At 72.1% G+C, this 228,242-nt stretch carries 206 protein-coding genes, 4 tRNA genes, 3 rRNA genes, 2 pseudogenes and 1 riboswitch (2 of these 216 only partly in view); of the genes and pseudogenes, 74 read left to right on the top strand and 141 right to left on the bottom strand.

Annotation, left to right across the window (positions count from 1 at the left end):
- From FE374_RS11730 to FE374_RS11755, 6 genes are all read right to left on the bottom strand, one after another.
- Positions 1-1,577 carry the 5' portion of a sugar ABC transporter ATP-binding protein gene (locus FE374_RS11730; protein WP_139929281.1) on the bottom strand. 46 nt of this gene lie to the left of the window's left edge, so 1,577 of the gene's 1,623 nt are visible here — the first part of the coding sequence; it begins with the start codon at positions 1,575-1,577; the stop codon falls past the left edge of the window.
- Positions 1,574-2,584, bottom strand: coding sequence for a LacI family DNA-binding transcriptional regulator (locus FE374_RS11735; protein ID WP_139929283.1), 1,011 nt, complete (start codon positions 2,582-2,584; stop codon positions 1,574-1,576). Before FE374_RS11735 ends, FE374_RS11730 begins: the two co-directional genes overlap by 4 nt.
- A 482-nt stretch (positions 2,585-3,066) precedes the next feature.
- Complete coding sequence (locus FE374_RS11740; RefSeq protein WP_139929285.1) at positions 3,067-3,390, bottom strand: hypothetical protein; 324 nt, start codon at positions 3,388-3,390, stop codon at positions 3,067-3,069.
- An 8-nt stretch (positions 3,391-3,398) separates the two neighbouring features.
- A complete protein-coding gene (locus FE374_RS11745) occupies positions 3,399-4,778 on the bottom strand; it encodes a pyridoxal phosphate-dependent decarboxylase family protein (protein WP_139929287.1) in 1,380 nt (459 codons plus the stop codon).
- A gap of 39 nt (positions 4,779-4,817) precedes the next feature.
- Positions 4,818-5,741 (bottom strand): pentapeptide repeat-containing protein, encoded by a 924-nt coding sequence (locus FE374_RS11750; RefSeq protein WP_139929289.1) that lies wholly within the window; start codon positions 5,739-5,741, stop codon positions 4,818-4,820.
- 133 nt (positions 5,742-5,874) lie between these two features.
- The gene (locus tag FE374_RS11755) at positions 5,875-7,014 is read right to left on the bottom strand and encodes a Glu/Leu/Phe/Val dehydrogenase dimerization domain-containing protein (protein WP_139929291.1); all 1,140 of its coding nucleotides are present in this window, start codon (positions 7,012-7,014) and stop codon (positions 5,875-5,877) included.
- Between the two features lie 143 nt (positions 7,015-7,157).
- Between FE374_RS11755 and FE374_RS11760 the strand changes: the two genes are divergently transcribed.
- Positions 7,158-7,517, top strand: a complete 360-nt coding sequence (locus FE374_RS11760) for a nucleotide pyrophosphohydrolase (protein ID WP_139929293.1) — start codon at positions 7,158-7,160, stop codon at positions 7,515-7,517.
- Between the two features lie 160 nt (positions 7,518-7,677).
- On the opposite strand, the gene FE374_RS11765 is transcribed toward FE374_RS11760, so the two are convergent.
- Positions 7,678-8,163, bottom strand: a complete 486-nt coding sequence (locus FE374_RS11765) for an SRPBCC family protein (RefSeq protein WP_139929295.1) — start codon at positions 8,161-8,163, stop codon at positions 7,678-7,680.
- Positions 8,160-8,522 carry an ArsR/SmtB family transcription factor gene (locus FE374_RS11770; protein WP_139929297.1) on the bottom strand — a complete coding sequence of 121 codons (363 nt, stop codon included), beginning with the start codon at positions 8,520-8,522 and terminating at the stop codon, positions 8,160-8,162. The genes FE374_RS11765 and FE374_RS11770 overlap by 4 nt, the downstream gene beginning before the upstream one ends.
- A gap of 268 nt (positions 8,523-8,790) precedes the next feature.
- Between FE374_RS11770 and FE374_RS11775 the strand changes: the two genes are divergently transcribed.
- Both FE374_RS11775 and FE374_RS11780 read left to right on the top strand, forming a co-directional pair.
- On the top strand, positions 8,791-9,228 hold the full coding sequence (locus tag FE374_RS11775; protein ID WP_139929299.1) for a VOC family protein: 438 nt from the start codon (positions 8,791-8,793) through the stop codon (positions 9,226-9,228).
- A gap of 78 nt (positions 9,229-9,306) precedes the next feature.
- Positions 9,307-10,194: an SDR family oxidoreductase gene (locus FE374_RS11780; RefSeq protein ID WP_139929301.1), complete on the top strand. Its 888-nt coding sequence runs from the start codon at positions 9,307-9,309 to the stop codon at positions 10,192-10,194.
- A gap of 102 nt (positions 10,195-10,296) precedes the next feature.
- Here the strand turns inward: FE374_RS11780 and FE374_RS11785 are convergent.
- Positions 10,297-10,369, bottom strand: a tRNA-Ala gene (locus FE374_RS11785).
- Between the two features lie 156 nt (positions 10,370-10,525).
- On the opposite strand from FE374_RS11785, the gene FE374_RS11790 reads away from it, so the two are divergent.
- On the top strand, positions 10,526-10,951 hold the full coding sequence (locus tag FE374_RS11790; RefSeq protein WP_139929303.1) for an ankyrin repeat domain-containing protein: 426 nt from the start codon (positions 10,526-10,528) through the stop codon (positions 10,949-10,951).
- 7 nt (positions 10,952-10,958) lie between these two features.
- On the opposite strand, the gene FE374_RS11795 is transcribed toward FE374_RS11790, so the two are convergent.
- Both FE374_RS11795 and FE374_RS11800 read right to left on the bottom strand, forming a co-directional pair.
- Entirely contained in the window at positions 10,959-11,798 is an 840-nt protein-coding gene (locus FE374_RS11795; protein ID WP_223173527.1) for an IclR family transcriptional regulator, read from the bottom strand.
- A gap of 22 nt (positions 11,799-11,820) precedes the next feature.
- Positions 11,821-13,056: a flavin-dependent oxidoreductase gene (locus tag FE374_RS11800; protein WP_139929305.1), complete on the bottom strand. Its 1,236-nt coding sequence runs from the start codon at positions 13,054-13,056 to the stop codon at positions 11,821-11,823.
- Between the two features lie 398 nt (positions 13,057-13,454).
- Here FE374_RS11800 and FE374_RS11805 point away from each other — a divergent pair, with 398 nt between their 5' ends.
- Complete coding sequence (locus FE374_RS11805) at positions 13,455-14,450, top strand: ABC transporter substrate-binding protein (protein ID WP_139929307.1); 996 nt, start codon at positions 13,455-13,457, stop codon at positions 14,448-14,450.
- Positions 14,451-14,557: 107 nt separating this feature from the next.
- On the opposite strand, the gene FE374_RS11810 is transcribed toward FE374_RS11805, so the two are convergent.
- The 5 genes from FE374_RS11810 to FE374_RS19195 are packed head-to-tail and all read right to left on the bottom strand — an operon-like array spanning position 14,558 to position 17,932.
- Complete coding sequence (locus FE374_RS11810; protein WP_139929309.1) at positions 14,558-15,178, bottom strand: histidine phosphatase family protein; 621 nt, start codon at positions 15,176-15,178, stop codon at positions 14,558-14,560.
- Entirely contained in the window at positions 15,175-15,573 is a 399-nt protein-coding gene (gene rsfS, locus FE374_RS11815) for a ribosome silencing factor (protein WP_139929311.1), read from the bottom strand. Before rsfS ends, FE374_RS11810 begins: the two co-directional genes overlap by 4 nt.
- A 38-nt stretch (positions 15,574-15,611) precedes the next feature.
- Complete coding sequence (locus FE374_RS11820; protein ID WP_139929313.1) at positions 15,612-17,045, bottom strand: hypothetical protein; 1,434 nt, start codon at positions 17,043-17,045, stop codon at positions 15,612-15,614.
- Positions 17,042-17,734 carry a nicotinate-nucleotide adenylyltransferase gene (gene nadD, locus FE374_RS11825; protein ID WP_139929315.1) on the bottom strand — a complete coding sequence of 231 codons (693 nt, stop codon included), beginning with the start codon at positions 17,732-17,734 and terminating at the stop codon, positions 17,042-17,044. The genes FE374_RS11820 and nadD overlap by 4 nt, the downstream gene beginning before the upstream one ends.
- Positions 17,735-17,755: 21 nt before the next feature.
- Positions 17,756-17,932: a hypothetical protein gene (locus tag FE374_RS19195; RefSeq protein ID WP_168205674.1), complete on the bottom strand. Its 177-nt coding sequence runs from the start codon at positions 17,930-17,932 to the stop codon at positions 17,756-17,758.
- A gap of 201 nt (positions 17,933-18,133) precedes the next feature.
- On the opposite strand from FE374_RS19195, the gene FE374_RS11830 reads away from it, so the two are divergent.
- Entirely contained in the window at positions 18,134-18,361 is a 228-nt protein-coding gene (locus FE374_RS11830) for a hypothetical protein (RefSeq protein WP_139929317.1), read from the top strand.
- A 249-nt stretch (positions 18,362-18,610) separates the two neighbouring features.
- Entirely contained in the window at positions 18,611-20,098 is a 1,488-nt protein-coding gene (locus tag FE374_RS11835; protein WP_139929319.1) for a hypothetical protein, read from the top strand.
- Positions 20,099-20,126: 28 nt separating this feature from the next.
- On the opposite strand, the gene FE374_RS11840 is transcribed toward FE374_RS11835, so the two are convergent.
- The 4 genes from FE374_RS11840 to FE374_RS11855 all read right to left on the bottom strand — a co-directional run bounded on the left by FE374_RS11840 (position 20,127) and on the right by FE374_RS11855 (position 23,836).
- Positions 20,127-21,494 carry an NAD(P)/FAD-dependent oxidoreductase gene (locus FE374_RS11840; protein ID WP_139929321.1) on the bottom strand — a complete coding sequence of 456 codons (1,368 nt, stop codon included), beginning with the start codon at positions 21,492-21,494 and terminating at the stop codon, positions 20,127-20,129.
- A gap of 147 nt (positions 21,495-21,641) precedes the next feature.
- Positions 21,642-22,964: an alpha-amylase family protein gene (locus FE374_RS11845; protein ID WP_139929323.1), complete on the bottom strand. Its 1,323-nt coding sequence runs from the start codon at positions 22,962-22,964 to the stop codon at positions 21,642-21,644.
- Between the two features lie 169 nt (positions 22,965-23,133).
- Positions 23,134-23,472, bottom strand: a complete 339-nt coding sequence (locus FE374_RS11850; protein WP_139929325.1) for a hypothetical protein — start codon at positions 23,470-23,472, stop codon at positions 23,134-23,136.
- Between the two features lie 136 nt (positions 23,473-23,608).
- Positions 23,609-23,836: a hypothetical protein gene (locus FE374_RS11855; RefSeq protein WP_139929327.1), complete on the bottom strand. Its 228-nt coding sequence runs from the start codon at positions 23,834-23,836 to the stop codon at positions 23,609-23,611.
- A 181-nt stretch (positions 23,837-24,017) separates the two neighbouring features.
- On the opposite strand from FE374_RS11855, the gene FE374_RS11860 reads away from it, so the two are divergent.
- Positions 24,018-24,941, top strand: a complete 924-nt coding sequence (locus FE374_RS11860) for a CAP domain-containing protein (RefSeq protein ID WP_139929329.1) — start codon at positions 24,018-24,020, stop codon at positions 24,939-24,941.
- Between the two features lie 127 nt (positions 24,942-25,068).
- Here FE374_RS11860 and FE374_RS11865 read toward each other — a convergent pair whose 3' ends face one another.
- Positions 25,069-25,365, bottom strand: a complete 297-nt coding sequence (locus FE374_RS11865) for a UBP-type zinc finger domain-containing protein (RefSeq protein WP_139929331.1) — start codon at positions 25,363-25,365, stop codon at positions 25,069-25,071.
- 116 nt (positions 25,366-25,481) lie between these two features.
- Between FE374_RS11865 and FE374_RS11870 the strand changes: the two genes are divergently transcribed.
- The 3 genes from FE374_RS11870 to FE374_RS11880 all read left to right on the top strand — a co-directional run bounded on the left by FE374_RS11870 (position 25,482) and on the right by FE374_RS11880 (position 27,126).
- A complete protein-coding gene (locus tag FE374_RS11870; protein WP_139929333.1) occupies positions 25,482-26,147 on the top strand; it encodes a DsbA family oxidoreductase in 666 nt (221 codons plus the stop codon).
- On the top strand, positions 26,144-26,362 hold the full coding sequence (locus tag FE374_RS11875) for a hypothetical protein (protein ID WP_139929335.1): 219 nt from the start codon (positions 26,144-26,146) through the stop codon (positions 26,360-26,362). The genes FE374_RS11870 and FE374_RS11875 overlap by 4 nt, the downstream gene beginning before the upstream one ends.
- A 101-nt stretch (positions 26,363-26,463) precedes the next feature.
- Positions 26,464-27,126, top strand: coding sequence for a hypothetical protein (locus tag FE374_RS11880; protein WP_139929337.1), 663 nt, complete (start codon positions 26,464-26,466; stop codon positions 27,124-27,126).
- 15 nt (positions 27,127-27,141) lie between these two features.
- On the opposite strand, the gene FE374_RS11885 is transcribed toward FE374_RS11880, so the two are convergent.
- Genes FE374_RS11885 through FE374_RS11895 form a run of 3 tightly spaced genes read right to left on the bottom strand, consistent with a single transcriptional unit; the run spans position 27,142 to position 31,876 of the window.
- Positions 27,142-29,514 (bottom strand): transglutaminase TgpA family protein, encoded by a 2,373-nt coding sequence (locus tag FE374_RS11885; RefSeq protein ID WP_139929339.1) that lies wholly within the window; start codon positions 29,512-29,514, stop codon positions 27,142-27,144.
- Entirely contained in the window at positions 29,511-30,899 is a 1,389-nt protein-coding gene (locus tag FE374_RS11890; RefSeq protein WP_139929341.1) for a DUF58 domain-containing protein, read from the bottom strand. Before FE374_RS11890 ends, FE374_RS11885 begins: the two co-directional genes overlap by 4 nt.
- Entirely contained in the window at positions 30,896-31,876 is a 981-nt protein-coding gene (locus FE374_RS11895) for an AAA family ATPase (protein ID WP_139929343.1), read from the bottom strand. Before FE374_RS11895 ends, FE374_RS11890 begins: the two co-directional genes overlap by 4 nt.
- Before the next feature lie 182 nt (positions 31,877-32,058).
- Between FE374_RS11895 and FE374_RS11900 the strand changes: the two genes are divergently transcribed.
- Entirely contained in the window at positions 32,059-33,033 is a 975-nt protein-coding gene (locus tag FE374_RS11900; protein ID WP_139929345.1) for an NAD(P)-dependent alcohol dehydrogenase, read from the top strand.
- Between the two features lie 90 nt (positions 33,034-33,123).
- On the opposite strand, the gene FE374_RS11905 is transcribed toward FE374_RS11900, so the two are convergent.
- Positions 33,124-34,458, bottom strand: a complete 1,335-nt coding sequence (locus tag FE374_RS11905) for a glutamate-5-semialdehyde dehydrogenase (protein ID WP_139929347.1) — start codon at positions 34,456-34,458, stop codon at positions 33,124-33,126.
- Positions 34,459-34,603: 145 nt separating this feature from the next.
- Between FE374_RS11905 and FE374_RS11910 the strand changes: the two genes are divergently transcribed.
- Both FE374_RS11910 and trxA read left to right on the top strand, forming a co-directional pair.
- Complete coding sequence (locus tag FE374_RS11910; RefSeq protein ID WP_223173528.1) at positions 34,604-35,422, top strand: alpha/beta fold hydrolase; 819 nt, start codon at positions 34,604-34,606, stop codon at positions 35,420-35,422.
- Between the two features lie 77 nt (positions 35,423-35,499).
- Entirely contained in the window at positions 35,500-35,874 is a 375-nt protein-coding gene (gene trxA / locus FE374_RS11915; protein WP_139929349.1) for a thioredoxin, read from the top strand.
- Here trxA and FE374_RS20325 read toward each other — a convergent pair.
- Complete coding sequence (locus FE374_RS20325) at positions 35,807-36,226, bottom strand: cupin domain-containing protein (RefSeq protein WP_139931567.1); 420 nt, start codon at positions 36,224-36,226, stop codon at positions 35,807-35,809. The two genes, trxA and FE374_RS20325, sit on opposite strands and share 68 nt — an antisense overlap.
- Positions 36,227-36,247: 21 nt before the next feature.
- Positions 36,248-36,844, bottom strand: coding sequence for a CGNR zinc finger domain-containing protein (locus tag FE374_RS11925; protein WP_168205675.1), 597 nt, complete (start codon positions 36,842-36,844; stop codon positions 36,248-36,250).
- 211 nt (positions 36,845-37,055) lie between these two features.
- Between FE374_RS11925 and FE374_RS11930 the strand changes: the two genes are divergently transcribed.
- From FE374_RS11930 to FE374_RS11940, 3 genes are all read left to right on the top strand, one after another.
- On the top strand, positions 37,056-37,259 hold the full coding sequence (locus FE374_RS11930; protein WP_139929354.1) for a hypothetical protein: 204 nt from the start codon (positions 37,056-37,058) through the stop codon (positions 37,257-37,259).
- A 218-nt stretch (positions 37,260-37,477) separates the two neighbouring features.
- Positions 37,478-38,188: a head GIN domain-containing protein gene (locus tag FE374_RS11935; RefSeq protein WP_139929356.1), complete on the top strand. Its 711-nt coding sequence runs from the start codon at positions 37,478-37,480 to the stop codon at positions 38,186-38,188.
- A 221-nt stretch (positions 38,189-38,409) separates the two neighbouring features.
- Complete coding sequence (locus FE374_RS11940) at positions 38,410-39,534, top strand: MFS transporter (RefSeq protein WP_269142068.1); 1,125 nt, start codon at positions 38,410-38,412, stop codon at positions 39,532-39,534.
- A gap of 101 nt (positions 39,535-39,635) precedes the next feature.
- Here the strand turns inward: FE374_RS11940 and FE374_RS11945 are convergent, their stop codons facing one another.
- Both FE374_RS11945 and FE374_RS11950 read right to left on the bottom strand, forming a co-directional pair.
- Positions 39,636-41,174, bottom strand: a complete 1,539-nt coding sequence (locus FE374_RS11945; protein WP_139929359.1) for an HNH endonuclease signature motif containing protein — start codon at positions 41,172-41,174, stop codon at positions 39,636-39,638.
- 491 nt (positions 41,175-41,665) lie between these two features.
- Positions 41,666-42,229 carry an MBL fold metallo-hydrolase gene (locus FE374_RS11950; protein ID WP_230978282.1) on the bottom strand — a complete coding sequence of 188 codons (564 nt, stop codon included), beginning with the start codon at positions 42,227-42,229 and terminating at the stop codon, positions 41,666-41,668.
- Between the two features lie 206 nt (positions 42,230-42,435).
- Between FE374_RS11950 and FE374_RS11955 the strand changes: the two genes are divergently transcribed.
- The gene (locus tag FE374_RS11955; protein WP_139929361.1) at positions 42,436-47,388 is read left to right on the top strand and encodes an NAD-glutamate dehydrogenase; all 4,953 of its coding nucleotides are present in this window, start codon (positions 42,436-42,438) and stop codon (positions 47,386-47,388) included.
- Between the two features lie 115 nt (positions 47,389-47,503).
- On the top strand, positions 47,504-47,752 hold the full coding sequence (locus FE374_RS11960) for a dodecin family protein (RefSeq protein ID WP_230978283.1): 249 nt from the start codon (positions 47,504-47,506) through the stop codon (positions 47,750-47,752).
- A gap of 311 nt (positions 47,753-48,063) precedes the next feature.
- Here the strand turns inward: FE374_RS11960 and FE374_RS11965 are convergent, their stop codons facing one another.
- The 9 genes from FE374_RS11965 to FE374_RS12005 form a co-directional block, all read right to left on the bottom strand.
- Entirely contained in the window at positions 48,064-48,348 is a 285-nt protein-coding gene (locus FE374_RS11965; protein WP_139929362.1) for an isoamylase early set domain-containing protein, read from the bottom strand.
- Between the two features lie 219 nt (positions 48,349-48,567).
- Positions 48,568-51,303 (bottom strand): ATP-dependent DNA ligase, encoded by a 2,736-nt coding sequence (locus tag FE374_RS11970; RefSeq protein ID WP_139929363.1) that lies wholly within the window; start codon positions 51,301-51,303, stop codon positions 48,568-48,570.
- Between the two features lie 331 nt (positions 51,304-51,634).
- Positions 51,635-51,949, bottom strand: coding sequence for a DUF6510 family protein (locus FE374_RS11975; RefSeq protein ID WP_139929364.1), 315 nt, complete (start codon positions 51,947-51,949; stop codon positions 51,635-51,637).
- On the bottom strand, positions 51,949-52,680 hold the full coding sequence (locus FE374_RS11980; protein ID WP_139929365.1) for a ferredoxin reductase: 732 nt from the start codon (positions 52,678-52,680) through the stop codon (positions 51,949-51,951). The genes FE374_RS11975 and FE374_RS11980 overlap by 1 nt, the downstream gene beginning before the upstream one ends.
- Complete coding sequence (locus FE374_RS11985) at positions 52,650-53,255, bottom strand: sulfite oxidase-like oxidoreductase (protein ID WP_139929366.1); 606 nt, start codon at positions 53,253-53,255, stop codon at positions 52,650-52,652. Before FE374_RS11985 ends, FE374_RS11980 begins: the two co-directional genes overlap by 31 nt.
- A 12-nt stretch (positions 53,256-53,267) precedes the next feature.
- Positions 53,268-53,603, bottom strand: a complete 336-nt coding sequence (locus FE374_RS11990; RefSeq protein ID WP_139929367.1) for an NAD(P)-binding domain-containing protein — start codon at positions 53,601-53,603, stop codon at positions 53,268-53,270.
- A 241-nt stretch (positions 53,604-53,844) separates the two neighbouring features.
- Positions 53,845-54,723, bottom strand: a complete 879-nt coding sequence (locus tag FE374_RS11995) for an NAD(P)H-binding protein (protein WP_139929368.1) — start codon at positions 54,721-54,723, stop codon at positions 53,845-53,847.
- Positions 54,724-54,855: 132 nt separating this feature from the next.
- A complete protein-coding gene (locus FE374_RS12000) occupies positions 54,856-55,734 on the bottom strand; it encodes a dioxygenase family protein (protein WP_139929369.1) in 879 nt (292 codons plus the stop codon).
- A 156-nt stretch (positions 55,735-55,890) separates the two neighbouring features.
- Positions 55,891-56,523, bottom strand: a complete 633-nt coding sequence (locus FE374_RS12005; protein WP_139929370.1) for an NADPH-dependent F420 reductase — start codon at positions 56,521-56,523, stop codon at positions 55,891-55,893.
- A gap of 383 nt (positions 56,524-56,906) precedes the next feature.
- Between FE374_RS12005 and FE374_RS12010 the strand changes: the two genes are divergently transcribed.
- From FE374_RS12010 to ku, 5 genes are all read left to right on the top strand, one after another.
- On the top strand, positions 56,907-57,413 hold the full coding sequence (locus FE374_RS12010; RefSeq protein WP_139929371.1) for a MarR family winged helix-turn-helix transcriptional regulator: 507 nt from the start codon (positions 56,907-56,909) through the stop codon (positions 57,411-57,413).
- A gap of 374 nt (positions 57,414-57,787) precedes the next feature.
- Positions 57,788-58,594, top strand: a complete 807-nt coding sequence (locus FE374_RS12015) for an alpha/beta fold hydrolase (RefSeq protein WP_168205676.1) — start codon at positions 57,788-57,790, stop codon at positions 58,592-58,594.
- Positions 58,595-58,618: 24 nt separating this feature from the next.
- Positions 58,619-58,816 (top strand): hypothetical protein, encoded by a 198-nt coding sequence (locus tag FE374_RS12020; protein ID WP_139929373.1) that lies wholly within the window; start codon positions 58,619-58,621, stop codon positions 58,814-58,816.
- Positions 58,813-59,550 carry an alpha/beta fold hydrolase gene (locus FE374_RS12025; RefSeq protein ID WP_139929374.1) on the top strand — a complete coding sequence of 246 codons (738 nt, stop codon included), beginning with the start codon at positions 58,813-58,815 and terminating at the stop codon, positions 59,548-59,550. Before FE374_RS12020 ends, FE374_RS12025 begins: the two co-directional genes overlap by 4 nt.
- A 116-nt stretch (positions 59,551-59,666) precedes the next feature.
- Positions 59,667-60,776, top strand: coding sequence for a non-homologous end joining protein Ku (gene ku / locus FE374_RS12030; protein WP_139929375.1), 1,110 nt, complete (start codon positions 59,667-59,669; stop codon positions 60,774-60,776).
- Between the two features lie 41 nt (positions 60,777-60,817).
- Here ku and FE374_RS20410 read toward each other — a convergent pair.
- The 11 genes and pseudogenes from FE374_RS20410 to FE374_RS12085 all read right to left on the bottom strand — a co-directional run.
- A pseudogene (locus FE374_RS20410) lies at positions 60,818-60,939 on the bottom strand (LLM class F420-dependent oxidoreductase); the annotation flags it as partial.
- A gap of 59 nt (positions 60,940-60,998) precedes the next feature.
- Positions 60,999-62,069, bottom strand: coding sequence for an LLM class oxidoreductase (locus FE374_RS12040; protein WP_139929376.1), 1,071 nt, complete (start codon positions 62,067-62,069; stop codon positions 60,999-61,001).
- A gap of 294 nt (positions 62,070-62,363) precedes the next feature.
- Positions 62,364-62,485, bottom strand: a riboswitch (SAM riboswitch).
- A 136-nt stretch (positions 62,486-62,621) separates the two neighbouring features.
- Positions 62,622-63,251: a VOC family protein gene (locus FE374_RS12045; RefSeq protein WP_139929377.1), complete on the bottom strand. Its 630-nt coding sequence runs from the start codon at positions 63,249-63,251 to the stop codon at positions 62,622-62,624.
- The gene (locus tag FE374_RS12050; protein WP_139929378.1) at positions 63,248-63,853 is read right to left on the bottom strand and encodes an OsmC family protein; all 606 of its coding nucleotides are present in this window, start codon (positions 63,851-63,853) and stop codon (positions 63,248-63,250) included. The genes FE374_RS12045 and FE374_RS12050 overlap by 4 nt, the downstream gene beginning before the upstream one ends.
- Positions 63,850-64,512 carry an alkylhydroperoxidase domain protein gene (locus FE374_RS12055; protein WP_139929379.1) on the bottom strand — a complete coding sequence of 221 codons (663 nt, stop codon included), beginning with the start codon at positions 64,510-64,512 and terminating at the stop codon, positions 63,850-63,852. The genes FE374_RS12050 and FE374_RS12055 overlap by 4 nt, the downstream gene beginning before the upstream one ends.
- On the bottom strand, positions 64,509-65,138 hold the full coding sequence (locus FE374_RS12060) for a CMD domain protein (protein ID WP_139929380.1): 630 nt from the start codon (positions 65,136-65,138) through the stop codon (positions 64,509-64,511). The genes FE374_RS12055 and FE374_RS12060 overlap by 4 nt, the downstream gene beginning before the upstream one ends.
- A gap of 67 nt (positions 65,139-65,205) precedes the next feature.
- Positions 65,206-66,219, bottom strand: a complete 1,014-nt coding sequence (locus FE374_RS12065; protein WP_139929381.1) for a putative FMN-dependent luciferase-like monooxygenase — start codon at positions 66,217-66,219, stop codon at positions 65,206-65,208.
- On the bottom strand, positions 66,216-67,943 hold the full coding sequence (locus FE374_RS12070) for a dipeptide ABC transporter ATP-binding protein (RefSeq protein ID WP_139929382.1): 1,728 nt from the start codon (positions 67,941-67,943) through the stop codon (positions 66,216-66,218). The genes FE374_RS12065 and FE374_RS12070 overlap by 4 nt, the downstream gene beginning before the upstream one ends.
- 2 nt (positions 67,944-67,945) lie before the next feature.
- A complete protein-coding gene (locus tag FE374_RS12075; RefSeq protein WP_139929383.1) occupies positions 67,946-68,830 on the bottom strand; it encodes an ABC transporter permease in 885 nt (294 codons plus the stop codon).
- Positions 68,827-69,768: an ABC transporter permease gene (locus FE374_RS12080; protein WP_139929384.1), complete on the bottom strand. Its 942-nt coding sequence runs from the start codon at positions 69,766-69,768 to the stop codon at positions 68,827-68,829. Before FE374_RS12080 ends, FE374_RS12075 begins: the two co-directional genes overlap by 4 nt.
- 107 nt (positions 69,769-69,875) lie before the next feature.
- The gene (locus tag FE374_RS12085; RefSeq protein WP_139929385.1) at positions 69,876-71,525 is read right to left on the bottom strand and encodes a TIGR04028 family ABC transporter substrate-binding protein; all 1,650 of its coding nucleotides are present in this window, start codon (positions 71,523-71,525) and stop codon (positions 69,876-69,878) included.
- A gap of 698 nt (positions 71,526-72,223) precedes the next feature.
- On the opposite strand from FE374_RS12085, the gene FE374_RS12090 reads away from it, so the two are divergent.
- Positions 72,224-72,778, top strand: a complete 555-nt coding sequence (locus FE374_RS12090) for a flavin reductase family protein (protein WP_230978284.1) — start codon at positions 72,224-72,226, stop codon at positions 72,776-72,778.
- Between the two features lie 54 nt (positions 72,779-72,832).
- Entirely contained in the window at positions 72,833-73,696 is an 864-nt protein-coding gene (locus tag FE374_RS12095) for a penicillin-binding transpeptidase domain-containing protein (RefSeq protein ID WP_139929386.1), read from the top strand.
- A gap of 47 nt (positions 73,697-73,743) precedes the next feature.
- Here the strand turns inward: FE374_RS12095 and proB are convergent, their stop codons facing one another.
- Positions 73,744-74,868 carry a glutamate 5-kinase gene (gene proB / locus FE374_RS12100; protein ID WP_456319102.1) on the bottom strand — a complete coding sequence of 375 codons (1,125 nt, stop codon included), beginning with the start codon at positions 74,866-74,868 and terminating at the stop codon, positions 73,744-73,746.
- Between the two features lie 292 nt (positions 74,869-75,160).
- Between proB and FE374_RS12105 the strand changes: the two genes are divergently transcribed.
- Positions 75,161-76,561 carry an FAD-binding oxidoreductase gene (locus FE374_RS12105; protein ID WP_230978285.1) on the top strand — a complete coding sequence of 467 codons (1,401 nt, stop codon included), beginning with the start codon at positions 75,161-75,163 and terminating at the stop codon, positions 76,559-76,561.
- Positions 76,562-76,603: 42 nt separating this feature from the next.
- Here FE374_RS12105 and FE374_RS12110 read toward each other — a convergent pair whose 3' ends face one another.
- From FE374_RS12110 to rplU, 6 genes are all read right to left on the bottom strand, one after another.
- The gene (locus tag FE374_RS12110; RefSeq protein ID WP_139929388.1) at positions 76,604-77,425 is read right to left on the bottom strand and encodes a VOC family protein; all 822 of its coding nucleotides are present in this window, start codon (positions 77,423-77,425) and stop codon (positions 76,604-76,606) included.
- A 43-nt stretch (positions 77,426-77,468) separates the two neighbouring features.
- Entirely contained in the window at positions 77,469-77,852 is a 384-nt protein-coding gene (locus FE374_RS12115; RefSeq protein WP_139929389.1) for a VOC family protein, read from the bottom strand.
- Positions 77,845-78,051 carry a hypothetical protein gene (locus FE374_RS12120; protein WP_139929390.1) on the bottom strand — a complete coding sequence of 69 codons (207 nt, stop codon included), beginning with the start codon at positions 78,049-78,051 and terminating at the stop codon, positions 77,845-77,847. The genes FE374_RS12115 and FE374_RS12120 overlap by 8 nt, the downstream gene beginning before the upstream one ends.
- A gap of 173 nt (positions 78,052-78,224) precedes the next feature.
- Complete coding sequence (obgE, locus tag FE374_RS12125) at positions 78,225-79,745, bottom strand: GTPase ObgE (RefSeq protein WP_139929391.1); 1,521 nt, start codon at positions 79,743-79,745, stop codon at positions 78,225-78,227.
- Positions 79,746-79,904: 159 nt separating this feature from the next.
- Positions 79,905-80,162, bottom strand: coding sequence for a 50S ribosomal protein L27 (gene rpmA, locus FE374_RS12130; RefSeq protein ID WP_139929392.1), 258 nt, complete (start codon positions 80,160-80,162; stop codon positions 79,905-79,907).
- 60 nt (positions 80,163-80,222) lie between these two features.
- On the bottom strand, positions 80,223-80,543 hold the full coding sequence (rplU, locus tag FE374_RS12135; RefSeq protein ID WP_139929393.1) for a 50S ribosomal protein L21: 321 nt from the start codon (positions 80,541-80,543) through the stop codon (positions 80,223-80,225).
- A gap of 292 nt (positions 80,544-80,835) precedes the next feature.
- Between rplU and FE374_RS12140 the strand changes: the two genes are divergently transcribed.
- Together FE374_RS12140 and FE374_RS12145 are read left to right on the top strand one after the other, a co-directional pair.
- Positions 80,836-81,285 carry an SRPBCC family protein gene (locus FE374_RS12140; RefSeq protein ID WP_168205677.1) on the top strand — a complete coding sequence of 150 codons (450 nt, stop codon included), beginning with the start codon at positions 80,836-80,838 and terminating at the stop codon, positions 81,283-81,285.
- A gap of 147 nt (positions 81,286-81,432) precedes the next feature.
- Positions 81,433-81,714 carry a hypothetical protein gene (locus tag FE374_RS12145; RefSeq protein WP_139929395.1) on the top strand — a complete coding sequence of 94 codons (282 nt, stop codon included), beginning with the start codon at positions 81,433-81,435 and terminating at the stop codon, positions 81,712-81,714.
- A gap of 25 nt (positions 81,715-81,739) precedes the next feature.
- Here FE374_RS12145 and FE374_RS12150 read toward each other — a convergent pair whose 3' ends face one another.
- From FE374_RS12150 to FE374_RS12180, 7 genes are all read right to left on the bottom strand, one after another.
- Complete coding sequence (locus FE374_RS12150; RefSeq protein ID WP_139929396.1) at positions 81,740-82,396, bottom strand: SDR family oxidoreductase; 657 nt, start codon at positions 82,394-82,396, stop codon at positions 81,740-81,742.
- 57 nt (positions 82,397-82,453) lie between these two features.
- Positions 82,454-83,272, bottom strand: a complete 819-nt coding sequence (locus tag FE374_RS12155; RefSeq protein ID WP_139929397.1) for a carbohydrate ABC transporter permease — start codon at positions 83,270-83,272, stop codon at positions 82,454-82,456.
- On the bottom strand, positions 83,269-84,204 hold the full coding sequence (locus FE374_RS12160) for a carbohydrate ABC transporter permease (protein WP_139929398.1): 936 nt from the start codon (positions 84,202-84,204) through the stop codon (positions 83,269-83,271). Before FE374_RS12160 ends, FE374_RS12155 begins: the two co-directional genes overlap by 4 nt.
- Positions 84,176-85,558 carry an extracellular solute-binding protein gene (locus FE374_RS12165; RefSeq protein ID WP_139929399.1) on the bottom strand — a complete coding sequence of 461 codons (1,383 nt, stop codon included), beginning with the start codon at positions 85,556-85,558 and terminating at the stop codon, positions 84,176-84,178. The genes FE374_RS12160 and FE374_RS12165 overlap by 29 nt, the downstream gene beginning before the upstream one ends.
- 117 nt (positions 85,559-85,675) lie before the next feature.
- Positions 85,676-86,125: a zinc transporter gene (locus tag FE374_RS12170; protein WP_139929400.1), complete on the bottom strand. Its 450-nt coding sequence runs from the start codon at positions 86,123-86,125 to the stop codon at positions 85,676-85,678.
- 364 nt (positions 86,126-86,489) lie between these two features.
- A complete protein-coding gene (locus tag FE374_RS12175) occupies positions 86,490-87,122 on the bottom strand; it encodes a DUF6318 family protein (RefSeq protein WP_139929401.1) in 633 nt (210 codons plus the stop codon).
- Between the two features lie 166 nt (positions 87,123-87,288).
- Positions 87,289-90,948: an Rne/Rng family ribonuclease gene (locus tag FE374_RS12180; RefSeq protein WP_230978286.1), complete on the bottom strand. Its 3,660-nt coding sequence runs from the start codon at positions 90,946-90,948 to the stop codon at positions 87,289-87,291.
- Positions 90,949-91,402: 454 nt separating this feature from the next.
- Here FE374_RS12180 and FE374_RS12185 point away from each other — a divergent pair, with 454 nt between their 5' ends.
- Genes FE374_RS12185 through FE374_RS12205 form a run of 5 tightly spaced genes read left to right on the top strand, consistent with a single transcriptional unit; the run spans position 91,403 to position 99,570 of the window.
- A complete protein-coding gene (locus FE374_RS12185; protein WP_139929402.1) occupies positions 91,403-92,908 on the top strand; it encodes a cytochrome ubiquinol oxidase subunit I in 1,506 nt (501 codons plus the stop codon).
- 32 nt (positions 92,909-92,940) lie between these two features.
- Positions 92,941-94,017: a cytochrome d ubiquinol oxidase subunit II gene (gene cydB / locus FE374_RS12190; protein ID WP_139929403.1), complete on the top strand. Its 1,077-nt coding sequence runs from the start codon at positions 92,941-92,943 to the stop codon at positions 94,015-94,017.
- Positions 94,014-95,825 carry a thiol reductant ABC exporter subunit CydD gene (gene cydD, locus FE374_RS12195; RefSeq protein ID WP_139929404.1) on the top strand — a complete coding sequence of 604 codons (1,812 nt, stop codon included), beginning with the start codon at positions 94,014-94,016 and terminating at the stop codon, positions 95,823-95,825. Before cydB ends, cydD begins: the two co-directional genes overlap by 4 nt.
- The gene (cydC, locus tag FE374_RS12200) at positions 95,822-97,759 is read left to right on the top strand and encodes a thiol reductant ABC exporter subunit CydC (RefSeq protein WP_139929405.1); all 1,938 of its coding nucleotides are present in this window, start codon (positions 95,822-95,824) and stop codon (positions 97,757-97,759) included. Before cydD ends, cydC begins: the two co-directional genes overlap by 4 nt.
- Positions 97,756-99,570, top strand: coding sequence for a GAF domain-containing sensor histidine kinase (locus FE374_RS12205; RefSeq protein ID WP_230978287.1), 1,815 nt, complete (start codon positions 97,756-97,758; stop codon positions 99,568-99,570). The genes cydC and FE374_RS12205 overlap by 4 nt, the downstream gene beginning before the upstream one ends.
- A 29-nt stretch (positions 99,571-99,599) precedes the next feature.
- On the opposite strand, the gene FE374_RS12210 is transcribed toward FE374_RS12205, so the two are convergent.
- The 7 genes from FE374_RS12210 to FE374_RS12240 form a co-directional block, all read right to left on the bottom strand.
- Positions 99,600-100,214, bottom strand: a complete 615-nt coding sequence (locus FE374_RS12210) for a response regulator (RefSeq protein WP_139931572.1) — start codon at positions 100,212-100,214, stop codon at positions 99,600-99,602.
- A 128-nt stretch (positions 100,215-100,342) separates the two neighbouring features.
- Positions 100,343-101,368 carry a bifunctional DNA-formamidopyrimidine glycosylase/DNA-(apurinic or apyrimidinic site) lyase gene (mutM, locus tag FE374_RS12215; protein WP_139929406.1) on the bottom strand — a complete coding sequence of 342 codons (1,026 nt, stop codon included), beginning with the start codon at positions 101,366-101,368 and terminating at the stop codon, positions 100,343-100,345.
- Positions 101,369-101,435: 67 nt separating this feature from the next.
- Positions 101,436-102,245 carry a ribonuclease III gene (rnc, locus tag FE374_RS12220; protein WP_139929407.1) on the bottom strand — a complete coding sequence of 270 codons (810 nt, stop codon included), beginning with the start codon at positions 102,243-102,245 and terminating at the stop codon, positions 101,436-101,438.
- Between the two features lie 19 nt (positions 102,246-102,264).
- The gene (locus FE374_RS12225) at positions 102,265-102,852 is read right to left on the bottom strand and encodes a YceD family protein (protein ID WP_139929408.1); all 588 of its coding nucleotides are present in this window, start codon (positions 102,850-102,852) and stop codon (positions 102,265-102,267) included.
- Positions 102,853-102,947: 95 nt separating this feature from the next.
- The gene (locus tag FE374_RS12230) at positions 102,948-103,457 is read right to left on the bottom strand and encodes a hypothetical protein (RefSeq protein WP_139929409.1); all 510 of its coding nucleotides are present in this window, start codon (positions 103,455-103,457) and stop codon (positions 102,948-102,950) included.
- Positions 103,454-103,957, bottom strand: a complete 504-nt coding sequence (gene coaD, locus FE374_RS12235; protein ID WP_139929410.1) for a pantetheine-phosphate adenylyltransferase — start codon at positions 103,955-103,957, stop codon at positions 103,454-103,456. The genes FE374_RS12230 and coaD overlap by 4 nt, the downstream gene beginning before the upstream one ends.
- Before the next feature lie 33 nt (positions 103,958-103,990).
- Positions 103,991-104,635: an RsmD family RNA methyltransferase gene (locus FE374_RS12240; protein WP_139929411.1), complete on the bottom strand. Its 645-nt coding sequence runs from the start codon at positions 104,633-104,635 to the stop codon at positions 103,991-103,993.
- Between the two features lie 229 nt (positions 104,636-104,864).
- Here FE374_RS12240 and FE374_RS12245 point away from each other — a divergent pair, with 229 nt between their 5' ends.
- On the top strand, positions 104,865-105,275 hold the full coding sequence (locus tag FE374_RS12245) for an SHOCT domain-containing protein (protein ID WP_139929412.1): 411 nt from the start codon (positions 104,865-104,867) through the stop codon (positions 105,273-105,275).
- A 125-nt stretch (positions 105,276-105,400) separates the two neighbouring features.
- Here the strand turns inward: FE374_RS12245 and FE374_RS12250 are convergent, their stop codons facing one another.
- A complete protein-coding gene (locus tag FE374_RS12250) occupies positions 105,401-105,823 on the bottom strand; it encodes a transferase (RefSeq protein WP_139929413.1) in 423 nt (140 codons plus the stop codon).
- A 207-nt stretch (positions 105,824-106,030) separates the two neighbouring features.
- Between FE374_RS12250 and FE374_RS12255 the strand changes: the two genes are divergently transcribed.
- Positions 106,031-107,011 carry an LLM class flavin-dependent oxidoreductase gene (locus FE374_RS12255; protein WP_139929414.1) on the top strand — a complete coding sequence of 327 codons (981 nt, stop codon included), beginning with the start codon at positions 106,031-106,033 and terminating at the stop codon, positions 107,009-107,011.
- A 26-nt stretch (positions 107,012-107,037) separates the two neighbouring features.
- Here the strand turns inward: FE374_RS12255 and FE374_RS12260 are convergent, their stop codons facing one another.
- Together FE374_RS12260 and FE374_RS12265 are read right to left on the bottom strand one after the other, a co-directional pair.
- Positions 107,038-108,573: a DUF6297 family protein gene (locus FE374_RS12260; RefSeq protein ID WP_139929415.1), complete on the bottom strand. Its 1,536-nt coding sequence runs from the start codon at positions 108,571-108,573 to the stop codon at positions 107,038-107,040.
- A gap of 26 nt (positions 108,574-108,599) precedes the next feature.
- Positions 108,600-109,292 carry an ABC transporter ATP-binding protein gene (locus FE374_RS12265; protein ID WP_139929417.1) on the bottom strand — a complete coding sequence of 231 codons (693 nt, stop codon included), beginning with the start codon at positions 109,290-109,292 and terminating at the stop codon, positions 108,600-108,602.
- A gap of 93 nt (positions 109,293-109,385) precedes the next feature.
- Here FE374_RS12265 and FE374_RS12270 point away from each other — a divergent pair, with 93 nt between their 5' ends.
- Positions 109,386-110,096: a Clp protease N-terminal domain-containing protein gene (locus FE374_RS12270; RefSeq protein WP_139929418.1), complete on the top strand. Its 711-nt coding sequence runs from the start codon at positions 109,386-109,388 to the stop codon at positions 110,094-110,096.
- Positions 110,097-110,123: 27 nt separating this feature from the next.
- Here the strand turns inward: FE374_RS12270 and FE374_RS12275 are convergent, their stop codons facing one another.
- Positions 110,124-112,448, bottom strand: coding sequence for an ATP-dependent DNA helicase RecG (locus FE374_RS12275; RefSeq protein ID WP_330998411.1), 2,325 nt, complete (start codon positions 112,446-112,448; stop codon positions 110,124-110,126).
- Entirely contained in the window at positions 112,445-114,118 is a 1,674-nt protein-coding gene (locus tag FE374_RS12280) for a DAK2 domain-containing protein (RefSeq protein WP_139929420.1), read from the bottom strand. Before FE374_RS12280 ends, FE374_RS12275 begins: the two co-directional genes overlap by 4 nt.
- Positions 114,119-114,385: 267 nt before the next feature.
- Here FE374_RS12280 and rpmB point away from each other — a divergent pair, with 267 nt between their 5' ends.
- Positions 114,386-114,577, top strand: a complete 192-nt coding sequence (gene rpmB / locus FE374_RS12285; protein WP_139929421.1) for a 50S ribosomal protein L28 — start codon at positions 114,386-114,388, stop codon at positions 114,575-114,577.
- 201 nt (positions 114,578-114,778) lie between these two features.
- On the opposite strand, the gene FE374_RS12290 is transcribed toward rpmB, so the two are convergent.
- The 5 genes from FE374_RS12290 to FE374_RS12310 form a co-directional block, all read right to left on the bottom strand.
- On the bottom strand, positions 114,779-115,546 hold the full coding sequence (locus FE374_RS12290) for an anti-sigma factor (RefSeq protein WP_139929423.1): 768 nt from the start codon (positions 115,544-115,546) through the stop codon (positions 114,779-114,781).
- Positions 115,533-116,090: an RNA polymerase sigma factor gene (locus FE374_RS12295; protein WP_139929425.1), complete on the bottom strand. Its 558-nt coding sequence runs from the start codon at positions 116,088-116,090 to the stop codon at positions 115,533-115,535. Before FE374_RS12295 ends, FE374_RS12290 begins: the two co-directional genes overlap by 14 nt.
- 42 nt (positions 116,091-116,132) lie before the next feature.
- Entirely contained in the window at positions 116,133-116,843 is a 711-nt protein-coding gene (locus FE374_RS20215; protein ID WP_330998412.1) for a class F sortase, read from the bottom strand.
- The gene (locus FE374_RS12305) at positions 116,836-117,666 is read right to left on the bottom strand and encodes a DUF4397 domain-containing protein (RefSeq protein WP_139929428.1); all 831 of its coding nucleotides are present in this window, start codon (positions 117,664-117,666) and stop codon (positions 116,836-116,838) included. The genes FE374_RS20215 and FE374_RS12305 overlap by 8 nt, the downstream gene beginning before the upstream one ends.
- A 155-nt stretch (positions 117,667-117,821) precedes the next feature.
- Positions 117,822-118,823 carry an adenosine deaminase gene (locus FE374_RS12310; protein ID WP_139929429.1) on the bottom strand — a complete coding sequence of 334 codons (1,002 nt, stop codon included), beginning with the start codon at positions 118,821-118,823 and terminating at the stop codon, positions 117,822-117,824.
- A gap of 263 nt (positions 118,824-119,086) precedes the next feature.
- Between FE374_RS12310 and FE374_RS12315 the strand changes: the two genes are divergently transcribed.
- Positions 119,087-120,487 carry an FAD-binding oxidoreductase gene (locus tag FE374_RS12315; RefSeq protein ID WP_139929431.1) on the top strand — a complete coding sequence of 467 codons (1,401 nt, stop codon included), beginning with the start codon at positions 119,087-119,089 and terminating at the stop codon, positions 120,485-120,487.
- 33 nt (positions 120,488-120,520) lie between these two features.
- Here FE374_RS12315 and FE374_RS12320 read toward each other — a convergent pair whose 3' ends face one another.
- Positions 120,521-121,513, bottom strand: coding sequence for a thiamine-phosphate kinase (locus FE374_RS12320; RefSeq protein ID WP_139929432.1), 993 nt, complete (start codon positions 121,511-121,513; stop codon positions 120,521-120,523).
- Between the two features lie 124 nt (positions 121,514-121,637).
- Here FE374_RS12320 and FE374_RS12325 point away from each other — a divergent pair, with 124 nt between their 5' ends.
- Complete coding sequence (locus tag FE374_RS12325; protein WP_139929434.1) at positions 121,638-122,177, top strand: DUF3515 family protein; 540 nt, start codon at positions 121,638-121,640, stop codon at positions 122,175-122,177.
- Between the two features lie 22 nt (positions 122,178-122,199).
- On the opposite strand, the gene FE374_RS12330 is transcribed toward FE374_RS12325, so the two are convergent.
- The gene (locus FE374_RS12330) at positions 122,200-123,384 is read right to left on the bottom strand and encodes a D-alanine--D-alanine ligase family protein (protein ID WP_139929436.1); all 1,185 of its coding nucleotides are present in this window, start codon (positions 123,382-123,384) and stop codon (positions 122,200-122,202) included.
- Between the two features lie 68 nt (positions 123,385-123,452).
- Between FE374_RS12330 and FE374_RS12335 the strand changes: the two genes are divergently transcribed.
- Positions 123,453-124,610 carry a trans-sulfuration enzyme family protein gene (locus tag FE374_RS12335; RefSeq protein ID WP_139929438.1) on the top strand — a complete coding sequence of 386 codons (1,158 nt, stop codon included), beginning with the start codon at positions 123,453-123,455 and terminating at the stop codon, positions 124,608-124,610.
- A 134-nt stretch (positions 124,611-124,744) separates the two neighbouring features.
- Positions 124,745-125,428: an AMIN-like domain-containing (lipo)protein gene (locus tag FE374_RS19200; protein ID WP_168205678.1), complete on the top strand. Its 684-nt coding sequence runs from the start codon at positions 124,745-124,747 to the stop codon at positions 125,426-125,428.
- A 91-nt stretch (positions 125,429-125,519) separates the two neighbouring features.
- Here the strand turns inward: FE374_RS19200 and FE374_RS12350 are convergent, their stop codons facing one another.
- From FE374_RS12350 to FE374_RS12400, 11 genes are all read right to left on the bottom strand, one after another.
- Positions 125,520-125,726 (bottom strand): dodecin, encoded by a 207-nt coding sequence (locus FE374_RS12350; protein ID WP_139929443.1) that lies wholly within the window; start codon positions 125,724-125,726, stop codon positions 125,520-125,522.
- Positions 125,727-125,874: 148 nt separating this feature from the next.
- On the bottom strand, positions 125,875-126,897 hold the full coding sequence (locus tag FE374_RS12355) for an NAD(P)H-dependent glycerol-3-phosphate dehydrogenase (protein WP_139929444.1): 1,023 nt from the start codon (positions 126,895-126,897) through the stop codon (positions 125,875-125,877).
- Positions 126,894-127,730: a lysophospholipid acyltransferase family protein gene (locus tag FE374_RS12360; protein ID WP_139929446.1), complete on the bottom strand. Its 837-nt coding sequence runs from the start codon at positions 127,728-127,730 to the stop codon at positions 126,894-126,896. Before FE374_RS12360 ends, FE374_RS12355 begins: the two co-directional genes overlap by 4 nt.
- Before the next feature lie 31 nt (positions 127,731-127,761).
- The gene (locus tag FE374_RS12365) at positions 127,762-128,367 is read right to left on the bottom strand and encodes a response regulator transcription factor (RefSeq protein ID WP_139929448.1); all 606 of its coding nucleotides are present in this window, start codon (positions 128,365-128,367) and stop codon (positions 127,762-127,764) included.
- Complete coding sequence (locus tag FE374_RS12370; protein ID WP_139929450.1) at positions 128,364-129,599, bottom strand: sensor histidine kinase; 1,236 nt, start codon at positions 129,597-129,599, stop codon at positions 128,364-128,366. The genes FE374_RS12365 and FE374_RS12370 overlap by 4 nt, the downstream gene beginning before the upstream one ends.
- An 80-nt stretch (positions 129,600-129,679) precedes the next feature.
- Positions 129,680-130,444 (bottom strand): ABC transporter permease, encoded by a 765-nt coding sequence (locus FE374_RS12375; protein WP_139929452.1) that lies wholly within the window; start codon positions 130,442-130,444, stop codon positions 129,680-129,682.
- A 129-nt stretch (positions 130,445-130,573) separates the two neighbouring features.
- Positions 130,574-131,536: an ABC transporter ATP-binding protein gene (locus FE374_RS12380; RefSeq protein WP_139929454.1), complete on the bottom strand. Its 963-nt coding sequence runs from the start codon at positions 131,534-131,536 to the stop codon at positions 130,574-130,576.
- 263 nt (positions 131,537-131,799) lie between these two features.
- Positions 131,800-132,306, bottom strand: a complete 507-nt coding sequence (locus tag FE374_RS12385; RefSeq protein WP_139929456.1) for a mycothiol transferase — start codon at positions 132,304-132,306, stop codon at positions 131,800-131,802.
- Positions 132,307-132,387: 81 nt separating this feature from the next.
- A complete protein-coding gene (murA, locus tag FE374_RS12390; RefSeq protein WP_139929457.1) occupies positions 132,388-133,734 on the bottom strand; it encodes a UDP-N-acetylglucosamine 1-carboxyvinyltransferase in 1,347 nt (448 codons plus the stop codon).
- A gap of 185 nt (positions 133,735-133,919) precedes the next feature.
- Positions 133,920-134,444 carry a hypothetical protein gene (locus FE374_RS12395; RefSeq protein ID WP_168205679.1) on the bottom strand — a complete coding sequence of 175 codons (525 nt, stop codon included), beginning with the start codon at positions 134,442-134,444 and terminating at the stop codon, positions 133,920-133,922.
- A 60-nt stretch (positions 134,445-134,504) separates the two neighbouring features.
- Positions 134,505-135,335, bottom strand: a complete 831-nt coding sequence (locus FE374_RS12400; RefSeq protein ID WP_139929459.1) for a class II glutamine amidotransferase — start codon at positions 135,333-135,335, stop codon at positions 134,505-134,507.
- A 248-nt stretch (positions 135,336-135,583) separates the two neighbouring features.
- On the opposite strand from FE374_RS12400, the gene FE374_RS12405 reads away from it, so the two are divergent.
- Together FE374_RS12405 and FE374_RS12410 are read left to right on the top strand one after the other, a co-directional pair.
- A complete protein-coding gene (locus FE374_RS12405) occupies positions 135,584-136,048 on the top strand; it encodes a DUF6325 family protein (protein WP_139929461.1) in 465 nt (154 codons plus the stop codon).
- 31 nt (positions 136,049-136,079) lie between these two features.
- The gene (locus FE374_RS12410) at positions 136,080-136,394 is read left to right on the top strand and encodes an SHOCT domain-containing protein (protein ID WP_139929463.1); all 315 of its coding nucleotides are present in this window, start codon (positions 136,080-136,082) and stop codon (positions 136,392-136,394) included.
- A gap of 103 nt (positions 136,395-136,497) precedes the next feature.
- Here the strand turns inward: FE374_RS12410 and leuD are convergent, their stop codons facing one another.
- Positions 136,498-137,181, bottom strand: a complete 684-nt coding sequence (leuD, locus tag FE374_RS12415) for a 3-isopropylmalate dehydratase small subunit (protein ID WP_139929465.1) — start codon at positions 137,179-137,181, stop codon at positions 136,498-136,500.
- Positions 137,182-137,200: 19 nt separating this feature from the next.
- On the bottom strand, positions 137,201-138,628 hold the full coding sequence (gene leuC / locus FE374_RS12420) for a 3-isopropylmalate dehydratase large subunit (RefSeq protein WP_139929466.1): 1,428 nt from the start codon (positions 138,626-138,628) through the stop codon (positions 137,201-137,203).
- Between the two features lie 87 nt (positions 138,629-138,715).
- Here leuC and FE374_RS12425 point away from each other — a divergent pair, with 87 nt between their 5' ends.
- Complete coding sequence (locus tag FE374_RS12425; RefSeq protein ID WP_139929467.1) at positions 138,716-139,438, top strand: IclR family transcriptional regulator; 723 nt, start codon at positions 138,716-138,718, stop codon at positions 139,436-139,438.
- 265 nt (positions 139,439-139,703) lie between these two features.
- Here the strand turns inward: FE374_RS12425 and FE374_RS12430 are convergent, their stop codons facing one another.
- Positions 139,704-141,077: a glutamate decarboxylase gene (locus FE374_RS12430; RefSeq protein ID WP_230978288.1), complete on the bottom strand. Its 1,374-nt coding sequence runs from the start codon at positions 141,075-141,077 to the stop codon at positions 139,704-139,706.
- Positions 141,078-141,149: 72 nt separating this feature from the next.
- The gene (locus FE374_RS12435; RefSeq protein ID WP_139929471.1) at positions 141,150-141,875 is read right to left on the bottom strand and encodes a hypothetical protein; all 726 of its coding nucleotides are present in this window, start codon (positions 141,873-141,875) and stop codon (positions 141,150-141,152) included.
- Between the two features lie 295 nt (positions 141,876-142,170).
- Between FE374_RS12435 and FE374_RS12440 the strand changes: the two genes are divergently transcribed.
- Positions 142,171-143,130 carry an HAD family hydrolase gene (locus tag FE374_RS12440; RefSeq protein WP_139929472.1) on the top strand — a complete coding sequence of 320 codons (960 nt, stop codon included), beginning with the start codon at positions 142,171-142,173 and terminating at the stop codon, positions 143,128-143,130.
- Between the two features lie 61 nt (positions 143,131-143,191).
- Here FE374_RS12440 and FE374_RS12445 read toward each other — a convergent pair whose 3' ends face one another.
- Both FE374_RS12445 and FE374_RS12450 read right to left on the bottom strand, forming a co-directional pair.
- Positions 143,192-144,124, bottom strand: coding sequence for a formylglycine-generating enzyme family protein (locus FE374_RS12445; RefSeq protein WP_223173736.1), 933 nt, complete (start codon positions 144,122-144,124; stop codon positions 143,192-143,194).
- 67 nt (positions 144,125-144,191) lie between these two features.
- Positions 144,192-145,736: an arylsulfatase gene (locus FE374_RS12450; RefSeq protein WP_139929474.1), complete on the bottom strand. Its 1,545-nt coding sequence runs from the start codon at positions 145,734-145,736 to the stop codon at positions 144,192-144,194.
- 302 nt (positions 145,737-146,038) lie between these two features.
- Here FE374_RS12450 and FE374_RS12455 point away from each other — a divergent pair, with 302 nt between their 5' ends.
- The 3 genes from FE374_RS12455 (at position 146,039) to FE374_RS12465 (ending at position 148,446) form a co-directional block, all read left to right on the top strand.
- A complete protein-coding gene (locus tag FE374_RS12455; protein WP_139929476.1) occupies positions 146,039-147,571 on the top strand; it encodes an ATP-binding protein in 1,533 nt (510 codons plus the stop codon).
- A gap of 109 nt (positions 147,572-147,680) precedes the next feature.
- Positions 147,681-148,124 carry a DUF7144 family membrane protein gene (locus FE374_RS12460; RefSeq protein WP_139929477.1) on the top strand — a complete coding sequence of 148 codons (444 nt, stop codon included), beginning with the start codon at positions 147,681-147,683 and terminating at the stop codon, positions 148,122-148,124.
- A 64-nt stretch (positions 148,125-148,188) separates the two neighbouring features.
- Positions 148,189-148,446: a hypothetical protein gene (locus FE374_RS12465; protein ID WP_139929479.1), complete on the top strand. Its 258-nt coding sequence runs from the start codon at positions 148,189-148,191 to the stop codon at positions 148,444-148,446.
- Positions 148,447-148,470: 24 nt separating this feature from the next.
- Here the strand turns inward: FE374_RS12465 and FE374_RS12470 are convergent, their stop codons facing one another.
- The 5 genes from FE374_RS12470 to FE374_RS12490 form a co-directional block, all read right to left on the bottom strand.
- Positions 148,471-151,029 (bottom strand): LuxR C-terminal-related transcriptional regulator, encoded by a 2,559-nt coding sequence (locus FE374_RS12470; RefSeq protein WP_139929480.1) that lies wholly within the window; start codon positions 151,027-151,029, stop codon positions 148,471-148,473.
- 379 nt (positions 151,030-151,408) lie between these two features.
- Entirely contained in the window at positions 151,409-151,870 is a 462-nt protein-coding gene (locus FE374_RS12475) for a hypothetical protein (RefSeq protein ID WP_139929482.1), read from the bottom strand.
- Between the two features lie 348 nt (positions 151,871-152,218).
- Positions 152,219-152,291: transfer RNA gene (locus FE374_RS12480), tRNA-Glu, on the bottom strand.
- Between the two features lie 181 nt (positions 152,292-152,472).
- Positions 152,473-152,545: transfer RNA gene (locus FE374_RS12485), tRNA-Glu, on the bottom strand.
- A gap of 48 nt (positions 152,546-152,593) precedes the next feature.
- Positions 152,594-152,668: transfer RNA gene (locus FE374_RS12490), tRNA-Gln, on the bottom strand.
- Between the two features lie 266 nt (positions 152,669-152,934).
- Between FE374_RS12490 and FE374_RS12495 the strand changes: the two genes are divergently transcribed.
- Together FE374_RS12495 and FE374_RS12500 are read left to right on the top strand one after the other, a co-directional pair.
- Positions 152,935-153,558: a hypothetical protein gene (locus FE374_RS12495; RefSeq protein ID WP_139929484.1), complete on the top strand. Its 624-nt coding sequence runs from the start codon at positions 152,935-152,937 to the stop codon at positions 153,556-153,558.
- Between the two features lie 65 nt (positions 153,559-153,623).
- Positions 153,624-154,229, top strand: a complete 606-nt coding sequence (locus FE374_RS12500; protein WP_139929485.1) for a DinB family protein — start codon at positions 153,624-153,626, stop codon at positions 154,227-154,229.
- A 119-nt stretch (positions 154,230-154,348) separates the two neighbouring features.
- On the opposite strand, the gene gltX is transcribed toward FE374_RS12500, so the two are convergent.
- The gene (gene gltX, locus FE374_RS12505; RefSeq protein WP_139929487.1) at positions 154,349-155,878 is read right to left on the bottom strand and encodes a glutamate--tRNA ligase; all 1,530 of its coding nucleotides are present in this window, start codon (positions 155,876-155,878) and stop codon (positions 154,349-154,351) included.
- Between the two features lie 171 nt (positions 155,879-156,049).
- Here gltX and FE374_RS12510 point away from each other — a divergent pair, with 171 nt between their 5' ends.
- The 4 genes from FE374_RS12510 (at position 156,050) to FE374_RS12525 (ending at position 159,437) form a co-directional block, all read left to right on the top strand.
- Positions 156,050-157,228, top strand: a complete 1,179-nt coding sequence (locus tag FE374_RS12510; protein WP_230978290.1) for a MalY/PatB family protein — start codon at positions 156,050-156,052, stop codon at positions 157,226-157,228.
- 111 nt (positions 157,229-157,339) lie between these two features.
- Positions 157,340-157,798 (top strand): MMPL family transporter, encoded by a 459-nt coding sequence (locus tag FE374_RS20415; RefSeq protein ID WP_269142069.1) that lies wholly within the window; start codon positions 157,340-157,342, stop codon positions 157,796-157,798.
- Positions 157,702-158,916 carry an MMPL family transporter gene (locus FE374_RS20100; RefSeq protein ID WP_269142070.1) on the top strand — a complete coding sequence of 405 codons (1,215 nt, stop codon included), beginning with the start codon at positions 157,702-157,704 and terminating at the stop codon, positions 158,914-158,916. Before FE374_RS20415 ends, FE374_RS20100 begins: the two co-directional genes overlap by 97 nt.
- Before the next feature lie 98 nt (positions 158,917-159,014).
- The gene (locus tag FE374_RS12525) at positions 159,015-159,437 is read left to right on the top strand and encodes a PPOX class F420-dependent oxidoreductase (RefSeq protein ID WP_139929493.1); all 423 of its coding nucleotides are present in this window, start codon (positions 159,015-159,017) and stop codon (positions 159,435-159,437) included.
- 44 nt (positions 159,438-159,481) lie between these two features.
- Here FE374_RS12525 and FE374_RS12530 read toward each other — a convergent pair whose 3' ends face one another.
- Positions 159,482-160,258, bottom strand: coding sequence for a fumarylacetoacetate hydrolase family protein (locus tag FE374_RS12530; RefSeq protein WP_139929494.1), 777 nt, complete (start codon positions 160,256-160,258; stop codon positions 159,482-159,484).
- A 140-nt stretch (positions 160,259-160,398) separates the two neighbouring features.
- Between FE374_RS12530 and FE374_RS12535 the strand changes: the two genes are divergently transcribed.
- The 5 genes from FE374_RS12535 (at position 160,399) to FE374_RS12555 (ending at position 165,471) form a co-directional block, all read left to right on the top strand.
- Positions 160,399-161,145 carry an SDR family NAD(P)-dependent oxidoreductase gene (locus tag FE374_RS12535; protein WP_139929496.1) on the top strand — a complete coding sequence of 249 codons (747 nt, stop codon included), beginning with the start codon at positions 160,399-160,401 and terminating at the stop codon, positions 161,143-161,145.
- Between the two features lie 91 nt (positions 161,146-161,236).
- Entirely contained in the window at positions 161,237-162,148 is a 912-nt protein-coding gene (locus FE374_RS12540; RefSeq protein WP_139929497.1) for a 3-methyladenine DNA glycosylase, read from the top strand.
- A gap of 215 nt (positions 162,149-162,363) precedes the next feature.
- Positions 162,364-162,921, top strand: coding sequence for an AMIN-like domain-containing (lipo)protein (locus FE374_RS12545; protein WP_139929499.1), 558 nt, complete (start codon positions 162,364-162,366; stop codon positions 162,919-162,921).
- Between the two features lie 124 nt (positions 162,922-163,045).
- A complete protein-coding gene (locus FE374_RS12550; RefSeq protein ID WP_230978291.1) occupies positions 163,046-164,317 on the top strand; it encodes an APC family permease in 1,272 nt (423 codons plus the stop codon).
- The gene (locus FE374_RS12555) at positions 164,314-165,471 is read left to right on the top strand and encodes a heparan-alpha-glucosaminide N-acetyltransferase domain-containing protein (RefSeq protein ID WP_139929502.1); all 1,158 of its coding nucleotides are present in this window, start codon (positions 164,314-164,316) and stop codon (positions 165,469-165,471) included. The genes FE374_RS12550 and FE374_RS12555 overlap by 4 nt, the downstream gene beginning before the upstream one ends.
- A gap of 39 nt (positions 165,472-165,510) precedes the next feature.
- On the opposite strand, the gene FE374_RS12560 is transcribed toward FE374_RS12555, so the two are convergent.
- Together FE374_RS12560 and FE374_RS12565 are read right to left on the bottom strand one after the other, a co-directional pair.
- Positions 165,511-166,830 carry an HNH endonuclease gene (locus FE374_RS12560; RefSeq protein ID WP_230978292.1) on the bottom strand — a complete coding sequence of 440 codons (1,320 nt, stop codon included), beginning with the start codon at positions 166,828-166,830 and terminating at the stop codon, positions 165,511-165,513.
- A gap of 320 nt (positions 166,831-167,150) precedes the next feature.
- Entirely contained in the window at positions 167,151-168,590 is a 1,440-nt protein-coding gene (locus tag FE374_RS12565) for an alanine/glycine:cation symporter family protein (protein ID WP_230978293.1), read from the bottom strand.
- 242 nt (positions 168,591-168,832) lie between these two features.
- Here FE374_RS12565 and FE374_RS12570 point away from each other — a divergent pair, with 242 nt between their 5' ends.
- From FE374_RS12570 to FE374_RS12580, 3 genes are all read left to right on the top strand, one after another.
- On the top strand, positions 168,833-171,496 hold the full coding sequence (locus tag FE374_RS12570; protein WP_139929507.1) for a DEAD/DEAH box helicase: 2,664 nt from the start codon (positions 168,833-168,835) through the stop codon (positions 171,494-171,496).
- A 278-nt stretch (positions 171,497-171,774) separates the two neighbouring features.
- Positions 171,775-172,266: a Cys-tRNA(Pro) deacylase gene (ybaK, locus tag FE374_RS12575; protein ID WP_139929509.1), complete on the top strand. Its 492-nt coding sequence runs from the start codon at positions 171,775-171,777 to the stop codon at positions 172,264-172,266.
- Positions 172,267-172,294: 28 nt separating this feature from the next.
- Complete coding sequence (locus tag FE374_RS12580) at positions 172,295-172,939, top strand: pentapeptide repeat-containing protein (protein WP_139929510.1); 645 nt, start codon at positions 172,295-172,297, stop codon at positions 172,937-172,939.
- A 63-nt stretch (positions 172,940-173,002) separates the two neighbouring features.
- Here FE374_RS12580 and FE374_RS12585 read toward each other — a convergent pair whose 3' ends face one another.
- Positions 173,003-173,578 carry an HhH-GPD-type base excision DNA repair protein gene (locus FE374_RS12585; RefSeq protein ID WP_139929512.1) on the bottom strand — a complete coding sequence of 192 codons (576 nt, stop codon included), beginning with the start codon at positions 173,576-173,578 and terminating at the stop codon, positions 173,003-173,005.
- Positions 173,579-173,667: 89 nt separating this feature from the next.
- Positions 173,668-175,080, bottom strand: a complete 1,413-nt coding sequence (locus FE374_RS12590; protein ID WP_139929514.1) for an MFS transporter — start codon at positions 175,078-175,080, stop codon at positions 173,668-173,670.
- Between the two features lie 206 nt (positions 175,081-175,286).
- Between FE374_RS12590 and FE374_RS12595 the strand changes: the two genes are divergently transcribed.
- Entirely contained in the window at positions 175,287-177,263 is a 1,977-nt protein-coding gene (locus FE374_RS12595; protein ID WP_139929516.1) for a glycoside hydrolase family 15 protein, read from the top strand.
- 71 nt (positions 177,264-177,334) lie between these two features.
- Here FE374_RS12595 and FE374_RS12600 read toward each other — a convergent pair whose 3' ends face one another.
- The gene (locus FE374_RS12600) at positions 177,335-177,967 is read right to left on the bottom strand and encodes a nucleotidyltransferase (RefSeq protein WP_179957313.1); all 633 of its coding nucleotides are present in this window, start codon (positions 177,965-177,967) and stop codon (positions 177,335-177,337) included.
- A gap of 138 nt (positions 177,968-178,105) precedes the next feature.
- Here FE374_RS12600 and FE374_RS12605 point away from each other — a divergent pair, with 138 nt between their 5' ends.
- Both FE374_RS12605 and FE374_RS12610 read left to right on the top strand, forming a co-directional pair.
- Positions 178,106-178,918: an endonuclease/exonuclease/phosphatase family protein gene (locus tag FE374_RS12605; protein WP_139929518.1), complete on the top strand. Its 813-nt coding sequence runs from the start codon at positions 178,106-178,108 to the stop codon at positions 178,916-178,918.
- 93 nt (positions 178,919-179,011) lie between these two features.
- Entirely contained in the window at positions 179,012-179,740 is a 729-nt protein-coding gene (locus FE374_RS12610; protein WP_139929520.1) for a YggS family pyridoxal phosphate-dependent enzyme, read from the top strand.
- A 22-nt stretch (positions 179,741-179,762) separates the two neighbouring features.
- On the opposite strand, the gene FE374_RS12615 is transcribed toward FE374_RS12610, so the two are convergent.
- From FE374_RS12615 to FE374_RS12630, 4 genes are all read right to left on the bottom strand, one after another.
- Positions 179,763-180,521, bottom strand: coding sequence for a nuclear transport factor 2 family protein (locus FE374_RS12615; RefSeq protein ID WP_139929521.1), 759 nt, complete (start codon positions 180,519-180,521; stop codon positions 179,763-179,765).
- A 167-nt stretch (positions 180,522-180,688) separates the two neighbouring features.
- A complete protein-coding gene (locus FE374_RS12620) occupies positions 180,689-181,738 on the bottom strand; it encodes a lipoate--protein ligase family protein (RefSeq protein ID WP_139929523.1) in 1,050 nt (349 codons plus the stop codon).
- Between the two features lie 220 nt (positions 181,739-181,958).
- Positions 181,959-183,605, bottom strand: coding sequence for a citramalate synthase (gene cimA / locus FE374_RS12625; protein ID WP_139929525.1), 1,647 nt, complete (start codon positions 183,603-183,605; stop codon positions 181,959-181,961).
- A 298-nt stretch (positions 183,606-183,903) separates the two neighbouring features.
- Positions 183,904-185,259: a hypothetical protein gene (locus tag FE374_RS12630; protein ID WP_139929527.1), complete on the bottom strand. Its 1,356-nt coding sequence runs from the start codon at positions 185,257-185,259 to the stop codon at positions 183,904-183,906.
- Between the two features lie 400 nt (positions 185,260-185,659).
- Here FE374_RS12630 and FE374_RS12635 point away from each other — a divergent pair, with 400 nt between their 5' ends.
- Positions 185,660-186,517, top strand: coding sequence for an adenylate cyclase (locus FE374_RS12635; protein WP_139929528.1), 858 nt, complete (start codon positions 185,660-185,662; stop codon positions 186,515-186,517).
- 25 nt (positions 186,518-186,542) lie between these two features.
- Here FE374_RS12635 and FE374_RS12640 read toward each other — a convergent pair whose 3' ends face one another.
- The 8 genes from FE374_RS12640 to FE374_RS12675 all read right to left on the bottom strand — a co-directional run bounded on the left by FE374_RS12640 (position 186,543) and on the right by FE374_RS12675 (position 196,613).
- Complete coding sequence (locus tag FE374_RS12640) at positions 186,543-187,697, bottom strand: branched-chain amino acid aminotransferase (RefSeq protein ID WP_139929530.1); 1,155 nt, start codon at positions 187,695-187,697, stop codon at positions 186,543-186,545.
- Between the two features lie 119 nt (positions 187,698-187,816).
- On the bottom strand, positions 187,817-188,878 hold the full coding sequence (locus FE374_RS12645) for a 3-isopropylmalate dehydrogenase (RefSeq protein WP_139929532.1): 1,062 nt from the start codon (positions 188,876-188,878) through the stop codon (positions 187,817-187,819).
- Positions 188,879-189,028: 150 nt separating this feature from the next.
- Positions 189,029-190,216, bottom strand: a complete 1,188-nt coding sequence (locus FE374_RS12650) for an MFS transporter (protein ID WP_168205680.1) — start codon at positions 190,214-190,216, stop codon at positions 189,029-189,031.
- A gap of 139 nt (positions 190,217-190,355) precedes the next feature.
- On the bottom strand, positions 190,356-191,975 hold the full coding sequence (locus tag FE374_RS12655) for an HD domain-containing phosphohydrolase (protein ID WP_223173530.1): 1,620 nt from the start codon (positions 191,973-191,975) through the stop codon (positions 190,356-190,358).
- A gap of 177 nt (positions 191,976-192,152) precedes the next feature.
- Complete coding sequence (gene ilvC / locus FE374_RS12660; protein ID WP_139929538.1) at positions 192,153-193,181, bottom strand: ketol-acid reductoisomerase; 1,029 nt, start codon at positions 193,179-193,181, stop codon at positions 192,153-192,155.
- Between the two features lie 94 nt (positions 193,182-193,275).
- Positions 193,276-193,803: an acetolactate synthase small subunit gene (ilvN, locus tag FE374_RS12665; RefSeq protein WP_139929540.1), complete on the bottom strand. Its 528-nt coding sequence runs from the start codon at positions 193,801-193,803 to the stop codon at positions 193,276-193,278.
- Positions 193,804-193,817: 14 nt separating this feature from the next.
- The gene (locus tag FE374_RS12670) at positions 193,818-195,674 is read right to left on the bottom strand and encodes an acetolactate synthase large subunit (protein ID WP_139929541.1); all 1,857 of its coding nucleotides are present in this window, start codon (positions 195,672-195,674) and stop codon (positions 193,818-193,820) included.
- Positions 195,675-195,935: 261 nt separating this feature from the next.
- A complete protein-coding gene (locus FE374_RS12675) occupies positions 195,936-196,613 on the bottom strand; it encodes a 4a-hydroxytetrahydrobiopterin dehydratase (RefSeq protein WP_139929543.1) in 678 nt (225 codons plus the stop codon).
- Positions 196,614-196,770: 157 nt separating this feature from the next.
- On the opposite strand from FE374_RS12675, the gene FE374_RS12680 reads away from it, so the two are divergent.
- Entirely contained in the window at positions 196,771-198,351 is a 1,581-nt protein-coding gene (locus FE374_RS12680; protein ID WP_230978295.1) for an aspartate:alanine exchanger family transporter, read from the top strand.
- Between the two features lie 54 nt (positions 198,352-198,405).
- Here FE374_RS12680 and FE374_RS12685 read toward each other — a convergent pair whose 3' ends face one another.
- The 12 genes and pseudogenes from FE374_RS12685 to uraD form a co-directional block, all read right to left on the bottom strand.
- On the bottom strand, positions 198,406-198,609 hold the full coding sequence (locus tag FE374_RS12685; protein ID WP_139929546.1) for a YbdD/YjiX family protein: 204 nt from the start codon (positions 198,607-198,609) through the stop codon (positions 198,406-198,408).
- The gene (locus FE374_RS12690; RefSeq protein WP_139929548.1) at positions 198,606-200,942 is read right to left on the bottom strand and encodes a carbon starvation CstA family protein; all 2,337 of its coding nucleotides are present in this window, start codon (positions 200,940-200,942) and stop codon (positions 198,606-198,608) included. The genes FE374_RS12685 and FE374_RS12690 overlap by 4 nt, the downstream gene beginning before the upstream one ends.
- 226 nt (positions 200,943-201,168) lie before the next feature.
- Positions 201,169-202,878, bottom strand: coding sequence for a dihydroxy-acid dehydratase (gene ilvD, locus FE374_RS12695; RefSeq protein ID WP_139929550.1), 1,710 nt, complete (start codon positions 202,876-202,878; stop codon positions 201,169-201,171).
- A gap of 474 nt (positions 202,879-203,352) precedes the next feature.
- Positions 203,353-203,469: ribosomal RNA gene (gene rrf, locus FE374_RS12700) — 5S ribosomal RNA — on the bottom strand.
- Positions 203,470-203,588: 119 nt separating this feature from the next.
- A 23S ribosomal RNA gene (locus FE374_RS12705) occupies positions 203,589-206,705 on the bottom strand.
- Positions 206,706-207,062: 357 nt separating this feature from the next.
- Positions 207,063-208,585: ribosomal RNA gene (locus tag FE374_RS12710) — 16S ribosomal RNA — on the bottom strand.
- Together the 16S, 23S and 5S rRNA genes form the textbook arrangement of a ribosomal RNA operon.
- Positions 208,586-209,274: 689 nt before the next feature.
- Positions 209,275-210,858, bottom strand: a complete 1,584-nt coding sequence (aceB, locus tag FE374_RS12715) for a malate synthase A (RefSeq protein WP_139929552.1) — start codon at positions 210,856-210,858, stop codon at positions 209,275-209,277.
- 87 nt (positions 210,859-210,945) lie between these two features.
- On the bottom strand, positions 210,946-212,034 hold the full coding sequence (gene alc / locus FE374_RS12720; protein ID WP_139929554.1) for an allantoicase: 1,089 nt from the start codon (positions 212,032-212,034) through the stop codon (positions 210,946-210,948).
- Positions 212,031-213,404 carry an allantoinase AllB gene (allB, locus tag FE374_RS12725; protein WP_139929556.1) on the bottom strand — a complete coding sequence of 458 codons (1,374 nt, stop codon included), beginning with the start codon at positions 213,402-213,404 and terminating at the stop codon, positions 212,031-212,033. Before allB ends, alc begins: the two co-directional genes overlap by 4 nt.
- Positions 213,401-214,774, bottom strand: coding sequence for a DUF6986 family protein (locus FE374_RS12730; RefSeq protein WP_139929558.1), 1,374 nt, complete (start codon positions 214,772-214,774; stop codon positions 213,401-213,403). The genes allB and FE374_RS12730 overlap by 4 nt, the downstream gene beginning before the upstream one ends.
- Positions 214,747-215,715, bottom strand: coding sequence for a factor-independent urate hydroxylase (gene pucL / locus FE374_RS19560; protein ID WP_168205790.1), 969 nt, complete (start codon positions 215,713-215,715; stop codon positions 214,747-214,749). Before pucL ends, FE374_RS12730 begins: the two co-directional genes overlap by 28 nt.
- A 24-nt stretch (positions 215,716-215,739) precedes the next feature.
- Positions 215,740-216,351: pseudogene (uraD, locus tag FE374_RS19565) on the bottom strand (2-oxo-4-hydroxy-4-carboxy-5-ureidoimidazoline decarboxylase); the annotation flags it as partial.
- Between the two features lie 117 nt (positions 216,352-216,468).
- On the opposite strand from uraD, the gene FE374_RS12740 reads away from it, so the two are divergent.
- On the top strand, positions 216,469-217,032 hold the full coding sequence (locus tag FE374_RS12740; protein ID WP_223173532.1) for a DoxX family protein: 564 nt from the start codon (positions 216,469-216,471) through the stop codon (positions 217,030-217,032).
- 149 nt (positions 217,033-217,181) lie between these two features.
- Here FE374_RS12740 and FE374_RS12745 read toward each other — a convergent pair whose 3' ends face one another.
- The 5 genes from FE374_RS12745 to FE374_RS12765 all read right to left on the bottom strand — a co-directional run bounded on the left by FE374_RS12745 (position 217,182) and on the right by FE374_RS12765 (position 222,687).
- Positions 217,182-218,609, bottom strand: coding sequence for an NAD-dependent malic enzyme (locus FE374_RS12745; RefSeq protein WP_139929562.1), 1,428 nt, complete (start codon positions 218,607-218,609; stop codon positions 217,182-217,184).
- Positions 218,610-218,853: 244 nt separating this feature from the next.
- Complete coding sequence (gene gatB, locus FE374_RS12750) at positions 218,854-220,359, bottom strand: Asp-tRNA(Asn)/Glu-tRNA(Gln) amidotransferase subunit GatB (protein WP_139929563.1); 1,506 nt, start codon at positions 220,357-220,359, stop codon at positions 218,854-218,856.
- Positions 220,356-221,864, bottom strand: coding sequence for an Asp-tRNA(Asn)/Glu-tRNA(Gln) amidotransferase subunit GatA (gene gatA / locus FE374_RS12755; RefSeq protein WP_139929565.1), 1,509 nt, complete (start codon positions 221,862-221,864; stop codon positions 220,356-220,358). Before gatA ends, gatB begins: the two co-directional genes overlap by 4 nt.
- Positions 221,861-222,160 carry an Asp-tRNA(Asn)/Glu-tRNA(Gln) amidotransferase subunit GatC gene (gene gatC, locus FE374_RS12760; RefSeq protein ID WP_139929567.1) on the bottom strand — a complete coding sequence of 100 codons (300 nt, stop codon included), beginning with the start codon at positions 222,158-222,160 and terminating at the stop codon, positions 221,861-221,863. The genes gatA and gatC overlap by 4 nt, the downstream gene beginning before the upstream one ends.
- A gap of 110 nt (positions 222,161-222,270) precedes the next feature.
- A complete protein-coding gene (locus FE374_RS12765; RefSeq protein ID WP_139929569.1) occupies positions 222,271-222,687 on the bottom strand; it encodes a pilus assembly protein CpaE in 417 nt (138 codons plus the stop codon).
- 135 nt (positions 222,688-222,822) lie between these two features.
- On the opposite strand from FE374_RS12765, the gene FE374_RS12770 reads away from it, so the two are divergent.
- Positions 222,823-224,112, top strand: coding sequence for a phospholipase D-like domain-containing protein (locus FE374_RS12770; RefSeq protein WP_139929571.1), 1,290 nt, complete (start codon positions 222,823-222,825; stop codon positions 224,110-224,112).
- Positions 224,113-224,140: 28 nt separating this feature from the next.
- Here FE374_RS12770 and FE374_RS12775 read toward each other — a convergent pair whose 3' ends face one another.
- Positions 224,141-224,662 (bottom strand): GNAT family N-acetyltransferase, encoded by a 522-nt coding sequence (locus FE374_RS12775; RefSeq protein ID WP_139929573.1) that lies wholly within the window; start codon positions 224,660-224,662, stop codon positions 224,141-224,143.
- Positions 224,663-224,826: 164 nt separating this feature from the next.
- Here FE374_RS12775 and FE374_RS12780 point away from each other — a divergent pair, with 164 nt between their 5' ends.
- From FE374_RS12780 to FE374_RS12795, 4 genes are all read left to right on the top strand, one after another.
- The gene (locus tag FE374_RS12780; RefSeq protein WP_139929575.1) at positions 224,827-226,314 is read left to right on the top strand and encodes an SPFH domain-containing protein; all 1,488 of its coding nucleotides are present in this window, start codon (positions 224,827-224,829) and stop codon (positions 226,312-226,314) included.
- An 87-nt stretch (positions 226,315-226,401) separates the two neighbouring features.
- On the top strand, positions 226,402-226,650 hold the full coding sequence (locus tag FE374_RS12785) for a type II toxin-antitoxin system Phd/YefM family antitoxin (protein WP_139929577.1): 249 nt from the start codon (positions 226,402-226,404) through the stop codon (positions 226,648-226,650).
- A complete protein-coding gene (locus FE374_RS12790; RefSeq protein WP_139929579.1) occupies positions 226,647-226,907 on the top strand; it encodes a Txe/YoeB family addiction module toxin in 261 nt (86 codons plus the stop codon). Before FE374_RS12785 ends, FE374_RS12790 begins: the two co-directional genes overlap by 4 nt.
- A 278-nt stretch (positions 226,908-227,185) precedes the next feature.
- Positions 227,186-228,242, top strand: the 5' portion of a protein-coding gene (locus FE374_RS12795) for a xanthine dehydrogenase small subunit (protein WP_139929581.1). It continues 479 nt past the right edge of the window; 1,057 of the gene's 1,536 nt are visible here — the first part of the coding sequence; it begins with the start codon at positions 227,186-227,188; its stop codon lies beyond the right edge, outside the window.

A 228,242-nucleotide genomic window follows, 5' to 3' on the forward strand; every position in this document is an offset into this window, starting at 1 on the left:
ACGGCGTCCTGGGTGGCTTCTTCGTGGGTGAGCTCGCCGACGAGGCGACCTTGGGCCATGACGAGGATCCGGTCGCAGATGCCCAGGACCTCCGGAAGCTCGGAGGAGACCATGAGCACCCCCCGCCCGGACGCGGTGAGCTTGTTGATGAGCTGGTAGATCTCGACCTTCGCCCCGACGTCGACGCCGCGGGTGGGCTCGTCGAGCAGGAGGACGGCCGGGTCGGCGGCGAGCCACTTGCCCATGACGACCTTCTGCTGGTTGCCCCCCGAGAGGTTGCGCACCAGGGCGGCGACCGACGGCGTGCGGATGCTCAGGTCCTTGACGGTGCGGACGGCCAGGTCCCGCAGCCAGCCGCGGTTCACCACGCCGGCGCGGGTGGCCTTGGGCAGCGAGACGAGGCCGACGTTCTCGGTCACGCTGGCGCCGAGCATGAGCCCCTGGGCCTTGCGGTCCTCGGGCACCAGGCCGAGCCCCGCGCCGATGGCGGCGTGGACGTTGTGGCGTGGGAACGGCTTGCCGCGCACGGTGACCGTGCCGGAGCTGTACGGGTCGGCCCCGAAGACGGCGCGGAGCACCTCGGTGCGCCCGGCGCCGACGAGCCCCGCCAAGCCCACGACCTCGCCCGCACGGACCGTGAAGGTGATGTCCTCGAAGGTGCCGGGCCGGGTCAGATGCTCCACCCGGAGCAGCTCATCACCCACGCTGGTCCGCTCACGCGGGAACTGGGCCTCGATGGAGCGGCCGACCATCATGCGCACGAGGTCGTCGGTGCTGGTGGTGGCGGGGACGGTACCGACCGATCGGCCGTCACGCAGCACGGTGACGCGGCTGCCGATGCGGCGGATCTCGTCGAGGTGGTGGGAGATGAAGATCAGGCCCACCCCAGCGTCGCGCAGCTCGGTCATGAGGCCGAGGAGGCGGTCGACCTCGTCGTCGGTGAGGGCCGCCGTCGGCTCGTCGAGGATGAGGACCCGGGCCTCCAGGCTGAGCGCCTTGGCGATCTCCACCAGCTGCTGACGGGCTACGCCGAGGCTGGCCACCGGGGTGCGCGGATCGACCTTGAGCCCCACGCGGGCGAGCGCCTTGCGCGCCACGGCGTTCATGCGGCGCTTGTCGATGACGCCGAGGCGGCGCGGCTGCCGCCCGAGGAGCACGTTCTCGGCCACGCTCAGCTGCGGGACGAGGTTGAACTCCTGGTGGATGGTGGCGATGCCGTGGGCCTCGGCTGCGGCGGTCGTGGGCAGGTGCGTCCGCTCGCCGTCGACGTAGATGGCGCCGGCATCCGGCTGGTAGACCCCCGCCAGGCACTTGATGAGGGTGGACTTCCCGGCGCCGTTCTCGCCGAGGAGAACGTGCACCTCCCCTGCGTGCAGGTCGAAGGAGATCCCGTCCAGGGCGACCACCCCGGGGAACCGTTTGCCGAGCCCCTCGACGCGGAGGAGCTCCGCGCCGGGTGGGCCGGCTGCGATCGCCCCGCCGGGTGCCGGCGCGTCGGGTGCCGGCGCGTCGGGTGCTGGCGCGCCAGGTGCCGGCGCGCCGGGCGTCGCCGAGGTCGGTGGGCCGTCATCTGTCATCGCGCGCTCCTCGGTTCGGTGGACTCACGGAGGACGAGCCGGCACTCCAGCCGCTCGTCGGGGACGTCCTCGCCGCGGATCCGGGCGAGGAGCATGGCCAGCGCCCGCTCCCCCAGCGCGGCGGTGGGCTGCTGGATGGCGGTCAGGGTCGGGCGCAGCAGGGAGAACCACGGCATGTCGTCGAACACGGCGAGCGCGAGGTCATCCGGCACGCGCGGCGCTCGCTCGCCGGCCTCGGCCAAGTGCTGCAGCGCCCCGAGAGCCATCGGGCCGTTGGCGACGAACACGGCGTCCGGCGCGTCGTCCCCGGTCAGCAGCCCGGCGAGAGCGTCGTGGCCGGACCCGGCGCGGAAGTCGCCGTGGACGACTCGGGACTCCGGCAGGTCGAGGCCGTACCGTGCGACGGCGGCGCGGAAGGCGGCGAGCCGCTCCCGGGAGGAGCCCGCGAGGTCGGGCCCGGCGAGGATCGCCAGGCGACGCCGTCCGGTCGTCACCAGGTGGTCGACGAGCTGGTCGATGGCGGCCGCGCCGTCGGCGAGGGCGATCGGGGCGTCGACGCGCTCGGCGGGGCGATCCACCAGGACGATGTTGTGGTCGCTGGCGGCCGCCTCGTGCAGCAGGGGCGAGGTCTCCACCGTGGGCACGACGATGAGCCCGTCCACCTGCCGACCAAGCAGGATGCGCACGTAGTGGTCCTGCTGCTCCGGGCTCTCGTCGGCGTTCCCGACGATGACGGCGTAGCCGGCGGCGCGCGCGGCGTCCTCCACCGCCCGGGTCAGCTCCGTGAAGAACGGGTTGAGCAGGTCCGAGACCACCAGCCCGATGGTGCGGGTGCCCGTGGAGCGAAGCGACCGGGCCACCGCGTTGGGGCGGAAGCGCAGCTCACGGGCGGCGGCGAGGACCCGCTCGCGCATCTCGGGTGAGGTGCGAGCGTCCCCGGACAGCACGCGAGAGACGGACGCGGTGGATACCCGCGCCCGCTGTGCCACGTCCTTGATCGTCGCCATCGACGTTGCCGCTCCGTTGCTGGTCTCTGTGCCGTGTAAACGATTGCGTAATCGTTTACACGGAGTATGGCGCGGGTCACGTCGGCCGTCAAGACGCCCGGGCGCGGCGGTGTGCACGGACGTGGCGCCGGCAGTGACCGGCGCGGCTCCCGGCCCTGCCAAGTCGGCGGGGTCGTCCGTGGAACCGACCGCGTACAGGTGGCAGGCGCACCCGGGTACGTCCTCCGAGTGACCTGCGAGGCCGACCCGTTCGACCCCCTCCTCTCCCGCGGGGCAGCTGACGACGGCTGGCCGCCGCTCGACTACGTCCCCCCTCGCCGGCACCACCGACACGCTCTACCTGGTCAGCCACCCGCACGGCGGCACGCTCAGCATCGTGGTGCGCGACGAGGACGTTAAGGACGCCGCCCCGTTCGAGGCCGACGCCGAGCAGCTCATCGAGCATCACGTTCGGTGGTTGAACGGGGCCCGCTGCGTGGCCGCTATCCCAGACCCGAGCCGCTTCCCACCGGCGGGTGCGTCCAGATCACCGCGACGATGACAGCGGCGCCTGCGACGAGGAGCAGGACCTCGGACCATGCCGGACTCCGTCGAGAGACGAGCCGGCGCACGAGCTGAACCGCGCCGAGTCCACCGAGGATCATCGCCCAGACCAGGAGCGCCCAGCCGAGAATCCACGAGACGACGAAGAGCGCCTCGGCGCTGGCGCTCATGAACCCGATCGCGTCACCGACGCCGAACACGAGGGCAGCGGAGACAGCCAGAGCGAGCGTGGCCACCCCGACTGTCCCGACGGTCTGCGGCACGAGGGGTGTCACACCCGCTCGAGCACCCGCCGGACCGCCGCCAGGCTGCGCTCGACGTCGTCCTCGCTCGTGGACCAGTTGCTCACCGAGATGCGCAGCACGTCCTGGTCGCGCCACCGCGAGCCGGTCATCCAGGCCGTCCCGTCCGCCAGCATGCCCTCGACCACCCGGCGGGTGCGCGTGTCGTCGCCGAACGTGGCGCACACCTGGGTGAACACCACGTCGTTGAGCACCTCAACGCCGTCCATCGCCGCCAGCCCGTCGGCGAACGCACGCGCGTGCCGGCAGAACCGTTCGACAAGCTCGCTGGTGCCCGAGCGGCCCAGGGACCGCAGCGCCGCCCAGACCGGCACCGCGCGGGCGCGGCGGGACAGCTCGGGGACGGTGTCCAGCGGGTCGCCGGCGTCGTCGGCGATGAGGTAAGCGGCGTGCATGCCCATCGCCGCCCGCAGCGCGGCCCGGTCCCGCACGACGGCTATCCCGCAGTCGTAGGGGACGTTGAGGGTCTTGTGGGCGTCGGTGGCCCAGGAGTCGGCCTGGTCGTACCCGTCGAGCAGCGGCCGGGTGGTGGGCGAGGCCGCGGCCCACAGCCCGAACGCGCCGTCGACGTGCACCCACGCCCCGTGCCGGTGCGCGATCTCGATGGCCTCGGCGAAGGGGTCAAAGGCGCCGGAGTGCACGTTGCCGGCCTGCAGGCAGACGATCGTCGGTCCGTCCGGGCCGGCATCCAGGGCCGCCGCGAGCGCGTCCGGGCGCAGGCGGCCCTGGTCGTCGGCGGCGACCACCTCCGGCGCCCCCAGGCCCAGGTAACGCAGGGCGAGGTCGACGGTGTCGTGCCGCTCGGCGCCCACCACAACGCGCAGCCGCGGTGCGCCGGTCAGCCCCCGCTCGGCCACCGGCCACCCCGCCCACCGCAGCACCTCGTCGCGGGCGGCGGCCAGACAGGTGAAGTTCGCCATCGTCCCACCGGTGACGAACCCGACCGCCGACTCCGCGGGCAGCTCGAGCAGCTCGCGCAGCCAGGCGGCAGCGAGGTCCTCGAGCGCCGAGTGCGCGGGAGTGAGCTTGCGCAGCCCGGAGTTCTGGTCCCATGCGCTGACGAGCCAGTCGGCGGCCAGCGCCGCCGGCAGCGTGCCCCCGATGACGAACCCGAAGAACCGGCCCGAGGGCATCGCCGTCAGCCCCGCGTCGGCGACGGCGGCGAGATGGTCGACCACCTCGACGGCGGGTGTCGGTGCCTCGGGGAGCTCGGGTCCGAGGGCGGCGACGAGCTCGTCGATGCCGGCCCGGGGCGGCACGGGCCGATCGGCGAGGGTGCCGAGCCAGGCGCGGACGTGGGCGTGCGCACGGTCGAGGGGTGCGTTGTACTCCTGCGAGGGCCAGTCCATGCCGCAGTATGGCGTGCGCGGGGGGCGCTGGTCTGCGGGTTAGCGACGTCCGGACGTCGGCGGGCCGGGCCGGTGACGCGGAACGCCGTCGCCGCGGTCGTCCCAGTGCGACGGCCGGGTGAAGGACGGCGGCAGCCGGGTCGCGTCGTCGCCCTTCGCCGCGTTCAGCTGCGGCTGGGTGAGGAAGATGCTGCCGGTCAGGTCCGCGCCCGAGAGGACGGCGCCGCGCAGGTCGGCACCGAGAAGGTCGGTGACCCGGAGGTCGGCCGCCGTCAGGTCGGCGCCGATGAGGTAGGCCCCGCGCAGGTCCGCGCCCCGCAGGTCCGCACCGCGCAGGTTGGCGCCGATGCGGTCCGCGCCGCGCAGGCTGGCTCCCATGCCGCCGGCGCGCACGAGCTCGCTGGTCCGCCCGAGCAGCGCGCCGACGGCGGTGCGGTGCGCCGCGACGTCGACGGCAAGCAGCTGTTCCGGGGAGCCGGTGGTGAGGAGCTCGATCTCGCGCCGCACCCGGGACAGCTCGTCTCGGAGCGGGCGGGCCGGTGGCAGGGCGAGCGCCTCTGTCAGGTACACGAGCATCTCGTGCAGCTGCCGCATGACCGGGAAGACGGCGAACATCTGCTCGGCCGTGGTGGGGTCTTCGCGCCAGCTTCGCCCACCGAAGGTCACCTGCGAGACATGCTGGCCGGCGCCGAAGCAGTCGTAGACCGTGCAGCCTGGGAAGCCCTCCTGCCGCAGACGGCTGTGGATCCCGCACCGGAAGTCCTTCCGCAAGTTCCGGCACGGCTCGCCGGCCGCCTTGTCGAACGCGAAGTCTGCGGAGGCGGTCAGCGGGAGCGCGACGCAGCACAGGCCGAAGCAGCTCGCGCAGTCGGCGCGGAGTGCGCCGACGGGGGGCTCGATACCGACCTGCTCGGACACCAGGGACCCTTTCGGTGGGGTGCGGGGCTGCGCCGGGGTGGCCATTGTCCCCCGCGTCGTCTCGGCACGGTCAACCTCGCCCACGTCATCTCGGCACGGTCAACCTCGCCCCGCTCGAGCTGGTGCACGAGGGTTGCCGGGACCTCGCCGGCAGCCACTGACGACGCCGGCGATGGGCTCACGACCGGTACGGCCGCGGGCTGCCCACCGCGGCGATGCGCTCCTCGGCGAGGTGGTCCGCCGCCCGGGCGGGGCTGATGCCCTGCTCCGCGGCCCGGCGCAGCACGGCGAGGGTGGTGTCGAACAGCCCCTCGACGCGGTGCCGGGCACGCTCGAGAACGAAGCCCTCCTCCTCGTCGCTGACCTGGATCACGCCGCCGGCGTTGACGAGGTAGTCCGGGGCGTAGGTGATGCCCCGTTCGAGGAGCCGCTCCGCGAGGCCGCCCTCGCCGTCGTCCGCGAGCTGGTTGTTGGCCGAGCCGCACACCACACGTGCGCGCAGCGTCTCGACCGTGGTGCGGTCCAGCGCCCCGCCGAGCGCGCAGGGTGCGTAGATGTCGATGTCGGACCGCACTAGCGTGTCCGCCCCGTCGACGACTTCGACGTCCGGGTGCGTCGTGCGGACCCGGTCGATCGCCGTCGGGCTGACGTCGGTGACGACGACGTGCGCGCCGGCGTCGAGCAGGTGGTCGACGAGCAGGTGCCCCACCTTCCCCACACCCGCGACGCCCACGGTGCGGCCGCGCAGCGAGTCGCTCCCCCACACGTGGGTGGCGCACGCGCGCATGGCGGTGACGACGCCGACCGCGGTCAGCACGGAGGAGTCGCCGGAGCCGCCGTGGACCTCGCTGCGCCCGACGACGTGGCTCGTCTCGCAGTGGATGAAGTCCATGTCCGCCACGTAGGTGCCGACGTCGCACGCGGTGACGTACCGACCCCCGAGGGACTCGATGAACCGGGCGTAGGCCCGCAGCAGCGCCTCGGACTTGAGGTGCGTGGGATCGCCGATGATGACGGCCTTGCCGCCGCCGTGGTCGAGGCCCGCCAGGGCGTTCTTGTAGGTCATGCCCCGCGACAGGCGCAGGACGTCGGCGAGGGCGTGGTCCTCGGTGGGGTACGGGTAGAAGCGGGTGCCGCCGAGCGCGGACCCGAGGGCGGTGCTGTGGATCGCGATGATCGCGTTCAGCCCGGTGGCGGCGTCGTGACAGTAGACGACCTGCTCGTGCCCGTGGGCGGGGTCGAAGGGGCCAGGTACGCGGAAGGTGGTGCTATGGGGGCTGGTGGAGGGACTGGTGTCCGGGTGGGTCAGGAGGCTCATGACGACTCCCTGGTCATCTCGTGGATGAGCGGCGACCGCGCCGGGGGTGTGGTTCGGTTGCCACCTCCAGGGTAGGTCTGGCCCACCGGCCCGGCACCCGGGCGCGCTACCGCCTGTCAGGTCCCCTGCGGTAGACCAGCCCCATGGACATCTCCGACGTGCTCACCCGGCTGCGCACCTTCGCCGACGAGCGGGACTGGCAGCAGTTCCACACCCCGCGCAACCTCACGCTCGCGCTGGTGGGCGAGGTGGGTGAGCTGGCCGAGCTGGTGCAGTGGCGCACGGACGACGACGTGATCGCCCTGGCGCGCACCGAAGCCGGTCATGAGGCGCTCGCCGACGAGCTCGCGGACGTCTTCACCTACCTCGTCGAGCTGGCCGACACCCTGGGCATCGACCTCGACCGCGCGGTGCACGCGAAGATCGCCAAGAACGCCGTGAAGTACCCCGTGGAGCTCGCCCGCGGCTCGAACGCGAAGTACACCGAGCTCGGGACTCCTTAGGTCCGCCCGCGGCGCCCGGGTGCGCGGCTGGGTACTCCTCCCAGAGCACCGGGCCCCCCACGATGGGCGGGCGTCCGGCGCTCCGGGGGCACCGTGTCGGGTGGCTCGGGCCTGCGCGCTGGCGAGACTCGGCCGCCGCAGCGTCGTGGAGGCGGTGCGGTCAGGCCTCCGCGAGGAGCGCGTCCAGCTTCTCGTAGCCCTCGTTGACACCAACCTCCATGCCGCTGGCCATGATGGCGTCGCGTCCCTCGATCGAGTCGACGACGGACGTCGAGGTGACTCGCGTGCGTCCGTCGCCGAGGTCCTCGAAGGTCATGATGTCCAGCGAGACTCCGTCGGGCATGCCCTCCCAGGTGAAGGTCTGCACGAGGCGTTCGGGCGCACGGACCTCATGGAACGACCCGAAGAAGCGGGCGACCTCCTCGCCGTCCTCGAAGTCGGCGTAGCGGTAGCCGCCGCCGGTACGGGCCTCCCACGTGTCGATCCGCATCTCGCTCCTCTTCGGACCGAGCCAGCGGGCGACGAGGTCGCGGTCCACCCAGGCACGGAACACCCGCTCCCGCGCGGCGTCGAACTCCCGGATGATGCGCACGACCGGCAGCTGCGGGTCCGCCTCGATGCGCGTCTGGTTCGTGGTTGCGGTCATGATGCTGCTCCTTGCCGGTTGGTGGGTTCCTGCTCAGCGTCATCCATCTCGGCCAGCACGGCGTCGAGGCGCTGGAAACGCTCCTCGGCCTGCCGGCGGTACCGCTCGATCCACTTCGTCATGAGGTCGAACACCTCTGCCTCGAGGTGGCGCGGCCGCCGTTGGGCGTCCTTGCTGCGGCTGACCAGGCCGGCGTCCTCAAGCACCTTGAGGTGCTTGGAGACGGCCTGCACCGTGACGTCGTAGGGCGCGGCCAGCTGCCCGACCGTGGCGTCGCCGACGGCGAGCCGCGCCACGATGTCGCGCCGCGTCGGGTCCGCCAACGCCGCGAACACCCGGGAGAGGCGCTCCTCAGTCATCACACCCCCCTTACGTCATCAACCCATCGGTTGTAGACGACGGTACGTCGCAATCCGCCGGTTGTCAACCATGTGGTTGAGGAGCAGCTGCTGCGCTGGTACGGCCCGACGCCGTGCCGGGCGGTGCGAGCGCCAGCCCGGGCCCCGGCCCGAAAGTCGGCACGCATGCTCCCGACAAACCCCTCGCGCTGACCCGTGCAGTCCTCAATACTCAGGGGCGCATCATGCGCAACCATCCACGCTCGCCCGACCAGTTGGAGGCCATGTCATGACCGCACGTCTGAACCCCTACCTCGGGTTCCGCGACAACGCCCGCCAGGCGATGGAGTTCTACAAGTCCGTATTCGGCGGCGTGCTCAACATGAGCACCTTCGCTGAGTACCAGGCCAGCGAGGACCCGGCCGAGCAGGACAAGATCATGCACGCCCAGCTCGAGACCGAGCGCGGCTACACGCTGATGGGCGCGGACACCCCAAACTCCATGCCGTTCAACACGGGCGACAACTACTCGGTCTCGCTCAGCGGTGGGCCCGAGGACGACACCGAGCTGCGGGGTTACTGGGACAAGCTCGCCGACGGCGGCGAGATCGCGATGCCGCTGGAGACGGCGCCGTGGGGCGACTCCTTCGGCATGGTGACCGACCGGTTCGGTGTCTCCTGGTTGGTCAACATCGCCGGGGAGCAGAACGCCCAGGGCCAGCAGTAGGTCACGGCACCGGCGCATACTTGGCCCGCGCACTCGCCAAGAGACCCGCGCGCACGCGCCAAGAGAGAGGACGAGCCGATGATTCTTGTCGTCGGTGGGACCGGCCAGCTGGGCGGGCGCGTCGTCCGGCTCCTTCGCGATCGCGGCGAGAAGGTCCGGTGCCTCGTGCGGGCCGGGAGCGACGATGCGCCCCTTCGTGCGGTGGGCGCGGAGATCGTGCAAGGGGACCTCATAGATCCCGCGACCTTGCCGGGCGCCTGCGAGGGGGTCGCCACAGTTGTGGCGACCGCGACGGCGATCACCGGGCGGCTCGCCGGCGCCCGCCATCCCTCGATCGTCGAGGTCGACGGACGCGGAATGGCTGCACTTGTGGGCGCCGCCGCGAGGGCGGGGGTGGAGCGGTTCGTGTACCTCTCGTTCGCCGGCGCGGAGTCCGGCCTCGGCAGCCCGATGGAACGCGCCAAGCTGGCCATCGAGCGACGGCTGCGGGCATCGCAGCTTCGCGCGGTGATCGTGCGGCCCGACGCCTACCAGGACATCCACCTTGCACCGCTGGGCCGGTTCGACGTGGCCGGCGGGAAGGCCGCGGTCATCGGTAGGGGCGACACGAGGCGGCGGCCGGTGGCGGTCGACGACGTCGCCGCTCTCGTGGCCGCCGTCGCCCTGGAGCCCGATCCGCCCGAGGTGGTCGAGTTCGGCGGCCCCGAGGCGATCAGTCGCAACCAGGCGATCGCCGTCGCCGAACGGGCCACCGGCCGCCCGATGAAACGGCGGCGCACGCCCGCCGTGGCCGCCCGGCTCGGCATGCGCCTCCTCGCGCGGAGGAACGACGCGCTCGCGTCCGTGTTCGCGGCCGGCCTGCACCAGGATCGCGTCGAGGCGCGCTGGGATGACGGCCCGCTCCGCGAGCGCGGGATCGCGGGCAGGTCGGCTACGCAGTTCATCCAGGAGCAGGCCCTCGGGTGAGGGTCCCGTTGGAGCGGCGACTGACGGCGACCGCCGGGCGATGACGCGTCGAACCCGGCGAACGAGTGAGGCCCGGATCCGTGCGGATCCGGGCCTCGAACGTGGAGCTAGAGGGATTCGAACCCTCGACCTCTTCCATGCCATGGAAGCGCGCTACCAACTGCGCCATAGCCCCGTACTTTGCCCCGTGGGGCGTGGACTACTTTAGGGCATCGCCGTCCGCGAGTGCCAATCCGTTCGCCTGTCCGACGGCGTGAGCCTCACCACCCCGGCCCGCCCGGCGGGTCACCTTGACCGCCGCCTTAACCACGATCGCACCTACCCTCTGACCATGAATACCCCAGGGCCCGACGACGCCGCGCTCGAGTTCGCGCACCGACTCTTCGACCACGCACGCGAGGGCGGCACGGCCGAGCTGGTCAGCGCCGTCGACGCCGGGGTGCCGGTGAACCTCACCGACGCCAAGGGCGACACGCTGCTCATCCTCGCCGCGTACCGGCAGCAGGCCGCGACTGTGCAGGCCCTGCTCGCCCGCGGCGCCGACGTCGAGCGCCTCAACGACCGTGGCCAGAACGCCCTCACCTGTGCCGTCTTCAAGCAGGACCCCGAGATCGCGAAGCTCCTGCTCGACGCCGGGGCGGATCCCGACGCCGGCTCCCCGAGCGCCCGCGCCACCGCGCAGTTCTTCAACCTGCCGGAGATGGCTGCTCTCCTCGCCGGCGGCGGCCGAGCGCCCCACGACCCTGTGCGCTCCTGAGCCCGGCTCACCCCTGGTGCGCGGCGCCGAGGAAGTCCTCGCTGATCGCCAGGCTTGCGCGCTGCATCCGCGTGACGATGAACGGCAGGCGGGCACGCGGCAGCCGCTCCGCCGGGGCGGCCAGCGCGATCGCCCCCACCGGCTGACGCTGCTGGTCCCGCACGACGACACCGAGCGCCACGACACCCTCGGCGCTCTCGCCGAAGTTCGTGGCGTAACCGGCGCGGGCCGCGTCCTGCAGATGACGCACGATCTCGTCCACGGTCGGCAGGGTCGCCCCGGTCAGTGCCTGGACGCCCCGCGGGTACAGCGCTCGCACGGACTCCGGCGGCAGCGCGGCGAGGATCGCCTTGCCGCCGGCGGTCGCGTGCGCGGGCAGCACCAGGCCCACCCGAAGCCCGACGCGCACCGCCTGCGGGCTCGCCACGCCGTCGACGAAGCGGGCCCCGTTGCCCTCCAGCTGGACAAGGTGGACGGTCTCCCCCACCTCCTCGGCGAGCGCAGCGAGATGCGGCCGCGCCATCGAGCGCAGGTCGAGCCGGGAGACGGCGCGCATGCCGGCGTCCACGAGCGCCGGCCCTGGCCGGTATGACCGGTCCGGGCCGTCCTGCACGGCGAACCCGCGGAACCGGAGCGTGGCGAGGAGCCGGTGCGCGGTGGAACGTGCGACGCCGAGCAGCTCGGCCGCCTCCGCCACGCGCAGCCCGCCACGCTCGTCGAGCGCATGCATGAGCCTCAGCGCGTTGTCCACCGAGTCCAGGCTGTAGGGCGGGGCCGCCGCCCGCCACACGTCAGGGTCGTGCTGGACCCACGCGGTGCCCGCTCCACCGATGACCGGCTCAGTCATGCCCTCCGCCCGTCCGTGCCTGCTAGTCCTGACTACGCAGGACATCCTTGTCGTACGCCGCCACCCGCTTGTAGTTGTCCGAGATGGTGGCCATCTCCTCCCGCGTGATGACGTCCTCGATCCGGGTGAACGGCTTGTCACCCGTTCGTTCGTAGACCTCCTTGAGGATCGTGTCCGGCGGATTACGACGATTGGTCTGGACCACCGCGGACGTCGCGGGAAGCCGTTCCTTCTCGTAGCGCACGAGCGCGTCCGCTGGGTCGTCGACCTCCTCGAGCGCCACGCGCAGGGCATGGGCGTCCAGGATGGCCTGGCCGGCTCCGTTGGACCCGCGCGGGACCATCGGATGTGCGGCGTCGCCGAGGAGCGTGGTGTGCCCGAAGGTCCAGCGCGGCAGCGGGTCCTGGTCGACCATGGGGTACTCCAGCACCTTCTCGGCGCCGCGGATGAGCGCGGGCACGTCGAGCCAGTCGAAGTGCCAGTCGTCGAAGACGTCGATGAAGTCCTCGAGCCGGCCCTCCCGGTTCCAGTCACGACGCGCCGGCCGCGGCCGCTCCACCTCGGCGACCCAGTTGACCAGCTGGGTGCCATGGCCGTCGATGTCGTCGCGAACCGGGTAGATCACCATCTTGCCGGACGTCAGCCAGCCGGCTCGGACCATGCTCGCGCCGCTGAGGAACGGTTGCCACGGGGTGACACCGCGCCACATGGTCACGCCGGAGTACAGCGGATCACCCTCGTCAGGGTAGAACTGCGCCCGGATCGCCGAGTGCACGCCGTCGCAGCCGACCACCACGGTGGCTCGCTCCTCGCCGGTCCGGCCCGCCGCGTCCACGGTGGTGACCACGGCGCCGTCGCCGTCCTCGGCCACGCCGGTGGCCCGCGCACCCAGCACCACGGCGTCGGCGCCGAGGCGGTCACGCATGACGCGCAGGAGCGTCAGCTGGGCATCGGCGCGGTGGATCGACAGCTGGGGGTGCTCGTAACCAGCGAGCCGGCCCGCAGGCTCCCGGTAGACGAGCTGCCCGAACCGGTTGAAGAAGACCGACTCCCTTGTTGCGATCGAGCCGGCCTCGAGGTCGCCTGCCACACCGAGCCGGTCGAGCACCCGCACGGCATGCGGCAGGAGGTTGATACCGGCCCCGATCGGCTCCAGGCGCGCCGCGGCCTCGAGAACCTTGCACGGGATACCGGCCTGGTGCAGCTCCAGCGCGAGCGTGAGCCCACCGATCCCACCGCCCACGATGAGCACGTCCACGTGAGTCTCCCGTCGTCCTCGGTGACGGCGCGTCTGCCGCCGCGACCACGCTAGGTGACCGGCGCTTCACGCCCGTCGCTGCACGACCACCTGTTCGTCAGGGCGGAACACCCACCTCCGCTCGATACAGCCACTTCCATCAATCCAGGACGGGCGTCGGCCGCGAGCGCGTCTGCGCGCACGCCGCCGCTCCGGAGCGGGTCGAGAACGGGCACCGTTCGCCATGAAGGAATCCTGCGTCTCTGCCATCTCCGCCGCGACCTGGCGGCCCTACGGTGACCACATCCGGGCAAGGGACGAAGGTCCCGTCCGGGCACCGAGCCCGCTCGGGCGTGGCCCCGAACCCGGCACGGAGAGTCCGCGGACCACAGGCCGGTCCGCCGTCAGGAGGGACGTTCATGAGGCGCAGTGTGATGGTGACCGGAGCGACGGTCGCCGCGATGACGACGTTGGCGGCCTGCGGCTCGGGTGGCACGCCGGAGGGCGAGCAGGGCTCCGGCACCGCCACCGAGGCCGGGGCGACTGCCACGGTGCGGATCGGTGAGACAGCGGGCATCCCCTCGGGATTCCTCGCGTACGGCAAGCAGATCGGCGCGTTCGAGGACCGCGGGCTCGACCTGGAGATCGACACGTCGGCCGGCGGTGCCGCGGCCATCCCCGCCCTGGTCAGCGGCGAGTTCGACCTCGCCGGCTCCAACACCGTCAGCGCGCTGCTCGCCGGCGCCGAGGGCCTGCCGCTGCAGATCGTCGCGTCCGGGACCTTCGCCACCACCGATCCCGAGAACGACTTCTCGGCCGTGCTCGTCCGGCCGGACGGCGAGATCACCGACGCCGCCGGGCTGGCCGGCAAGACCATCGCGGTCAACACGCTGGAGAACATCGGCGACATCACGATCACCGCCGCGCTGGAGGAGCGCGGGGTCGACACCAGCGGGATCAACTTCGTCGAGATCGGGTTCCCGGACATGCTCGGTGCGCTCGCCGGCGGGAACGTCGACGCGGCTTGGGTCATCGAGCCCTTCCTCGCCATCGGCAAGCAGCAGGGCAACCTGCCGGTGCTATATCCCTACGCCGAGGCCAAGGAGGGCCTGCAGGTGGGCTCGTTCGTGGCGACCGGCCAGTACGCGGACGAGAACGCGGACGTCATCGAGAGCTTCCGGGCAGCCGTCGCCGACACCGCGAAGGCGATCGCCGACGATCCCGATGCGTTCCGCCAGGCGCTCTCCGAGGTGCAGGACGTCGACCCTGCGGTGGCGGCCGAGATGGTACTGCCCGTGTGGAAGGGGCCCGTGGAGATGGAGTCCCTGACCTACCTCGCGGAGCAGATGGAGCACCAGGGCGTCGTCGACCAGCCGATCGACGTCGAGCCCCTGGTGCCGCAGGACGCCCGCTGACGGCGATCGGCCCCGGCAGGCCGCGATGACGATCTGGCCGCGGGTTCGGTGCGCAGCGCGAGGCTCTTGTGCGGTGCTGGTCCGCCGCGCCTGGCGGTCGTGCGGGGTTATCCCTCCGCGCCGATGTTGTAACCGGCGAGCCGCCACGAGGGCGCCCGCCCGCCGTTCGGGTGCAGCGAGCTCCACCGGCAGTTCTCCAGACCGGTCAGGCCCAGCCACCCCGAGGGGTCCAGGCCCAGGAGGACGGTCTGTCCGCAGGTGATGGCGGCGCCGTGAGCGACGACAACGAGCACGTCGTCGCGCTCGAGCTCCCCGGCCGCCTCCTCGACGGCCTCGGCCACCCGCTGCCCGCATGCGGAGCGGCTCTCGGTCCCCACGCCGACCGGTTCCCGGCCGGCCCGCCACGCGGCGTACTCCTCGGGCCAGCCTGCCTGGATCTCCGCGCCGGTCAGCCCCTCCCAGATCCCGAAGCTCCGCTCGCGCAGCCGCGAGTCGGGCGCGGCCTCCACGCCAGTCAGGGCGGCGAGCACGTCGGCGGTCTCGCTGGCCCGGAGCAGGTCTGAGGTGACGATCCGGGCGGGCTCGAGGGTGGCGAGCACCTCGGCCGCACGGGCGGCCTGCCGGCGGCCGACGGCGTTCAGCGGGACGTCCGACTGGCCCTGGAGCCGCTTGGTGGCGTTGAACTCGGTCTGTCCGTGCCGCCAGAGGATGATGGTGCCCGCGGTCATGCGCCCGCGGGTTCCGCCCCCTCGGCGGGGGCGTACAGGTCGGCGGGCAGGTCGACCACGGGGCAGTCCTTCCAGAGCCGCTCCAGCGCGTAGAACTCGCGATCCTCCTCCTGCTGGACGTGCACGACGATCTCGCCGAAGTCCAGCAGCACCCAGTGCGCCTCGCTGAGCCCTTCCTTGCGGACGGCCTTGGCGCCCTCTTTGTGCAGGGCCTCCTCGACGGCGTCGACGATGGCCTTGACCTGGCGGTCGTTGGCGCCCGAGGTCACGAGGAAGACGTCGGTGAGCACCAGCCGCTCGCTGACGTCCAGGGCGATGATCTCCTGGGCCTTCTTGTCGGCTGCGGCGCGCGCCGCGACGACGGCGAGATGGCGGGAACGGTCGTCAGCGGGCACGGGACTCCTCGTGGGGTGCGGGAACGGTCGCGGCGATCCTACGCGAACGACGCCGTGCCACCTGGCGTCCCCAAGTAGGCCAGGAGGGTCGGCACCAGGCCGGCGGCGCCGTCCTCCGCCCCGCCGCCGAAGGCGAGCAGGCCGATGAGCAGGCCGATGACGATGGCCGCGAAGACCAGGATGACGATCTTGATGACCGAGGTGGCGGGGTTCTCCGGCTCCTCCTCGTAGTCGTCGTCCTCGTCGTAGGCACCGTCCTCGTAGGCGCCGTCCGGGGAGTGCGCCGACGCACCGCCGACCGCGCGGGCCGTCTCGGTGACCCGGGCTCGCAGGGGACGTCGCTCCGCATCGCGCTGGCTGCGGCGACCGACCGCCTCTCCGGCCTCGTCCGGGGACGTGCCGGCGGCGACGTCGGGTGAGGCACCGGTCGCAGCGCTGTACTCGGCGAGCGTGGTCCACTGCGGCCGCGGCGGCTCGTCGTCGTACTCGTCGTCCTCGAGGACGGCGTCAGAGCTGTCGGCGCCGGCCCAGTGCTCGACGTCGGCCGTCGGCTGGGCGAGCGCCCCTCTGGGCAGGGCGGGGGTCGCCGGAGCCATCCGGTGCGGTGCCGTGGCGTCCCGGATCGGGGACATGGCAACGGTCTGCTCGAGCTCGGGCTCGGCGGGCACGGCGAAGGCGGGCTCGTCGGGGACGGTGAAGGTGCGCTCGTCGGAGTCGGTGACGGGCCGCTCTTCGCTGATGACCGGCAGGTGCACGGCCGACTCCCACTCGGTGGGGTCGGTGGGCGCGTCCGGTGCCGGCAGCGAGGAAGGCGGTGCGGCCGCCGGCACCGGCTGGATGCCGGTGAGCGTGCCGGTGGCGTCGAGGCTGCGCATGCCCTTCGCCGCGTGCGGGGCGCGCACCACGGGGCGCCGGGTGACCCGGGTGGGCTCCGCCGTCGCGCCGGAAGAGACGTCCGGACGAGTCAGCGCCGCAGGGCGCGAATCGTTGGCCGGCACGGGGGGCGGGGACTTCTTGACCGGCGCGGCGGTGTCACCCGGCGCCACCTCGGCGACCGGCGCGGCGGTGTCACCCGGCGCCACCTCGGCGACCGGCGCGGCGGTGTCACCCGGCGCCACCTCTGCGACCGGCGTGGTGGTGTCACCCGGCGCCATCTCGGCGACGGGGGCCGGACGTCGCTCGCGGCGGCGCAGCGGAGGCTGCGCGCCGTCACCGGTGCCGGCAGCCGTGGCTGCGCGGGTGGCGCTCTGCTCCACCGTCATCGCGTTGCCACGCTCGTCTCGCAGCTGCAGCTCCCCGGTGGCGATGGCCTCGCGGCGCGCCTCTTCCTCGAGCTGGCGTCGGCGGAGCTCCTTCCGGGTCAGCGGCTCGCCGGCAAGCTCGGCGGCGCGCTCGGCGGCCCGGGCGGCCTCACGTCGGCGGCGTCGCTCCCCCAGACCACCGGTCTCGGTGCTCTCGTAGTTCTCGCTCACTGCGCTGCTCCCGCGAGGGGCGCCGGTGCGCGGGTGGCGGCGGCGTCCTTGGCTGAGGTGTGCTGGCCCACCACAGTGGCCTTCCCACCCGCCGTGTACAGGCCGTACTTGGCGATGTACTGCACCACCCCGTCGGGCACGAGGTACCAGACGGGCTTGCCCTGCTTCACCCGGGACCGGCAGTCGGTGGAGGAGATCGCCATGGCGGGCACCTCCATGAGCGAGACACCGGTGGCGGGCAGGCCCTCGGGATCGAGCTCGTGTCCGGGCCGCGTGACACCGATGAAGTGGGCCAGCGACCACAGCTCGTCAGCGTCCTTCCACGTGAGGATCTGCGGGAGGACGTCGGCACCGGTGATGAAGAACAGGTCTGCGTCGGGCAGCTGCGCGCGCAGGTCGCGCAAGGTGTCGATCGTGTACGTCATGCCGGGGCGGTCGATGTCCACCCGAGACACGGTGAAGTTCGGGTTCGACGCCGTCGCCACCACCGTCATGAGGTAACGGTGCTCGGCGTGGGTGACGTCGCGATCCTGCTTGAACGGCTGCGCACTGGCAGGGACGAAGATGACCTCGTCGAGCTTGAAGGCGTCACGCACCTCGCTCGCGGCCACGAGGTGGCCGTGGTGCACCGGGTCGAAGGTGCCACCCATGACACCGATCCGCCGCCTGTGCTGTCTTCCCCACGCCATTGGCTCCGTACCCCGCGTAAGTCAGCGGGCGGGCTTGTTCGCCGCGTGCCGGTGGTAGGTGTTCCGGAACGAGTAGGTGAGCAGCAGGAGCAGCACGAAGACGGAGAACGCCACGAGGCCCAGCACCCAGGGGTTGACGGCGGCGGCCTCGGCGCCACTCTCGGCCTCGGCGGCGAACTGCGCGAGTGCGATCTTCATCGGGTTCCTTTCGTCGAGCGCCCGGCGGTCAGGCCCCAAGTGTGGCACGAGCCCCTCGCGTGCGCGGAACCGGCTCGCCCGGTGAGAGGGTCGCCGTCCGGCCCCCACGGACGGCCCGTCATGGCCGTGGACGTCGGGGGCCCCGATCACGATCGGCACCTGCCGCCTGGGTGCGGAGCGTCTTCCCGCTCCGGTGCGGGCATGATCCGCAAGACCCGCGTGCTGATGGTGCTCGGCCTGGTGCTGCTGATAGGCGGCGTCGCCGTCGCGCGACGGCCGCGGTCGTTTGGGTGGACCGCCTGCATGCCGCTCGCCGATGCCGTGTACTCCCCGTGGATGGTTGTCCTGGACGCGCCGCGCGCTACCGGTGACCCGACCCTCCGCCGTCGTGCGGTCAGGCTGGTAGTACAAAACTCGGGCATAGCCTGAGTTTTGTACTACCAGCCCGTGGCACGACTTCACGCGCCCGACGACGTCTCGCACCCACCCGACGAGCCCTCGCACCCCCAGCACGCGACCTCTCGAGCCTGCACACGAGTTCTCGCGCTCATCCGTCGCCAGACCGCACCCGTGCCGGGGGCAACCGCCGCCAGCACCGCCGCCACCAGCGACGGCGGTACGCTCGCCCGGACCTGCCGCCCCACGCCGGCCGGCCGGACGCGCGCCCGGAGGCTTCCCATGTCCCGCATCCTCAGACCGGTCCTCGCCATGCTCTCGGGCGGCGGCGTCGTCCTCTCGCTGGTCTTCTCCTACCTCACGAACCCGTTCACGCGGTTCACCATCGTGCGGCCCACCTTCGAGGCGCGGCTGGCCGACGGCGTCCTGGAGGCGGTGGACCGCAACGACCGGCTCGTGCTCCGCCAGTCCCTCTTCTGGCGCCTGCTGGCCATGTACACGTGCGGCCTGTACATCCTGACGTCGCGCTACCTGCACAGTCCACGCTCGGCGGCCCGCACGGTGGACGGCATCATCGCCGACATCCACGCGCTGCGGTTCGACCCGGACAAGCTGCTGCTCATCTCGGGCGACCACTTCTCCGCGCTGTTCGTGCGCAACCTCGGCGTCTTCTACTACCCGATGCTCGACCGGTCGATCCCCGGAAGCGCCCAGGACTGGCAGGACCGCGAGACCACCTACCTGCAGACGCTCGGCTACGCCCTCGGGGCGTTCGCGAAGCAGGCCGAGCTGACCACGACTATCGTCTCGGCCGGCCGGCACGCGGCCACGTGCGTGAACTTCTACGCCTACCCCTCGGACACGCTCTACGGGATGCTCTACGCCCTCGCGGCGCTGCGCGGGCTCGAGCCGGCCCGCGCGGCCTCGTACGGCGCGGAGGTCCACGAGCTGCACACCACCGAGGCCGCCGCCGTCCTGCTGGACCGCTACGGCGACAGCCTGCGTCACCACTACCGCGACTACCGGAACCGGGTGCTGGACGAGGACGCCCTGATCGTCACACCCACCATCCACCTCTCCGGCGCGAAGGACATCACCCGGCGCCGGTCGGCGTTCTACGACAACGTCGTGTTCTGGAAGACCACACAGCTGGCCATGCGGCTCGGTCTTGTCGCGGACGACCCGGAGTTCCTGGCCGTGCTGAAGGCCTCCATCCTGGACCGGTTCTGGCTGCCCGAGGAGGGATACTTCCTCGAGGACCTCTCCCCCGAGGGCGTCGCCCGCCGGTACTACTCCTCCGACTGGCTCATCGTGCTGGCCACCGGCTTCCTCGACCCGGCCGACGCCCGCGAGCGCGAGTACTACGCCCGCTCGGTCGCGCACATCCGCGCCACCGGCGTCGCCCGGCCGTTCGCCATCAAGTACCAGGGCGACACCCGTGCGCACCGGCAGTTCCTGGTGGTCCGCCTGGCGGTCGCCTCCTACGGCGGGGACGCGATCTGGAGCTTCTGGGGCATGGAGTACGTCAAGACGCTCCTGCTGCTCCACCGCGCGACACCTTGGAGCGACGCCAGCTACCTGGACGAGGCCCGCTACCACCTGGAGCAGTACGAGGCCGCGATGCTCGAGCACGGCGGCTTCCCCGAGGTCTACGACGCCGACGGCGGCATGCTCACCACGCCGTTGTACCGCAGCATCCGACAGACCGGCTGGGTGATCGGGTTCGAGCAGGCACGCCAGATGTACCGGGCGGCCGTGACGGAGCAGTAGCCCGCGACGGCGACGCTACCGCCGGGCGCTACCGCCCCGAGACCACGTCGGCCAGGCGCGCCACAGGTGACGTCGCGCCGCCGCGGCGGGTCTCCTGCCGGTCGGCGAACCGGTAGGCGGCGTACATGCCGTGCACGCCCAGCCACCGCAGCGGCTCGGGCTCCCACCGACGCACGTCCCGGTTGACCCACGGCATGGCGGTCAGCTCGGTGCCCCGCTCCAGCACCAGGTCGCACAGGGTGCGCCCGGCGAGGTTGGTCGCGGCGACGCCCGTGCCGACGTAGCCGCCGGCGAAACCTAGGCCGGTGCGCCGGTCCAGGGAGACGGTGGCCTTCCAGTCCCGCGGCACCGCGAGCACCCCGGACCAGGCGTGCGCGACGGCGGCCCCGCGGGTGGCGGGGAACATCTCGTGGAGCATGCCGGTCAGCGCGTCCACCGTGCCGGGGGCGGTGACGCCGTCGACGTCGATCCGGGACCCGTAGCGGTAGGGCACGCCTCGGCCACCGAGCGCGATGCGGTCGTCGGCGGTGCGCTGGGCGTAGACGTAGGCGTGCGCCATGTCGGCCAGCGTCTCCCGTCCTTCCCAGCCGAGCTGCTCCCACACGGGTGCCGGGAGCGGCTCGGTGACGATCATCGAGGAGTTCATCGGCAGCCAGTCGCGGTGCTGGCGGGGCAGGTCGGCGGTGAAGCCCTCAGTGGCTCGCAGCACGAACCGTGCGGTAAGGGTGCCCCGGTCGGTGACCGCACTGCGCGGGGTGATGTCGGTGACCGTGGTGCCCTCGTAGATCGGCACCCCGAGCCGTTCGACCGCCGCGGCCAGTCCGCGCACCAGGGCGGCGGGCTGGATGCGGGCGCAGTGCGGGTGGAACAGGCCAGCGCGCGCGGCGGCGACGCCTACCCGGGCGGCGCACTCGGCCGCATCGAGCACCGTGGTGCCGGCCTCTGGCCAGCGGGCCTCGTCCGCGGCCCAGGCACGCAGGCGCTGCAGCTGGGCAGGGGTACGGGCGACGTTGAGCTCCCCGCCCTTGACGATGTCGGCGTCGATGCCCTCGCCGGCGCACACGGCGATGACCTCGTCGACGGTCTCGTTGAGCAGGGTCTGGAACCGGCCGACGACGTCGCGGCCGTGGGTGCGCACGTAGCCGTCCCGGCCGCCGGTCATGGTGTTGGTCAGCCACCCGCCGTTGCGTCCCGACGCCCCGTACCCGGCGAACCGGCGCTCGAGGACGGCGACGTTCAGTGCCGGCTCGGCGCGCTTGAGGTAGTACGCGGTCCACAGCCCGGTGAAGCCCGCGCCGACGATCACGACGTCCACCTCGGCGTCGCCGTCAAGCGCCGGCCGCTGCGCCGGCAGCCCGTCGGCCTCGTACCAGAAGGAGACCTGCCCGTTGATCATGGGCACATTCCTACCGCGCCGACGCCTCCGCGCCCCGGCGCGCCGCGCACGCACCCTGGTGCGACACCGCGTAGCGGGTCACCCGAGGCCTGCGTGGCGGGTCACCCGAGGCCTGCGTGGCGGGTCACCCGAGGCCTGCGTGGCGGATCACTCGAGCACCGCCCAACCGTGCCCGGGCACCCGCACGCGCCCGTCGTGCACCTCGGCGCTGCCGGCCACCACCTGGGTGACCTGCGCGGTCACCTCGGCTGCGCCGTCGGCCAGGTTGAGGACGACGACGAGGCGCCCGGCCGCACCGGTGCCCGCCGAGCCGGCGGGCCCGGTGGACGCGTAGGCGAGGAGCTCGTTGGCCAGTTCGAGGGTGCGGGTACGGGCCCGGTGCAGCCAGGGGTAGCGCCGGCGCAGGGCGATGAGCTCGCGGTGCACGTCCAGGACGGGCAGGCCCGCGGGCGGCAGGTCGGCCGGGGTGTCGGGGAACGCCGGGCGGATGGCGTCGTCGCCGCCCAGGCGCTCCTCCTTCAGGCCGGTCAGGCCCACCTCGTCGCCGTAGTAGACGCTCGGGGTGCCGGCGACGGTGAGCAGCACCACTAAAGCGTGCGGGAGGTGCCTGGGGTCGGTCAGCCGGGTGGCGAGCCGGGTGACGTCGTGGTTGCCCACGAACGTCTGTGGCACGAAGGTGTCGAGCATGGCGCCGTGCCGGCCGAGGGCGTGGTCGAGCTCGTAGAGGTTGCGGTCGTTCAGCGAGCTCCAGATCGCTTTCCAGAGCTCGTACTGGGTGACGGCGTCCACGCCCGACGCCGTCACGAAGCCGGCGTAGTCGCCGTGGATCACCTCCCCGACCACGTACGCCTCGGGGAAGTCGGCACGCACGGCCGGCAGCACTCTCGCCCAGAACTGCGCCGGCACGGCGTACGCGGCGTCCAGGCGCCACCCGTCGGCGCCGGCGGCGAGCCAGTGCCGCATCACGTCGGTGACCAGGGCGATCACGCGGTCGTCGTCGTGGTTCAGGGCCACGAGGCCCTCGTGGCCCTCGAAGGTGCGGTAGCCGGGTGGCTCTCCCGGCTGATTCCACGTCAGGTGGAACAGGTCGCCCTCGGGGGCGCCGGGCCCGGCGTCGACGGCGCGCCGGAACGCGGGGTGGTCGCGGCCGACGTGGTTGAACACGCCGTCCAGGACGATGCGAAGGCCGCGGGCGTGGGCCTCCTCGACGAGGAGGTCGAAGTCCGCGCGGTCGCCCAGGCGCGGGTCGATCGTCAAGTGGTCGAGGGTGTCGTAGCCGTGGCTGCGGGCAGCGAAGATGGGCCCGAGCAGCAGGCCGGAGGTGCCCAGCTCGACGGCGTGGTCGAGCCAGTCCACCAGGCTCCGCAGCCGGTGGGTGGTCTCCCGGCCGGGCTCGAGGACCGGCTCGGCGCCGAGGAAGCCGAGGGGGTAGACATGCCAGAAGATGGCGTGCTCGGTCCAGGACGTCATGGCGCCGTCCCTCGTTCCACGGGCCGTGTCCGTGTCACTGCGGCCGCTGTGACGATGATGCGGCGCGGCTCGAACGCGCCCGGCGGCGCGGTGGGGGCCGGCGTGGCAGGCATCTGACCACGGTATGAGGCCCGGTTGACACCCGCACCCCGGGGCCGTCGTCCGAGAGTCACAGCGTGGAGCGCTCCGTCACGACTATCCCGCGCGGCAGGACCCGGATCACCTCCGGTGGCAGCTCGGTCGCGACCATCGCTTCCTCGAGGTGGACGAGGAGAAGCTGGTGCGCCCGGTCCTCTCCACGGCCGGGCGGCCCCAAGGCCTCGACCGCGTCCGGGCGCATGGCGTCGAGCAGCGCGTGCAGGTGTTCCTCGGTCACCAGCAGCACCGTCGGCGCGTCCAGGGCGCGGCCCTGGAAGGTGGTGATCTCGTACCTGCCGGACGCCGTCGCGTTCAGCACGGCACCGTCGGCGCGCAGCGCGGCAAGCAGGTCGGAGATGTCTGCGTCCACCTGTCGATCGTGGCACGGCGGTCTCGGACGCTGCGGTCGTTCGCGCGGTCTGAGGGGCGATTTCACCCGGCCTTCACCCGGAGCGGCGGCGCGGGTGCCGGCCCCGCCCACGGTCGCACTCAGCGACCGCGTCTGCTCACAGTCGCTCGAGTCGCGGGCTGTCGAGCGCGACCCGGCGACGGTTCCCGCTGCCGAAGTCAATGATCACGGAGTTGTGACCGTCGGAGGCGATGACCTTGCCGAGGCCGTACCGGTCGTGGGAGACCTGCTCCCCGACGGGGATCGGCGCGCCGCCGGCGGCAGCTGCCTCTCGTGCCTTGTTGAACGGACTGTTGGCAAGGTGGGGGCGACTACCGGAGCTCATACCCCCATCGTCCGCTTTCCCGAGCCGGATGGGAACCCAAACGGCGAAGTTCGTGTCGAGGGGTGGCGTTTCTCTCACGACCGTCCTGTGCCGCGGCCGTGTGGACGCCCGGACCAGCGGACGTTATCGGTTTGTTATCTTGGCCGGGCACTTCACCGCCAGTCTTTCGGAGGATTCCCTCGTGCCTGTTCTGACTCAGCGTCAGCGTCGTTCCGCCCTGGCCGCCATCGCCGCGGCGACCCTCTCCGTGCCGGTCGGCATCGCCGGCCTGGCGCCTGCCGCGGCCGCCGCCCCGGCCGGCGTCGCCCCTGCCGCGACGGCGCAGGCGACCTGGACCACCCAGCTCGAGACCGAGGTCTTCGAGAAGATCAACGCCTACCGCGCCGCCCAGGGCGCCGGCCCGTTGACCCGCAACGCCTCGATCGACGGCGTCGCGCGGGCGTGGAGCCAGACCCAGGCCGGGCAGGGCCGGATGTCCCACAACCCCAGCTACGGCCAGCAGATGCCGGCCGGCGCGTCGGCGTGGTCGGAGAACGTCGCGTACCTCGCCGGGTACGACGTCGAGCAGATGGCCGCGATCTTCGTCGACGGGTGGATCAACTCCCCGGGCCACCGCCGCAACCTCCTCGATGCCGACATGACCCACACCGGTGTCGGGATCGCGCAGAACTCGGCCGGCGAGGTCTACGCCACGCAGAACTTCGGCCGTTACTCCGGCGCACTGTCGGGTGATGGGACCGCCGCACCGGCGCCCGCCCCGGCGGAGGCCCCGGCACCTGCCCCGGCGCCTGCACCGGCGCCCGAGCCGGCACCCGCCCCGAGCGAGGAGCCTGCTCCCGTCGAGGCTCCCACGGCACCCGCCCCGGCCGAGGACACGGCGCCCACGCCGGAGCCGGCGCCCGTCGAGACACCCACTGGCGACGACCCGACCGCCGAGCCCGCACCTGCGCCGACCGAGGACGCCGGTGCGAAGGACGACGCCGAGCCGCAGCGTCCCGACCGCGCCGAGGTCACGGACCGTGCGGACGACGTCCGCCCGGCCGACCGGCTCGGACGCTTCCAGCGCATGGTCCTCGAGTGGGTCCTGAGCTTCTTCGACCGCTGATGGAGTCGTGAACATCCTCGGCCGCTGACCGTGGCCGGTGACGGCCCGCCCCGCGCATGCGGGGCGGGCCTTTTGTGTCGTGAGCGCCCGCCGGGGCCCGCGATGGGGGCAGGCGCGAGACGCCGACTCAGGCGTGCGAGGGCGCGGGCGGGGCGTCGTCGATCTCGAAGGTGAGCTCGTCGGGATAGCAGAAGTACCACCCCTCCCCCGGCTCGTAGGAGCGCACGATCGGATGCCCCACGCCGTGGCTGTGCCAGCGGGCGTGCTTGTTCGGCGAGGAGTCGCAGCACCCGATGTGGCCGCAGAACTGGCAGGCGCGCAGGTGCACCCACCTGGCGCCGATGGCCAGGCAGTCCTCGCAGCCGGGCGCGCCGTCCGCGGTGACCGTGTCGTCGATGGTCTCCAGATGCGTGCAGATGGCCATGCCCCATCACACCGCACGAGCGCGACGCCGACCACAGGTGAGCAAGGCCACGGCCAGCGCGGAATGAATCCGGACCGGAGCGGAATGCTGGCTGGCACGGGCAGGTTGTACCGGTCATGAGCCAACCGATCTCCGTGCACGTCTGGTCCGACATCGCCTGCCCCTGGTGCTTCATCGGCAAGCGCCGCTTCGAGAAGGCGGCCGAGGCCTTCGACGGGAAGGTCACCGTCGAGTACCACTCCTTCGAGCTCGCCCCGGACACCCCGGTCGACTTCGAGGGCAGCGAGGCGGACTTCCTCGCCGGCCACAAGCGGATGCCGAAGGATCAGGTCACCCAGATGCTCGCCCAGGTGACCCAGATCGCCGACGGCGAGGGGCTGGACTACGACTTCGACAACGTCAAGCACACCAAGACTCTCAAGGCCCACGAGCTGCTCCACCTCGCCAAGGCCAAGGGCCTGCAGCTCGAGCTGATGGAGCGGTTGTTCTCGGCGTACTTCGAGCAGGGCAGGCACGTCGGGCACGAGGACGACCTCCTGGCCGTGGCCGCAGAAGCCGGCCTGGACGTGGAAGAGGCACGCAAGGCCCTGGCCGACGGGACCTACCGCGCCGCCGTGCAGGCCGACATCGCCGCTGCTCAGCAGATCGGCATCCAGGGCGTGCCGTTCTACATCATCGGTGAGAAGTACGGTGTCTCCGGCGCCCAGAACCCCGAGGTCTTCGGCGAGGCCCTGCGCCGCGCGAGCGAGGACAGCACCGTCGAGCAGGCGGCCGCCCGATGAGCGAGCCGTCGCTCGCGCGCTCGCCCGGCACCGAGGCGCCCACCTCGCCACAGCCGGTGGCGGACGGGTCGCCGGTCGGCCTGGCCGGCCTGGTGGGCCTTGGTGCCTTGCAGGCGGTCGGCGACGCGGACGCGGGCTACTGCGTCGACGGCGCCTGCTACGTGCCGAGCACCGTCGACGCTGCGCCGACGGACGCTCTCGTGGACCGCGCCTGACACCGCCCCGGCGGAGGAGCCTGCCGGAGGGGCGGCGGTAGGCTCACCCCCCAGGTTTCTGGTGATTCCCGAGTGGTCCTGGCGGCCCTATTCTCGCCGCCGTGCCCTCTCGTTCTTTCGCGGTACTTGCCGCCCTCGCCGGACTGGTCTCGATGGCCGTCCTCGTCACCGTCCCGTCCCTGCAGTGCCTGGCGTGCGAGACGTCGCTGGGCGCACCCGACGAGCAGATCGAGCGCGTGTTTCGCGACTGGGCGTCGACGTTCTACTGGGGCGCCTACGCGGAGCTGCTCGCCGTGTTCCTCTTCACCTGGTTCCTCGCCCACCTGGTCGGTGAGCTGCGGCGCGTGGCACCCGGACAGGTCTATGCCACGGTCGCGCTGCTCGGTGGCGGCCTGTTCGCCGCCGGCGTGCTCGTCCAGCTCGCCCTCACGCTCGCGGCGACGACGGTCGCCGAGGGCAGCGGGGCCACCGTCGCGCACCTGGTGCTCGCGGTGGCCTACAACTTCGCCTTCGTCTACGCGGCACCCGTGGCCGCGCTGGTGATGGCGACGAGCCTCGCCGTCGTACGGACCCGGTGGCTGCCCCGCCCGCTCGGCTGGGCCGGCTTCGTCGCCGTCGTCGTCGCGCTGGCGTGGATCACTCCCGGCATCGGTGCGGTGGCCGGGATGGTGTGGATCGCGGCGCTGTCCGTGTGCCTGGCCGTGCGCGCCGTCCGGCCGTCCGGCCAGCGGCAGGCGGCAGTGGACGCCGTCGTCATGGAGTGACGGGCCCGACCCGGCTCACCGCCCGCGAGAACGCTCCCTCGCCGCGGCGACGATCGCTTCCGCCCACCGGCGCGCCCGGCGCGCGACGTCGCGCATCTGGTCGGCGCCGCTGCGCGGCCACAGCGCCGCGCGCACCCGCGTACGCCACGGCAGGGCCCCGCGCGCCTGCCGGGTGACCATTCGGACGTCCTCGACCATCGTGCCGACGCCGGTTCCGCCGGGCGCGTACCGCGCCGCCTCCAGCCGGCCGGCCGCGCGCGCGAGCGCCTCCGAGCCCGTCGGATCCAGGGCGGCCACCCGCTCGTAGTGGGCGAGGGACTGCCGCGGGGTGGCCGCCGGCGGCGCCGGCAGCCCGAGGTCTGCCAGGGAGGCGGTGAGCGCCCGCCACTCCCCCTCCACCCGGGCCGCATCGTCGGCGGCTCGACGGCGGAGCGCGTCGCGACGCCACCGGCCCGCCAGCGGGACCGAGGCGGCGACCAGGGTGAGCAGCACGCCCAGCCCGATGCCGCCGAGGACGCGGCCGGCGCCCTCCTCCCACCAGGAGACCTGGTCGGCGCCGGACCCGCCGGTGAGGCCGTCGTCGGTGAGCTCGGGCGCCGGGGTGGGGGTCGCCGTCTGGCCGGGGGCCGGCGCGAGGGGGGCGCCCGGTGTGCGGTAGACGGGCGCGCTGCCGCTGCGCCCGCCCGGGGTGGGCTCGAACCGGGTCCACCCCAGCCCGTCGATGAACAGCTCGGGCCAGGCGTGCGCGTCGGCGGCCACGACCGTGCGGGTGCCGTCCTCGCCCTCGGCGCCGGGCAGGAAGCCCACCGCGAGGCGGGCTGGGATCCCGATGGCCCGGGACATCATGACCATGGTGGTGGCGAACTGGACGCAGTAGCCCACTTTGGTCGCGAGGAAGTGGCTGATCGGGTCCAGCGGGTTGCCGTCCGGGCCCGGCACCGGGTCAGCCAGGGTGAGGGAGTAGCTGAAGGCGCTGCCGCGCAGGTAGCCCTGGATGGCCATGGCGGCCTGGACCTGGTTCTCCGCGCCGCCTGTCACCCCCAGGACGACGGGGGCTATGTTCTCGGCGGACACGGGATCGGCCTGCAGGGTGGCCGGGTCCACGCCTGCCACGTCGGCCACCTCGCCCTCGCCGGTGCCCGGCGGCAGCTCGCCGATGATCTTCCAGTACGTCGCCGCGTAGCTCGCCGGCTGGTCGGCCACGACGACGGCGCCGGTGAGCTGGTCCGTGCCCCAATCGAGCTGGCCGAAGTCCGCACCGGTGAGCGTGGCTGGCACGGCGACCTGCGGGGCCCGCATCTCGTTGCGGAAGACGGTGAGGGAGAAGTCATCGGTCTCGACGCCAGACGGTCGCGGCGGCAGCTGGGGCGGGCCGGGCTGTTCCTCCCAGGGGAGCCAGCGGCCCCCGGCGTAGCTGGTCGAGACGGTCACTCGCAGCGGGGTGCCCTGCGGGTCGTCAGTGCGGTACTGCAGCACGGGTCTGGTGCTGCGGCTCCCCAGGTCGGCGGCCAGGTCGAGGGAGTCGGTGAACGTCACCCCGTCCTGGTCGGCCGGGCCGGCGGCCCGGACCAGGCCCTGGACCACGACCGTCGGCGGCAGATGCGGCAGCGCCAGGGGCACCACGACGGCCAGCACGACGGCGGCCGCCCCCACCGCGCGGGCCCAGCGGGCGTATCCGCGTGCGCCTCGGCCCACCGCCCGGTCGGCGCGGGCATGACCGTAGCTGAACGTCTCGGTGTCGTCGTCGGTGTGTGCGTCGCCGTGGCGCCACCCGCGCACCCCCTCGACACCCTGGTGGGCGACCAGGAGGAGCCAGGCGACCGCCCCGGCCAGGAAGAACTTCGGGTGCAGCGCGTTCCCGGTGCCCGAGGCACCGATCGTGACCACGGCCAGCAGCGGCAGCCCCGCCAGCGCCGGCGCGCGGCGGCCCACGGCGATCGCGTCGACGGCCAGCCCGACCACGGTCGCCGCCGTCACCACCAGGAACACCATCCCCGGTGTGGCGGAGACGGGCACCGCCTCGTCGCGGATGGTCGCGATGCCCTCGGCGACCAGGCGGACCGACTCGACGAGCGCCGTCGGGCGGGGCAGGAGGAACCAGTGGTGGCCGGGCAGCAGCACCCACGACACCACGAGGGCGACGGCGGCCGTCTGCACCGCGAGCACGGCGACGGCGCCGAGCCGGGCGCCGCGGGCCAGCGCTCCGGCGACGGCGACCACCGCGAGGGCGAGGAGCGTGGGCGGTACCCAGGACTCGTCCGCGAGGAGGAGGGTGATCGGCCAGGTGGCCACCGTCGTCGCCAGGGCTGCCAGGGCGCCGTCGGCCCAGCGGGCGCGGGGTGACCCGGCTCCTGCGACGACGGCCCGCAGGCCGCGGGCCGGGCTCACGAGACCCGCACCCGGGCGCTGGTGGGGCTGCGGTGGACGGCGGTGGCGCGCTGCCAGCTGGACTTGACGGGGTCGCCGGCGCGCACGACGGCGGTGCGCCAGCCGGCCACCCTGGCCAGGCGCGCGTGGTGCTCGGCGCGGGCGTCGGCGTCGTCGTCGCTCGGGTCGCCGAACCGGCCCAGGGTGCCCGAGCCGTCCGGGGCGCTGCGGTTGTCCCGGCCCTCCCGGACGTCCCGGACGTCCCGGCCCTCCCGGCCCGCCCTGCTCCCCCTGCCCTCCCGGACGCTGCGGACGTCCTCCGCGAACGTCTCGGCACGCAGGAGGAGCAGCACGCCGACGGCCCCGGGGGGCCGGGCCGGGGTCAGGCGGCCCAGGGCCTGCTCGTCGTGATCGGTGAAGGCCGCGACCACCGCGCCGGCCGGCAGCTCGCGCGCCGCCCGCAGGACGGGATCGAGGTCGCCCCAGCTGATCGTCGCCCGCGCGAGCTCGTTGAGGACGGCGTCGGCGGTGAGCACCTTGGCGGCGGTCCCGTCCCGGACGGTCTCGGCCGTCACGAGGGAGAGGGACCAGCCCTGGGCGCCGAGGTGGACGGCGACGGACGCCAGCGCGCTGACCGCCCACTCGAACGAGCCGTCGGCGGTGCCCCAGTGCGCCCGGGCGCGGGAGTCCAGGACGAGCGCCACGCGGCGCCGGGCGGGCCGCTCCTCCTGGCGCACCATGAGCTGGCCGCGGTGGGCGGTGGCGGGCCAGTGCACGCGGCGCAGGTCGTCGCCGTAGCGGTACTGCCGGGTGCTGAGGTCGTCCTCGCCCTGGGGGGCGATGCTGTGCGGGACGGGCCAGTCACCGGCGTCGCCCTCCCGGCGCAGCCGGGTGCGGCCGAGCTCGTGCACCTCGGGCAGCACGAGCACCTCCGCCTCGTCACCCTGGCGAATGCTGGCGCCGGCCAGGCCGAACGGGTCCTGCAACCGCAGGGCGAGGGGACCGAGCCCGTACGCGCCGCGCAGCGCCGGCCGCAGCGGGTACGTGACGGTGTACCACTCCCCCGGTGTCAGGCGCGGCAGCACGAACCGGCCGGGCTCGCCGAGGGCGGGGTCGACGTGGTCCTCCGCGAGGAACGGCAGGGTGGGGCGCCGGCCGGCGTTGCGCACGGTCAGCCGGACGACGCCGTCGGTGCCCGGCCGCAGCCGGTCGGGGGCGACGGCGCGCCGCACCTCCAGGTGCGGGGTGCGCCGTCGACCGGAGAGCACGGCGAGGAGGGGCAGGACGGCGAGCAGCACCCCGATCCGGGTGATGTCCGGATAGCCCAGGACCATCGCGAGCAGCGCGGCCGTGACCCCGGCGGCGAGGAACGCCAGCCCGCGGGTGGTCAGGCCGGGCAGCTTCATCGCGGGCGGGACGGGACGGGGACCTCGGCGAGCACGGCGCCGAGGACGTCCTCGGCGCTGAAGCCGCCGAGCTCGGCCTCGCTCGACAGGAGCACCCGGTGGGCCAGCACGGGCAGCAGAAGGTGCTGGACGTCGTCGGGCAGCACGTGGTCGCGGCCCTCGAGTGCGGCGTGCGCACGCGACGCGCGCAAGAGCTGCAGCCCCGCCCGCGGCGAGGCCCCGAGGCGCAGGTGGCGGCTCATGCGGGTGGCCGTGACCAGGTCGACGACGTATTGGCGCACCGCGGGGCTGGCGTACAGCCGCTCGACCACCTTCACCAGCGCACCGACGGTGACGGCGTCGGTGACCGGGTGCATGTCGTCCAGCGGGGAGCCGGCGCCGTGGGCGTCGAGCATCTCCAGCTCGGCGGCCGCCGAGGGATAGCCCATGGAGATGCGCGCCATGAACCGGTCGCGCTGGGCCTCGGGCAGGGGGTACGTGCCCTCCATCTCCAGAGGGTTTTGGGTGGCCATGACGATGAACGGGTCCGGCAGGGCGTAGGTGCGCCCGTCGACGGTGACCTGGCGCTCCTCCATCGACTCCAGCAGCGCCGACTGGGTCTTCGGGGAGGCGCGGTTGATCTCGTCCCCGACGACGACGTTGGCGAAGATGGCGCCGTACCGGAACTCGAAGGCGTGGGTGTCCTGGTTGAACACGCTCACGCCGGTGATGTCCGAGGGCAGCAGGTCCGGGGTGAACTGGATGCGCCGCACGGTGGAGTCGATCGAGCGGGCGAGGGTCTTGGCCAGCAGCGTCTTACCCACCCCGGGCACGTCCTCGATGAGGAGGTGCCCGCCGGCCAGCAGTACCGTCAGGGCGGTGCGGACGGCGCCGTCCTTGCCCTGGATCACCGTGGTCATGGCGCGGTGCGTCTCGTCCACGACGGCGTGCAGGTGCTCGAGGTCGCTGTCCACGTCATCCATGACGACCGGGTCCATGCGCCGATCGTGCCTCATCGACGCGTCGGACGGAACCGGAACGCCCATGTCCCGGCGGCAGCTTGCCGCGTGCGGTTTCCCTCGGTGAGTTGTGCGCGCCGACCAGGTGACGCCGCTGATGGGACCCCGTGTCGTCGCGACCGTGCGGGACGCCGTCGCGCCCTCCCGATAGCGTGCGCGCCATGAGAGCAGCGGTCGCCACCCGGTACGGCCCACCCGACGTCGTGCGGATCGCGCAGGTGGATGCGCCGACCGTCGGGGAGCACGACGTGCTCGTCAAGGTCCACGCCACCACCGTCAACCGGACGGACTGCGCCTACCGGGCGGCGCACCCCTTCTTCATGCGCGCGTTCACCGGCCTGCGCCGGCCCAGGCGGCAGATCCTGGGAACGGAGCTGGCCGGCGTGGTGGCGGCCGTCGGGCCGGCCGTGACGACCTTCGCGGTGGGTGACCGGGTGTTCGGGTACAACGAGGGCGCATTCGCATTCGGTGCCCACGCCGAGTACGTGGCCCTGCCGCAGGACGGCCTGCTCGCACCGATCCCGGCGAATGTCGGCTTCCCCGAGGCCGCGGCCGGCACCGAGGGGTCGCACTACGCGCTGTCGTTCATCCGCGCGGCCCGTGTCGAGGCCGGACAGGCCGTGCTCGTCTATGGCGCCACCGGCGCGATCGGCTCCGCGGCGGTCCAGCTGCTCAAGAGCGTCGACGCCACCGTGACCGCGGTCTGCGACACCGCCCACCTCGACCTCGTGCGACGCCTCGGTGCGGACCGGGTCGTCGACTACACGGCCGAGGACTTCACCCGTGACCCGCGGCGCTACCACGCGGTGTTCGACGCCGTCGGCAAGAGCACGTTCGGCCGGTGCCGACGGCTCCTCGAGCCGGGCGGCGTGTACCTGTCCTCCGAGCTGGGCCCGCTGTGGCAGAACCTCTACCTGCCCCTGCTGACCCGCTGGTCGCGCGGCGCGAAGGCGAGGTTCCCGTTCCCGCACGAGTCCCAGGAGATGGTGCGGCACCTCGCCCGGCTCATGCAGTCCGGGCAGTTCCGTCCCGTCATCGACCGGACCTACCCGCTCGCCCAGATCGTGGACGCGTACCGCTACGTCGAGACCGGGCGGAAGACCGGCAACGTCGTGATCGAGGTCGTCCCGGGCTGATCGAGGTCGTCCCGGGCTGACGGCGTGCGCGGTCCGGGCTTCTCGCCCCGGGATGACCCGCCGTCGCGAGGGCGACGGCGTGCCGTCGCGCTACTCCCGGATCTGGCCGTCGCCCTCGACGATCCACGTGGTCGTGGTCAGCTCGCCCAGGCCCATCGGGCCGCGGGCGTGCAGCTTCTGGGTGGAGATGCCGATCTCCGCACCGAGGCCGAACTGGCCGCCGTCGGTGAACCGCGAAGAGGCGTTGACGATCAGCGCCGCGGCGTCCAGCTCGGTGGTGAACCGGCGGGCGGCGGTGAGGTCGCGGGTGCAGATCACCTCGGTGTGGCCGGAGGAGTACCGGCTGATGTGCTCCAGCGCCTCGTCCAGGGAGTCCACCACCTTCACGGCCAGGTCGAGCGAGAGGTACTCGGTCTCCCAGTCGGTCTCGGTGGCGGGTTCGAACTTCAGGTCCGCCGGGGCCGCGGCCCGGGTGGCGTCGTCGCCGTGGATGGTCACGTCCTTCTCCCGCAGCGCCGCGAGGACGGCGGGCAGGAACTCCGCGGCAACCGCGCGGTGCACCAGGAGCGTCTCGGCGGCGTTGCACACGCCGGTGCGCTGGGTCTTGGAGTTCAGCACGATGGGCACCGCCTGCGCGATGTCGGCGCCGGCGTCGACGTACACGTGGCAGTTGCCCACGCCGGTCTCGATGACCGGCACCAGCGACTCGCGCACGACCGTCTGGATCAGGTCGGCGCCGCCGCGCGGGACCAGGACGTCGACCAGTCCGCGGGCGCGCATGAGCTCGACGGCGCCGGCGCGGCCATAGGCGTCGATGGACTGGACGAGCTCGCGCGGCAGCCTCTGCGCAGCGAGGGCGTCGCCGAGGATCTCCACGATGACCTCGTTGGAGCTCGCGGCGGCGGAGCCACCGCGCAGGATGACGGCGTTGCCGGACTTCAGGGCCAGGCCGGCGGCGTCGACGGTGACGTTGGGCCGGGCCTCGTAGATCATGCCGACCACGCCCATCGGCACCCGCACCTGGCGCAGGCGCAGCCCGTTGGGCAGCGTGGAGCCACGGACGACCTCACCGACGGGGTCGGGCAGAGCGGCGAGCTCGCGCAGCGCATCGGCGATCGCCGCGATGCGCGCCTCGTCCAGCGCGAGCCGGTCGAGGAGCGAGGTCTTCATGTTGTTGGCACGGCCGCGCTCGAGGTCGACGGCGTTGCCCGCGATGATCCGGGCGGCGTCGGCGACCAGCGCGTCCGCCATGGCGTGCAGGGCGGCGTCCTTGGTGGCGCGGGTGGCGGTGGCCAGTACTCGGGAGGCCTTCTTTGCGGCGCGGGCGATGTCCACGACGGCGGTGGCGACGTCGGCTGTCTCGGGTGCGCTGCCGACCGCGGCCGAGGCGGGCTCCTGCGCGGGGGTGACGAGGGTCTCGCTCATAGCCCCAGCGTAGATGGGTCCCACGGTCGGGTAGCACCCCGCTCATCTGGTGGTCGGCCCACGCCGCCCGACGCCGCCACATCCCACGCCGCCCGACGCCGCCGCTTCCAGGGGTCCGGAGCGGGAAGTTCGTTAGATTCTCCCCATGTCATCGATGTCGGACGGCGGCGAGACCCTGTGGGTGGCAGGCTGCGGCCTGCGCTACTGGAATCACGGCGACGGCACGACCGTGGTCCTCACGCACGGCGCCGGCACGGACCACACCATCTTCGACGCGCAGCTCAGATTCCTCACCGAGGCCGGGCACCGCGTCATCACGTGGGATCTGCGCGGACATGGCCGATCGGTGCCCTGGGACGAGCCGTTCGACCCGGCCCAGGCGGTGGAGGACTTGGCCTCGCTGCTCGAACGGCTGAGCATCGTCCGTACCGTGCTGGTCGGCCACGGCCTGGGCGCGAACATCAGCCAGGTGCTCGCCCGCCGCTACCCCGAGCGGGTCCGGGCGCTCGTGGTCATCGGCGGCTCCTCGAACGCCGCGCGGGTCACGCTCCGCGAGCGCCTGGGCCATCTGGTGCGCACCGCCCTCCTGCGCCGCACCCCGGCACGGGCCCTACCCGGCCGGCTCGCCGACCTCAGCGCCACCACACCGGGTGCTCGGGACTTCGCCAGCCGGGCGTTCGCCCGAATGAGCAAGGCGCGCCTGCTCGACCTGTGGACGGCGCCGAGGCAGCTGCACCGCCGTCGGCGCTGGTACCGCTCTCGTGTGCCGCTGTGCCTGGTGCGGGGAGAGCACGACCGCTCGGGCGTCGCCTCGTCCATGCGACGGTGGGCGCCACGCGAGCTCATCCGTGAGGTAGTGATCCCCGGTGCCGGGCACCTGGTCACGCTCGACGCACCAAAGGCCGTGAACGGGGTGCTCGGCACTTTCCTGCAGGAGCTTCAGCCCGCCGTGCGGACGCTGTGACTGGTCCCTTTCGCGCGGCGGAATGATTCCGCACCTGAGACGTTGTATCTCTCAGCAACCAGCAAAGGAGACGCAGCATGGCGACCAAGAACCTCACCACCGAGGAGTTCGAGAACGCGATCAGCGGCGAGGGCATCACCCTGGTCGACTTCTGGGCCGACTGGTGCGGCCCGTGCAAGATGTTCGCGCCGATCTACGAGCAGGCGTCCGAGACGCACGACGACATCACCTTCGCCAAGGTCGACACCGAGGCCGAGCAGCAGCTCGCCGCCCAGCTGCAGATCACGGCGATCCCCACGCTCATGGCGTTCCGCGACGGCATCCTGGTGTTCTCCCAGGCCGGCGCGCTCCCGGCGAAGAGCCTCGAGGAGCTGGTCCAGGGCGTCAAGGGACTCGACATGGAGGACGTGCGCAAGCAGATCGCCGAGCACCAGGCGACGCACTCGCACTGACCCGCTCCACCAGCTCTCGAAGGGCGCCCCGTCGTCGACGGGGCGCCCTTCGTCTGTCGGCGGGCTGCTCGTCTGTCGCCGGGCTGCGCCAGCCGAAGCTCCGCCGTCGGGCATCACAGGGCGAGCGGGTCGGCGCCTGCGGGCCCTCCAGCCACGTGGTGACGACGGTGTCGCTGGCGTGGATGTTGGTCGACTCGAACACCCCGCCCTCCAGCACCGAGGACTTGTGCGGTGTATAGGCGGGTACCACCAGCACCTCTCCCGCGGTCCCGACGAGCTCGCGTTCCCCCACCGTGAACCGTGCGCGGCCGCGGTGGATGACGAAGGTCTCGGAGCAAGGGTGCTCGTGCAGGTACGGCCGGCACCGGGCGGCCTAGTACTTCTCCCCGGCCTCTCTATCCTGCTGCTTCTCGTTCTCGTCGTGCTTCGTCTTGTGCTCGTCCTGCTTCTTCTCGGCGGCCCGACGTCGGTACGCCGCCACCTTGTGGCGGTTGAGGCACACCGCGCCGCAGTACTTGCGCTGCCCCGCCGCCGAGCTGTCGGCAAAGGCGTCGGCACAGCGGATGCCCTCGCACAGTCCCAGACGGTCGGCGCCGCGCGCATGCACCCAGTCCAGCAGCGCGATGGCCAGTGCCGCGCGTAGGGGATCGCCGTCGTCGCCCACCTCCCACATCACCGCCCCGTCCGGGCCCAGCCGCGGCGTGGGCCGGGCCGCGGCGAGGAGCGCGTTGAGGGCGGGGGCGACGTCGTGGCCGGTGTGTGCGTCGAGGAAGACCTGGTACGCGTCCTCGGCGGCGGCGTGCAGCGCGCCCTCGGAGCTGGCCGGAAATGTGGACGCGAGGTCGCCCAGCACCGCACCCAGGTCGCGGTACCCCTTCGACTCGTCCTGCGCAGCCGCACGTGGGCGGGGCGCGTAGTGGTTGACCAGGTCGAGCACCTGGTCCATCTCCATCTGTGGCACCGCACTCACGGAATAAGTGTAACCCCACGAGGGTTCCATCGAGGTTACGATCGTGGTAACCTGACGAACACAACCAACAGGTTACAAGCACCGTTGACACTGAGGTCCGGGAGCTCATTCCCCGCACTGGGCCGACATGCCGGCGGACTACGCGGCAGCAGCCGCCACGAGACAACTACCCAGAACCACCCACCACATGAGGACCGGGAGAAGGATCTCCATGCTGTACCTGTCAGACGCCAACCTCATGCTCTTCCAGGTGCGCCACGACGACCTCGTCGCCGAGGCGGAGCGGCACCACCGACGACAGGAGCTGCGGCAACACGATCGGTCCGGTCGCCGTCCCTCGGGCCTCGGTGGGATCCGGTACGCACTTCGCCAGGTTCGCCGTGCCTCGTTCGGCTCCACGATCCGACCCGCCTGAAGAGATCAGCGTGTCCACGTCGGATGCCCTCGCCCGCCTGAGGAGGCCTCCGACGTCGGGGTTCGCCCCGACCCGTCGGCCCGCCCCTCTCAGGGGAAGCGAGGACCGGCTCAGGGGCCAACCGGGGCGAACCCCCATATCCGGCGCCGCCGGGGCGCTGTCACGCTGGTGAGGTCGGCCGGTCGGCGGCCGCACCGGACTCGGGAACAGGACACGTCATGACCCTGCGCAAGCTCGCCTGGATCGCGCTAGCCATCGCGCCACCGTTGACGCTCGTCGGCTGCGGTGCCGTGCTGGACGCGGGCCCTGCCACGACCGAGGAGCGCACGATCGAGGATGTCAGCGCCGTCTCCCTGGCCGGCGCCGGCAACGTCAACCTCACGACCGGAGCGGAGCCGTCTTTGACGGTCACCGCAGGCGAGAACATCATCGACCGCGTCACCAGCACGGTGCGCGACGGCGTCCTCCGCCTCGACGTCGACGGCCCCATGTACGGCTCGCCCGGCGAGATCACCTACGACCTCGTACTTCCTTCGGTGGAGGAGATCCGGATCGACGGCGCGGGGGACGTCGACGCCCAGCTCACCGCCGGCGAGACCCTCGAGGTCGACCTCAGCGGTGCCGGCGACGTCCGGGCGACCGGTGTCGACGTCACAAGCCTGACCGTGCGCGTCGGCGGCGTCGGGGGCGTGCACCTCAGCGGCGCCGCGGACCGTCAGACTGTTGTGATCTCAGGCGTCGGCGACTACGACGGCGTCAGCCTCACCTCCGCCGACGCGGACGTGACGATCGGCGGCGCCGGTGACGCACAGGTCCACGCGACCGACACGCTCAACGCGTCCGTCGATGGCGCAGGCTCGATCGTCCACACCGGTGGCGCGCGCGTGACCAGCAGCATCGATGGCGTCGGGAACATCCGGCAAGGTTGAGGCGGGTTCGCTGCAGCAACGAGCCCCCGGGGCAGCACGAAGCCGGACCACCGCAGCACGACGCTGGACCACCGTGTCCACCCGTTCCACGAAAGGTCTCGACGCGCGCGGCGGTACTGCATAGCCTTTCTCCTATGCGACATTGATCCGCCAGCCCTCGCCCGGCCCGACGGCTCACCCGGCTTGTCACCGGGTGGGCGCTCCTTGCCGAGACGATCCCGCTGTACCCGCTCTACGCGTTGCTCTTCGCCGATGCCGGCCTGAGCGACGCCGAGATTTCTGCGCTCTTCGCCATCTGGTCCGCGGTCTCGCTGGTTGCTGAGGTGCCGACCGGCATGCTGGCGGACCGGTTCTCGCGGCGCGCCAACCTGGTGGCGGCCGGCATCACGACGGCGGCCGGATTCGCGATGTGGGTGGTCGCGCCGAGCTTTCCGGGGTTCGCGGCGGGGTTCGCCCTCTGGGCAATCGGCGGGGCCCTCACCTCAGGAGCCTTCGAGGCGCTCCTGTTCGACGCCCTGGCTGCGGCCGGAGCATCGGAGCAGTACCCGCGGCTGCTCGGCCGTGTCACCGCGATGGGCCTGCTCGCCCAGGTCCCCGCGGCGGGGCTCGCAACGGCGCTGTTCGCGGTGGGCGGTTACGCCCTGGTCGGCTGGGTCAGCGTGGCGGTCTCCCTCGCCGCCGCGGCCCTTGCGGCCTGCTTCCCTGAGGCGCCGCTCTCGTCGTCGGCCCGCGAGGCCGACGACGGGGACGTACGAAGAACTCCGAGCTACCTCGCGGGTGTGCTCGTCGAGCTGAGGACGACGGCGGCCCTGCCGGGCGTAGCCGGAGCCGTCCTCGCCGTCGCCCTCGTCACGGCCCTCGACACTGCCGAGGAGTACTTCGGTCTGCTGGCGATGAACTGGGGAGTGCCCACCGCAGCAGTTCCGCTCGCGATCGTGGCCATCCCGCTCGCGGGCGCGGTCGGGGCGAGCATGGGTGGCGCCGCCGCGCGGCTGCGGCCCGGTTCGCTCGCCGCGTTGCTGGGTGCGGCCGCCCTGCTGCTCGGCGCGGCGGCGTTCGTGGCCCGGCCGGTCGGCCTGGTCGCCGTGGCGGCGTGCTACGGCCTGGGACAGCTGGTGCAGGTGGTCGTCGACGCGCGCCTCCAGCGGCGCATCCCTTCGAATCAGCGGGCGACCGTGACGTCGGCCGCCGGACTCGGCGGCGAGCTCGCAGCCTTCGCTGTGTACGCCGCGTGGGCTGTGGGCCAGGCATCGGCGATCGCCGCACTGGTCGGGCTCATCGCGATCCTGCTGCCCCTGATGCTGCGCCCTGGTTCGGTGAGCCGAGGGCGCGGACGGCGGCACTGACCAGCGGACGCTGACTGACCGCCGTGGCCGCCCCTACCGATCTGCGAGAAGGGGCGGCCACTGTGGTTCGAGCGATCCGGGCGGCGCCGCGTCGGGTCGCGTCAGGCGGCCGCGTGGTTGTGGCTGATGGTGGTGCCGTCGGGGCGGGTGAAGATCCATTGTCCGTGGCGGCGTTCGATGTTGATGTGGTGGGTGTGGACGTAGTCGTGGTGGAACCAGCACAGCAGGACTCCGAGGCGGATATTGGTGGAGCCGAACTGGGCCCACCACCAGATGCTGTGGTGAATTTCCCCTTCGCCTGGTGGGGCGTTGCAGTGTGGGTATTGACAGCGTTTATCTCTTGCGATGATGGCCCGGGTCTGGGCGGCGGTGAATATGCGTTCTTCCCGGCCGAGGTCCAGGACTTCGGAATCGGGACCAAAAATGACCCGGTGCATATGGGAGGCGCAGGCCAGGCGGCCGAGCAGGGCTGGGGCGATCACGACGCCGTCGTCGAAGGTCGCCGGCTCGGCGCCGTGGAGCTGGGCAAGGTCCAGGTCGGCGGTGATGATCTGGTCGGCCCCGCAGGTGCACCCGGCCACCGCGACGTCCGCCGCGTCCGCCCCCGCGCCCGCCGCTGCCGCGCCAGCCGCGCCGGCGGCGCCGGTGAGTCCACTGGCGGCGGGACCGGTGAGGGCGGGCTCGCCGGCACCGACCGGGAGAGCGCCGCCGGGGGTGGCGGGCTGGGGTGGGAGGCCGAAGGCGGCGCCGGGGAAGTTGCCGGTGGGGGTGCAGCCGGGTCGGTGTGTGGGGGCGGCGGCGGCGATGAGGCGTTGGAGGGTCTCGAAGGGCACGGTCACGGCGAGGTGGGGCCGGATCCGGGCGCCGGGGCGTAGCACGCCGGAGTCCAGGACGAGGTGGGCCAGGGAGGTCAGGGCACCGGCGCGGCGGTGGGCGGCGCTGCGAGTATCACCCTTGGCCGGGGTGCCGACCCGGGCGGTCAGCGCGGCCAGGACCGCTTTGCCGCTGGCTTCGGAGAGCCACCCGCCGGGCACGTACCCGCCGGTGGTGGCCGAGAGGTAGAACTCTTCCTTGGTGCTGTCGGCGCGGTAGGCCCGGTCGGCGGCGTCGGGGTCGGCCTGCTGGCCCCACCGCTGGGCGGCGACGGCGAAGTCGGTGGCGTCCAGGGTGCGGGCGTGGGTCAGCAGCAGCGCCTCACCGGTTCCGGGGTCTTTGAGCAGGGCCCGGCGGGCGTCGGTGGTGGTGGTGTGACGCACCAGCGCGGTCGCGTGGTCGGCGCTGATCTGCCCGGTGGCCAACGCGGCCGCGGTGGCGGGCAGGTGGTCGCGCAGGGCCCGGGCCAGGCGGATCTCCCTCGCGGCACTGGCGTGGTGCTTACCGGTACGGGCCCGGTACCACGCGGCCATGGACCGGGCTCCATCCAGCGCCCACATCCCGTCGGCCTCGACTACCGCCAGCGCCCGGGCGGCCAGCGCCTCGCCCTGGCGGCGGACCTGCTCGACCGCGTCCAGGGCGGCCAGGACGGTGCCGCCGTCCAGGTCGTGCAGGTCGATCTGGACGAGCCCGGCCAGCAGCTGACGGACCTGGGCCAGGCCGGCGGTGAGAACCTGTGCGGGCGTGTCCGCCTCCAGCACCGCCACCACGACCACCCCAATCGGGTCCGCCGGCCGGATCGCTCCGGGTCGGCCTCCGCTTATCTCATAACCCCACTCTATCGAACAGACGTTCGACCTAGCAACGGTTTGTCGGCCTGTGGATTTCTTTTTGTCGGAACCGGCACACGCCTTTGTCTAGACCTCACAAACCAAACCCCCGGCGGAAGCAGAAAACCCGCACCGGGCTGTGGACGAGGTGGCATCACAGGGCCACGAAAGAAAACCCGCGAACCATCTTGTGGAAAAGCCGCCACCGGAATAAAGTTGTGGAAAACCACAGCGGCTCGGACGACGCACAAACCAGCGACGACGCCAGCTTGCAGGGCATACCGACGCGTCGGCCACCATCACCGGCCCGCTCGGCCCGCTCGGCCCGCTGGGCCCGGCTCGACCCGGCTCGACCCGCCCGGCCACGCTCGGCCACGTCCGGCCACGCTCGGCCACGTCCGGCCCGCCCGGCCCCGCCCGGGATCGACCTATGACGGGCCCGCGGACCGTGCCAGGTCCACGACGGCCCGGACTCCCCCGCGCCGCGACTCTCCGTGGCCGGCGAGGACGGTTCCGGCGCCCGTGGCGGCAAGGAGGTTCAGCGATCGCAGCGCCATCGCCGAGTCGGTCGTGGCGGCGCCGGCGATGATCCGCGGCCCGGTGTGCGCGGTGTAGGGGTCGAGCGTCACCCAGCACGTCGCCGCTGATGAGCACGTCCGTTCGGGCAGGTGCAGGGCGCAGTCGCCGAACGTGTGCCCCGGGCTGAGGTCCACCCGAGGACTGCCGGGCACATCGAGCGCGACACCGTTGTCCAACGGCCGCACGCCGCTCACGCCCTTGACCGTCAGCGCTGCCGCGCGCGCCATCGCACCGAGGATCGGCATCGCCCGCGGATAGCGAAGGGGATAGACCCCGCGCATGTTCTCGTGCGCGTACCGATACGGGTGAGCTACGAGGTAGTGCTCCTGCTCGGGCGCCGAGACCGGCACCTGGAGCCGGTCCCTGAGCTGCCGTGCCACCCCGAGGTGGTCGAAGTGAGCGTGCGTGAGCACGAGTGCCGCGATGTCCCCCGGCCGGCGGCACAGGTCGCATCTTGTCTCCTCATGACTCACGGACCGGTGCACAGGCACCGGGCTGGCGGCGGCGCCGCCCTGCGGTATCGCCCTTGTCGGTATCGCGCTACCGTGCCGGGCAAGCGGCTGCGCCGGTCGTGAGCTCCCGGGGTCGCCGTCGTCGCCGACACCAAAGAGGGTGGCCCATGACCATCGCCGCATCCGACGACCTGCGGATCCAGCACCTGCAGACCGCTGCTGAGTCCGCCGAGGCTTCGACCGTCTCCCCCGACGCCGCCATGCGCCTACTCACGCGCTACTACCGGGACATCGGCACCGACGACCTCCTGAGCCAACGTCCGGACGACCTCCTCGGTGCGGCGTTCTCGCACCGCGACACCGGCCACCAGCGCCGGCCGGGCGAGGCGAACGTCCGGGTCTTCACCCCCACGGTCGACAACGACGGCTGGTCCACCGGGCACACTGTGGTCGAGATCGTCACCGACGACATGCCCTTCCTGGTCGACTCCGTCTCCGCAGAGCTCACGCTCCAGGGCCGCACCATTCATCTGCTGGTCCACCCCCAACTCGTCGTGCGCAGGGATGAGACCGGGACCCTGGTCGAGATGCTCGACGCCGACCCAGGCGGTGCGGTGGCGGACGGCGCCCACCCGGACGGCAACGACCCGGACGGCGCCCTGGTCGAGTCATGGATCCATATCCAGATCGGCCGCGAGAGCGACACCGCCGACCGGGAGCACCTGGCCGAGCAGATCCGCGCCGTGCTCGCGGACGTGCGTGTCGCCGTCGAGGACTGGCCTGCCATGACCGACCAGGCCACGGCGATCGCGGCGAACCTCGCCGAGCGCCCGCCCCGGGGCCTGGATCCCGAGGAGGTCGCCCAGGGCCGAGCGCTGCTGGAGTGGCTCGCCAACGGCCACTTCGTCTTCCTCGGTTACCGCGAGTACCTCCTCCCCGGTAACGGCGCCCAGCAGCCCGGCGCCCGGCAACCCGGCGCGCCCGCCGAGGCGATCCTCGACCCCGTCCCAGACTCAGGGCTGGGCCTGCTGCGTGAGGACCGCCCGGGGGCCGAGCCACCGGCCCCGACCCGCCTGACCGGCCGGGTGGCGGAGAAGGCGCGCGAGCCGCGCCTGCTGATCATCACCAAGGCGAACTCCCGCTCCCGGGTGCACCGGCCGGTGTTCCTCGACTACGTCGGCGTCAAGACGTTCGACGAGACAGGCGCCGTCGTCGGCGAGCGCCGGTTCCTGGGCCTCTTCACCGCGAGCGCCTACAACTACTCGGTCACCAAGGTGCCGTTCGTCTCGGAGAAGGTGCGCCGGGTCATCCAGGCGTGCGGCTTCGCCCCGGACAGCCACCTCGGCAAGGACCTCCTGGAGGTGCTCGAGACCTACCCCCGCGACGAGCTCTTCGCCACCGACGTCGACCAGCTCACCGAGACCGCGCTCGCCGTCGTGCACCTGGCCGAACGGCGTCGCACCCGCCTGTTCCTGCGAAAGGACGACTACGGCCGCTTCATGTCCTGCCTGGTCTACCTCCCGCGAGACCGCTACAACACCGCCGTCCGGCAGAAGATGGAGGCGATCCTCAAGGACGCGTTCAACGGCTCGACGGTCGAGCACACCACCCGCGTCTCCGAGGCCGCGCTGGCGATGCTGCACTTCGTCGTGCGGGTGCCCAAGGGCGAGACGGTGGCGGACGCCGACCTCGACGACCTCGAGCACGCCCTCGTCGAGGCCACCCGCACCTGGGACGAGGACTTCGACGACGCCGCGCGCGCCGAGTTCGGCGAAGAGGCCGGCGCGGCCCTGGTGGGCCGCTACGGGGCCGGCTTCCCGGAGTCCTACAAGGAGCGCTACCACGCCCGCGTCGCCGTGTCGGACCTGCGCCACCTCGAGGCGCTCGAGCCGGGGATGCTGCGCCTGAACCTCTACAAGCCGGTGGGTGCGGCCGCCGGCGACCGCCGGCTCAAGCTCTACCGCCAGGGGCCTCTCTCCCTGACCTCCGTCCTGCCGGTCTTCAACGACCTGGGCGTCGAGGTCACCGACGAGCGCCCCTACGAGGTCCGGCGCAGCGACGGCACGGTCCTCGACGTCTACGACTTCGGGCTGCACGCCACCGAGGAGCAGTGGAGCGAGGGCCAGGACGGCTCCCGCGCCCGGTTCCAGGCCGCGTTCGAGGCGGTCTGGGAGGGGCGCGCCGAGAGCGATGGCTTCAACTCCCTCGTGCTGCGGGCCGGGCTGGACTGGCGCCAGGTGGTCATCCTGCGCGCCCTGGCCGCCTACCTGCGTCAGGGCGGGTGGGCGTACTCGCGCGGCTACCTCGAGGAGGCGCTGCGGCAGAACCACCACATCGGCCGGATGGTCGTCGAGCTCTTCGAGACCCGCTTCGACCCCGACCGCTACGACGGCGCCGCCGCCGGTGCGCGGGCCACCGCGGAGCAGGCGGTCGTGGACCAGGTCGAGGCCGCGCTCGACGAGGTCTCCAGCCTCGACCAGGACCGCATCCTGCGGGCCTTCGTCGGCGTCATCCAGGCGATGCTTCGGACGAACTACTTCCAGCACGACGACGGGACGACGGCGGAGCCTCGCGCCACCCTGGCGTTCAAGCTGGACCCGCACGCCGTGCCCAACCTGCCCGCCCCGCGGCCCAAGTACGAGATCTGGGTGTACGGCCCCGGGGTCGAGGGCGTTCACCTGCGCTTCGGCGCGGTCGCCCGCGGCGGGCTGCGCTGGTCCGACCGCCGCGAGGACTTCCGCACCGAGATCCTGGGCCTGGTCAAGGCGCAGATGGTGAAGAACGCCGTCATCGTGCCGACCGGGTCGAAGGGCGGGTTCGTCGCCAAGCGCCTGCCGGACCCCGCGGTCGACCGGGAGGCGTGGCTCGCGGAGGGCAAGGCCGCCTACACCGCCTTCGTCTCCGCCCTCCTGGAAGTCACCGACAACCGGCTGCACGGCGCGGTCGTGCCGCCCGAGCGCGTCGTCCGTCACGACGGCGACGACCCCTACCTCGTCGTCGCGGCGGACAAGGGCACCGCCACGTTCTCCGACCTCGCCAACGGTGTGGCCCGGCGCCACGGCTACTGGCTCGACGACGCGTTCGCCTCCGGCGGCTCGGCCGGGTACGACCACAAGGTCATGGGCATCACCGCGCGCGGGGCGTGGGAGTCGGTCCGGCGCCACTTCCGCGAGATGGGCCACGACACGCAGAGCGAGGACTTCACCGTCGTCGGCATCGGCGACATGAGCGGGGACGTCTTCGGCAACGGGATGCTGCTCTCGGAGCACATCCGGCTCGTCGCGGCGTTCGACCACCGCCACGTCTTCCTCGACCCCGACCCCGATCCGTCCGTCTCCTTCGCCGAACGCCGCCGCCTGTTCGACCTGCCCCGCTCATCGTGGGCCGATTACGACGAGCAGCTGCTCAGCGAGGGCGGCGGCGTCTACCCGCGGACGGCGAAGTCGGTACCGATCACCGACCAGGTCCGTGAGCGGCTCGGCCTCGACCCGGACGTCAACGCGCTGACCCCCGCGGAGCTGATGAGCGCGATCCTCCGTGCGCCCGTCGACCTGCTCTGGAACGGCGGCATCGGCACCTATGTCAAGGCGGCCACGGAGTCCAACGCCCAGATCGGCGACCGCGCCAACGACGCCATCCGCGTCGACGGTCGCGACCTGCGCTGCACCGTGGTCGGCGAGGGCGGCAACCTCGGGGTGAGTCAGCTCGGCCGCATCGAGGCCGCCCGCTCCGGCGTGCGGATCAACACCGACGCCATCGACAACTCCGCCGGCGTGGACACCTCCGACCACGAGGTGAACATCAAGATCCTGCTCACCGGGCTGGTGCGGGAGGGTGAGATGACGCTGCTGCAGCGCGACCGGCTGCTGGCGTCGATGACCGACGACGTCGCCGCCCAGGTGCTGCGCCACAACTACGAGCAGAACGTGCTCCTCGGCAACGCGCGCACGCTGGAGCCGCGCATGGTCGGCACGCACGTGCGGTTCATGCGGTTCCTGGAGGGCCGCGGCGAGCTCGACAGGGCCTTGGAGTTCCTGCCGTCGGACGAGGACCTCGCGCAGCGCGCCAAGGACGGCCGCGGCCTGACGTCCCCGGAGTTCGCCGTGCTCATGGCGTACTCCAAGCTCGCGCTCAAGCATGACCTGGTGGCCTCGTCGGTAGCCGACGAGGCGTGGTTCACCCGCACGCTCACGGAGTACTTCCCGCCGGCGCTGCGCGAGGACTATTCCGGTGCACTCGCAGAGCACCCGCTGCGCCGGGAGATCATCGTCAACGAGGTGGCCAACTCGGTGGTCAACCGCGGGGGCATCAGCTTTGTCCACCGGGCGATGGACGAGACCGGCGCGGCCGCGGAGCACGTCGCGCGGGCGTTCGTGGTGTGCCGGGAGATATTCGGCCTCGCCTCCTTCACCGAGGCCGTCGAGGCCCTCGACAACCAGGTGACCACCTCGGTCCAGTCCCAGCTCTACCTCGAGTTCCGCCGGCTGCTGGACCACTCGGTGCGCTGGTTCCTCCAGCACCGGCCCGCCGGGCTCGACGTCGCCGCCGAGATCGACCGGTTCGGCCCGACCGTGCGCACCCACGTCCCGGACCTGCCGGACCTCCTACGCGCCGGCGAGCGGGAACGCGCGCACCGCCAGGTCGAGGAGTACACCGCGGCCGGCGTCCCCGCCGAGCTGGCCCGACGCGCCGCCGTCCTCCGGCACCACGTGACCATCCTCGACGTCGCCGAGCTCGCCGCCGGCTGCGACGAACCGGCGGAGGCACTGCTGGACCTCAGCTTCGCCGTCGCCGAGCACCTGGGCATCGACCGCATGCTCGCCCTGGTGAGCACCCTCCCCCAGGAGAACCGCTGGGACGCCCTGGCCCGTGGCGCGCTCCGGGACGATCTGCACGCGGTCACCAAGTCACTGACCCGGGCGGTCATTACCGCCACCGACCCCGAGCAGACCGCCGAGCAGCGCATGCGAAGCTGGCTGCGGGCGAACGTCACGAGCGTGCAGCGCGCGCGGGCCACGATGGCAGCGATCGACCAGCTCGAGGAACCGGGTCTGTCGGCGCTCTCCGTGGCCCTGGGGTACCTGCGCACCGTCGCACGCTCGACGGCGCCCGCCGGCTGACGGCGCCCGCCGGCTGACGGGGCGTGCGGCGTGCGGCGTGCGCCCGGGGCGGACGACGGCCACCGGGCCTCACACGCTGCGCCTGCCGTTGCGGGCGCGCGGGCCCGGGCCGACGATGGACGGGCTGGAGCCCACCGTTCGCCTCGACGAGGAGAAGACGATGTCATCGGTCGCCCGTGTCACCACCATCACCGCCCGCTCGGACACAAGTTTCGACGACGCCATCCGCGTTGGCCTCGAGCGCGCCTCCGCCACCCTGCGCAACGTCAAGGGCGCCTGGGTGAAGGAGCAGGAGGTCAGCCTCGAGGACGGCAAGATCAGTGCCTGGCAGGTGGTCCTCGAGGTCACCTTCGTCCTGGAGTGACACAGGCCGACGCAACCAGGGCTGAATGAAAGAGCGCAGGCCGCCCGACAGGGCGGCCTGCGCCGACTCTCACGCCGAGGCGGTGGCCTCCCGTGGCGCAATTGCCACGGCGCACTTCCGCAACGTGAGCTGCACACCTTCCCCCGTACGGCGCGCGTCCGCGGCGTCGTGCTGGACGACGTCCACGGTTCCGTCGGCCTGTCGTACCTGGTGCGGCGCAACAAGCCGAGGAAGCTGCTGCGACCACGGTACCTGCAAGACCGGTGTCGCCGAACCACGCCCGCGTGCTGAGGCACGCTCACCCGCGCGGGTCACGACACCCGGACGAGCCCGCCCTCGTGCGTGAGCGCGTCCGCGTCCGGGTCGTCGAACCAGGCGCCGTTCTCACCGAGATACCGGAAGCGGACGTCCGAGCCGGCGGGCACCGCGATGGTGGTGCTGATCGTCCCGTTGCTGCGGCGGCGCATGACGTGGACGCCGGGGGTCCAGTCGTTGAAGGTGCCGACCACGGAGATGATCCCGGCGGGATGGTTCCCCGGCAGGGAGAAGGTGAGCTTGCGAGAGCCGTCCTTCGACGGGCGCGACTGCTTGATCATCTGAACTGCCTTTCCTCGACAGGTGTGACGAGGCGGATGCTGGCAGAGGGCGTCAGACACGCCCGCGCGGACACACCGCCCACGCGGGCCGGGCTTGGGCGGGCCAGGTGCGACCGCGCCGTCGAGATGTCAGACGTCACGGGCGCGCGGACAGACCCTGCAGGTGGGGCCTGGTATCGGACGGGAACGGAAGTGGAAGCATCGCAACTGTGATGTCTCTCACACGTCCACCTGTCGGTCGGCAGACGTCCATGCCTCGGCAGCCGTCTTACCGGTCGCCTCGAGGATGACGTCGCCGGGCGACTTGTCCGGCCGCCAGCCGCGCCACCGGGGATGGCGCAGCCGCTGGTCGGGCGTCCACTCGGAGTACTCGACCTCCGCCACCCGGGTCGGGCTCACCCAGCGCGCGTCCCGGGAGTCCAGCCGCGGGACGCCGTCGACCGCAGAGCTCTTCCGCTCCGCACCCTCGAGCTGGCGGGCCCACTCCTCGGCCTCCTTGAGGGTGAATCCGGTGCCCACGCGGCCCGCGTAGCGCAGACCGTCCGCGGAGGGCACGGCCACCAACAACGAGCCGACGGCGCTCGCCCGGTTCCCCTGGCCGGGCCGCCAGCCGATGACCACGACCTCTTGCGTCAGCGTGTGCTTGATCTTGACCCACGACCGCGAGCGCCGGCCGGGCGTGTACCGGGAGTCGCGGCGCTTGGCCATGACGCCCTCGAGGCCCCAGCGCCGGCTCGCGTGCACCGCCGCCTCGATGTCGCCGTCGAAGGCCTCGGGGATGGCGACGAGCTCGTGCGCGCCCGGGTCGACGAGCTCCGAGAGCGCAGTCCGCCGTTCGTCGTAGGTGCGCTTGAGGAAGGAGGAGTCGTCGGCCTCGAGCACGTCGAAAAGCATCAGTCGCACGGGGTCCGCGCGGGCGAGGCGGTCGACCTGACGGTCGTCGCCCAGGTTGAAGCGCTTCTGCAGCGCCGCGAAGCTGGGCCGGCCTCGCGGGTCGAGAGCCACGATCTCGCCGTCGAGCACCGCACGGGTCACGCCGGGGACCACGGACGCCAGGTCGTGCAGCTCGGGGTACTGGCGGGTGACGTCGTTGCCGTTGCGGCTGAACAACCTCACGGTGCCGGCCTCGAGGACGACGACGGCGCGCACCCCGTCCCACTTCATCTCCAGGGCCCAGTCGTGGTCCGCGGAGAGGTCCTCGGCCGTGCCGAGCGTGGCGAGCATGGGCGACGGCGGCAGCTCGCGGCTAGGTTCGCCGGAGCGCAGGGAGGTGGTCCGGCGGGCAGCTGTCCGGTCGGTCGCGGTCCCCCGCGCAGCTGTCCGCCCGGCACCACTTCCCCGGGCGGTCTCCCGATCCGGGGCGACGCCGGAGCCGGGCTGCCCTCCCCCACCCCGGCTGACGCCGTCAGAGCCCATGAGGTGGATGAGCCAGTGGTTGCCGTCCTGGCCGCCGCGTCCTCCGGTCCGGATGAGCGCGAGCTTCGCGACCCGGCCGGGCCCGGCGGTGGCCAGGCCGCCGTCGGGCCGGCCCGTGAGGACGGCGATGACCTCCTTGCCCTCGTGCCACTTGTGCAGCTCATACGTGCCCGAGTCCCAGATGGTCACCTCACCACCGCCGTACTCGCCGGCCGGGATGGTGCCGGCGAAGGTGCCGTACTCCATCGGGTGGTCCTCGGTCTGGACGGCGAGGTGGTTCTGCTTCGGGTCGACGGGCACGCCCTTGGGCAGCGCCCAGCTGACCAGCACCCCCTCGTGGGCGAGCCGGAAGTCCCAGTGCAGGCGGCTGGCGTGGTGCTCCTGGATGACGAAGGTCTGGGCGGCGTGGCCGTAGTCGCCGAGCACCTCCTCCGGGACCGGCTCGGGCGTCTTTGCCGGGTCCCGCATGGCGCGGTAGGTAGCGAGCCGGTCCGCGCGGCGCCGCGCACCGATGGCGCCGGTGGTGTCCTTCCGTGGCGCGTGGGCACGCCGTGACTCGGGGGTGCCGCCGGGGGCGGCCGCTACGTCGATGACCTCCCTCGCCTCGGGGATGCGCTCGCCGGGGTCGGTGTAGGGCTCCACGTAGACCCCGAGCAGCACGGCCATGGGGTCGCCGATCTCCGCCACGCGCCGCAGCACCTCGGGGTACTCCAGGTGCGCCAGACCGGGGTCGTCCAGCTCGGCCCAGGTGCGCGGCGCGGCCACGGTGGGGTGCGTGCGCCCGCGCAGGGAGTACGGCGCGATCGTCGTCTTGCTGCCGTTGTTCTGGGACCAGTCGACCAGCACCTTGCCCGCCCGGAGCGTCTTCTTCATGTCCGAGACCACGAGGTCCTTGTGGTCCGCCTCGAGCGCGCGGGCGAGCTCGTGGGCGATGTCGCTGATCTGGTCCGCGGTGTGGGTGCCGTCGATGGCGGCGTAGAGGTGGATGCCCTTGGACCCCGACGTCAGGGGCACCGGCTCGAGGCCCATGCCGACGAGCAGGGCGCGGGCGAGCCGGGCCACCTCGGCGCACTCGACCAGCCCGGCCCCCTCCCCGGGGTCGAGGTCGAGGACGAGCCGGTCGGGGTGGTGCGGCTCGCCGTCGGACCGGAAACGCCACTGCGGCACGTGGACCTCCAAGGCGGCCATCTGACCGAGCCAGGCGAGCGTGGCGGCGTCGTTCACGAGCGGGTAGGTCTTGGGGCCCGAGGAGTGCTCGATGTCGGCGCGCACCACCCACTCCGGTGCACCCGGCTCGAGGTTCTTGACGAAGAAGACCTCGCCGCCGTCGTCGGCACGGCCGACGCCGTTCGGCCAGCGCTTGCGGGTGGCCGGGCGGCCCGCGCAGTGCGGCAGCATCACCGGGGCGATCTGGGTGAGGTAGGCGATCACCTCAGCCTTGGTGGTGCCCGTCTCCGGGTAGAGCACCTTCGAGAGGTTGGTCAGTCGCAGCCGGCGGCCGTCGACCAACACGGTCTCGGGCTTGTCGCTGGCGGCCATGGCCTACATCGTGTCTCGTCACACCGGCGATCGCACCCGCGTCACGAGACCAGAATGTCGCTCGCGACCCCTCACCCCCTGTCCGACGCCGGCAGACGCGCGTGCGGGATGGAACTGAAGGGCGCGCGCAGATGGAACTGAAGCGCGTGCGCGGATGGAGATGGGAACGAGATGGCGAAAATGGCTGGCACAACAACCACCTGGGCCATCTCGTTGGCCGGAACGGGCCGACCGAACCAGGTATGACCTGTGAAGGTGCGAGACCAGCGCGCGAAGCAGGGCGCGCCGCGGTCGCATGGCACCGCCGGCTGTTGCCGCTGCCCGCGCAGTGCTAGGTCGTCCCCTCCTGCGTCTGGACCGTGATCAGCCGCGCCCCTGTCAGGTCCAGGCGCAGGACGCCGCCGCTTGAGGAGAACCGCAGCACCACGGCCGCACAGCTGGGGCAGCGCACCACCAGCGCCGGGGCGTCGGCGTATAGCAGGTGGGCGGCCAGCGGTGCCGCCGACCCGCACGAGGCGCAGGTGGACAGGGCGTCGACCAGGTCCACGGTGAACAGGTCCCTCAAAGGACCAGCGGCAGCGTTGGCGTCCAGGCGCCGCGCGGCGACCGGATCCTGGTAGTCCGCGGCGGTGTCCTGCTGGCTCATCACTGACCTCCGGTCGCGCCGAATCGTTCGGTCCTGATCTGCCCGGGCGGGTGGCCAAGCGTCACGAGCTCGCGTGCGACGGCCTCGACGAATCCGGTGGGCCCGCACACCAGCACCCGGGGGTCACGTGCGGGTGGGACGGTGACCGCCGCCAGCATCGCGGTGTCCACCCGTCCGGTGAGGCCCGACCAGCCCGCCGGAGCGCCGCGCGTGAGGGTCACATGCACGGCGCCATCGGCCCGGGCGAGCTCCGCCCGGCCGATGAGGTCCACGTCGGTGCGGGCGGAGTACAGCAGCCGGACGTCGCCGTCGCCGGCCCGGTGGTGGCCGAGCATGCTCAGGAACGGGACCACGCCGGAGCCGCCGGCGATCAGCTGGACCGGGGCGCCGCCGTCGGGCTGGACGAAGTACCCACCGATCGGGCCGCGCAGCTCCAGGAGGTCGCCCGGGACAAGGACTTCGGTGAGGTAGGGCGAGACCTCGCCGTCGGGCAGGCGCTCGACGACGAGCTCCACGTGCCCGGGCCGGGGTGGGGAGGCGATGGAGTAGGAGCGCTGGGCGGCGTAGCCGTCCTCCGCGGTCAGGCGCACGTCCAGGTGCTGACCGGGCACGTGGCCGGGCCAGTCTGGCGGGGCGAGCGTGAGGCGGGAGGCGCGGGCGCTCTCCCGCGCCACCTGGACCACCTCGGCCCGCTGCCAGGTCAGTCGCCGGCGTACCGCTGCTGGCGCCATGGGTCACCGCGGTTGTGGTAGCCGAAGGTCTCCCAGAAGCCGGGCTCGTCGTGGGTGCTCAGCACGATGCCGCGCACCCACTTCGCCGACTTCCAGAAGTACAGGTGCGGCACGAGCAGCCGCGCGGGGCCGCCGTGCTCCGGATGGAGCGGGGCGCCGTCGTAGGTGTCGACCACCCACGCACGCCCGCCGCGCAGGTCGGCCAGCGGCAGGTTGGTGGTATAGCCACCGTCGCTGAAGGCGACGGCGTACTCGGCACGGGTCGCGACGGCGTCGAGCAGGGTGTCCAGGGAGACGCCCTCCCACCGGGTGTCGAGCTTGGACCAGCTGGTGACGCAGTGGATGTCGACGACCGGCTGCTCGCGCGGCAGCGCGCGGAACTCCTCCCATGTCCAGCGGCGCTCGGTCTGAACCTCGCCGCGGAGGGTGAAGTCCCAGCTCTCCAGCGGGGTGCGTGGCGTGGGGCCGGCCGAGAGCACCGGGAAGCCCTCGGCGACGTCGTACTGGCCGGGGGGCAGCCGGCCGGGTGGGCCGTCGCGGCGGCGGCCGGTGAACCCGCGGGAGACGAACGGCATGGTGGCCGCCTCTCAGGCGCCGAGCACCTTGAACGTGGTGCTCCAGGTGTTGCCCAGCGCACCCTGCATCGCGATCTGGACGAACCCGAGCGCCTCCAGCTCGCGGCTGCGGCGCAGCGGGCCGGCGTCCAGGGGGCGCAGCCCCATGGACGCGGCGAGCTCGGTGACCTTGTCCTTCGCGGCGGCGTCGTCGGCGGCGATGAGGACGTCGAGCGGCCGACCCTCGACCTCGCCCGCAGTGAGCGGCACGGGATCCCGGCCGACGATCTGCAGGGTGTGCCCGGCGGCTGCCGCCCGCGTCGCGATCGCGCACCCCATGTTGCCGTAGCCGTTGACAGTGACATGCATGCGCCGTGCCCCTTCGGTGGGTACCGGTTCGTGCGCCGACCTCGTCGTCGGGCGCCCGTGGTGCAACGTGCGTGACGCTACAGCCTGCTACTCATTTGTTCGACAGGTGATCCCCATCTCCGCCTGCCGGCGTCCGGTGGCCGACCGCCGGTGAGAGGCCTCTCCGTCATCGAGCGAGGGTCGCCGGGACACGACGACGGGGGCCGGTGCGCCCCCGCACACCGGCCCCCGTCGTGGTCGGTCAGACCGTCTGCGGCGCCTCGACGCGCGCAGCCCGGACGGCGTTCACCAGCGAGCCGACCGGTCGGCCCAGCAGACGGGCGAGGTCATCGGTGTCGTTGTCCAGGTCGCCGTCGGCGATGTTGCGGTCGACCGTGACGAGGAAACCGACGAGTCCCTCGTCGAGCCCGGCGCCTGTCAGCGCCGCCGTCAGCTCCTCGGCGGTGGTGACCGCCTTGGCGTCGACGGGCTGCCCGGTCACCTCGGTGATCGCGGCCGCGAGGTCGCCGATCGAGTACGACGGGCCTCCGAGCTCGTAGACCACGTTGCCCTCGACGTCCTCGAGCAGTGCGGCGGCGGCCGCCTCCGCGAGCTCGAAGCGGGTGGCCAGCGCGATCCGGCCCTCCCCCGTGGCGTGCAGGATGGTGCCCTGAGCGAGGTACGTCGCGATCTGCCCGGTGTAGTTCTCCACGTACCAGGGGTTGCGTAGGAACGTGTAGGGCAGCCCCGAGGCGGCGATGACCTCCTCGGTGCCCTTGTGCTCGGGAGCGAGCACCAGGCCCGAAATGCCCGCGCGGAGCATCGAGGTGTACAGGATGCGTGAGACGCCTGCCTTGCGGGCAGCCTCCACGACGTTGGTGTGCTGCTGCACGCGCCCGCCGACCTCGGAGCCGGACACCAGCAGGAGCTTGTCCACGCCCACCAGTGCGGAGTCGAGCGTCTCGGGCCGGTCGTAGTCAGCCTCGCGGACCTGGACACCGCGGGCGGCCAGGTCGGCGGCCTTCTCGGGGGTCCGGGCCAGGGCGACGACGTCGGCCGGGGCCACGCCGCGCTCGAGCAGCTGGTCGACGGCGAGGCGGCCGAGGTGGCCGGTGACTCCGGTGATGGCGTAGAGGGGCATGCCGCTCCTTCATGTCTCGAGAACAGGTGAGAACCCGTGTGGAGATTGAACGGGATGAGGGTTTCCGCTATTCCGGGGCTGTAGTGGGTCGTGGCACAGACGTGCCCCGGACGTGCAGCGTGCACGCGCCCATCACGCGATCTGGAACGACCGCTTCGCGAAGCCCATCATGTAGCCGTCGATCACGGTGGTGACCGGCGCGTCTGCGGCCGTGGCCGCCCCGAGCGTGACGAACAGCGGGATGTAGTGGTCCACGGTCGGGTGCGCGTAGGGCATGCCGGGCGCCTTGGCGCGGAAGGCGGCGAGGGTGTCGACGTCCCCGCGGGCCAGGGCGTCGGCCGCCCATGCGTCGAAGTCGGCGGACCAGGTGGGGACGGCTCCCTCGAACATCTCCCGTGTGAGGTAGGGCAGGCCGTGGGTCATGAATCCCGAGCCGATGACAAGGACGCCCTCCTCGCGCAGCCCGCGCAGCCGGGCGCCGATGCGCATGAGCGCGTCCGGGTCGTGCGTGGGCATCGACATCTGCAGCACGGGCACGTCTGCGAGCGGGTACATGACCTTGAGCGGCACCCACGCGCCGTGGTCGAGCCCGCGGCTCGGGTACTGGTGGATCGGCTCGGTGTCCGGCATCGCCGACACCACCCGCCGCAGGAGCTCGGAGGCGTCCGGCGTCGCGTATGTCATCTTGAAGTACCGCCGGTGGAACCCGCCGAAGTCGTACACCAGCGGGGTGCCGGCGTCGGAGCCGCTCAGCGAGAGGGGGGCGTTCTCCCAGTGCGCGCTGACGATGAGGATGGCGCGCGGCTTGGGCAGCGAGAGCGCCCAGTCGGAGAGCTGCCGGATCCAGAGCGGGTCGTCGAACAGCGGTGGCGCGCCGTGGCTGAGGTACAACGACGGTAGTGGGCCGTCCGCCGGGGTCCATGGCCGCTGGCGCCGGCTCGCGGCGACGGCGGTGGGCAGGTACTCGTCGAAGGCACCTGCCGGGACGGCGGGGTTCAGCAGCGAGCTCATGACGCTCCTTTGCGTGAGTTGTGCAGGGTTCGGCCCGTCACGGGCAAAGTGTCGCCGCCGGAGGTCGACGGCGCCCGGCCGGGTTCCGCCGTCGGGAAGCCGACAGCGCCCGGCCGGGTTCCGGCGTCGGGAAGCCGACGACGGAACCCGGGTGGATCAGGCGCCGACGATCTTGACGGCGGTGCTCCAGGTGTTGCCGAGCTGGCCCTGGACGGCCATGTGCAGGAAGCCGACGCCCTCGAGCTGGTGGGCGCGCTTGAGCGGGCCGGCGTCGATGGCGCGCATGCCGCTGGACTCCACGAGCGCGGCGACGGCGTCCTTCGCCTCGGCGTCGTCGGCGGCGAGGGCGACGTCGAGCTTGTGCCCGTCCACGGCGCCGGCCACGAGGGTGCCCGCGAAGACGGTGTTGAAGCCCTTGACGACCTTGGAGGCCGGGATGACCTTCTGCAGCTCCTGGGCGGCGGAGGAGTCGTCCGGGGTGACGAGCCGGTCGAAGGTGGCGAAGTCGACGGGGTTGGAGATGTCGACGACGACCTTGCCGGTCAGCCCGTCGCGAAGCTGCTCCGCCACGGCCAGTGCGGCGTCGTAGGGCAGGGCGAGCACGACGATGTCGCCGGTGACGGCGGTGGTGAGCGAACCGGCGGTGACGGTGCCGGTGAGCTCGCCGGCGAGGGTGCCGGCGCCGGACTCGTCGCGGGCGAGGATCTGGACGGCGTGGCCGCCGGCGAGTGCGCGGGTGGCGATGCCACGGGCCATGTTGCCCGCGCCGATGATGGTGATGGCGGTCATGTGCTGGCTCCTGGTGTCGGTGGGAATGGCAGTCGGTGCCGTGGCGGAGGTGGCGGTCGGCGTCGCGGCCACCGGGGCCGCGGGGGTCGCCTTGCGGCGGAATCGGTCGAACAGGCCCATGGCGTGTGCGGTCCTTCGGTATGTGGGGATCAGAACGAGTGGGTGCTGAAGCGGAACACCGCGACGAAGAGCGCGAGCACCGCGAGCGCGAGCGGAGCCGTGAAGGACTCCTTGCGGCGGACGTGGCGGTCAGGCACCATACGGACCCGTTCGCTCACTTGAAGCAACAAGTTAGAACCTAGACCTGCTCACTTGAAACGTCAATAGCCTCACGACGACCCATGACTTGAATTATCAATAACCTGACACGATAGGATGCCGCCATGGACGACGACCAGACGCCGTGGCTGACGGCTGAGCAGGAGGAGGCCTGGCGCTCGCTCATGGCTGCGATCCTGCTGCTGCCGGGCGCGCTGGACGCCCAGCTGCAGCGTGACGCGGACGTCACGCACGCGGGCTACGTGGTCATGTCCGCGCTCTCCGAGACGCCCGACCGCGCCATCCGGATGAGCCGGCTCGCGCAGATGGCGAGCATGAGCATGTCGCGCCTGTCGCACCTGGTCGACCGGCTGGAGCAGCGCGGCTGGGTGGAGCGTCAGCCGGCGCCGGGCGACCGGCGCAGCACCATGGCGGTGCTCACCGAGGCCGGCTGGGACAAGGTGGTCGCCACCGCGCCCGGGCACGCGGACAACGTCAAGACGCTCATCTTCGAGGACCTCACGCCCGCCCAGACCCGGCAGCTGAAGAAGATCTTCGACACGATCGTGCCCAAGCTGGACCCCGAGCGACGCCTCCTGGGCTGCGCGCCGGCCGAGAAGCCCAAGCAGTAACCGGCAGGCCCCGTTCCGCGGTCCAGGAACGGTGGTCCACCCCGGCGACCGAGCACGTTGATGACGTCCGCCGAGTAGGTGCCCCGACTCCGGCGGCTCCAGACCACCCTGCTAGCGTCGTGGCTCACGAACGTGTCGGGATGCGTCTCGCGTCCCAACCGGCCACGGCGGCCGCCTCTCGACCCACCGCCGGCGGCCATCACGAGCCGGCCACCGGCCGCCCGTCAGCCTGGTCACCGAGGACCGCGGCCGAAGGAAGACACCGATGCACTCAGCCGACACAGACACTCCCGAGGACCAGTACGGGGTCATTCCACCGACCCCTTGATCTCCCGCCCCACACGGCCACCACGCCCAGGAAGAAGGACCCGACGATGGACCTCGCCACCTCCCGGGACGGCACACGGCTCGCTGTGGACCGGTACGGCTCGGGCACCATGACGCCGATCGTCCTCATCGGCAGCGCCGGCGACGACCGCGCTCGGTTGGCGCCTTTGGCGCGCGAGCTTGCGGCATCGCATCCGACCCTCGCCTACGACCGCCGCGGCCGTGGCGACAGCGGCGACAACGCCCGCGGTCACGAGGGCGAGGTCGACCGGGAGATCGAGGACCTCGCGGCCGTCATCGGCGTCGCCGGCGGTCACGCCGTCCTGCTCGGCTACTCGTCCGGGGGCATCCTCGCGTTGTTGGCCGCCACCCGTGACCTGCCCGTCGAGGCGGTGGTGATGTTCGAGCCGCCGTTCGACGCCGACGGCGGAACACCGCTGGCCCTCGACCTCTCCGACCGGATCGCCGCGCTCGCCCGCGAGGGGCGCAAGGGCGACGCCGCTGCCCTGTTCATGACCGAGGCGATCGGCATCGAACCCGCCATGGTGGAGCAGCTCCGGCGGTCGCCGGGGTGGGACCGCCAGGAGGCGGTGGCCGGGGCGCTCGCCTACGACGCTGCGGTCACCGCCGAGCACGGCGACCCTTCAACCTTCGCGGGCAAGGTGCCGGTCCCCGTGCTCACGCTCGCCGGCCGGGAGACCTGGCCAGCCCTGGCGGCGGCGGCGCGCCGCGCCGCCGAGGTGCTCGGCGGCGAGCACCGCGTCGTCGAGGGCGCCGGCCACGACCTGGTCCCGGCCGCGGTGGCGCCGGCGGTCGTGGCGTTCCTCGACGGTCTCCGCGCCGACTCCTTCTGACGCGCAGCCGAGCAAAGGACCACCATGTTCACCCGCGCATACAGCGGTTTCTCCGTGGACGACGCCGCCACGGCCCGTGACTTCTACACCGGCACGCTGGGCCTCGACATTCCAGAGGTCCGGATGGGGCAAGGCCTGCTCCGCCGGGGCGGACCGCCGATCGCGTGGTTCACCGACCCCGCCGGCAACATCCTCTCCGTGCTCCAGGCCGGGCGCCCGTGACGACCTTCGTCATCGTGCACGGCGCCGGCGGCAGCGGCTGGGAGTGGCACCGCGTCGCCGGTGAGCTGCGCGGGCGGGGGCACGACGTCGTCGCCCCGGACCTGCCGTGCGAGGACGAGACCGCCGGGCTCGCCGAGTACGCCGACACCGTCGTCGCGGCAGTGCAAGAGAGGGCGCGGACCGCGCCCGGACGGCCGTCGCCCGGTGAGGGGCCGGCCCGGCTCGTCGTCGTCGCCCACTCTCTCGGCGGCTTCACCGCGCCGCAGGTGGCCGAGCGGCTCGGGGCGGACCGCCTCGTCCTGGTCGCGGGCATGGTGCCGCTGCCTGGTGAGACCGGGGGTCAGTGGTGGGAGACGTCCGGGTACCAGCGCGCCGCACGCGAGCGCGCCGATCGCGACGGCGTCGTCGCCCGGATGGACACGGACGAGGAGGTGGTGGCGACGTTCATGCACGACCTCGAGCCGGCGCTGACGGCCGAGGCGCTGCAGCGCGGCCGCGACCAGGCCGGGCGGCCGATGTCCGACCCGTGGCCGCTGACCGCCTGGCCGGACGTGCCGACGTCGTACCTGATCTTCGGCGACGACCGGTTCTTCCCGCCCGAGTTCCTGCGGCGGATGGTTCGCGAGCGGCTGGGGATCGACGCCGACGAGATGCCCGGCAGCCACGCCGCGTACCTCTCGCGGCCGGCGGAGCTGGCCGAGCGGCTGGTGGCATACGCGGGCCCGACGACGTGACCGAGGCTGCGCCGTCGTGAATCGGCGTCATTCCGGTGGCGGCGACCCCCGCGGATGGGTTGACTGGGCTGACGTATGCCCCGCCGGGTGGCATGCACCGTCGGAGGGAGCCGCGCATGCGCGCGATCTGGAAGGGCTCGGTCAGCTTCGGGCTGGTCAACGTGCCGATCAAGCTCTACAGCGCCACCGAGAGCCACGACGTCGCCCTCCACCAGGTCCACAACGCCGACGGCGGCCGCATCCGCTACCAGCGACGCTGCGAGGTCTGCGGCAAGGTCATCGCCTACGAGGACATCGCGAAGGCCTTCGACGACGGCGATCGCACCGTCGTGCTCACCGAGGAGGACTTCGACGCGCTCCCGGTGGAGCGTTCCCGCGAGATCAGCGTGCTGGAGTTCGTGCCGTCCGAGCAGCTGGACCCCATGATGATGCAGAAGTCCTACTACCTGGCGCCGGACTCGAAGTCATCGAAGTCCTACGTGCTGCTGCGCCGCACCCTGGAGGACACGGACCGCACCGCGATCGTGAACTTCACCCTGCGGGAGAAGACCCGCCTGGGCGCCCTGCGGGTGCGCGGCGACGTGCTGGTGCTGCAGGCCCTGCTGTGGGAGGACGAGGTGCGCGCGGCCGAGTTCCCCGAGCTGGACCAGGAGGTCAAGCTCAGCGCCAAGGAGATGCAGATGGCGGCGGCGCTGGTCTCGAGCTTCGAGTCCGACTTCGATCCGGAGTCCTTCACCGACGAGTACCAGGTGGAGCTGCGCCAGCTCATCACCGCCAAGCTCGAGCAGGGCGAAGCCCTCGACACCGAGAAGACCTTCGGCGAGACCGCCGAGGAGGAGGGCGGCGGCGAGGTCCTCGACCTCATGGAGGCGCTGCGCCGTTCGGTGGAGGAGTCGCGCAGCAAGAAGGGCGGCGGCACCAAGGGCGCCGGGCGCTCGGCGGCGAAGGACGAACGGTCCGCGAAGGACGAGCCGGCGAGCAAGGAGGCGGACCAGGCCGAGGAGGCCGAGGAGGCCGACGAGACGGATGGCGCGGCGAAGCCGGCCCGCAAGGCACCGGCCCGCAAGACCGCCGCCTCCAAGGCGCCCGCCCGTAAGAGCGCTGCCGCCAAGGCGCCCGCCGCACGTAAGACCGCCGCCGCCAAGGACGAGGAAAAGCCGGCGGCGAAGAAGACGACAACGGGCGCGACGGCACGCAAGAAGGCGCCCGCAAAGAAGACGGCCTGACCGTGCAGGACGCCGGCCCAAGGAAGACGGCTAACCGCCGGTCAGCTCTCGGGTGCGGCGGCGCGCAGCTTCTCCAACAGGGGCTCGGCCGCCCGGTCCAGGAACTCCTGCTGCCCGTCGTTCCCCACTCCTGGACCACGGCGCTGTCAGTGAAGCCCGCGTCCCGACGACGACTCAGCTGACATACGCGCCGCCGCCGCGACAACGGCAGTGAGCCGCCCGTCAGGCGACCGTTACAGCGGCGAGAGCGCCCGCACGTCGAGCAGCGGCTGGGCGGGACACGGCCGAGGCGGCGGGGCGCGCCGTCGTCGGGGCAGGGCGGCGCACGGTCGGGCGGTCGGCCACGGTCTGCTCCCCCACGAGGCCTCGGCTGCGCAGCTCGGGCAGCACCCCGCGGAGCAGACCCACCACGTCGGCCGGGAGGGAGCCGGGCAGCACGACGAACCCGTCAGCCGCACCCGCCTGGATCCACGTCTGGATCAGGTCCGCAACGTCCGTGGCGGTGCCGTACGCGGTGAGCGCGCCGTGCCAGGGCGCCGCGTCGCCGGCGATCGCGGACACCAGCTCGGCCCGCGCCGCTGCGCTGTCGCGGTCGGCGGAGATGACGGTGTGCAGGTCCACCAGCACACGTACGTTCTCGCGGCCTGCCGCGCGCGACGCCGCCCGCACCGCGTAGCGCAGCTCACGGGCCCACTCCAGGTCCGTCTCGCGGATCCGCACCACGTCGGCGTGGGCGCCGGCGAGCTCGACCTCGGACTCCGTGCCGACGGGGACCACGACCCGCGGCTGCGGGGCCTTCGCGGCCCGGCCGCGCGTCGCAGCCAAGGAGCGGGTCACCCCGGTGAGGGTGCGGGCGAGGGCGTCGGTGTCGCCGGCGTGGTGGGCCAGCTGCAACCCGGCCCAGGTGCCGTTGGTGTGGGTGATCTGTGCGAGCTCCCCGGCGACCAGCGACAGGTCGGCGCCGCTGGCCGGCACGCTCGTCACCAGCCCGGCGGCCCCGGCGTGCGGGCTGATGCGGCGGGCGGCGACCACCGGGTCGAGCCACGAGTCGCGGCGCACCGCGCGGTCGCTGCGCAGCCGGAACTGCTCGCCGAGCGAGACGAAGGAGACGCCGTTCTGGTGGGCGGTGCGGGTGTACGAGGCGAGCCTGGCGAGGTCGGCCTTCTCCACGGGCAGGTCGGCGGAGAAGCCGTCGGAGGAGGCGTTCACGCCGAGGCCGGTCAGGTCGAGGCCGACGGTGGCCTGGGTGGTGGAGGACCGGTGGGCGCGGGTGGGCAGCAGGGAGACAGACATGGGAGCACATCCAAGGGTGTCGTCGCGCGATCGCGCGTCAAGCAAGAAGGGACTCCTGACCGGGCCGGTCCGCCGCCGTGGTGTGTCACGCACCGGCGAGGGGGCTCAAGATCAGGGGTGATGCGTCAGCCTCAGAAGGGCCGGGGCATCGCGGGGAATGTCGTCAGGCGGACATTCGCGAACGACAGCACATGGACATGCACATGGAGCGGCAAGGCGAGAAAGCGTTCTGCCTGAGGCTCTTGTGCGTGTTCATCGTCGTTCTCTGTTCCTTCGTGCTCTTGCACCTGGTGGTGCCCAGCGTTGCCCCACGCAGACCGTGGGGCCAGGTCATCACCCGGAGCACCCCCCGCACGTGGGGGGTTGTCGACCAGCAAGCCGGGGCTTCGCGCGGTTGCGCACTGGTGCTCTGAACCTGTTGCTGACGTTAAGCGAGAGACGCTTCACATGTCAACGAACGAGACCTTGTGTCTCATCCTCCGGGTTCGACCACACAGCGGACGGCCGACGGCGGACCCCACCTCCGGCGTCGGCCACCCGGTACGGAGCCGGTCAGCGCAGGGTCACGCTTCCCCGCGGACCGGTGATCTCGGCGCGCAGCCCGGCGGCACCGGCCCCGACCGGCAGGATGACACCGACGGCGTCCAGCACGCCGGCCACGTCGGTGGCGACCGGGTGGGTGCCGCTGAACGCGTGAAGCTCCGCCTGCGGCAGGCCCGAGCAGGCGGGGTGCGGTGACATGCCCCAGTCGATGAGGAACGGCACCACGCCGTCGTACGGCGCGGGCTGCGCCGACGCCAGGCGCCACGAGAGCACCTCGCCGCCCGGCGTCTCCCGTGACATCGGCCGCGGCGCGCCCAGGTCGGCGCCGGCCGCGCGAGCCGCGGCGACGGCGGTGTCGAGGTCGCGGGGGTGGACCGCCCAGGTCACGAGCCGGGGCGCGGTGAGCTCGTCGAGGCCGAACGGCTTCGCCCCGTGGGCGGGGTGCTCGGGGTCCGGGCCGATGATCTCCAGGTAAGCCGTCTCTCCCAGGCCCACGAGATAGTTGCGGGTGCCCTGGCCGGGGTGGCGGCCGCCGGGTGTCGGCGCCACACCGGTCGCCTCCTCGAACGCGGCGACGGCGTGCGCGAGGTCGCTCGCCGCGTAGACGAGGTGGTCGAGGAGCGGGTCGACGGCGCTCATCGGGTTGCCGCCGGGTGTGCGACCACCGGCTGCGCGGTGTTCACGACGGACCCGGTGATGGTCTGGGGCCGGGTGAGGAGGTTGAGCACCGGGCAGACCCGTTCGACCTCCTCACGCAGGTGCTCGATCGTGCCCGCCGACGCGGGTGAGGACACGGTCACGGTGTACGCGATGTCGTGGATCTCGACAGGCACGTCGGGGAAGTCGGGCAGACCGCCGCGGGGGTCGACCGACCCGGTGACGTCGACGGTCAGCGCGTCCAGCGGAACCTCGAGCTCGGCCGCCTTGATGAGGAAGATGTGCGTGAGGCAGCTGCCCAGCACCCCGAGCTGGAGCTCGGGCGAGGACGGGCCGAGGTCGTAGCCGGCGAAGTCGGCGGGGCTGTCGGAGAGTACCTGGAACTGCCGGATGCGGATGCGCCGCACGCCGCTCCGGCCTTCCGCGCTCACGGACGCGGAGAGCTCTGCGCGCGGGTGACCCGCCTGCCGGGCGGCCGCACGCCGGGCGAGCAGTCCCGCGCGCTTGTGCCGGAGGTACTCGCGCAGGCCGCCGCCCTCGGCGGATGCGGCCGGCAGCGCCGACGGCGCCAGCTGGGCGGTCATGCCCGCACCTCCGCCGCGGGCGCCTCGGGCTCGCCCAGGGAGAGCATGAGGCGGTTGGCCCAGTTGAAGAAGGCGGCGCCGTGGACCAGGTCCGCGATCTCGAGGTCGTCCAGGCCCGCGTCACGCAGCCGTGCGATCTCCTGGGCGCCGAAGCCCGCCGGCGTCTCGGTCAGGGCCACCGACGCGGCCACCACGGCGTTCCACCGCTCCCCCAGGTCCGCCGTGACCCCGTCGTCGAGCAGCCGCTGGACGTCGTCGGCCCGCTTGGAGTGGTGGCTGGCGAACCGGGCGTGCACCGAGGCGCAGAACACGCACCCGTTGAGCCGGCTCGTCGCTGCGGCAGCGAGCTCGCGCTCGGCGCGCGGGAGACCGCCGGCGGTGTTGTAGAAGATGTCGTTGTCGGTCTTGGTCCGTGCCGCGAGGGTCTCGGGATCGCGGACCAGCAGCCGGAAGTACGGGCTCTCCGCCCGACGCCGGTCCACCAGACCCGCGTAGTGCCGCTCGGTGAGCTCCTCGACGGGGGCGGGTTCGAGCCAGGGCACCCAGCCGAGGTTGGCCTGGGTGAAGGCCACCGGTCGGGCGAGGTCGGGGTAGGTGAGGGTGGTCTCGGGAGTGGTCCGCTCGGCGGTGGTGGACGCGGGAGTGGTCGTCTGGGTCATCGCTGAAGCTCCTGGGTGCGGTCGGTGGCGGGGGTCGCTGTGGTGGTGCGGGCCAGCTCGCCGAGCCCGTGCACCACCCGGACCTGGAAGGACAGGAACGCGATCAGCTGGGACAGCGTGACGATCCCAGTGACGCTCCAACCGGCCGCGAGCAGCCGATCCAGCGCCTCGGGCCCGGCCTCGCGCGGCCGGAGGACCAGGAGGTGCGCGTGCTCGAGCGCGGCGGCGAGGCGCTCACCCAGCGCGGCACGGTTGCCGGCAGTGTAGACCGGGCCCGGGCGGCTCTCCCCGGCCAGGCCGGGCTCGCGGTAGGTGCCGTACGGTCCGGCGCCGAGCCCACGCACGACCTCGCCCTCGACCACCTCGGCCACGGCCGGGTCGAGGTCGCACAGCGCCGTGGCGTAGTGGTCGGCGACGGGCACCACGCGGTGCAGGCCGGTGACGAACATGGCCACGGCGAGCCGCTCGGAAAGGCTGACCTCCGTGGCGTCGACGGGCTCGAACAGCGCCTCGTAGCTGCGCTGGGCGTTCTCGCGGGCGTCCGGGCGGGCGGCGCGGATGTGGTCGAGGAGGCTGCCGGGCTCGGTGCCGAGCAGGTGGTCGATGACGTCGGTGGTGACGCTCATGGGGCGGTCCTTCGGTGGGCGGTGGCGGTCAACGAGGGTCAGTGAAGGGCGGTGGCGGCAGGGAGAGTCAGTGGGCGGCGGCCAGGGCGGGACGCCAGCCGAGGGCCGGCGCCACCTCCGTGGCGAGCAGCTCGATGGAGCGCAGGACGTCCTCGTGGGGCGGGTCGATCGAGTGGACCTGGAAGGACACGTCCGTCGAGCGGGCCAGGGCGCTGTCGCGGCTCAGGGAGACCACGACGTCCTCCGGGGTGCCGACGTAGGAGTCCGTGCGCCGGATGAGCGAGTCGACGTCGTCCTCGGGGATGTGGTGGCCCTGGCGGCGCAGGCCCTCGGCGGCCCGCCGCAGCCCGGTCCCGGCGAAGGCGTGCGCCCGGGCGCGGTCCTCGGAGACGAACAGCGTCCGCGAGGCCAGGATGCGGGGCGTGGCCCCGGCCGGGAGTGCGGCGAGGTAGGCGTCGATGACGGGGTTCTGGATGTCGCTGAGGCTCGCGTCGGGGTTCCCGGCCGGGCGGGGCTGGGTGCGGGAGAGCATGAGCCCGTCACCTCGGGTACCCGCCGCGGCCGCCCCGCCGGCGGAGAACGTCGCCTGCCAGATCCGCTGCGTCAGCCCCGGCGCGGCCGGGTAGAGCCGGTTCTGCGGGTGGCCGAGCTCCTGCCCGTCCAGCGCGCCGACCAGAGAGGCGAGGTGGTCGGCGTAGATCTCCCGGCGGTCGGCGTGATCGCGACCGAAGGCGGGGAAGGACTTCGGCGTGCCGCCGCTGCCCAGGCCCAGCTCGAGGCGCCCGCCGGAGAGCACGTCGAGCACCGCGGCGTCCTCGGCCACCCGGATCGGGTCCTCCATCGGCAGCGTGATGATGCCGGTGCCCAGCCGGATCCGCGAGGTCACCGCGGCGGCGTGGCTGAGGAACACCAGCGGTGCGGGCAGGCCGCCCTCGTCCCGGTTGAAGTGGTGCTGGGCCACCCATGCGGCGTCGAGCCCGACGAGCTCAGCGAGCTGGATCTGCTCGACGGCGTTGCGGTACCGCTGGGCCGGAGAGGCGTCGTCCAGGATGCGGGTAAAGATCCCGATCTTCTTGGTCATCGGGCTGACTCCTTGTCGTGGTGGTCGTGCGAGGTCCCGGGGTGGCCGGGGATGGCGTCGAGCAGCGCGGCGGTGTACTCGTGCGTCGGGCTGCCGAAGACCCGTGCGGTGGTGCCCTGCTCGACGATCCGTCCGGCCTGCATGACCGAGACGGTGTCGGAGATCTGCTGCACGACCGCCAGGTCGTGGGAGATGAACAGGTACGTCAGCCCCAGGTCCTGCTGCAGCTGCTCGAGCAGGGCGAGGATCTGCGCCTGGACGGTCACGTCGAGTGCGGAGACGGCCTCGTCGAGCACCAGCACTTGCGGCTGGAGCACCAGGGCGCGGGCGATGGCCACCCGCTGGCGCTGCCCGCCGGAGAGCTCGGCCGGACGGCGCCCGGCCACGTCCGCCGGCAGCGCGACCCGGTCGATGGCCTCCGCGACGACCTCGCGGCGGCGCGCGCGGTCCGTCCCGGCGAAGTTGAGCAGTGGCTCCCCCACGATCTCGGCGATGCTCTGCCGGGGGTCGAGGGAGCTGAAGGGGTTCTGGTACACCAGCTGCGCGACGCGGCGGAACCGGCGCAGGGCTGCTCCCCCCAGCGCGGTCACGGCGTGCCCCTCGACCGTGATGCGCCCTGCGGAGGGGTCCTGCAACCCGACGACGGTGCGCGCCGTCGTGGTCTTGCCCGAGCCGGACTCGCCGACCAGGGCGTGGGTGGTGCCCCGGACGACCGTGAAGCTGACGTCGTCGACGGCACGGAAGCTCCGCCGTCGGCCGGTGGGAAAGTCCTGGACGAGACGGTCGACGACGATCGCGTGGTCGGCGGGCGTGGCCCGCTCAACCAGTTCGCGCGTGGCGGTGCGCGCGGCCGGGGCGGCGAAGGACGGTGCGTCGCCGAGCAGGGTGCGGGTGTAGTCGGTGGTAGGCGCGGCGAGCAGGCGGGCGGTGGGCCCCTGCTCGACGAGCCGGCCGTCCTTCATCACCAGGATCCGGTCGGCCCGGTCCGCGGCGACCGCGAGGTCGTGGGTGATGAGCAGGACGGCGGTGCCCAGCTCGCGCTGGAGGTCGCCTAGCAGGTCGAGGATGCGGCGCTGGACGGTGACGTCGAGGGCGCTGGTCGGCTCGTCGGCGATGATCAGCTCGGGTTCGAGTGCCACCGCGCCGGCGATGAGGACGCGCTGCTTCATGCCGCCGGAGAGCTCGTGCGGGTACTGGCGGGCGCGTGCCTGGGGCTCGGGCAGACCGACCCGGTCGAGAAGCTCGAGGACGCGAGCGCGGATGGCCGCCTTGCTCCCGTAGCGGTGGATCTGGAGGACCTCGGCGAGGTTGGCGCCGATGGTCTTGACGGGGTTGAGGGAGTTGTTGGGGTCCTGCGGGATCAGGCCGATCCGGGCGCCGCGCACGGACTCCAGCCGCCGCGCGCCCCAGCCGGAGATGTCCGTGCCGCTCACCTCGACGCTGCCGGACTCGATGTGCCCGTTCCCGGCGAGCAGGCCGACCACGGCCTGCGCCGTCGTGGTCTTGCCCGAGCCGGACTCCCCCACGACGGCAACGACCTCACCGGACGCCACGTCGAAGGAGACGCCCTCGACCGCGCGGGCGATGCCGCCGCGGGTGCGGTAGCCCACGGCGAGGTCCCGGACGGCGAGCACGGGCGGTGCGCTCTCGGTTGACCTGGTGGGGACGCCCCCCGGGGGCAGGTCCGCGGGACGGTCACGGACCGCGGTGATGATCGAGGTCATGGTCACTTCCTCCTCAGCCAGACGCTGATGCGGTTGGCGGCGAGCACGACGACCACCAGCACGAGGCCGGGCAGCGTGGTCAGCCACCAGGAGGTCGCGATGTAGTTGCGGCCCTCCGCGATGAGCAGGCCCCACTCGGGCGTGGGCGGCGGGGCGCCGTAGCCGAGGAAGCCCAGGGTCGAGATCGCGATGATCGCGGTGCCGAACTGCAGGGCGGCGAGGGAGACGACGGCGCCGACGGAGTTGGGCAGCACGTGCCGCGCCAGCACCGGCAGGAACCGGCCACCGCTGCCGAACGCGGCCTCGACGTAGTCGCTGCGCCGGACCCGGACCACCTCGGAGCGGGACAGGCGCGCGAAGGACGCCACCGAGCTGACGCCCACCGCGATGGCGGCGTTGGTGGTGCCGAAGCCCAGCAGGATGATGATGCTGAGCATCAGCAGCAGGGCCGGGATGGCGAGCAGGACGTCGACGACCCGCATGATGACGTCGTCGACGACCCGCCCAGCGGAGCCGGCCAGGACGCCGAGCCCGGTGCCGACCACGAGCCCGACGCTGACCGCGAGCAGCGCGCCGAACAGGGAGTGGACCGAGCCGTGGATGACCCGGGCGAGCAGGTCGCGCCCGAGGGCGTCGGTGCCGAACGGGTGGGCCGGGCTGGGAGCCTGCAGCTTCTCCGCCGGCACGCCGGCGAGGGGGTCGTGCGCGGTGAACAGGCCCGGGGCGACGGCCCAGGCGAGGACCAGCGCGACGACCACGAACGAGACGACGACCGTGGGGTCGAGGGCACGCAGCCGGCCAAGGGGGGTCCGGCGGGTGGACGGGGCAAGCCGGGTGGACGAGGCGAGGCGGGTGGAGGGTGCGCCGTCGGTCAGTGTCGTGCTCATGCGGCCAGCGCAACCTTCTTCTTAGTGCGCGGGTCAAGGACGGGGTAGAGCAGGTCGACGAGGAGGTTGACGACGACGAACGTCACCGCCGCCACGAGCACGACGCCCTGCAGGACGGGGATGTCCTGCTGGGAGACGGCCTGCTCGGTGAGGCGGCCGACACCGGCACGCCCGAACACGGTCTCGGTCACCACGGCGCCGCCGATCAGCTCGCCGAGCAGCACGCCGGAGATGGTCAGCGTGGGCAGCAGGGCGTTGCGTGCGATCGTGCGTCTCAGGAGCCAGTGGGGGCTCGCGCCCTTGGCGGTGGTGACGGCGACGAAGGGCTGCAGCCGCACGTCGTCGATGCTGCGCACGAGGACCTGGGCCAGCGGCGCGGAGATCGGTACGGCCAGCGCGAGGACGGGGAGGATGAGCGCCTGGGCCGGGCTGGGCGCGATCACGGGCACCAGGCCCAGCTGGAACGAGAACACCTGGACCAGCACGATGGCCAGCCAGAACACCGGCACCGCGGCGAAGAGCGAGGGCACCGAGCGCAGCGCCCCGGCCAGCCACGCGAACGGGGCCAGCGTGGACAGGGCCGCGATGCCCACCGCGAGGAGAACGGCGAGGGCGAAGGCGCCGGCCGCGAGGGCCAGCGTGCCGGGCATCGCCTCCGCGATGAGCGTGGCCACCGGGGTGCCGTACTGCACCGAGTAGCCGAGGTCACCGGTCACGAAGCCGCCGAGGGCGACCAGGTACTGCTGGACCAACGGCACGTCCGCCCCGTAGGACTGCCGGATCGCGGCGATCTCCCCCTGCGAGAGGCCGAGCTCCGGGTTCTCGAACTTGATGAGCAGCGCGTCGCCCGGCAGGGCGTGCAACAGGGCGAAGCTGAGCGTGAAGGCCACGAGCAGGACCACCACGGACTGACCGACGCGGCCGAGGACGTATCGCACGGCACCTCCCCTTTCCCCAGCCGGAGCCGGTGTGATGAAGCCGAGGCCGGGAGCATCCGGCCAACCCGGGGCGGGCGGTGGGAGGCCCACCGCCCGCCCGGTGCGTGCTAGCGGTTGAGCCAGACGCCGTAGTACGTCGGGCGACCGACGGACTCGAAGCCCACACCCTCGACGTCCGGAGCGGCGCCGTAGACCTGCGGCTCCTCGAAGATCGGGATGTAGAGGGCCTGCTCGGTGAGGTAGTCCTGCACGGCCCCGGAGGCCTCGTCCCGCTTCGCGGGGTCGGGCTCGGCGGCCACTGCCTCGAGGAGCGCGTCGAGCGTGGCGTCCTCGGAGATCAGCACGTCGCGGTTCTCCGAGTGGAACTGGCTCTTGATGACATCGTGGTCCGCGCGTCCGACCATCGAGTGGTACAGCGGGGCCTTGAGCGGGTCCCGCGTCTCGGCCGTCACCGTCGCGATGTCGCCGGTCTTGACGTTGAGCTCGACGCCGATCTCCTTGAGCTGCTGGGAGACCAGCTCCAGGTTGGGCTTGGACAGCGGCTGCGCGGGCGAGGCGTAGACGTCGAGGGAGAGTCGCTCGCCGTCCTTCTCGCGGATGCCGTCCGCGGCGGGGGTCCAGCCGGCCTCGTCCAGGAGCCGCGCGGACAGGGCGGGGTCGTACGCGAGACCCGCGGACTCGTCCTTGTAGCCGCGTGCGGCCTTGCTGAGCTGGGAGGTGGCCGCCGGGTAGTTAGCGGTGTACACGGTGTCGACGACCTCCTGGGCGTTGACACCGTGCAGGAGGGCCTGGCGCACGCGCAGGTCGCTCAGGAGCGGGTTGCTCGCGCGCAGGGCGAGCCCGTTGTTCACGCCGCGGGTCTGCGGCGCGTACAGGTCCAGCCCGGCGGCCTCGACCTGGGCCTCGTCGTAGGCCTGCACGTAGCGTGCGACGTCGGCCTGGCCGGAGGTCAGCGACCCGATGCGCACGCTGTCCTCGGGGGTGATGACGATGTTGACGGCGTCGAGGTAGGCCCGGCCCTGGTGCTCCAGCGACGGCGGTGCCCAGTCGTAGTCCTCCCGCGCCTCGAGGCGGATCTGGGTGCCGAGCTCCTCCTGGGCCACGACGAACGGGCCCGAGCCGATGAGGTCGGTGGCGCTGCCGGCGCCGAGCTCCTCGAGGCTCTTGTCCAGGGTCTCGGCGGAGAGCAGGCCGGAGTTGATGGTCGAGGTGGCCTGGAGGAAGCCGGGGGCCGGGGCGGCGAAGTGGAACGTCACCGTGTCCTCGTCCACGACGTCGCTCGAGGCGTAGTTGTTGATCGCCTCGGAGACGGTCAGGCCCAGGTCGGGATTGCCGAGGCCGTAGGTGTCGAAGTTCTTCGCGACCACCTCGGCGTCCAGCGCGGTGCCGTCCGAGAAGGTGACGCCGTCGCGCAGGTTGAAGGTGTACTCGGTGGCGTCGGCGTTCACCTCCCAGTCGGTGGCGATCCAGGGCTCGATCTTCAGGGTCTCGGGGTTCTGGTAGGTGAGCCGGTCGGTGATGTTGTTGACCAGCCCGCCGTTGGGGTAGTAGCCGGCCTGCGGCGGGTAGAGGTTCGTGTGCGGGTTGGGCTCGAGGTAGGTCAGCTCGCCGCCGATGACCGGCTCGCCGGCCGGCTCCTCGGCGCCGTCGCCGGCCGCTTGGGACTGGCTCGAGCACGCAGCGAGCAGCGAGGCGGCGCTGATCAGCACGACGGCGGTGGTTCTGCGGCGTAGACGCCCGGACTGGTGGAGGGACATCGGTGTTCTCCTGGCTCGAAAAGGCATGGGTTCGCCGCGCAGGTGCCGGGGACGGCCGCGCACGGCACAGACGGGGGCCGCCCGCCGGATGGGCGCGGACGGGTACGGCAAGAAAGCCGCAGAAGGCGGGTCAGGGGGCGGGCGTCAGCACGTCACGGCCGCAAACGCGGCACGGCCGCGAGCGCGGCACGACGGCCACGCACTGCCACACGGCGGCGGCAGGCTCGAGGAGCCGGGTGCGGCCGGTACGCGTGGGCCGGCGACGCCGCCGGCGGGGTGGTGTCCTGGGCCGGGATCAGGCGGCGCAGGACCCGGGCATACAACAACAGCAGCCCGGCGTGGGACGACAGCAGGAGGCGCTGCCCTGGGGCGCGCCGTCATGGAGGGTGCGGGTCGAGATGCCCGTGCTGCCCTTCATCGTTCCTCCGTCGTGGTCCGGGGAGCAGATCCGGCGGTGACCGGGCTCCCGTGGTGAGGACACTGCCATGGATTCCGGACCGGTAGGACCGAAGTCCCGGTCGTTCTCAGGATCCGAGACCCACACGCTGCTGCGTCCCAACCGTCTCCTGCCTCGATACGCGCCGGGCAGGAGCTCGTGTCTCCGGGGCCGTGCCCTACCGTCGCTGCTGTCCCGGCCCTGACCGCGGCCCACCCGTCCCGGCAGGTACCGAGGCGGGACGTCAAGAGGAAGGACGAGCGTGAGCATCGAGCCGACCACCCTGACCCTGGTGGAGGCACCGCCTCAGGGGCTCAGCGCCGAGGAGTTCAAGGCCGTCTTCCGGCACCACCCCGCAGGTGTGGCCGTCATGACCCTGCGCACCCCGGACGGGCCCGTGGGCTTCACCGCGACGTCGGTCATCTCGGTCTCCGCCGACCCGCCGATCCTGGCGTTCTCGTTGGCCGCGAGCTCGTCCAGCCGCCCGGCCGTGGAAGACGCCGAGAGCCTGGTGGTCAACTTCCTGGCGGCGGGTCAGCAGCACGTCGCCGCCCGGTTCGCCCGGCGAGGCGTCGACCGCTTCGCGACCACCACCTGGGCCCCGCTCCCCACCGGGGAACCGGTGCTCGAGGGCACCACCGCGTGGCTGCATGGCCTGGTCGAGAAGCGGATCCCGGTCGGCGACAGCCTGCTCGTCACCGTCCGGGCCGTCCGAGCCGGCCGCGGCGGCACCGACCGCCCACTCACCTACGTCGACCGCACCTACCACCGGCTCGGCCGGCACAGCCGACTTGGGCTGAACGGTCCGGACCACTGACCGGAGCCGAACATCAAGTACCCCTCGTGGCAAGCGCCTGCGAGGATATCGGGCATGCCTGCTCGCATACGGCCGCACGTCGTGGCCGCGCTCGCGCTGGTCGCCGTCGGTGGACTGACGGCCTGCACCGGCACGCCGGATCCCGCGGCGGCCGCCGCCCTGGCCCTGCTCCGCTCGGGCCTGACCACCGACTCCCCCATGGGTTGCACCCCCACGGCGGTCGCGGACGGACGCGAGTTCTCCAACTACCCCGGCTTCCCGGCCGACGCCGTCGGGCCGACCACGCTGGAGGGCGTCATCGCGACGTCCTGCAACACCGCCCTGATCGGCGCCCGGGACCGGGTCGACGCCGACGACCTCGCCGCCGCCGCAGCCTCCCTCGGGCTGGGCGTCGCATTGGACGCCGGGGTGCCCACCCTGGCGGGCGAGGTCCCCACGGATGCCACCGGCACCGAGCACGCCGCCTCGATGATCGGACAGGGGCGAATCGTGGCCTCACCTCTCGCCATGGCCACGGTCGCGGCGAGCGTCGCCGCCGGGTCGCGCGTCAGTCCCGTGCTGGTCACCGACGTCGGCAGCGAGCCGCCCGCGGCAGCCACCGACAGCCCTGTCGAGGCGGCCACCGACGGCGTTTCCGCCCCCGCTCCCCTGACCGATGACGAGGCCGCGGCACTGCGACGGATGATGCGCGCGGTGGTCACCGGCGGCACCGCGTCCTTCCTGGCCGACGTTCCCGGAGGCGAGGTCTTCGCCAAGACCGGGACCGCCGAGTTCGGTGCCGAGGAAGCCGCCGGCGCGCACGCCTGGATCGTCGGCTTCCAGGACGACCTGGCGGTCGCTGCCCTGGTCGAGGACGGATTCTCCGGGGCAGCCACCGCCGGCCCGCTGCTCGAGGAGCTCCTCCGCGCGGCGCGCTGAGCCGGCGGGAGCGTGCGTGCACTAGCTCCACCAGTGGAAGCGTGCGCTTAGCGGCGCCGGCGCGCCCGCACCTGGGCGAGGTCGTCGCGGTGGACGACGGCCCGTGGGTGCTGGTCGAACCCGTCGACGAGCTGGTGGCTGGACTTGCCCATGATCTCGGGGATCTCGGCGGCGCCGTAGGCGGTCAGCCCACGCGCGACGACGCCGTCGGGCCCCACCAGCTCCACGACGTCGCCGGCCTCGAAGTCGCCGTCCACACCCACCACGCCGGCGGCCAGCAGCGAGCGCTTGCCGTCGGTGACGGCGCGCGCGGCGCCGGCGTCGAGGTGCAGGCGGCCGCGCACCTGGGCGGCGTGGGCGAGCCAGAGCCGCCGGGCGGACTTGCGCTTGCCGGTGGCGGCGAACCAGGTGCCCACCTCCTCCCCCGCCAGCGCGGGGGCGATGTTGGCGGTGGAGGTGAGGACCACGGGGATGCCGGAGCCGGTGGCGATCGAGGCGGCGTCGAGCTTGGTGATCATGCCGCCGGTCCCGATGTCGCTGCCACGGCCGGTCACCTCGACCCCGGCCAGGTCGGCCGAGGTCGTCACCGACGGGATCAGCCGGGTGCCGGGCCGGGACGGCGGGCCGTCGTAGAGGCCATCGACGTCGGTGAGGAGCACGAGGGCGTCCGCGCGCACCAGGTGCGAGACGAGCGCGGCGAGCCGGTCGTTGTCACCGAAGCGGATCTCGTCGGTGGCCACCGTGTCGTTCTCGTTGACGATCGGGACGACGCCGAGGGTCAGGAGCCGCTCGAGAGCCCGTTGGGCGTTGGCGTAGTTGGTGCGCCGGATGAGGTCCTCGGCGGTGAGCAGCACCTGCCCCACCCGCCGGCCGTGGTAGGCGAATGCCTCGGTGTAGCGCGCCACGAGGATGCCTTGCCCGACGCTCGCGGTGGCCTGCGCCGTCGCCAGGTCCTTGGGCTTGCCGGGCAGCCCGAGCGGCATGATGCCGGCCGCGATGGCGCCGGAGGAGACGAGGACGACCTGCTGGCCCGCGGCGCGCCGATCGGCGAGCACCTGCACGAGGTGGTGGAGCACGGGCAGGTCGAGGCGGCCGTCCGGTGCGGTCAGGGACGACGAGCCCACCTTGACGACGATGCGCGGGGCCGTCGCCACGTCGGAACGGTTGACCAGATGGTTCACGCCGCACATCATCGCGCACGTCGGACGTCGCGGGCCGCGCCCGTCCAGCGGCGGCGGGCTCGCGGCGCTCGTCCGACGACGACGGAGACCGCGTTCATCGGGCCCGTCCGTGCCCTTCACTTGTCCCCCATGGTGGTCCGGTGCAGAATCTGGCCAGAACGCAGTGTGGACGGGCGGGACGCCGCCGAGGACGACGGCGACCGGTCGAGCAACGCGCCACGCGGGGGCCGACCGGCACCCGCCGGACCAGGACGGCGGTGGTCGACGTGAGGCTGTGGTCGACGTGAGCACACCTGCACCTCTGACCGAAGAGCTCCTCGAGGCCTTCCGCCGCCGCGTGGGTGGGACGATGTTTCTCGCCGGCGAGCCCGGCTATGACGACGCCCGGCGCGTGTGGAACGGGATGATCGACCGCCGGCCGATCGCCGTCGTGCGCGCCGCGACGGTCGGAGACATCGGCGCCGTCGTGGACTTCGCCCGGGACATGGGTCTGCCGCTGGCCGTGCGCGGCGGGGGGCACGGTGTGGCGGGCCACGGCACGGTCGACGGTGGGATCGTCCTCGACCTAGGGAGCCTGCACTTCGTGGAGGTCGACGCGGCCGCCGGGACCGTCACGGCCGAGCCGGGCGCGACCCTCGCGGACCTCGACGCCGCGACCGCCGTCCACGACCTCGCGGTGCCCCTCGGCGTCGTGTCGATGACGGGGGTGGCCGGTCTGACGGTCGGCGGCGGCATCGGCTGGCTCACCCGTGCGCACGGCCTGACGGTCGACAACCTGATCGCGGCGGACGTCGTCACCGCCGGTGGCGGGACGGTCCACGCGAGCGCCGAGGAAAACCCGGACCTGTTCTGGGGCATTCGGGGCGGCGGCGGCAACTTCGGGGTCGTCTCCTCCTTCACCTTCCGCGCGCACCCGCTGCCACCCCTGGTCTACGCCGGGAACCTCGTCTACTACGAGGACCGGTGGATCGACGCGCTGCGCGCCTGGGAACAGTGGACGGCGGACCTGCCCGACGAGATGCAGTCGATCATCAGCTTCCTGGTCCCGCCGCCCGCCTGGGAGCTGGGCGACGCGCCGGTCATGCTCGTCGGGTTTGCGTGGGCCGGCTCGGACCACGAGGAGGGGGCCGCCGTCATCGCCCCGCTGCGGGCCGCCGCGACGGCGGACGTGGAGCTGGTCGAGCCGGTGCCGTGGCCGGCATGGCAGGGCCAGGCGGACGTCCTGTTCCCACGGAACTCACGCGCCTACTGGAAGAACACCGCCTTCGACCGGCTCGACGACGAGGTCATCGAGGCGATCGTGGTGCGCGCCGCCGAGCAGACCTGGCGGGGCACCGGGTTCGACATCCACCACATGGGCGGCGCGTCCGCCCGCGTGCCGGAGGACGCCACCGCCTTTCCCACCCGCGCCGCGCGCTACTGGCTCAACGTGTACGGCTTCTGGTCCGACCCGGCCGACGACGCCGAGCGGGGCGCGTTCGTGCGTGCCTTCGCCGCCGACATGGAGCCGTTCTCCACCGGCGCCCAGTACGTGAACTTCGTGGGCGTGGACGACCCCGGGGACCGCCACGGCCCGGCCGCACGCATCTGGGACGCGGAGAAGCTCGACCGGCTGCGGGCCCTCAAGCGCCGGTTCGACCCCGGGAACCTCTTCCGGCTGAACCACAACATCGCGCCGGAGTGATCTGGTCAGGCAGGAGTGATCGGGGCCGGCTGGAGCGACCGGTCACGCAGAACCGAAGTCGTTGATCGAGAACTCGGCGCCCAGCGGGTCCACTAGAGCCGCCGACCACATCCCGAAGCCCTCGGTTGGCGCCCGCAGCACCTGTCCGCCGACGGCCAGCGCCGTGTCGACCGTGGCCCGGGTGTCGTGGACGTTGAACTCCACGCCCCAGCGGGCCGGGGCGGGGGCCGTCTCGAGCCAGGCGACGATGTCGGTGAAGCCCGCGGGCGAACCGCCCTCCTCGTGCCCCTTCTTCCATCCGGGGTTGTCCGCGTCGACGACGTCGCCGTAGCCGGGCAGGCACAGCATCGTGGCGGTGGACCCGCCGAAGTCGGCGGCCGCGACACGCCACCCGAAGACTGCCCCGTAGAACGTCTCGGCGGCGTCGAGGTCAGGCGTGCGCAGCGTGTTGAAGTTCCACGTGCCCGGGGCGTTCACGAGCTGCGCGCCGGGGTGCGCGGACGGCGCCCAGACACCCACCCCGGCGCCGGCAGGGTCGGTCAGCATCAGGGCGCGGCCGTCGGGCGGCACGGTGAGGTCCCGCTCGACGGCGGCCCCGCCCTTGGCGATGGCCTCGGTCGCGGCGCGGTCGGCGTCGTCGACCCGGACGAAGGTCCGCCAGCTCGCCGGTCCCACACCGGTGCCCGCGATCCCCGCGACGTCCACCCCGTCGAGGCGGGCCCAGCGGTACGTGCCGTCGCCGTCGGACGAGAGGTCCTCGAACTGCCACCCGAACACGGTGCCGTAGAAGGCCGCGGCCCTGCCGGGGTCCGGCGAGGCGAGGTCGACCCAGCACGGGACGCCAGGGACGTAGGTCTTGGCCACGGAACCTTCCTCTCGTCGGTCCACGAGGGCCGGCTCGCCCGGCTCAGGTCGCCGCCCACACCCCGACCTCGTTACCGCTGGGATCGGCGAAGTGGAACCGCCGACCACCGGGGAAGGTGTAGGGCTCGACGAGCACCCGGCCACCGGCCGCCGTCACGGCCGCCGCCGTGCGGTCGAGGTCCTCCGAGTACAGCAGCACCAGCGGGCCTCCGGCGCGCACGTCGGTGCTCACGGTCAGGCCACCCATCTCCGGCCCGCCAGGTGAGCCGCGGAACCCCGCGTACGCCGGCCCGTAGTCCTGGAACACCCACCCGAACGCAGCGGTGTAGAACGCCTTGGCGGCCTCGATGTCCGTGACGGCGATCTCGACGTAGTCGATGGCGTGGTGGCGATGCCCGTCATCGCCGGCCGCGACACCCTCAGCCATGTCCGCCCCTGCGGTGCTTGGCCCTGGCGGTCTCCTCACCCGGAGCGGAGTCCCGGTGCGCGCTCGCGGCCGGGTCTCCCCCGCCCTCGTCTCCGTGGACGCTCGGTGACAGGCCCAGGTCGTCCGCGGTGTCCGTCGCGTCCTCCGCACCACCGAAAGTCAGGTCGGCGGCACCCGGCTTCTGTTCCTTCTTCTCCATGGCTCAACCGTGGCACCGCGCGTGCCATCCGGCACCCCCGGGCGTCAGCGCTGGAGGAGCGCCGCTGCGGAGATGCCCTCCCGGGTGCGCCCGTCACCGAACGTCGACGAGACCATGACATCTCGCCGAGAAGATGACATCTCGCGGGCAAAGGGGGGCGCGACGGCGGGGGGCTACTGCTCGTCGTCCGGCTTCGTCCAGCGGCCGGACTCCCGCTCGGTCCACAGCTCGTCCCGGGCCGCGGCCTTGGCGTCCATGAGGTCGTGGTAGCCGCGGCGCTTCTCGGCGCGGGTGGGCCGGGCGGTGTCCTCCAGGCGCAGGTCCGTCCCGCGGGGGCCGAGCAGCTCGGCACCGGTCTGCAGGGTGGGCTCCCAGTCGAACACGACACCACCCTCTACGGGTCCGATGACCACGGTGTCGCCGCCGACGGCGCCGGCCTTGTAAAGATGGTCCTCGACGCCGACCTTCGCCAGCCGGTCGGCGAGGTAGCCGACGGCCTCGTCGTTGTTGAAGTCGGTCTGCCGCACCCAGCGCTCCGGCTTGGCGCCGCGGACCTGGTAGAACACCCCGTCGGGCCCGTTCTGGCGGGTGACGATGAAGCCGGCGTCGTCGACCGCCTTGGGGCGCAGGATGACGCGGGTGGCCTCGGCGACGGGCGCCTCAGCGCGTGCCTTGGCCACGATCTCGGCCAGGGCGAAGGAGAGCGGGCGCAGCCCCTCGTGGCTCGCCGTCGAGACCTCGAAGACCCGCAGCCCGCGGGCCTCGAGGTCGGGGCGGACCATCTCCGCCAGCTCGCGGGCCTCGGGCACGTCGATCTTGTTGAGCACCACCACCCGGGGGCGTTCCATGAGCGGCACCCGCCCACCGGCGATGTCCAGGTCCCCGGCGTAGGCGCCGAGCTCGGTCTCGATGGTGTCGAGGTCACTGACGGGGTCGCGGCCGGGCTCGAGGGTGGCGCAGTCCAGCACGTGCACGATGACCGCGCAACGCTCGATGTGCCGCAGAAACTCCAGACCCAGGCCCTTGCCCTCGGAGGCGCCGGGGATGAGGCCGGGCACGTCGGCGACGGTGTAGCGCTCCTCGCCGGCCTGCACCACGCCCAGGTTGGGCACCAGGGTGGTGAAGGGGTAGTCGGCGATCTTCGGGCGCGCGGCGGACATGGCCGCGATGAGGGACGACTTGCCGGCGCTGGGGAAGCCGACGAGCGCGACGTCGGCCACAGACTTCAGTTCCAGGACGAGATCGACCGTCTCGCCCTCCTCGCCGAGAAGGGCGAAGCCCGGCGCCTTGCGGCGCGGCGACGCGAGGGCGGCGTTGCCCAGGCCACCGTGGCCCCCGGAGGCCGCCACGAACCGGGTGCCCGCGCCCACGAGGTCGGCGAGCACCTCCCCGTCGGCGGACTTCACGACGGTGCCGTCGGGCACGGGGAGGATCAGGTCCTCGCCGGTCTTGCCGGCGCGCATGTCGCCGGCGCCCTGGGTGCCGGAGGTGGCCCGCTGGTGGGGGGCGTGGTGGTAGGCGAGCAGGGTGGTGGTCTGCGGGTCGACCACGAGCACGACGTCGCCGCCGCGGCCGCCGTTGGCGCCGTCGGGGCCGGCCAGGGGCTTGAACTTCTCGCGCCGGATGGACGCGACCCCGTTCCCGCCGTTGCCGGCGGCCACGTGGAGCACCACGCGGTCTACGAAGGTGGCCATCGCCGTCGTCCTCTTTCTTGCCTCAGTTGGTGGCAGGGTGCCCGGCAGCCAGGTGGCGCCGGCCCGTACCCAGTCTGCCTGCCGGGACCGGCGGCGGACATGCGACAGGGGCGGACGGCGTCACGCCGTCCGCCCCTGTTCGAGCGTCTCGTGTGTGGCTCAGGCGTCGACCAGGACCACGTCGACGACCTTGCGCCCACGGCGGGAGCCGAACGCCACGGCGCCGGCCTCGAGGGCGAACAGGGTGTCGTCCTTGCCACGGCCGACGTTGTTGCCGGGGTGGAAGTGCGTGCCGCGCTGGCGCACGATGATCTCGCCGGCCTTGACGACCTGACCGCCGAAGCGCTTCACACCGAGGCGCTGCGCGTTGGAGTCGCGGCCGTTCCGGGAGGAGCTGGCGCCCTTCTTGTGTGCCATCTCGAACCTGCTTTCGTTCTCGTCTTCGTCAGGAGGAACGGGCCCGTGGGGGCCGCGGACTTACTTGATACCGGTGACCTTGAGGCGGGTCAGCTTCGAGCGGTAACCCATGCGCTTGCGGTAGCCGGTCTTGTTCTTGTACTTCATGATCGAGATCTTCGGGCCCTTCTCGGCCCGCACGATCTCGGCAGTCACCTTGACCTTGTCCAGGTCGCCGGCGGCCGTGGTGACCTTGTCACCGTCGACGAGCATGATCGGCTCGAGCTCGACGGTCTCGCCGACCTCACCGGTCAGCTTGTCGACGACGACGACGTCGCCGACGGACACCTTCTCCTGACGGCCGCCGGCCTTGACGATCGCGTACACCACGTTGCTGCTCATCTCTGTCGTTTCGGCTGTGTTCTCCACGCACCTGCGCCCGGCCGCACGGCGGTCAGGGGGACACGCAAGAATTAATTCGCGGCGCACCGGGAGGGGCGCACCGACGCTCTAGGTTACGGGAGCCATGGCCCCTGGGCAAATGTCAGCGGCCCCGTGGCCCGTCCGTCGCCGTGTGGGATCTGGCACATACGGACCTGCGAGAACCCTCGCCAGCATACGTCGAACCCGCGCCAGCATACGTCGGCGCTGGTTGGGCCCTGGCGCAGACAGGGCCCCACTACGCTTCCGGCTCATGAGGTACACCGAGGAGATCGAGATCGCCCTGCCCCGCGACGAGGTGGTCCGCCTCTTCACCGACCTGGCGAGCCTGCCCAAGTGGCAGAAGGGCCTGCAGTCGGTCGGGCTGCTCTCCGGCGAGGCGTTTCAGGTCGGTGCGCGCACCCGGCTCGTGTTCCTCACGGGGAAGCGGCGCATGGAGATGATCGAGACGATCACCCACAACGCGCTGCCCGAGGCGCTGCACGCTGTCTACGACACCAAGGGTGTGCACAACGTCTGCGAGAACTACCTCACCGAGGTCGCGCCGGACCGTACCCGGTGGGTCACCCCCAACGTGTTTGAGTTCAGCGGCCCGATGAGGATCATCGGCCTGCTGTTCGGCCGCTCGTTCTCGAAGGAGACGAGAGAGCAGATGCGCCGGTTCAAGGAGTTCGCCGAGCACGGCACCGATGTGCGCGGCTGAGGCCGACGGCGTCGGCCGGCGTGCTCGAGGGCGCGCCGGCATCTCGACACCTACCTCGACACGGAGGCCGAGCGGTACCTGACCACCGATGAGCGCGTCCTCGTCGACGCCGAGCGGCAGCTCGACCCGGCCGGCGCGGTTGCCCGGGTGACGGGGCCTGAGGCACTGGTGGCCACGCTGTCGGGTTTCCTCGACCCGGCGTGGGTGATGCCTGACCCTGCCGACGCCCGCACTCAGCTGCACGTGGTCGAGGGCCTGGTCCGCTGGATCGTCGGACGCGGGCTCGTGGAGCAGGAGGGCATGGCTTGCTACCTCCTCGAGGTCGAGGTGAGCCTGGCCCACGCCGTTGACGTCGTCCGGGAGCGGAGCCGACCCGACGTCGGCTCGGAGAGTGCGCCGCCGTCAGCAGGAGCCGCCGTCACCGACTGACCGGGCGCGTTCCTCGCTGGGCGACTCAGTCCGTCAGCTCAGCCAGCGCCACGGCCACCCGGGTGGGACCGGTGATGACCTCGGCGACGAGCCCGATCGTCGCCGGATCGTCCAGCGCCGCGCAGATCACCCGGGCGACGTCCTCACGCGGCACGGGCCCGTGGCCCGTCTCGCGCGCCATCGTCACGGTCCCGGTGCCGGGCTCGTCGGTAAGGCCACCGGGCCGGATGATCGTCCAGTCGAGGTCGCGGGCCATGAGGTCCTCGTCGGCGGCCTTCTTCGCGTCGAGGTACGCGGCGAACACCTCCTCCTGTCCAGGCGCGCTGCCGGTCGCGGCGCCCATGGCCGAGACCATGACGTAGCGGCGCACGCCGGCAAGCTCCGCGGCGTCAGCGAGCAGGGCCGCGGCGGCGCGGTCGACGGTGTCCTTCCGGGCTGCCCCGCTGCCCGGGCCCGCCCCGGCCGCGAAAACCACCGCGTCTGCGCCGCGCAGGATCGGCGCCAGCTCCGCGGCGCTCTGGCGCTCCAGGTCGAAGACCACCGGCTCGGCACTGACGTCGGTGAGGTCCGCGGCGTGGTCGGGGTTACGGATCAGGCCGACCACCTCGTCCCCTCGGGTGGCGAGCTGCCGCTCGAGGATGCGGGCGATCTTGCCGTGCCCACCGGCGATGACGACTCTCATGGAGCCGACGTTACGGCGTCCTGCCGCGACGCGGCCAACCGCCGTCACCTTCGGGCATCACTCACGGACGGCACCCTCAAGCATCCCCTGGATGAACTGCCGCTGGAGGAACAGGTAGAGCACCACCACGGGCAGGGCTACGAGCACCGCGCCGGCGGCCAGCAGTGTGGTGCCCTGCACGTACTGTCCCTGGAACAGCGCCAGGCCGAGCGGTGCGGTGCGCAGCTGGGCGTTGGGCGACATGACGAGGGGGATGAGGAACTCGTTCCACGTCCACATGAACGTCAGCAGCACCAGCGTCACGACCGCGGGGCGCGCCACGGGTACGAGCACCTGCCACAGCACCCGGTGGTGGCCTGCGCCGTCCAGCCGCGCCGCCTCGATGAGCGAGCGGTTGGCGCCGCGGAAGTAGGCCCGCATCCAGAACGTGCCGAAGGCGACCGACTGGGCCACCTGCGGCAGCGCGATTGCCCAGACCGTGTTGGTCAGCCCCACCGCCTGGAAGTCGAAGAACAGCGGCACCACGATCGCCTCGGTGGGCACCATGAGGCCGAGCAGGAAAAGGTAGAAGACGGCCTGGGCGCCCCGGAACTCGAAGGCGCCGAGCGCGTAGCCGGTCATGATCGAGCACACCGTGGCCAGGGTGACGACGATGACGGCGACGACCACGGAGTTGAGCATGTACTCGCCGAACCGGCCCTGCTCCCACGCCCGGGCGAAGTTCTCCAGGTGGATCGGCCCGCCGGTGGCGGCGTCCTGCGGGGTCTCGGGCGACAGCGCCGTCTGCAAGATGGTGAGGATCGGGGTCAGCGCGATGACCCCGAACACGACGAGGATGAGGTAGTTGCCGGTCCGCTCGGCCGCCGAGACCCTCATCGTTCCCGCTCCCCGATCCGGTTCACGAGCAGGTTGATCGCGAAGATCAGCACCGTCAGGACGACGGCGACGGCGGCCGCCGAGCCCACCTCGCCGAGCTGGAACGCGCGGCGGTAGACCTCGAAGCTGGGCACGGTGGTGGTGTTGCCTGGGCCTCCCGAGGTGGTGACGTAGACCAGGTCGAAGGTCTTCAGCGCGGCGATGATGGTCAGTGTCAGCGCCACCACGATCTCCGCTCGCACGGAGGGCAGAGTGATGGCGAGGAACTGGCGCACCGCGCCTGCGCCGTCGAGCGTGGCGGCCTCGTACAGCTCGCCGGGCACGCGGGACATGCCCGCCATGAGGAGCACCGTGACCAGGCCGGTGGACACCCAGGTCCCGATCAGGCCGACGGCGGGGAGCGTGAGGGTGAAGTCCCCCAGCCAGGTGCGCGTCCAGGAGTCCAGGCCAACGGCCCGCAGGACGTCGTTTAGGAGCCCGGTCGGAGCGTAGATCTGCCGCCACGCGACAGCCACGACGACCATCGCGATGACTTGGGGCAGGAACACGATGGTGCGGAAGAAGCCGAGGCCGCGCACCCTGCCCCGGGTGAGCACGGCCGCCAGGACCAGACCGATCCCCAGGGGCAGCACCGCGAAGAAGAAGATGAGCACGAGGGCGTGCGCGAAGGCGGCGCGCAGGGTGTCGTCGGTGAGGACGTCGGCGTAGTTGAACAGGCCGACGAACTTCCCGAGCGTCAGGCCGTCCCAGTCGTACAGCGAGATCTGGACGGCCCGCCCCAGCGGGTAGATCAGGAAGAGCGCGTAGACAACCAGGCCCGGCAGCAGGAACCCGTACGGGGCGAGCCCGTACTTGCTGCGCCGGCGCGCCGGGGCGGGGCGCGCGCCGCCCCGCCCCGGTGCGTCAGCCGTTGGACGCGACGAACTCGGCATAGTCCGCTTCGACGCTCTCGGTGAACTCCTGCGGGGTGGACTCACCGGCCATCAGCGCCTGCAACGCCTGCCCGATCGTGGTGTTCATCGTCGGGGTCGCGTTGTCGAGGTAGGGCAGCAGCTGGCCCTTCTCGGTCGCCTGGCCGTAGGCGGTGAAGACGTCGGCCTGGACCCCGCCTTCCGGGGTGTTCGCCGCGGTGTCCACCACGGGCATGTTGCCGGTCTCGGCGAGGATCTTGGCGGCGTCCTCGCTGGTGAGGAAGTCGATGTAGGCGGCGGCGACGTCCGGGTTCTCGGCCTTCGAGGTGACGGCGAAGGGGATGCCCGTGCCACCGGTGGTCACCGGGCCCTGCCCGGCCTCGACGGGTGGCGGGGCGAAGAAGCCGACGTCGTCGCCCATCTTCGACTCGAGGTCAGCGGCCAGCCAGGACCCGCCGATGAGGTACGCCCCGCCGCCCTCGGCGAGTGACTGCCAGGCGGCGTCGTAGTCGGTGCCGTTGAAGCCGTCGTTGAAGAAGCCGTTGGTGGCCCAGTCCTGGATCTTCGTGGCTGCCTCGACGTTGGGCTCGGTGGTCCAGCTGGCGCCCTCGTTGCCGAAGCCGAGGGTGAGGATCTCCTCGGTGGGGACCGTGGCGCCCTGGATGGGGCCGAAGACGTGAAGCGCGGGCCACTGCTCGATGTTGCCGAGGAGCAGCGGCGTCTGGCCGGCGTCCTTGATGGTCTGCAGCTGTGCCTCGAAGTCGGCCCAGGTCTCGGGCACCTGCAGGCCGAGCTCGGCAAGCTTGGCCTTGGAGTAGAACACCCCGACGATCTCGCCGACCTGCGGCAGCCCGTAGACCGACCCCTCACCCCAGGTGGCGCCGTCCTCGGAGAAGCGGGTGTACTGCAGCACGCTGTCGGAGAACCGGTCCTGCCAGCCGTAGGCCTCGGCGTAGGCGTCGAGTGAGATGAGCTGACCGGCAGCGACGTACTGACCCATCTGGGAACGGGAGTTGTTGGCCTGTGTGACGTCCGGGGCGTCGGCGCCGGTGAGGGCCAGCCGCAGGGTGGTGTTGAGGTCGTCGGTGGACTGCGTGACCCGGTCGATGGTGATGTTTGGGTACTTCTCCTCGAACGCGGCGTTGAGGCGCTCGATCTGCTCGTTCTGGCCGCCGCGGACCTCCTGGTCCCACACGGTCAACGTCTGGTCCTCGAGCCCGGAGATGTCGGTGACGATCTCGGCCGGCTCCCCCGCGTCGGTGGTCTCGTCCGACGCGGTGTTGGATCCGGGGGCGCACGCCGCGAGCGCGAGTGCGGTGGCCGCGAGCACGGCGGCGCCGGTGGCGACGCGCTTGGGACGCACGGTTCTGCTCATGATGCTGTTCTCCTGTCTGGTGCCAGTGCACCATTCTGGAGGAGCATCTCGCCTCCGCAGGCCAGGTGCCCACATCTCGTCCGGCGTGGGGCGTGTTTACCGTGCGGAGAACGGCACTCAGCCGTGGGTCAGCGCGACCGCCGCGGTTCGCACTTCGAATGGCGTCGACGACTCCGTGGTGGTCGCGAGCCCGAGAACTGGTTGCCATACCCCTGAGCCAGCGACCTGGAACTCCCCCGCCCACCGCGTGCTGAGCGTGACATGCGCACCGCCCGTGGCTTTCGCGTAGGCATGGCTGACCGTGTGGTCGGGGAAGGGCGCGCCCGGGTCCGTTGTGCGTATCGGCGCCGAGCCATCGCCAAAGTCCCAGGTGAAGTCCACCGGGGTCACTCGGACGTCGACGGGAGTGTCGAGGACGACGGTGCTGAGGGTCTGGTCGGTGGCCTCGGTCCAGACGATGGTCTCGATGTTGACCAGGACCCAGCCCTGGCTGGGTTGGACGGTGAGGCCGCCGGGTGAGATCAGGAGGCGCTGAATGTCGCTGGCGGTGAAGACGATGGGCGTCACCGGTTCAGTAGTGCCTGGCGGAAGGGTGACGGTTGCATCAATGGGATTGACGGCCCACTCCTCACAGCCTGGAGTTGTTACGGTTCCCGTCGTCGGGTCAAACGTCGTCGACTCGGTGCATTCTGGTGGGGGTTGTACGAACCTCGGTGATTCTATTGGCCTTCCCCGTCCACCAGGCCGACCACCTCGATCGGGCGTTGCACCAGGTCTGGTAGCTCTAATGTCTACCCCGTCGTCCTTCGCTTCACCTTCGACCCCCGCCGGCGATGTACCGGACGCGAGAGGAGCGGCGATGGCCAACCCACAGAGCGCAATAATGAGACTCGCAACGATGCGTGTAAATGGTCGCCCCAACAGCATTCGTTCAGCCCGCCTCTCCCTCACCCGACCGGACATCGATGCCGCGCACTAGCCATTTCGTTTCTTGATTTAGCAGTGCAACATCGAACTCGACGAGCGTGCCATCGTGGCTCGCGATCACTAGGCCGCTTGAGTCAACGCGCCTGAGCGCCTCCTCGTGAGCGTCAAGCCAAACTACGAAAAAGTCGCCATCACTACTCGGTGCGCGCGAGTCCAAGAAATTGAACACGAGTCGGCCGCCGGCTTGGTGACCGCCTTCTTGAGTAAGTTTTCGTGCGGATTCTGAAGCGCTGGCACAGAATGTACAATCGGGGTGAGACATCGCTTCCCACTCGGCGAGGTCTCCGGTGGCGTACACGTACGGATACAGCTCGAGGAAGTACTGAGCCGCCGCTTCCGCACCGGCGACGTCGTCACGCCGCATTGCGTCGGGCGGCGTCGGCTTCTCCACTTCGGGAGTCAGATCGGCGGTCTCAGTTGACTCCGTCGACTCAGACGGTTCGGGAGACATGGTCGCGCTTGACGGGGTCGGCTCCGCCGGGTCGGCGTTCGCGCTGCACGCAGCCAGCATCATGACGGCAGCCACTACCGCTACGGCGTGCGCCATCGCCCGCCGTCGCCCCTCCCCCAGAGCCATGGGCCGACCGTAGCGGCGTAGACCATTCCCGGCCAGAGATTCGAGAAACTGTGGACGCACACCTCAGACAGCCGGGATGCGCACCATCGCACCAAAAACCACACCGGCAACAACGAAGGCCGGCACCCACAATGGGTGCCGGCCTCCGCCGTCGGGAATCTGCCGCTTACTTCTCGGGCAGCTCCAGCGTGACGATCTTGGTCTCTCCCGGAGTGACGACACCGCTGGAGACAGCCCGTCGGCTTCGCCGACGCTTCGGCGCTGCCGGCTCAGCAGCGGCCACGACAGGCGAGGCCGCCTCCTCGACGGGTGCCGTGCCCTCGACAGGCGCGGGCCCGCCGTCGGCCGCCACAGTCTCCTCGACCACCACAGCGCCACCTTGCTCCGCCGCAGCAGCAGTCTCCGCAGCGGGGGCGTTGACAGCGGCGACATCGGTCGCGGTCTGCTCCCCGACCGGCGGCAGGACGGCCGCCGCGCCGATGACCCCGGTCGTGACGGGGCGGGACCGCTCGGCGACGGTAGAGGCAGCACGATCCGCGGCGGGCGCCGGGTCGGCGGCCGGGGCAGGCACAATAGCCGGAGCGGGCGACGTGGCCGACTCACCCACCGGCGCCTTGCCCTTCTCCCCGTCGATCTCGTGGTGCGCGCTGGCGGCAGCGGCGGCGATCGTCGCGAGGGTGGCCTTGACGGCCTCCCGCGCCTTCACGGCAGCCGGGTCCTCGGCCGGTGCCTCGGGCTCGGGCACGGTCTCGACGGGTGCCTGGGCTCCGCCGCGCCGGCCACCGCGGCGACGCGCGGCGCCGTCGTCCGGCTGGATCTCGCCGGCGGCGGACCGCTCCACGGGCTGCTCGTGCACGATGAAGCCGCGCCCGTTGCAGTGCTCGCAGGTGCTGGAGAAGGCCTCGACGAGGCCCTGGCCCACGCGCTTGCGGGTCATCTGCACCAGGCCGAGCGAGGTGACCTCGGCGACCTGGTGGCGGGTGCGGTCCCGGCCCAGGCACTCCAGCAGCCGGCGCATGACCAGGTCGCGGTTGGACTCGAGCACCATGTCGATGAAGTCGATGACGATGATGCCGCCGATGTCGCGCAGCCGGAGCTGGCGGACGATCTCTTCCGCCGCCTCGAGGTTGTTGCGGGTGACCGTCTCCTCGAGCGTGCCGCCGGAGCCGGTGAACTTGCCCGTGTTGACGTCGACCACCGTCATCGCCTCGGTGCGGTCGATGACGAGCGAACCGCCCGAGGGCAGCCAGACCTTGCGGTCCATGCCCTTGGCGAGCTGCTCGTCCACGCGATGCTCGGTGAAGACGTCCTTGCGGTCCGTCCAGTGGTGCATGCGGTCGGCCAGATCGGGCGAGAGCTCACGTACGTAGGTCGAGATGGTCTCCCAGGCGGTGTCGCCCTGGACCACGAGGGACTCGAAGTCCTCGTTGAACACATCGCGCACCACCCGCACGGCCAGCTCGGGCTCGCCCTTGAGCAGCACCGGGGCGCTCTTGGCGTTCTTGGCCTTGGCCTCGATGTCCGCCCACTGGCCGGTGAGACGCTCGACGTCGGAGCGCAGCTGCTCCTCGGAGGCGCCCTCCGCCGCGGTGCGCACGATGACGCCGGCGCCCTCGGGGACGATCTGCTTGAGGAGTCGCTTCAGGCGAGCCCGCTCGTTCTCGGGCAGCTTGCGGGAGATGCCGGTCATCGCCCCGGAGGGGACGAGCACCAGGTGCCGGCCGGCCAGGGTGATCTGCGACGTCAGTCGCGCGCCCTTGTGCCCGATCGGGTCCTTGGTGACCTGCACAAGGACCGAGTCCCCGGACTTCAGGGCCTGCTCGATGCGGCGCGGCTGGCCCTCCATGCCGGCGGCGTCCCAGTTGACCTCACCGGCGTAGAGCACCGCGTTGCGGCCCTTGCCGAGGTCGATGAAGGCGGCCTCCATCGACGGCAGCACGTTCTGCACCCGCCCGAGGTAGACGTTGCCGACCATCGAGGTCTGGGTGTGCCGGGCCACGTAGTGCTCGACGAGGATGCCGTCCTCGATCACCCCGATCTGGTTCAGCCCGTCCTTCTCACGGACGACCATGGTCCGCTTGACCGCCTCACGGCGGGCGAGGAACTCGGACTCGGTGATGGTGGGGCGACGGCGGCCGGCCTCGCGTCCCTCGCGGCGGCGCTGGCGCTTGGCCTCCAAGCGGGTGGACCCCTTCAGCGCGGTGACCTCGTCGCGGGCCGCGCGGACGGTGCCCTCGCCCTCGCCGGAGCGTCCGCTGCCGGTGCCCGTGCCGCTGCCCGAGCCACTGCCGCTGCGGCGACGACGGCGACGGCGGCGCGAGCTGGACGTGCCCTCCTCGCCGTCGACCTCCGCCTCGGCGTCGGAGTCGGTGTCGGCGTCGGAGTCGGTGTCGGTGTCGGCCTCGGTGTCCTCGCCGGCCTCGGTGTCCTCGCCGGTCTCGTCCTCGGCGGTGAGCTCGTCGGCCTCGTCCTCCGACTCGTCCTCGCCGGCGTCGTCGTGCTGGCCGCGGCTGCGGCGGCCCCGTCCCCCGCGGCGGCGACGGCGGCGGCCGGCGGTGCGTTCCTCGTCACCCTCGGTGCCGGTCTCGCCGGCCTCCTCCTCGAGCTCAGCGGGCTCGGCGGGCTCGACTGGCTCGGTCTCGGTGACATCCTCGGTCGGGACCGGCGCGCCGGTCGGTGCCTGTGCCCGGCGACGGCGCGGGCGAGCCCTGGTCGGGTCCGGCGCCTGGAACAGCAGCGCGGTGGCCGGCAGGCGGGGGTCCGCCTCCTCCTCCGCGTCGTCAGCGGAGCCGGCGCTCTCGTTGGCCGTCTCCGCGGTGGCGGCGGTCACGACGTCCTCGGTGGGGGTCGGCTCGCTCTGCGCCTGCTCCTCGTCCTCGTCGGCTGCGGCGGAGCTCTCCGACGGCGCGACGCCGAGCTCGGCGAGCACGTCGAGCTTCTGCTGCGGGGAGCGCGCGGGAGCGGTGGCGCGCCGGCTCCGGCGGGCGGGCCGTGCGGCGGCGGCCGGCTCGGCCTGTGCAGCGGCGGTGGACTCGGTGCTCACCTCGACGTCGAGCCGGGCGGAGAGCTCGTCCAGCGCCGGTCCGGCGATCTCGCGGCCCGAGCCGGCGGACGCCTCCGCGACCGGCTCGGCGACCTTCTTGGTGGTGCGGCGGGCGCGGGTCCGCTTGGGCTCAGCGGCGGGCACCTCAGCAGCGGGCACCTCGGCGGCCGGGGCTTCAGCAGCGGGCACCTCGGCGGCGGGTGCTGCGGCGCTTGGGGCCGCCTCGGCTGTTGCCGCGACGGTCTCGGCGGCCACTGCGGGAACTTCGGTCGCCTTCTTGGTGGTACGGCGCGTCGTGGTGCGACGGGCCGGTGCCTTCTTGACGGGCGCCGCGTCGCCTGTGACGGCGGCGGAGGCGACCTCGGGCCCAGCAGTGGCGTCGACGGTGGAGGTGGCCTCGGTGCCCGAGCCGGCGGACGCCGGGGGTGCGAGGGCGGCCGACTCGTCAGCCGCCGTGCCCTCTGCCGCGGTCGTGGCCTTCTTGACGGGCGCCTTCCGGGTGCGGGTGGTCCGCTTCTTGGGCGCGGTCGCCTCGTCCGAGGCCGCAACCTTGTCCGAGGCCGGAGCCGGTGCACTCTCGACGTGGATGCCGGAGTCGGCACCCCCGGCAGCAGCGGCAGGCGCGGCTTCGCCGGCAGGACGCTCCGCCGTCGTCCCAGCGCTGCCCTCGACGGGCGCGGCCGCGGGGCTGGTGGCGCGCCGTGCACGGGTCCGGCGGACGGGCTTTGCCGCGGTGGACTCCGCGCTCTGAGCGCCGCTGTTGTCGATGTTCTCGTCGTTCACGGGGTACTCCCCTGCCCGCGTACGCCGCCCACACCGTCAGCGCCCGCGGGCGGTTCGTCGTCCGCGTGAGCGGACGGAAGTCCTGTGGTTACGCCCGCACTGGTGAGCGCGGAACGCCGACGGCGGCGGTCTTACCGGATCCGCCGACTTGGCGGGTTCGGCCACGAGCTGCCTGTCCCCTGCTGCAGCGCACCCGCCTGAGCGGGGCGGCGCGAGGTGAACCGGTGCCGGTGTCGCGACGTCGTCGGACCGGAGGACGCGGTGTGGAGCTGCCCTCCGACCAAGACGAAGTATCTCACAGGCGACACTCGCCGCCCTTCCTGACGCGCCCGCTGATCCTGACGAGGCGTCAGATCCCGGGACGTTGGTCCCGGTCGGCCGCGCCTGCCCGCTCCTACCTTGAGCCCGAACCCGCCGACGACAGCGGGAAACTCTGACCTGCGAAGGGCTGACTGTGGAAGCGCTCGACCTCGCGCGGTGGCAGTTCGGGATCACCACCGTGTACCACTTCATCCTCGTCCCGCTCACGATCGGCCTGTCGCCGCTCGTGGCGATCATGCACACCGCATGGGTGCGCACCGGGAACGAGCGCTGGCACCGCCTGACCAAGTTCTTCGGCAAGGTGCTCCTGATCAACTTCGCCCTGGGTGTGGCCACGGGCATCGTGCAGGAGTTCCAGTTCGGGATGAACTGGTCGGAGTACTCCCGGTTCGTGGGCGACATCTTCGGCGCCCCGCTCGCGATCGAGGCCCTCGCGGCGTTCTTCCTCGAGTCCACCTTCCTGGGGCTGTGGATCTTCGGTGAGGGCAAGCTGCCCAAGTGGCTGCACAGCGCCTGCATCTGGGCCGTGGCCGTAGGCACGACCCTGTCGGCGTACTGGATCCTCGCCGCGAACTCCTGGATGCAGCACCCGGTCGGGGCGGTGTTCAACCCCGAGACCGGGCGCGCGGAGCTCGACGGCGTGGGCGGCTTCCTCGAGGTCATCACCAACAACACCCTCGTCGCGGCGTTCACGCACACCCTCACCGCGTCCTGGCTGGTCGCGGGCACGTTCGTCGCCGGGATCTGCGGCTGGTGGATCGTCCGGTCGGTGCGGGCCGGACGCGAGCACGAGGCTCGGCAGGTGTGGCGTACCGGTGCCTACGTGGGCCTGGTGACCATGCTCATCGCGGGCGTCGGCGTCGGGATCACCGGTGACTTCCAGGGCAAGCTCATGTACGAGCAGCAGCCGATGAAGATGTCCGCGGCCGAGGGCCACGTCGAGGGCGGGGAGGCCGTCCCGTTCTCGCTGCTCGCGATCGGTGACCTGTCCGGCGACCCCGAGAACGTCCAGCACCTCGTCAAGATCCCGGGCGTGACGTCCTTCCTGGGCACGGGGTCCTTCACCGGCGAGGACAGCTACCTGCCCGGCGTCAACGACCTGCAGGAGGAGTACACCGAGCGGTACGCCGACCAGTTCGGCACCGATGTGGACTACATCCCCAACCTTGCGGTCACCTACTGGTCCTTCCGGCTCATGATCGGGCTGGCCGCGTTCTCCGCCGCGCTGGCCGTGGCCGGGCTGTGGCTGCTGCGCCGCGGCCGCGTCACCGACGCCACGTGGTTCTCGCGCCTGTGCCTGGTGGCCCTGCCGATGCCTTTCCTGGCCTCGTCGTTCGGCTGGATCTTCACCGAGATGGGCCGCCAGCCCTGGGTGGTCCACCCCAACCCTGCCAACCCGGTCGACCAGGTCTACATGCTGACCCAGGACGGCGTCTCCACCGTCGTTCCCGCCGGCACCGTGCTCACCTCGATGGTGGTGTTCACCCTGCTGTACGCGGCGCTGGGGGTGGTGTGGTTCCTGCTGATCAAACGGTACGTCCGCGAGGGCGTCGAGCCCCTGGCCGAGGACCGCACCGACGAGCCGGACGAGGTGACGAGCTCCGAGGAGCTCGAACCGACCCTGTCCTTCGCGTACTGACCGCCCGCGCCGCTGAACTGGAGACGTAGACCATGGATCTCCCCCTGTTGTGGTTCCTCCTCATCGCCGTCCTGTGGACGGGCTACCTCGTCCTCGAGGGCTTCGACTTCGGCGTGGGCATGCTGCTCAAGCCGTTCGCGCGGGACGAGAAGGAGCGCCGTGTGCTGCTGCGCTCGATCGGCCCGGTCTGGGACGGCAACGAGGTGTGGCTGCTTACCGCGGGCGGCGCCACCTTCGCCGCCTTCCCGGAGTGGTACGCCACGATGTTCTCCGGCATGTACCTGCCCCTGCTGCTGATCCTGCTCGCGCTGATCGTGCGGGTCTGCGCCATCGAGTGGCGCGCGAAGATCGACGACCCGGCGTGGCGGAACCGCTGGGACTGGGCGCACACCATCGGCGCCTGGGTGCCCGCGGTGCTCTGGGGTGTCGCGTTCGCCAACCTCGTCCAGGGCATGGAGATCGAGGTCATCGACGGCAACCACCAGCTCGTCGGCGGGTTCTTCTCCCTGCTCACCCCGTTCACGCTGCTCGGCGGTGTCATGACGGCGGTCGTCTTCCTCACCCACGGGGCGGTGTTCCTCGCCCTGAAGACCGACGGCGAGGTCCGCGAGCGCGCCGGTGCGCTGGCCCAGCGCCTGTCCGTGGTCTCCGTGGTGGTGGCCGGCGCGTGGGCGGTGTGGGCGCAGCTGGCCTTCTCCGCGCACGTGTGGACGTGGGCGCCGCTCGCCGTCGCCGCGCTCGCGCTGGTCGGCGTCGTCGTGACCACCCGGGCGCGCCGGGAGGGCTGGGCGTTCACCCTCAATGCCCTCGCGATCGTCGCGGCGGTGGTGCTCATCTTCGGGACGATGTTCCCCAACGTCATGCCGTCCTCGATCGACCCCGCGTTCTCGCTGAGCATCGACGCCGCCGCGTCCTCGCAGGCCACCATGCAGGTGATGAGCGTGGTCGCCCTGGTCCTGGTGCCGGTCGTCCTGGCCTACCAGGGCTGGACCTACTGGGTGTTCCGCAAGCGCATCAGCACCCACGAGATCGGCGGCCACGAGGGCCTGTCCCCGCAGCCGGCCGGGTCCGAGGGCCACGGGGAGCCGCGGGGCACACTGATCCGGTGAAGCCGCTCGACCCCCGACTCCTCCACCACGCCCGGGCCGCCCGTCGCTACATCGCCCTGACGGCGCTGACCGGCTTCACGACGGCGGCCCTGGTGGTGGCCCAGGCGCTGCTCCTCTCCCGGGCCATCTCCCCCGTCATCGAGGGCCGGGCCGGGTGGGCCGACGTCGCGCACCTGGTCGGGTGGTTCGTGGCCGTCGTCGCGGCACGGTTCGGGGTGCTCATGGTCCAGGAGACCTTCGCGCACCGCGCCGCCCGCGACGTCATCACCGACCTGCGCGCCCAGGTCCTGGCCCGGGCGGTCGAGCACGGGCCCCGCTGGCTCGCCGACGGGCACGGCGCCCAGGTGGTCACCCTCGCCACCCGCGGCCTGGACGACCTCGAGCCGTACTTCGTGCGTTACCTGCCCCAGCTGCTGCTCGCCGCCACGGTCACCCCCGCCTCGCTGCTGGTGGTCTTCGGTCTCGACCTCGTCTCCGCGCTGATCATCACCGTGACGCTGCCGCTGATCCCGGTGTTCATGTGGCTGATCGGCCTGCTCACCCAGCGGTTCGCGGCCGAGAAGCTCCTCGCGATGCAGCGGCTGGGGGCGCAGCTGCTAGACCTGCTCGCCGGGCTCGGCACCCTCAAGGCTCTCGGGCGCGAGCACGGTCCGGGCCGGCGCGTGGGCGAGCTCGGCCGCGCCTACACGCGCACCACGATGGCCACGCTGCGGGTGGCGTTCCTCTCCGGCGCGGTGCTGGAGTTCCTCGCCTCCCTCTCCGTGGCTCTGGTGGCCGTGGTCATCGGCACCCGGCTCGTGGCCGGCAACCTCGACCTCACCACCGGCCTGGCGGTGCTCATGCTCGCCCCGGAGATCTACAAGCCCATCCGTGAGGTGGGTTCCCAGTTCCATTCCTCCGCCGACGGCGTCGCCGCCGCCGAGCAGGCCTTCGCCGTGCTCGACCGGCCGATCCCGCCGGCCGGCACCGCACCAGCGCCCGACCTGCGCCGCACCACCATCGTGCTCGACGGCGTCGGCGTCGCCGCCCCCGGCCGCAACACCTGGGCCCCGTGGCACCTCGACGCCCGGATCCGCCCGGGCCGCGTCGTCGCGCTCGTGGGTCCCTCCGGGGCGGGCAAGACCACGGCCGCGTCCGTGGTGCTGGGGCTGCTGCGCCCCGACGCCGGCCGCGTCAGGCTGGACTCGGGTGCGGGCGAGGTCAGCCCGGAGCCGGGCGCCGACGAGGTCCGCCCGGACCAGGGCGCCGGCGGGCCGGCGCTCGACCTCGCCGACGTCGACCCCGCCGCCTGGCGCGCCCAGGTGGCCTGGGTGCCGCAGCGGCCGATCATCCTCGCCGGCACCGTGCGGGAGAACGTCCTCGGCGACGCCGCCGACGAGGTCGATGCGCGCGCCGTCGCCGCCGCCGCGGCCACCGGCCTGACCGAGGTGCTCGCCGCCCTGCCCGCCGGCTGGGACACCGTGCTCGGCCAGGGCGGGGCGGGCCTGTCGGTCGGGCAGCGTCAGCGCCTGGCCCTGACCCGCACCCTCCTGGGCGACGAGCAGCTGGTGGTCCTCGACGAGCCCACCGCACACCTCGACGCGGCCTCCGAGCGCTTCGTGCTCGACGCCGTCGCCGCGCTGCGCGACGCCGGACGCACCGTCCTGGTCATCGCCCACCGCGCGGCCGTGGTGGCGATGGCCGACGACGTCGTCACGGTGCAGTCCCGCACCGGCGTGATTGGCGAGAGGGACGTGCCCCCACTCGCCGACCGTGCCGCGCCGACGGCCACCCAACCCGCCGCCGAGGCCGTGGAGGCCCGCCCGTGACCGCGACCACGACCCCCGCCCGGCCGGTGCCCGGTCCATCCCGCACCGCCGTCAACTCGGCGGCGCCCGACCGACCCCGCGCCGTCCTGCCCGCCACCGAGCGCCGCGCGCTACGACGCGCCCTCACCCTGCTCGATCTGGACCGGGAGCGGCTGCTGTGGGCGATCCTGGCCGGCAGCGCGGGGCTGGGCAGCGCCGTCGCCCTGAGCGCGTGCGCCGCCTGGCTCATCGCCCGGGCGTCCCAGATGCCACCGGTGCTGGAGCTGTCGATCGCGTCCGTGGCGGTACGCATGTTCGGCATCTCGCGCGGGCTCATGCGCTACCTCGAGCGACTGGCCTCGCACGAGGTGGCGCTGCGTGGCATGGCGTCGCTGCGCGAGCACGTCTACCGCACGCTGGCCGACGGGCGCACCGACGCCGTCGCCGGGCTGCGCCGCGGTGACCTGCTGGCCCGCACCGGCGCCGACGTCGACGCCGTCGGCGACGTGGTGGTCCGGGCGATCCTGCCGGCCGCCGTGGCCGCCGTCGTCGGGCTCGGCTCGGTGGTGCTGGTCGGGTGGCAGCACATCGGCATCGGGGCGGTGCTGGCCGGGTGCCTGCTCGTGGCCGGGCTGGTGGGGCCGTGGCTGACCATGCGGGCCGCCCGCCTGTCCGAGCACGCCCAGATCCTTGCCCGGGCCGAGCTGGCCGTCACCGCGCAGACGATGGTCGACGGCGCCGCGGAGCTGATCGTGTCCGGGCGGCTGCCGCGGATGCTGGGGCACCTGGCGGGGACCGAGCGGGTGCTGGCGCGGGCCAAGGACGCCGCGGCGCGCCCGGCGGCGCTGGCGGCCGGGATCGACACCCTGGCCATGGGCGCGGCCGTGCTCGGTGCGCTGGTGCTGGGCATCCCGGCCACCATCACGGGATCGATGGAGCAGATCGAGCTGGCGGTGGTGGTCCTGACGCCGCTCGCGGCGTTCGAGGGCACCGCGCTGCTCGGCCCGGCCGCGATCCAGCTGGTGCGCTCCGGCGGCGCCGCCGTGCGCGTCATGGAGCTGCTCGACACCGCTTCCGGCCCCTTGCTCCCCCGCGATCTCCCCCACCATGTTTCCCTCGAGATGTCATCTTCTCCGCGAGATGTCACGGCGCCCGGCCCCCACCTCACCGCACGCTCGCTCGCCGTCGGGTGGCCCGGCGCGCCGGTGGTCGCCGAGGGCATCGACCTCGACGCCCGCCCCGGACGCGCCGTCGCCGTCGTCGGTCCCAGCGGCATCGGCAAGACCACCCTGCTGCTCGCACTGGCCGGGCTGCTGCCGCCCCGCGCGGGCGCCGCCGACCTCGACGCCGCCCCCCTGTGGAGGACGGACCGACGCGCCGTCAGCGAGCAGGTCGTGCTGACCGCCGAGGACGCGCACATCTTCGAGACCACCGTCCTGGAGAACCTGCGGGTGGCACGAGGCGACGTCACCGAGGCGGAGGCATCCGCCCTGCTCGGCCGAGCCGGCCTGGGCGCGTGGCTCGCCGGGCTGTCCGACGGGCTCGGCACCATGCTCGGCACCGACGCCACGACCATCTCCGGCGGGGAGCGCCGCCGCCTGCTCCTGGCCCGCGCGCTGGCCAGTCCCGCCCCGCTGCTGCTCCTGGACGAGCCGGGCGAGCACCTGGACCCTGTCACCGCGGACCGGCTCGTCACCGACCTGCTCCGTTCCGGCCGCGACACAGCCGCGCCCGACTCCGCCGTCGCTGGCGCCACCGGCGCCACACGCGGCGTCGTGCTCGTCACGCACCGGCTGGCCGCTCTCGACGCCGCCGACGAGGTCATCCTGCTCGGTAGGCCCGACGGCGGCATGTCCGCCGGAGCGGCTACCGTGCTGGCACGGGGTTCGCACCGCGAGCTCCTGGCCACGGTGCCGGCCTACCGATGGGCGGCCGAGCAGGAAGAGCAGGGATGAACCAGAGCGGTCAGCACGGCACCGACGGCGTCACGTCCCCGCACGCCACGGGCGGGACCGGCCGGGTGGACCCGCACGGCGGGCGCTACCCCCAGCTCGTCAACCCGCACGCCCAGCGCAGCGTCCCGCACGTCGACGGCACACGGCGCACCATGGACACCGACACCTCCTCCCTGCTGGGCGCGGCGATCAACGTCGCCTCGCACCTGGACATCACCGACGCCCTGCGCAACTTCGTCGACCGCGCCGCGCGGCTCACCGGCGCCAAGTACGCCGCCCTGGGTGTCCTCGACGCACGCGGGGACACCACCGCGTTCGTGCAGGTGGGCGTCACCGAGGAGGAGGTCGAGGTGCTCGGCCACCCGCCACGCGGCCGGGGCCTGCTCGGCGCCATCCCGGTGGACGGCCCCCTGCTCCTGGACGACCTGACCACGCACCCGGACTTCGGCGGCTTCCCACCCGGCCACCCGCCCATGTACTCCTTCCTCGGGGTGCCGGTGCGGGTCCGTGAGCAGGTGTTCGGCCGGCTCTACCTCTCCGAGAAGCCCGGCGGCTTCAGCGAGCGCGACGCCCTGGACATGATGAGCCTCGCCGAGGCCGCCGCGGTCTCCATCGAGAACTCGCGCCTGTACACCGAGGCCCGCAACCGGGAGCGGTGGATCAGCGTCAGCCAGGACATCACCACCACCCTGCTCGAAGGCACCGAGGAGGAGGAGGCCCTCGAGATGATCGCCGCGCGGCTGCGCGTGGTCGCCGAGGCCGATACCGCCCTGATCATCCTGCCGTCGGTGGGCGACGCGTGGGCGTGCGAGATTGCGGACGGCATGGGCGCGCGTGACCTCCTGGGCCTCGTCTTCCCGCCCGACGGACGCGCCATGACGGTGCTGAGGGAGGGGGCCGGCATGATGGTCGACTCCCTCACCCGGCTGCGCACGCTGCGGCTGAAGGAGCTCGCGCAGTTCGGGGCCGCGCTGTACGCGCCCATGATGCTGCGCGGCGAGGGCCGCGGCGTCATCCTCCTGCTACGCAAGATCGGCGCACCGGAGTTCGACGAGTCCGACCTGGCGATGGCCGAGTCCGTGGCGGGCCAGGCTGCCCTGGCCCTGGAGCTCGCCGCCGCGCGTCACGCCCAGGACGTCGCCTCGTTGCTCGACGAGCGCGCTCGCATCGGCCGGGACCTGCACGACCTCGCGATCCAGCAGCTCTTCGCCACCGGCATGCAGATCGAGAACGCGCGCGCCGACATGGCGGGCCGCGGTCAGCCGTACCTCGCCGGCCTCCTCGAGGACGCGCTCAGCGGGGTCGACGAGGCGGTCAAGCAGATCCGCGCCATCGTCCACTCGCTACGCGAGCCGGACACCGCCGTCGTGCTGGTCGAACGGCTGCGGCGGGAAGCCTCCCTGGCGCGCACCTCCCTGGGGTACGCCCCCTCGCTCATCATCGACGTGGACGGGACCGTCATCGCCGGCGACGACGACGAGAGCGCCCTGGTCGACACGGTCGACAACCGCGTGGACGCCGACATCGCGGACGACGTCGTCGCCGTGGTCCGCGAGGGCATGTCCAACGCGGCCCGGCACGCCAAGGCCGCATCGGTCCAGGTGCGGGTGAGCGTGCTGGGCTACGGGCCCACCGGTCGCGTCGTCGTGGACGTGGAGGACGACGGCGCCGGGGTCGACCCGTCCGTGACCCGCCGCTCCGGCCTGGCGAACCTCGCCGCCCGGGCGCGCCGCCACGGTGGCACCTTCGCGATCGGGGTGAACGAGCGCGGGCAGGGCAGCCTGATGAGCTGGCAGGCGCCGCTCACCTGAGGCGGTAGGTCAGCTGCTCAGGCGATAGGTCAGCTGCGCCAGCCGGCGGCCCGCTGACCGGCCACCCAGGCAGCGACCTGGGTGCGGCGCTGCAGGCCCATCTTGCTCAGCAGTGCGGTGATGTGGTTCTTCACGGTCTTCTCGGCCACGCCGAGCCGATCGCCGATCTCCCGGTTGGACATCCCGTCCCCGATCAGCTCGAGCACCTTCCGCTCGGACGGCGTCAGGTCCGCCGTGGGGTCCTCGTGGTCGGCGCGGCGCCGGGTGACGGTGCGCTCGTCCAGGAGCGTGCGACCCGCGGCGACGGCCTTGATGACATCGGCGATCTCGGCGCCGCGCACGGTCTTGAGCAGGTACGCCTTCGCGCCGGCATTGAGCGCGGAGGCGAGAGCGTCGTCGTCGTCGAAGGACGTCAGCACGACGGGCCGGGCGTCCGGCACCTTCTCGCGCAGCGTGGCGATGATGTCGATGCCGGTGCCGTCGGGAAGCTGGAGGTCCACGAGGAGGACGTCGGGGCGCACCAGCTCGGCGCGGCGCACCGCCTCGGCCACCGACCCGGCCTCCGCAACGACCGAGAGCCCGTCGGCCCGGTCGACGATCTCCGCGATCCCGCGGCGCACGATCTCGTGGTCGTCGATGATCATGACGCGGATGTCGCGCTCACCCTGCTGTTCGTTTGGCACGGAACCGAGGATATCGAACGTTTCGTCCGCACGAGACGGGCTTTCCAGGGGTTTCGGTGCATTTCGGGCGTCGGCGGCGGTCGGGCCGCTCACACCGGTGGACGGCGCTGGCACCGTGGGCACGAGTAGGAGCTGCGGTTCATGAACTGCTCGCGGCGCACCGGCGCGCTGCACCGCGGGCACGGCATCCCGGCCCGCCCGTACACGGCCAGCGAGCGGGCGAAATACCCCGCGGCGCCCTCGACGTCGACGTACAGCGCGTCGAAGCTCGTCCCGCCCACGGCGAGCGCCTCGCGCATGACGGCGGCGGCGTCGTCGAACAGGGTGCGCAGCCCTGCCACGGGCAGCCGGTCGGTGCGCCGCGTGCCGTGCAGCCGGGACCGCCACAGCGCTTCGTCGGCGTAGATGTTGCCGACGCCGGAGACGAGGCCCTGGTCGAGCAGGGCCCGTTTGACCTCGGTGACGCGGGCGCGGGTGCGGCGGACGAGCGCGGTCCGGTCGAGGGCGGGGTCGAGCAGGTCCCGGGCGATGTGGGCGACCGGGCCGGGCAGCACCGGTGCGTCGGAGCCGTAGCCGCCGGGGGCGCCGTCGTCGGTGGGCACGGTGGTGGCTGCCATGAGGTGACCGAACGTGCGCTGGTCGACGAACCACAGCTGGCCGCCGTCGGCGAAGCGCAGCCGCACCCGCAGGTGCGCGGTGGTGGCCGGGATGGTCCGCACGAGGGTGGGTGGCTGGGTGGCGGTCAGGTCCACCGGCCGCTCCCCCGGTGGCGCGAGGAAGGCGGCGACGGCGGACCCGTCCGGCGCGCCCACCCCACCGTCGCGGGCCTCGTCCGGCTCCTGGACGAGCAGCTGCCCGCTCATGCCCAGGTGCGCGAGCAGCGCCTCGTCGGGCGGGGCGGCCGCGTCCGTGCCGAGGGTGAGCCAGAGGTACTTGCCGCGGCGGACGGCGGCGGTGACGGTACGGCCGCGCACCCGTGCGACCAGCTCCGCCGCACCGCCGGCTTGACGGCGCACGGCCCGCGGGTGCAGGACGTCGACGTCGGCCACGGTGCGGCCGACCACGCGGGCGGCCAGGCCGGCGCGGACGGTCTCGACCTCGGGCAGCTCGGGCATCAGCGGGCCCGCGGGGCCGGGCTTGGGCTCCTCGCGGTCCGGCGCAGGACCTCCGAAGGGCGCGCGCTCATGCCCGGGTGGAACCGTTCGCGCCGGTCGCGTCCGCGACGGCGTCGGCCACGACGGCGTCGTGCGCCGCCTCCGCCGCCCGCTCGGCGTCCAGGCGGGCGTAGGCGTCCTCCGCGGCGTTCTGCTCGGCGAGCTTCTTGGAGCTGCCCACTCCGGCGCCGGCCTCCTTGCCGCCGAGCTCGACGACGGCGGCGAAGGTGCGCGCGTGGTCCGGCCCGGTGCCGGAGACGATGTAGGCGGGGCTGCCCAGACCACGCTCGGCGGCGAGCTCCTGCAGCGAGGTCTTCCAGTCCAGGCCCGCCCCCAGGCGCTGCGCCTGGGTGAGGAGGTGGCCGACGAGATGTTCGACCACGGCGCGCGTGGGCTCGAGGCCGTGGCACAGGTAGGTCGCGCCGATGAGGGCCTCGACGGTGTCGGAGAGGATGGAGTCCTTTTCCCGGCCGCCGGTCACGAGCTCGCCGCGGCCGAGCAGGATGAACCCCCCGAGCCCCAGCTCGCGTGCCACCTGGGCGAGCGCGCGCTGGCTGACGGTCGCCGCGCGCATCCGGGCGAGGTCGCCCTCGGGCACCCCCGGGTGGTGGCGGTAGAGGAACTCGGTCACGACGATGCCGAGCACCGAGTCGCCCAGGAACTCCAGGCGCTCGTTGGTGGGGATGCCGCCGGCCTCGTGGGCGAAGGAGCGGTGGGTCAGCGCGAGCACCAGCAGGTCGGGGTCGATCGTGGTGCCGAGCTGTTCCATCAGGACGTCGACGTCCTGGCGTGCCGGTGCCTCCGCCACCGTCTCGACCTTGCTCCGCCGTCGGGTCATCGCGGGCCCCTCGCCGCGCTCACCGCGCCTCTCCCTGCTCCCCCGCGTGGCCGGTCCGCTCGGCGTCGGGGAGGAGTGAGCCGAGGGCGGACCAGCGCGGGTCGAGCTTTTCGTGGTGGTGGCCTGGCTCGGCGTCGTCGAGCCGCACCCCGCAGTCCGGGCACAGGCCCGCACAGTCCGGGCGGCACAGCGGCCGGAACGGCAGGGCGAGAACGACGGCGTCACGCACCGTGGGCTCGAGGTCGAGCTGGTCGCCGACGAGCTCGGGCAGGTCCTCCGCCTCCTCGTCGCCCTCCTTGGCCAGCTCCGCCCGCTTGCCCGGGTAGTAGTACAGCTCGGAGATGTCCACGGTGACGGAGTCGTCGAGCTCGCGCAGGCAACGTGAGCACTCCGCCCGCACGGGGCCGGTGACCTCGCCGGTGACGAGCACGCCGTCGGAGACGGCCTCGAGGCGCAGGTCCAGCTGGAGGTCGGCGCCGGCGGGGACCGCGATGACGTCGGTGCCCAGGTCCGCCGGGGCGGGCACGGCGCGGTTGAGCTCGCGCATCAGGCCTGGCTGGCGGCCGAGGTCGTGCGTGCTGATCACGAAGGGTGATCGCGCGTTCATGGGGCTCCTCCGGGTGCAGTGGCGCCCTCTGGGCGCCTGGATGGTCCAGGACCGACAGTCGATGCTACCCGTGGCGCGGGGCCGGTCCGGTGCGGCTACGCGCCGTCGTCGACCGTGTGCTTCGCGCGGGCGGCGAGCGCCTCCCGGCCGGCGCTGACCTGGCTAGCGATGGTGCCCAGCTCGATCTCGAGCTGGGCGAGCTTGCGGTCGCAGTAGTCGTCGGCGTCGGCGGCGAGGCGGGCGGCCTTGACCCGGGCCTGGGCGACGATGTCCTCGGCGCGTTCCTGCGCCAGCGCCACCACCCGTTCGGCCGCGACGAGCCGCTCGGCCTCGGCCTCCGCCTGCGCCACGATCTCCTGGGCCTTGTCCCGCGCACGCTCCAGGACGGCGTCGGCGTCGGCGACGATGTCGTCCGCGGCGTGGATCTCCGCCGGCACCACCCCGCGGGCCGCGTCGAGGAGGTCGAGGGTCTCGGCCTTGTTCACCAGCACGGATGCGGACATCGGCATGGCGCGGGCCCGCTCGACCATGTCGGTGAGCTCGTCGAGGATCGAGATGAGCGACGCGCCGTCGTCCTCGACCTTGGGCGTGGTGGGGGCGGTCATCTTCCATCTCCTGCGGGGTCGGCGGACGGGCTCAGGGCACGGTGGAGGGCGGCCGCGACGGCCGGCGGGACGAGGTCGTCGATCTCGCCGCCGTGACTGGCCACGTCCTTGACCATCGAGGACGCGATGTGGCCGAGGGTGGGGTCGCCCATGATGAAGACGGTCTCGATGCCGACCAGATGACGGTTCATCAGCGCCATCGCCTGCTCGTTGTCGAAGTCCGCGGCGCCGCGCAGGCCCTTGACGATCGCCGCGGCACCGACGTCGGCGCAGAATCGGGCGAGCAGGCCCGGCACGAGCTCCACCCTCACGCCGTCGACGTCCGCGAGCGCCGCGCCCGCCAGCTCCACGCGCGTCTCAGCGTCGAACAGGTACCGCTTGGCCGGGTTGTGCGCGACGGCGACCACGACCTCGTCGAACATCTCTCGCGCGCGGCGCACGACGTCGACGTGTCCGAGGGTGATCGGGTCGAACGAACCCGGGCAGACCGCCAGACTCATACCCGTCCTCCCATGGTGCCCATGGGCCACACGTTAGCCCTGGTCGGCGTGGGGCTCGGCGAACCACATCACGGTGTCGCCGTAGGCGCGCCGCCCGGCCCGCCGCAGACCGGCGGGCCAGGTGGGCTCGGGGCTGCGTTTCGAGCGCTCGACGACCACGACGGCGTCCGGGGCCAGCCAGCCGTGGGCGGCCCCCGCGGTGCCGCGCGCGGCCAGGTCCGCGCCGTCGGGGCCGGCGCCGTCGGGACCGGCACCCTCGGCCAGGCCTGCAAGGAGGGCGAGGACGCCGGCGAGGTCGTCCTCGGTGACGTCATAGGGGGGATCGAGCAGCACCAGGTGCGCGGTTGTGGGCGGCCCGGCGAGGTATGCCTGCACCTTCGCGGCGACCACGTCAACCCGCGCACCCAGGCCGAGGGCGATGGCATTGCGCCGGCACAGGTCCGCGGCCGGCTTGGCGGCCTCCACGAGTGTCACGTGCTCGGCGCCGCGCGACGCGGCCTCCAGGCCAAGGGCGCCGGAGCCGGCGTACAGGTCGAGCACGCAGGCGCCATCGACCACGCCGAGATGCTCGAGCCTGGAGAACAGCGCCTCGCGCACGCGCTCGGACGTCGGGCGGGTGCCGTTGCGCGGCACCTGGAGGGTGCGCCCGCCCGCGCTGCCCGCGACGATCCTGGTCACCAGCCCACTCTAGGGTGGTCGCGGCAGGCCTTCTGGCACCGGCCGCGGGGCTGACCATGCGGAGCGTCCCGCGGAATGTCGCCCGCTCGAGCGGGTCGGCGTCGGCCACCAGCCGGATCATCCTCCCGGGATGAGCCCGCCCTCTCCCGGCGCGGCTAGCGTTTTCGACGCATGGACCGAGGGGAACCCGCGCCCTGGGCCTGACCGACGCCGCAAAGGAGTGGTTGTGATGGACTTCTGGGACGAGTTCTGGAACATCATCTGGTGGACGCTGTGGTTCACGCTGTTCATCGCCTACCTGTTCGCCCTGTTCGCGATCATCACCGACATCTTCCGCGACAAGACCATGAACGGTTTACTCAAGGCCGTCTGGCTGATCTTCCTGCTCTTCTTCCCGATCATCACGGCCCTGATCTACGTGATCGCCCGCGGGAAGAGCATGGGAGAGCGCAACATGGAAGCCGCGGCGGCGCAGCAGCAAGCGACCGAGAGCTACATCCGCGGTGTCGCGCGCCCGAGCGCCGCCGAGGAGATCGCCAAGGCGAAGGAGCTCCTCGACTCCGGAGCCATCACGGCGAGCGAGTACGAGGCACTGAAGGCGACGGCGCTGAGTGGTCGGCAGACCGCGGACATGAGCTAGCAGCAAGACCAGGCCCGGTCGGGGGGACCGCCGCGGTTCCCCCGACCGGTCTCTCGTGGCGCGGCCTGGTCCCCAGACCGTCATGCGGTGAGATGCGGACTGTCGGCCACCGCGGCGCGGTGAGGCTACGCGGCGGTGCGGAACCTGCTCGTCCGGTACCCGGGCGTCGGCGGGGCCACCCGGGCGCCGGTGGGCACGACGGTGTCCGGCGCGACCTCGGCGCGCCGGTCCAGCCGCGCCGAGGCACCGACACGCGCACGGTCACCCACCCGTGCCCTGCTCCCGACGACGGCGCCGGGCCCGATGTGGGCGTCCTTCCCCACGACCGCCCGCTCACCGACGATCGCCCATCGGTCGATCCAGGCCTGCGGCCCGACGTAGGCGTGCGCGTGCACCCGCGCGCCGGGGTCGACGTAGGCGCTCGCGTCGATGTAGGCGGTGTGGTGGACGACCGCCGTCGACTCGACGAGGCCGCCGCCGTTCTCGTGGTGGGAGTACCGGCGCAGGACGCCGTCGTCGTCCTCGAACTCGACGCGCTTGGCCCGCATGGCTCGCCCCCTTCAAGTCGTATGTCCCGAACCCGCAGGTCCGGTTTCGCACACCTGTTCAACGCACACCGCTGGGGCGGTGTTCCAGTCCGCCTGTTCGCCCGTGACGGCCGGCACGGGCGTTGGCGGCGGTCAAGCTCGCCGACGTACGGTGCGAGGAGTTCTCGCATGCCTTCGGGTGTGCCCGTCCGTCCTCAGGAGCGCCGCGTGCCAGTCCCCCTCTCGATCCTCGACCTCGCCACCGTCGACGGCGGCACGGCGGCGGACACCTTCGCCGCCAGCGTCGAGCTCGCCCGCCGGGCCGAGGGCCGGGGGTACACGCGGTACTGGTTCGCCGAGCACCACAACATGCCCACGATCGCCTCCTCCGCCACGGCGGTGCTCATCGGTCACATCGCCGCGCACACCACCTCGATCCGGGTCGGCGCCGGCGGGGTGATGCTGCCCAACCACTCCCCCCTCGTCATCGCCGAGCAGTTCGGCACCCTGGCCACGCTCCATCCCGGCCGGATCGACCTGGGCCTGGGCCGCGCGCCGGGCGGCGACCAGCACGTGTTCCGCGCGCTGCGGCGCGACCCGGCGGCGTCGGACCGGTTCCCGCAGGACGTGGTCGAGCTCCAGGCCCTGCTCGGCGACCCCGCACCGAACCAGCTGGTCCGCGCCATCCCCGGCGAGGGCACGCGGGTACCGCTGTTCGTCCTCGGTTCGTCGCTGTTCGGCGCGAGGCTCGCCGCCGCGCTCGGGCTGCCGTACTCCTTCGCGTCCCACTTCGCGCCGGCAGCGCTCGAGGATGCGGTGCGGGTCTACCGGGCGGAGTACCGCCCCTCCGCCGAGCACCCCGAGCCGTACGTGATCGCTGCGCTGAACGTGTTCGCCGCCGACACCGACGAGGCCGCGCAGGCGATGTTCACCGACAACCTTCGCCGGCGGGTCGTGCAGCTGGCACGCCCCGGCGTCGACCTGAGCCTCGCAGACGCGGACGCCGTCCTGGCCTCCCCCGCCGGGGAGCAGGTGCGCCAGATGCTGCGGTACTCCGCGGTCGGCGCCCCGGAGGCCGTGAAGGTGCAGGTCGCGGAGTTCGCCAGGCTCGCCGACGCCGACGAGCTCATCGTGGCGACCAACGCCCCGACGGCGGACCGGCTGCGGTCCTACGAGCTGCTCGCCGAGGCGTGGGGGCTGCCCGGCTGAGCCGGGTCTCTGCCCCACGGGCACGGTCAGTCGTGCTGGCGCTTGCCCACCCGGCCGGCGATCGCGACCGCCGCGGCGGCCAGCGCCGCCTGGACGGCGAGCAGCACCGGCGGGACCGCTCCCACCAGCAGGGCGACGAGGACCGGCACCGCGCACAGGATGGCCACGTCCGGGCCCTTGGACACCACGGTGCTCATCCCCGGCGGCAGGGCTCCCATCGGTGTGTGGATCAGCGGGCCGGAGAAGTCGGGCAGAGGGCGGTAGGCCGCCCGGACCGCACCCGCCGCCCACACCGGCGCCGACAGCACCCCGAGAAGCAGCCATGCCGCCGGGTCCCCGTACCGCAGCCCGATCACCGCGAAGACCGCCGCGGACCACAACACCATCGCCGCCACCGGCACGACGAGGCGCAGGCGCCGGACCTGGTGCTGCCCCAGCGGCAGCAGGGCGTCCAGCACCGGGGCGACCTGCGCGCGGCGGGCACCGTCCGCCGTCGCGAGTGCGCCGACGTACGCGCCGCCGACCAGCAGCACGACAGTGACCACCGGCACCGGCTGGGGCACGGCCAGCGCCAGGGCGGGCAGGGTCGCGGTGACGACGAGCTGAACCAGGTGGCGTGGGGTGCGCGCAAGCACCAGGGCGTCGGACGCGACCAGGACGGCCGGCGCTCGCCACAGCCGGGGCGCCCGGGCCAGCCAAGCCAGGCGGGCCGAGCGGCGACGCGCGGCAGGCTCGGCGCTCGCCGCCAGGGCACGGCCCAGCGCGCGGGTGTCGAGGGAGAGCACCGCACCGAGAGCCTCGCCGCCCACCGCGCCCCGCTCCTTCATCAGCGCCCCCCGCAACCGCGCGAGCCGGAGGTCGACCAGCACCGCCAGACCTGCCGCCACCACGACGGCGGCCACGGCCGGGACGGCGAGACGCGCGGGGACCGTAGGCGCTGGCAGCGAGCCCAGGGCCACCGCTCCGCCGACGATCGGCACGAGGGCGAGGCAGATGTCGGCCGCTAGACGGGCCCGGCGGTGCCGCGCTCGGGAGCTCTCCGTCAGCGCCATCACGAGCACCGTCGACGCCGCGACCGCACCGCCGAGGGCCACCGCCGCCGTCAGCGTCCCGGCGTCCGCCGCGGGCGCGAGCACGAGCGTGACCGCCACAGCCACGACCGCGCCGGGCAGCACCGCGACGAGCGGCCACCGGACCGCGGCCGGCCGCAGCAGGGAGCGGCGGTCCACCGGCATGGCGAGCCACCACTGCGCCTGGTGCTCCGGGACCGCGACGGGTCCCAGCCGGGCGGCGAGCCCGGCGATCCCTGCCACCGCCGCCAGTCCCACCAGGATCGCGAGCCAGTGCGGCGCCAGCACCAGCCCACCGCCGGAGACGGGCGGGGTCTCCGCGAGGTCGGCCCCGAGCTGGGCGGCCACCGAGACGGCGATCGCGACCGCCATCGTCACCGACAGCACGGCGGTGTACACGTCGCTGAGCAGGTCACCGAGCCCGCCCTCGGAGCGTCGGCCGGCGCGGTGCCGGCTCCAGCGGCGCACGGCGCGCCCGGTGGGGACGCGCACAGCCGATGCCTCCTGATGCACCGTGCTCACATGCGCTCGATGGCGACCGCGGCGGCGGCGGGCGTGAGGGGGCGGACCTCGTCCTCGTCGATCAGGAGCACCGCGGTGGCCGCGCCGGCGACGACGGCGGGATCGTGGCTGGCGATCAGCACGGCACGCCCGTGGTGCCGCTCGTCCACGAGCCGTCGGGTCAGCCTGGCGCGCATGCCGGCATCCAGCCGTTGTTCGGGCTCGTCCAGGACGAGCAGCTCGCGAGGGCGGGCGAACGCGGCCGCGAGGAGCAGCCTGCGCCGCTGGCCGGACGACAACGCGGCCGGCAGAGCATCGGAACGGCCCGTGAGGCCGAACTCCTCCAGCAGCCGGGCGGCGACGTCCGCGGCGTCGGCGACGCCGTGGCCGTAACAGGTCATCAGCAGGTGCTCGCGCACGGTCAGCGCGGGGAAGAACGCGTCGTCCCCGAGGTCGATCGCGACCTCGGTGCGAAACGTGGCGTCACGATCGTCCGGCGTCGCGCCCAGCACCTCCACCCGGCCCCGGACCGGCTCGAGCTGGCCGACCACCGTGCGCAGGAGCGTGGACTTCCCGGTCCCGTTGACGCCGACGACGGCGAGCACCTCCCCCGCGGCAAGGGCGAACGAGATCGGCGCGCAGACCGAAACCCCGTAGCCCACCTCCAGGTCGGTGGCCCGCACGATCGGGCGGCTCGTGGGTTCGCGCACCAGCCGAGCCTACGTTCGTGTCCGATTCGCTTCATGCTTCACCTTCGTCAACTCGGGGTTGACGCCGCTCGTACGTCAACCTACGGTTGACGCATGAGCGACTCGAACATCACCCCTCACCAACCACGCCTCGGCGACCTGATCGAGGCGGTCCAGCACTCGCAGCCGGAAGTCCTGGGCCAGCTCGCCCACGCAGTGGCTCTCGCCGATCACCTCGGCGAGCTGGCCGACCAGCTGATCGGTCACTTCGTCGACCAGGCTCGACGTTCCGGGGCGTCGTGGACGGACATCGGCGGGAGCATGGGCGTCACCAAGCAGGCAGCCCAGAAGCGCTTCGTGCGGAAGGACCCGGCTGTCGCCACGCCGCTGGACCCGAGCCAGGGCTTCAGCCGGTTCACCCCGGAGGCCAGAGCGGTGGTTGTGGGAGCCCAGGAAGCTGCGAGGTCGGCAGGCAACGACCTGATCCGACCCGCGCACCTCCTCCTCGCCCTGATCGACCAGCCCGACGCCCCTGCCACCAAGGCTGTCCTCGCCCAGGGGCTCTCCCTGGAGAAGGTCCGCCGGACCGCAACCGCCACGCTCGACCCCGCCGCGGGAGAGGTGCCGGAGATGATCCCCTTCGACTCTCAGGCCCGCCGGGTGCTGGAGCGGACCTTCGAGGTCGCCCAGCGGGCGGGCCACGACGACATCGGCACGGAGCACCTCCTGCTGGCACTGCTCGAGGTCGAGGACGGCACCGGGGTGCTCGCCGGCCTCGGTCTCGACAAGGCGGCGGTCGAGCAGCAGCTCAGCGCCACCGAGTAGCGCACTCGGGCCGCTTGCCCGGCCTGGTCAGAACCGCTGGAGGAACTCCGCCGTCTCCTCGTCGATGCTGGCCTCCAGGACCTCGGCGAGGTCCGGCTCGGTGGCCAGCGCCGGGTCCCGCTCGACGAGGGCACGGGCACCGGCACGAGCTGCGGTGATGATGTCGACGTCCTTGGTGACGGACAGCAGCCGCAGCGACGAGCCGCGGCCGGCCTGCGCGGCGCCGAGGACGTCGCCCTCCTTGCGCATCTGCAGGTCCAGGTCGGCGAGCCGGAATCCGTCAGTCGTCCCGGCGAAGGCCTGGACCCGAGCCATGGCCCGGCTGTCCTTCTGGGCCGTCGTCACCGCCAGGCACACGCCCGGCTTGGTGCCGCGGCCGATGCGACCGCGCAGCTGGTGCAGCTGGGACAGGCCGAACCGGTCGGCGTCGAGAATGACCATGACGGTCGCGGCGGGCACGTCCACACCGACCTCGATCACCGTGGTCGAGACGAGCACCGGTGCCGCGCCGGACGCGAACGCCGCCATGGCGGCGTCCTTGGCGTCGGTGGGCAGCTGGCCGTGCATCTCCCCGATCGTCACGCCGTCGAGGGCCGGCACCTGGCGGAGCAGCGCGGCCACCTCCTCCACGGAGGCGAGCGGGGGGCGGGGCGGACCGGACGCCCGGGGTGCGGCGTCGGACAGACCGCCTGTCGCGATGAGGTCCTCGGTGAAGGGCAGGTCGTCCAGGAGGTCGACGTCCTCGACCATCTCCTCCTCGCCCTGCTCGCTCTCGGTGGCGGTGATGCGCGGGCACACGACGTAGGCGCGGCCGCCGCCGTCGACCTCCTCGCGGATGCGCTGCCATACCCGCTCGACCCAGGCCGGCTTGCCGGCGGGCACCACGACCGTCTCGATCCCGGCGCGGCCGGCGGGCAGCTCACCGAGGGTCGAGGTCTCCAGGTCACCGAAGCTCGTCATCGCCACGGTGCGCGGGATGGGCGTGGCCGTCATGACCAGCAGGTGCGGTGTGCCGTCGGCCTTCGCCCGCAGGGCGTCGCGCTGCTCGACGCCGAAGCGGTGCTGCTCGTCGATGACCACCAGCCCCAGGTCGGCGAGCTGCACGTTCTCGCTGAGCAGGGCGTGGGTGCCGATGACGATCCCCGCCTCACCCGACGCCGCGGCCGCCAGCGCCTTGCGACGCGCGGGCGCGCTCAGCGACCCGGTCAGCAGGGTGACACGGGTGGCATGCTCGGCGCCGCCGAGCATGCCGGCCTCGGCGAGGGGGCCTAGCAGCGCGGTGACGGTGCGCAGGTGCTGCTGCGCAAGCACCTCGGTGGGTGCCAGCAGCGCAGCCTGCCCACCGGTGTCGACCACCTGCAGCATCGCGCGCAGGGCGACGACGGTCTTGCCGGAGCCGACCTCGCCCTGCAGCAGCCGCTGCATGGGCACCGGCTCGGAGATCTCGTCGGCGACGACCGCGCCGACCTCGCGCTGTCCGGCCGTGAGCTCGAACGGCAGCCGCGCCTCGAACGCCTCCCGGATGCCGGCCATCCGCAACGGGCGGGCCGTCGTCGGCCGGGACCGCATGGCGGCGCGACGCTGGGCGAGCGCGGTCTGCAGCACGAAGGCCTCCTCGTGCTTCATCCGGTCCTGTGCGCGGCGGACGTCGCCCATGCTGTGCGGTTCGTGGAGCCAGTGCAGCGCCTGGAGGACGCCCACCAGCCCGTGCTCCTCCCGGTAGGCGGCGGGCAGCGGCTCGGGCACGTCCTGGGGACCCTGCGCGGTGAGCACGGTCTGCACGGCCGTGGCGATCCGCCAGCTCGGGATGCTGGCGCCGGCCGGGTAGATCGGCACGGGCCAGTCCACCTTCTGCACCGCGGCGAACTCCTCGTCGAGGTCCTCGAAGGGCTCGTAGTCGGGGTGCGTCAGCTGCAGGGTGCCGCGGTACTCGCCCACGGTGCCGGTGAACATGCCGGTGATGCCGGGTCGCAGCCGCCGCTCGTGGAAGCTCAGCGTGCCGGCGCTCTTGCCGAAGAAGGTCAGCGTCAGGTGGTCGCGGCCGTCGGTGATGGTGGAGGTGAGGATCGCCCCGCGCTTGTTGCGCATCGGGCGCACCGAGGAGCCGGCCACCTGGGCGATCACCGTCACGTGCTCCCCCACGCGCAGGTCCCGCAGGGTGGTCAGCTTGCCGCGGTCGCCGTAGCGGCGGGGGTAGTACCGCAGCAGCTCGCCGGTGGTGGTCGGGCCGAGCTTCTCCAGCGCGGTGGCGGTCTTGGGGCCGACGGCGAGCTTCAGGGGCCGGTCCAGGCGCCGGTGGCGGTCGCTGACCACCGCCGGCTCGTGGCGTCCGCGGATGATGGGCTCGTTCACTCGACCCCCAGCTGCAGCGTCGGCGCGGCCTGCCCGCCCCGGACGATGACGACCTCGGCCTGCGGCGCCGCCTGCGCCACCAGCTCGCGCACCAGCTCGGCGACGTCGTCGTCCGCGCCCGCGCCGAGGAGGGCGGTGACCAGCTCGTCGCTCGGCGCGATGAGGGCGGCGACGGCGGAGGCGAGGGTGCCGTCGACGTCGTCGACCTCTGCGGTGCGGGTGCGCCGCACCGCCTGCTCGGCGAGCGCGGCCGGTGGGTGCCCCAGCCGTCCGGTGCCGAGCCCGATCTCGACGGCGGCGGCCAGGACCTGGACGTCGCTGCGGGTGCCGGCGCCGTGCAGCACCTGACGGCCCAGGTGCGGTGCGCCGCGGCCAGCCGCCGCGGCGGTGGCGGCCGCCTGGACGGTGGCCGCGACCGCGTCGTCACAGGGCAGCACCAGCACCTCGGACGCGCCGGTGTCGGCGGCTGCGCGGAGGATGCCTGAGGGGTCCTCCCCCGGGTCGAGCACCACCACCGCGCCGGTGCGGGCCAGCGGCTCGAGCAGTCCCGGGGCTTTCGTGCAGGCGACGACGCCGGTGCCGGCCTGTCGTGGGCGCGCGGCCGGCTCGACGTGGGCGGGGCCGCGCTCGCCCGGCGGGTGCGGGTCGGTCAGGAGCGGGCGCAGGTAGCGCACGCACACCTGCTCCACCAGGGCCGGCTCAGCCAGCGCGGCGAGGGGGGCGTCGGTGTGGACGTGGACCTGCCACAGCCCGGCGCCGGTCTCGTCCGACCAGCCGACGACGGCCACCGAGTGGGCGGTGCGCACCAGGTCGGCGCGCAGCGTCGCCGCCCGTGCGGCATCTGCCCGCAGCACGTACATGACCTCGAAGTCTCCGGCGGCGTCGTCGTGGTCGGCCGGGTCCGTCGGACCGGGCGTTCCCGAAGGTAGGGCCGAGGGCACCGGGCCCGCCGTGATCGTCAGCCCGGGCACGGCCGGCGATGTGCCGCCGCCGTCGATGTCCGCGAGCAGGGCCGCGGTGGCACGACGGGCGCCGGAGTCGGCCTCGCCCGCCACGACGTCCCGCAGCGCCCCGAGGAGCACCACGTAGCCCGCGGCGCCCGCGTCGACGGCCACGCCGTGCGCGCCCCGGGTGGCGGCCAGGGCGCTGCGCGCGGCTCCCAGCGACGCCTCGACCGTCCCGAGCAGCTCGCCGTGGGCGGTGCCGACGGCGGCGTCGGCCGCCTTGGTGGCGCCGTCGGCCGCGGCACGAGCGACGGTCAGGACGGTGCCCTCCACGGGGTGCCCGACGGCCCCCCGGGCCTGCCGCGCGGCGCCGTCGAGGGCGCGAGCGACGACGTCCGCACCGGCGGTGTCGGCGCCGGCGAAGGCCTCGGCGAGGGCTTGCAGGCACTGGCTGAGGATGACGCCGGAGTTGCCTCGGGCGCCCAGCAGCGCGCCGTCGGCCGCCGTGCGCGTGAGGGTGGCGAGCTCAACGTCGGCCGGCAGCTCCCGGACAGCCTCCGCGGCGCCGGCCAGGGTGAGAACCATGTTGGTGCCGGTGTCGGCGTCTGGCACCGGGAAGACGTTGAGCCGGTCCACCGAGTGCCGCACGAGGAGCAGGGAGCGCAGGGCGTGCTCGAACCAGGCCCGCACCGCGGCGGCGTCGAGCACGGCGAGCGGCGTGGGCACCTGCTCCTCCTCTTCGTCGGTAGACTTTCCAGCAGGTTAGTCGGTGCCACCGACACGGCCCGCGCGCCGGGTGGACACACGTTCCTGGCGAGGGTTGTGGCGGACGCCACGGCGCGGGCGGCCGGATGACGGTTGGGAGCAGCGCCCGCTCTCGGGTACTCTGTTCAGGTTGCCCGTCACACCAGGTTCTTGCCTGGCGCGGGCCTACCGAACCTAAGTGCGCGGCCGGCTTGGCCGCGCAGCAGCGAGAAGATCAGGAGAACGACCGTGGCTGCCACCTGCGACGTCTGCGGCAAGCGCCCGAGCTTCGGCAAGAGCGTCTCGCACTCCCACGTGCGGACCAGCCGCCGTTGGAACCCCAACATCCAGCGCGTGCGCGCCCTGGTCAACGGCGCCCCGAAGCGCGTGAACGTGTGCACCTCGTGCCTCAAGGCCGACAAGGTCACCCGCGCGATCTGACGCACCTAGTGAACAGGCCGCCACCTCTTCGGTGGCGGCCTTTTCCGTGTGTGAGCCCGGGGTGTCGCGGCGTCTTCACCCTGCGTCGGCACGATCCAACGCCCGCAGCACGATCGTCACAGTCGTCCGGCTCGACGGCGTGAGCCGGGCGCAAGTGTGACGGTATTGACGTGTCGGGCGGTGAACGGCCTGGACTGGTCCTCAGGCGAGCTCCCCGCGCACGATGCTGTCCCCGCTGTGCGCAGGGTTGCCGTCGATCGGTTCCTCAGAGACGTCGACGATGGCGAACTCCGCGAGATCGAGGCCGGCGGGCACCTCGAACTCCCCTTCTGAGCCGGCCAGCACCCCGAGGCTGACGAGACGCTGCAGGTCGGTGTCGATGAGCCACACCTCGCGGAAGCCCTCACCCGGCACGTCCGGCAGGTCGACGGTAAGCAGCCGCCGACCATCCACCTCGCGCACCGACGCCTCCCCCTCGGCCTGCCACCCGGGCAATGGCTGCAGCTGCGCCGAGGCGAGCACCTGGCCGCCGGGTGCGTCCTGGCCGAGGTTCTGCACCAGGACAGTTCCGCCGATGCCTGCGACGAAGCTGGCGGCGGCCACCCACACCACACGCCGGCGCCACCGAGACACGGCCGGCGCCGTCGCGGGGGCGGGTGATGGCGCAGGTGCCGGTGATGGCGCTGGTACCGGGGCCGGTGACGGCTCCGCCGGAATCTCACCTGGTGCGGTCGTGGCGGCAGCCTCCGTCTCGGGCAGCCCCAGCTCCGCGGCGATGCGCGTCCACACCGCGTCGGACGGACGCTCCAACGTGGTCGCGCCACTGCGGCCGGCGTGCGTGACGCGGCGCAGGGACGCCAGCTCCGCGCTGCAGTGCGCGCACGTCGAGACGTGGTCACGTACCTCCGGCCCGCCGACGTCCTCCCCGAGCGCCATGAGCGCGAGGACCTCCTCGTCAGGATGCGTCATCTGCCACCTCCAGCCGTACGCGCAGGCGCTGCAGGCTCCGCTTGATGTGGGACTTGACCGTGCCCAGCGGGAGCCCGATGCGCTCGGCGATCTGGGCGTGGGTGAGGTCCTCGTAGAAGGCCAGCGACAGGATCTGGCGCTGCGGGTCCCCGAGGCCCGCCAGGGCCTCGGCGACCATCACCCGGTCGACCAGGTGGGCGGTGTCGGGGTCGACGACCGGCTCGGCGGTCATGGTCGCGGCCTCTTGCGCCTGCCGCTCCCGGGAACGGCGTTCGTGAATGTCCGCCACGACGTGCCGGGTGATGCCGACCAGCCATGAGGCGAGCGGCGCTCGGTCCGGGTCGAAGCCCGACCGGCCGCGCCAAGCCGCGACGAAGACCTGCTGGGTGGCGTCCTCGGCGTCCGGGACGGAGCCGAGCGAGCGCAACGCCATGGTGTACACGAGCGGTGACCAACGCCGGTAGGCGTCGTGCACGGCTTCGGGGCCACCCCCGCGGAAGGCGGCGGCGAGGCGTTCGTCGGAGTCGGCGTCGACGTTGCTCACCTCCGTGGGGGGTGGGATCGTGCGTGCCGGCGGCACGGTGGGTCAACCTGCCACGAGGATAGCGGTGACGATGACGTTGTCCTCGTAGCTGCGACGCGCCTCGTTCCACTCCCCGCCGCAGGTGGCCAGCACCAGCCGCGGCTCGCCGTCGCGGCGGAAGTAGGGGGCGAGGTCCAAGGTGGCCTTGGCGAGGCGCTCGACGGCGACCACCTCGTAGGTCGCCTCGCTCCCGTCCGCGGCGCTCACCTGGACCGTGTCGCCCTGCGCCGCCCCGCGCAGGTCGAAGAAGGGGCCGTGCGGTGTGGCCACGGACCCCGCGTGGGCGGCGACGACGGTGGTGCCCGACTCAGGCGCCACCCCCGGTCCGAAGCGGTACCAGCCGCTGCGGGCGGCGTCCGGCGGGATCTCCATCGCGCCGTCGACGGTGACGCCGACGGGGTCCACCGGCATGTCGATCCCCAGGCGCTCGTACACCACGCGCGACGGCGGCCGCGCCGGTGCTGCCGCGGCGTTGCCGAGCGTGGCGGTGCGGATGTCGACGTCGCGCGCGGCGGGTGTAGCAGGCGCTGCCGGGGTAGGCGACGAAGGCGCCAGCTCTAACGATGGCGGCGCCGGCGCAGACGCAGACGAGGGCGTCGCCGACCCAGTCGCCTCGACCTGCGGCCCCGGGGGCTGCGCGGTGGCCGCGCAACCCCCGAGGACCACAGCCGCGACCACCGCGGTCAGCGGGAACCGCCTGCGCACGTCAGTCACGCGACGCCCGCTGCGGCGCCAGCCGCCGGGTGCCGACCACCGCTGCCGTACCGAGCACCAGCGCGAGCCCGGCCCAGAGTGCGGGCGAGAGGCCGCCGTCCTCGGGGACCTCGGTCAGCCCGGTGGGCACCCCCGCCGGGGCGGAGTGCAGGCCCTCGATCGCCTGCGTCGCGAGGGCGAGGTTGCCGTCCTCGAGGCTCCCCCAGGCGTACACGATGGTCGCGGCACCCTCCTGGACCGGGACGTCGGCCGGGCCGAGCACGGGGTCGGTGGTGCCGGTCGCGGCGATCGTGGCGCTCACCGTCGACGCGGGGAGATCGAGGGTGGCCTCGTCCGGGTTGGCCAGGTTGGTGATCACCGGGGAGCCCCCGGCGAGCACGTCGACCGCCGGGGCCGCGGCAACGTGCCGCACGACCAGACGGCCCTCGCCCGCCGCCGTCGGGGAGGTGTTGTTGGTGAACAGCGTCGCGGTCGGTGCGCCGTCCTCCCCGAGGTGCGCCGCGACGGTGTAGTTCCCGCCGGCGTCGAGCTGCAGGTCGACCGGACCGATGGCCGGGCTGGAGTCGTCGGTGGCGTCCGCGGCGGTGATCGCGACGGTGTAGGTGCCTGCCGGAAGCTCGAGCGGACCGGCGAGCTCGGACGGGGCGAAGTCGTCCAGGGTGCGTTCGCCGTTGACCCACACGTCGACGGTGAGGTCGGGGACGCCGTGCAGGACGGAGAGCGAGGCGCCGTCCTCCGTCTGGGCCTGGGCCGGTGCCCCGATCACGGCCATCGCCGCGGCGAGGCCGAGTGTGCCGAACCCGAGTGCTGCGTGCTTGCGCATGATGTTCCTCCGCGTTAGCGCCCCGAGGGGCGAGCTGATGTGACGGGAGGTATTCCCCGGGGAAGATGCATCTGGATGCACCGAGGACGCAGAAATTTTCGAGTGCATCGACCACGCCGGCCGGCTGGGCGGTTCGAGCTCGCCGGCCGATCGGTTCAGGCCCGCGTCGTCCGGTGTGCGTCGACCCAGGCGTCCGTCCTGGCGGCGAGCTCAGCCCGACGGGCGTCGTCGACGAACGCCGCCTCGACGCCGTTGCGCGCCAGCACCGCCAGCTCGTCGACCGAGAGGTCGAGCGCCTCGGTGAGGCGGTGGAAGTTGTCCTCGACGTAGCCGCCGAAGTAGGCGGGGTCGTCGGAGTTGACGGTGACGACCAGCCCGGCTTCCAGCATGCGGCGCAGCGGGTAGTCGGCGAGGTCTTCGACCACGCGCAGCCGCACGTTCGACAGCGGGCACAACGTCAGCGGCACCCGTTCGCGGGCGAGGCGGGCCACGAGGTCCTCGTCCTCGAGGGCGCGGATCCCGTGGTCCACCCGTTCCGCGCCCAGGACGTCGAGGACCTCCCGGACGTTGGCGGCCGGGCCCTCCTCGCCGGCGTGCGCGACGCGGCGCAGCCCGTGCGCGGCGGCGAGGTCATAGACGTCCTTGAACGGTGCGGCCGATCCGATCTCGCTCGAGCACAGCCCCACGCCGAGCACCGGGACGTCCAGACGCAGGATCTCCTGCAGGGACGCCATCGCCTCCGCGGCGGGCAGGTGGCGCAGGAACGTCACGATCAGGCCGGTGGAGATGCCGAACTCCCGCTCGCTCGCCACGAGCGCCTCGCTCACCCCGCGCAGGGCGACCTCGGCGGGCACGCCGCGGGCGGTGTGCGCCTGGATGTCGAAGAACACCTCGGCGTGGTGGACCCCACCCGCACGGGCACGGCCCAGGTACGCGCGGGCGAGGTCGGCGAAGTCCTGCTCCGTGCGGAGCACGGCCATGTTCTCGTAGTACAGGTCGAGGAAGCTCTGCAACCCGGTGAACTCGTACCGGCGGCGCAGATCCTCGACGTCGTCGTACGGCAGGGTCATCCCGTTGCGCTCGGCGATCGCGAAGATGAGCTCGGGCTCGAAGGTGCCTTCCAGGTGCACATGGAGCTCGACGGCGGGCATCAGCATCCCGACAGTATGGCCACGATCGGGCGGGACCGGGAGAAGTCGGGCACGCGCGGCGCCCGCACCGTTGTCCCGGCCGCCGCCCGCGTCCCCGCCCACGCCGTACCCGCGGCCTGCGGCCGCCGCCCGCGCCCTACCCCCGCGCAGTCCGCGCCCTACCCCCGCGCAGTCCGCGCCCTACCCCCCGCGCTGACCCAGGAGGACAATGACAGCCGACGGCGCCGCTCGCCCCGGCGCGAGGTCCACGGCGAGGAGGCCCGACGGACATGACTGAGATCGGCACCAGGTCCGTGACGGGCGCCGCGCTCGACGCCCTGGCCGACGGCTTTCGTGGGGAGCTGGTCACGCCCGACCATCCCGGGTACGAGGACCACCGGCGCGTGTGGAACGGCTCCATCGACCGCCGTCCGGCTCTGATCGCGCGGTGCGCGGGGGTCGCGGACGTCATCGCTGCGGTGCGGTTCGGGCGCGAGCGCGCCCTGCCCGTCGCCGTGCGCAGCGGCGGGCACAGCTTCCCGGGGCTGTCGGTGGTCGACGACGGACTCGTCGTCGACCTCTCCCTCATGCGTGGCACCCGGGTGGACCCCGCGGGCGCTACCGTGCGGGCCCAGGCCGGCGTGCTCCTGGGCGAGCTCGACCACGAGACACAGGCGTTCGGCCTGGCAGTCCCCTCCGGCATCGTCACCCACACGGGCATCGCGGGACTGACCCTCGGCGGCGGGATCGGCTGGCTCATGCGCAAGCACGGCCTGACCATCGACCGGCTCCGCTCCGTGGACCTGGTCACCGCCGCGGGCGACCTGGTCCACGCGGACGCCGAGGAGAACCCAGACCTGTTCTGGGGCGTGCGCGGCGGTGGCGGAAACTTCGGCATCGTCACCGAGTTCGAGTACGCGCTCGAACGGGTCGGCCCGATCGTGCTCGCGGGCCCCACCATGTGGGAGGTGGAGCATGCCGGATCGGTTATGCGGTTCTACCGGGACTGGATCGCCGAGGCGCCCGACGAGCTCATGACGATGCTGGTCCTGCGCCGGGCGCCGACCATCCCGGCAGTCCCCCCGGAGATCCAGGGCCGTCGGGTCGTCGTGGTCGTCTCGTGCTACGCCGGGGACGTCGCCGACGGCGAGCGCGTGCTGGCACCACTCCGCGCACACCGCCCGCCGCTGCTCGACCTGTGCAGGCCCCAGCCGTACCTCGCGCACCAGGCGCTGCTCGACCCGTCCTTCCGGCCCGGCTGGTCGTACTACGTCCGCAGCCATGACCTGGCCGGCCTGACGGACCCGGTGGTCGACATCTTCGCGGAGATGGGACCCCAGGTGGCCTCGCCCATCACCTCCGTGGGAGTCTTCCACCTCGGCGGGGCGGTGGCGCGCGTGCCGGCCGCTGCGACGGCCTTCGGCGGCCGCGACTCCGGCCACACGGTCAACATCAACGGCAACGCCAAGACACCCGAGGACTTCGACGCCGAGCGGGACTGGGCGCGCCGGTTCTCCGACGCGCTGGCTCCCCACGCGGTCGGTGCCTACTCCAACTTCCTCATGGAGGAGGGCCAGGACCGGGTCCGCCGGTCCTACGGGGCGAACTTCGGGCGTCTGCAGGAGCTGAAGCGGCGGTGGGACCCCGACAACGTGTTCCGCCTCAACCAGAACATCCCGCCGGCCGCCTGAGGATCGCCGCCCACGTCACGCTCCGCGCCGCGCTCAGCTGCGGAAGTGGTCCCACCCCGGGCGCACCGCGGGCACCGCGTCGCCCACAAGTACCGTGCCGGCGGGGTGCTCCGCCGACACCGCGGCCACCCGGCCCAGCACCGTGAAGCCCTCCGGCAGAGCCGTCCCCGCCGGGAAGGTGGCGAGCATGCCGTGGTCCTCCCCGCCGCCGAGCACCCACTCGGTGGGGTCGATCTCCAGGCGGGCGGCGACCCCCGCGAGCGCGGCGACGGCGTCCGGCACGCTGGTGGCGGGCGGGTCGAGGGTGAGGACCACCCCGGAGCGGCGGGCGAGGCGTCCGGCGTCGCGCAGCAGACCGTCGGAGACGTCCATCATCGACGTGGCGCCCGCCCGCGCGGCCGCGGGCCCGGCCGCGAGCGCGGGCCGCGGGCGAAGGAAGTCTCGGATGAGGGCCTCGTCCGAGCCGCCACGCCGGCCGGAGGCGAGCAGGGCGTGCCCGGCGGCGGCACGGCCGAGCAGCCCGCTGTGCGCGACGACGTCCCCGGGGCGGGCGCCCGAGCGCAGGACCGGGTCGCGGCCGGCGAGGTCGCCATGGACGGTCACGGCCACCACGAGCTGCTCCCCCGCGGACAGGTCCCCGCCGTCCACACCGACGCCGAGCGGCTCGCAGGCCTCGGAGAGCCCCCGGCAGAAGTCGTGCAGCCAGCTCACCGGGGTGGCCGGCGGCAGCACCATGGACACCACCATCGAAGTCGGCTCCGCGCCCATCCCGGCGATGTCGGCGAGGTTCTGCATGGCGGCCCGCCAGCCGACGTCGGCGCCGGTGCCCCACGCGAGGCGGAAGTGGTGCCCCTCGACGAGCACGTCGGTGCTCACGCAGAACCGGCCGTCCGGCGCGGCGATCACCGCGGCGTCGTCCCCGGTGGGCACCAGCGTGGTGCGCCCACGCGGCAGAAGGGGGACGAAGGACGCGATGAGGTCGTCCTCGCCGAGGTCGGCGACGGTCGGCCCGGCGGGGGTGGTCACACCCTCACCGTAGCGGCCGGGCCGCCGGCTCACCGGCGGACGGCGGGACGACGACGCGGCCTCGGGGGCCGGCCGGCGACAACCCGGGCCGGGGCGGCCCACGACGCCGACGTAGAGTGGGCGGGTGCCCCTCGCTCGTGCTCGGCGCCGTCCGCGCGCCCTCGTCGCCCTCTTCGCCGTCGCGCTGACCGGTGTGCTGGCGGGCTGCGGCTCGCCCGTGGAGGTGCCCCCGGGTGAGGCCGCCTCGGACCCGACCTGCGCACGGGTGCTGCAGGCCACCCCGGAGGAGCTGGGCGGGCTGGGGCGCCGTTCCACCACCGCTCAGGCCACGACGGCGTGGGGCGCGAACCCGGCCGTCACGGTGCGGTGCGGGGTCACCCCGCCCGGCCCCACCACCGACCGCTGCCTGAGCGTGGAGCACCCCGACGGCACGGTCGTGGACTGGATCCAGCTGGAGTCCGACGACGAGAGCTTCCCCGACCGGGCGAAGGACACCCAAGGCTCGTGGGCGTTCGTCACGTACGGGCGGGTGCCGGCGATCGAAGTGGTCGTGACCGCGGCACACGTGACCGGCCAGCCCACCGCGTTCCTGGTGGACCTCGCCTCCGCCGCCCAGATCAGCCCCGCCGAGCGGTTCTGCGTGGGCGCCGACGACGTGCAGTGACGCGGTCTCGCCGTCAGGACAGCTAGCGCAGCCCCGCGGGTCGCTCCAGCGCGAGCGAGACGAGCTCGTCGATCAGCTCGGGATAGCTCAGCCCGGACCGCTCCCACAGCAACGGATACATCGAGAACGGGGTGAACCCGGGCATCGTGTTCACCTCGTTGATGATCACGGTCGTGCCCGAGCAGAAGAAGTCCACCCGGGCCAGGCCCTCGCAGCCCAGCGCGTCGAACGCGCCCGCCGCGAGCCCGCGGACCCGGTGCGTGACCTCCTCCGGGAGCTCGGCCGGCGCGACCATGGTCAGCGGTGCGGTGTCGAGGTACTTGGTCTGGTAGTCGTAGAACCCGGCAGCGGGCGAGTCCAGCACGATCTCGCCGGGCACCGAGGTGCGCGGAGCGTCGTCGCCGTGGCCACCGAGGACGGCGCACTCGATCTCGCGGCCGTCGATCCCGGCCTCGACGATGACCTTGGGGTCGTGGCGCCGGGCCTCTTCGACGGCGGCCTCGACGTCCTCGGCACGCTCCACCTTGGAGATGCCCAGCGACGAGCCGGCCCGGGCCGGCTTGACGAAGACGGGGAACCCGAGGGAAGCGACGGCGTCGACCGCCCGGGCCTTGTCCGTGCGCCACAGGCGAGGCGTGATCACCGTGTACGGCCCCACAGGTAGCCCGTGCCCGGCCAGGATGACCTTCATGTAGTGCTTGTCCATGCCCGCGGCGGAGGCGAGCACGCCCGAGCCGACGTAGCGCGCGCCGGCCATCTCGAGGAGGCCCTGGAGGGTGCCGTCCTCCCCGAAGGGGCCGTGCAGCAGCGGCAGGACCACGTCGACCTTGCCCAGCTCGCGCGGCACCTGCCCCGGCTCGGCGACCACCAGGCCGTTCGAGTGCTCGCCCAGGGGCACGAGCACCTGGGCGTGGGCCGAGGTGATCTCGGCGCGGCCGCCCTCCAGCGGTGCGGGGTCGTCCGGGACGAGCACCCACTCCCCTGCCCGGGTGATGCCGATCGGCAGCACCTCGTAGCGGTCGCGGTCCATCGCGCGCAGCACGCCCGCGGCGGTGGCGCAGCTGACCGGGTGCTCCCCGCTGCGCCCACCGAAGACGACGGCGACCCGCACCTTGCCGGTCCCCTCGCCCTCTCGGCGAGGTACGGGGGTGGTCGTCTCGCCGGGTGCGGTGGCGTCGGTGCCGGGGTGTGCGGGTGCGGTGTCCATCGCCTGCGAGGGTACCTGGCGCTGGACGCCCGACCGCGCCACCGCGCGGCGGGCCTACCCTGACGCGTGTGACGCACCCCGACCTCGCCCCCGCCACGATCGCCGTCGCCGCCGGCCGGCCGGCCCGGCAGCAAGGTGCGCCCGTGAACGCGCCGGTGGTGCTCTCCAGCACCTACGTCTCCACCGGCACGCCCGGCGCGGAGATGCTCTACGCCCGGTACAACACCGAGAGCTGGCTGCCGCTCGAGGAGGCGGTCGGCGCGCTGGAGGCGGCCGGCCTTCCGGGCCTCGCCTTCTCCTCCGGCATGGCGGCCGTCGAGGCGGCGCTGCACCTGGCCACCCCCGGGACGGCGATCGTCGCGCCTCGGCACGCCTACCTGGCCACCCTCACCGCCGCCCGCGAGCGCACCGCCCGCGAGGGCGGCGTGGTCCGCGAGGTCGACATCGCCGACACCGACGCCGTCATCGCCGCCCTCGCTCCCGACGACGGCGCCCCGGCCTCGCTGCTGTGGATCGAGTCCCCGACCAACCCGATGCTCGAGGTGGCCGACGTCCCCGCGCTGGCTGCCGCCGCACGCGCGGCGGGCGCGCTGACCGTGGTGGACAACACGTTCGCCACCCCCCTGGGACAGCGGCCGCTGACCCAGGGGGCCGACGTCGTCGTGCACTCCGTCACGAAGTACCTTGCCGGCCACTCGGACCTGCTGATGGGCGCCGCCGTGACCGCCGACCCCGGGCTGCGCGAGCGGCTCCACGCCCGGCGCACCACCGGCGGTGCCGTCCCGGGTCCGTGGGAGGCGTGGCTGGCGCTGCGCGGGCTGCGCACGCTGGCCCTGCGCGTGGAGCGCTCGCAGGCCTCCGCGCTCGAGCTGGCACGCCGGCTCGCCGGGCACCCGCTGGTGGCCGCGGTGTCGCACCCCGGCCTGCCGAGTCATCCTCAGCACGAGCGTGCTGCGCGGCTCATGGACGGCTTCGGCTCCATCCTCACGCTGCGGCCGCGCGGCGGCGGCGCGACGGCCGACGCGCTGACCCGCGCGGTGCGCCTGTGGGTGCCGGCGACGAGCCTGGGCGGGGTGGAGTCCAGCCTGGAGCGGCGCCGTCGGCTGCCCGCGGAGGCGCCGACCGTGCCCGAGGACCTGCTGCGGCTGAGCGTGGGCATCGAGGATGTCGAGGACCTGTGGGCCGACCTGGACCAGGCGCTGCACGCCGCGGCGGCCGCAGGCTGACGCTCGCCGGGGCTGACGCCGGCTGCGCCGCAGGATCACAGATCTGCATCGACCCGCCGCGCGTGCGGGGCGGTCACCCGGCCGCCACGTACGGTGACCGGAGGCGGCTGCCAGCCGCGAGGGACGGAGGAGCCATGAGGACGTCGACCAAGGTCGCCGTGACCATCACCGTGGGCCTGGCGCTGACGCTGACCGCGTGCAACACCGACAGCGGTGACGAGCCGACCCCCGCGGGCGGCGCCACCACCACCAGCGCGTCCGAGACGCCGGCCGACGAGGCCACGGACGGCGCCACGTCCGGTGCGACGGACGGAGCCACCGGCGGCGACGGCACCGCGGGCCAGGCGGACGAGACCGACGAGCCCGACGTCGCCTTCGGCACCGAGCCGCAGAGCTCGGCGGACTGGCCCGGCTCGGGCGGCGACCTCCTCCCGGTGGGCGTGCGGGTGGGCGCGCACGAGGGCTACGAGCGTGTCGTGTTCGACCTCGAGGGCTCCGACTCACCCGGCTGGCGCGTGGAGTACGTCGACGCGGCCATCTCCGAGGGCAAGGGCGACGAGATCGATGTCGACGGCGACGCCACGCTCCAGGTGATCCTCACCGGTTTCCGCATTCCCGAGGGGCAGGCGGAGACCGACAAGCTCGCCATGGGCTCCTTCGACGCCGGAAGCGCCGAGGAGGTCGAGGAGGTGTACGTCTCGGGGATATTCGAGGGCCAGAACCAGGCGTTCATCGGGGTCGACGAGCAGGTGCCGTTCCGGGTCTTCGCACTCACCGACCCGGCCCGCGTCGTCGTCGACGTGCAGACGGCCGGCTGACGGCTCCGCCCGCCCGGTCCATCGGGCGAGCGCAGGCAGGTACGCCGAGCGCGGCTGTTCGCGCCCGACAACAGCGTTCGGGCGCTCTTGGTCAGTCCAGCCGGAAGCCGACCTTGAGCGTCACCTGGACGTGCGCGACGGTGCCCTCCTCGAGGTGGCCGCGCACCTGGGTCACCTCGAACCAGTCCAGGCCGCGCAAGCTCTGGCTGGCCTTGGCGACGGCGTTGCGGATGGCCTGGTCGACGCCGTCGGGCGATGTGCCGACGATCTCTGTGATCTTGTACGTGTAGTCAGACATGACGACCTCCCGGGCTGGGGTGCAGGTCGCCCCAGGTTCCCGCGGACCACCGGGTGCGGCAACCGCGGCACCGCCCACCCATCCCGCCGAACGGCCCGCCACGGCGGGGCGGGCTCACCGACCGGGTACGAAACGCCCGCCCGCCCGGTCAGGCGCGCTCGTGCTTGAGGGGCCGGTCCAGCAGCGTGCGCGTCATCTCCGTGACCGGGAGGCCCTCGTGCAGCACCGCGACTACGGCCTCGGTGATCGGCATGTCCACGCCGTTGCGACGGGCCAAGTCGAGCACCGAGCGCGACGACTTCACGCCCTCGGCGGTACCGCCGGTCAGCACGATCGCCTCCTCCAGGTGCTTCCCGGCGCCCAGGTGCGCACCGAGGGTGTGGTTGCGCGAGAGGGGCGAGGCGCAGGTGGCCACGAGGTCACCCATGCCGGCCAGCCCGGCGAAGGTGGCGGGCTGCGCCCCGAGGGCGGCGCCCAGGCGCGCGATCTCCGCCAGCCCGCGGGTGATGAGCGTGGCCTTGGTGTTGTCCCCGTACCCACGCCCCTGCGCCATCCCGACGGCGAGCGCGATCACGTTCTTCACGGCACCACCCAGCTCCACACCCACCACGTCGGTCTGGGTGTAGGGCCGGAAGTAGGTGGCCGCACAGGCCCGGGCGACCAGTGCCGCCACGGCGGGGTCCTCGGCGGCGACGACGGCGCCGGCGGGCTGGTGGGCGGCGATCTCCTTGGCGAGGTTGGGCCCGGAGACCACCGCCACGCGCGCGGAGGGCACCTGAAGGGCCTCGGCGAGGACCTGGCTCATCCGCAGGTCAGTGTCGAGCTCGACGCCCTTCATGAGGGAGACGACGACGCACCCGGGCGCCAGGGTGCCGGCGAGGGGCGCCAGCACGGCGCGGACGGACTGGGAGGGCAGCGCGACGACGAGCACCTGCGCGTCCGACACCGCCGCCGTCAAGTCCGTGGTGGCCGTGATGGACGCCGGCAGCTCAGCACCGGGCAGGTTGCGGGTGTTGCGGTGGTCCCGGGCGATCTCCTCGACCACCTCCGGGCTGCGGCCCCAAAGGCGGACCGTGGAGCCGGCGTCGGCCAGGACGGCGGCGAAGGTGGTGCCCCAGGCGCCGGTGCCCAGCACGGTGGCGCGCAGCGGTGTCTCGTCCGGCAAGCTCATCGGGCCTCCTCAGAAGGGGTCGGGGCGGCCGGGCGCTGCCGGCGGGCGGCGTTGCGGGCGGCCCCGCGCGCTTTGTGCGCGACCCGGGCGGCCTTGCGCGCGGCCCGGGCGGCGTCGTCGGCGGCGTGGGGATCGCCGTCGCGTCGCATGTCGTAGGGCTCGGCGGGCGGTGTCGCGCCGCGGATATCGGCGAGCTGAGCGGTCACGGCCGCCATGATCCGCCGGGTCGCCTCCTGCAGGACCTCCTGCTCGAGGGGCCGGTCGTAGAGATCGTCAAGGTTCACCGGTGGCCCGGCGACCACGGTGACGGGCTTGCGCGGCAGGGGCCGGAACGAGGACGTATAGGGCGGCAGCACGAGGTGCGCGCCCCACTGGGCGACGGGGATCACCGGCACCCGGGTGCGCAGCGCGAGCCGGGCCACGCCGGTCTTACCGCTCATCGGCCACATCGCGGGGTCACGGGTGAGGGTCCCCTCCGGGAAGACGGCGACGCCCTCCCCCGCCGCCAGCGCGGCCTCGGCGGCGACCAGCGCCTCGGCCGCCTGGGCGGTGCCGCGGTAGACCGGTATCTGGTCGAGGCGGCGCAGCATCCGGCCCAGCACCGGCACCTCGAACAGCGAGGACTTGGCGAGGAACCTCGGCGGCACGCCGTTGCCGTGGAGGAAGTGCGCGAAGGTGAGTGGGTCGAAGTTGGACACGTGGTTGCCCACCGCGAGAAACCCGCCCGCCGGGAGGTGCTCGGCGCCGCGCCAGGTGGGCACGGTGACCACCCGCATCACGGTCTGGAGGACGGCGGCGATGAACCGGTAGAACCCCGTCTGTTTGCGTGCCACTCGCACGATGCTAACCGTAGGCGTGGGTGCCTCAGATCCACCCGTGCCGGCGGGCCACGTGGACGGCCTCGTGACGGTTGGCGGCGCCCAGCTTGGCGGCCGCGGCGGAGAGGTAGTTGCGCACCGTGCCCGGGCTGAGGTGGGCGCGCTGGGCGATCTCCTCCACCGGCGCGCCGTCGGCGGCGAGCTCGAGCACGTCGGCCTCGCGCGGGGTGAGCGGGGAGTCGCCGGCGCTGATGGCCTCCGCGGCGAGCTCGGGGTCGACGTACCGGCCGCCGTCGTGCACCTGGCGCACGACGTCCGCGAGCACGCGCGCGGAGACTGTCTTGGGCAGGAACGCGGCGACGCCGCCCGCGAGCGCCTTCTTCAGGTAACCGGGGCGGCCGTGGCTGGTGACGATGACGCTGCGGCACCCGGGCACCTGCTCGGTGAGCTGCGCGGCGGTGGCGATCCCGTCCAGGCCCGGCATCTGCAGGTCGAGGACGGCGACGTCGGGGCTGTGCTTGCGGGCCGCCGCCACGGCCTCCGGGCCGGAGGCTGCCGTGGCGACGATCTCCAGGTCCTCCTCCAGCCCCAGCAGCCCGGCGAGGGCGTCGCGGATGAGGGTCTCGTCGTCGGCCAGGAGGATGCGGATCATTGAGCGTCCATCGTGCCAGTGCTCGCCACCGTCAGCGGCACGATGGCCTCGACGGTGAACCGGCCCGGCACCGCCGTCGCCGCCAGCTCGCCGCCGACGGCAGCGAGCCGCTCGGTGAGCCCGACGAGCCCCGACCCCGGCCGGCGGGTGGGGGCAGGCGTCACGCCGTCGTTGGTAACGCGGAGCCGGGCCACGCGGCCGTCTGGTCCGGGCCCGTCCGGCGCGACGGCGAGGTCGATCGTGCAGGAGGTGGCGCTCGAGTGGCGCACGACGTTCGTCACGGCCTCGCGCACCACCCAGGCCAGCGCCTCCTGCACCGGGTCCGGGACCCCGGTCGCGTCGCCGATGACGCGGGTGTGCACGCCCGCTGAGCGCAGCACGGACCGGGCGCCCTCGAGCTCGGCGGTCAGGTCGGCCGACCGGTAGCCGGCAACGACGCCGCGCATCTCCTTCAGCGAGTCCTGCGCCAGCTCGCGCACCTGGAGCATCTGCTCCACGGCGCCGTCCTGGCCCCGGCGGGCCAGCTCGGCGGCGAGCTCGCTCTTGAGGGCGACGGCGGAGAGGGTGCGGCCGACGACGTCGTGCAGGTCCCGGGAGAAGCGCAGCCGCTCCTCGGCGACGGCGAGCCGGGCGTGGACGGTGCGGGCGCGCTCCTGCTCCCAGACCACGCCGAGCATCCAGGCCGAGAGACGGAAGCTGATCGCCAGGCTGGCAACGATGAAGAAGGCCGAGACGATCCGCGGCACCAGGGTGGCGGCGTCGTCGAGGTCCGCCACGCCCGCCGCCACCGCCACCCCCACCGCGGCGAGCACGACGATCCCCGACCTGAGCTGGGGTGCCACCGCAAGCAGGGTGGTGCCAAGGGTGGTTGTCACGGCGACGGCGCGCCCGCCGAACGGGTCGACCCCGTCGGTGCCCAGCCCGGTCAGGGCGACGACCGCGGCGGCCACGGTGACGACGGCCAGGACGAGCACCCAGCGACGTGGCACGGGCGCTCCACCGAGCGCCCGCAACAGCGACCCCCGCGTGACGACGACCGCCGCGACCACCTGGGCGGCGGTGAGGACCAGGTAGCCGACGCCGACCACCTGGGTGGGCCGCTCGGCCCCGACCACGCCCACGGCCATGAGCGGCGGGACGGTCACGAGGATCAGGTACAGCGACCAGCGGGTGTAGGCGTCGAACCGCTCGGGGTCGGTGCGGCGGCGCCACGCGGCGAACATGCTCGTCATGAGGTCATCCTCTCCCTCCGGGCTGTTCTGGACGACGGCGGTCCGCCACGGTTGCGGGGCGGACCGGCGGCAGAAGCTCGTCAGCGGCGCGGGTCCCAGCGCATCCACCGCCGGGCACCGTAGGCGCCGAGCACGGCCCACAGAAGCAGGCAGGCGAGCGGCTGGGCGACGTCGGCGAGCGTGCCGGAAAACACGGTGCCGTCCACCCCGACGGTGCCGAACCCGTGGCGCAGCAGAGCGACGACGGGGTACATCGGCGTCCAGGAGGCGATGGTGGCGACGACCTCGGGCATGACGTGCACCGGGATGGCGAACCCGGACAGCGCCATGGCGATCATGATCGCCGGCAGGGTGGTCAGCTGTGCGGACTCCACGGTGCGGGTCACGCCGGAGCTGGCGACGGCGAGGAGGACGAACACGACCGACCCGCCGGCCAGCGCGGCCAGCAGCCACAGCACGTTCTGCACGTGGGGCAGGTCGAACCACACCCCGGTCGCGGCGAAGCCGAGGACGACCTGCGCCAGGACGATGAGCAGCGCCGGTGTGGCGCACGCGGCGACGATCTCGGTGCGGGAGACCTCGCCGGTCAGCAGTCGCTTGAGCACGAGCTCCTCGCGGCGCGCCACCAGGGTGGTGGTGAGGTTGTAGTAGACGACGAAGATGAGGGCGATCGCCACCAGGACCGTCAGCAGCATCCCTGCCGCGGCGGAGGCGCCGTCGGCGGCGAGCGAGTCGCCGCCCATCCACGCGATGAAGGCCACGGTGGCTGGGGCGAGCGCGACGGCGTTGAAGAGCGTGGTGCAGTTGCGCACGAGCAGGAGGATCTCGGCGCGGACGAGGGACATGGTGCGGGCCGGTGCGGAGCGGCGGGCGGCACTCGCGGCGGTTGCTGGTGACGGTGGTCATGGCGGAGTCCTTGGTGACGTGGGGAGCGGTACGGGTGGGGGCCGCGGGGGCGTGCGTCGTGCGGGCGCTCACGCCGCGACCGCCTGCGGCACGGGCGGGGCCGACTCCTCGGCGACGGCGAGGAACGCCCGCTCGAGGGAGGCGGAGCTGGCATCGAGGTTCGTCAGCCGCGCCCCGGCGTCGTCCGCGACGGCGAGCAGGGCGGTGAGCGTGGCCTGCAGGTCGGTGCTCTCCAGCAAGACGCCGGTGGCGTCGGCGCGCGGCCAGCCGGTCAGGGCCGGGAGCGCGGAGAGCCGGTCGACGTCGGCGAGGGCGGCGTGGTCGGTGCGGTAGCGGATGCGCGCCGGCTCGGACGCGACGATGTCGGCGACGGTGCCGGTCCGGACGATCTCACCGGCGTGCATGATCGCGAGCCGGTCGGCGAGCTCCTCCGCCTCCTCCAGGTAGTGCGTGGTGAGCACCACGGTGGTGCCTTCACCGAGCAGGGCACGCACGAGCTCCCAGGCGTCGCGCCGGGACTGCGGGTCGAGCCCGGTGGTGGGCTCGTCGAGGAACAGGATCTCGGGCCGGCCCATCAGCGCGAGGGCGAGGTCGAGCCGGCGGCGCTCTCCGCCGGAGAGGGACTTCACCGGCACGTGGTGGCGGTGGCCCAGACCGACGAGGTCGAGGCTCTCCCCCACACCGCGCGGCGCCGCGAGGGTGCCCGCCCACATCCGGGCGGTCTCCGCCGTCGTGAGGTCGGAGGGGAACCCCGCCTCCTGCAGCATGATGCCCGTGCGTGGGCGGACCTGGCCGCGACGGCGGTACGGGTCCAGCCCGAAGACGCGGACCTCGCCGGCGGTGGCCGGGGCGATGCCCTCCACCACCTCCAGCAGAGAGGTCTTGCCCGCGCCGTTGGTCCCCAGCAGGGCGAAGAGCTCGCCGCGCCGGACGGTGAGGTCGACGCCGCGGACGGCCTCGAAGGCCGCGGCGCCGCGGCCGTAGGAGCGGCGCAGGCCGGTGACGCTGATGACGGAGTCGGTGGTGTGCATGGCTCCACGCTCTCGCGGGATCCGGGCCACGAGCAGTGCGCGGCGTCACCGGCTCGGGTGTGCGAGTCATCGGCCGGCCATGACATCTGTCATGCCGGCCGATGGCCACCCGTTCGCGGCGAGATGTCAAGTTCTCCGCGAGATGTCATGACATGTTGCGGAAGACATGACATGTCGCGGAGAACATGACATGTCGCGGAGAACATGACATGTTGCGGACGACATGACATGTCGCGGAGAACTCGACATGTCGCGGGCGGGGGTCAGGCGCGTTCGTACAGACCGCGCACGTAGGAGGCCTGACCCAGGTGCTGCAATCCGTCGGCGACGATGCTCACCAGCCGCACCCCGAGCGTGACTGGCGGGTCCCAGCTCGTGTCGACGACCCGGTCGAGGTCGTCCCCGGTGAGGGTGCCGAGGTAGGCGAGGGTGCTGCGGTGGACGGCGTCGAGGTAGCCGCGCAGGTCGGCGGCGCTGGCCCGGACGTCGGCCACCTCCTCGCTGGAGTGGCCGTACCCGGTGGCCGCCGCGTCGAACGGCAGGGCGAACAGGTCGGCCCAGCCGTCCGCGGTCCAGCGCTGCTCCGTCCCGGCGACGGCTGCGACCTGGGCGTCCTGGCCGCGCGCCAAGTGCCACACCAGCCACGCGATGGTGTTGGCCTCGGCGTCCGGACGGGCGGTGAGGCCGGCCTCGTCCAGGCCGTCGAGGAGGCGGGCGACGCCGTCGGGCAGTCGGCCGTAGGCGTCGCTGAGCAGCTCGGTGGTGTTCATGCGCGCCAGTGTGGCGCCGCGGCGTGGGCTGTGCACGCGTTCGGCGCGGGAACGTGCCGGACGGCGCCGAGGCGGGTTCGTTCAGCCGGCCAGGGCGACCTGGCCTTGGGACTCGGCGAGCGAGACCTTGGCGCCCAGTGCCTCGAGCTTGTCCATGAAGTGCTCGTAGCCGCGGTTGATGATGTCGATGCCGCGCACCCGCGAGGTGCCCTCCGCCGCCAGGGCCGCGATGAGGTGGGAGAAACCGCCACGCAGGTCCGGCACCTCGATGTCCGCCGCCTTCAGCGGGGTGGGCCCGGAGATGACGGCCGAGTGGTTGAAGTTGCGCTGGCCGAAGCGGCACTGCAGCCCGCCGAGGCACTCGCGGTAGATCTGGATGGTCGCGCCCATGCCGCGCAAGGCGTCGGTGAAGCCGAACCGGTTCTCGTAGACGGTCTCGTGCACGATCGACAGGCCGGTGGCCTGGGTCAGCGCGACCACCAGCGGCTGCTGCCAGTCCGTCATGAACCCGGGGTGGACGTCGGTCTCGAGCACGATGGACTTGAGCTCTCCGCCGGGATGCCAGAACCGGATGCCGTCCTCGCGCACGTCGAACGCGCCGCCGACCTTCCGGAAGGTGTTGAGGAACGTCATCATCTCCGGCTGGGACGCACCGCGGACGAGCACGTCGCCGCCGGTGGCCAGGGCCGCCGACGCCCACGAGCCGGCCTCGATACGGTCGGCGAGCGCGGTGTGGTTGAAACCGTGCAGGCGGGCGACGCCCTCGATGCGGATGGTGCGGTCGGTGTCGACCGAGATGATCGCGCCCATCTTCTGCAGCACCGCGATCAGGTCCATGATCTCCGGCTCGACGGCGGCGTTGGCCAGCTCGGTGAGCCCGTCCGCGCGAACGGCGGTGAGCAGCGTCTGCTCCGTGGCCCCGACGCTGGGGTACGGCAGCGCGATCTTCGTCCCGCGCAGGCCGCCGGGCGCGGAGATGTGGATGCCCTGCACCCGCTTGTCCACGACGGCGCCGAACTGGCGCAGGATGTCCAGGTGGTAGTCGATCGGGCGGTCGCCGATCCGGCAGCCGCCGAGGTCGGGGATGAAGGCCTCGCCGAGGCGGTGCAGCAGGGGCCCGCAGAAAAGGATCGGAATGCGGCTGGAGCCGGCGTAGGCGTCGATGTCCGCCACGTGCGCGGACTCGACGTTGCTCGGGTCCAGGGCGATGACGCCGGCGTCGCGGTCGTGCTGGACGGTCACGCCGTGCAGCCGGAGCAGGTCCGCGACGACGTCGACGTCCCGGATCTGCGGGACGTTGCGCAGCACGGAGGCGTCCTCACCGAGGAGGGAGGCGACCATGGCCTTGGAGACGAAGTTCTTCGCCCCGCGCACGGTGATCTCGCCCTTCAGGGGCGTGCCACCCTCGACAGTCAGGAGCCCGCTCATACACACCTCACAGCCCGCTGGGGGCGTTGTCGGAAGCGGACCGGAGTGGTCCGCGAGACGTCAGGATACGTCGGGGGCCCGCGGGCGTGGCACCCCTGGCCCCTGTCGGTTCCAACACAGCCAGCCCCGAGCCGGCGGAGACCCGCACCAACCCGGCGGAAGCCGGCGAGCGGTCCGTGAGCACCTCAGTGCAGCAGCGACTTGAGGACGATCATCGCCACCCCGAAGAGTCCGGCGACGAGCGCGACCCCGAACCGTTCGGCGCGGGAGAGACGGCCCGAGGCACCGATCTCCCACCCGGACAGGCACAGCAGGAGGGTGCTGCACCAGAGGGCAGCGAGCACCGCGGTGTCGAGCGAGGCACCGGCGAGGCGCGTGAGCAGCAGGACCACGAGCGGCAGGGCCGACGCCGTCACAAACTCCCAGCCCGACGTCAGCTCACGCCGCACCTGGACCCAGCTCGGTCGTGCGCCGTCGTGGATGCGGGCGGCCACCAGGCGCGAGTAGCGTTCCGCCGCCCAATAGATGAGCAGGGTGACCAGGACCGCGACGTCGATCGCCACCGCTGTCTCCGCGTGGGAGCTGGCCAGGACCGCCGACCCGACGATGATCCCGTAGATGCCGGTGGCGGTCGCGTGCTCGGACGGGTGCCGGACCAGGCGACGATGCCCGGATCCGGCTGACGAGGACTTCCCGTCCGGGGTGGCCATGGCACCTCCGATAGCTCGCTGGTCCGGTGCCCGCCCGGCACCGCCGCCGGCAGTCGTCGCTCAGCCGGCCAGCGGCAGCGGTTCGGGCTGGAACGACCTGAGTTCCGCGTGCCCCGGCCCCACCACTCCGCAGCTGGACTCCGGCACCTCGTTCCACGCACCGGTGAGATCGCGAAGCGGCTCTGAGACCACGAACCTCGTCTCCTCGCCGAGGCGGTAGAGCACCTCGACCTCCGGGTGCAGCTCGAGCAGGCGGGCGACCTTGGTCGAGAAGAACAGCGTCCGGGTCCGCCCCTCGCTGGAGTAGCGGAACGCCCAGACCGAGTTGCCGTCCGTGGCGGCCACGGTCATCTGGACCGGGTTCTCGACTCCGTGGCGCTTTCCGAGGCGCTCGACCTCCCCGACGGCCTGGGCCACCGCCCGGATCGGGTCGTCCTCCAGCCCGAACGTGAGGGCGAGGAAAAAGAGCGTCTCGGAGTCGGTCGAGCCCTCGATGTCCGGGTAGAGCGACGGGTCCACCGTCATGAGGAGATCGCGCTTGACCTCTGGGAAGCCCCTGATCGCCCCGTTGTGCATCCACAGCCATTTGCCGTGCCGGAAGGGATGGCAGTTGCTGCGCTGCACGGCGGTCCCGGTCGAGGCTCGGATGTGGGCGAACATCATCCGGGTCCGGATATGCCGGGAGACCTCCCGCAGGTTTGCGTCGTTCCATGCCGGGGCCACGTCCTTGTAGATGCCGGGCTCGGGGCCGTCGTCGTACCAGCCGATCCCGAAGCCGTCGCCGTTGGTCGTGGTGGCGCCCATCCTCGAGTGGAGGCTCTGGTCGATCAGCGAGTGCTCGGGCTTGAAGAGCAGCTCCTCGACGACAAGCGGATCCCCTGAGTACACCATCCATCTGCACATACCCGTCACCGAACCAGGCTGCGGGCGGGCGCGCCTCGTCCGCCGGGTATGAGCGGTAGTGGCCTCCGCAATCATCCCGCCGCTCGTCCTCACCCGCTACCCGGGCGCGTCGCGTACCAGCTGACGAGGCGCCGGCGACGGCTGCACGTCCACCCGCCGAGGATGACGTCTGACCGGCGGGGACGTCCCATGCTGGGTCACGACAGGTCGCCCGACGTGCCACTGGAGGCAGCACCATGGCGGAGAACATTGAGGCCTTTACCGAGGAGTACGACTCGACCGGGCCGATCGACTACATCGTCGTGGAGTTCCCCGGGAACCGGATGCGCGGCGAGGCGTTCCCGCTCCTGATCGACCTCGTGGAGCGGGGCATCATCCGCATCCTCGACTTCGTCTTCGTCCGCAAGGACACCGACGGCTCGATCGCGGCCCTGACCCTGAAGGACCTGGACGGGGACGACCAGCTCGATCTGCAGCTCTTCGAGGGCGCCTCCTCGGGGCTCATCGGTGACGAGGACGTGGCGGACATCGGCAACGTGCTCGAAGCCGGGAGCTCGGGCGGCGTGCTCATCTACGAGAACCTGTGGGCGGCCCCGTTCGCCTCGGCCGTCCGGCGTGCGGGAGGCCAGCTCGTCGCGAGCGGCCGGCTCCCCGTCCAGGCGATCCTGGCCGCGCTCGACGACATCGAGCACGCGGCGTGACGACCAGTCGGTGACGAGAGAGAGGTAGACGATGGGACTTCTTCGAGGAGTCGCCCGAACCGCCGTCGTGGCGGGCACGGCGACCGCGGTGTCGAACCGGGTCTCCCGGCGCCAGGCCGGCCGCTGGGCGGACCAGGAGCAGCAGGCAGCACCGCAGTCCGCCGCCCCGCCGCAGTACGAGGCACCCCCGCAGTACGCCGCCCCCGAGCCGGTGGCCGCGCCACCCGCCGGTTCCGGCATGGACTCCAAGCTCGCCCAGCTCAAGGAGCTCGGCGCGCTGAGAGAGCAGGGGGTGCTCAGCGACGCAGAGTTCGAGGCGCAGAAGGCCAGGATCCTCGCGGGCTGAGAACGGGGCATGCCCGGCACCTGACGACGGGCGGGGCCGCGGACTAAGCGGTCCGCGGCCCCGCCCGGACCCATCCTCAGGCAGCGGCGCGTCGGCGTGAGCCTCAGGCCAGGGGCGCGTCGGCGTGGGCCGGCAGGCCCTCGCCGTCCGACCCGACCGGGCGGGCGGCCATGATGTGCACCGGCGGCAGGTGCTTGGCCGGCAGGGTCAGGGGCCGCCACGCGGCGCGCTCGGCCTCGTAGGCGGTGATGTCCGCCTCGCTCTGGAGCGTCAGACCGATGTCGTCCAGGCCCTCCAGGAGGCGCCAGCGGGTGTAGTCGTCGATCTCGAAGGTGGTGTGGACCTCGCCCGCGGCGACCGTCCTGTGCTCCAGGTCGACCGTGACCTCGGTGCCGGGCTCGGTCTCGAGCACCTTCCAGATCATCTCGGCGTCCTCCTGGCTGATGACGCCGGCCACCAGGCCCTGCTTGCCGGAGTTGCCGCGGAAGATGTCCGCGAACCGCGGGGCGAGCACCACGCGGAAGCCGTAGTCCTTCAGCGCCCAGACGGCGTGCTCGCGCGAGGAGCCGGTGCCGAAGTCGGCGCCGGCGACCAGCACGGAGCCGTTGGTGTACGCGGGCTTGTTGAGCACGAACTCGGGGTCGCCGCGCCACGCGGCGAACAGCGCGTCCTCGAACCCCGTGCGGGTGACCCGCTTGAGGTAGACGGCGGGGATGATCTGGTCGGTGTCGACGTTGCTGCGGCGCAGCGGGACGCCGACGCCGGTGTGCTGGGTGAACTTCTCCATGGTCACGTGCTCCTTGGCGTCAGGCGTGGACGGGCTGCTGGGCGGGCTCGAGGTCGGCGGGGGCCGAGAGGGTGCCGCGGATCGCGGTCGCCGCGGCCACCAGCGGGGAGACCAGGTGGGTGCGCCCACCCTTCCCCTGCCGGCCCTCGAAGTTGCGGTTGGACGTCGACGCCGCCCGCTCCCCCGGCTTGAGCTGGTCGGGGTTCATGCCCAGGCACATCGAGCACCCCGCGTTGCGCCACTCGGCGCCGAAGCTCAGGAAGACCTGGTCCAGGCCCTCGGCCTCGGCCTGCAGCCGCACGCGGGCGGAGCCGGGCACCACGAGCACGCGGACGTCGTCCGCCTTCTTCCTGCCCTTGATGACGTCGGCGACGGCGCGCAGGTCCTCGATGCGGCCGTTGGTGCACGAGCCGATGAAGACGGTGTCGACGTGGATGTCCTTCAGCGGGGTGCCCGGCGTGAGCGCCATGTACTCCAGCGCCCGCTCGGCCGCCTTGCGGGCACCCTCGTCGGCGATGTCGACGGGGTCCGGCACGGCGGCCGAGAGCGGCAGGCCCTGGCCGGGGTTGGTGCCCCAGGTGACGAACGGCTCGAGGGAGTCGGCGTCGAGGTCGACCTCGACGTCGAAGACGGCGTCGTCGTCGGAGCGCAGCGTCCTCCAGTACTCGAGGGCAGCGTCCCAGTCGGCACCCTCGGGCGCGTGCGGGCGGCCTTTGATGTACTCGAACGTGGTTTCGTCCGGGGCGATCATGCCGGCGCGGGCACCGGCCTCGATGGACATGTTGCAGATGGTCATCCGGGCCTCCATGGAGAGGTTCCGGATGGCCTCGCCGCGGTACTCCAGGACGTAGCCCTGCCCGCCGCCGGTGCCGATCTTCGCGATGATCGCCAGGATGACGTCCTTGGCCGTGGTGCCGGGGCGCAGCGTGCCGTCGACGTTGATCGCCATGGTCTTGAACGGGGCGAGCGGGAGCGTCTGGGTGGCCAACACGTGCTCGACCTCGGAGGTGCCGATGCCGAACGCCAGGGCGCCGAAGGCGCCGTGGGTGGAGGTGTGGGAGTCGCCGCAGACGACCGTCAGGCCGGGCATGGTCAGGCCCAGCTGCGGGCCGACGACGTGCACGATGCCCTGGTCGGCGTCGCCGAGCGAGTGCAGGCGGATCCCGAACTCCTTGGCGTTGTTGCGCAGGGTCTGGATCTGCGTGCGGCTGGTGGCGTCGGCGATGGGCCGGTCGATGTCCAGGGTGGGCGTGTTGTGGTCCTCGGTGGCGATGGTGAGGTCCGGGCGGCGCACCGGACGGCCGGCGAGGCGGAGCCCCTCGAAGGCCTGCGGGCTGGTCACCTCGTGGACGAGGTGGAGGTCGATGTACAGCAGGTCCGGCGCCCCGTCGGTGCCCTTGCGCACCACGTGCGCGTTCCAGACCTTCTCGGCCAGCGTTCCGCTCATCACGCTCTCACTTCCTCGTACAGTCCCGCCCGGGACGTGTCGCCCAGCACAGTTGCATCTCACGCTCTGAGATGTCAATATCGCTCCATGGACAACACTAGCGGAGTCGGCGTCCTTGACAAGGCCGCCACGGTTCTCGGTGCGTTGGAAGCCGGGCCTGCCACCCTTGCCCAGCTGGTCAGCTCCACCCACCTCGCCCGGCCGACGGCGCACCGTCTCGCCGTCGCGCTCGAGCACCACCGCCTTGTCGCCCGCGATATGCAGGGACGGTTCATCCTGGGCCCGCGCCTGGCGGAGCTGGCCTCCGCGGCCGGCGAGGACCGCCTGCTCGCCGCGGCCGGGCCGGTCCTGACGGCCCTGCGCGACCACACGAACGAGAGCGCGCAGCTCTTCCGCCGCCAGGGCGACCAGCGCATCTGCGTCGCGGCCGCGGAGCGCCCCATGGGTCTGCGCGACTCGATCCCGGTCGGTGCGACGTTGAGCATGCTCGCCGGCTCGGCGGCCCAGGTGCTGCTCGCCTGGGAGGAGCCGGACCGCCTGCACCGCGGCCTGCACGGGGCGAACTTCACGGCGACGGTGCTCAGCGCCGTCCGGCGCCGGGGCTGGGCACAGTCCGTCGCCGAGCGCGAGCCGGGCGTGGCCTCCATCTCCGCACCGGTCCGCGGCCCGTCGGGGCGCGTGCTCGCGGCGGTGTCCGTCTCCGGCCCGATCGAGCGCATGGGCCGTCAGCCCGGCCGGCTGCACGCCGCCGCCGTCGTCGCGGCTGCGAACCGGCTCACCGAGGTGCTCAAGCGCACAGAGGAGGGCTGAGCGCCCCTTGGACGTGCCGCGGGGGTACTTCCCCCACCATAGAGGCGCCTGCCGGATCACCCCCTGATCGACCAGAGCCGGCACTCACGGCTCGGGGCGACGCCGACGGCGAAGGGGTCGGCATCGGTTGGTACGGCGACGGCGAGGACCCGATGACCTTCAGGGGCATGGATCCGCCGGTAGCGACCGCGACCGGAACTCCGCGAGGTGACCCCGCAGCTGCCCGGCCTGGGTCGCCGCATGATCGGCCCAGGCACTCGACCACTCAGTGGCCGCTGCCCGTGACGACCTTACGACGTTCCGTCTCGTGGGCCCCGCCCTTCTTGGCCAGGGTCGCGCAGGCCTCCTCGATGTCGCGCGCCAGCGTGTCCACGTGCTCGCGGCTCATCGTCTGCTTCACGAGCGCCCGCATGATCGTCACGGACTGGGCGTCGGGCGGAAGCGTGTAGGCCGGGACCATCCAGCCGCGCTCGGCCGACAGCTGCCAGGCGATGTCGAACTCGTCGTACACCTGGTTCTCCGTGAGCCGGAAGGCCACGAGCGGCAGCTGCTCATCGTCGGCACCTATCAGCTCGAAGCGACCCATGGCCTGCAGCTTCTCCGCCAGGAGCCGCGCGTTGAGCTGCATGTTCCGCATGATGTAGGTGTACCCCGCCCGGCCGTAGCGGACGAAGTTGTAGTACTGCGCCAGGACCATCGCGGAGCCGGTGGAGAAGTTCAGCGTGAACGTCGCGTCCGTCTTGCCGAGGTAGTTCTCCGTGAACACGAGTTCCGGGGCGAGGTCGGACCGCTCACGGAAGATCAGCCAGCCGATGCCCGGGTAGACGAGCCCGAACTTGTGTCCGGACACGTTGATGGACCGCACCTGCTCGAGGCGGAAGTCCCACGCGGAGTCGGGGTAAAGGAACGGCCAGACGAAGCCGCCGCTAGCGCCGTCAACGTGTAACGGGACGTCAAGACCGCGTTCCGCCTTGATCTGCAGCAGCAGGTCGTTGAGGCCCACGATGTCGTCCTTGTGCCCGGTGAAGGTCGTACCGAGTACGGCGGCGACCCCGATCGTGTTCTCGTCGACATGGGGCGCTACGTCCTCCGGACCGATCGTGTACTTGCCCTTCTTCAGCGGCACGATCCTCGGCTCGACGTCGAAATAGCGGCAGAACTTCTCCCAGACGACGTGGACGTCGCCGCCGAACACGAGGTTCGGACTCGACGTCGACCCCCCGGCCGCCTCGCGGCGCTTGCGCCACTTCCACTTCAGGGAGAGCGCGCCGAGCATGATTGCCTCCGACGAACCCTGGGTCCGCGCGCCCGTCGTCTCCCCGGGTGCGTGGAACAGGTCGGCGAGCATGCGGATGCACCGCTGCTCGATCTCGGCCGTCCGCGGGTACTCGGCGTGGTCGATGAAGTTCCGGTGCAGGTTGTCGGCAATGACTCGCTGTGCCTCTGGCTCCATCCAGGTGGTCACGAAGGTCGCGAGGTTGCGAGCGGGGTCGCCCTCCAGGGCAAGGTCCTCCCCGACGAGCCGCATCGCATCGACGGCGGTCATGCCGTTCTCGGGAAACTCCCTCGTCGGCACCTCTTCGATGGCGAAGCTGTTTCCGAACAGTGCGGCGTCGGCGTCGCGTGGTGGGGGGCTCATGGACATCTCCTTCTACAGAGGGTGGGATTGACCTGACTTTTCGGGAACCCGTCCCCGGGTGCACGCGACCCGTCACGTGGCCGCTCCGTCCGCGCCGTGGCCGCCGGGACGGTCACGCTGCCTCGACTCCACTGCCGACCTCCAGGCTGTGAACATGAGGGCCGCTCCCCCGAGGAAGCAGAGCGCTCCAAGCAACGTCCCAGCGCTGGAGATCTGGCTAGCGAGCATCTCCCCCGTGCCGGGGAGTACGTAGCTCGCCAGCGCTGACGCCATGAAGAGGACGGAACCGATCATGTTCAGCCACGCGATGCTCCGCGCCGCCGGACCAGGTCGGGCGACGATTCGGCCGCTGACGGCGAGGATGCCGAGCCCGCTCGCGAGGAGGAACAGCGTCGACCCGAAGAAGTCCGGGCGCCAGACGCGCCGATCCTCCTCGGCGACGGTGACGTTGTGGATGAGGGCGGCGAGCGTGCTGACGTTGAAGAAGACGGTTCCGGGGAACTGGGTGCAAGCAGCGAGCCAGTTCAGGTCGCGGGGCCGCCAGGCCCACAGCCCCAGCGGCTGCGGGGCGTGCTGACCGGTGTTGTCGACGTCGGTCAGTATCGGGTTCTGGGCCTGGAGCAGCTGGGAGAACGAGGCCACCGTGAAGAAGATTGAGCCGACGAAGAAGGTCACGGAGTCGGCCGGCCCGCCGACGGCGTCCACGTAGGCCGGCGTCGCGCCCAGCGCAAAGCATGCGGCTCCGGCGATGAAGATCCAGGCGATGACCGCGTTGAGCGCGGCCGGCCGCACCATCATGCCGCGTCCCTCCGCTGGGTTCTCGACACATGCTCGGCCCGGCCCCGCGCCGGGAACTCATCCCGGCCGGGTGAGACGATCCGTTCCCCTCGCCCGGGAATGGTTACCTCCCGCGGGCCGACACGGCCCTGCCCCGGACGTCACGAGGCCACGGCGGCGACACCTCACCCCTGCGGACGTCCTCTCCACAAGGTGGGCCGGCAGGCATGTCGTCAGGAGGGGAGGAGCCGGGCCCACCGGCTCCGCGGTAGGAAAGTGGGGCGGGCGGCTCGCCCACAGGTGGGAGGTCAGCCGGATGAATGAACTGTCGAGCTGGAACGCCGGTCCGGCGCGCGAGGCCATTGAGGACTTCGTCCGCCGCACCACCGGTGGGAATGGCACCGAGCCCGTGCCCACCGAGCATCGGGTGGCGGTCTTCGACAACGACGGCACGCTGTGGTGCGAGAAGCCAATGCCGATCCAGGCCGATTTTATCGTCCGTCGGCTCGCCGAGATGGCCGACGAGGACCCCCGCCTGCGGGAACGCCAGCCCTGGAAGGCCGCCCACGCGCGCGACCTCGGCTGGTTCGCTCGGGTCGTCGCCGCTCACTACGCCGGCGACGACAGCGAGCTCCCCACCCTCCTCGCAGGGATCCTCGAGGCGTTCGCGGGGATCAGCGTCGAGGCGTTCATGGCGCGGTCCGGGTCGTTCCTCAGCCACGCTCGCCACCCGACCCTGAACCGCCGCTACCTCGAGTGCGGATACGCGCCGATGATCGAGCTCCTCCACTACCTGACGGACCACGGGTTCTCGACCTACATCGCCTCGGGCGGCGGCCGGGACTTCATGCGTCCGATCACCGAGAAGCTGTACGGCGTCCCCGCTGAGCGGGTGATCGGGAGCAGCGCCGCCCTCACGTACGTGCCGGACGAGCACGGCGGAACGATCCGGCGCACCGCCGCCGCGGACTTCCTCGACGACGGGCCGGAAAAGCCCGTCCGGATCTGGAGCCGGACCGGACGGCGGCCCATGCTCGCCGCGGGGAACGCCGACGGCGACATCCCGATGCTCGAGTACACCCGGCACGACGACCGGCCATTCCTGCGGCTGCTGGTCAGGCACGACGATCCTGAGCGCGAGTTCGGCTACGTCTCGGGAGCCGAGCGCGCGCTGGAGAGGGCTGAGAGCAGTGGCTGGACCGTGGTGAGCATGAAGCGCGACTGGCTCTCCGTGTTCGACGCCCATGGCAGTGAGGAGCGGAGGGGCGAAGGATAGGAGCGTGATCGATCACTCGAAGGATCACGCGGTGACCGCGCGCGTGTAGATGACGACACGGTCACCGTGCTACCGATACTGCGGTCACCGGCGTGCTCACGGAGCATCGGAATCCGATGTGGCTCATCCCGGTGTCGATCATCTGCGGGCGGCGAGCGGCAGGCCGGTAACGCAGGCAGTACGTGTCGGCGCAGAGGAAGGATCCGCCCTTGATGACGCGGCGCGGGATGCGAAACTGAGGCTGCGCGGGGTCAAGGCTGTCCTCCGCCGTCACGGCCGCGCTCCCGGGCGCGCAGCAGCTCGGTGACTCGGCGGTGATGCGCACAGGGCCGCTGGCGTACCAGTCCGTCGTCCACTCCCAGACGTTGCCGGCCATGTCGTGAAGGCCGTAGCCGTTCGCGGGGAACGAGCCGACCGCCGTCGTGGTCCCGTACCCCCGCTCCGGGCGCCAGGGGAAATCGCCGTGCCAGTAGTTGGCCAACCGCTCGCCGCGCCGTTCGGGTTCGTCCCCCCAGGTGTACGCCGCGGCTTCGAGGCCGCCACGTGCGGCCACCTCCCACTGAGCCTCGAAGGGCAGGCTCGTGCCCGCCCAGTCGCAGTAGGAGACGGCGTCCTCGAACGCGACGTGCACGACAGGGTGGTCGCCGCGATCGTCGAGGGTCGAGCCCGGGCCCTGCGGGTGTCGCCAGCTCGCGCCCGGTGTCCACGTCCACCACTGGCTCAGGTGACGCAGGTCGACCGGTCCTGCGGTGCCCGTGAACACCATGGAGCCCGGCACGAGGTTCTCCGGCGGAGCACCCGGAAATTCGGCCGGGTCCAGCGGGCGCTCGGCGACGCTCACGTAGCCCGTCTGGTCGACGAACCGCGCGTACTGGTCGTTCGTGACGGGGTGGACGTCGATCCAGAACGCGTCGACGTGGACGTGCCGGGCCGGGCCCTCCTCGGCGTAGTGGCTGTCGGACCCGACGAGATGGTGTCCCCCGGGGATGAGCACCGCGTCCCGACGGTCGGAGAGCGTGAAGTCCGGACGACCGCCCGGAATGTTCTCAGGCACGGCCGGCTCAGTGCCCGGAGGTGAGCGCGGCCTGGAGCTTCTCGACGGCCTGGTCGATCGTGAAGCTGGCGGCCTTCTGTCGCGGCGGGAACTCGCGGAAGGTCCCAAGGAACTCGACCATGACCGCCTGGGCCGCCAGCACCAGGTACGCGTGGTCCATGAACCAGTCGTAGTAGGTGTTCGACGTGAGGTCCGCGCGCTCATACGGGTCGGTGCGGAGGTTGTACAGCTTGGGGATGCGCAGCGGGACGAACGGCTCGGACCAGACCTGGAGCGTGCCAGGCGTCCGCTGCTCCATGAAGACGGCCTTCCAGTTGTCCCACCTCAGAGCGAGGACGTCGCCGTCGTCGGAGAAATAGACCAGGCCCTGCCGGGGACTCTTCTCCTCCTTGCCCGTCAGGTACGGCAGGAGGTTGTACCCGTCGATGTGGACCCGGTACGTCACGTCGCCGATCGTGTGGCCCGTCTTGAGCTTCTCGACGACGTCGGACTCACCGGCGGCGGCGAGCAGCGTCGGCAGCCAGTCGTGGTGCTGGACGATCTCGTTCGACACGACGCCCGCCGGTACGCGGCCGGGCCAGCGGATCAGTTCGGGGACCCGGAACGCGCCCTCCCAGTTCGAGTTCTTCTCGTTGCGGAACGGGGTCATCCCGCCGTCCGGCCAGCTGTTCATGTGAGGGCCGTTGTCGGTGCTGTAGATGACGATCGTGTTGTCGGTGATGCCCAGCTCGTCGAGCCTCTCAAGAAGCAGCCCGACGTGCCGGTCGTGGTCGATCATCGTGTCGTGGTAGGGCGACTGCCACCGCCCGGCCTGCCCGAGGCTCTCGGGCTTGGTATGGGTCCGGAAGTGCATGTGGGTGGTGTTCATCCACACGAAGAACGGCGTCCTCGCCTCGTGCGCGCGACCCATGAAGTCGGCCGCCGCGGCGACCGTCTCGTCATCGATGGTCTCCATCCGCTTCTTGGTCAGCGGTCCGGTGTCCTCGATGCGCTGCTTGCCGACGCGCCCGAACCGGCCGTCCTCTTCGTCGTCATCCGTGTCGCTCGACCAGGAGTGGAGGACCCCACGCGGGCCGAACCGCGACCTGAAACGCGGGAAGTCTTCAGCGGCCGGGTAGTGCGCCAGCTCCGGCTCCTCCTCCGCGTTGAGGTGGTACAGGTTGCCGAAGAACTCGTCGAACCCGTGGAGAGTCGGCAGGAACTCGTTCTTGTCGCCGAGGTGGTTCTTGCCGAACTGCCCGGTGGCGTACCCGAGAGGCTTCAACAGCTCGGCGATCGTCGGGTCCTCGGCCCGTAGCCCGACGTCGGCTCCCGGCAGGCCCACCTTGCTCAGGCCGGTGCGGAACACGCTCTGGCCGGTGATGAACGAGGCACGGCCCGCGGTGCAGGACTGCTCCCCGTAGGAGTCGGTGAACCGCATCCCCTCCTCGGCGATGCGGTCGATGTTCGGTGTCCGGTACCCCATCAGCCCGTCGCTGTAGCAGCTGAGGTTGCTGATGCCGATGTCATCACCCCAGATCACCAGGATGTTCGGCTTCTCGGTCTCCGACATGGCGCGCTCCTCCGGGCGGTGGGCTCACCACTGTCACCGACCCGCCTGCTGGGGGGCCTCCCCCGCAACGGATGACGCGGTGGCTTCTAGCCCTGGGGTCGACCGGAGGAAGCTGGGGACGCCGCGCCGGCCACGAACCGCCGCGGCCAGGGACGCGCGGAGCTGCCCCCGTCTCCCGGACTGCCCACGCCGAGCGGCCGTCATCCGGCCCGGATGAGGTGGGCCTGCGACACGCCGCCTACCTTCGGTCGGAACGGTGGTGCCCGTGTGTCCGCCGGGCACCGTCAGACCGAGGGGATCCGATGGCCGAGCACCAGGGCCCGGGCGACGTCCGGGAGCGGTTGGAGTCCTACCGGCGGACGCGTGAGCAGGTCGAGCGAAGCATCCTGCCGCGTGCGACGTCGGTGGACGGGTACGCGTTCACCGTCCAGGCGTCCCTGCACGGCCTTCAGCTGCGCCGAGGCGGCTACGTCGTCCTCGAGGCCGAGGACCAGCACGTGCTGGGGCAGGTCACCGACCTCACCGCCGAGGCCGAGATTGCCAACGATGCCACCGGGGCCGGCATCGACATCCGCCTCGCGCGCGGCACCGGCGTCACCCTCGGTGACACCGGCCGCCCCTTCCACGACGCCCACGTCCGCGCGGCGACGGCCGAGGAGGTCGGCGCCTGGCTGAGCCGGACGCCGTCGAAGCGTGCCCAGCTCGTCATCGGCGAGCTCCTTCACGCACCCGGCGTCCCCGCCGCCCTCGACAGCGGCGGCCTCGGTCGGCACACCTTCATGTGCGGGCAGTCCGGGTCCGGCAAGACGTACTCCCTGGGCCTGCTGATCGAGAGCGTGCTGGCGGGCACGGACCTGCCGGTCGTCGTCCTGGACCCCAACTCCGACTACATCAGGCTCGGCACAGTGCGCGACGGCGCCGACCCCGAGCGCGTCGCCACGTACCCGGCGGACGCCGTGAAGGTGTGGGGCGACCACACTGCCGACCACCCGCTCCGCGTGCGCTTCGCCGATCTCGACGCGGCCCTCCAGGCCGCGGTCCTGGAGCTGGAACCCGTGCGCGACCGGGACGAGTACGCGGCCCTGACCGACCTGCTCCACGGCGAGGTTCCCGGCAAGCCGCTGCTCACCGGAGTGGACGACCTTCTCGAGCACGACGACCCGGCGGCACGCCAGCTGGGTCGGCGGGCGAAGAACCTCGGCATCCTCGACTGGGGCGTGTGGAGTCGCGGGGGCGACTCACTGGTGGACGAGCTGCGCCACCCGACAGCCCGGTGCCTCGTCGTCGACCTCGGTTCGCTCGGCTCCCCCCAGGAGCAGCGACTGGTCGCCGCCGCCGTCCTCGCCACGTTGTGGGAGCAGCGGCTCCGCCACCGGCCCTGCCTGGTCGTCGTCGACGAGGCGCACAACATCTGCCCCGCCGACCCACCGGACGAGCTCACGCGCATCGCGGCGGACCATGCGGTCCAGATCGCCGCGGAAGGCCGGAAGTTCGGCCTCTACATGCTCACGTCCACCCAGCGCCCGCACAAAGTCGATGAGAACGTCGTCTCCCAGTGCGACAACCTGCTGCTCATGCGGATGAACTCGGCCGCGGACCTCGGCGACCTCGCCCAGTTGTTCTCCTTCGTACCGCCCGGGCTGTTCGCGGGAGCGACGGCCTTCCGGATGGGCCACGCGTTGGTGGCCGGACGGATCGTGCCGCAGCCGGCCTACGTCCGGATGGGCGAGCGGATCTCCGAGGAGGGCGGCGCCGACGTCCCGGCGACGTGGGCGGTTCCCGACCGCGCGGCCCCCGGCAGCCCGAGCCCCGCTGGTCGGCGCCCCGACCCGTGATGGTCGACCCCACGACGCCGCTGGCACGGTTCACCCCGCTTGGGGGAGGCCCCACGTCATCGCTGCTCGCACAGTGGACCTGACGTTCCACACGAAGAAGGGGGCCGACATGAGTTACACAGCACCGGCATCCGAGACCGGCGCCTCCAACCAGTTCATGCAGACGCCCCAGGAGACGGGCTGGACGGGTTGGGTGGTCTTCGCCGCGACCCTCATGATCCTGCTCGGGATATTCCACGCGATCCAGGGCCTCATCGCCCTGTTCAACGACGAGTACTACGTCGTGGGGCCGAACGGGCTCATGGTCCTCGACTACACCACCTGGGGGTGGGTCCACCTCATCGCCGGCGCCGCCGTCCTCATCGCCGGTATCGCGCTGTTCGCGGGTCAGACCTGGGCCCGGGTCGTCGGGATCGTGCTGGCGATCCTGAGCGCACTGGCCAACTTCGCGTTCATCGCGGCCTACCCGGTGTGGAGCAGCATCGTGATCGCGTTGGACGTTCTCATCGTCTATGCCCTGACGGTGCATGGTCAGGAGCTCCGGTCGACATGACCGGGCAGACACGGTTCCCGCCCGACGGCGTCGGGCTCCAGGGGCAGATGGCCGAGGTGGAACGGTGATCTACGAGATCCGGGTCGACGGCCGTGTCGATCCGTCCGACCTGGCGGACTACGCCACCGTGACCGCTCGGGTCCAGCAGGCCGGGACCGTGCTCACCTGTGCCGTTGCAGATGCGGCGGCGCTGACAGGGATGATCGCCGTCCTCGCCGATCTTGGCCTCACCGTGCGGTACGTGCACGAGGTCGCTGCCGAGTCGCCCGCTCCACCCTCGCCCTCCACGAGCCAGAACGGCGGCCGGACGAAGTCGGCGTGACGGCCCCGGCCGATGGTGTGACGTTCAGATGGTGTGGCGTTCCACGGCGATGCGGACGGCGTCGCGGCGGCCGGTCGCGCCGAGCTTGCGGTAGATCGACCTCATGTGCGTCTTGACGGTGTTCGACGAGACGAAGAGCGCCTCGGCGATCTCGATCGTCGTCATCGGTGAGCGGAGGTAGGCGAGGACGACCAGCTCGCGGTCCGTCAGGTCCCAGTAGGACCGGTTCCGGTGGCCGTTGCCGTGGTCCTGCATCCGGGCGAGGAGGTCGGCCACCAGGGCTACGTACTGCGTTCCCCAGGCGTGGTGGTCGTAAAGGAGGCCGCGCAGGTCGAGGGCTCGCTCGATGAACGGGCGCCGGATCAGGGCAGGGCTCGCGGCCTCGAGCGCCGTCTCCAGGCTGCGGTGCGCCTCAGCCGCGTCGACGTCGCCGAGCTTCAGCAATGTCTCGGTGAGCAGAGCCCCCACCTGGAGGTGGGAGATGCGCCGACTCGCGGGGATCCCGGCTAGTGCGGCCCTGGCATGCGGCGCGTCTCCGGCGCGCCGGTACGTCTCCGCCTCCCAGAGCCTGACGAGCGGGTGCTGCTCACTCGTGCCGAAATCCCGCACCAGGGCCAGGGCCTGCTCCTGATCGCCGCGGGCGTCGGCCGAGACGGCGTCGACCATCCGGACGAACCCTGCCAGGTAGGTGGACGGAGTCCCGGCCTGCTCACGGGCGAGCGTCTGCGCACGCTCCAGCGCTGCTGCGTCGTCGCTCGCGACGGCGATCAGCGTAAGGATGAGCACCGCATGGAGCCGGTAGCCCGCCTGACGGGCGGGGGCCAGGCGAACCACCTGGTCGAGACTGCGTGTCGCCGCCCCGAGGTCGTCGCGCCAGTAGTCGGCGAGACCGCAGGTCAGGTACGCCGGGACGACGAGGCTGGCCCAGTGCCGGCCACCCCTGCGCGCCCGCCCGATCGCCTCGCGGGCGAGGGAGTGCGCCTCGGCAAAGTGACCGCACTGGAACAGCGGGACGGACGAGGCGGACTGGCAGGCGAACGCCATCGCGGGCAGCCGGTGCTCGATCGCCAAGGCCTCCCCTCTCCGGAGGTGGCTGAGAGCGCCAACCGGGTCGCGCTGGAGCTGTGCCATGGTCTCGCCGACGAGGAGATGGCCGAGGGCACGCGCCACCGGCACATCGTCTCCGTCCCCCAGCGCCGCGCGTCCCCGGCGGATGGCCTCCTCCGGACCGGGCCGGTCCGGAGCCAGGAACACCGACACGAGCGTGTCGACGAGGTCGAACCGTCGGCGGCGCTCGGGCGGCAGTGCCTTCGCAGCAGCCCGGGCCTGCGTCACGGTGTGAGAGCTGGGCTGGCCTTCGAGGAACTCCCCGACCGCGCGCAGCCTGAGGATCTCCGCGTCATCGGCGAAGGGCGCCGCGATCCGGTCGCAGAGATCCAGGAGCGCGCGCGCGTCGTTACGCAGCAGGATCTCGGGCCATCGCTCGGTCAGGATGTCCGCCGCCAATTGTGGCTCGTTGCCCGCGAGGGCGGCTCCGATGGCCTCGAAACCGTCGCGGGTGCGCCAGTAGCCGGCTGCGGTGTGCTGGAGCTCATGAGCGGCGTGGAGAGTCTCGCGGCGCATGATCAGTCGGCACTGTGAGGCGAACACCGGGTGCCAGCGGTAGGTCAGGTCGCCGACGCCGTCTGACTCTGGTGTCAGGAAGACGCCCCGACGGACTGCCTCGGCGAGCAGCTCGGCCCCACCCGGACCGCCGTGCAGCTCGTCGGCCAGCCCGGCGTCGATCCGGTCACCGATCGTGGCACGCATGATGAACTGGGCCAGGTCCGGCCGCAGGGATGCGAGCACCTCTTCGGTCAGGTACTCGGTGAGCGGGAGGTCGATCCCCTGCATGCCTGCGAGGCGGAAGTCGGGCGCCGGCTCGTGCTGCAGCGTCAGGAGCCCCATGCGCACGGCTGCCGGCCAGCCTCCGGTAATAGCATGCAGCGACTCGGCGTCCTCGGCCGAGAGCGACAGACCGGCAAGCTTGGCGAGCGCCTCGATCTCGGAGCCGGAGAAGGCCAGGTCGCGCTCGCGTACCTCTCCCAGGTCGCCGGCCAGACGCAGGCGGTTCAGCGGTAGCTCTGGATCCGACCGGCTGGACAGCAGCAGATGGAACACGGCAGGGGTGAGGCGCATCAGCCGCGCCAGGATGTCCATGGCCTCGCTCCCGGTCAGCAGGTGGAGGTCGTCGAGGACCAGGACGAGCGGGTGCTCGAGCTCCTCCAGGGCGAGCACCAGCTCGTCATAGTGGTCCGGCCAGCCCGCGGCCTGGGGCCAGGGGCCGATGACGTCACGAGCGACGATGTCGAGGAGGAGGCCAGCGTCAGACCGTCCGCGAACGTGCAACGCGACCTGTAGGGCGGAGACGATGTGCCGGAAGAACCGGTCCGGGTCGGAGTCGAACTCGTCGACCGTCATCCAGCCGACCGTAGACTCGGTGTGACCGCACCACTGGGCCAGCGTCGAGGTCTTCCCGAAGCCGACAGGCGCCGCCAGCAGCGTCACAGGGCGCTCGAGGACGACCTCGTCGAGAAGGGACATGAGTCGCTCGCGCGGCAGTATCTGCGTGCCCAGGTGCGGAACGGTGACCTTCGTCAGTGGCGCCGAGAGGGCGACGCCTCCTGGCCGAGGCGCCTGTGCCAGAGACGAGTCGGGCGGCGGGCCGCGATCCACCGGACGCGGATGTTCGTCCTCCCCCGACCCGCTCGTGGCCGGAGGGACGTGCGACGTCAGGCCCGAGCCCCCATCGGGATCGCTCATCCTCACCTCATGAACGCAGAGTGTGCCAACGGCGGCAGGCCGGCGCCCTTCTGTCGGATTAGTACTTCACCGACATTCAGGACAGCATCAACATCGAAGAACAGCGTGCTCGCGATGTCAAGGATGCTGCCGGTGCGCCGCCGAGGGGACGTGGTCGCCGTCATGGCGTCGCCCTGGCGAGGTCGAGGATCCGTGCGACGGCGTCGGTCAGCGTCGTGTGCTCCACGAACTCGCTCGGGAGCGCTGTGCCGCCCAGCCGCGCCACGGCCTGCCCGAGCTCCCGCGCCCACTCGTGGCTGACCAGCAGCACCACGAACGCCTCCCCCGGCGCGAGCCGGTTCCCGAGGCCGTCGAGCAGGTCCGTGGGCACCTCGCGGGTGGCGCGCCGTCGCTTGTCGGGGTCGAGCCGGAAGGTCAGGAGCCGGGAGACGAGCCCGCCCGCACGCCCGCTCCCTGCGAGGAGTCCGAACAGCTCTCCGGAGTCGTCGCGACCCACGAAGAGCAGGTCGAGCACCAGGATCGCGCCGCCCACCTCGAGACGCTCGAGCGTGCCGACGACCTGGCCCTCGAACCTGGCCCCCCGGCCGAACCGGTAGACGAGCAGCTGGTGGAACGGACTCATGCCCCCTCCACCCGGGGTCCGCGGCCGGCTTGCCCGTGCCACACCGGCACGAGCCGGGTCCGCGTGGTGCCACGATCGCCGACCTGCTTGTGGAGCCCGCCGACCCGGTGGCACCCGACAAGGTCTCTCATCACAGCTCCCGCGTCGGGGCGGTGCATCGTATGCGTCGACCCTCGCCGGTCCCGCCGGGGCCGACCTCACCCGGCCGGGGTGACCTGCCGACAGGCGGCGCATCACGCGGCCCGTCCGGGGAGCCGACGTTCCGTTCGCGCCCAAGGAAGACGAAAGTCCCGGGTCACCCGACCCGGGACCTCCGGCGCGGGCCGGCGTTCGCCGCGCCCTTGCTCGTACCCCCAGCCGGATTCGAACCGGCGCCGCCGCCGTGAGAGGGCGGTGTCCTAGGCCACTAAACGATGGGGGCCTGTGTGTTCTGTTCTCCGTCACCTCCGGGCGACTCGGAAGAGATTACCAGAGCCTCCGTCCCGCCTCGACCTCAGGAGCCGACCGCCCAGTGTGACCTCACGCACAGGTGGCCGGCCCGTGCGTCGACGGTGCATGCGGACACGACGAAGGCCCGCACCTCGGTGCGGGCCTTCATTCGGTACCCCCAGCCGGATTCGAACCGGCGCCGCCGCCGTGAGAGGGCGGTGTCCTAGGCCACTAAACGATGGGGGCGTGGGCATTCACGATGCCCGGGCGGTCCGCGCTCGCGCGCGTCCCGCTTGGCTGGGGTACCAGGACTCGAACCTAGACTAACTGGACCAGAACCAGTCGTGCTGCCAATTACACCATACCCCAAGGGGGTATGACCTCCGCTGTTCCGGGGCACCGGGGCGAACGCCTTACCGCGGTGAGACATTACCCGAGCGGAGCGGCTCGACCAAACCCGCCCCACACTTCGTGACTGACCTCACCTGCGACGTTCAAGCCGGATCCAGGCACCGGACGGCGATCGTCCAGTGCGGGGTAGCGTCGGGTCCAGCATGGCGGCGGCCCCGGCGGAGCCGATCGCGCCACCGCCGAACGTGCACTGCGTATGAGACCGCTGCAAGGAGGGACGGAGCATGGTCGCCCGGCGCTCTTCTGGCCACCGCGGCCCCGTCGGCGGCGCGCGCGCCGCCGCGGTGCTGGCGCTCGCTGCCGCTGCCGCGCTCGCCGCGTGCTCGCCGGCTGCCACGTCCGACCGACACCCCACGGGTGCTGCCCCACAGGCAACCGCACCTCCCGAGGCGATCAAGCCCGCGGTGCGGTGGAAGCACGGGATCCCCGCCGGCTACGCGATCTCTGGGGAGCCACCGGGGCCGGGCGTCGTCGAGCTGGGCAACGCGGAGAACGGGTGCCTGCTCCAGCTGACCCGTGCGACGCTCCCCGCAGCGGTCGGGGACGACCGCACGGCCACCGAAGAGGCACTCGACCTGAGCACCCGCATGCTCGACGGCGAGGAGATCGACCGGCGCGACGCCACGCTGACCACCGCGACCGGGCGCATGGCTGCCCGTGAGGTCGTCGTGCGCTCCGCCGTCGGCACGCAGGCCGCCGACCTGCGGATGGTGCTGCGGTCCGCGGCCGTCGACCACGCCCTCGTGGGCCTGGTCCACATCTGCCCGGTCGGGTCGGTGGACGAGGCCGCCTGGGCGACTTTCGTCGACAGTGCCACTCTCCTCGGCGCGACTGCGACCGAGTTCTGACACCGGCAGGCAGACTCACCGTGCCGCCCTGGCCGCCACCACCGGCACCTACTAGCGTCGCGGGCATGACGCCGGACGAGGTCCGCCACGCGACCCAGTGGCTGGCGGAGGAGCTGCGGGCCCGGCCAGAGGACGTCGTCAACTACGACCGTCATGCGCACGGGCTGAAGTGGTCGGTCTGGCACACCCTCGAGCACGTCCTCGACGACCTGGTCGTCTACGCCCTCCAGGTCGCCGGCCAGGTCCCGCATGCCTACCTGCCCCTCGCGGGTCCCGGCGGGGAGGAGCTGGTGCACTGCGACCGGGCCAGCGGCGCGGCGGGCATGGCCGACAGCCTGGAGGCGTGCGGCGAGCTCTTGGCCGCGGCGTTGCAGACCCGGCCGGCCACGTCCCGGGCCTATCACCCCTACGGGGACGCCGACCCGGCCGGGTACGCCGCGCTCGGTGCGCTCGAGGTGGTCGTGCACGGCTGGGACGTGCTCACCGCGCTGGACGACGAGGTCGCGGACCTGCCCGAGGACCTGTGCGCCGGCGTGGTCGCGCGGCTCTTCCCGGGCTCCCCCACCGAGCTGGGCACCGCGCAGGAGGTGCTGCTGTGGCAGACCGGTCGCGGCGAGCTGCCCGGCCGGGCCCGCCTGAGCCGGTGGCGGCCGAGCCCGGGGGTGCGCTGACGCCCCCGGGGGTGCGCAGACGCCCCGGGGGTGCGCGGACGCCCCGGGGGGGTGCGCGGAAGGCGGACGGCTAGGAAGGCGGACGACGGCGGCCCCTGCCGCCGTCGTCGATGCCTAGATCAGGCGTCTGCGCCGTCGAGCCGCTCACGCAGGGCGCGCAGGCGGGTCAGGGTCGCGTCGCGGCCGAGGATCTCCATGGACTCGAACAGCGGCGGGGAGACGCGCCGGCCGGTGACCGCGGTGCGCAGCGGTGCGAAGGCGAACTTGGGCTTGATACCCAGGCCGTCGACGATCGCGGCGCGCAGCGCCTGCTCGGTGGCCTCGGCGGCGAACCCGTCCAGCGCCTCGAGGGCGGACAGGGAGGCGTCGAGCACCTGTGCGGCCTCGGGCCGCAGTGCGGCGAACGCGTCCGGCTCGACCACGTGCTCGCCGTCGCCCCGGAAGAGGAAGCCCAGCATCCCGGGCGCCTCGCCGAGCAGGGTCACGCGCTCCTGGACGAGCGGGGCGGCGATGGTGAGGACCTCCTGCTCGCGGGCCGTGAGGGCGTCGTAGGTGGCGGCGGAGACCAGCTCGGCGGCGTGCAGGTACGGCACGAGCCGCCCGCGGAAGTCCTCGGGGGAGAGCATGCGCACGTGGGTGGCGTTGATCGCCTCGGCCTTCTTCAGGTCGAACCGGGCCGGGTTGGGGTTGACGTGGGCGACGTCGAACGCCTCGACCATCTCCTCCTTGGAGAAGATGTCGTTGTCCGGCGAGATGCCCCAGCCGAGGAGGGCCAGGTAGTTGAGCAGCCCCTCGGGGATGAAGCCACGCTCGCGGTGCAGGAAGAGGTTTGACTCCGGGTCGCGCTTGGAGAGCTTCCGGTTGCCCTCCCCCATCACGTACGGCAGGTGCCCGAACACGGGCATGACCTCGGCCAGGCCGAGGTCGAGCAGGGCCTGGTAGAGCACCACCTGGCGCGGCGTGGAGGAGAGCAGGTCCTCCCCGCGCAGCACGTGCGTGATGTTCATCAGCGCGTCGTCGACCGGGTTGGTCAGCGTGTACAGCGGGAAGCCGTTGGCGCGGACGATCACGTAGTCCGGGATGGAGCCGGCCTTGAAGGTGACGTCACCGCGGACGAGGTCGGTGAAGGTGACGTCGTCCTCGGGCATGCGCATGCGCAGGACGGGCTCGCGGCCCTCCGTGCGGTAGGCGGCCTTCTGCTCGTCGGTGAGGTCGCGGTCGTAGCCGTCGTAGCCGAGCTTGGGGTCGCGCCCGGCGGCGCGGTGGCGGCCCTCGATCTCCTCCGGCGTGGAGAACGACTCATAGGCGTACCCGCCCTCAAGGAGCTTCGCGGCCACGTCCCGGTAGACGTCCATTCGCTGGGACTGGCGGTAGGGGCCGTGCGGGCCGCCCACCTCCACACCCTCGTCCCAGTCCAGGCCCAGCCAGCGCAGCGCGTCGAGGAGCTGGTGGTAGCTCTCCTCGCTGTCGCGCTCGGGGTCGGTGTCCTCGATGCGGAAGACGAAGGTGCCGCCCACGTGCCGGGCGTGCGCCCAGTTGAACAGGGCGGTGCGGATCAGGCCCACGTGCGGGGTTCCGGTGGGCGAGGGGCAGAAGCGGACCCGGACGGCGGAGCCCGCGGGCGCGGCGGAGGCGGTGTTGTCGGTCATGATGGGCCCAGCGTAGTCGCGGCCACCCACCGCGCCGCGGCCACCCACCGCGCCGGGGCCGCGGACCACCCGCAGCGGGTGCGCGCGTGTCCGCCCCTCGGACCGGGACCCTCGCCGTCGCCCCCGGTGTCACCTCCCGTGAGTACGGTCGGCACACCGGAAGGAGCACACGTGGGCGAGGACTTCGACCAGGTCACCATCGAGCAGCTGCGGGCGGCGGGCGGGATGAAGTGGACCGCCTTCCCGGAGGCCATCGGCGCGTTCGTCGCGGAGATGGACTTCGGCGTGCCGCCCGCGGTCGTGCGGGTCTTGGACCGGGCGCGCACCACCGGGGCGCTCGGCTACCTCCCGCACACCGAGCGCCGCACGCTCAAGGAGGCGACGGCCACCTGGCTGGGCCGCACCACCGGCTGGCAGGTGCCGGCCGAGCGCGTCCACCTGCTGCCCGACGTGCTGTCCGTGCTGCGTGAGACCATCCGGCACTTCTCCGCGCCGGGCTCGGCCGTGATCGTGCCCACCCCGGCGTACATGCCGTTCCTCACGGTCCCCCTCGCGGCCGGCCGCGACGTGGTGGAGGTCCCCAGCCTGGTCAACGACGTCGGCCGGTACCGCCTCGACCTCGACGGCATCGACGCGGCGTTCGCCGCCGGTGCCGGCCTGCTGCTGCTGTGCAACCCCTGGAACCCGGTGGGCCGGGTCCTCACCCGCGAGGAGCTGCTCGCGGTAGCCGAGGTGGTGGAGGCCCGCGGCGGCCGGGTCTTCGCCGACGAGATCCACGCCCCGCTGGTGCTCGACGACGTCCCGCACGTGCCGTACGCCTCCCTCGACGCCCGCACGGCGGCGCACACGGTGACCGCCGTGGCCGCCTCCAAGGGATGGAACATCCCGGGCCTGAAGTGCGGGCAGATGATCCTGTCCAACGACGCCGACGCCACCGCGTTCGCGTCGTACGCCGCCGACGCCGGGGACACCGTCGGGCTGCTCGGCGCCCGCGCCGCCACCGAGGTCTACACCGACGACGGCGGCTGGCTCGCCGGCGTCGTGGACTACCTGAAGGGCAACCGGGACCTGCTCGCGGACCTGGTCGCCGAGCACCTGCCCGGGGCGGTGCTCAGCCCGCTCGAGGGCACCTACATCGCCTGGCTGGACGTGCGCGGCCTGGACCTGGCGGAGCCGGCTGCCGCGTTCTTCCGGCAGGAGGCCGCGGTGGCCCTGACCGACGGGGCCAGCTGTGGCGAGGCGGGCGCCGGCTTCGTGCGCCTCGTCATCGCCACCCCGCGGCCCATCTTGCGTCAGGCGATCGAGCAGATGGGTGCGGCACTGGCCGCCCGGCGGGCGCCCGCGCGCTGACGCCTCGCCGAGGAGCAGCTCGCCGCCGGACAGACCGAGCTCGACCAGGGCGGCCGGCTGGCCGACCTGACGGCCGGGCTGCGCCAGGTCAGCGAGGACGGCACCGTGGCGATGACCCAGGTCCGCTTCGAGTCCAGCGGCGGCCAGCTCGACCCGGACGTCACCGCCGCCGTGCAGCGGGTGGGTGACTCGCTCGCGGCCGATGGCGTCCAGGTGGACTACAGCGCCGAGATCGTCTCGGACATCTCCAGCATCTTCGGCCCCGCCGAGCTGATCGGCCTCGCGGTCACCGTCGTCGTCCTGCTCGTCCTGCTCGGCTCCGTGCTCGCGGCGGGCCTGCCCCTCCTGACCGCCCTGGTGGGGGTCACCGTCGGGCTGGGCGCCGCGATGTCGCTGAGCTCGGTCGTCGAGATGACCAGCGTCACCCGGCACTGGCCCTCATGCTCGGCCTCGCGGTCGGCATCGACTACTCCTTGTTCATCCTCAACCGCCACCGCCTGCAGCTGGCCGCCGGGATGGCGACGCGCGACTCGATCGCGCTGGCCAACGGCACCGCCGGCAACGCGGTGACCTTCGCCGGCGCCACGGTCATCATCGCCCTGGCGGCGCTGGGCATCACGGGCATCCCCTTCCTTGGCACGATGGGGCTCGTGGCCGCCGGCACGGTCGCCGTCGCCGTCCTCGCCTCGGTGACCCTGACCCCGGCGCTGCTGTCGCTGATGGGGGAAAGGGTGCTGCCGGCTCGGCAGCGCCGCCGTCTCACCCGCACGCACGACGGCGCGCACGGGTGGGCGGCGCGGGTGGCTCGCCGCCCGTGGCTGGCCATCGCGGCAGTGGTCGTGGTCGCCGGCGTGCTGGCCAGCCCCACCCCGCAGCTGCGGCTCGGGCTGCCCGACGGTGGCCAGGAGCCCGCCGGCTCCACCGCCTACGCCACCTTCGACCTCATCCGGGACAACTTCGGTGCGGGCGCGAACGGCCCGATCATCGCCGTCGCGACGCTGGCGGACCCGCAGACTGACGAGGCGGCCCTGACCGACCTCCAGCTCGACATCGCCGAGGACCTCAAGGCGGCCGACGATGTCCGGTTCGTGGTGCCGTTCGGTGTCAGCGACGACGGCTCCACCCTGGCGTTCCAGGTGATGCCGCAGGAGGGCCCGTCCCACGAGTCCACCGTCGAGCTGGTCGACGAGCTGGTCGCCGGAGGCGCGGACCTCGGGGCGCAGCACGCGGTGACGATCGGCTACACCGGCCAGACCGTGGCCAACATCGAAATCTCTGCCCAGCTCGCGGCCGCCCTGCCGGTCTACCTCCTCGTGGTCGTGGGCCTGTCGCTGATCCTGCTGCTGCTCGTGTTCCGCTCGGTGTGGGTGCCGCTGCTCGCCTCGGCCGGCTTCCTGCTCACCGTGGTGGCCGCGTTCGGCGGCATCGTCGCCACGTACCAGCTGGGGATCTTCGCCGAGCTGACGATGATCCGCCCCATCGGCTTCGGGCTCTCGCTCGGGGTCCTCGTCGACGCGTTCCTGGTGCGGATGACGCTCACGCCCGCGGTGCTGACCCTGCTCGGGGAGCGCGCGTGGTGGCTGCCGCGGTGGCTGGACCGGGTGCTGCCGAACGTCGACGTGGAGGGTGCCGGGCTGGAGCGGACCCTGCGGGCGGACGCCGCGCCGGTGGCGCAGGTGGTCAGGTAGCGGACCCGGCGGCCTCGCGCCCGCGGCGTACCGGCCCACGGGCCTGGAGCTTGCCACGGGGCCTGGTCGCCGCGGCCGTCCCGGTGGGACAGTGGGACATGGCTCGGCTCAACGAGGCAGCGCGGTCCCTGATCGAGTCGGGCGCGCTAGGCCACCTGGTCACGATCGACGCCGACGGCTCGCCTCAGGTCACCGTGGTGTGGGTGGGCCTCGATGGTGACGAGCTGGTGACTGGGCACCTCCTCACGCAGCAGCGCAAGCTGGTCAACGTCCGCCGGGACCCCCGGGTGGCGGTCTCGTTCGAGGGCAAGGGGGCCAACGCCATCGGCATGCGGGAGCACCTGGTGGTCCACGGCCGTGCACGCGAGGTCGAGGGGGGCGCCCCCGAGCTGCTCCACCGGCTCGCGCAGGTCTACGTCGGCCCGGGGACGACCTTCCCGCCGATGCCCGCGCCGCCGCCCGGGGTGGTCCTGCACATCACGGTGAAGCGGGTGGGCGGGCTGGGGCCCTGGCAGGACTGACCGGCCTCGTTGCGAAGCCGGTCGGTCCGTGCCGGGGCGGCGCCTCAGTCCCGGCGCACCACGGGGTTGGAGAGCGTGCCGATGCCCTCGATCTCGATGTCGACGCGCTGGCCCACGTCGATCGGCCCGACGCCCGCCGGGGTGCCGGTGAGGATGACGTCGCCGGGCAGCAGCGTGAAGATCGTCGAGACGTAGGCGATCAGCTCCGGCACGCCGTAGAGCAGCTGGCTGGTGCGCCCGTCCTGACGCAGCTCACCGTCGACGCGAGCCCGCACCGCCAGGTCCGAGACGTCCAGGTCCATCGCGATGTACGGCCCGAGCGGGCAGGAGGTGTCGAAGGCCTTCCCGCGGGTCCACTGCACGTCGGACTTCTGCACGTCCCGCGCGGTGACGTCGTTGGCGGCGGTGTACCCGAAGATCACGTCTGCGGCCTTCTCGACCGGCACGTACTTGCACATCCGGGAGATGACGACGGCGAGCTCGGCCTCGTGGTGCACCTCGCGCGAGTACGGCGGCAGCACGATCGGGTCACCGGGACCGATCACCGAGGTGTTCGGCTTGAGGAAGACCACCGGCTCCTCGGGGATCTCGTTGCCCATCTCGGCGGCATGGGCGGCGTAGTTGCGGCCGATTGCCACCACCTTCGAGCGCGGGATGACCGGGGAGAGCAGCCGCACGTCGGCCACCTTCACCCGCTCCCCCGTGGTGGCGGCGATGTCGCCGTAGATGGGGTCGTCCTTGAGGACGATCAGCTCGTCCGTCTCCTCGTCAAGGATGCCGTAGCGGGGGTTGTCCCCGGTGGTGAACCGTGCGATGCGCATGGGAGCCACCCTAGTTCGCGTGCCCGCCCCGCCGAACTGACCCGGGACCAACTGCCCCAGTTCCCGCCCCCGACGACTGATAGGTATTAGTCATACCAATACCGAGGGCAGGAAGTCCCGCCGCGAAGGAGGAGAGACCAATGAGGCTCCAGGAACGCGTGATCACGGTCACCGGAGCGGCGTCCGGCATCGGCCGGGCGATCGCGGTACAGGCCGCCAAGGAGGGCGCCAAGGTCGTCGTCTCCGACGTCAACGAGGCCGGCGGCGCGGAGACGGTCGACCTCATCGAGGCCGACGGCGGCACGGCCGCCTTCCTCCGCACGGACATCTCCCGCGAGGGCGACGCCCAGGCGCTCGTGGACTTCGCCGTCGAGACCTACGGCCGGCTGGACGGGTGCGCGAACAACGCGGGCATCGCGCTCGCCAGCCACCCGCTCCACGAGACCCCCACGGACCTGTGGCTCAAGACGCAGGCCGTGAACGCGACAGGCACCTTCTTCCAGCTGCGGGCGCAGCTGGCGTACCTGGCCGAGCACGGTGGCGGCGCGATCGTCAACACGGCCTCGCTGGCGGGAATCACCCCGGCCGCGGGCGTCACGTCGTACGCGGCGTCGAAGTTCGCGGTGATCGGCCTGACCAAGCAGGCAGCGCTCGAGTACGTGGGCAACGGCGTACGGGTCAACGCGATCGCCCCGGGCGTGATCCGCACGCCGATCTTCGACAACAGCTCCCCCGAGGAGATGGCCGCGTTCGAGGCCCTCCAGCCCGGCGGCCGCCTCGGCGAGCCGGAGGAGATGGCCACCGTCGTGTGCTTCCTGCTCTCCGACGAGGCGTCCTACGTCAACGGCGCGATCCTCAACGCCGACATGGGCGCCACCGCCTTCTGACCCGCGGTCGGCCCGGGAGCAGCCTCCCGGGCCGTCCTGGTGGCAGGGCCGACGACGCGGCCTCCTATCCTGCGCGCCTACCCTGGACGGCATGCCCGCCACCGCCGCCGCCCTCGACGTCGCCGTGCTACCGGCCACGCAGTGGCAGGCCCGGGCCCGCGCGCACGCCGATCGCGCCGACGCCCTCACCGCCGCACACCGCGAGCGGCGCTCCCGCCACGAGAAGCACCCGGTCGAAGACTTCCTGTACGAGTACTACAGCGCCCGCCCCGCCCGGCTACGGCGGTGGTTCCCCGGCGTGGGCACGGCACTGACCGGCGACGACGCCGCGCTGGCGGAACCGGCCACCTGGCGCTGGCACGTGCGCACCGTCGTCGCCGGGCGAGCCGTCGTGGCGCTGGACGCCGCGGCGTTCCTGGCCGACCGCGGCGAGGGCGTGGGCTGGCTCGACGAGCTGTTGCGCCGCACCGCCGGCCGGGCCGCGCACCTGGGCTGCCTGGGCCTGCACGAGTGGGCGATGGTCTACCAGCAGGAGGCCCACCGCCACCCGCTGCCGCTACGCCTCGGCCAGGCGGGCACGGACGCCGTCGTCGAAGCCCATGCCATCCGATGCACGCACTACGACGCGTTCAGGTTCTTCACCCCGCCCGCCCGGCCCCTCAACCGGCTCCAGCCCGAGCGCACCACCCAGCTCGACCTGGAGCAGCCGGGGTGCCTGCACGCCAACATGGACCTGCTCAAGATCGCCCTGAAGCTAGGGCCAGCATCCCCGGGCGAGCTGCTCCTGGACTGCTTCGAGCTGGCCAGGGACATCCGGGTGCTCGACATGGCCGCCTCCCCCTACGACGTCAGGGGCCTCGGCCACACGCCGGTCGCGATCGAGACCGCCGAGGGGCGGGCCGAGTACGTGGCCCGGCAGCGAGAGCTCGCCGAGCGGGCCGAGCCGCTGCGCGCCCGCCTCCTCGCCGTGACGACGGCGGTACTCGCCACCGGCGCGAGCTAGCGTCGGGCTGTTACCGTTTCGCCGCCGTCACGCCATTCTCAGCCGTCCCACCTGCGCGTACGCTCCCGCTGAGAGCTCTCACCACAGCCCAGCGCACCGCCCCAAGGTGCGCCCTCCACGCCTCGTGCGTCTCGCCGCGGCCCGACCGGAGCCCGGCTCACATCACGTGCTGTCCGGCGGCGCCGGCCGCGGGCGGCTGGGAGGAAGGGAACGCCATGAGGCGTCTCTTGCGTGTGCTGCTGGCGCTCGTCTTCGCGCTGGCACTCGTCGGGCCCGCGACGTCGGCATCCGCCCACGCGGGTCCGTACTGCGGGATCTACTGGGGCTCTTTGGCCAAGCACGCGGGCAGCGTGAGCGGCTCGGAGTACCTCACCAACATCCGCGCTGGTCAGCACCCGTGCTATGACCGGCTCGTCCTCGACGTGCGCGGCGGGCGGGTGTCGGGCTACGACGTCCGGTACGCCTCCGTCTTCACCGAGGGTGAGGGCGCGTTCATCCCGCTGCGCGGCGCGGCCGACCTGCGGATCACCGCCTTCGTCCACGCCGACGACGGCATGGGCCACGCCACGTACGACCCCGCGAACGCCACCGAGGCCGTCGATGTGACCGGCTTCCGCACGTTCAAGCAGGTCGCCTGGGGCAACAGCTTCGAGGGCCAGTCGACGGTCGGGCTCGGTGTCCGCGCCCGGCTGCCGTTCCGGGTGTTCGTGCTCGACGGCGGGCCGGGGCATGCCACGTCCCGCCTCGTCATCGACGTCGCCCACCGCTGGTGAGATCCTCCCGCCCGGCCACCGGCCGGGCGGGGAGGCTCCTCAACGGGACGTTCCACGGTCGGCCGACGCGGCGTCGACGCGGCGGGACATCTCGCCGTCACCTCGCGGCGTTAACCTGCGCCCCGTGACCGCCTCCCCCGGCCGCCTCGCGCGGCGGCTCGGCCTGCTCGACGCCGTCGTCATCGGCATGAGCTCGATGATCGGCGCGGGCGTGTTCGCCGTCTTCGCGCCAGCCGCGCAGGCGGCCGGACCGTGGCTGCTGGCCGGGCTGGCAGTCGCCGTGGTGGTGGCAGCCTGCAACGCCACCTCGACGGCACAGCTCGCCGCGGTCTACCCCACCTCGGGCGGCACCTACGTCTACGGCCGCGAGCGCCTCGGTGAGTGGTGGGGCTTCGCGGCCGGATGGTCGTTCGTCATCGGCAAGACCGCCTCGTGCGCGGCGATGGCGACCACCTTTGCCGCCTACACGGTGCCCGGGCCGTGGCAGCGGCCGGTGGCCGCCGCCGCGGTGCTGGCGCTGACGGCCGTCAGCTGGCGTGGCATCACCCGCACTGCGGCGCTGGCCCGGGTGATCGTCGCCGTCGTGCTGGTCGCGCTGGCCGTGGCCGTCGTCGGCGCGCTGGCCGGCGGTGCGACGCCGGGTTCCCCGCCCGGCGGGGCCACGGCGCCCGGGCCGCTCGGCGTGCTGCAGGCGGCCGGGCTGATCTTCTTCGCGTTCGCTGGCTACGCGCGGATCGCCACGCTCGGGGAGGAGGTGCGCGAGCCCGCGCGGACCATCCCTCGGGCGATCGTGACCACGCTGGCCATCGTGGCCGCCGTCTACACCGCCGTCGCGCTGACCCTGCTGACGGTGCTCGGACCCGACCGTGTCGCGGCCTCGGACGCCCCGCTTGCCGAGGCCGTGGCCGCCGGGTCATGGGCGTGGGCGGTGCCGGTGGTGCGGGTCGGCGCCGCCGCGGCGTGCCTGGGGGCCCTGCTGGCGCTGCTCGCCGGTGTCGGGCGCACCGCGCTGGCGATGGCCCGGGAGGGCGACCTGCCCCGGCCGCTCGCCGCGGTGCACCCCCGCTTCCACGTGCCTCACCGGGTAGAGGCGGCCGTGGGCGCCGTCGTCGCCGTCGCCGTGCTGGTCGCGGACCTGCGTGAGCTCATCGGCTTCAGCTCCACCGGCGTGCTGCTGTACTACGCGGTGGCCAACCTGGCGGCGCTCACCCAGGGCCCGGGCCAGCGCCGTTACCCGCGCGGGCTGCAGGTCCTCGGCCTGGCCGGCTGTCTGGTGCTGGTCGCGACCCTGCCGACGGTGGCGCTGCTCGGCGGGCTCGCCGTGGTGGCGGCCGGGCTGGTGGGCCGGCTGCTCGTGCGCGGCGTCCGGCCCGCGGCGCCTAACCTCGACCCATGACCTCGTCCCGGCCGACGGCGCAGGGCGCAACCCCGCCGGCGCAGCCCGGTCCGGTGAGCGGCGCCGCGACGACGCGCCTCGTCGGCATCGACCTCGCGCGGGGTCTGGCCATCGTCGGGATGTTCGTCGCCCACCTCGGCGCCGACGGCCCGGCCGGCGCGCGGAACCCGGAGTGGTTCGTCATCGCCGACGGGCGCTCCGCCTCGATGTTCGCCCTGCTCGCGGGGGTCTCGCTCGCGCTGACGAGCGGGCGCGACCGGGTCCCGTCGGGGCCACGGCTCGCCCATGCCCGGATGACCACCCTGGTGCGCGCGGCCCTCCTGCTGCCGCTCGGCTGGTTCCTCAGCGCGCTCGGCACACCCGTGGCGGTCATCCTGCCCGCCTACGCCGTGCTGTTCGTCCTCGCTCTGCCGTTCCTCGGGCTCCGGCGCCGGTGGCTGGTCACCGGCGCCGCGGTGACCGCGGTGGTGGGACCCACCCTCATGGCGCTCGCGGTGGAGCCGGTGGGTGGGTCTGCGAGCCTGGTCGCGCGCCTGACCGAGGCGCCCGCGAGCGGCACGGTGCGCCTGCCCGGCGACGAGCTGGTCACCGGCTACTACCCGGCCATCGTCTATCTGGCCTACATCCTGCTCGGGCTGGCCGTCGGTCGCACGGACCTCACGCGGCTGCGCACCCAGGTGGGTCTCCTCGTCGCCGGCGCCGGGCTGGCCGCATTCGCCTGGGGCACCTCGCGGCTCACGCTGGACGCCGTAGGCGCGGACGCCTCCCCCCTGGTGCGCCAGCTGCTCTCGGGCCGGGCCCACGACGACGCCACCCTCGAGGTGCTCGGCAACTGCGGCACCGCCATGGCGGTGATCGGTCTGTTCCTGCTGCTGACCCGGCCGGGCCGGTTCGGCCGGATGGTCGGCGCGGTCCTCAGTCCGTTGGCCGCCGCCGGCGCGATGAGCCTGAGCGTCTACACCGCCCAGATCCTTGCGATCTTCGTCTTGGGCGAGGAGGTGGTGCGGGACGCGACGTCCAACGCCGTGCTCGCGTGGTTCGTCATCGTCGCCCTCGCCGGGGCGTGGCTGTGGCGGCGCCTGTTCGGCCGGGGACCGCTGGAGCGGGTGCTGCACGGCGCGGCGACGGCGGTGGCCGGTCCGCGGCCGAGCTGACGGCTCGCGGTCAGGCTCGCCGAACTCCCGGCTTATGGCTCAAGCTGCCCAGCTCAGATCGACGAGGAGACGTTCGACGGGGCTGCACGCGGCGCCTGAGCCTGGTGGTGCAGTCGCGCGTACGGGGCGTATCTCTCCGGGTAGCGGTGGAGCTCCCGAGGTGTAGCGGTGCCCGGTGGGGGTCGTGATCTCCACGACGTGGCCTCGCGGCCCCGGTCCGGCACGCTGCTCCCCGGCCGGAACGGTCCGTGCCCGCCAGCCCGGCGCCTGACGGGCGTAGTTGCACGCCTCGCAGGTCCCGCGGATGTTCTCCGCCGAGGTCGCGCCGCCGTCGGCGGACGCCTCGATGTGGTCGTGGTGGCGGATCGGGGCGTCGCACCACAGCGTCCGGCACCCCTGGTCCCGCGCGTCGATGAACCGTCCCAGCCCGGGCGGCACGGTCCGGCGCCTGGAGTCCATCGCGACGAGCTGCCCGGTGCCCGGAGCGGTGAAGAGCCGGCGCAGCCACACCAGCACCTTGCGGCCTGCCCCGTCGAGAGATTCCACGGCATCGGCAGTGCCGGTCCGGGCGGCGATCAACGCGCGGGCCCATCCCGCGGCGACCGTGCCGTACCCCGGTATGACCGCCGGTTCGTCATCGCCCGCGAGCAGGGCCCGGTCGGTCATCACCACCTGGACCTCCACCGGGACGTCCGCAGCCCTGTCCTGACCGGTGACCCGCTCGACGAGGGTGTCGGCCATGATCTGCCCCCGGCTCCTGGGGTCGCCCTGCGCCCGCAGCGCGTCGGCCGCCCGGGTCAGCGCCGCGTAGACACCCACGCCCTGGACCACCGGGAGCAGCCCGGTCAGGTAGGTCATGGTGTCCGGCGCCGGCCGCACCGTCACGCAGCGCTCGCTCTCGGCCTTGGCCGACCGCCGCACCACCGACCGAGCGTCGAGCCGGTAGGCGATCTGCTTCACGCGAGCCACGAGCGCCCGGTCCCCGAGCTGCTCGACCGCGCCCGGATCCGCCCAGATCTCGGCATCGAGCGCGGCCCGGTCCACCACCGTCAGGCAAGCGGACTCACGCACCAGCAACGTGGCCCGCCACTCGCTGATCGCCCCGGCCGACAATGCCGCGAAGGTGTCCGGCATCTCGTCCACCAGCGCCTTCGCGAAGCCCAGCAGCCGGCTACCCCGGGAGGGTGACTCCCGACGGGCCAGCGCCACCTGCGCCCCGATCCCGCGACCCCGACGTGCGGCCGGCACCCCCACCGACGCCTGGTGCTGCACCTGCGACGCGTCCAGGTCCACCGCGATGCGGGCCTGCGCCCCCGCAGCCGCCGCCTTGAGCTCCTCCAGCACCCGCAGCTGGTCCACCCGCTCCGCATCGGAGACGTCCCGGTCCAGGCCATCACCGAGTCCCGCCAGCGGGCGACATCGGCAGAGGTCAGGCGCGCAGGCGGAGCCTCGAGATGTCCCGCATCTCCGGCCTGGCCACCCTGCCTCTTCAACATGTGTCTGACGCTATCCGCGCCCACTGACATCGACCCTCACAGTGTGAACGGGGCCGTCCGAGGCCGATGCCCGTGGCAGCCGGCCTGCATTCCGACGAGCCCGGAAGGGCCGCGCAGGGCCGACCGGCGGTGGTTCACGCCCGGACTCGTGGGTGGCGTGCGAAGCCGGGCTCGTGCCTGAGCTCAGCGCCGCAAGGCGGGCACCGGCGCCCACACGTCGCCCGGCAGGGGCCCGGGCAGCACCTCGGGCTCGGCGACGAACCGCGGCTCCGCATCCTCCGCCGTCGTCCGCTGGCGCTCGTAGTCACGCAGCAGGGCCACCACCCACGGGGCGAGACGGATGAGCGCGACCAGGTTGACCAAGGTGATCACTGCCATGGCGGTGTCCATGAGGACCCACACCGTCTGCAGCGCGAGCACGGACCCGACGCCGGTGGTCAGCACCGTCACCGCGCCGAGCACGCGGCGGGCGGAGCCACCGGCACGCAGGAAGTCCATGTTCACCTCGGCGTAGGCGTAGGCGCCAAGGATCGAGGAGAAGCCGAAGAAGAAGATCATGATCGTCATCGGCCAGGCCATCCAGCCGCCGAGCTGGGTGGTCACGGCCGTGGTGGTCAGCTCCGCGCCGGCCTCGATGCCGGTGACGCCCGGGACGTAGATGCTCGCGCCGGAGGCCAGGATGATGAACGCCGTCGAGGTGCAGACGAACATGGTGTCGACGAAGACCCCGAGCGACTGGATCAGGCCCTGCTGCACCGGGTGGGCCACGGTGGCGGTGGCCGCGGCGTTGGGGTTGGTGCCCATGCCGGCCTCGTTGGAGAACAGCCCGCGGCGCACACCGTTGAGGATCGCGGCCACCGCCCCGCCGCCCACGCCGGCGAGCCCTGCTCGCATCCCGAACGCGCCGGCAAAGATGTCGGCGAAGAACTGCGGGACCGCGTCGAGGTTGACCGCGATCACCGCGACCGCGATGGCCACGTAGCCCAACGCCATTGCGGGGGTCATGATCTCGGCGACGCGGGCCACGAGCCTGACGCCACCGAACACCACCAGCGCGGTGAGGACCACCAGCACCAGGGCGGTGGCCCAGGTGGGCACGCCGTGGGAGTGCTCGACGGTCGCCGAGATGGTGTTCGCCTGGACCATCGGCATGGCCAGCGCCATGGAGAGCACGAGCAGGACGGCGAACGCGGTCCCCCACCGGCGCGATCCCAGGCCGCGGGCGATGTAGTACGCCGGACCGCCGCGGAAGGTGCCGTCCAGCGCCCGGACCTTGAACACCTGCGCGAGAGTGGCCTCGGCGAACGAGGTGGCCATGCCCACGAGGGAGACGAGCCACATCCAGAAGATCGCGCCGGGTCCGCCGAGGATCAGGGCGATCGCGACGCCGGTGATGTTCCCGATCCCGATGCGGGTCGCCATGCCGATCGCGAAGGCCTGGAAGGAGGAGATGCCGCCGTCGGCGCCGCGGCGCGAGCGGGTGGCGTAGGACACCATCTGCGTGAACAGGCGCACCTGCACCGCACGCGTGCGCCAGGTCATCACCACGCCCACGAGCACGAGCAGCCCGATGAGCAGGGAGGTGTAGACGGCGTCGTTGACGGCGGTGAGCAGATCGGTCATTCGGGATTCCATTTCGGGGACGACGGCGGGGCGCCCGCCCCAGGTCCGCCGTCGATGGTGGCACATCGGTGCAGTGCGGCGCCGTGGTGCCCGTCACGCCGCTCGCATGTGCCCGTCACGCCGCTCGCCGGTACCCGTCACCCGCCGGGGACGGTGCTCGATGCGCGACCGCTGGAGAAGGCGGGATCGAGATGTCGACCTCTCACCCCGGGCCCGTGGGCGCCGTCTGAGAGGATCGGAGGATGTCGACCACCGCGCTCAACCTCGTCCTGGACGACCTGCTGCCCGAGGGTGAGACGGCCGCGCCGGACGCCGACGCCATCTACGCGGCCTTCGAGTCCTGGGCCACCGAGACCGGCCTGACCCTCTACCCCCACCAGGAGGAGGCGGTCATGGAGCTGGTCTCCGGCTCCCACGTCGTCCTCGCCACCCCCACCGGCTCGGGGAAGTCGCTGGTCGCCATGGGCGCTCTTTTCGCCGCCATGGCCACCGGGCGCACCGGCTACTACACCGCCCCGCTCAAGGCGCTGGTGTCGGAGAAGTTCTTCGACCTGGTGGGCCTGTTCGGCTCCGCCAACGTCGGCATGGTCACCGGGGACTCCGCGATCAACCCCGACGCCCCGATCATCTGCTGCACCGCGGAGATCCTCGCCAACCAGGCGCTGCGCGACGGCGCCGACACCGACGCCGGCGTGGTGGTCATGGACGAGTTCCACTTCTACGCCGACCCCCAGCGCGGCTGGGCCTGGCAGGTGCCCCTCCTCGAGCTGCCGCATGCCCAGTTCCTGCTCATGAGCGCCACCCTGGGCGACGTCTCCTTCTTCGTCGAGGACCTGCGGCGCCGCACCGGCACGGACGTCGCGGTCGTCGACGACGCCGAGCGGCCCGTCCCGCTGACCTACACCTACTCCCTCGAGCCCATCCAGGACCTGCTCCTCGAGCTGGTCTCCACCCACCGCGCCCCGGTGTACGTGGTCCACTTCGCGCAGAAGGACGCCGTCGAGCGGGCACAGTCGCTGACCTCGGTGCAGGTGGCCACCCGCGAGCAGCGCGACCGGATCGCCGCCGCACTGGGCGACTTCCGCTTCGGGCCCGGCTTCGGCGCGATCCTGTCCCGGCTGCTGCGCCACGGGGTCGGCGTGCACCACGCCGGGATGCTCCCGCGCTACCGCCGCCTGGTCGAGCGGCTCACCCAGGCCGGGCTGCTCGGCGTCATCTGCGGCACGGACACCCTCGGGGTGGGCATCAACGTGCCCATCCGCACTGTGGTGCTGACCTCGTTGACCAAGTTCGACGGCGAGAAGTCGCGCCACCTCTCCGCCCGCGAGTTCCACCAGATCGCCGGGCGCGCCGGCCGCGCCGGGTTCGACACCGTCGGCGAGGTCGTCGTCCAGGCCCCGGAGCACGTCATCGAGAACGCCAAGGCCCTCGCCAAGGCCGGCGACGACGAGCGCAAGCGCCGCAAGATCGTGCGCAAGAAGGCCCCCTCCGGGGTGGTGAACTGGACCGACAAGACCTTCGAGCGCCTGCGCGACGCCACCCCCGAGCCGCTGACCAGCCAGTTCCGGGTGACCCACACCATGGTGCTGTCGGTGCTGGCCCGGCCCGGCGACCCGGTGGCGGCCATGTACCGCCTGGTCACCGACAACCACGAGCCCGAGCGTGACCGCAACCCGCACCTGCGCCGGGCCATCGAGATCTACCGGTCGCTGCGCGCGGCCGGCGTGGTCGAGCACGCCGACGCCACCTGGCGCCGCGCCCACCCGAGCGAGCCATATGTTCGCCTGACGGTGGACCTGCCGCGGGACTTCGCGCTCAACGCCCCGCTGTCCCCCTTCGCGCTGGCCGCCCTGGAGCTGCTCGACGTGGAGGACCCGGACTTCGCGCTCGACGTCGTCTCGGTCATCGAGGCGACCCTGGAGGACCCCCGCCCACTGCTGTACGCCCAGCAAAGGGCACTCAAGGGCGAGGCCGTGGGCGCGATGAAGGCCGAGGGCCTGGAGTACGACGAGCGCATGGCGCTGCTCGAGGACGTCACCTGGCCCCGCCCGCTGGCCGAGCTGCTCGAGGCGGCGCTGGCCACGTACCGGCGGACCAACCCGTGGGTGTCCGACTACGAGCTGCAGCCCAAGTCCGTGGTGCGCGAGATGGTCGAGCAGGCCATGACGTTCTCCGAGCTCGTCTCGCGCTACCAGCTCGCCAGGTCCGAGGGTGTGGTGCTGCGGTACCTCACCGACGCCTATCGCGCGCTGCGGCAGGTGGTCCCTGACTGGGCGCGCACCGAGGAGGTCACCGCCGTGGTGGACTGGCTCGGGAACCTGGTCCGCTCGGTCGACTCCTCGCTGCTCGACGAGTGGGAGGCCCTCTCCGCCGGTGCCGCGGCCGCCGCGGGCGCCGTCGTCGTCCCCGAGGACGCCTCCACCGCCGTCGCCGAGCGGCGCTTCGGCGAGGGCCCCGACGGCGAGGTGGCACTGACCCGGAACCGGCACGCGTTCCGGGTGGCGGTACGCAACGCGCTGTTCCGCCGGGTCGACGCGCTCGGGCGGGAGGCCTACGTCGCCCTGGGGCACCTGGACCGGGAGGCGGGGTGGGACACCGACCGCTGGGAGTCGGCCATGGCGCCGTACTGGGCCGAGTACGACTGGCTGGGCACCGGGCCCGAGGCGCGGGCCGCGTCCCTGGTGAGCATCGTCGAGCAGCCGAGCGACGCCGACCTGCCGGCCGCCCTCGCCGGCACCCACCTCGGCGACCTCGCCCCCGGTTCCGAGCGCGTGTGGCTGGTGCGGCAGACCTTCGACGACCCGGCCGGCGACCACGACTGGGGCCTGACCGCGCTGGTCGACCTCGACGCCTCCGACGCGACCGGCGCCGTCGTGCTGAAGGTGCTCGACGTCGGCCCCCGCTGACCCCTGCCTCGCCGCACCGGCGAGATGTCATCTTCTCCTCGAGATGTCACCTTTCTCGGCGAGATGTCACTTCTTCTTTTGCGAGACATCGCCACCGTCCACAGGGCATCGGCGCACGGCCGGCTGACCTGCATCCATGAGGCCGTGGGCGCCGATGTGGCTCACCGACCGCAAGCTCGACAGGACAACCCCCGTTGTGGGTGCGCAAGCCGGCCGACGCCAAGCCCGGCTGACGACCCGGACCGCGCCACGGGCGCCGGACCTGAGAGCATCGCCGCGTGGCGAAGAAGACGACCCCCGCGGGCACCCCCGCCCTGCTCGCGCTCGCGCGAGCCGGCGTGGCGCACGAGGTCCGCGCCTACGAGCACGACCCCCGCAGCGGCCTGAGCTTCGGTGAGGAGGCCGCTGTCGTCCTCAAGGTCGAGCCGGCGCGGGTGTTCAAGACCCTCGTGACCGCGGTGGACGGCGTGCTGACGGTCGCGGTGGTCCCCGTCACCGGCCGGCTGGACCTCAAGGCGCTCGCAACGGCGGTCGGCGGGAAGCGGGCGGTGATGGCCGAACCGGCCGCGGCCGAGCGTGCCACCGGGTACGTCGTCGGCGGCATCTCGCCGCTGGGCCAGCGCAGCCGGCTGGCCACCGTGGTCGACGCAAGCGCGGCGACCTACCCGACAGTGCTGGTCAGCGCCGGGCGCCGCGGCCTGGACGTCGAGCTCGCCCCGGCGGACCTCATCGCGCTGACCGGGGCCGTCGTCGCGGTGGTGGCCCGGTGAGCCCCGCCGTCGTCGCGGTAGTGGCCCGGTGAGCCGCCGCACCTGGGAGGTGCCCGAGCCCGACGTCGCCCGCCACCTGGTACCAGTGCGCCCCGCGGACCTGAGCTCCGCCACCGTCGACGGCGCCGACCTGGCGGGGACGGACCTGCCCGAGCTCGTCCAGGCCCAGATCGAGGGGTCCTCCCTCGAGCGGGCGCGGGCCGGCGGCGGGCACTGGCGCCGGGTCACCCTTGTGGACTGCCGGCTCGACGGCGCCGACCTGGCCAATCTCCGCGCCGAGGAGCTCACGCTCATGCGCACGAGCCTGCGCGAGGTGCGGCTGGTCGGCGCCCAGCTGGCTGGGGCCAGGCTGCGGGCCGTCCGGCTCGCGGGCTGCCTGGCACGGCTGAGCAGCTGGCGCAGCGCCCGGCTGCAGCAGGTGGTGCTCGAGGGCTGCGACCTCGCCGAGGCCGACCTGACCGGCGCCGAGCTGACCGACGTCGTCCTGCGCGACTGCGTCCTCAGTGGCGCCCAGCTGGGCGGCATGCGGTGCGAGCGGGTCGAGCTGCGTGGCTGCCGCCTGGACGGGGTGAGCGGCGTCGCCGGGCTGCGCGGGGCGCGGGTGGCTGAGGAGGACGCCTACGAGCTGCTGCCGGCGATGGCGCGGGAGCTGGGCATCACGATCGGCTCCTGAGCCCCTGGCGTTCTCTGGCAGACCGGGTGCGGCGTTGCAGACCGGGTGCGGCGTTCCCCCGGCTCAGCCCTTCTCGGCCTTCGCCGCCGCCTTCGCGGCCCGCTTGTTCTCTCGTACCTCCTGCAGGGACCCGGCGTCGACGATGTCCGCCACGGACCGCCGCGACCCCTCCTCGCCGTACGCTCCGGCAGCCTCGCGCCATCCCTCGGCCGTCAGCCCGCACTGCTTGCCGAGCAGCGCCAGGAAGATGCGGGCCTTCTGGTCCCCGAACCCGGGCAGCGCCTTGAGCCGCCGCAGCACCTCTGCACCGTCGGGGTCGCCGGACGTCCACAGCGCCGTGGCGTCGCCGCCGTAGTGCTCGAGCAGGTGCGCGCACAGCGCCTGGGTGCGCCCGGCCATCGACCCGGGATAGCGGTGCACCGCCGGCGGGGTCCGGAAGACCTCGGTGAGCCGCTCGGGGTCGGTCTCGGCGAGGGTACGGGCATCGAGGCCGCCGAGCCGCTCCCTGATCTTCAGCGGCCCTGCGAACGCCGTCTCCATCGCCACCTGCTGGTCCAGCAGCATCCCGATCAGCAGGGCGAGGGGGTCGGTGGAGAGCAGGTCGTCCGCGGCGCCGTCGCCGGTGATGTGGAGAGCCATGCGCGTCAGTCTCCCACCCCGGGACCCCAGGATCACTCACGGGCGACGTCGTCACCCTGCTCCCTGTGAGGTGCTTCCGGTGCCGCGCCTCAGTCCGCGGGCGCTGGGGGCGCCGCGGGACGGTTCGCCGGTAGCTTGGCGCCGGCGACCAGACCGACGAGCCCGACCACGACGAGGACGACCAGCGCCAGGGCGTAGTTCCGCCCCGGGGTCGCGGCGAGACCCGCGACCAGGACCGTGCCGGCGATCGCGGTCCCGAGCGACGAGCCGAGGTTCGACACGCTGCGCGAGAGGCCGGAGATCTCGCCCTGCTGCGCCTCGGGGAACGCGGACTGCACCACGTTGACCGATGGCGTGAGCATGATGCCGATGCCGAGCCCGAGGACGAAGAGCCCGGGGGCGAGGGCCCACGCGCTCTGCGAGACCCGCACCAGCAGGATGAGCAACACGATGCCGACGATGGTGACGGCGAAGCCGGTGACGATGAGGGTGCGCTGTGCGCGGCGCTGGGCGAGGCGCTGCGCGGCGAGCGAGGCCAGCAGCACCCCGACGGTGGCCGCAGTGAAGATGACGCCCGTCTCGATCGCGTTGTACCCCCGCGACACCTGCAGGTACGCCGCGACGACGAACGAGGTGCCCATGAGCATGAGCCACTGGGCGTTCTGCGTGACGAGGCCGAGATTCGAGGTGCGGTTGCGGAACAGCTTGGTCGACAGCAACGGTTCCTTCCCCGCCCGCTCCTTGGCCCGCACGGAGGCGAAGAACCAGACGAGGAAGAGGACGCCGGCCACCAGGAGACCGAGGCTGAGGAGCAGGTTGTTGTCGGCGGCCAGGATCCCCGTGACGATGAGGATGAGGCCGACGGCGGACAGGATCGCCCCACCAACGTCGAAGTGGCGCGTCGGGTCCGCCGGCAGGGGGTCCTCGAGGCTGCGCCGGCTGAGCAGGACGATCAGGCCGATGACCAGCGCCTGGAAGATGAACGCCGCCCGCCAGCTGATCGCGGTGGCGATGAGGCCACCGATCAGCGGCCCGGTGGCCGCGCCGATGCCGGCCGCAGCGTTGATCGCCCCGAACGCCCGGGCCCGGGAGGTGGTTCCGGTGAACAGCATCGTCGCGAGGATGTACACCGGCGGGATGAGCAGCGCCGTGCCGATGCCCTCGAGGATGGAGTTGCCGAGGATGAGTACCCCGAGGTTAGGGGCGGCGGCGCTGATGAGCGCGCCGACCGCGTACACCACGAGTCCCACGTTGAGGCACCGCTTGCGGCCGTACCGGTCCGTGAGCTTGCCACCCGGGATCATGAACGCCGCCATGACGAGCAGAAAGAGCGTGATCGCGACCTGGATGCCCTGGACCGTGGTGTTCAGGTCCTCAGCCATGTCGTTGATCATCACGTTCATGTTCGAGCCGGCGAAGCTGCAGATGAACTGCGCCAGTGCCAGCGGGAGCAGCACGCCACGCGCGACGGCCGACGGCCGTGCACTCACCCGTTCGACCATTTGTCCACCGCCTCCATAGGGCACTGTCCTTCGGCCCCTCACAGTGCTGGCCCCACTCCGTCGTCGCATCATGCGCCGGTGATGAGCGACCGGCCGGGCCACCGGTCGGGTCATCCCGTCGGGATGATGCCCGGCTCCCGGCTCCTGCCCGACGGTGGGCGGTAACCATGCAGGCGTCAGGGCGAAGGCCCGGAGGAGCGAGGATCATGAGCGACTACCCGCTGATCGCCGACCACGGGCTCATCGGTGACCTGCAGACCGCTGCGCTGGTCGCCACGGACGGCTCGATCGACTGGTTCTGCTCGCCACGGTTCGACTCGCCGAGCGTGTTCGGCGCCCTGCTCGACCACGCGCGCGGTGGCCACATGCGGATCAGCCCCACGGTCGACGTCGTCACCAGCAAGCAGCTGTACCTGCCGGACACCGCCGTCCTCGTGACCCGGTTCATGACGGAGGACGGTGTCGGTGAGGTCGTCGACTTCATGCCGACGTCCACCTCCAACGCCCCGACCACCAGGCACCGCCTGGTCCGGATGGTGCGCTGCGTACGGGGCCGGATGACCTTCGACCTCGACATCGCACCGCGGTTCGACTACGGCCGCGAGACGCACCAGACCACGGTGAGCGACGACGGCGCGGTCTTCCGCGGCGCGCACACGTCGATGGCCGTCCACCTCGTGCGGGAGCCCGAGGACGAGCGCCTCGCCGAAGGGACGGTGGACTCCCGCGGTGACCTGCACGCACGCCTCCCGCTCACGGCGGGCATGATGCGCGGTGTCGTGGTGGAGACGGGTGCCACCGAGGCGCGCCAGATCCGGGTGGCGGCGGTCCGCGAGCTGTTGGACGAGACCGTGCGCTTCTGGGAGTCGTGGCTCGCACAGTCCACGTACTTCGGGCGCTGGCGCGAGATGGTCCACCGCTCCGCCATCACGCTCAAGCTCATGACGTACGCGCCGACCGGCGGCCTCGTGGCCGCACCGACCGCCGGCCTGCCCGAGCAGATCGGCGGCGAGCGCAACTGGGACTACCGCTACACCTGGGTCCGGGACGCCTCGTTCTCGGTGTACTCCCTCCTCGGGCTGGGCTTCCGGGAGGAGGCGGCCGCGTTCGCCGGCTGGTTGCGGGACCGGGTGCGGGACCAGGGCGCGGACGGAGAGGGCCCGCTGCAGATCATGTACCGGATCGACGGCTCCAGCGACCTGTCCGAGGAGACCCTCGGGCACTGGGAGGGCTACCGCGGCTCCAGTCCCGTCCGCATCGGCAACGGCGCGGCGGGCCAGCTCCAGCTCGACATCTACGGCGAGGCGATCGACAGCATCTACTTCGCGGACAAGCACGGCATCCAGACCGGGCACCCCGGCTGGCTCAGGCTGGTCGACGTGCTGAACTGGCTCGCCGACAACTGGGACCAGCCCGAGGAGGGCATCTGGGAGACACGCGGCGGGCGGCAGGACTTCACCTACGGGCGGCTGATGTGCTGGGTCGCCTTCGACCGCGGCATCCGGCTGGCCACCAGCCACGGCCGGCCCGCCCCCGTGGACCGCTGGCGGCACGAGCGGGACGCCGTCTACAACCAGATCATGGAGCGGGGGTGGAGCCACGAGCGCCAGGCGTTCGTCCAGCACTACCGCACCGACGTCCTCGACGCGTCCCTCCTGCGCATGTCCAACGTCGGCTTTGTCTCGCCGACCGACCCGATGTGGGCCTCCACGCTCGAGGCGATGGACGGCGAGCTGGTGACGGACAGCCTCGTGTACCGCTACGACCCCGAGGCCTCCCCCGACGGTCTGCGCGGCTCGGAGGGCACGTTCTCGTTGTGCTCCTTCGCCTATGTCGACGCCCTGGCCCGGGCCGGCCACGTCGGCAAGGCGCGGCTGATCTTCGAGAAGATGCTCACCTACGCCAACCACCTCGGCCTGTACTCGGAGGAGATCGCCCTGACCGGCGAGCAGATCGGCAACTTCCCCCAGGCCTTCACCCACCTCGCCCTCATCGACGCCGCGCTCCGCCTCAACTCCATCCTCGACCAGACGAAACCGGCGCTGCGGGCACAACCGCTGAGCACCGTCCCCGGCCAGCGCGCACCGGTCCCCGCGTCGACGGACGCCGACGGGACGGCCGCGACAGACCCCGCCACGGCGGCGCAGCCTGCCGTCCCACCGGACCGAGCCTCGTCAGGGTGACGGTCCCGGGCGGGACGCCGTCGCCTGCGGGCGGGGTGACCGTCGCGTGCCGGCGTGGCGACCCCGGGACCTCACTCCGCCTCGACCACCGGGATGACCGGCACCGGCGGCGGGTCCGACTCACGGCCACCCACGTCCGGCATCTGCGCGGCACCGTGGATGATGCCCAGGCGACCGAGCAGGAAGAGGAACGCCTCGGCGTACGGGTTGTCGAGGTTCTGCCGCGCCACCTCCAGCCAGTCCACCTGCTCGCGCAGGGCCCGCACCACCGGCAGCAGGGTGGAGTAGTCGCAGCGGTGCTCGGTGAGCACCCCCAGCTTGGAGGCGACGACGTCGGTGGCCGGCAGCACGGGCATGTTCACCCCGAGCACGTCGAACCGTTCGGCCCGCTCGAGCAGCTCCGGCGTCACGTGGTCACCGGAGACCTTGAAGATGACGTCGACGAGGGCGCCCTCGTTGTAAGCCTTGAACAGCCAGTTCTCCACCGGCTGCTCCACCTCGAGCGCCGTGCTCCCCAGCGCCTCCTTGGCCCGGTCGACGTCCTTCTCGAGGATCGCGAAGTCCACGTCGTGGTCCGACTCCGGCGCCCCGTGCACCCACGCGGCGTACCCGCCCGCGAGCGCGAACGGGATGTCCGCCGCGGACAGGGCCGACCCGGCGATCCGCAACCCGTCACGCAGCAGGGCGCGTTCGTCCTTGTCCATGGTGCGGGTGTACACGATCGACGGCGACGACGCACCACAGGGAGGCGACCCGGCCGGGGGTTCCCGGCCACACCGCCGACGGCGCCCCGGTGCGCGAACGACGCGCGGACCGGACCGATCGCGGGCAGAATCCGAGCGGTGCGGATCGCGACGTTCAACATCCTCCACGGACGCTCGCTCGTGGACGACCGCGTCGATCTCGACCGGTTCACCGACGCGGTGCGCCGGCTCGACGCCGACATCCTCGCGCTGCAGGAGGTCGACCGCGACCAGCCCCGCTCGCACGGCGCCGACCTGACCATGATGGCCGCGGCGGCAATGGGCGCCCCCGAGCACCGGTTCGTCGCCACCATGCACGGCACCCCGGACCTGTGGACCGCCGCCACCGGCGAGGAGCAGCCAGAGGCCGCCACGTACGGCATCGCGCTGCTCAGCCGCTACCCGGTGGAGCACTGGAAGGTGCTCACCCTGCCCGCGCCCCAGCAGCGGGTGCCCGTCCTCTTCCCCGACCGCCGCCGACCGGTCCTGGTCCAGGACGAGCAGCGCACCGCCGTCGCCGCCGTCGTGTCCACCCGCGAGGGCACGTTGAGCGTGGTCGCGACCCACCTGACGTTCGTCCCCGGCTGGAACGTGGCACAGCTGCGCCACCTGGTGCGCGCCGTGCGCGACCTCCCCCGCCCGCTCGTGCTGCTCGGCGACCTCAACCTCGCCGGCGGCCGGCCCGCCCGGTTCAGCGGCCTGCGCCCGCTGGTCGTCGCCCCCACGTTCCCGCTGGACCGTCCGGACCGCCAGCTCGACCACATCCTGGTCGACGGCGATGTCACGGTCACCGAGCCGGGGACCGCCGTCGACCTCGGCATGTCCGACCACCGGGCCCTGCACGTGGGCGTCTCGCTCGCGGCGGCGGCGGCACCGGCTGCCGGCTCCGCCGCCAGAACCGCGCAACGCTGACCGAAGGGCGGGCTCGCACGCCGGGCCCGCACGGTCTCGTCCGCACGGCGGCGCCCGCACCGGCCGCCGCTCCGGGGCCGATATCGTCGGCCCGTGCCTCAGGACCTCCCCGCGCGCATCGCCGCCAACCTCGACACGGTCCGACGGCGGATCGACGCCGCCGCCGCGGGTGCCGGCCGCGACCCGGCCGAGATCCGCCTGCTCCTGGCGGTCAAGACCCAGCCCGTCGAGACGATCCGCGCCGCGCTGGACGCCGGGGCGGACCTGCTCGGGCACAACCGGGCCCAGGAGCTCGCGGCCAGCGGCCCGCCGCTGGCGGAGGCCGGCGTGCCACCGCACGAGATGCACTTCATCGGCCACCTGCAGTCGAACAAGGTCAACCAGGTGCTGCGCTGGGCCACGTGCGTGCAGAGCGTGAACTCGGTGCGCCTGGCCACGCGCCTCGACCAGGCCGTCGCACGCGCCGGCCGCGCGCCGCTGGACGTGCTCGTGGAGGTCAACACCGCCGCGGAGGCGACCAAGACCGGCGCCGACCCGGCCGACGCCGTCGAGCTGGCCACCGCCGTCGGGGCCCTGGAGCACCTGCGGCTGCGTGGGTTGATGACGGTCGGCGCACACTCCCCCGACCCCGCCGAGGTGCGCCGCTCCTACGACCGGCTCGCTCGGCTGCGCTCCGAGATCCTCGCGTCCGCGGCGCCGGGGACGCAGGGTGCGCACGGGCTGAGCATGGGGATGAGCGGCGACCTGGAGATCGCCGTCGCCGCCGGCGCGACGATGGTGCGCGTGGGTACCGCCGTCTTCGGGCCCCGCCCGTACCCATGACGACGGCGGACGGGCCGCGCGCTCAGAACATGCCGTTGTCGTGGGCGAGCTCGGCCGGGATCTCCGCCACGACGTCCCAGTGCTCGGCGATCTTGCCGTCCGCCACCCGGAACAGGTCGTAGAAGGCGGTCGGCCGCCCACCGACGCTGCCCTCCGCCACCGACAGCACGAACTCCCCTTCGGCGATGAGCATGTGCCGTCTGGTGTAGACGACCGCCTTCCCCTGCTTCGTCAGCTCCAGGAACGCCTCGCCCAGCCCGCTGACGCCGTCACGCACCAGCGGGTTGTGCTGGGTGTAGCTGTCGCCGTCGAAGAACTCCGGGACCGCTGACAGGCTGCCCTCCACGAGGACCGTCTGGACGAAGCGGTCCACCAGTGCCCGGCTCTCCTCGGTCGCCTCGGGCCGCGTGACCTGCGTGGGGCCGTCCGTCTGGCTGCGCCCCGACGCGGTCGAGGCCACCACGGGCTGCTCGACGGACCAGTGCTCGACGGCCTTGCCGTCCCGCATGCGGTGGATGTCGAAGGCGACGACGTCGTCCGGGCCGACCCCGCGGAGGGTGCCGTGGCTCGCGACCAGGTCACCGTCCTCGAAGATCCGGTGCACCTCGAACGAGGAGCCCGCGGGCACAGCTGAGACGAGGCTGCGCAGGCCCTCCCGGCCGTCCGGCACGTCGGCGGCGTGCTGGACGTAGTCGGCGGCGACGAACCGGTCCACGGCCGAGGCGTCGTGGCTGCCGAACAGCGTGTCGAAGGCGTCCCGAATGACGTCCCGGTCGGACATCGTGACCTCCCCTGGGTGCGGACGGCCACGCTAGACCCGCTGCCCCCGCCGGGCCAGCCGTCAGTTCGGGGGTGCGGTCCTCCAGGCGCAGCTGGTTCGGCGGACGGACCGCCGCTGACGCCGCCCGCGCCGTCGCGCGTCCGGACGCGGCCCCGACGGCGGGCCGGTCACGGCACCCGGTACGTCCAGTCGTCCGAGAGGAACTTCGTCGCCATGAGCTCGTGGGCCCGGGCCAGCTCGTCCTCGGTGTAGTTCGACGGCACGGTGTTGTAGCGGCCGCGGAAGTGGGCGATGAAGGCGTCGATGATCGCCTCGCGGGCCATGCCTGTCTGCGAGCGCATGGGGTCCACCCGCTTGTTGGCGCTCTTGGTGCCCTTGTCGGACATCTTCTCCCGGCCGATGCGAAGCACGTCGAGCATCTTGTCGGCGTCGATGTCGTAGGCCATCGTCACGTGGTGGAGCACCACCCCGGAGGCGAAGCGCTTCTGCGCCGCGCCGCCGATCTTGCCGTGCTCGGACGCGATGTCGTTCAGGGGCACGTACCGGGCGTCGACGCCGATCTCCGCGAGGGCGCCGAGCACCCAGTCGTCGAGGAATGCGTAGGAGCGCTCGAAGCTGAGGCCCTCCACCAGCGACTCTGGCACCACCAGCGAGTAGGTGATGCAGTTGCCGGGCTCCATGAACATCGCCCCGCCACCGGAGATGCGGCGCACGACGCTCATGCCGTGCCGTGCGAGCGCCTCCGGGTCGATCTCGTTGCGCACCGACTGGAACGAGCCGATGACCACCAGGGGCGCGTCCCACTCCCAGATCCGCATCGTGGGCCCCCGCCGGCCGGCCGCGACCTCGCCGGGGATGACCTCGTCCAGGGCGACGTTCAGCGCGGGATGCACCGGCCCGCCGTGGATGACCTCGAAGGTGTGGTCGCCCCAGCTCGTCGCGTGCCCCAGGGCGCGCCGCACGGCGATGCCGACGGCCTCGGCGGAGAAGCCGACCATGCTCACCGTGTGGTCGATGGCGGCCGTGATGGCGCCCGCGAGCTGCTCGGCGGTGGCTTCCGCGGGCATCCCGGCGAGCGCGGCGTTGATGTCCTCCAGCGCGGAGTCGGGCTCGAGGAAGAAGTCCCCGGACACGCGGGGGTTGCGCAGGCGGCCGTCCTCGACGTCGACGTCGACCGCGACCAGCTTGCCCCCGGGGACCTTGTACTCACCATGCATGCCGCAACTCTAGGTCCGACGGCGGACGGGTCCGGCGTCCCGGTGGTCACGCCACGGTCCTGGTCGAGCCGGCCGCGAGCGCGGTAGTACTTCCCTCAGGCTATTCCTGAGCGAAGTACTACCGGCCTGGGCGCCCGACCGGGCGGGTGCACCATCAGCCGGGGAAGCCGCAGCAGGCCGACGGCGGGACGCACCGCGGACCGGGGGTCCGCCGTCATGCTCAGCGCGGCTCGACGCCCGCGTGCAGCAGCCCCCACACGATCGCATCGGTCAGCGCCTCCCAGCTGGCCTCGATGATGTTCGGGCCCACGCCCACGGTCGACCAGCTGCGCACGGTGTCGGACGTCTCGATGAGCACGCGGATGATCGCGTCGGTGCCCTGCTGCGAGTCGAGGATGCGCACCTTGTAGTCGGTGAGCTCGAACCCCTCGATCTCCGGGTAGGTGCTGACCAGCGCGCGGCGCAGGGCGTCGTCCAGGGCGTTGACCGGGCCGTTGCCCTCCCCGGTGCTGACCACCCGGCCGCGCCCGGTGCGCAGCTTGACGGTCGCCTCGGCGTCGGTGGGGGCGCCGACGCCGGGCCGGTGCTCGACGAACGTGCGCCAGCTCTCCACCTCGAAGAAGCGCGGGCCGTGCCCGTCGATCTCGTGGCGCAGCAGCAGCTCGAAGGAGGCGTCCGCGGCGTCGTAGGTGTACCCCGCGGCCTCGGCGTCCTTGACCCGCCGGGTCACGCGCCCGAGGAGCTCGGACTGCCCGGCCAGGTCGAAGCCCAGCTCGCGGCCCTTGAGCTCGATGGAGGCCCGGCCGGCCATCTCCGAGACCAGCATGCGCATGTCGTTGCCGACCGCGACGGGGTCGATGTGCTGGTACAGGTCCGGGTCGATGCGGATGGCGCTGGCGTGCAGGCCGGCCTTGTGCGCGAACGCGGAGGCGCCGACGTAGGGCTGGCGGCCGTAGGGGGTGATGTTGGTGAGCTCGGAGATCGCGTGAGAGATGCGGCTGGCCTCGCGGAGCCCCTCGCTGCCGAGCAGGTCGTGGCCGAGCTTGAGCTCGAGGTTGGCCACGCAGGTGAGCAGGTCGGCGTTGCCCGTGCGCTCGCCGTAGCCGTTGATGGTGCCCTGGATGTGGGCGGCGCCGGCCCCGACGGCGGCCAGGGTGTTGGCGACTGCGCAGCCGGAGTCGTTGTGGGCATGCATACCCAGCCGGCCGGTGGTCGCGGCGCGTACCTCCCCGACCACCTGGCTCACCCAGTCGGGCAGCATCCCGCCGTTGGTGTCGCACAGCACCACGGTCGCCGCGCCGGCGTCGAACGCGGTCTGCACGCACCGCAGGGCGTAGGCGGGGTCGTAGCGGTAGCCGTCGAAGAAGTGCTCCGCGTCGAGCACCACCTCCCGGCCCAGCCCGACCAGGTAGCGCACGGTCTCGCCGATCATGCGGAGGTTCTCCTCCGCCGTCGTCCGCAGCGCCCGCTCGACGTGCCGGATGTCGCTCTTGGCGACGAGGGTGATGACGGGGGCCTCGGAGTCGACGAGCGCGCGCACCTGGGCGTCCTCGTGCGGCTGGGCGCCGGGCTTGCAGGTGGACCCGAACGCGGCGAGCCGGGCATGGCGCAGGTCCAGCTCCTTGGCGGCGCGGGCGAAGAACTCGGTGTCCTTCGGGATCGCGCCGGGCCAGCCGCCCTCGATGTAGCCCACGCCGAGCTCGTCGAGCTGCGCGGCGATGGCCAGCTTGTCGGCCACGGAGAGGTTCATGCCCTCCTGCTGGGCGCCGTCGCGCAGGGTGGTGTCGTAGACCTGGACGACGGCGGAGGCCGGGTCCTCGGCGTGCGCGGGACGGGTGAGGCCGGAGGGGGCGACGGTGCTCGACATGCGGAAACTCCTTGCGGAAGGCCGCGGGCGCGGCCAGTGGTCACGCGACGCTGGTCCCAGCCTAGGCCGGCGGGGTGGTGCCGGTACCGGTCGCCACCGGGCCGGCCCGGTGGCTGTGTCACCGGGAGTGGTGGCCCCGGCAACAAAAAGACCTCCCGAGGTACGGGAGGTCTGCGCGCCGGGCGGGTGTGCCCGACGCGCTAGCCGATAATCAGCTGGGCCTGCGTCACGCGCCACAGTGTGCCACAGCCCACCTGCCCCGTGTCCAGCCGCGCCACGATGTGGCGGTGCCGTCCTGTCACGGCGGCGCTGACGTCGTGACGCTGTCCCGGGGTGTGGCCGGTGCGGCCAGCACCTCCAGCGCCACCAGCAGCACACCCACGATGAGTGCGACGACCAGCACGTCCACCCCGCTCGGGCGGTCCCAGAACAGCAGCACGACGGCGGCAAGGACGAGCACCGTGACGCGGATCGCCCTGCGGTAGGCGGACAGCCGGGCCGCCACCCGCTCCCCCGCCAGCCCGCCGGGTGCACCGGCCAGCTCACGGAGGCGGCCCGTCCCGTTCGAGAGGGCGTTACGGATGCCCACCGCGGCCGGGGACGGTCCGGTCAGGTAGGCCGTCGCGGCGACGACCACGCCGAGGACGAAGGCGGCACGCAGGCCGGTCCTGAGGAACCGCACGATCGTGTCGAACAGCCCCGCCGCGGGCTCCCGCGCCAGGAGGTCGGCCGGCACGGCGTTGAGGTAGGCGGAACGCCCTGCCGCGAGCAGCAGCGCGAGGACCACCATGGACAGCGCCACCCCGATCCCGACCCAGACCAGCGCGCGACGCCGGTGCGGCGCAATGAGCACCCCGGCGAAAAGGACCGCGACGGTGACGAACGGCAGTGCCGTGCCCAACGTGTTGAGCAAGCCGAAGGCGGACTGCGCCGCGGGCAGGTTCGGCACGTCGAAGAGCACGAACGACTTGTGGATCTCCGGGATCCGGGCGGCCACCGTGAGGCCGCGGTCCACGAGCCGTTCCTTGACGATCTCGACGAACGGGGCGATATCGATGCTGACCTGGCCGTTCGCGACGGACACCCCCTCTCTGGTGTCCCCGGTGAGCACCGCGACGAGCTGCCGGTGGACGAGCCGGTTCGCCTGCACCCACGCCGCGGCGAACTGGTCGGAGGCGACCACGCGGTCCACCTGGGACCCGACGAATCCCTCGACGCCGTCGACCGCCGGGCCGGCCAGCGCCACGATCCGCTCCTGCAGCTCCGGCGGGAGGTCGGTGGACCCTGCGATCGCGGTCATGGCCTGGGTGGCGATCTCCTCGAGGCCGAGCGCGTTGAACACCTCGGTGGTGACGGTCGCCGCGATGGCGTCCTGCACCGCCGGGTCCTCGATGACGGGTGCCACAGTCTCGACGTACGCGTCCGTGTCTGTGACCTGGGTGTCGAGCCAGGTGGCGATGACCGAGAGCGGTGCGAGGACGCAGCCGAGCAGGATGACGAGCGCGGCGGCCACGACCCGGAGCCGGCTACGGGCGCGGTGCTCGCGCGGCGGGGCCGGCCGGGCCGCGGCCCGGGCACGCAGGCCGGCCACCTCGGCCCGCAGTCGATCGAGCTCGGCGCGTTCGTCGACGCCCAGGGGAGTCGTGTCGGCCATGGCCTCAACCTCACGCATCGTCGGGTGCGGCACCGCGCTCCGCGGTCGCGGTGGTCTGCCCGGTTTCCATCCTGCGGTGCCCGCGATCCCGCCTGATCGCCCGCCAGGGGTGAACGCCTGCCTTCTCGCAGCGGGCTGGCTCCGCTTCCCGCCCGCTGGGAAGCGGAGCCGACACCCCTCATCCACGACGGGTGAGGTGCCATGGGGCCGGCGGTAGAACCTGCCCCGCCGACGCGAGCTGAGCACCGGGTGGAGGAGGCGGCCCGACAATCACCCACCGCGTGTGAGGCCATCTCACCCGGGCGGGGGTTACCTGGTGATCGGGGGACGCAGACCATGTGGCGACGCCGACCATGTGGCGACGCCGACCATGTGGCGACGCCGACCAGAGGAGCCTGCGATGAACGCGAAGGCACAACGCCTTCTCAGCGAGGACGTCGCCGAGGTCCTGAGGCTCGTGAAGGACTCCGACAGCGTGGAGCTGAAGGTCACGGTGCCGGACAACGCCTACCGCCCGGCGGTGGCGGCCCTTGGGGCGGACCCGCTCAACGGGCAGATCCGCCAGGTGTTCTTCTTCGACACCCCCGACCTCAGGCTCAACGCGGCGGGCGTCGTCGCGCGGGCGCGCCGGATCCAGGGCCGCGGCGACGACTCCGTCGTCAAGCTGCGTCCCGTCGTCCCCTCGACCCTGCCCGCCCAGCTGCGCCAGTCCCCCGCGCTCGTGGTGGAGGTCGACGCGATGCCCGGTGGCTACGTGTGCTCCGCGTCCCTCAAGCACCTGCTGCCCAAGCCCGAGGTGCGGCCGGTCGTGCTGGACGGCAAACCGCTGCGCAAGCTCTTCTCGAAGGAGCAGCGGGCGTTCTACACCGAGCATGCCCCGGAGGGACTCGGCCTGGACGACCTCTCGGTGCTCGGCCCGATCTTCGTGCTCAAGCTCAAGCTCCGCCCGGAGGGGTTCGCGCGCAAGCTCGTGGGCGAGATGTGGATCTACCCGGACGGTTCCCGCGTCGTCGAGCTGTCCACCCGGTGCCTGCCCGGCGAGGGCCTCGAGGCGGGTCTGGAGACGCGGGCGTTCCTCGAGGCCAAAGGGATCCCGCTCAGCGTCGACCAGCTCACCAAGACCAAGACGGCGCTGGAGTTCTTCTCCGCCGAGCTGCAGGCCCAGAAGAACCAGGCGCCTACCCAGAAGAGCAAGGCGCCGGCCAAGAAGAGCAAGGCGCCGGCCAAGAAGAGCAAGGCGCCGGCCAAGAAGAGCTGACCACCGCCCCGGCGCCCGGAGACCGTCAGACCAGGCGGTACATCCAGTCGTGCGGGTCCGCGCGGCGGCCGTACTGGATGTCGGTCAAGGTGGTGTACAGCTCCGTCGTCACCGAGCCGGGTGCGCCGTCGGCGACCGTCACGTCGAAGCCCTCCCCCGCCAGGCGGCCGATCGGGGTGATGACCGCGGCGGTGCCGCACGCGAACATCTCCGCCACCTGCCCGGAGCCGATCTCCTCGAGCAGGGGGGCCAGCTCGATCGTCTCCTCGCGCACGGTGCGCCCGGCGTCCCGCAGCAGCTGCAGGATCGCGGCACGGGTGCCGCCCTCGAGGATCGTGCCTGTCAGGGCGGGGGTGCGCACCGCGCCGTCGGCGTCGACGACGAAGACGTTCATCCCGCCGAGCTCCTCGAGGTGGGTGTTCGTCGCGGCGTCGAGGAAGCAGACCTGCTCGAAGCCCTTCTCGTAAGCCTCCTGCTGGGGGAGCAAGGACGCGGCGTAGTTGCCGCCGGTCTTGGCCGCGCCCATGCCCCCGGGGCCGACCCGGTGGAAGTCCTGCGCCACCCAGATGGACACCGGCTGGAAGCCGTTGACGAAGTACGGCCCCACCGGTGAGGCGATGAGGAGGTACTCGAGCTCGTGCGCCGAGCGCACCCCGAGGAACGCCTCGGTGGCGATCATGAACGGGCGCAGGTAGAGGCTGGAGCCTTCCACGCCGGGCACCCAGCGCTGGTCGACGGCGGCGAGCGCGGCCAGCGATGCGACGAAGTCCTCCTCGGGCAGTTCCGGCAGCGCAAGCCGGCGGGCGGAGGCGTTGAAGCGGGCGGCGTTGAAGCCGGGCCGGAAGGTCCACACGGACCCGTCGTCGTGCCGGTAGGCCTTGAGCCCTTCGAAGATCTCCTGGCCGTAGTGGAACACCGCCGCGGCCGGCGAGAGCGTGAGCGGCCCGAACGGCTCCGTGCGGTGGGCCTGCCAGCCCTCGTCCCGCGTCCACCTGGCCCGGACCATGTGGTCGCTGAACGCGACCCCGAACGAGAGGTGCGCCATGACGGCGTCGTACTCCGGGTCGGACGCCGGAGCCGAGTTGGGCGTGAGTGGGAAGCGGGCGACGAGCTCGCTCGCGGCCGGCAGCTGGGCGGCGGAGAGCGCGGTCAGCGTGGCGACCGGGGACGGGGTGCTCATAGGAGACCTTCTCGAGACGTGTGCGGCGGGTGCTGGGGACGACGGTAGCGCCGGATGCCCGCCGGCGGGAGGCCGGCGGGCATCGCTGATCGCGCGGGAGCGCGCGGGGACGGGCCGGGTCAGCCCGATACTCGCGCGGCGGTCGCGACCCGGGCCGCGAGCGCGTCGCCAACCTCGCTCGTCGTGCGGGGCGCCGTGCCGCGCTCGGTGATGTCCGCGGCGACGGCGTCAAAGACGCGCCGTGCCTCGTCCGTCAGCCCGAGGTGCTCGAGCAGCAGCGCCACCGACAGGATCGTGGCGGTGGGGTCGGCCTTGCCCTGGCCCGCGATGTCGGGCGCGGAGCCGTGGACGGGCTCGAACATCGACGGTGTGGTGCGGTCCGGGTTGATGTTCCCCGACGCGGCCAGGCCGATCCCGCCGGTGATCGCGGCGGCGAGGTCGGTGATGATGTCACCGAAGAGGTTGTCGGTCACGATGACGTCGAAGCGAGCCGGGTCGTTGACCATGAAGATCGTCGCCGCGTCCACGTGCAGGTAGTCGACGGTGACCTCGGGGTACTCGGCGCCGACGGCCTCGACGGTGCGCCGCCACAGGTGGCCGGCGTGGACGAGGACGTTGTGCTTGTGCACCAGGGTGAGCTTCTTGCGGGGCCGGGCCTGCGCGCGGGCGAAGGCGTCCCGGACCACCCGCTCGACGCCGAACGCGGTGTTCACCGAGACCTCGTTGGCGACCTCGTGCGGCGTGCCCACGCGGATCGCGCCACCGTTGCCGACGTACGGGCCCTCGGTGCCCTCACGGACGACGACGAAGTCGACCTCACCGGGCTCGGCAAGCGGCGTGGCCACACCGGGGTAGAGGCGCGAGGGACGCAGGTTGACGTAGTGGTCCAGGGCGAACCGGAGCTTGAGCAGCAGGCCGCGCTCCAGGACGCCGGAGGGGACCGACGGGTCGCCGATGGCGCCGAGGAGGATCGCGTCGTGCTCGCGGATCGCCTCGAGGTCGGCGTCGGTGAGGGTCTCGCCGGTGCGGTGCCAGCGGGCGGCGCCCAGGTCGAACGGTGTGCGCTCCACGCGCACGTCCGAGCCGTCCAGGACGACGTCGAGAACCTTGAGGCCTTCGGCCACCACCTCGGGACCGATGCCGTCGCCGGCCACCACTGCGAGTTTGATCGTGCGCGTCATGCCTCGGAACTCTACCCGCGGGTCCACGTTTCGGGATGACCATCTCACGATCTGACCATCCGGTTGTCGCTCGCACGACCCGTCTCCCCACCGCGCCGCACCGGTGCCGCTCCCGCCTGTCGCCGCGCCGCACCGGTGCTGCACCGCGCCTCACCCGGCGACGGCAACCCCCCGCTCTCGCGCCCGCAGCACCAGCGCCCACGTCCCGCCCAGCAGCGCGATGCCCGCGGCGACACCGAACGCCCCGGGGATCGTGGCGACCTGGGCGACGAGCCCCAGCACGATGGGGCCGCCGCCGATGCCGAGGTCGACGAAGGCGCTCGCCGTGGCCGAGGCAGCACCGCGCTCGCCCGCGCCGGCCCGGGTGAAGATGGCGGCGAAGAGCGCCGGTGTGCTGAAGGCAATGCCCAGGCCCATGACCGCCGCGCCGAGGAGGGCGCCGGCCGGGGTGGCCCACGCAGCGAGGATGACCAGCCCGGCGGCCATCGTCAGGACGGCGGTGGCGCCGAGCACGAGGGGCGGAAGGCGGTCGGGCAGCCTGGCGAACGCCACACGGACGGCGACGACCATCGCGCCGTAGACGAGGAGCGGCAGGCTCGCGTTGCCGAGGCCAACGGCGTCGGCGTGCAGCGCGGCGAACGCGAGGAACCCGCCCATCGCGACCATGGAGGCCAGGAAGACCAGCCCGACCGGGACGGACGGCCAGTGGATCAAGTGTCCCTCCCCCGGCTCGGGAGCCGCGGAGGGACGGGTCTCCCCGATCGTCAGCACGATGGCGCCAGCGACCGCCGCCAGTACCGCCGCTCCGGACCAGGCCACGGCGAAGCCCGCCGTTCGCACGAGGAGTTCACCGAGCGGCGGCCCAACGGTCAGGCCGAGGTAGAGCCCCAGGGAGTTGTAGCTCATGGCCTCGCCCATCCGGCTCCGGGGCGCCAGGTCCACCAGCGCGGCCACTGCCGCCACGAAGAAGGCAGCCTCAGCCACGCCCAGGAGCAGTCGCAGCGCGACGACACCAGCGAGCGTGCCGGCCAGCGGCGTCAGCGCCATGCCCACTGCGCACAGGAGCGCGCCGGCGAGCATGACCGGCTGACGCCCGCGGGAGTCGGCCAGCCGGCCGACGAACGGCCGGCACACGAGGGCGACGATGGCGAAGGCTCCGAAGGCCAGGCCAGCACCGGCCGCGTCCGAACCGAGCGGGCCGGTGACGTACACCGGCAGGGCGTAGACGGCGACGCCGTCGGCGGTGAAGTACGCGAGCTCGGCGAGGCCCAGCATCACGAACGAGCGGGTGACGAGGCGGTCGGGTGGGCGGACCACCCTAGTGTCATCGAGGGCCATGCAGCCAGGGTGGTTCCAGGACGCGCGCCGCACATGGGTAGACCTACGCATCTGTCGGACCAGCCGCGGGAGGCGGCAACCCACCCAAACGCTCAGCAGGATCCCCAACACCATGCAGCACCATGCAGCACCGAAGCGGTCACAGGAGCCCGTGCTCCATGGCGAACAGCGCGGCGGCCGCCCGGGTGCTCGCTCCGATGCGCTGGTAGATGTCCTGGAGGTGGTGCTCGGCGGTCCGCGGGGAGATGACGAGTCGCTCCGCCACCTCCCGGTTCGACAGCCCCACCGCAACGAGCCGGAGCACCTCGACCTGCCGTCCGGTCAAGCCTGCGACGCCGGAGACAGGGGTGGTGCCCGGCCGGCCGGCAGCCTGCTGGACGGCCGCCACAGCGTCGGGATCGAGACGACCGGCTCGGGCAGCCGCCGTCAGCGAGGCGACGGCGGCCTCCACCTGGCCGCCGTCCTCCGCCGACCGTGGCCTGGCCCGCATCCCGACCTCCGTCGTAGGCGACCCGGCGCGGGCCCCCTGGTGGTCACCACGCCCGGGACGACTCTCGAGCGCCGACCGGTACGCGTCCGCAGCCGCGAGGACCCGCGCGGGCATCGAGAGGTCCACGGCACGCAGGCCGCGGTGGTATCCGCTGCCGTCGGACCGCTCGTGGTGGCGAGCCGCCGTCGTGGCGACCGCGGCCAGCTCGGGCAGCCGTGCCAGGATCCGCTCGGTGTAGTAGGGGTGCAGGCGGGCCTGGTCTCGCTCGGCGGCAGTGAGAGGACCGGTCTTGCTCCAGATCCGGCTGGATACGGCGATCCGCCCGAGATCGTGGAGGTGTCCGGCGAGTCGCACGTCCGACATTTCGGGCAGCCCCAGGATGCCTGCCGCGTCGGACGCAAGGCCGGCCACGGCCGCCGAGTGGCCCTGCAGCCGGGGGCTCTTGAGGTCGACCAGGTCCCCGAAGGTCCGGGCGACGCCCTCCAGCTCGCGGTCGTCGACGTGGCGCACGGGATCCGGTTCCAGCTCGAGCGCGACGTCGAGAGGGTCCAGGGGTCCGGCGCCGGCGGGACCGTCCGCGCGGAGGGGCCCGGGCTCGGTCACCCCGTCGAGCAGGTCGACCGTGAATGCCTCGACCAGGTCCGGGTCGAGCTGCGTCCGGGCGCGGCGCCGCACCTCGGCGAGGGCGGTCTGTGAGCCCGCGCGCAGCGCCAGCAGCACCGCAGTGCCCGCGACGTGCACGATCCGGGTCGCCAGCGGGATCTGCGTGCCTCGGACCAGCGGGTACCCCTCGCCGTCCCACTGGGCGGTGACGTGCCCGAGGGCCTCGACGACGCCGTCGCCCAGGCCGAGCCGACGGGCGGCACCGCTGGCAACCTCGCACGTCGCCCGTGGGGGCTCGCTGTCCCGGGCCGCGCGTACGGCAGCCAGCAGGGTCCGCCCATGTCCCCGCCCCGACGCGGCGGCGACGCCCGGGACGAACGTGCGCACGACGTCGACGGGCCGGGTCAGGTCGGCGACGAAGCTGTACCGGACGACGGCGATGTCGTCGCCGAAGGCGCGCGCCCCGGCGTGGGAGGCCGCGGTGCAGCCGAGGTGCTCGAGGAGTGAGGCGTACAGGACGACCCGGACCTCGTCATCGGTGCAGCCCACCGCGCGGGCCAGCCGGACCGCCGCCACGCAACGAACGAGTGACTCGTCGAGCGGCGCGCCGGTCCCCAGGTCCAGCGCGCCGGACAGGCCACCGAGGATCCCCAGGAGGCGGATCACACTCGCCACGATGGCAGGTGGTCAGGGCCGCCGCAACGACGCCGAGTCATGTCATAAGTGCGAGAACGCACTGAGGCCGGCCCTCCATCGGAGGGCCGGCCTCACCGACAGCTGTCGCGGCTGCCGGGCGATGACATCTCACGGAGAAGATGACATCTCAAGGGAGAGATGCGGCGGTCAGCGGCCGACCTGGCCGTCGACGTAGTCGGTGTCGGGGGCGCTGGACCACGCGAACAGCTTCCGCAGCTCGCGGCCGACGGGCTCGATGGCGTGCTGCTCGCCCTTGGCGCGCAGCTCCTTGAACTCCGGGCCACCGGCGTCCTGGTCCTTGATGAACCGGTCGGCGAAAGCGCCGGACCGGACGTCGGCCAGGACAGCCTTCATGTTCTCCTTCACGTGGGCGTCGATCACCCGCGGGCCGGAGACGTAGTCGCCGTACTCGGCCGTGTCGGAGACGGACCAGCGCTGCTTGGAGATGCCGCCCTCCCACATGAGGTCGACGATGAGCTTCAGCTCGTGCAGCACCTCGAAGTACGCCACCTCCGGCTGGTAGCCCGCCTCGGTGAGCGTCTCGAAGCCGTACTGGATCAGCTGGGAGACACCGCCGCAGAGCACGGCCTGCTCACCGAACAGGTCGGTCTCGGTCTCCTCGGTGAAGGTGGTCTTGATGCCGGCGGCGCGCAGCCCGCCGATGGCCTTGGCGTAGCTCAGCGCCAGGTCCCAGGCCTGCCCGGAGGCGTCCTGCTCGACGGCGACGATCACCGGGACACCACGGCCGGCCTCGTACTCGCGGCGCACGGTGTGGCCGGGGCCCTTGGGGGCGACCATGGCGACGTCGTGACCGGTGCCGGGCTTGATGTAGCCGAAGCGGATGTTGAAGCCGTGCGCGAAGAGGAGCGCGGCGTCGTCCTTGAGGTTGGGCTCGATGTCCGCCGCGTACAGGCCGCGCTGGACCTGGTCGGGGGCGAGGATCATGACGACGTCGGCGGCCTTGACGGCCTCGGCGACGGTCGCGACGGCAAGGCCCTGCTCCTCGGCCTTCGCCCGGGAGGCGGAGCCCTCGCGCAGGCCGACGACGACGTCGACGCCGGAGTCCCGAAGGTTCAGCGCGTGGGCGTGGCCCTGGCTGCCGTAGCCGATGATGGCCACCTTCTTGGACTGGATGATGGACAGGTCGGCGTCGTCGTCGTAGAACAGCTCAGCCACGGTGGTACTCCTTCAGTTGGTTGATGAGGTCAAGCCTGCCAGGCCGTGGTGACACGCCGAGCGCGCGTCCAGCCCTGGCGGTGGGTCGGGGGTGTCAGGCCGAGCGGACGGCCCGTTCGGCGGCGCGGTCGGTCATCGAGCGGGAGCCGCGGGCGATCGCGACGGCGCCGGACTGGACGATCTCGCGGATGCCGTGCGGCTCCAGGGCGGCGAGCAGGGCCTTGACCTTGCCCTCGGACCCGGTGGCCTCGATCGTCACGGCGTCGGGGGCGACGTCGACGACGTGCGCCCGGAACAGCTCGACCACCTGCAGCACCGCTGTGCGCGAGGCATCATCGGCGCGGACCTTGACGAGCAGGAGCTCGCGCTGGACCGAGCTGTCGGGCTCGAGCTCGACGATCTTGAGGACGTTGACGAGCTTGTTGAGCTGCTTGGTCACCTGCTCCAGAGGCAGCTCCGCGGCGTCGACCACCACGGTGATGCGGGAGATCTCCGGGTGCTCGGTGGGGCCCACGGCCAGGGAGTGGATGTTGAACGCCCGCCGGGCGAAGAGGGCCGACACGCGCGTGAGCACGCCAGGCTTGTTCTCCACCAGCACGGACAGGGTGTGCCTGTGACTCATCTACCTGCTCCTGCTCACTCGTCGCGGTCCCACGCGGGGGTGAGCCCGCGCGCGTACTGGATCTTGTCGTTGCTCACGCCGGCGGCGACCATCGGCCACACCATGGCGTCGCGGCTGACCACGAAGTCGACGACCACGGGCTGGTCGTCGATCTCCATGGCGCGCTTGATCGTCGCGTCCACGTCGGCGGTGGACTCACATCGCAGGCCCACGCACCCGTAGGCCTCGGCGAGCTTGACGAAGTCGGGGATGTGCCGGGTCTCGTGGCCGGTGTGCAGGTCGGTGTGGGAGTAGCGGCCCTCATAGAAGAGGGTCTGCCACTGGCGGACCATGCCGAGGGAGGAGTTGTTGATCAGCGCCACCTTGATCGGGATGCCCTCGAGGGCGCAGGTGGCCAGCTCCTGGTTGGTCATCTGGAAGCAGCCGTCGCCGTCGATCGCCCAGACGGTGGCGTCCGGGCGGCCCACCTTCGCGCCCATCGCGGCCGGGACCGCGTAGCCCATGGTGCCCAGGCCACCGGAGTTGAGCCACGTCCGTGGGTGCTCGTACCGGATGAACTGGGCGGCCCACATCTGGTGCTGCCCCACCCCGGAGACGTACACGGCCTCGGGGCCCACGATCTCACCGAGCCGGGAGATGACGTGCTGAGGGGCCATCAGGCCGTCCTCGGTGGGGGCCCAGCCCAGCGGATAGGTCTGGCGCAGGTCGTCCAGCTGCTTCCACCAGGCCTCCAGGTCCGGCTGGCCGTGCTGCGCCTGCGCGGCGGTCAGCTCGCCGACCAGGTCCGCGATGACCTCCTTGAGGTCACCGACGATCGGGACGTCGGCGTGACGGTTCTTGGAGATCTCGGCGGGGTCGATGTCCGCGTGGACGATGGTGGCCTTGGGGGCGAAGCTGTCCAGCTGGCCGGTCACCCGGTCGTCGAACCTGGCACCGAGCGCGACGACGAGGTCGGCCTGCTGCAGGGCGGCCACCGCCGCGACGGTGCCGTGCATGCCGGGCATGCCGAGGTTCTGCGGGTGGGAGTCGGGCACCGCGCCGCGCGCCATGAGCGTGGTGACGACGGCGGCCCCGGACAGGTCCACCAGGCGGCGCAGCTCGGCCGAGGCGTTGCTACGGATGGCGCCGCCGCCGACGTAGAGCACCGGGCGGCGGGCGGTGGCGAGCAGCCGGGCGGCCTCGCGCACCTGGCGGGCGTGCGGCTTGGTGACGGGGTGGTAGCCGGGCAGGTCCATCTGGGGCGGCCAGCTGAACGTGGACCCCGCCTGCTGGGCCGACTTGGCGATGTCGACGAGCACCGGGCCCGGGCGGCCGGTGGAGGCGATGTGGAAGGCCTCAGCGATGCGGGCCGGGATCTCGTCGGCATCGGTGACGAGGAAGGAGTGCTTGGTCAGCGGCATCGTGGCGCCGACGATGTCGGCCTCCTGGAAGGCGTCCGTGCCGATCATCGCGGCGCCCACCTGCCCGGTGATGGCCACGACCGGGACGGAGTCCATGTGGGCGTCGGCCAGCGCGGTGATGAGGTTGGTCGCGCCCGGGCCCGAGGTGGCCATGCAGACGCCGACCTTCCCGGTCGCGGCGGCGTAGCCGGTGGCGGCGTGGCCGGCACCCTGCTCGTGCCGGACGAGGATGTGGCGCAGCTTGGTCGAGTCGTACAGCGGGTCGTAGGTGGGCAGGATCGCCCCACCCGGCATGCCGAAGATCGACTCGACGCCCGCCTCCTCGAGGGACCGGACGATGTTCCGGGCGCCGGTGGAGGGCTCGGTGACCTGCGCCGTCGACGGTGCTACCGCCGATGCCATCCGGACGGGAGCCGCCGGCGCCTGGGGCGCGGCGGGGCGAGGCGGCGCCGGGTGCGGTGCCTTGGCCATGGTGTGCCTCCTACGGTGGTGCGGGACGGGAAGTTGACGTACTGGCATGAAAAAACCCCTCGGTCCGCGGGGTCACGGAAGGCTCGAGGGGTGCGCGCAGTGCTCGGGTCAGCGAGCGGCCGCGCGCCGCCGGACTACGTCAACTCGGAACTGCATGAGGTTCACCATAGCGGGCGCGGGCCCGCAGGTCACGTTCCGCAGTGTCGGTCTCGCATCGTGGATCACAGGCTCACGCCTCGGACGGTTTGCGTGGTGGTCGGCCTACCCCTCCGCCGCCTCCCAGGTACACAGGCGCGCCTGGTTCCCCTCGGCGTCGGCGAGAACCCACCGCGACGGCGCGTGCGCGTCGGTGACCAGGCGGCCACCGGCGTCCAGCGCTGCCTGCACGCGTGCCCGGACGGCGTCGTGCGGGACGTGGATGTCGAGGTGGACCGTGCCGGGCTGTGGTGGCTGGGACCCGTTCATGCGCTGGAATCGTACGGAGGGGCCGCGCCCAGCGGGGTCGATGAGATCCGCCGTCGCCGGGTCGTCACCGGGGAACTGCGGGTCTTTGTACCCGAGCACGGCACGCCAGAACGGTCGGACGGCTGGAATATCGAGGGCGTCGATGCCGATCTCCAGCTGCTGGGGACGGGCCGGCTCGGCCGCCACGCCTAGCTCGGCGGCGACGGCGGTGACGCGCCCGGCGAGGCGCACGTCGCGCTCCGTCAGGCCGCCGGCGTCGTGGGTCACGCTGCGCACGTGCACCCGGAAGTAGCGCACGTCCAGGTCCGGGTGGTGGTCGAGCTCGTCGGCGATCTCGCCGATACGCCGGACCAGCTCGATCCCGCGTGCGAGGTCGCCGGTGCGGAACGTGGCGTGCAAGCGCCCGGCGAGCACCCGCCAGTCCTGCAGGCCGGCCCGTGACTGGACGTCGGCGGCCGTGAGTCGCTCGGTCATGGCCACAGCCTGGCACCGGACGGTGACGGGGGCGAGGCGGCTTCCGCGCCGTCCGGCCACAGCGATGGGAGCGCACGTGACCTCCGGCCCCCCTCGGTGTCCCCGGCGGCCGATACGGTCGATTCCGACATACCAGGACCCACGCAGGAGGCCCCCGTTGCAGACCATCCTCGGCGCGCTCGCCGACCAGCCCCTGCTGCTGCTTTTCCTCGTCATCGGTGTGGGTGCGGTGATCGGGCGCCTGTCTTTCCGGGGGGTCTCCCTCGGGGCCGTCGCCGTCCTGTTCACGGCGATCGCGGTCACGGCCCTGGGCGTCCACCACGGTGTCACCCTCGCCATCCCCGAGACCCTCGGGTTCTTCGGCCTAGTGCTGTTCGCGTTCGTCACCGGCATCACCTCGGGCCCGAACTTCTTCCACGCGCTGCGCACCGCCTACCCGGTCATGCTGGCGGTCGCCGTCGTCCTGGTCCTCGGCGCCGGCACCGCCGTCGGCCTGGGCAGGGCGCTCGGCCTCGAGGGGCAGGTGGTCGCGGGTGCGTTCGCGGGTGCGTTGACGAACACGCCGGCCCTCGCGGCGGCGGGCGGCACGCCGGAGGCGACCGTGGGGTACGCCGTCGCGTACGTCTTCGGCGTGGTCGGCATGCTCGCCGCCGTCGCGCTCGCGTTGCGTCACCGCGGCACCGACCGGGACACCCCCTCCCCCGTGGTCGACGTCAGCCTCCGGGTGGAACGTACCGACGGCCCGACGGTTGCCGGCCTGCGGGAGCGCCACGGCGGTCAGCTGCACTTCTCCCGGATCCGCCGCGACGAGTCCGGGCCGGCCGAGCCGGTGGCGCCGGGCGACGTGCTGCGCGTCGGCGATGTCGTCACCGTCGTGGGACCGGCGTCGGTGGTGTCGGAGCTGACCACCGAGCTGGGCCACGTCTCCTCGCACGACCTCACGGCCGACCGCCGGTTCCTGGACTTCCGCCGGATGACCGTCTCCGCCCCGCGGCTCGCGGGGCGCACGGTGGCCGAGCTGGGGCTCGAGGCCAGGTTCCACGCCACGGCGGCCCGGGTGCGCCGCGGCGACGTCGACATGGTCGCCACCCCGGACCTCGTGCTGCAGCTCGGCGACCGGGTCCGGGTGGTCGCTCCCCGGGCCCGCATGTCGGAGGTGACGGCGTACTTCGGGGACTCCGCGCGGGGCTTGGCGGACATCAACCCGGCGGCGCTGGGACTCGGGCTCCTGCTCGGCCTGCTCATCGGGGAGACCCCGATCCCGCTGCCGGGCGGGTCGACCTTCGCCATCGGCGCCGCAGCGGGCACCTTGATCGTGGGGCTCGTGATGGGCCGGGTGGGCCGCATCGGGCCGGTGGTGACGGCCCTGCCCTACACGGCGTCCATGGTGCTCTCCGAGCTGGGCCTGCTGGTCTTCCTCGCGTACGCGGGCACCAAGGCCGGCTCGCTCATCCTCACGGCGTTCGCCTCCGGCGAGTGGGTGCGCATCCTGCTGCTCGGCGCGGGTATCACGCTGGTGGTGGCGGCGGCGACGTATGTGGTCATGCGGCGCGTGTTCTCGATGGGCGGCACCCGCCTGTCGGGCGTTCTCGGCGGCGCCCAGACGCAGCCGGCGATCCTGGCGTTCGCGAACGGCCGCACCGGGCACGACCCGCGGGTGGCGCTCGGCTACGCCCTCGTCTACCCGACGGCGATGGTCGTAAAGATCCTGCTCGCACAGGTTCTCGGCGGGTTGTGAGCGACAGGACGAGGCCCCCACCCGTCAGGGTGAGGGCCTCGGCCTGTGGTGCGCTCAGCAGCAGCGCGCGCCCGGGTTGGCGTCCAGCTCCGCCCAGCGCCGGCGCCAGAACTCCTTCTCGGTCGGCACGGATGCCGCCGGGTGGACCCGGCGCCGGTGGGCGACGAACCGCTCGTAGTCCTTGTCGCCCATCACGGACGACACGTACCAGTGCACGGCCCGGACACCGCGGGTGAGGCGGCTCCCGAGAGCCGTCACCGCACGGGCTCCCGGACGCCGTCGTCGTCCTCCGAGAGGGCGTTGTCGTCCTCGGAGCGGGCGTGGTCATGGTCGCGGGCGTGGCCCTTGGCGCCGTGGAAGACGGCGTTCGGGTCCACCTCGAGCCACTCGGCCTCGATGGCCTTCTCCGTGGGGGTCGCGACCAGGCCTCGCGGGGCGAACCGGCGGGAGGGCTCCTCCCCCTCCTCCGAGGTCGCCATGCCGCCGGCCCGCACGGAGCGGACCACGACGACCATGCCGGCCACGAACACCGTCAGGACCATCGCCGCGAAGAGCACGGACAGCGTGGTCTGGATGTAGGTGTTGCGGATGACGGCGTCCATCGCCTCGGGCGTGGCAGCGGTGCCGAGGGCGGTCTCGCCAGCTGCACGCGCCTCCACGAACCGCCGGTTCTGCGCCCAGTAGCCCAGCGCCGGGTTGTCGGAGAAGATCTTCTGGTACGACGCGGTCATGGTGACCAACAGGTCCCAGGCGAGCGGGACGCCCGCGATCCACGCCCACTTGTACAGCTTCTTCTTCATGAGCACCACGAAGATCAGCGTGAGGGCGATGGCGGCGAGCAGCTGGTTGGCGATGCCGAACAGCGGGAACAGGGTGTTGATGCCACCGAGTGGGTCGGTGACGCCCATCAGCAGGATCGCGCCCCACCCGGCGACGACGACGGCGGACGCCACCCAGGCACCCACGCGCCAGGAGGGGTCGCGGAACTTCTTGAAGCCGCCGCCGAGGTTGCCCAGGGTGTCGGTGAGCATGAAGCGCGCGGTGCGGGTACCGGCGTCGACCGTGGTGAGGATGAACAGCGCCTCGAACATGATCGCGAAGTGGTACCAGAACGCCTTGAGGGAGTCCCCGCCCACGAGCTTGGCGAGCACCTCCGACATTCCGAAGGCCAGCGTCGGGGCGCCACCGGTGCGCGAGATGATCGACTCCTCGCCGACCGACGCGGCCGCGCCGGCGATCTGGTCCGCCGTCACGGGGGCAGTGCCCAGACCCAGGCCGTTGACGTACTCGGCCGCGGTCTCCGGCGTTCCACCGGTGAGGGTGGCCGGGGCGTTCATCGTGAAGTACAGGTTCTGGTCGATGACGACGGCCGTGACCAGCGCCATGATGGCGACGAATGACTCGGTCAGCATGCCGCCGTAGCCGATGATCCGCGCCTGGCCCTCCTTCTCGAGGAGCTTGGGCGTGGTGCCGGAGGCGATGAGCGAGTGGAAGCCTGAAAGCGCGCCGCACGCGATCGTGATGAACAGGAACGGGAAGAGCGAACCGGCGAAGGCCGGCCCGTTTCCTTCGACGGCAAACTTGCTGACCGCGGGAGCCTGGACGGCGGGGCCGACCCACAGGATTCCGATGGCGAGCAGGGCGATGGTGCCCACCTTCATGTAGGTGGACAGGTAGTCACGCGGCGCGAGCAGCAACCACACCGGCAGCACCGAGGCGGCGAAGCCGTAGATGATCAAGCACCACGCGAGCGTGACCTTGCTCAGGGTCAGGTACTCCTGGCCCCAGTCGGTCTGGTTCACCCAGCCGCCGGCGATGATGGCGAGCAGCAGCAGCGCGACGCCGATCGCGGAGACCTCGCTGACCTTTCCGGGGCGCAGGTAGCGCAGGTACAGCCCCATGAAGATCGCGATCGGGATGGTCATCGCGATGGAGAACACGCCCCACGGGCTCTCGGCCAGGGCGTTGACGACGATCAGGCCGAGGACGGCGATGATGATGATCATGATGGCGAAGACGCCGATGAGCCCTGCGGCGCCGCCGACGGTGCCCATCTCGTCGCGCACCATCTGGCCCAGCGAGCGCCCACGGCGCCGCACCGACAGCCAGAGGACCAGGTAGTCCTGCACGGCGCCGGCCAGGACCGCGCCGAGGATGATCCAGATGGTGCCCGGCAAGAAGCCCATCTGGGCGGCCATCACGGGCCCGACCAGCGGGCCCGCGCCGGCGATGGCGGCGAAGTGGTGCCCGAAGAGCACGCGCCGGTCGGTGGGCTCGTAGTCCTTGCCGTTGTCGTACAGCTCGGCCGGGGTCGCGCGGTCGTCGCGCGGGCGGACGACCTTGTACTCGATCAGCCGGGCGTAGAACCGGTAGCCGATGATGTACGTGCCGATAGCCGCGACGACGAACCAGCGGGCGTTCACCTCCTCCCCGCGGACGAAGGCGATGATCGCCCACGCGACCGCCGCGGCCAGCGCGATGGCGGCGAAGACCATCTTCTTGCGGAAAGTCATCGGTGTGCGGTCGACCACCGCGACCGGGGGCCGGTCAGGGTTGGTGCGCACGACGTCTATGTGTTTTGACTGAAGCATCGTTTCTCCACGTAGAACCCCCGGGTGCTGCTGCGCGGCGGGGAGCGGCGGAAGGCGTCCAATCGGACGCCCCCGGTACTCTAACGTCGTCCAAAAAGTCGTAGGTCATACGAATGTCCCAGCCGGCCTGGGTCGGTCCGTGTTAGATCACAGGGCGGCGGTCCAGACGACGGCGGCCCGCACCTCGTGGGTGCGGGCCGTCGTCGGGCTGGTGCGTGCTGGCGTGCTACTCGAGGATCGCGCCCCTCGAAGCGGACTTGACCAGCTTGGTGTACTTGCCCAGCACACCCTTCGTGAACTTCGGGGGCACGGGCGCCCAGCCTTCGTTGCGGCGGGCGAGCTCGGCGTCGTCCACCAGAAGGTCGAGGGTCCCGTTCGCGACGTCGAGGCGGATGCGGTCGCCGTCGCGCACCAGGGCGATCGGGCCGCCGTCGACGGCCTCGGGTGCGATGTGGCCCACGCACAGGCCGGTGGTGCCACCGGAGAAGCGCCCGTCGGTCATGAGAAGGACATCCTTGCCCAGGCCCGCGCCCTTGATGGCGCCGGTGATGGCGAGCATCTCCCGCATGCCAGGGCCCCCCTTGGGTCCCTCGTACCGGATGACGACGACATCGCCGTGGGTGATGGTGCCGTCCTCCAGGGCATCCATCGCGGCACGCTCGCGGTCGAAGACCCGGGCGGTGCCCTCGAAGACGTCGGCCTCGAAGCCCGCGGACTTCACCACGGCCCCCTCCGGGGCGAGCGAGCCGTGCAGGATCGTGATGCCACCGGTCGTCGCGATCGGGTTGCTGGCCGGGCGGAGCACGCTTCCGTCGGGCTGCTGGGGGGCGAGCTTCTCCAGGTTCTCCGCAACGGTCTTGCCGGTGACGGTCATGCAGCTTCCGTCGAGGAGACCCTCGTCCAGGAGGGTCTTCATGACGACCTGGATGCCGCCGACGCGGTCGACGTCGTTCATGACGTACTTTCCGTACGGCTTGAGGTTGGCCAGGTGCGGGACCTTGGCACCGATGCGGGAGAAGTCGTCGAGCGTGAGGTCGACGTCGGCCTCGTGCGCGATGGCGAGCAGGTGCAGGACGGCGTTCGTGGAGCCGCCGAAGGCCTGGACGACGGCGATGGCGTTCTCGAAGGCGGCCTTGGTCATGATGTCGCTGGAGGTGATGCCCTGGCGCAGCATCTCCACGACCGCCTCGCCGGCCCGTCGGGCGGCGGCGTCGCGGCGGCGGTCCGCCGACGGCGGGGTGGCCGATCCGGGGATCGACATGCCGATCGCCTCGGCCACGGTGGCCATGGTGTTGGCGGTGTAGTAGCCGCCGCACGCGCCCTCGCCCGGGCAGATGGCGCGCTCGATGCGGTCGAGGTCCTCGCGGCTCATGAGCCCGCGGGAGCAGGCGCCGACGGCCTCGAAGGCGTCGATGATCGTGACGTCCTTCTCGGTGCCGTCCGAGAGCTTGACGAAGCCGGGCATGATCGAACCGGCGTAGATGAAGACGCTGGCAAGGTCGAGGCGGGCGGCGGCCATGAGCATGCCGGGCAGCGACTTGTCGCAGCCGGCCAGCAGGACGGAGCCGTCCAGTCGCTCGGCCTGCATCACGGTCTCGACGGAGTCCGCGATGACGTCGCGGGAGACGAGGGAGAAGTGCATGCCCTCGTGGCCCATCGAGATCCCGTCCGAGACGGAGATGGTGCCGAACTGCAGCGGATACCCGCCGCCGGCGTGCACTCCCTCCTTGGCCGCCTGTGCGAGGCGGTCGAGCGAGAGGTTGCAGGGGGTGATCTCGTTCCAGGAGCTGGCGATGCCGATCTGCGGCTTCGCGAAGTCCTCGTCCCCCATGCCCACGGCGCGCAGCATGCCGCGCGACGCGGTCGCCTCCAGGCCGTCGGTGACGGTGCGGCTGCGGGGCTTGATATCCGGCGTGGCCGGCGCGTCGGTACTCATGGTCGCGAGTCTAGGACGCCCGGCGTGGAGCCAGAGATCACGTCCGCCGTCGCGGCCGGCCGCGTCATGTCACCTGTGCCGTGGTCGGCGCGGTGCCCGGCCCATGTGCATTGCCGGGGATCGAGCGATCCGCGAGAAGTGGCCCCACCTGTTTTTAAGGACTCGCCCGCGTCTCCGTCTACGCCGACGACGTGCCCGCCGCGCACGTCTGGAACACAGGCTCTTCGGTCTCGAGCCGTGCTCCGTGCGCCCGGCGGTGTGCGCCCGCAGCGGATGTGGGCCGATGTGGGGGTCCGGCTGGGCGACCACGCAAACGAGCTCGTCATCATCGACCGCCGATTCGTCGCCGCGAATCGCAGGAACCTTTCCGCCCCACGAATCCGGCCCGCGAACCCGCGTAAATGCGGAAAGGCCCCCACGAAAAAAATGCAGAAAGGCCCCCACCTGGTGGTGGGGGCCTTTCTGTTAATGGGTGTTCGGCGGTGTCCTACTCTCCCACACAGTCTCCCGTGCAGTACCATCGGCGCTGAGGGGCTTAGCTTCCGGGTTCGGAATGGGACCGGGCGTTTCCCCCTCGCTATGACCGCCGTAACTCTATGGAGATGTACCCGTGGGCCCTTTGTCCAACATGGTGTTGGGGGTGGGTTTCTCGGGAACCGTACAGTGGACGCGTATGCAGTGCTTTTACTTCTTCTCACCGGGGTGAGTGTTGTGGCAAGTTGTTGGCCAATTAGTACCGGTCAGCTCCACGCGTTACCGCGCTTCCACGTCCGGCCTATCAACCCAGTGGTCTGCTGGGGGCCTTCCCACCTCGAAGGGTGGTGGAAACCTCATCTTGAAGCAGGCTTCCCGCTTAGATGCTTTCAGCGGTTATCCCTTCCGAACGTAGCCAACCAGCCATGCTCCTGGCGGAACAACTGGCACACCAGAGGTTCGTCCGTCCCGGTCCTCTCGTACTAGGGACAGCCCTTCTCAAGTTTCCTGCGCGCGCAGCGGATAGGGACCGAACTGTCTCACGACGTTCTAAACCCAGCTCGCGTACCGCTTTAATGGGCGAACAGCCCAACCCTTGGGACCTACTCCAGCCCCAGGATGCGACGAGCCGACATCGAGGTGCCAAACCATGCCGTCGATATGGACTCTTGGGCAAGATCAGCCTGTTATCCCCGGGGTACCTTTTATCCGTTGAGCGACGGCGCTTCCACAAGCCACCGCCGGATCACTAGTTCCGACTTTCGTCCCTGCTCGACCTGTCAGTCTCACAGTCAAGCTCCCTTGTGCACTTGCACTCGACACCTGATTGCCAACCAGGCTGAGGGAACCTTTGAGCGCCTCCGTTACATTTTAGGAGGCAACCGCCCCAGTTAAACTACCCACCAGGCACTGTCCCTGGTCCGGATCACGGACCGAGGTTAGATGTGCAGTACGACCAGAGTGGTATTTCAACGTTGACTCCACACTCACTGGCGTGAATGCTTCACGGTCTCCCACCTATCCTACACAAGCCGTACCGAACACCAATACCAAGCTATAGTAAAGGTCCCGGGGTCTTTCCGTCCTGCTGCGCGTAACGAGCATCTTTACTCGTAATGCAATTTCGCCGAGTTCGCGGTTGAGACAGCGGAGAAGTCGTTACGCCATTCGTGCAGGTCGGAACTTACCCGACAAGGAATTTCGCTACCTTAGGATGGTTATAGTTACCACCGCCGTTTACTGGGGCTTAAATTCTGAGCTTCACCACTTGCGTGGTTGACCCGTCCTCTTAACCTTCCAGCACCGGGCAGGCGTCAGTCCGTATACATCGTCTTGCGACTTCGCACGGACCTGTGTTTTTAGTAAACAGTCGCTTCTCCCTGGTCTCTGCGGCCCGAAAAGGCTAGCCAGCACGTGGCTTCACCTCTCAGGCCCCCCTTCTCCCGAAGTTACGGGGGCATTTTGCCGAGTTCCTTAACCACGATTCTCTCGATCGCCTTAGTATTCTCTACCTGACCACCTGAGTCGGTTTCGGGTACGGGCGGCTAGTCCCTCGCGTCGAGGCTTTTCTTGGCAGCATAGGATCACCCTGCTTCCCCCCTACGGGGTCACCATCGGTCCTGAGGCTTGATGGGGTGCGGATTTGCCTGCACCCCGCCCTGCAACCTTGGACGTGCATTGCCATTAAGCACGCGGTGGCTACCTGTCTGCGTCACCCCTGTTAACACGCTTACCTACTACCGGATCGGGTCCCACGCGCCGGTGGCCGGTGTTCCCCGAAGGGAACGGTGGCCACCGTTGGGTGGTTAGCATCACCGGGCTCGGTATGGTCGGTCCTTCGCCGGTACGGGAATATCAACCCGTTGTCCATCGACTACGCCTGTCGGCCTCGCCTTAGGTCCCGACTTACCCAGGGCGGATTAACCTGGCCCTGGAACCCTTGGTCATTCGGCGGACGGGTTTCTCACCCGTCATTCGCTACTCATGCCTGCATTCTCACTCGTGTGGGATCCACACCTGGGTCACCCCGGCGCTTCACCTCCCACACGACGCTCCCCTACCCACCCACGCCCCGGCACCAGGATCAAGTCCTGGCGAGGGTCTGCGTGGATGCCACAGCTTCGGCGGTGTGCTTGAGCCCCGCTAAATTGTCGGCGCAGAATCACTTGACCAGTGAGCTATTACGCACTCTTTCAAGGGTGGCTGCTTCTAAGCCAACCTCCTGGTTGTCTGTGCAACTCCACATCCTTTCCCACTTAGCACACGCTTAGGGGCCTTAGCTGGTGGTCTGGGCTGTTTCCCTCTCGACTACGAAGCTTATCCCCCGCAGTCTCACTGCCACGCTTCACTTACCGGCATTCGGAGTTTGGTTGACGTCAGTAACCTTGTAGGGCCCATCGGCCATCCAGTAGCTCTACCTCCGGCAAGAAACACGTGACGCTGCACCTAAATGCATTTCGGGGAGAACCAGCTATCACGAAGTTTGATTGGCCTTTCACCCCTACCCACAGGTCATCCCCTCAGTTTTCAACCTAAGTGGGTTCGGTCCTCCACACGCTCTTACACGTGCTTCAACCTGCCCATGGGTAGATCACTTCGCTTCGGGTCTAGAGCACGCGACTCATACGCCCTGTTCGGACTCGCTTTCGCTACGGCTTCCCCACCCGGGTTAACCTCGCCACGCACCACTAACTCGCAGGCTCATTCTTCAAAAGGCACGCCGTCACCCCTGCAAAGGAGGCTCCGACGGATTGTAAGCATCCGGTTTCAGGTACTATTTCACTCCCCTCCCGGGGTACTTTTCACCTTTCCCTCACGGTACTAGTCCGCTATCGGTCACCAGGTAGTATTTAGGCTTACCAAGTGGTCTTGGCAGATTCACACGGGATTTCACGGGCCCCGTGCTACTCGGGATCCCCACAAGGAGGCCCAGGCGTTTCGTCTACGGGGGTCTCACCCACTATGCCCGGCCTTCCCAGACCGTTCGACTACACCTGGACTTTCTCACTCCTCACCACCCCGGCAGAGATGGTCAGTGGGTCCCACGACCCCGAAGGTGCAACGCCCGCCGGCTATCACACACCCCCGGTTTAGCCTCATCCGCTTTCGCTCGCCACTACTCACGGAATATCTCTTCCTGTGGGTACTGAGATGTTTCACTTCCCCACGTTCCCTCCACACGCCCTATATATTCAGGCGCGGGTAACCGCACATGACTGCGGCCGGGTTTCCCCATTCGGACACCCTCGGATCACAGCTCGTTTGCCAGCTCCCCGAGGCTTATCGCAGGCTACAACGTCCTTCATCGGCTCCTGGTGCCAAGGCATCCACCGAATGCTCTTAAAAACTTGACCACAAAAGATCAAAGATGCTCGCGTCCACTGTACAGTTCTCAAGCAACCCACCAACACCGACCCACCACCAGCCGCAAACGACTAATCTGGCACCGGCATGGCCACGGCCGAGACGAACACACCCCCAAACCCCACGAACACGTCCGCGGGCGGGGGGCCTGTTCCCTCAGGACCCAACAGTGCACCAAGACTTTCGACGTTCCACCCATGAGCAACCACCCGGCGAACTGTCGCCGCCGCAGGTGGCCACCAACACCCCCACCCGTACCACCGGTTCCACCACCGACCCCCCAGGTCCGAAGACCCGGCCAGCCGGTGCGTACTAGGCGATACCAGGGGATCCAGTGAGCTCCTTAGAAAGGAGGTGATCCAGCCGCACCTTCCGGTACGGCTACCTTGTTACGACTTCGTCCCAATCGCCAGTCCCACCTTCGACGGCTCCATCCCACAAGGGGTTAGGCCACCGGCTTCGGGTGTTACCGACTTTCGTGACGTGACGGGCGGTGTGTACAAGGCCCGAGAACGTATTCACCGCAGCGTTGCTGATCTGCGATTACTAGCGACTCCGACTTCATGGGGTCGAGTTGCAGACCCCAATCCGAACTGAGACCGGCTTTTTGGGATTCGCTCCACCTCGCGGTATCGCAGCCCTTTGTACCGGCCATTGTAGCATGCGTGAAGCCCAAGACATAAGGGGCATGATGATTTGACGTCATCCCCACCTTCCTCCGAGTTGACCCCGGCAGTCTCCCATGAGTCCCCGGCATAACCCGCTGGCAACACAGGACAAGGGTTGCGCTCGTTGCGGGACTTAACCCAACATCTCACGACACGAGCTGACGACAACCATGCACCACCTGTACACCGACCTTGCGGGGCACCCATCTCTGGATGTTTCCGGTGTATGTCAAGCCTTGGTAAGGTTCTTCGCGTTGCATCGAATTAATCCGCATGCTCCGCCGCTTGTGCGGGCCCCCGTCAATTCCTTTGAGTTTTAGCCTTGCGGCCGTACTCCCCAGGCGGGGCACTTAATGCGTTAGCTGCGGCGCGGACCCCGTGGAAACGGGCCCCACACCTAGTGCCCAACGTTTACGGCATGGACTACCAGGGTATCTAATCCTGTTCGCTCCCCATGCTTTCGCTCCTCAGCGTCAGTAACGGCCCAGAGACCCGCCTTCGCCACCGGTGTTCCTCCTGATATCTGCGCATTCCACCGCTACACCAGGAATTCCAGTCTCCCCTACCGCACTCTAGTCTGCCCGTACCCACTGCAGGCGCGAGGTTAAGCCTCGCGTTTTCACAGCAGACGCGACAAACCGCCTACGAGCTCTTTACGCCCAATAATTCCGGACAACGCTTGCGCCCTACGTATTACCGCGGCTGCTGGCACGTAGTTAGCCGGCGCTTCTTCTGCAGGTACCGTCACCTTGCGGCTTCTTCCCTACTGAAAGAGGTTTACAACCCGAAGGCCGTCATCCCTCACGCGGCGTCGCTGCATCAGGCTTGCGCCCATTGTGCAATATTCCCCACTGCTGCCTCCCGTAGGAGTCTGGGCCGTATCTCAGTCCCAGTGTGGCCGGTCACCCTCTCAGGCCGGCTACCCGTCGAAGCCTTGGTAGGCCATCACCCCACCAACAAGCTGATAGGCCGCGAGCCCATCCCCCACCGATAAATCTTTCCACACACCCCCATGCGAGGATGCGTCATATCCGGTATTAGCACCGGTTTCCCGGAGTTATCCCGAAGCGGGGGGCAGGTTACTCACGTGTTACTCACCCGTTCGCCACTAATCCCCCAGCAAGCTGGGTTCATCGTTCGACTTGCATGTGTTAAGCACGCCGCCAGCGTTCGTCCTGAGCCAGGATCAAACTCTCCGTAAAAAACCAACTGCCAACCCCCGACAACCAACCCCACCCCGAAGAGCAAGACCAGCCATACCAGGAGCGACAAACCATACGAAGACAACCCCACCGAAGCGAGGCCAATCCATGGCATCACACCCACCACCCGACGAGACAGACGATGAGCATGTAACCAAAACAAAACAAAGACCCCACACACCACACACCCCACCCACAAAAGGCAGGACAAGCGATGCACAGAATCAAATGGCATCAAAAACTTGGCACACTGTTGAGTTCTCAAAGAACAGACACACACCAGAAACCAACCAGGACACAAGTCCCAACCGCCTCCGGGGCAACCTCTCAAGCCTAACCGGACCGATTCCCGCTTGTCAACTCCGCCGATTTCCAACAACCCGCAGAACCCACACACAGAAATACAAATCCAGCACCCCCGAAAAAGCGCGCAAAACGTCTCACGCTTCATCTAGAGGGAGTGTTCCCGCGGGACCGGCCACCTCTCGGTGTCCGTGCCTCCCTGGCGGGACTCGAGAATATTACGCAGACGCCGCGCGCAGGGTCAAACCAGATCGGCCATGGCCTGCGCCACACCATCTCGGGGGCCAGCGTGCGCCTCGCCGCGGCCGCCACCCCGGCCTCGCCTGCCGGTCGCGCGAGACCGAACCGCGCACGATCAGCGCCTCGCACAGCGGCGCAGCGGCCCGTCAGGGCATGCGGTCGTACGCCGGCAGCGTCAAGAAGTCGGCGTAGTGGTCGGCCACGGCCACCTCGAGGAACGTCGCGCGCGCGTCGGCGTACTCGGCCGGATCGCCGGGCAGCTTGGCGATCTCCTCCTCGGCGATGCGCTCGACGAGCTCGCGGGTGACCTGGTGCCCGGTGTCGGCGAGGGTGACGTCGTTGTGGAGCCACTGCCACACCTGGGACCGGGAGATCTCGGCGGTGGCCGCGTCCTCCATGAGGTTGAAGATCGCAACCGCGCCCAGGCCACCCAGCCACGCCTTGAGGTACTGGATCCCGACCGAGATGTTGCTGCGCAGCCCCGCCTCGGTGACCTGCCCGGGGGTGCTGGCGACATCGAGGAGCTGGGCCGCGGTGACCTGGACGTCCTCGCGCTTCTTGTCGATCTGGTTCGGCCGGTCACCCAGCACGGCGGTGAAGACCTCCGTGCACAGCTCGACCATGCCGGGGTGCGCCACCCAGGAGCCGTCGAACCCGTCAGCGGCCTCGCGGGTCTTGTCCTCGCGGACCTTGGCGAAGGCCGTCTCGTTGACCGCCTCGTCGCGGCTGGGGATGAACGCGGCCATGCCCCCGATGGCGTGGGCGCCACGCTTGTGGCAGCTCCGCACGAGCAGCTCGGTGTAGGCGCGCATGAACGGGGCCGTCATGGTCACCGCGTTGCGGTCGGGCAGCAAGAACTCCGCCCCGCGGGTCCGGAAGCACTTGATGACCGAGAACATGTAGTCCCAGCGGCCGGCGTTCAGCCCCGCCGAGTGCTCACGCAGCTCGTAGAGGATCTCCTCCATCTCGAACGCCGCCGGGAACGTCTCGATCAGCACCGTGGCCCGGATCGTGCCCCGCGGGATGCCCAGGAAATCCTGGGCGAGGGTGAACGCGTCGTTCCACAGCCGCGCCTCCAGGTGGGACTCCATCTTGGCCAGGTAGAAGTACGGACCCAGGCCCTTCTCGATCTGCCGCCGACCCGCCGTGGCGAGGTACAGGGCGAAGTCCACCAACGACCCGCAGGTCGCCTCGCCATCGACGAGGATGTGCTTCTCCGGCAGGTGCCAACCGCGCGGACGCACGACGACGGTTGCCAGCTCGCCGTCGGGCTTGAGGGCGTAGGTCTTGCCGTTCTCCGCGGTGAAGTCGATCCGCCGGTCCACCGCCTCGAGCAGGTTCAGCTGCCCCTCCACCACCGACTCCCAGCGCGGGGTGTTCGCGTCCTCGAAGTCCGCGAGCCACACCTTCGCGCTCGAGTTCAACGCGTTGACCGTCATCTTGCGGTCCGTCGGGCCGGTGATCTCCACCCGCCGGTCCACCAACCCGCGCGCCGGCGGGGCCACCTGCCACAACGAGTCCTGCCTGATGTGCGCAGTCTCGGGCAAGAAGTCGAGCATGCCACCAGCCGCGAGGTCCGCCACCCGCCGGGCACGCGCCTCCAGCAGCTCCAGGCGCCGGCCGTTCAGCTCGCGGTGCAGCCGGGCGATCAGGCCCAGGGCCACCGGAGTGAGAACCTCGTCGTACCGCTCGCCCGGCCGGCCGGCGACGGTCAGCCCGTCCACACTCATCACGGCACTCCCCCACATCCGGGACCACGAGATACCACTGTTCTCTGACGGGAACCGTAGGTGGGGCGCGCCCACACGGTCAACGCCTCACGGTCTCGCGCGGCGCCAGCGGTCTTCGGCGAGCGCGCGCCCGGACGCGCTGACCTCCCCCCACAGGCGCAGCCTGCTCAGTCCGCCGTCGGGGTAGACGTCCAGGCGCACGTGGGTGCCCTCGACCGCCTGTTCCACGAGCAGCCGGTGCCGGGTGTCGGGGACAACCGGACGTTTCGCGACGATGTCGGTCCAGGCGGCCGTATCAAGGTCGCTGCCCCGGGCGTCCGCGACCGACAGCCGCACCCACCCGGGCGCGTTGCCCACGTAGTAGCCGGTGTCGACCTCCACGTGACGTACGGTGCCCGGCGCGGCGAGGGCGAAGACCGCATGGTCGTTGCCGCCGCCGCGGCGTCGGGCGTTCTCCCACCCCTCACCCATGTGGCGGGCGCGGCCCGGCAGGATGATCTGCGCCGGCGAGGAGTAGAAGGCGTCCGAGGTCTGCTCGAGCCGGCCCCCGTTGTCGGCCGCCACCAGGTCGATCGTGCCGGTGAGGAACCGCGGGTCGGGCAGGGCCTCGCCGTGCACCCGAAACCGGGCGACACCGCCGTCGGGATAGATCGACAGGCGCACGTGGGTCCAGCAGTGCGGATCCTCGACGGCGTAGTAGTTCTTCGCGTCGCCGGCGCAGTCGGTCCGACCGACCAGCGTGGTCCACTCCGCGTCGGCGAGCGCCGCGGCGTCGGGGTAGTCCGCCACGTGGGCGGCCTCGACCGAGACGTTTGGTGGGTAGTTGCCGCGGAACCACGCGGTGTCGACCACGACGCCTCGCACGACCCCGGGGGCGCCGAGGCGCACGACGGCCCAGTCGTGCCCGGCGTCGCGACGGCGGCGAGTCTCCCAGCCGTCGTAGAGCTTTCCCTTGTGCCCGAACGCCTGCGGGTCGAAGGCCGCCTCGCCGGGGTTGATGAGGTTCTCCCGGGAGGCGAACAACTCGTCGTTCGCCGCGACGACGCTTGCGCCCAGCGCGCGCGAAGCGAGGTCCGTCAGGCCGGTGAAGGCCGCCCCGGGCGCCGTCGGGGCGGATGTACCGGGCGCCGTCGGGGCGGATGCCCCGGGCGGGGCGGGGTGCGATGGACCGGTCATGGCTGTCCTCGTCTCAGCAGCGTGCCGCTCGGGACGTCGGTGACCGGGCGGCCGCGCAGGAACGTGCTCCTGACGACGCCGGTGAGGCGGCTTCCGGCGTAGGGGGTGGTGGGGTTCTTGTGGTGCAGGCGGGCGGGGTCGACGACGAACTCCTCGTCCGGGGCGAAGACCGCCAGGTCGGCATCGTGCCCGACGGCGATCCCCCCTTTGCGGGTCAGGCCCAGCAGGGCGGCAGGTGCGGCGGACATCCACCGCACCACCTCCTCCAGGGCGACGCCCCGTGCCCGGGCCGCCGACCACATGACGGGCAGGCCGAGCTGGAGGGACGCGACGCCGCCCCAGGCCTCGCCGAAGTCCCCCGAGGGCGGGTTCTTCAGCTCGGGTGTGGCAGGCGAGTGGTCGGTGACGACGATGTCGATCACGCCGTCGGCGAGGCCCTGCCACAGCATGTCCTGGTTGTCCGTACCGCGGATCGGGGGGCAGCACTTGAAGGCGGTGGCGCCGTCGGGGACCTCCTCGGCGGCGAGGGTGAGGTAGTGCGGGCAGGTCTCCACCGTGAGGCGCACGCCCTCGGCGCGGGCGGCGGCGATCATCGGCAGGGCGCCGGCGTCGGAGAGGTGCAGCACGTGGGCCCGGGCGCCGGTGCGGCGCGCCGCCTCGATGACTCCCGCGATCGCGGCGGACTCGGCACGCGGCGGCCGGGAGGCGAGGAAGTCCGCGTAGCGAGCACCCTGGGCGTGCGGGGCACCGGCGATGACCGCGGGGTCCTCGGCGTGCACGATCATGAGCGCGTCGAGCGCGGCCAGCTCGCGGAGGTCGCGGACGAGCTCGTCGGGTCCCAGCGGGGCGAACTCCGGAACACCGGAGTCGAGAAGGAAGCACTTGAAGCCGAACACGCCGGCCTCGTACAACGGCCGCAGCTGCGCGGTGTTCCCCGGGACGGCACCACCCCAGAAGCCGACGTCGACGAACGCGGCCGCGCGGGCGCGGTCACGCTTGAGCTCGAGGGCGCGCACCCCGGTCGTGGGCGGCACACAGTTCAGCGGCATGTCGACGATCGTCGTCACGCCGCCGGCCGCGGCAGCCCGGGTCGCGGAGGCGAAGCCCTCCCAGTCGGTGCGGCCCGGCTCGTTGACGTGCACGTGGGAGTCGACCAGCCCGGGCAGGAGGATCTCGTCGTCACCGATGTCCAGCACGCGCGCCCCGGCCAGGTCGGCGCCGAGCGGCTCGACGGCGACGATGGTGCCGCGGCGCACCGCCACCTCGGCCGGGCACACACCGCTGGGGGTCAGGACGCGCCGGCCCCGCACCACCAGGTCAAGGGCGAGGTCGGGACCGCCCGCGGCGGGGCGGGCGGAGGCCAGGCTCATGGCGTGGCTCCCGCGGTGCGCGCCCGGGGCCTCACGAGGGCGGCCAGCTCGTCGGCGGGAAGGCCGCGGGCGGCGAGCTCGTCGACGCCGAGTGCGCCGCAGTCCAGGCCGCGAGAGAGGAACCAGGCCAGGGCGCGGGCGGTGGCCGGCTCGTCGAGCACGGCGCCGTCGACGTGGTCGAGGTAGTCGCGCAGGCGTCCGGCGCCCGCGTCGAGCCCCTGCCGGTAGAACGTGTAGGTCGCCGCGAACCGGCTGGGCAGGTGCGCGGGGTGGAGGTCCCAGCCTTGGTAGTAGCCGCGCTCGAGGGCACGGCGCACGAGCCGGGCGTGCAGCGTCCAGGCGTCCCGGACCGACTCGGGCGTTCCGACGGGCAGGACGTTCGTGGAGCCGTCGGACAGCTGAACCCCGGTCCCCGCGGCGGCGACCTGCATGACCGCCTTGGCGTGGTCGGCCGCGGGGTGCTCCAGGCTCTGGTGCGCGGCGGCGATGCCTAGCGAGGCGGAGTAGTCGTAGGTGCCGTAGTGCAGCGCCGCCACCCGCCCCCGGCCGGCACGGATGATCCGGGCGACCCCGGCTGCGCCGTCGGGCCCGAGGACGGACTGCGGGGTCTCGACCTGCACCTCGAACCGCAGCCGGCCGCCCGGCAGGCCGAGGGCGGCCTCGAGCCGCTCGCACACCGTCATCATGGCCGCCACCTGCTCGACGGCCGTGACCTTCGGCAGCGTGAGCCGCAGCCCGTCGGGCAGGTCCCCACCGGCAGCCAGCGTGGTAAGGAACACGTCGAGGGTGCGCAGGCCACGGGCCCGGGTGGGGGCCTCGAGGCTCTTGAAGCGGATGCCCGCGTACGGGGTGGCCTCACCGGTCTCCAGCTCGCGGCGCAGGCTGTGGGCGGCGGCCACGGCGACGTCGTCCTCGGCGTCGCCGTGGTCGCCGTACCCGTCCTCGAGGTCGATGCGCAGGTCCTCCACCGGTTCGGCGGCCAGCTTGGCCGCCACCCGCTCGCCGACGGCGGAGCGCAGCGGGGCGGGGACGGCGGCGGCGGCGAGGAGGGCGTCGATGCCGCCGGCGTCGCTCACCGCTTGGCGCGACCGCTCGCCCCACTCCCGGGCGAGCCCGGCGTGGTAGCGGTCGGCGGGGACGTAGACGGTGTGCACCGGCTGACGGGTGGTGTCCGCACCGGGGTAGTCACGGGCAAGCCGGGCGTCGACCGGCGCGAGCAGACCCTCGACGTCATCGAGGTCCGCCGGCGCCAGTGAGGTGCGCGCCTCTGCGCCTGGTCCTCGCGTCCCGTTGCCCAACCCGTCGCCCTCCTCGGTCGCCTCCGCCGTCGCCCGCTCGCAGCTCAGCAAAACCCGGCCACCGTCGCCCATGCCCGCGGGTCGGGCGCGACGTCCGAGCGCCGCACCTCGGCCTCGATGAGCCCGTACGGGCGGTCCGCGGCGTAGAAGACCTCCCCCGGGTTGTCCATCCCGAAGGGCGCGAGGTCGACGAGGAAGTGGTGCAGGTTCGGCATGGAGAACCTGATCTCCCCGATCTCGGGGTGCTCGTGCAGCACCCGCTCGCCCATCTTGTACAGCGTCTGCTGCAGGGCGAAGGAGTGCACGTCGGCGAACGTCTCGAGGAGGAGCCGGCGCACGTCGGCGTACAGCGCGTCGTAGTCGACGTCCGCCGTGGTGTAGCGCCACCGCGCCGTCACGCTCGTGGCGAGGATGCGGTCGTCGGTCTCGGCGAGGGTGGTGTACCGGTCGCGCGGGAACCCGTGGAACTCCGAGCCGGTGGACTTGAGCACCGAGAGGTCCTCCAGGCCCGCCACGACGAACACGTCGTCACCGTCGCGCTGGACGACGGCGGTGCGGGTCTCGGTGCCGCCCTTGACGAAGGCGTGGTCGTGGGTGCCGCCGGTGGCGTTGTCGGCCAGGGTCGTGGGGATGCGCTCCCAGGTGTACTGCTTGACCAGCCACCGCCCACCCGAGACCCAGTCGAAGCCGGAGGTGAAGTGCTCGGCGAGCCGGAGGGCGAACTCCTCGGGCGCACCGACGCCGTCCTTGGCGAGGGCGAAGACCGTGTTCTTCTGGGTGTCGGTGGCCACCACGGGGGCGTTGTCCCCCACGAGGTGCGCCGAGGCGAAGTCGCCACGGAGCTGAGAGGTCACGGACAGCTCGGTGATGCGGTGCCGCGGGGTGTCGCGGTCCACCCTGAGCAGCCGGACCTCGGCCTTGCCGTACTGGTTGTCGCCAAGCACGATCGCGGCGGTCGCGTCCGGCGCGGTCGCGTTCGCGGCGGTCGTGCCGGCAGAGCGGGTGTCGCTCATCTCTGGCTCCTTCGGTGTCACGCCCAGCTCCTTCGCCAGGCGCAGGACGGCGATCTCCCGCAGCTGCTCGGCCACCACCAGCCGCTCGCTCACGGGGTCGTTGGTCAGGCGTTGCTCGAGGGCAGCCAAGATCTCCGGCCCGGTGCGCCCGCCGGCCCGGATGAGGAACACGTGACCGAAGCGCGCCTCGTACGCCGCGTTGCCGGCGGCGAGGCGACGTGCCGTCTCGGCGTCGGTCGGGTCGACCCCGGCCTGCTCCTCGCGCGAGTGCGCGGCGTCGGTCTCGTCGCCGCGCACGCGCTCGCCGATCCGGGGGTGGCGGGCCAGGGCGGCGTCGACCTCCTCGGGCGTCCACGGGACTGCCGCCGTGCGCGCCGCCGTCAGTGCGGCGTCGGCATCGGCGTAGGGGCGTCCCTCGACGATCGCGCGGGCCCAGCGGGGCACGGCGGCGCAGGCGAGCACCAGCGCCGTCGCGTCGCCGGGGTCGGCCTCGTTGAGGCGGGCCAGTCCGGTGCGGGCCATGCGCGCCGACCTCCTCGTCGATTGCCAGCGGGAACAACCTATCGACGCGCACGTTTCCGTCAACGTCGGGTCGGCGACGGCCGTCGCTGAAGTCGTGTGAGACGAGTCGGACATCTTGGGACGTAGGCCCCAAGATTCGGGCGAGTCGACCCGCCATGCTGGTTCACAAGGAGCTCAACCAGAGCTCAACCGGAGCAGCGAAGCTCCACCTCGGCTCACAAGGAGAGCACGATGGCCACGTCATTCACCAACCGCACCGACGGCACCACCAGGTCGCAGGTCGGCCCGGTGTACCAGGAGCAGATCGTCACCTCGCCCGGAGCGCGCAAGACGCTCGCGATCGGCCGGATCATCATCGGCTGGGTGTTCCTCTGGGCCTTCATCGACAAGTTGTTCGGCCTGGGCTTCATGACCCCGGTCGAGCGCGCCTGGATCAACGGCGGGACACCTGCCCAGGGCTTCATCAAGGGCATCGAGGGCCCGTTCCACGGCGTCTTCCAGGTGTTCGCCAACCCGTTCGGCGACGCGCTGTTCATGGTCGGCCTGCTCGGCATCGGCGTCGCGATGATCGCCGGCGCAGGCCTGCGCATCGCCGCCGTCACGGGCACGCTGCTCATGCTGTTCATGTACCTGGCCGAGCTGCCCGCAGCGCTGGGGGGCACCAACCCGATCACGGACTCGCACTGGATCGAGGCCATGCTCCTCATCATCGCCGCGGTGACGCTCTCCGGTGACACCTGGGGCGTCGGCAAGTGGTGGGCCAAGATGATCGGCAACAAGACCTGGCTGCGCTGAGTCCCAACAGCCACGGCTGCACGCCAGCCGCACCACGGCAGGGGCGCCGGTCCTGAAGGACCGGCGCCCCTCGCGCGCGTGCGGGCCGCCTTCACGACGACGCGGCGTGGCGACCGCCGTCGGGCACTGCCGTCGGCCCCCGACGCTGATCAGACGGTGAGGGGCTCCTCAGCCGTGCTGGCCTGCTCGGCGAGGTGCCGCTCGGCTTCGGCGCGGACGGCTTCGGCGACGGCCTCGGCCACGCGGGTGTCGAACACGCCGGGGATGATGAAGGCGCTGTTGAGCTCCTCGTCGCTGACGACGCCGGCGATCGCCACCGCCGCCACCCGGAGCATCTCGTCCGAGATGTGCGAGGCACCCGCGTCCAGCAGGCCGCGGAAGAGCCCGGGGAAGGCGAGGACGTTGTTGATCTGGTTCGGGTAGTCGCTGCGCCCGGTGGCCACGACGGCAGCCGTCTGCCCTGCCTCGATCGGGTCGACCTCGGGGGTCGGGTTGGCCAGCGCGAACACGATCGCGCCGTCGTTCATGCGCGCCACATCCGCACCGGTGAGGATGTTGCCCGCCGAGACCCCGATAAACACGTCCGCGCCGGCCATGCCCTCCTTAAGGGTGCCGGTGAAGCCCTCCTCGTTGGTGTGATCGGAGATCCAGTTGCGGTACTCGTCGCCGTTGGTGGCGCCGCGGTGCAACGCCCCGGCGCGGCCGAACGCGACGATGTGCCGGGCACCCTGGGCCATGAGGAGCCGGATGATCGCGTTGCCCGCGGCGCCGACGCCGGAGACGACGATGCGCACGTCCTCCAACTTCTTCTCGACCACCTTGAGCGCGTTGATCAGCGCCGCCAGCACCACGATCGCGGTGCCGTGCTGGTCGTCGTGGAAGACTGGGATGTCCAGCTCCTCGCGGAGCCTGCGCTCGATCTCGAAGCAGCGCGGGGCGGAGATGTCCTCGAGGTTGACGCCGCCGTAGACCGGGGCCAGCGCCTTGACGATGGAGATGATCTCCTCGGTGTCCTTGGTGTCCAGGCAGACCGGCCACGCGTCCACCCCGGCGAACTCCTTGAACAGCGCGGCCTTGCCCTCCATCACAGGCAGCGCGGCGGCGGGGCCGATGTCTCCGAGGCCGAGCACCGCGGTGCCGTCGGTGACCACGGCGACGGTGTTGCGCTTGATCGTCAGCCGCCGCGCGTCAGCCGGGTTCTCGGCGATGGCCAGGCACACGCGGGCCACGCCCGGGGTGTAGGCGCGGGACAGGTCCCGGCGCGTCTTGAGCGGCACCTTGGTCCGGACCTCGATCTTGCCGCCCAGGTGCATGAGGAAGGTCGAGTCGCTCATCTTCAGCACCTTCACGCCCTCGAGGGCGTTGAGGGCCGCGACCACCTGGTCCCCGTGCTCGGCGTCCACCGTGTCACAGGTGACATCGACGACGACCTTCTTCGTCGCCGAGTGCACGATGTCGACGCCCATCACGGCGGCCCCCGCCTCGGCGACCGCGGAGACCACGTTGCTCGTCGCCCGTTGCGACGCGGGTGCTTCCACCCGCAACGTGATGGTGTAGCTGGGACTTGGCAAAACCATGAGGGGCGACCTTCCGAGACCGTGGTGACGAGCGCCACGAATCCTATCCCGCTGTGACCTGCGACCTTGGTCACGCCCGCCCCGCGGCGTGCCGGGCGGGCGGCGGTGCGCCGAGACGGCCGACGGCCCCCCTTCCGGGGGGCCGTCGGCCGATGACATCTCGCGCAGCAGATGACATCTCGCGGAAGAGATGACATGTCACCAAGGAGGTGGCATATCGGCGTGCGCTCTGCGGGTTCCGCAGCTAGCCGATGCGCTCCATGAGCAGCTCGCGCACGCGCGCCGCGTCGGCCTTGCCACGGGTGGCCTTCATGACCGCGCCGACGATCGCGCCTGCCGCCTGGACCTTCCCGCCGCGGATCTTCTCCACGACGTCGGGGTTCGCCGCCAGGGCCTCGTCGATCGCCGTGTCGAGAGCGCCGTCGTCGGAGACGACCTCGAGGCCACGGTCCTGGACCACCTGCTCGGGTGAGCCCTCCCCGGCCAGCACGCCTTCGAGCACCTGCCGGGCGAGCTTGTCGTTGATGCGCCCGGCCTCGACCAGGGCCGCGAGCTGGGCTACTTGCTGCGCGGTGATCGCCAGCTCCTCCAGCGTGACGCCGTCGGTCTTGGCGGTGCGGGCGAGCTCCCCCATCCACCACTTCCGCGCCGCGGCCGGGCTCGCCCCGGCAGCGACCGTGGCCTCGACAAGGTCGCCGGCACCCGCATTGACGAGGTCGCGCATCTCGGCGTCGGAGTAGCCCCACTCGCCCTGCAGGCGCCGACGGCGCACGGCCGGCAGCTCGGGCAGGGTCGCCCGGATCGCCTCGACCCACTCACGCGGGGGCGCCAGGGGGACGAGGTCCGGCTCGGGGAAGTACCGGTAGTCCTCGGCGTCGGACTTGACCCGCCCGGGCGAGGTGGTGCCGGAGTCCTCGTGCCAGTGCCGGGTCTCCTGGGTCACCGTGGCGCCGGCGTCGAGGATCGCGGCCTGTCGGGAGATCTCGTAGCGCACCGACCGCTCGACGGAGCGGAAGGAGTTGACGTTCTTTGTCTCGGTGCGGGTGCCCAACGGTGAGGTGGGCGTGGGCCGCAGGGAGACGTTGACGTCGGCGCGCACGTTGCCGCGCTCCATCCGCGCCTCGGAGACCTCCAGGGCGCGGAAGATGTCACGCAGCGTGTTCACGTAGGCCCGTGCCACCTCCGGGGCCCGCGCCCCGGCGCCCTCGATGGGACGGGTGACGATCTCCACCAGCGGGATGCCGGCGCGGTTGTAGTCCACCAGGGAGTACTCGGCGCCGTGGATCCGGCCGGTCGCACCGCCGACGTGGGTGTTCTTGCCGGCGTCCTCCTCCATGTGGGCGCGCTCGATGTCCACCCGGAAGACGGTGCCGTCCTCGAGCTCGACGTCGAGGTAGCCGTCGAAGGCGATCGGCTCGTCGTACTGGGAGGTCTGGAAGTTCTTCGGCACGTCCGGGTAGAAGTAGTTCTTCCGGGCGAACCGGCAGGTCTCGGCGATGGTGCAGTTCAGCGCGAGGCCGATCTTGACGGCGTACTCCACCGCCTTGCCGTTGACCACCGGCAGGGCGCCGGGCAGGCCCAGCGAGACCGGGGTGACAGCGGAGTTGGGCTCGGCGCCGAAGGTCTGCGGGGCGCCGTCGAACATCTTCGACTTCGTGCCCAGCTCGACGTGCACCTCGATGCCCAGCACGGGGTCGTAGCGCTTGATCGCGTCCTCGTAGTCGACGAGGTCGACGGTCTGCGTGCTCATCGGGCAGCCACCTCCAGCTCGGGGGCCTGGGCCAGCAGCGGACCGCCCCACTTGGCGGTGAGCAGGCGTTCGAGGACGCCTCCCACCCGGTACAGACGGGCGTCCTCGCGGGCGGGCGCGAGGACCTGGAAACCGACCGGCAGGCCGTCGTCGCTCAGGCCCGAGGGGAGCGAGATGCCGGGGATGCCGGCGAGGTTGGCCGGGATCGTGGCGACGTCGTTGAGGTACATCGCCATCGGGTCGTCGAGCTTCTCGCCGAACTTGAACGCCGTGGTCGGCGCGGTGGGAGAGACGAGCACGTCGGCCTGGCCGAAGGCCTGGGCGAAGTCGCGCTGGATGAGCGTGCGGACCTTCTGCGCCGAGCCGTAGTAGGCGTCGTAGTACCCGGCGGAGAGCACGTGGGTGCCCAGGATGATGCGGCGCTTGACCTCGTCGCCGAAGCCGGCCCCGCGCGTGGCCGCCATGACCCGCTCGGCGGTGGCCGGCCCGTCGGCGGGCTCGACGCGTAGCCCGAACCGCATGCCGTCGAACTTCGCCAGGTTGGAGGAGGCCTCCGCCGGCATGATCAGGTAGTACGCCGCGAGCGCGTAGTCGAAGCTCGGGCACGAGACCTCGACGACCTCGGCGCCGGCCTGCTTGAGCAGCTCGACCGACTCCTCGAAGGAGCGGCGCACGCCGGGGGCGTAGCCCTCGCCCCCGAGCTCCTTGACGATGCCGACGCGCAGTCCTTTGAGGTCCTCCGCGCGGGCGGCGGCGACGTAGCCGGTGGCCGGGTCGCTCAGCGAGGTGGAGTCGAGCGGGTCGTGCCCGCCGATGACCTCGTGCAGCAGGGCGGCGTCGAGCACGGTGCGCGTGACCGGGCCGGCCTGGTCCAGCGAGGAGGCCATGGCGATCAGGCCGTAGCGGGAGACGGACCCGTAGGTGGGCTTGACCCCGACCGTGCCGGTGACGGCGGCCGGCTGGCGGATCGAGCCGCCGGTGTCCGTGCCGATGGCCAGCGGCGCCTCGTAGGCGGCGACGGCGGCCGCGGAGCCACCGCCCGAGCCGCCGGGGATGCGCTCGAGGTCCCAGGGGTTGCGGGTGTTGCCGTACGCCGAGTGCTCGGTGGAAGAGCCCATGGCGAACTCGTCGAGGTTCGTCTTGCCCAGGATGGGCATGCCCGCGGCGCGCAGCCGCGTGACGAGCGTCGCGTCGTAGGGCGGCACCCAGTTCTCGAGGATCTTCGAGGCGGCCGTGGTGACCTGGCCCTTGGTGACCACGATGTCCTTGACGGCGATCGGGACGCCGGCCAGCTCGGGTAGGTCCTCCCCCGCCACGCGGCGCGCGTCGACGGCGGCCGCGGCGGCCAGCGCCTCGTCGGTGTTGGTGTGCAGGAAGGCGTGCACGTCACCGTCCACGGCGGCCATGCGGTCCAGGTGCGCCTGGGTCACCTCGACGGAGGAGACCTCCTTGGCCGACAGCAACGCGGCGAGCTCGGCGGCGCTGCGGCGGATCAGCTCGCTCATGCGTCCTCCCCGAGGATCTGCGGGACCGCGAAGCGGCCGTCGATGGCGGAGGGCGCGGCGGACATGACATCGTCCACGTCCAGGGTCGGCACCACCTCGTCCTCGCGCATGACGTTGGTCAGCGGGATCGGGTGGGAGGTGGCGGGCACGTCGGGCGTGGCGACCTCGTTGACCCGGGCCACCGCGGAGGCGATGACGTCGAGCTCGCCGGCGAGGCGGTCGACCTCCTCGGGCGTGAGCTCGATGCGGGCGAGCGCCGCGACGCGCGCGACCTCGTCGGAAGAGATGGTGGACATGCGGCGAGTCTAAACGCCCGGCCGGGTGGCGTGACCGGGGCGACGGCGCCCGGCCGGGTGCCGTGGCGCGTGCCCGCCGGGACAGCGGGCCTCGCGCAGACCCGGAGGCGTCAGCCGGTGGACCGGGCGATCAGGGCGAGCAGCGCCTTCGCGTAGGCATCGGCCGCGGCGGGGGCGGCATGCTCCTCGACGGCGTCCGTGCCGCCTGGCACCGCGGTGGTGACCAGGTACTCGCCGTCAAGACGGTGCAGTGCCCGGAACGTGGCGCCGAGCAGCTCGCGGAGCTGGTCCTCGCGCGGCAGCCACACCGTCTCCTCCAGGGTGACCGCGTCGAGCGCCCACTCGGTGGTGCCGTTGAAGCCCAGGATGGTCCCGCTCGGGAACCGGTGCGCCTGGACAGTCATCTCGGCGACCGTGAAGACGTCGCCGGCCAGCTCGGGCTGGTCGATGGTGAACCGGTCGCCGGCCGCCGGCCGCCAGCGCAACCCGGCCTCCTGGAGCTCGCGGGCGAGCTGGAGGGAGATCATCGGCCCATTATCCGCAACGCCTGGGAGAACCGGGGCCCTGAGCCCGCGTCGACCAGGCCACCCGGGGACGCCAAGGCACCCCTCGCCGTCGGCATCTGCGCCGGTCAGGGCGCCTGCGTGCCCTAGGTTGGCGCCATGCCGAAACGTCAGCGCCTCGGCCTCGCACTCCTGCGGGCGCAGAACATCCACGCCCGCGACGTCTGGCGCGCCGCCCGCTGGTACGTGACCGCCACGGTCGCCGTCCAGGTCGCCGCGGCGACCGCCGTCGTCGCCGTGGACCGCGTGCGCAAGCGGCGCGAGCCGCCGACCGGGGAGTTCCCCCGCACCGCGCCGCGGACCCTGTCGGTGGCGGACTCCGAGGTCACCACCTACACCTACGGCGCCGACCTCTACGAGGACATGCTCGCCGCGATCCACGGCGCGCGGACCAAGGTGCAGTTCGAGACCTTCATCTGGAAGTCCGACGAGGTGGGACACGCGTTCAAGGACGCGCTCCTCGGCGCGGCCCGGCGCGGTGTGCAGGTGTTCATCGTGTTCGACAGCTGGGCCAACCTCGTGGTCCCGCCGTCCTTCAAGCACTTCCCCGACCTGCCCAACCTTCACGTGATGCGCTTTCCGCTGTTCCGGCCCGGCCTGCTCACGCTGAACATGCGCAAGACGGGCCGGGACCACCGCAAGCTGCTGATCGTCGACGGCGAGACCAGCTTCGTGGGCGGTTACAACATCGGCTCGCTCTACGCCACGCAGTGGCGCGACACGCACCTGCGGGTCAAGGGCACGAGCACGTGGGAGCTGGAGAACGCGTTCGTCGACTTCTGGAACGCCCACCGCAGGTCGCGCCACCCCGAGATCCCCGACCGTGGTGCGAAGGAGTGGGAACCGCGCATCCGAGCGGCGCAGAACAACCCCACCCGCTTGAGCTTCCCGGTGCGCAACCTCTATCTCGAGGTGATCGACCGCGCCAAGGACCACATCTACATCACCCAGGGCTACTTCATCCCCGACCGCGACATCCTCGCCGCGCTCATCGGCTCCGCCCGCCGGGGCGTGGACGTCAAGGTGCTCATCCCGGAGGTGTCCAACCACGTCCTGGCCGACTGGGCGGCACGGATCTACTACACCCGTCTGCTCGAGGCCGGCGTCCAGCTCTGGCTTTTTCAGGACGCCATGGTCCACGCCAAGACCATGACCGTGGACGGGCGGTGGACGACCGTGGGCACCACGAACATCGACCGCATGTCCATGACGGGCAACTTCGAGGTCAACCTGGAGATCTACGACGACGACCTGGCCGCCCACATGGAGGAGATCTTCAGCACCGACCTGACCAACTCCCGCCAGCTCACGCTCGAGGAGTGGAGGTCGCGAGGCGTGCTGAGCCGGCTGGGTGAGCGGGTGCTGCGGCGCCTTGGCCCGCTGCTGTGACCGCGCCGCCGCCGAGACCGCCCGCGCGTCACAGCGCCAGCTCGTAGAACCACATGGTCGCCGCGGGGTCCCACGAGCCCACGTAGTCGCGGGCGGGGTCGCGCCGGTAGCCGATCCGCTCGTAGAGGCGGTGCGGGGTGCCCGGCCCGTCGTGGGACAGCACCGAGAGCACCAGGGCGGGATAGCCCTGCTCCGCGGCCCACTCCGCGGCGCCGCGGAGCAGCACCTCGGCCACCCCGCGGCGCTGCACAGCCGGGTCGACGGCGAGCATGCGCACCTCCAGCTCGTCGCCGCGGGCAAGATCGGCGTACACGGTGCCGGCCGCCGCGAGCGTCACGGTGCCCAGCACCTCCCGTCCGGCGCGTGCCACCAGGACGACGGCGTCCGCGGCCCGGGCAGCGACGTCGCGCAGCTGCAGGGCGTACCCGTCGTCCTCCTCCGCCATGCCGGCGGCGCGGTACGCGGCCACGCAGAGCTCGCCGACGCGGGCGAGCTCTGCGGTGCGGACCGGGGTGACGCCGAGACTCGTGGTGGGAGACACGAGGGTCATTATCCGTCCGGTGCCCGACGACGCCCGGCGCCCGCCGACGTCCGGTGCGCTCTTCCGAGGCGCGGCGCCGGCCTACCGCGTCAGCCCGAACGTATGGACGCCTGGCGGCCGGAAAAGGCGGCATAGTAGGCGGCATCCCCACCCGCCTGAGCATTGGAAACCTCGTGGAGCTCGTCCTCGGCAGCATCCCCGTGATCGTGGGACTCGCGATCGCCGCCCTCGTCCTGGTCATCACGATCCGCCGGTCGATCCGCACGGTGGACCTCAACGAGGCCCTCGTCATCGTGGGCCGCAGCGAGGGCCGGAACGGCCCGACCGGCAGCCTCGACGCGCTGCCCACGGACGGTGGCGCCGGCGAGGGCCGGGGCCCGCGGATCGTCATCGGTGGCCGCGCGTTCGTCAAGCCGTTCTTCGAGTCCGTCACCAAGATCTCGCTGGAGCAGCGCCAGCTCTCCCTGACCGTGGAGGGCGTGGACAAGAACTTCATCGCGGTCGGGGTCAAGGCGTCGGTCCTGTTCAAGGTCCGCGGCGACGCCGACGGCGTCCGCCGGGCCGCCCAGCGGTTCACCAGCCAGCAGGCCAAGCTCGAGCAGCCGCTCCAGCAAGCCCTCGAGGGCGCGCTGCGTCCGGTCCTGGGCTCGATGACGGTCGAAGAGATCATCTCCGACCGTGAGGCCCTGCAGCGGCAGGTCTTCGAGTCCATCCGGCCGGACCTGCACCAGCAGGGCTTCCACATCGACCTGGTGAACCTCTCCGACATCTCCACCCCGGGATCGGACTACCTCGGGAACCTCGGGCGTGCGCAGGCCGCCCGCGCGCGCCAGGTCGCCGAGGTGCAGGAGGCCGAGGCACGGCTCGCCTCAGAGACCGCGCAGCTGGCGGCGCAGGAGAAGATCGCCGAGCGGCAGCGCGACCTCGCGCTCAAGCAGGCCACGATCAAGGCGGAGACCGACAAGGCCAACGCCGAGGCCGAGGCGGCCGGGCAGCTCGCCCGCGCCGAGCAGGAGCGGGTGGTCGCCGCCCAGCAGCGTGAGGCGCTGCTGGAGCAGGCCCGGGTGACCGAGCAGCAGCTCGACATCGACGTGCGCAAGCCGGCCGACGCCTCCGCCTACGCCGCGGCCAAGGAGGCCGAGGGTGAGCGCGACGCGCGGAAGGCCGAGGCCCAGGCCGAGGCGTTCCAGCGCACGACGCTGGCCGAGGCGAACCTCGCCGCCCAGCGCAACGAGGCCGACGCCATCAAGGCGCTCGGTGAGGCCCGCGCGGCCGCCGCCCAGGCCGAGGGCCTCGCCGCCGCCGCTGCGACCGAGGCGCAGGCGAAGGCGCTGGCCGAGCAGGGCCAGGCAGTCATCGTCCAGCAGCTCGTCGGCGTGCTGCCGGAGATCATGCGGGCCGCCGCCGAGCCCGTCGGCAAGATCGACCAGCTGACGGTGGTCGGCACCGACGGCGCCGGAGCGGTGTCGAAGATCGCCGGCCAGGTGCTCGGCGAGGGCTCCGCCACGATCCAGGCGCTCACCGGCCTGAACCTGGGGGCCCTGCTCGGGACGTTCACCGGCGCCCGCACCCCCGGAAACGGTGCCCGGACCGCCGCTGACGGCGCCCGGAGCTCCGACGACGGCGCCGCCCCCGCGGAGGCGGCGACACTGCAGAACTGAGGGTCGTAGAGCGGGCCGGTCACCACGGTGGCCGGCCCGCTCTCATAGCAGTACCATTTCTTGTACCACACCTCGGGAGCTCATGAGATGCCCATCACCGCCAGCGAGGCCCGCAAGAACCTTTTCCCCTTGATCGAGGAGGTCAACGACGACCGCTCAGTCGTCGAGATTACCTCCAAACGCGGCAATGCCGTCCTGATGGCTGCGGACGACTACGCGGCATGGCAGGAGACCGCCTACCTCTTCCGCTCCCCTGCCAACGCCCGGCGCCTGCTCGATGCCATGGAGGCGGTCGACCGCGGTGAGGGCGCCGAGCACGACCTCGACCGCGAGTGAGGATCGTCTTCGCCCCGCAGGCATGGGAGGACTACACCTACTGGCAGCGAGTCGACCGCTCCCTCGTCAAGCGGATCAACCGATTGATCGACGACATTGCCCGGGATCCCCACGAGGGCATCGGCAAACCTGAGCCGCTCAAGTACGGTCTCGCCAACGCCTGGTCCAGGCGCATCACCGACGAGCACCGCCTGGTCTACGTCGTCCGCGACGACGACCACCTTCTCCTTCAAGCGCGCTACCACTACGCCCGGTAGCGCGATCTCGTTCAGCTTCCGCGGACCGAAGCGGTCCCAGTGTGCTTGCCGTACCGGGGCTGGTTCGTCCGAGGTCGGATCACGGCTGAAGTCGTGACCCCGTCTCCTGGATGCGGGCGGTTTGCCCGAGTATGGTCCCAGTCACACCGGCGCCGTTGTTCGGCATGGACAACCAGCGGCCCGGGCCGCCGCCTCAACCATGCCCTCGCAGAACCAGCCCGAGCCGCGCGATGGCGCGACGGCCGGGTGGCGAGGAAACTCGATGAGGAGTGTGAGCGATGGAGCGCATCCAGGTGACGGTCAACGGCCGGCCCCGCGTGGCCGCGTCCGTCTCCCCCCACACGCGCCTGCTGGACTGGCTGCGCCGCGAGGGCCTGACCGGCGCCAAGGAGGGCTGCGCCGAGGGCGAGTGCGGAGCGTGCGCCGTCCTGGTGGCCCGCCCCGACGGTCCAGGGCGTACCCGTTGGACCGCCCTGAACGCCTGTCTGCCACCGGTGCTGGCCTTCGACGGTCAGGAGATCATCACCGCCGAGGGTCTGGGCACCGCGCCCGGGACCGGCACGCGCGAGAACCTGCACCCGGTCCAGCGTGAGATGGCCGACCGGGGCGGTTCGCAGTGCGGCTACTGCACGCCCGGCTTCGTGTGCGCCATGGCCGCGGAGTACTACCGCCCGGACCGCTCCCCCGCCGACGACGGCACCGACGGCACCGAGGGCACTTACGCCCACCCCAGCACCGGCACCGCCGTCACCGGCATCGAGCACGCCGCCGACCACGAGCGCGGCCCGAACGGCTTCGACCTGCACGCCCTGAGCGGCAACCTGTGCCGGTGCACCGGGTACCGCCCGATCCGGGACGCCGCGTACGCGCTCGGCTCCCCCGACCCCACCGACCCGCTCGCCCAGCGCCACCAGCGCGGCGCCCCGCCCGTGCAGCACACGGTCGTGGCCGCCGACGGCGCCCAGTTCGTCCGGCCCGCGACCCTCGCCGAGCTGCTCCGGCGCCTCGCCGAGGAGCCGACGGCGCGGCTCGTGGCCGGCGCGACCGATCTCGGGGTCGAGGTCAACATCGGCCACGCACGCCCGGCCCTGGTGCTCGCCGTCGACCGTCTGGAGGAGCTGCGCACCCTTGACGTCGGCGCGGACCGGATCGAGATCGGCGCGGCGCTGACGCTCTCGGAGGCCGAGCACGCCCTGGCCGGCCGGGTGCCGCTGCTGGGCGCCCTCTTCCCGCAGTTCGCCTCGCGGCTCATCCGTAACGCCGCCACCCTCGGCGGCAACCTCGGCACCGGCTCCCCCATCGGCGACGCCGCCCCCGTGCTGCTGGCGCTCGATG

Source organism: Georgenia yuyongxinii, assembly GCF_006352065.1.
Classification (GTDB): domain Bacteria; phylum Actinomycetota; class Actinomycetes; order Actinomycetales; family Actinomycetaceae; genus Georgenia; species Georgenia yuyongxinii.

Coding starts and splice junctions, on each gene's coding strand:
- FE374_RS11890 (WP_139929341.1), bottom strand. CDS start 30,899: ATGAAGCTGCCCGGCCTGACCACCCGCGGGCTGGCGTTCCTCGCCGCC.
- FE374_RS12045 (WP_139929377.1), bottom strand. CDS start 63,251: ATGAGCGCCGTCGACCCGCTCCTCGACCACCTCGTCTACGCGGCGAGC.
- FE374_RS11905 (WP_139929347.1), bottom strand. CDS start 34,458: ATGAGCGAGACCCTCGTCACCCCCGCGCAGGAGCCCGCCTCGGCCGCG.
- FE374_RS11895 (WP_139929343.1), bottom strand. CDS start 31,876: ATGGACCCGGTCGTCATGGATGACGTGGACAGCGACCTCGAGCACCTG.
- FE374_RS12070 (WP_139929382.1), bottom strand. CDS start 67,943: ATGACCTCGATCATCACCGCGGTCCGTGACCGTCCCGCGGACCTGCCC.
- FE374_RS12140 (WP_168205677.1), top strand. CDS start 80,836: ATGAGGTACACCGAGGAGATCGAGATCGCCCTGCCCCGCGACGAGGTG.
- alc (WP_139929554.1), bottom strand. CDS start 212,034: ATGACCGGTCCATCGCACCCCGCCCCGCCCGGGGCATCCGCCCCGACG.
- FE374_RS12005 (WP_139929370.1), bottom strand. CDS start 56,523: ATGACCGCCATCACCATCATCGGCGCGGGCAACATGGCCCGTGGCATC.
- FE374_RS12380 (WP_139929454.1), bottom strand. CDS start 131,536: ATGCACACCACCGACTCCGTCATCAGCGTCACCGGCCTGCGCCGCTCC.
- FE374_RS12765 (WP_139929569.1), bottom strand. CDS start 222,687: ATGATCTCCCTCCAGCTCGCCCGCGAGCTCCAGGAGGCCGGGTTGCGC.
- FE374_RS11775 (WP_139929299.1), top strand. CDS start 8,791: ATGACCGCACGTCTGAACCCCTACCTCGGGTTCCGCGACAACGCCCGC.
- FE374_RS12350 (WP_139929443.1), bottom strand. CDS start 125,726: ATGTCTGACTACACGTACAAGATCACAGAGATCGTCGGCACATCGCCC.
- FE374_RS12075 (WP_139929383.1), bottom strand. CDS start 68,830: ATGAGCACGACACTGACCGACGGCGCACCCTCCACCCGCCTCGCCTCG.
- FE374_RS12590 (WP_139929514.1), bottom strand. CDS start 175,080: ATGGTCGAACGGGTGAGTGCACGGCCGTCGGCCGTCGCGCGTGGCGTG.
- FE374_RS12020 (WP_139929373.1), top strand. CDS start 58,619: ATGTTCACCCGCGCATACAGCGGTTTCTCCGTGGACGACGCCGCCACG.
- FE374_RS11870 (WP_139929333.1), top strand. CDS start 25,482: ATGAGCCAACCGATCTCCGTGCACGTCTGGTCCGACATCGCCTGCCCC.
- ilvD (WP_139929550.1), bottom strand. CDS start 202,878: ATGAGTACCGACGCGCCGGCCACGCCGGATATCAAGCCCCGCAGCCGC.
- FE374_RS12120 (WP_139929390.1), bottom strand. CDS start 78,051: ATGGAGAAGAAGGAACAGAAGCCGGGTGCCGCCGACCTGACTTTCGGT.
- trxA (WP_139929349.1), top strand. CDS start 35,500: ATGGCGACCAAGAACCTCACCACCGAGGAGTTCGAGAACGCGATCAGC.
- FE374_RS12365 (WP_139929448.1), bottom strand. CDS start 128,367: ATGATCCGCATCCTCCTGGCCGACGACGAGACCCTCATCCGCGACGCC.
- FE374_RS11735 (WP_139929283.1), bottom strand. CDS start 2,584: ATGGCGACGATCAAGGACGTGGCACAGCGGGCGCGGGTATCCACCGCG.
- gltX (WP_139929487.1), bottom strand. CDS start 155,878: ATGACCGACAACACCGCCTCCGCCGCGCCCGCGGGCTCCGCCGTCCGG.
- FE374_RS12270 (WP_139929418.1), top strand. CDS start 109,386: ATGAGCGACTCGAACATCACCCCTCACCAACCACGCCTCGGCGACCTG.
- FE374_RS11745 (WP_139929287.1), bottom strand. CDS start 4,778: ATGGACTGGCCCTCGCAGGAGTACAACGCACCCCTCGACCGTGCGCAC.
- FE374_RS12315 (WP_139929431.1), top strand. CDS start 119,087: ATGACTGAGATCGGCACCAGGTCCGTGACGGGCGCCGCGCTCGACGCC.
- FE374_RS12690 (WP_139929548.1), bottom strand. CDS start 200,942: ATGCTTCAGTCAAAACACATAGACGTCGTGCGCACCAACCCTGACCGG.
- FE374_RS12230 (WP_139929409.1), bottom strand. CDS start 103,457: ATGACCGCCCCCACCACGCCCAAGGTCGAGGACGACGGCGCGTCGCTC.
- FE374_RS12535 (WP_139929496.1), top strand. CDS start 160,399: ATGAGGCTCCAGGAACGCGTGATCACGGTCACCGGAGCGGCGTCCGGC.
- FE374_RS12150 (WP_139929396.1), bottom strand. CDS start 82,396: ATGAGAGTCGTCATCGCCGGTGGGCACGGCAAGATCGCCCGCATCCTC.
- leuC (WP_139929466.1), bottom strand. CDS start 138,628: ATGAGCGGAACGCTGGCCGAGAAGGTCTGGAACGCGCACGTGGTGCGC.
- FE374_RS12645 (WP_139929532.1), bottom strand. CDS start 188,878: ATGACGCGCACGATCAAACTCGCAGTGGTGGCCGGCGACGGCATCGGT.
- FE374_RS11770 (WP_139929297.1), bottom strand. CDS start 8,522: ATGACTGAGGAGCGCCTCTCCCGGGTGTTCGCGGCGTTGGCGGACCCG.
- FE374_RS12775 (WP_139929573.1), bottom strand. CDS start 224,662: ATGACCCTCGTGTCTCCCACCACGAGTCTCGGCGTCACCCCGGTCCGC.
- FE374_RS12245 (WP_139929412.1), top strand. CDS start 104,865: ATGGACTTCTGGGACGAGTTCTGGAACATCATCTGGTGGACGCTGTGG.
- FE374_RS11765 (WP_139929295.1), bottom strand. CDS start 8,163: ATGACCGCAACCACGAACCAGACGCGCATCGAGGCGGACCCGCAGCTG.
- FE374_RS12405 (WP_139929461.1), top strand. CDS start 135,584: ATGGCGGAGAACATTGAGGCCTTTACCGAGGAGTACGACTCGACCGGG.
- FE374_RS12425 (WP_139929467.1), top strand. CDS start 138,716: ATGGACAACACTAGCGGAGTCGGCGTCCTTGACAAGGCCGCCACGGTT.
- FE374_RS11975 (WP_139929364.1), bottom strand. CDS start 51,949: ATGAGCCAGCAGGACACCGCCGCGGACTACCAGGATCCGGTCGCCGCG.
- FE374_RS11790 (WP_139929303.1), top strand. CDS start 10,526: ATGAATACCCCAGGGCCCGACGACGCCGCGCTCGAGTTCGCGCACCGA.
- FE374_RS11980 (WP_139929365.1), bottom strand. CDS start 52,680: ATGGCGCCAGCAGCGGTACGCCGGCGACTGACCTGGCAGCGGGCCGAG.
- FE374_RS11845 (WP_139929323.1), bottom strand. CDS start 22,964: ATGACGTCCTGGACCGAGCACGCCATCTTCTGGCATGTCTACCCCCTC.
- FE374_RS12000 (WP_139929369.1), bottom strand. CDS start 55,734: ATGAGCTCGCTGCTGAACCCCGCCGTCCCGGCAGGTGCCTTCGACGAG.
- FE374_RS12670 (WP_139929541.1), bottom strand. CDS start 195,674: ATGGCCAAGGCACCGCACCCGGCGCCGCCTCGCCCCGCCGCGCCCCAG.
- FE374_RS11995 (WP_139929368.1), bottom strand. CDS start 54,723: ATGCCCCTCTACGCCATCACCGGAGTCACCGGCCACCTCGGCCGCCTC.
- FE374_RS12435 (WP_139929471.1), bottom strand. CDS start 141,875: ATGATGGTGCGGCCGGCCGCGCTCAACGCGGTCATCGCCTGGATCTTC.
- FE374_RS12370 (WP_139929450.1), bottom strand. CDS start 129,599: ATGACGAGCATGTTCGCCGCGTGGCGCCGCCGCACCGACCCCGAGCGG.
- FE374_RS12290 (WP_139929423.1), bottom strand. CDS start 115,546: ATGACGCATCCTGACGAGGAGGTCCTCGCGCTCATGGCGCTCGGGGAG.
- FE374_RS11780 (WP_139929301.1), top strand. CDS start 9,307: ATGATTCTTGTCGTCGGTGGGACCGGCCAGCTGGGCGGGCGCGTCGTC.
- FE374_RS12455 (WP_139929476.1), top strand. CDS start 146,039: ATGGCCGAGCACCAGGGCCCGGGCGACGTCCGGGAGCGGTTGGAGTCC.
- FE374_RS12500 (WP_139929485.1), top strand. CDS start 153,624: ATGACGCCGGACGAGGTCCGCCACGCGACCCAGTGGCTGGCGGAGGAG.
- mutM (WP_139929406.1), bottom strand. CDS start 101,368: ATGCCCGAGCTGCCCGAGGTCGAGACCGTCCGCGCCGGCCTGGCCGCC.
- FE374_RS12620 (WP_139929523.1), bottom strand. CDS start 181,738: ATGCATGGTGAGTACAAGGTCCCCGGGGGCAAGCTGGTCGCGGTCGAC.
- FE374_RS12310 (WP_139929429.1), bottom strand. CDS start 118,823: ATGCTGATGCCCGCCGTCGAGCTCCATGTGCACCTGGAAGGCACCTTC.
- FE374_RS12055 (WP_139929379.1), bottom strand. CDS start 64,512: ATGACCCAGACGACCACTCCCGCGTCCACCACCGCCGAGCGGACCACT.
- FE374_RS11760 (WP_139929293.1), top strand. CDS start 7,158: ATGGACATCTCCGACGTGCTCACCCGGCTGCGCACCTTCGCCGACGAG.
- FE374_RS12525 (WP_139929493.1), top strand. CDS start 159,015: ATGGCTCGGCTCAACGAGGCAGCGCGGTCCCTGATCGAGTCGGGCGCG.
- gatC (WP_139929567.1), bottom strand. CDS start 222,160: ATGTCCACCATCTCTTCCGACGAGGTCGCGCGCGTCGCGGCGCTCGCC.
- FE374_RS12410 (WP_139929463.1), top strand. CDS start 136,080: ATGGGACTTCTTCGAGGAGTCGCCCGAACCGCCGTCGTGGCGGGCACG.
- FE374_RS11830 (WP_139929317.1), top strand. CDS start 18,134: ATGATCCGCAAGACCCGCGTGCTGATGGTGCTCGGCCTGGTGCTGCTG.
- FE374_RS12450 (WP_139929474.1), bottom strand. CDS start 145,736: ATGTCGGAGACCGAGAAGCCGAACATCCTGGTGATCTGGGGTGATGAC.
- FE374_RS11960 (WP_230978283.1), top strand. CDS start 47,504: ATGGACGGGCTGGAGCCCACCGTTCGCCTCGACGAGGAGAAGACGATG.
- FE374_RS12115 (WP_139929389.1), bottom strand. CDS start 77,852: ATGGCTGAGGGTGTCGCGGCCGGCGATGACGGGCATCGCCACCACGCC.
- FE374_RS20415 (WP_269142069.1), top strand. CDS start 157,340: ATGACCCAGGTCCGCTTCGAGTCCAGCGGCGGCCAGCTCGACCCGGAC.
- FE374_RS12305 (WP_139929428.1), bottom strand. CDS start 117,666: ATGCGCAAGCACGCAGCACTCGGGTTCGGCACACTCGGCCTCGCCGCG.
- FE374_RS12740 (WP_223173532.1), top strand. CDS start 216,469: ATGGCCACGTCATTCACCAACCGCACCGACGGCACCACCAGGTCGCAG.
- FE374_RS12565 (WP_230978293.1), bottom strand. CDS start 168,590: ATGACCGATCTGCTCACCGCCGTCAACGACGCCGTCTACACCTCCCTG.
- ilvN (WP_139929540.1), bottom strand. CDS start 193,803: ATGAGTCACAGGCACACCCTGTCCGTGCTGGTGGAGAACAAGCCTGGC.
- gatA (WP_139929565.1), bottom strand. CDS start 221,864: ATGAGCGAGCTGATCCGCCGCAGCGCCGCCGAGCTCGCCGCGTTGCTG.
- FE374_RS11810 (WP_139929309.1), bottom strand. CDS start 15,178: ATGACCGCGGGCACCATCATCCTCTGGCGGCACGGACAGACCGAGTTC.
- FE374_RS11840 (WP_139929321.1), bottom strand. CDS start 21,494: ATGATCAACGGGCAGGTCTCCTTCTGGTACGAGGCCGACGGGCTGCCG.
- FE374_RS19195 (WP_168205674.1), bottom strand. CDS start 17,932: ATGAAGATCGCACTCGCGCAGTTCGCCGCCGAGGCCGAGAGTGGCGCC.
- cydB (WP_139929403.1), top strand. CDS start 92,941: ATGGATCTCCCCCTGTTGTGGTTCCTCCTCATCGCCGTCCTGTGGACG.
- FE374_RS12585 (WP_139929512.1), bottom strand. CDS start 173,578: ATGGCTCTCCACATCACCGGCGACGGCGCCGCGGACGACCTGCTCTCC.
- FE374_RS12010 (WP_139929371.1), top strand. CDS start 56,907: ATGGACGACGACCAGACGCCGTGGCTGACGGCTGAGCAGGAGGAGGCC.
- FE374_RS12160 (WP_139929398.1), bottom strand. CDS start 84,204: ATGCCGAGTTCGTCGCGTCCAACGGCTGACGCACCGGGGCGGGGCGGC.
- FE374_RS12205 (WP_230978287.1), top strand. CDS start 97,756: ATGAACCAGAGCGGTCAGCACGGCACCGACGGCGTCACGTCCCCGCAC.
- murA (WP_139929457.1), bottom strand. CDS start 133,734: ATGAGCGGGCTCCTGACTGTCGAGGGTGGCACGCCCCTGAAGGGCGAG.
- aceB (WP_139929552.1), bottom strand. CDS start 210,858: ATGAGTGTGGACGGGCTGACCGTCGCCGGCCGGCCGGGCGAGCGGTAC.
- FE374_RS12355 (WP_139929444.1), bottom strand. CDS start 126,897: ATGAGCTTGCCGGACGAGACACCGCTGCGCGCCACCGTGCTGGGCACC.
- cimA (WP_139929525.1), bottom strand. CDS start 183,605: ATGTCGAGCACCGTCGCCCCCTCCGGCCTCACCCGTCCCGCGCACGCC.
- FE374_RS12085 (WP_139929385.1), bottom strand. CDS start 71,525: ATGTCCCTCCACCAGTCCGGGCGTCTACGCCGCAGAACCACCGCCGTC.
- FE374_RS12470 (WP_139929480.1), bottom strand. CDS start 151,029: ATGTCCCTTCTCGACGAGGTCGTCCTCGAGCGCCCTGTGACGCTGCTG.
- FE374_RS11910 (WP_223173528.1), top strand. CDS start 34,604: ATGTCATCGATGTCGGACGGCGGCGAGACCCTGTGGGTGGCAGGCTGC.
- FE374_RS12330 (WP_139929436.1), bottom strand. CDS start 123,384: ATGGACACCGCACCCGCACACCCCGGCACCGACGCCACCGCACCCGGC.
- FE374_RS12675 (WP_139929543.1), bottom strand. CDS start 196,613: ATGACCGAGCGACTCACGGCCGCCGACGTCCAGTCACGGGCCGGCCTG.
- FE374_RS12495 (WP_139929484.1), top strand. CDS start 152,935: ATGGTCGCCCGGCGCTCTTCTGGCCACCGCGGCCCCGTCGGCGGCGCG.
- FE374_RS12730 (WP_139929558.1), bottom strand. CDS start 214,774: ATGGGCGACGGTGGCCGGGTTTTGCTGAGCTGCGAGCGGGCGACGGCG.
- FE374_RS12210 (WP_139931572.1), bottom strand. CDS start 100,214: ATGATCATCGACGACCACGAGATCGTGCGCCGCGGGATCGCGGAGATC.
- rplU (WP_139929393.1), bottom strand. CDS start 80,543: ATGAGCAGCAACGTGGTGTACGCGATCGTCAAGGCCGGCGGCCGTCAG.
- pucL (WP_168205790.1), bottom strand. CDS start 215,715: ATGAGCGACACCCGCTCTGCCGGCACGACCGCCGCGAACGCGACCGCG.
- FE374_RS12225 (WP_139929408.1), bottom strand. CDS start 102,852: ATGAACGCGCGATCACCCTTCGTGATCAGCACGCACGACCTCGGCCGC.
- FE374_RS12395 (WP_168205679.1), bottom strand. CDS start 134,444: ATGGCCACCCCGGACGGGAAGTCCTCGTCAGCCGGATCCGGGCATCGT.
- FE374_RS11795 (WP_223173527.1), bottom strand. CDS start 11,798: ATGACTGAGCCGGTCATCGGTGGAGCGGGCACCGCGTGGGTCCAGCAC.
- FE374_RS12460 (WP_139929477.1), top strand. CDS start 147,681: ATGAGTTACACAGCACCGGCATCCGAGACCGGCGCCTCCAACCAGTTC.
- FE374_RS11935 (WP_139929356.1), top strand. CDS start 37,478: ATGACCCTGCGCAAGCTCGCCTGGATCGCGCTAGCCATCGCGCCACCG.
- FE374_RS12250 (WP_139929413.1), bottom strand. CDS start 105,823: ATGCGGGCCAAGCGCGTCGAGTTCGAGGACGACGACGGCGTCCTGCGC.
- FE374_RS12615 (WP_139929521.1), bottom strand. CDS start 180,521: ATGTCCGACCGGGACGTCATTCGGGACGCCTTCGACACGCTGTTCGGC.
- FE374_RS12175 (WP_139929401.1), bottom strand. CDS start 87,122: ATGGCTCTGGGGGAGGGGCGACGGCGGGCGATGGCGCACGCCGTAGCG.
- FE374_RS12385 (WP_139929456.1), bottom strand. CDS start 132,306: ATGAACACCACCGAGCTGCTCAGCGACGCCTACGGCCGACTGCCCGAC.
- FE374_RS12630 (WP_139929527.1), bottom strand. CDS start 185,259: ATGGCCGACACGACTCCCCTGGGCGTCGACGAACGCGCCGAGCTCGAT.
- FE374_RS12375 (WP_139929452.1), bottom strand. CDS start 130,444: ATGTCCCTCGTCCGCGCCGAGATCCTCCTGCTCGTGCGCAACTGCACC.
- FE374_RS12745 (WP_139929562.1), bottom strand. CDS start 218,609: ATGGTTTTGCCAAGTCCCAGCTACACCATCACGTTGCGGGTGGAAGCA.
- FE374_RS11900 (WP_139929345.1), top strand. CDS start 32,059: ATGAGAGCAGCGGTCGCCACCCGGTACGGCCCACCCGACGTCGTGCGG.
- FE374_RS12545 (WP_139929499.1), top strand. CDS start 162,364: ATGAGGCGTCTCTTGCGTGTGCTGCTGGCGCTCGTCTTCGCGCTGGCA.
- FE374_RS12650 (WP_168205680.1), bottom strand. CDS start 190,216: ATGGCCCTCGATGACACTAGGGTGGTCCGCCCACCCGACCGCCTCGTC.
- FE374_RS11970 (WP_139929363.1), bottom strand. CDS start 51,303: ATGGCCGCCAGCGACAAGCCCGAGACCGTGTTGGTCGACGGCCGCCGG.
- FE374_RS12475 (WP_139929482.1), bottom strand. CDS start 151,870: ATGAGTCCGTTCCACCAGCTGCTCGTCTACCGGTTCGGCCGGGGGGCC.
- FE374_RS12440 (WP_139929472.1), top strand. CDS start 142,171: ATGAATGAACTGTCGAGCTGGAACGCCGGTCCGGCGCGCGAGGCCATT.
- FE374_RS12555 (WP_139929502.1), top strand. CDS start 164,314: ATGACCTCGTCCCGGCCGACGGCGCAGGGCGCAACCCCGCCGGCGCAG.
- FE374_RS12095 (WP_139929386.1), top strand. CDS start 72,833: ATGCCTGCTCGCATACGGCCGCACGTCGTGGCCGCGCTCGCGCTGGTC.
- FE374_RS12040 (WP_139929376.1), bottom strand. CDS start 62,069: ATGTCTGTCTCCCTGCTGCCCACCCGCGCCCACCGGTCCTCCACCACC.
- FE374_RS11805 (WP_139929307.1), top strand. CDS start 13,455: ATGAGGCGCAGTGTGATGGTGACCGGAGCGACGGTCGCCGCGATGACG.
- FE374_RS12635 (WP_139929528.1), top strand. CDS start 185,660: ATGAACGCGAAGGCACAACGCCTTCTCAGCGAGGACGTCGCCGAGGTC.
- FE374_RS12770 (WP_139929571.1), top strand. CDS start 222,823: ATGCCGAAACGTCAGCGCCTCGGCCTCGCACTCCTGCGGGCGCAGAAC.
- rnc (WP_139929407.1), bottom strand. CDS start 102,245: ATGACCCGACGGCGGAGCAAGGTCGAGACGGTGGCGGAGGCACCGGCA.
- obgE (WP_139929391.1), bottom strand. CDS start 79,745: ATGGCCACCTTCGTAGACCGCGTGGTGCTCCACGTGGCCGCCGGCAAC.
- FE374_RS12595 (WP_139929516.1), top strand. CDS start 175,287: ATGAGCGACTACCCGCTGATCGCCGACCACGGGCTCATCGGTGACCTG.
- FE374_RS12065 (WP_139929381.1), bottom strand. CDS start 66,219: ATGACCAAGAAGATCGGGATCTTTACCCGCATCCTGGACGACGCCTCT.
- FE374_RS11835 (WP_139929319.1), top strand. CDS start 18,611: ATGTCCCGCATCCTCAGACCGGTCCTCGCCATGCTCTCGGGCGGCGGC.
- FE374_RS12785 (WP_139929577.1), top strand. CDS start 226,402: ATGCCCATCACCGCCAGCGAGGCCCGCAAGAACCTTTTCCCCTTGATC.
- FE374_RS11865 (WP_139929331.1), bottom strand. CDS start 25,365: ATGGCCATCTGCACGCATCTGGAGACCATCGACGACACGGTCACCGCG.
- FE374_RS12155 (WP_139929397.1), bottom strand. CDS start 83,272: ATGAGGGTCTCGGCGGCCGAGCGGACCGGCAACTACCTCATCCTCGTC.
- coaD (WP_139929410.1), bottom strand. CDS start 103,957: ATGAGTCTGGCGGTCTGCCCGGGTTCGTTCGACCCGATCACCCTCGGA.
- FE374_RS12165 (WP_139929399.1), bottom strand. CDS start 85,558: ATGAGCAGAACCGTGCGTCCCAAGCGCGTCGCCACCGGCGCCGCCGTG.
- FE374_RS11985 (WP_139929366.1), bottom strand. CDS start 53,255: ATGCCGTTCGTCTCCCGCGGGTTCACCGGCCGCCGCCGCGACGGCCCA.
- FE374_RS12400 (WP_139929459.1), bottom strand. CDS start 135,335: ATGGTGTACTCAGGGGATCCGCTTGTCGTCGAGGAGCTGCTCTTCAAG.
- FE374_RS11875 (WP_139929335.1), top strand. CDS start 26,144: ATGAGCGAGCCGTCGCTCGCGCGCTCGCCCGGCACCGAGGCGCCCACC.
- gatB (WP_139929563.1), bottom strand. CDS start 220,359: ATGAGCACGCAGACCGTCGACCTCGTCGACTACGAGGACGCGATCAAG.
- FE374_RS12640 (WP_139929530.1), bottom strand. CDS start 187,697: ATGAGCACCCCGTCCCCGGTCGCCACGCTGACCGCGCTCTCCGCCGCC.
- FE374_RS11990 (WP_139929367.1), bottom strand. CDS start 53,603: ATGCATGTCACTGTCAACGGCTACGGCAACATGGGGTGCGCGATCGCG.
- FE374_RS19200 (WP_168205678.1), top strand. CDS start 124,745: ATGAGGACGTCGACCAAGGTCGCCGTGACCATCACCGTGGGCCTGGCG.
- FE374_RS11855 (WP_139929327.1), bottom strand. CDS start 23,836: ATGAGCTCCGGTAGTCGCCCCCACCTTGCCAACAGTCCGTTCAACAAG.
- FE374_RS12050 (WP_139929378.1), bottom strand. CDS start 63,853: ATGACCGCCCAGCTGGCGCCGTCGGCGCTGCCGGCCGCATCCGCCGAG.
- allB (WP_139929556.1), bottom strand. CDS start 213,404: ATGAGCCTGGCCTCCGCCCGCCCCGCCGCGGGCGGTCCCGACCTCGCC.
- FE374_RS12060 (WP_139929380.1), bottom strand. CDS start 65,138: ATGAGCGTCACCACCGACGTCATCGACCACCTGCTCGGCACCGAGCCC.
- FE374_RS11965 (WP_139929362.1), bottom strand. CDS start 48,348: ATGATCAAGCAGTCGCGCCCGTCGAAGGACGGCTCTCGCAAGCTCACC.
- FE374_RS12600 (WP_179957313.1), bottom strand. CDS start 177,967: ATGGACAAGGACGAACGCGCCCTGCTGCGTGACGGGTTGCGGATCGCC.
- nadD (WP_139929315.1), bottom strand. CDS start 17,734: ATGGCGTGGGGAAGACAGCACAGGCGGCGGATCGGTGTCATGGGTGGC.
- FE374_RS11930 (WP_139929354.1), top strand. CDS start 37,056: ATGCTGTACCTGTCAGACGCCAACCTCATGCTCTTCCAGGTGCGCCAC.
- FE374_RS11955 (WP_139929361.1), top strand. CDS start 42,436: ATGACCATCGCCGCATCCGACGACCTGCGGATCCAGCACCTGCAGACC.
- FE374_RS12570 (WP_139929507.1), top strand. CDS start 168,833: ATGTCGACCACCGCGCTCAACCTCGTCCTGGACGACCTGCTGCCCGAG.
- FE374_RS11750 (WP_139929289.1), bottom strand. CDS start 5,741: ATGGCCACCCCGGCGCAGCCCCGCACCCCACCGAAAGGGTCCCTGGTG.
- FE374_RS12015 (WP_168205676.1), top strand. CDS start 57,788: ATGGACCTCGCCACCTCCCGGGACGGCACACGGCTCGCTGTGGACCGG.
- leuD (WP_139929465.1), bottom strand. CDS start 137,181: ATGGAGAAGTTCACCCAGCACACCGGCGTCGGCGTCCCGCTGCGCCGC.
- FE374_RS12530 (WP_139929494.1), bottom strand. CDS start 160,258: ATGCGCATCGCACGGTTCACCACCGGGGACAACCCCCGCTACGGCATC.
- FE374_RS12540 (WP_139929497.1), top strand. CDS start 161,237: ATGCCCGCCACCGCCGCCGCCCTCGACGTCGCCGTGCTACCGGCCACG.
- FE374_RS11755 (WP_139929291.1), bottom strand. CDS start 7,014: ATGAGCCTCCTGACCCACCCGGACACCAGTCCCTCCACCAGCCCCCAT.
- ku (WP_139929375.1), top strand. CDS start 59,667: ATGCGCGCGATCTGGAAGGGCTCGGTCAGCTTCGGGCTGGTCAACGTG.
- FE374_RS12430 (WP_230978288.1), bottom strand. CDS start 141,077: ATGAGCCCCCCACCACGCGACGCCGACGCCGCACTGTTCGGAAACAGC.
- rpmA (WP_139929392.1), bottom strand. CDS start 80,162: ATGGCACACAAGAAGGGCGCCAGCTCCTCCCGGAACGGCCGCGACTCC.